Origin of the sequence: Streptomyces sp. HNM0575, assembly GCF_012726265.1 — a bacterium.
In the GTDB taxonomy this organism is placed as follows: domain Bacteria; phylum Actinomycetota; class Actinomycetes; order Streptomycetales; family Streptomycetaceae; genus Streptomyces.
This window is the reverse complement of the sequence record NZ_JAASAG010000001.1, coordinates 574,832-805,517: the sequence shown is the minus strand read 5'-3', so window position 1 is coordinate 805,517 and position 230,686 is coordinate 574,832. Positions and strand designations below refer to the sequence as shown.

190 protein-coding genes, 3 tRNA genes, 2 pseudogenes and 2 riboswitches (2 of these 197 cut by a window edge) are annotated in these 230,686 nt (G+C 72.3%); of the genes and pseudogenes, 94 read left to right on the top strand and 101 right to left on the bottom strand.

The features are described 5' to 3' along the window. Nucleotides 1–40 carry the 5' portion of a molybdopterin-dependent oxidoreductase gene (locus HCC61_RS03290; RefSeq protein WP_206322081.1) on the bottom strand. The gene continues 629 nt to the left of window position 1, outside the view, so 40 of the gene's 669 nt are visible here — the first part of the coding sequence; its start codon is at nt 38–40; its stop codon lies beyond the left edge, outside the window. 350 nt (nt 41–390) lie between these two features. Here HCC61_RS03290 and HCC61_RS03285 point away from each other — a divergent pair, with 350 nt between their 5' ends. The 4 genes from HCC61_RS03285 to HCC61_RS03270 all read left to right on the top strand — a co-directional run bounded on the left by HCC61_RS03285 (nt 391) and on the right by HCC61_RS03270 (nt 4,361). Beyond that, the gene (locus HCC61_RS03285) at nt 391–1,050 is read left to right on the top strand and encodes a class I SAM-dependent methyltransferase (RefSeq protein ID WP_169133656.1); all 660 of its coding nucleotides are present in this window, start codon (nt 391–393) and stop codon (nt 1,048–1,050) included. A 160-nt stretch (nt 1,051–1,210) separates the two neighbouring features. Next, nucleotides 1,211–2,125, top strand: coding sequence for an N-acetylmuramoyl-L-alanine amidase (locus HCC61_RS03280; RefSeq protein ID WP_240968361.1), 915 nt, complete (start codon nt 1,211–1,213; stop codon nt 2,123–2,125). Nucleotides 2,126–2,295: 170 nt separating this feature from the next. Then, nucleotides 2,296–3,252: a hypothetical protein gene (locus HCC61_RS03275; RefSeq protein WP_169133654.1), complete on the top strand. Its 957-nt coding sequence runs from the start codon at nt 2,296–2,298 to the stop codon at nt 3,250–3,252. Between the two features lie 365 nt (nt 3,253–3,617). Then, entirely contained in the window at nt 3,618–4,361 is a 744-nt protein-coding gene (locus HCC61_RS03270) for a glycoside hydrolase family 75 protein (protein ID WP_169133653.1), read from the top strand. 100 nt (nt 4,362–4,461) lie between these two features. Here HCC61_RS03270 and HCC61_RS03265 read toward each other — a convergent pair whose 3' ends face one another. From HCC61_RS03265 to HCC61_RS03240, 6 genes are read right to left on the bottom strand one after another with little or no spacing between them, the layout of a single operon-like run. Then, nucleotides 4,462–5,868 (bottom strand): MFS transporter, encoded by a 1,407-nt coding sequence (locus HCC61_RS03265; RefSeq protein ID WP_169133652.1) that lies wholly within the window; start codon nt 5,866–5,868, stop codon nt 4,462–4,464. Continuing rightward, complete coding sequence (locus HCC61_RS03260) at nt 5,852–7,990, bottom strand: hypothetical protein (protein ID WP_169133651.1); 2,139 nt, start codon at nt 7,988–7,990, stop codon at nt 5,852–5,854. The genes HCC61_RS03265 and HCC61_RS03260 overlap by 17 nt, the downstream gene beginning before the upstream one ends. 7 nt (nt 7,991–7,997) lie before the next feature. After that, nucleotides 7,998–9,755 (bottom strand): carbamoyltransferase C-terminal domain-containing protein, encoded by a 1,758-nt coding sequence (locus HCC61_RS03255; RefSeq protein WP_169133650.1) that lies wholly within the window; start codon nt 9,753–9,755, stop codon nt 7,998–8,000. After that, a complete protein-coding gene (locus tag HCC61_RS03250) occupies nt 9,752–10,888 on the bottom strand; it encodes a ThiF family adenylyltransferase (RefSeq protein ID WP_169133649.1) in 1,137 nt (378 codons plus the stop codon). Before HCC61_RS03250 ends, HCC61_RS03255 begins: the two co-directional genes overlap by 4 nt. Further along, nucleotides 10,875–12,773 (bottom strand): radical SAM protein, encoded by a 1,899-nt coding sequence (locus tag HCC61_RS03245; protein WP_169133648.1) that lies wholly within the window; start codon nt 12,771–12,773, stop codon nt 10,875–10,877. The genes HCC61_RS03250 and HCC61_RS03245 overlap by 14 nt, the downstream gene beginning before the upstream one ends. Before the next feature lie 55 nt (nt 12,774–12,828). After that, nucleotides 12,829–14,175 (bottom strand): ABC transporter substrate-binding protein, encoded by a 1,347-nt coding sequence (locus HCC61_RS03240; protein WP_169133647.1) that lies wholly within the window; start codon nt 14,173–14,175, stop codon nt 12,829–12,831. Between the two features lie 687 nt (nt 14,176–14,862). Between HCC61_RS03240 and HCC61_RS03235 the strand changes: the two genes are divergently transcribed. Beyond that, the gene (locus HCC61_RS03235) at nt 14,863–16,482 is read left to right on the top strand and encodes an ATP-binding cassette domain-containing protein (RefSeq protein WP_169133646.1); all 1,620 of its coding nucleotides are present in this window, start codon (nt 14,863–14,865) and stop codon (nt 16,480–16,482) included. 174 nt (nt 16,483–16,656) lie between these two features. Here HCC61_RS03235 and HCC61_RS03230 read toward each other — a convergent pair whose 3' ends face one another. The 4 genes from HCC61_RS03230 to HCC61_RS03215 all read right to left on the bottom strand — a co-directional run bounded on the left by HCC61_RS03230 (nt 16,657) and on the right by HCC61_RS03215 (nt 21,685). After that, nucleotides 16,657–17,724 (bottom strand): prenyltransferase/squalene oxidase repeat-containing protein, encoded by a 1,068-nt coding sequence (locus tag HCC61_RS03230; protein WP_169133645.1) that lies wholly within the window; start codon nt 17,722–17,724, stop codon nt 16,657–16,659. Continuing rightward, on the bottom strand, nt 17,721–18,509 hold the full coding sequence (locus tag HCC61_RS03225) for a methyltransferase domain-containing protein (RefSeq protein WP_169133644.1): 789 nt from the start codon (nt 18,507–18,509) through the stop codon (nt 17,721–17,723). The genes HCC61_RS03230 and HCC61_RS03225 overlap by 4 nt, the downstream gene beginning before the upstream one ends. A gap of 126 nt (nt 18,510–18,635) precedes the next feature. Continuing rightward, entirely contained in the window at nt 18,636–20,300 is a 1,665-nt protein-coding gene (locus tag HCC61_RS03220; RefSeq protein ID WP_240968453.1) for a glycosyltransferase family 4 protein, read from the bottom strand. Nucleotides 20,301–20,563: 263 nt separating this feature from the next. Beyond that, nucleotides 20,564–21,685 carry an FAD-dependent monooxygenase gene (locus HCC61_RS03215; protein WP_169133643.1) on the bottom strand — a complete coding sequence of 374 codons (1,122 nt, stop codon included), beginning with the start codon at nt 21,683–21,685 and terminating at the stop codon, nt 20,564–20,566. Between the two features lie 181 nt (nt 21,686–21,866). Between HCC61_RS03215 and HCC61_RS03210 the strand changes: the two genes are divergently transcribed. Further along, nucleotides 21,867–22,961: a TetR/AcrR family transcriptional regulator C-terminal domain-containing protein gene (locus HCC61_RS03210; protein WP_346776994.1), complete on the top strand. Its 1,095-nt coding sequence runs from the start codon at nt 21,867–21,869 to the stop codon at nt 22,959–22,961. Here HCC61_RS03210 and HCC61_RS03205 read toward each other — a convergent pair. From HCC61_RS03205 to HCC61_RS03195, 3 genes are all read right to left on the bottom strand, one after another. Beyond that, complete coding sequence (locus tag HCC61_RS03205; protein ID WP_346776993.1) at nt 22,942–23,979, bottom strand: biotin-dependent carboxyltransferase family protein; 1,038 nt, start codon at nt 23,977–23,979, stop codon at nt 22,942–22,944. The genes HCC61_RS03210 and HCC61_RS03205 overlap by 20 nt on opposite strands. A gap of 419 nt (nt 23,980–24,398) precedes the next feature. After that, a complete protein-coding gene (locus HCC61_RS03200) occupies nt 24,399–24,998 on the bottom strand; it encodes an allophanate hydrolase subunit 1 (RefSeq protein WP_206322075.1) in 600 nt (199 codons plus the stop codon). 263 nt (nt 24,999–25,261) lie between these two features. Then, nucleotides 25,262–26,014 carry a 5-oxoprolinase subunit PxpA gene (locus HCC61_RS03195; RefSeq protein ID WP_169133641.1) on the bottom strand — a complete coding sequence of 251 codons (753 nt, stop codon included), beginning with the start codon at nt 26,012–26,014 and terminating at the stop codon, nt 25,262–25,264. 106 nt (nt 26,015–26,120) lie between these two features. Between HCC61_RS03195 and HCC61_RS03190 the strand changes: the two genes are divergently transcribed. Then, nucleotides 26,121–26,849 (top strand): GntR family transcriptional regulator, encoded by a 729-nt coding sequence (locus tag HCC61_RS03190; RefSeq protein WP_169133640.1) that lies wholly within the window; start codon nt 26,121–26,123, stop codon nt 26,847–26,849. Between the two features lie 113 nt (nt 26,850–26,962). Here the strand turns inward: HCC61_RS03190 and HCC61_RS03185 are convergent, their stop codons facing one another. Both HCC61_RS03185 and HCC61_RS03180 read right to left on the bottom strand, forming a co-directional pair. After that, the gene (locus tag HCC61_RS03185; RefSeq protein ID WP_169133639.1) at nt 26,963–27,268 is read right to left on the bottom strand and encodes a DUF397 domain-containing protein; all 306 of its coding nucleotides are present in this window, start codon (nt 27,266–27,268) and stop codon (nt 26,963–26,965) included. Further along, nucleotides 27,265–28,155 (bottom strand): helix-turn-helix transcriptional regulator, encoded by an 891-nt coding sequence (locus HCC61_RS03180; RefSeq protein ID WP_169133638.1) that lies wholly within the window; start codon nt 28,153–28,155, stop codon nt 27,265–27,267. The genes HCC61_RS03185 and HCC61_RS03180 overlap by 4 nt, the downstream gene beginning before the upstream one ends. A gap of 330 nt (nt 28,156–28,485) precedes the next feature. Here HCC61_RS03180 and HCC61_RS03175 point away from each other — a divergent pair, with 330 nt between their 5' ends. The 9 genes from HCC61_RS03175 (at nt 28,486) to HCC61_RS03135 (ending at nt 37,921) form a co-directional block, all read left to right on the top strand. Then, nucleotides 28,486–29,334 carry a class I SAM-dependent methyltransferase gene (locus HCC61_RS03175; RefSeq protein ID WP_206321950.1) on the top strand — a complete coding sequence of 283 codons (849 nt, stop codon included), beginning with the start codon at nt 28,486–28,488 and terminating at the stop codon, nt 29,332–29,334. Between the two features lie 30 nt (nt 29,335–29,364). Further along, a riboswitch (cobalamin riboswitch) is annotated at nt 29,365–29,463 on the top strand. A gap of 181 nt (nt 29,464–29,644) precedes the next feature. Further along, entirely contained in the window at nt 29,645–31,045 is a 1,401-nt protein-coding gene (locus HCC61_RS03170) for a prenyltransferase/squalene oxidase repeat-containing protein (protein ID WP_169133637.1), read from the top strand. Beyond that, entirely contained in the window at nt 31,042–31,866 is an 825-nt protein-coding gene (locus HCC61_RS03165; RefSeq protein ID WP_346776992.1) for an SCO2322 family protein, read from the top strand. The genes HCC61_RS03170 and HCC61_RS03165 overlap by 4 nt, the downstream gene beginning before the upstream one ends. A gap of 166 nt (nt 31,867–32,032) precedes the next feature. Further along, on the top strand, nt 32,033–33,169 hold the full coding sequence (locus HCC61_RS03160; RefSeq protein WP_169133855.1) for a CbiQ family ECF transporter T component: 1,137 nt from the start codon (nt 32,033–32,035) through the stop codon (nt 33,167–33,169). Further along, entirely contained in the window at nt 33,166–35,295 is a 2,130-nt protein-coding gene (locus HCC61_RS03155; RefSeq protein WP_169133636.1) for an ATP-binding cassette domain-containing protein, read from the top strand. The genes HCC61_RS03160 and HCC61_RS03155 overlap by 4 nt, the downstream gene beginning before the upstream one ends. Further along, a complete protein-coding gene (locus tag HCC61_RS03150) occupies nt 35,292–36,350 on the top strand; it encodes an ECF transporter S component (protein ID WP_169133635.1) in 1,059 nt (352 codons plus the stop codon). The genes HCC61_RS03155 and HCC61_RS03150 overlap by 4 nt, the downstream gene beginning before the upstream one ends. Then, nucleotides 36,347–36,661 (top strand): antibiotic biosynthesis monooxygenase, encoded by a 315-nt coding sequence (locus HCC61_RS03145; protein ID WP_169133634.1) that lies wholly within the window; start codon nt 36,347–36,349, stop codon nt 36,659–36,661. The genes HCC61_RS03150 and HCC61_RS03145 overlap by 4 nt, the downstream gene beginning before the upstream one ends. A 127-nt stretch (nt 36,662–36,788) precedes the next feature. After that, on the top strand, nt 36,789–36,959 hold the full coding sequence (locus HCC61_RS03140) for a hypothetical protein (protein ID WP_169133633.1): 171 nt from the start codon (nt 36,789–36,791) through the stop codon (nt 36,957–36,959). 152 nt (nt 36,960–37,111) lie between these two features. After that, entirely contained in the window at nt 37,112–37,921 is an 810-nt protein-coding gene (locus tag HCC61_RS03135; RefSeq protein WP_169133632.1) for a class I SAM-dependent methyltransferase, read from the top strand. Nucleotides 37,922–38,167: 246 nt separating this feature from the next. Here HCC61_RS03135 and HCC61_RS03130 read toward each other — a convergent pair whose 3' ends face one another. The 4 genes from HCC61_RS03130 to HCC61_RS03115 form a co-directional block, all read right to left on the bottom strand. Then, nucleotides 38,168–38,830: an HAD-IA family hydrolase gene (locus HCC61_RS03130; protein WP_169133631.1), complete on the bottom strand. Its 663-nt coding sequence runs from the start codon at nt 38,828–38,830 to the stop codon at nt 38,168–38,170. Nucleotides 38,831–38,988: 158 nt separating this feature from the next. Beyond that, nucleotides 38,989–40,047, bottom strand: coding sequence for a peptidoglycan-binding protein (locus HCC61_RS03125; protein WP_169133630.1), 1,059 nt, complete (start codon nt 40,045–40,047; stop codon nt 38,989–38,991). Nucleotides 40,048–40,428: 381 nt separating this feature from the next. Continuing rightward, entirely contained in the window at nt 40,429–41,559 is a 1,131-nt protein-coding gene (locus HCC61_RS03120) for a hypothetical protein (RefSeq protein ID WP_169133629.1), read from the bottom strand. 209 nt (nt 41,560–41,768) lie between these two features. Next, nucleotides 41,769–42,374, bottom strand: a complete 606-nt coding sequence (locus HCC61_RS03115) for a TMEM165/GDT1 family protein (protein ID WP_169133628.1) — start codon at nt 42,372–42,374, stop codon at nt 41,769–41,771. Between the two features lie 777 nt (nt 42,375–43,151). Here HCC61_RS03115 and HCC61_RS03110 point away from each other — a divergent pair. The 4 genes and pseudogenes from HCC61_RS03110 to HCC61_RS30460 form a co-directional block, all read left to right on the top strand. Continuing rightward, complete coding sequence (locus tag HCC61_RS03110) at nt 43,152–43,733, top strand: HNH endonuclease family protein (protein ID WP_240968447.1); 582 nt, start codon at nt 43,152–43,154, stop codon at nt 43,731–43,733. A gap of 388 nt (nt 43,734–44,121) precedes the next feature. After that, complete coding sequence (locus HCC61_RS03105; RefSeq protein ID WP_169133626.1) at nt 44,122–45,969, top strand: alkaline phosphatase D family protein; 1,848 nt, start codon at nt 44,122–44,124, stop codon at nt 45,967–45,969. 319 nt (nt 45,970–46,288) lie between these two features. Beyond that, a complete protein-coding gene (locus HCC61_RS03100; protein ID WP_169133625.1) occupies nt 46,289–46,960 on the top strand; it encodes a VTT domain-containing protein in 672 nt (223 codons plus the stop codon). A gap of 30 nt (nt 46,961–46,990) precedes the next feature. Continuing rightward, nucleotides 46,991–47,550 (top strand): annotated as a pseudogene (locus tag HCC61_RS30460) (tyrosine-type recombinase/integrase); the annotation flags it as partial. 57 nt (nt 47,551–47,607) lie between these two features. Here HCC61_RS30460 and HCC61_RS03095 read toward each other — a convergent pair. Together HCC61_RS03095 and HCC61_RS03085 are read right to left on the bottom strand one after the other, a co-directional pair. Beyond that, nucleotides 47,608–48,471 (bottom strand): pentapeptide repeat-containing protein, encoded by an 864-nt coding sequence (locus HCC61_RS03095; RefSeq protein WP_169133624.1) that lies wholly within the window; start codon nt 48,469–48,471, stop codon nt 47,608–47,610. A gap of 1,007 nt (nt 48,472–49,478) precedes the next feature. Further along, a tRNA-Val gene (locus tag HCC61_RS03085) sits at nt 49,479–49,550 on the bottom strand. A gap of 235 nt (nt 49,551–49,785) precedes the next feature. On the opposite strand from HCC61_RS03085, the gene HCC61_RS03080 reads away from it, so the two are divergent. Continuing rightward, complete coding sequence (locus HCC61_RS03080) at nt 49,786–51,042, top strand: hypothetical protein (protein ID WP_206322071.1); 1,257 nt, start codon at nt 49,786–49,788, stop codon at nt 51,040–51,042. 88 nt (nt 51,043–51,130) lie between these two features. Then, nucleotides 51,131–51,358: a zinc ribbon domain-containing protein gene (locus HCC61_RS03075; RefSeq protein ID WP_169133621.1), complete on the top strand. Its 228-nt coding sequence runs from the start codon at nt 51,131–51,133 to the stop codon at nt 51,356–51,358. 188 nt (nt 51,359–51,546) lie between these two features. Here the strand turns inward: HCC61_RS03075 and HCC61_RS03070 are convergent, their stop codons facing one another. Next, nucleotides 51,547–52,458: a pentapeptide repeat-containing protein gene (locus tag HCC61_RS03070; RefSeq protein ID WP_240968359.1), complete on the bottom strand. Its 912-nt coding sequence runs from the start codon at nt 52,456–52,458 to the stop codon at nt 51,547–51,549. Nucleotides 52,459–52,621: 163 nt separating this feature from the next. Next, nucleotides 52,622–55,681, bottom strand: coding sequence for an SAM-dependent methyltransferase (locus tag HCC61_RS30455; RefSeq protein WP_240968357.1), 3,060 nt, complete (start codon nt 55,679–55,681; stop codon nt 52,622–52,624). A 388-nt stretch (nt 55,682–56,069) separates the two neighbouring features. On the opposite strand from HCC61_RS30455, the gene HCC61_RS03055 reads away from it, so the two are divergent. Further along, nucleotides 56,070–56,768, top strand: coding sequence for a rhodanese-like domain-containing protein (locus HCC61_RS03055; protein ID WP_169133619.1), 699 nt, complete (start codon nt 56,070–56,072; stop codon nt 56,766–56,768). A gap of 267 nt (nt 56,769–57,035) precedes the next feature. Here the strand turns inward: HCC61_RS03055 and HCC61_RS03050 are convergent, their stop codons facing one another. The 3 genes from HCC61_RS03050 to HCC61_RS03040 form a co-directional block, all read right to left on the bottom strand. Next, nucleotides 57,036–57,917: an HAD family hydrolase gene (locus HCC61_RS03050; protein WP_169133618.1), complete on the bottom strand. Its 882-nt coding sequence runs from the start codon at nt 57,915–57,917 to the stop codon at nt 57,036–57,038. Nucleotides 57,918–58,027: 110 nt separating this feature from the next. Further along, on the bottom strand, nt 58,028–61,048 hold the full coding sequence (locus HCC61_RS03045) for a phosphoribosyltransferase (protein ID WP_169133617.1): 3,021 nt from the start codon (nt 61,046–61,048) through the stop codon (nt 58,028–58,030). Beyond that, the gene (locus tag HCC61_RS03040) at nt 61,045–62,286 is read right to left on the bottom strand and encodes an HpcH/HpaI aldolase/citrate lyase family protein (protein WP_169133616.1); all 1,242 of its coding nucleotides are present in this window, start codon (nt 62,284–62,286) and stop codon (nt 61,045–61,047) included. Before HCC61_RS03040 ends, HCC61_RS03045 begins: the two co-directional genes overlap by 4 nt. 208 nt (nt 62,287–62,494) lie before the next feature. On the opposite strand from HCC61_RS03040, the gene HCC61_RS03035 reads away from it, so the two are divergent. Then, nucleotides 62,495–63,433 (top strand): TerD family protein, encoded by a 939-nt coding sequence (locus HCC61_RS03035; RefSeq protein WP_169133615.1) that lies wholly within the window; start codon nt 62,495–62,497, stop codon nt 63,431–63,433. 34 nt (nt 63,434–63,467) lie between these two features. On the opposite strand, the gene HCC61_RS03030 is transcribed toward HCC61_RS03035, so the two are convergent. The 6 genes from HCC61_RS03030 to HCC61_RS03005 all read right to left on the bottom strand — a co-directional run bounded on the left by HCC61_RS03030 (nt 63,468) and on the right by HCC61_RS03005 (nt 68,215). Further along, nucleotides 63,468–64,223 carry a Tellurium resistance gene (locus HCC61_RS03030; protein WP_169133614.1) on the bottom strand — a complete coding sequence of 252 codons (756 nt, stop codon included), beginning with the start codon at nt 64,221–64,223 and terminating at the stop codon, nt 63,468–63,470. Nucleotides 64,224–64,366: 143 nt separating this feature from the next. Next, on the bottom strand, nt 64,367–65,527 hold the full coding sequence (locus HCC61_RS03025) for a DUF475 domain-containing protein (RefSeq protein ID WP_169133613.1): 1,161 nt from the start codon (nt 65,525–65,527) through the stop codon (nt 64,367–64,369). Between the two features lie 39 nt (nt 65,528–65,566). Beyond that, complete coding sequence (locus tag HCC61_RS03020) at nt 65,567–66,145, bottom strand: TerD family protein (protein ID WP_169133612.1); 579 nt, start codon at nt 66,143–66,145, stop codon at nt 65,567–65,569. A 107-nt stretch (nt 66,146–66,252) separates the two neighbouring features. Then, nucleotides 66,253–66,828 (bottom strand): TerD family protein, encoded by a 576-nt coding sequence (locus HCC61_RS03015; protein ID WP_169133611.1) that lies wholly within the window; start codon nt 66,826–66,828, stop codon nt 66,253–66,255. A 129-nt stretch (nt 66,829–66,957) separates the two neighbouring features. Then, nucleotides 66,958–67,416, bottom strand: a complete 459-nt coding sequence (locus HCC61_RS03010) for a peroxiredoxin (RefSeq protein ID WP_169133610.1) — start codon at nt 67,414–67,416, stop codon at nt 66,958–66,960. Between the two features lie 358 nt (nt 67,417–67,774). Beyond that, the gene (locus tag HCC61_RS03005; protein WP_070011728.1) at nt 67,775–68,215 is read right to left on the bottom strand and encodes a DUF3052 domain-containing protein; all 441 of its coding nucleotides are present in this window, start codon (nt 68,213–68,215) and stop codon (nt 67,775–67,777) included. 425 nt (nt 68,216–68,640) lie between these two features. On the opposite strand from HCC61_RS03005, the gene aceE reads away from it, so the two are divergent. Continuing rightward, nucleotides 68,641–71,388: a pyruvate dehydrogenase (acetyl-transferring), homodimeric type gene (aceE, locus tag HCC61_RS03000; RefSeq protein ID WP_169133609.1), complete on the top strand. Its 2,748-nt coding sequence runs from the start codon at nt 68,641–68,643 to the stop codon at nt 71,386–71,388. A 344-nt stretch (nt 71,389–71,732) separates the two neighbouring features. On the opposite strand, the gene HCC61_RS02995 is transcribed toward aceE, so the two are convergent. After that, nucleotides 71,733–72,086: a peptidase inhibitor family I36 protein gene (locus tag HCC61_RS02995; RefSeq protein WP_346776991.1), complete on the bottom strand. Its 354-nt coding sequence runs from the start codon at nt 72,084–72,086 to the stop codon at nt 71,733–71,735. A gap of 425 nt (nt 72,087–72,511) precedes the next feature. Beyond that, on the bottom strand, nt 72,512–74,149 hold the full coding sequence (locus HCC61_RS02990) for an MFS transporter (protein WP_169133607.1): 1,638 nt from the start codon (nt 74,147–74,149) through the stop codon (nt 72,512–72,514). A gap of 240 nt (nt 74,150–74,389) precedes the next feature. Here HCC61_RS02990 and HCC61_RS02985 point away from each other — a divergent pair, with 240 nt between their 5' ends. The 6 genes from HCC61_RS02985 (at nt 74,390) to HCC61_RS02960 (ending at nt 81,755) form a co-directional block, all read left to right on the top strand. Beyond that, nucleotides 74,390–75,022 carry a TetR family transcriptional regulator gene (locus tag HCC61_RS02985; protein ID WP_346776990.1) on the top strand — a complete coding sequence of 211 codons (633 nt, stop codon included), beginning with the start codon at nt 74,390–74,392 and terminating at the stop codon, nt 75,020–75,022. Between the two features lie 400 nt (nt 75,023–75,422). Continuing rightward, on the top strand, nt 75,423–76,580 hold the full coding sequence (locus HCC61_RS02980) for an alpha/beta hydrolase (protein ID WP_169133853.1): 1,158 nt from the start codon (nt 75,423–75,425) through the stop codon (nt 76,578–76,580). A gap of 143 nt (nt 76,581–76,723) precedes the next feature. Next, nucleotides 76,724–77,617 carry a DUF4429 domain-containing protein gene (locus tag HCC61_RS02975; protein ID WP_169133605.1) on the top strand — a complete coding sequence of 298 codons (894 nt, stop codon included), beginning with the start codon at nt 76,724–76,726 and terminating at the stop codon, nt 77,615–77,617. Nucleotides 77,618–77,958: 341 nt separating this feature from the next. Continuing rightward, nucleotides 77,959–79,332: a sensor histidine kinase gene (locus HCC61_RS02970; RefSeq protein ID WP_169133604.1), complete on the top strand. Its 1,374-nt coding sequence runs from the start codon at nt 77,959–77,961 to the stop codon at nt 79,330–79,332. After that, on the top strand, nt 79,329–80,162 hold the full coding sequence (locus tag HCC61_RS30450) for a response regulator transcription factor (RefSeq protein ID WP_169133603.1): 834 nt from the start codon (nt 79,329–79,331) through the stop codon (nt 80,160–80,162). Before HCC61_RS02970 ends, HCC61_RS30450 begins: the two co-directional genes overlap by 4 nt. A gap of 237 nt (nt 80,163–80,399) precedes the next feature. Continuing rightward, nucleotides 80,400–81,755 carry an alpha/beta hydrolase gene (locus HCC61_RS02960; protein ID WP_169133602.1) on the top strand — a complete coding sequence of 452 codons (1,356 nt, stop codon included), beginning with the start codon at nt 80,400–80,402 and terminating at the stop codon, nt 81,753–81,755. 184 nt (nt 81,756–81,939) lie between these two features. Here HCC61_RS02960 and HCC61_RS02955 read toward each other — a convergent pair whose 3' ends face one another. Further along, a complete protein-coding gene (locus HCC61_RS02955; RefSeq protein WP_169133601.1) occupies nt 81,940–82,977 on the bottom strand; it encodes an aldo/keto reductase in 1,038 nt (345 codons plus the stop codon). 131 nt (nt 82,978–83,108) lie between these two features. Next, nucleotides 83,109–83,597 carry a MerR family transcriptional regulator gene (locus HCC61_RS02950; RefSeq protein WP_169133600.1) on the bottom strand — a complete coding sequence of 163 codons (489 nt, stop codon included), beginning with the start codon at nt 83,595–83,597 and terminating at the stop codon, nt 83,109–83,111. Nucleotides 83,598–83,678: 81 nt separating this feature from the next. On the opposite strand from HCC61_RS02950, the gene HCC61_RS02945 reads away from it, so the two are divergent. Continuing rightward, on the top strand, nt 83,679–84,503 hold the full coding sequence (locus HCC61_RS02945; RefSeq protein ID WP_169133599.1) for a serine hydrolase domain-containing protein: 825 nt from the start codon (nt 83,679–83,681) through the stop codon (nt 84,501–84,503). A 115-nt stretch (nt 84,504–84,618) separates the two neighbouring features. On the opposite strand, the gene HCC61_RS02940 is transcribed toward HCC61_RS02945, so the two are convergent. Further along, nucleotides 84,619–85,371, bottom strand: a complete 753-nt coding sequence (locus tag HCC61_RS02940; RefSeq protein ID WP_169133598.1) for a pirin family protein — start codon at nt 85,369–85,371, stop codon at nt 84,619–84,621. A gap of 194 nt (nt 85,372–85,565) precedes the next feature. Between HCC61_RS02940 and HCC61_RS02935 the strand changes: the two genes are divergently transcribed. The 5 genes from HCC61_RS02935 (at nt 85,566) to fabF (ending at nt 90,485) form a co-directional block, all read left to right on the top strand. Beyond that, complete coding sequence (locus HCC61_RS02935) at nt 85,566–86,696, top strand: helix-turn-helix domain-containing protein (protein ID WP_240968441.1); 1,131 nt, start codon at nt 85,566–85,568, stop codon at nt 86,694–86,696. A gap of 101 nt (nt 86,697–86,797) precedes the next feature. Next, complete coding sequence (locus HCC61_RS02930; RefSeq protein ID WP_169133596.1) at nt 86,798–87,730, top strand: ACP S-malonyltransferase; 933 nt, start codon at nt 86,798–86,800, stop codon at nt 87,728–87,730. Nucleotides 87,731–87,752: 22 nt separating this feature from the next. Beyond that, entirely contained in the window at nt 87,753–88,757 is a 1,005-nt protein-coding gene (locus HCC61_RS02925; protein ID WP_169133595.1) for a ketoacyl-ACP synthase III, read from the top strand. Between the two features lie 107 nt (nt 88,758–88,864). Further along, entirely contained in the window at nt 88,865–89,113 is a 249-nt protein-coding gene (locus HCC61_RS02920; RefSeq protein ID WP_169133594.1) for an acyl carrier protein, read from the top strand. Between the two features lie 109 nt (nt 89,114–89,222). Next, nucleotides 89,223–90,485: a beta-ketoacyl-ACP synthase II gene (fabF, locus tag HCC61_RS02915; protein ID WP_169133593.1), complete on the top strand. Its 1,263-nt coding sequence runs from the start codon at nt 89,223–89,225 to the stop codon at nt 90,483–90,485. 111 nt (nt 90,486–90,596) lie between these two features. Here fabF and HCC61_RS02910 read toward each other — a convergent pair whose 3' ends face one another. Next, on the bottom strand, nt 90,597–91,487 hold the full coding sequence (locus HCC61_RS02910; RefSeq protein ID WP_169133592.1) for an NAD(P)-dependent oxidoreductase: 891 nt from the start codon (nt 91,485–91,487) through the stop codon (nt 90,597–90,599). A gap of 96 nt (nt 91,488–91,583) precedes the next feature. After that, nucleotides 91,584–92,078, bottom strand: a complete 495-nt coding sequence (locus tag HCC61_RS02905; protein WP_169133591.1) for a DUF3145 domain-containing protein — start codon at nt 92,076–92,078, stop codon at nt 91,584–91,586. 321 nt (nt 92,079–92,399) lie between these two features. Here HCC61_RS02905 and HCC61_RS02900 point away from each other — a divergent pair, with 321 nt between their 5' ends. The 7 genes from HCC61_RS02900 to mmsB all read left to right on the top strand — a co-directional run bounded on the left by HCC61_RS02900 (nt 92,400) and on the right by mmsB (nt 101,173). Beyond that, on the top strand, nt 92,400–93,359 hold the full coding sequence (locus HCC61_RS02900; RefSeq protein WP_169133590.1) for an SGNH/GDSL hydrolase family protein: 960 nt from the start codon (nt 92,400–92,402) through the stop codon (nt 93,357–93,359). 179 nt (nt 93,360–93,538) lie between these two features. Beyond that, on the top strand, nt 93,539–94,732 hold the full coding sequence (locus tag HCC61_RS02895) for a mandelate racemase/muconate lactonizing enzyme family protein (protein WP_169133589.1): 1,194 nt from the start codon (nt 93,539–93,541) through the stop codon (nt 94,730–94,732). Continuing rightward, a complete protein-coding gene (locus HCC61_RS02890) occupies nt 94,729–95,898 on the top strand; it encodes an alcohol dehydrogenase catalytic domain-containing protein (RefSeq protein ID WP_169133588.1) in 1,170 nt (389 codons plus the stop codon). Before HCC61_RS02895 ends, HCC61_RS02890 begins: the two co-directional genes overlap by 4 nt. A 275-nt stretch (nt 95,899–96,173) precedes the next feature. Further along, nucleotides 96,174–97,085 (top strand): hypothetical protein, encoded by a 912-nt coding sequence (locus HCC61_RS02885; RefSeq protein ID WP_240968439.1) that lies wholly within the window; start codon nt 96,174–96,176, stop codon nt 97,083–97,085. A 3-nt stretch (nt 97,086–97,088) separates the two neighbouring features. After that, the gene (gene chvE / locus HCC61_RS02880) at nt 97,089–98,255 is read left to right on the top strand and encodes a multiple monosaccharide ABC transporter substrate-binding protein (protein WP_169133587.1); all 1,167 of its coding nucleotides are present in this window, start codon (nt 97,089–97,091) and stop codon (nt 98,253–98,255) included. Between the two features lie 53 nt (nt 98,256–98,308). Next, the gene (gene mmsA, locus HCC61_RS02875; RefSeq protein WP_169133851.1) at nt 98,309–99,898 is read left to right on the top strand and encodes a multiple monosaccharide ABC transporter ATP-binding protein; all 1,590 of its coding nucleotides are present in this window, start codon (nt 98,309–98,311) and stop codon (nt 99,896–99,898) included. 9 nt (nt 99,899–99,907) lie between these two features. Beyond that, complete coding sequence (gene mmsB / locus HCC61_RS02870) at nt 99,908–101,173, top strand: multiple monosaccharide ABC transporter permease (protein WP_169133586.1); 1,266 nt, start codon at nt 99,908–99,910, stop codon at nt 101,171–101,173. A gap of 207 nt (nt 101,174–101,380) precedes the next feature. Here mmsB and HCC61_RS02865 read toward each other — a convergent pair whose 3' ends face one another. Next, nucleotides 101,381–101,809, bottom strand: a complete 429-nt coding sequence (locus HCC61_RS02865; protein ID WP_169133585.1) for an organic hydroperoxide resistance protein — start codon at nt 101,807–101,809, stop codon at nt 101,381–101,383. A gap of 119 nt (nt 101,810–101,928) precedes the next feature. Next, nucleotides 101,929–102,957, bottom strand: a complete 1,029-nt coding sequence (locus HCC61_RS02860; protein ID WP_169133584.1) for an NADP-dependent oxidoreductase — start codon at nt 102,955–102,957, stop codon at nt 101,929–101,931. 91 nt (nt 102,958–103,048) lie between these two features. Here HCC61_RS02860 and HCC61_RS02855 point away from each other — a divergent pair, with 91 nt between their 5' ends. Then, entirely contained in the window at nt 103,049–103,654 is a 606-nt protein-coding gene (locus HCC61_RS02855) for a MarR family transcriptional regulator (protein ID WP_169133583.1), read from the top strand. Between the two features lie 93 nt (nt 103,655–103,747). On the opposite strand, the gene HCC61_RS02850 is transcribed toward HCC61_RS02855, so the two are convergent. The 3 genes from HCC61_RS02850 to HCC61_RS02840 all read right to left on the bottom strand — a co-directional run bounded on the left by HCC61_RS02850 (nt 103,748) and on the right by HCC61_RS02840 (nt 106,946). After that, nucleotides 103,748–104,644 carry an SMP-30/gluconolactonase/LRE family protein gene (locus HCC61_RS02850; protein ID WP_169133582.1) on the bottom strand — a complete coding sequence of 299 codons (897 nt, stop codon included), beginning with the start codon at nt 104,642–104,644 and terminating at the stop codon, nt 103,748–103,750. A 136-nt stretch (nt 104,645–104,780) separates the two neighbouring features. Next, nucleotides 104,781–105,545: an IclR family transcriptional regulator gene (locus HCC61_RS02845; RefSeq protein ID WP_169133581.1), complete on the bottom strand. Its 765-nt coding sequence runs from the start codon at nt 105,543–105,545 to the stop codon at nt 104,781–104,783. A 195-nt stretch (nt 105,546–105,740) separates the two neighbouring features. Beyond that, nucleotides 105,741–106,946, bottom strand: coding sequence for a Ku protein (locus HCC61_RS02840; protein WP_169133580.1), 1,206 nt, complete (start codon nt 106,944–106,946; stop codon nt 105,741–105,743). Between the two features lie 30 nt (nt 106,947–106,976). Between HCC61_RS02840 and ligD the strand changes: the two genes are divergently transcribed. Further along, nucleotides 106,977–107,867 carry a non-homologous end-joining DNA ligase gene (gene ligD / locus HCC61_RS02835; RefSeq protein WP_169133579.1) on the top strand — a complete coding sequence of 297 codons (891 nt, stop codon included), beginning with the start codon at nt 106,977–106,979 and terminating at the stop codon, nt 107,865–107,867. Between the two features lie 202 nt (nt 107,868–108,069). Here ligD and HCC61_RS02830 read toward each other — a convergent pair whose 3' ends face one another. Beyond that, nucleotides 108,070–108,369, bottom strand: coding sequence for a YtxH domain-containing protein (locus tag HCC61_RS02830; protein ID WP_169133578.1), 300 nt, complete (start codon nt 108,367–108,369; stop codon nt 108,070–108,072). Nucleotides 108,370–108,556: 187 nt separating this feature from the next. Between HCC61_RS02830 and HCC61_RS02825 the strand changes: the two genes are divergently transcribed. From HCC61_RS02825 to HCC61_RS02805, 5 genes are all read left to right on the top strand, one after another. Beyond that, nucleotides 108,557–108,629, top strand: a tRNA-Asn gene (locus HCC61_RS02825). Nucleotides 108,630–108,817: 188 nt separating this feature from the next. Then, nucleotides 108,818–108,891, top strand: a tRNA-Ile gene (locus HCC61_RS02820). Between the two features lie 288 nt (nt 108,892–109,179). Further along, nucleotides 109,180–109,404 carry a hypothetical protein gene (locus HCC61_RS02815; RefSeq protein ID WP_169133577.1) on the top strand — a complete coding sequence of 75 codons (225 nt, stop codon included), beginning with the start codon at nt 109,180–109,182 and terminating at the stop codon, nt 109,402–109,404. A gap of 6 nt (nt 109,405–109,410) precedes the next feature. After that, complete coding sequence (locus HCC61_RS02810) at nt 109,411–110,073, top strand: Clp protease N-terminal domain-containing protein (RefSeq protein WP_169133576.1); 663 nt, start codon at nt 109,411–109,413, stop codon at nt 110,071–110,073. 225 nt (nt 110,074–110,298) lie between these two features. Beyond that, nucleotides 110,299–110,829, top strand: a complete 531-nt coding sequence (locus tag HCC61_RS02805; protein ID WP_206321944.1) for a hypothetical protein — start codon at nt 110,299–110,301, stop codon at nt 110,827–110,829. Nucleotides 110,830–111,007: 178 nt separating this feature from the next. Here the strand turns inward: HCC61_RS02805 and HCC61_RS02800 are convergent, their stop codons facing one another. Beyond that, nucleotides 111,008–112,207, bottom strand: a complete 1,200-nt coding sequence (locus tag HCC61_RS02800) for a MalY/PatB family protein (protein ID WP_346776989.1) — start codon at nt 112,205–112,207, stop codon at nt 111,008–111,010. A gap of 159 nt (nt 112,208–112,366) precedes the next feature. Between HCC61_RS02800 and HCC61_RS02795 the strand changes: the two genes are divergently transcribed. The 3 genes from HCC61_RS02795 to HCC61_RS02785 all read left to right on the top strand — a co-directional run bounded on the left by HCC61_RS02795 (nt 112,367) and on the right by HCC61_RS02785 (nt 117,821). Further along, a complete protein-coding gene (locus HCC61_RS02795) occupies nt 112,367–113,773 on the top strand; it encodes an FGGY family carbohydrate kinase (protein WP_169133575.1) in 1,407 nt (468 codons plus the stop codon). Between the two features lie 368 nt (nt 113,774–114,141). Continuing rightward, a complete protein-coding gene (locus tag HCC61_RS02790) occupies nt 114,142–115,902 on the top strand; it encodes an ABC transporter ATP-binding protein (protein WP_169133574.1) in 1,761 nt (586 codons plus the stop codon). Beyond that, nucleotides 115,899–117,821: an ABC transporter ATP-binding protein gene (locus HCC61_RS02785; protein ID WP_169133573.1), complete on the top strand. Its 1,923-nt coding sequence runs from the start codon at nt 115,899–115,901 to the stop codon at nt 117,819–117,821. The genes HCC61_RS02790 and HCC61_RS02785 overlap by 4 nt, the downstream gene beginning before the upstream one ends. Nucleotides 117,822–117,885: 64 nt before the next feature. Here HCC61_RS02785 and HCC61_RS02780 read toward each other — a convergent pair whose 3' ends face one another. From HCC61_RS02780 to HCC61_RS02760, 5 genes are all read right to left on the bottom strand, one after another. Then, a complete protein-coding gene (locus HCC61_RS02780; RefSeq protein ID WP_169133848.1) occupies nt 117,886–119,229 on the bottom strand; it encodes an RNA polymerase sigma factor in 1,344 nt (447 codons plus the stop codon). Between the two features lie 309 nt (nt 119,230–119,538). Continuing rightward, a complete protein-coding gene (dnaG, locus tag HCC61_RS02775) occupies nt 119,539–121,491 on the bottom strand; it encodes a DNA primase (RefSeq protein ID WP_169133572.1) in 1,953 nt (650 codons plus the stop codon). A 1,146-nt stretch (nt 121,492–122,637) separates the two neighbouring features. Beyond that, a complete protein-coding gene (locus HCC61_RS02770) occupies nt 122,638–123,912 on the bottom strand; it encodes an FAD-dependent oxidoreductase (protein WP_169133571.1) in 1,275 nt (424 codons plus the stop codon). Between the two features lie 340 nt (nt 123,913–124,252). Then, complete coding sequence (locus tag HCC61_RS02765) at nt 124,253–125,791, bottom strand: deoxyguanosinetriphosphate triphosphohydrolase family protein (protein ID WP_240968355.1); 1,539 nt, start codon at nt 125,789–125,791, stop codon at nt 124,253–124,255. Between the two features lie 157 nt (nt 125,792–125,948). Continuing rightward, on the bottom strand, nt 125,949–127,085 hold the full coding sequence (locus HCC61_RS02760) for a CbiX/SirB N-terminal domain-containing protein (protein ID WP_169133570.1): 1,137 nt from the start codon (nt 127,083–127,085) through the stop codon (nt 125,949–125,951). Nucleotides 127,086–127,500: 415 nt separating this feature from the next. Between HCC61_RS02760 and HCC61_RS02755 the strand changes: the two genes are divergently transcribed. From HCC61_RS02755 to HCC61_RS02740, 4 genes are all read left to right on the top strand, one after another. Further along, nucleotides 127,501–129,759, top strand: coding sequence for a molybdopterin oxidoreductase family protein (locus HCC61_RS02755; protein WP_169133569.1), 2,259 nt, complete (start codon nt 127,501–127,503; stop codon nt 129,757–129,759). A 222-nt stretch (nt 129,760–129,981) separates the two neighbouring features. Beyond that, entirely contained in the window at nt 129,982–130,668 is a 687-nt protein-coding gene (locus HCC61_RS02750; protein ID WP_240968433.1) for an ElyC/SanA/YdcF family protein, read from the top strand. 245 nt (nt 130,669–130,913) lie between these two features. Then, nucleotides 130,914–131,657, top strand: a complete 744-nt coding sequence (locus HCC61_RS02745) for a class I SAM-dependent methyltransferase (RefSeq protein WP_169133567.1) — start codon at nt 130,914–130,916, stop codon at nt 131,655–131,657. A gap of 172 nt (nt 131,658–131,829) precedes the next feature. Further along, nucleotides 131,830–132,243 carry a VOC family protein gene (locus tag HCC61_RS02740; protein ID WP_169133566.1) on the top strand — a complete coding sequence of 138 codons (414 nt, stop codon included), beginning with the start codon at nt 131,830–131,832 and terminating at the stop codon, nt 132,241–132,243. 161 nt (nt 132,244–132,404) lie between these two features. On the opposite strand, the gene cutA is transcribed toward HCC61_RS02740, so the two are convergent. Continuing rightward, on the bottom strand, nt 132,405–132,752 hold the full coding sequence (gene cutA / locus HCC61_RS02735) for a divalent-cation tolerance protein CutA (protein ID WP_169133565.1): 348 nt from the start codon (nt 132,750–132,752) through the stop codon (nt 132,405–132,407). A 117-nt stretch (nt 132,753–132,869) separates the two neighbouring features. On the opposite strand from cutA, the gene HCC61_RS02730 reads away from it, so the two are divergent. Next, nucleotides 132,870–133,268 (top strand): VOC family protein, encoded by a 399-nt coding sequence (locus HCC61_RS02730; protein WP_169133564.1) that lies wholly within the window; start codon nt 132,870–132,872, stop codon nt 133,266–133,268. Here the strand turns inward: HCC61_RS02730 and HCC61_RS02725 are convergent. After that, entirely contained in the window at nt 133,208–133,987 is a 780-nt protein-coding gene (locus HCC61_RS02725) for a helix-turn-helix domain-containing protein (protein WP_240968354.1), read from the bottom strand. The genes HCC61_RS02730 and HCC61_RS02725 overlap by 61 nt on opposite strands. Before the next feature lie 193 nt (nt 133,988–134,180). Between HCC61_RS02725 and HCC61_RS02720 the strand changes: the two genes are divergently transcribed. The 3 genes from HCC61_RS02720 (at nt 134,181) to HCC61_RS31155 (ending at nt 139,113) form a co-directional block, all read left to right on the top strand. Continuing rightward, on the top strand, nt 134,181–135,911 hold the full coding sequence (locus HCC61_RS02720; RefSeq protein ID WP_169133563.1) for an FAD-dependent oxidoreductase: 1,731 nt from the start codon (nt 134,181–134,183) through the stop codon (nt 135,909–135,911). Further along, nucleotides 135,908–138,664: a nitrite reductase large subunit NirB gene (gene nirB, locus HCC61_RS02715; protein WP_169133562.1), complete on the top strand. Its 2,757-nt coding sequence runs from the start codon at nt 135,908–135,910 to the stop codon at nt 138,662–138,664. Before HCC61_RS02720 ends, nirB begins: the two co-directional genes overlap by 4 nt. Nucleotides 138,665–138,801: 137 nt before the next feature. Next, nucleotides 138,802–139,113, top strand: coding sequence for a nitrite reductase (NAD(P)H) small subunit (locus tag HCC61_RS31155; protein ID WP_346777017.1), 312 nt, complete (start codon nt 138,802–138,804; stop codon nt 139,111–139,113). 128 nt (nt 139,114–139,241) lie between these two features. Here HCC61_RS31155 and HCC61_RS02705 read toward each other — a convergent pair whose 3' ends face one another. Continuing rightward, nucleotides 139,242–139,679: a MarR family transcriptional regulator gene (locus HCC61_RS02705; protein ID WP_169133560.1), complete on the bottom strand. Its 438-nt coding sequence runs from the start codon at nt 139,677–139,679 to the stop codon at nt 139,242–139,244. 339 nt (nt 139,680–140,018) lie between these two features. Between HCC61_RS02705 and pcaH the strand changes: the two genes are divergently transcribed. From pcaH to HCC61_RS02670, 7 genes are all read left to right on the top strand, one after another. Next, entirely contained in the window at nt 140,019–140,786 is a 768-nt protein-coding gene (gene pcaH / locus HCC61_RS02700; protein WP_169133559.1) for a protocatechuate 3,4-dioxygenase subunit beta, read from the top strand. Continuing rightward, entirely contained in the window at nt 140,786–141,466 is a 681-nt protein-coding gene (pcaG, locus tag HCC61_RS02695; protein ID WP_169133558.1) for a protocatechuate 3,4-dioxygenase subunit alpha, read from the top strand. Before pcaH ends, pcaG begins: the two co-directional genes overlap by 1 nt. 154 nt (nt 141,467–141,620) lie before the next feature. Further along, the gene (locus HCC61_RS02690; RefSeq protein ID WP_169133845.1) at nt 141,621–143,363 is read left to right on the top strand and encodes a lyase family protein; all 1,743 of its coding nucleotides are present in this window, start codon (nt 141,621–141,623) and stop codon (nt 143,361–143,363) included. A gap of 93 nt (nt 143,364–143,456) precedes the next feature. After that, on the top strand, nt 143,457–144,299 hold the full coding sequence (locus HCC61_RS02685; RefSeq protein ID WP_346776988.1) for an alpha/beta fold hydrolase: 843 nt from the start codon (nt 143,457–143,459) through the stop codon (nt 144,297–144,299). Nucleotides 144,300–144,477: 178 nt separating this feature from the next. Next, nucleotides 144,478–145,395: an oxidoreductase gene (locus HCC61_RS02680; protein WP_169133557.1), complete on the top strand. Its 918-nt coding sequence runs from the start codon at nt 144,478–144,480 to the stop codon at nt 145,393–145,395. Between the two features lie 151 nt (nt 145,396–145,546). After that, the gene (locus HCC61_RS02675; protein WP_169133556.1) at nt 145,547–146,425 is read left to right on the top strand and encodes a response regulator; all 879 of its coding nucleotides are present in this window, start codon (nt 145,547–145,549) and stop codon (nt 146,423–146,425) included. 273 nt (nt 146,426–146,698) lie between these two features. Then, nucleotides 146,699–146,880: riboswitch (cyclic di-AMP (ydaO/yuaA leader) on the top strand. A gap of 5 nt (nt 146,881–146,885) precedes the next feature. Beyond that, nucleotides 146,886–147,692: a LysM peptidoglycan-binding domain-containing protein gene (locus HCC61_RS02670; protein WP_169133555.1), complete on the top strand. Its 807-nt coding sequence runs from the start codon at nt 146,886–146,888 to the stop codon at nt 147,690–147,692. Between the two features lie 310 nt (nt 147,693–148,002). Here the strand turns inward: HCC61_RS02670 and HCC61_RS02665 are convergent, their stop codons facing one another. Together HCC61_RS02665 and HCC61_RS02660 are read right to left on the bottom strand one after the other, a co-directional pair. Beyond that, complete coding sequence (locus tag HCC61_RS02665) at nt 148,003–149,703, bottom strand: thiamine pyrophosphate-dependent enzyme (protein ID WP_169133554.1); 1,701 nt, start codon at nt 149,701–149,703, stop codon at nt 148,003–148,005. Between the two features lie 114 nt (nt 149,704–149,817). Further along, nucleotides 149,818–151,290 carry an MFS transporter gene (locus HCC61_RS02660; RefSeq protein ID WP_169133553.1) on the bottom strand — a complete coding sequence of 491 codons (1,473 nt, stop codon included), beginning with the start codon at nt 151,288–151,290 and terminating at the stop codon, nt 149,818–149,820. A 147-nt stretch (nt 151,291–151,437) separates the two neighbouring features. Here HCC61_RS02660 and HCC61_RS02655 point away from each other — a divergent pair, with 147 nt between their 5' ends. The 5 genes from HCC61_RS02655 (at nt 151,438) to HCC61_RS02635 (ending at nt 157,348) form a co-directional block, all read left to right on the top strand. After that, nucleotides 151,438–152,316: an IclR family transcriptional regulator gene (locus HCC61_RS02655; RefSeq protein WP_240968353.1), complete on the top strand. Its 879-nt coding sequence runs from the start codon at nt 151,438–151,440 to the stop codon at nt 152,314–152,316. 214 nt (nt 152,317–152,530) lie between these two features. After that, nucleotides 152,531–153,496: a hypothetical protein gene (locus tag HCC61_RS30050; protein ID WP_206321941.1), complete on the top strand. Its 966-nt coding sequence runs from the start codon at nt 152,531–152,533 to the stop codon at nt 153,494–153,496. A gap of 350 nt (nt 153,497–153,846) precedes the next feature. Continuing rightward, on the top strand, nt 153,847–154,266 hold the full coding sequence (locus tag HCC61_RS02645) for a helix-turn-helix transcriptional regulator (protein WP_169133842.1): 420 nt from the start codon (nt 153,847–153,849) through the stop codon (nt 154,264–154,266). A 5-nt stretch (nt 154,267–154,271) separates the two neighbouring features. Next, entirely contained in the window at nt 154,272–154,682 is a 411-nt protein-coding gene (locus HCC61_RS02640; protein ID WP_169133552.1) for a VOC family protein, read from the top strand. Between the two features lie 107 nt (nt 154,683–154,789). Next, complete coding sequence (locus tag HCC61_RS02635) at nt 154,790–157,348, top strand: excinuclease ABC subunit UvrA (protein WP_169133551.1); 2,559 nt, start codon at nt 154,790–154,792, stop codon at nt 157,346–157,348. Between the two features lie 291 nt (nt 157,349–157,639). Here the strand turns inward: HCC61_RS02635 and ppdK are convergent, their stop codons facing one another. From ppdK to HCC61_RS02605, 6 genes are all read right to left on the bottom strand, one after another. After that, nucleotides 157,640–160,345, bottom strand: a complete 2,706-nt coding sequence (gene ppdK / locus HCC61_RS02630; protein ID WP_169133550.1) for a pyruvate, phosphate dikinase — start codon at nt 160,343–160,345, stop codon at nt 157,640–157,642. A gap of 435 nt (nt 160,346–160,780) precedes the next feature. Further along, nucleotides 160,781–161,707 carry a Gfo/Idh/MocA family oxidoreductase gene (locus tag HCC61_RS02625; protein ID WP_346776987.1) on the bottom strand — a complete coding sequence of 309 codons (927 nt, stop codon included), beginning with the start codon at nt 161,705–161,707 and terminating at the stop codon, nt 160,781–160,783. Nucleotides 161,708–161,800: 93 nt separating this feature from the next. Next, nucleotides 161,801–163,006 carry an ROK family protein gene (locus HCC61_RS02620; RefSeq protein WP_169133548.1) on the bottom strand — a complete coding sequence of 402 codons (1,206 nt, stop codon included), beginning with the start codon at nt 163,004–163,006 and terminating at the stop codon, nt 161,801–161,803. A gap of 7 nt (nt 163,007–163,013) precedes the next feature. Further along, a complete protein-coding gene (locus tag HCC61_RS02615) occupies nt 163,014–164,030 on the bottom strand; it encodes a carbohydrate ABC transporter permease (protein WP_240968352.1) in 1,017 nt (338 codons plus the stop codon). Then, nucleotides 164,027–165,031, bottom strand: a complete 1,005-nt coding sequence (locus tag HCC61_RS02610; RefSeq protein ID WP_169133547.1) for a sugar ABC transporter permease — start codon at nt 165,029–165,031, stop codon at nt 164,027–164,029. The genes HCC61_RS02615 and HCC61_RS02610 overlap by 4 nt, the downstream gene beginning before the upstream one ends. Next, complete coding sequence (locus HCC61_RS02605) at nt 165,028–166,449, bottom strand: extracellular solute-binding protein (protein ID WP_169133546.1); 1,422 nt, start codon at nt 166,447–166,449, stop codon at nt 165,028–165,030. The genes HCC61_RS02610 and HCC61_RS02605 overlap by 4 nt, the downstream gene beginning before the upstream one ends. Nucleotides 166,450–166,612: 163 nt before the next feature. Between HCC61_RS02605 and HCC61_RS02600 the strand changes: the two genes are divergently transcribed. The 5 genes from HCC61_RS02600 (at nt 166,613) to HCC61_RS02580 (ending at nt 172,940) form a co-directional block, all read left to right on the top strand. Then, a complete protein-coding gene (locus tag HCC61_RS02600; protein WP_169133545.1) occupies nt 166,613–167,659 on the top strand; it encodes a zinc-binding alcohol dehydrogenase in 1,047 nt (348 codons plus the stop codon). A 110-nt stretch (nt 167,660–167,769) separates the two neighbouring features. Beyond that, nucleotides 167,770–168,570, top strand: coding sequence for a sugar phosphate isomerase/epimerase family protein (locus HCC61_RS02595; RefSeq protein ID WP_169133544.1), 801 nt, complete (start codon nt 167,770–167,772; stop codon nt 168,568–168,570). A 128-nt stretch (nt 168,571–168,698) separates the two neighbouring features. Next, nucleotides 168,699–170,324 (top strand): hypothetical protein, encoded by a 1,626-nt coding sequence (locus HCC61_RS02590; RefSeq protein WP_240968427.1) that lies wholly within the window; start codon nt 168,699–168,701, stop codon nt 170,322–170,324. A 4-nt stretch (nt 170,325–170,328) separates the two neighbouring features. Then, complete coding sequence (locus HCC61_RS02585) at nt 170,329–172,437, top strand: glycogen debranching N-terminal domain-containing protein (RefSeq protein WP_346776986.1); 2,109 nt, start codon at nt 170,329–170,331, stop codon at nt 172,435–172,437. Nucleotides 172,438–172,712: 275 nt separating this feature from the next. After that, on the top strand, nt 172,713–172,940 hold the full coding sequence (locus tag HCC61_RS02580) for a dodecin (protein WP_169133543.1): 228 nt from the start codon (nt 172,713–172,715) through the stop codon (nt 172,938–172,940). Between the two features lie 87 nt (nt 172,941–173,027). On the opposite strand, the gene HCC61_RS02575 is transcribed toward HCC61_RS02580, so the two are convergent. The 5 genes from HCC61_RS02575 to HCC61_RS02555 form a co-directional block, all read right to left on the bottom strand. Then, the gene (locus HCC61_RS02575) at nt 173,028–174,086 is read right to left on the bottom strand and encodes a zinc-dependent alcohol dehydrogenase family protein (protein WP_169133542.1); all 1,059 of its coding nucleotides are present in this window, start codon (nt 174,084–174,086) and stop codon (nt 173,028–173,030) included. A gap of 172 nt (nt 174,087–174,258) precedes the next feature. Continuing rightward, nucleotides 174,259–175,611 (bottom strand): acyltransferase, encoded by a 1,353-nt coding sequence (locus tag HCC61_RS02570; RefSeq protein WP_346776985.1) that lies wholly within the window; start codon nt 175,609–175,611, stop codon nt 174,259–174,261. Then, nucleotides 175,608–177,956 (bottom strand): glycosyltransferase, encoded by a 2,349-nt coding sequence (locus tag HCC61_RS02565; RefSeq protein ID WP_346776984.1) that lies wholly within the window; start codon nt 177,954–177,956, stop codon nt 175,608–175,610. Before HCC61_RS02565 ends, HCC61_RS02570 begins: the two co-directional genes overlap by 4 nt. A 426-nt stretch (nt 177,957–178,382) precedes the next feature. Further along, nucleotides 178,383–179,657: a tRNA dihydrouridine synthase DusB gene (dusB, locus tag HCC61_RS02560; protein ID WP_169133541.1), complete on the bottom strand. Its 1,275-nt coding sequence runs from the start codon at nt 179,655–179,657 to the stop codon at nt 178,383–178,385. A gap of 355 nt (nt 179,658–180,012) precedes the next feature. Then, nucleotides 180,013–181,029 (bottom strand): helix-turn-helix domain-containing protein, encoded by a 1,017-nt coding sequence (locus HCC61_RS02555; protein WP_169133540.1) that lies wholly within the window; start codon nt 181,027–181,029, stop codon nt 180,013–180,015. 54 nt (nt 181,030–181,083) lie between these two features. Here HCC61_RS02555 and HCC61_RS02550 point away from each other — a divergent pair, with 54 nt between their 5' ends. From HCC61_RS02550 to HCC61_RS02540, 3 genes are all read left to right on the top strand, one after another. Further along, entirely contained in the window at nt 181,084–182,754 is a 1,671-nt protein-coding gene (locus tag HCC61_RS02550; protein ID WP_169133539.1) for an MFS transporter, read from the top strand. A gap of 178 nt (nt 182,755–182,932) precedes the next feature. Next, nucleotides 182,933–183,955 (top strand): aldo/keto reductase, encoded by a 1,023-nt coding sequence (locus HCC61_RS02545; RefSeq protein WP_169133538.1) that lies wholly within the window; start codon nt 182,933–182,935, stop codon nt 183,953–183,955. Nucleotides 183,956–183,983: 28 nt separating this feature from the next. Beyond that, a complete protein-coding gene (locus HCC61_RS02540; RefSeq protein ID WP_169133537.1) occupies nt 183,984–184,574 on the top strand; it encodes a TetR family transcriptional regulator in 591 nt (196 codons plus the stop codon). A gap of 219 nt (nt 184,575–184,793) precedes the next feature. Here the strand turns inward: HCC61_RS02540 and HCC61_RS02535 are convergent, their stop codons facing one another. Continuing rightward, entirely contained in the window at nt 184,794–186,176 is a 1,383-nt protein-coding gene (locus HCC61_RS02535) for a glycine--tRNA ligase (protein WP_169133536.1), read from the bottom strand. Between the two features lie 293 nt (nt 186,177–186,469). Between HCC61_RS02535 and HCC61_RS02530 the strand changes: the two genes are divergently transcribed. The 4 genes from HCC61_RS02530 (at nt 186,470) to HCC61_RS02515 (ending at nt 189,806) form a co-directional block, all read left to right on the top strand. Continuing rightward, nucleotides 186,470–187,441 carry a metal ABC transporter substrate-binding protein gene (locus tag HCC61_RS02530; protein ID WP_169133535.1) on the top strand — a complete coding sequence of 324 codons (972 nt, stop codon included), beginning with the start codon at nt 186,470–186,472 and terminating at the stop codon, nt 187,439–187,441. A 70-nt stretch (nt 187,442–187,511) separates the two neighbouring features. Further along, complete coding sequence (locus tag HCC61_RS02525; protein WP_169133534.1) at nt 187,512–188,303, top strand: metal ABC transporter ATP-binding protein; 792 nt, start codon at nt 187,512–187,514, stop codon at nt 188,301–188,303. Continuing rightward, nucleotides 188,300–189,283 (top strand): metal ABC transporter permease, encoded by a 984-nt coding sequence (locus HCC61_RS02520; protein ID WP_169133533.1) that lies wholly within the window; start codon nt 188,300–188,302, stop codon nt 189,281–189,283. Before HCC61_RS02525 ends, HCC61_RS02520 begins: the two co-directional genes overlap by 4 nt. 106 nt (nt 189,284–189,389) lie before the next feature. Further along, complete coding sequence (locus HCC61_RS02515; protein WP_169133837.1) at nt 189,390–189,806, top strand: Fur family transcriptional regulator; 417 nt, start codon at nt 189,390–189,392, stop codon at nt 189,804–189,806. Between the two features lie 185 nt (nt 189,807–189,991). On the opposite strand, the gene HCC61_RS02510 is transcribed toward HCC61_RS02515, so the two are convergent. The 14 genes from HCC61_RS02510 to HCC61_RS02445 all read right to left on the bottom strand — a co-directional run bounded on the left by HCC61_RS02510 (nt 189,992) and on the right by HCC61_RS02445 (nt 201,185). Continuing rightward, nucleotides 189,992–190,804 carry an isoprenyl transferase gene (locus HCC61_RS02510; RefSeq protein WP_169133532.1) on the bottom strand — a complete coding sequence of 271 codons (813 nt, stop codon included), beginning with the start codon at nt 190,802–190,804 and terminating at the stop codon, nt 189,992–189,994. A gap of 99 nt (nt 190,805–190,903) precedes the next feature. Further along, the gene (recO, locus tag HCC61_RS02505) at nt 190,904–191,803 is read right to left on the bottom strand and encodes a DNA repair protein RecO (protein ID WP_169133531.1); all 900 of its coding nucleotides are present in this window, start codon (nt 191,801–191,803) and stop codon (nt 190,904–190,906) included. Nucleotides 191,804–191,860: 57 nt separating this feature from the next. Further along, entirely contained in the window at nt 191,861–192,268 is a 408-nt protein-coding gene (locus tag HCC61_RS02500; RefSeq protein WP_169133530.1) for a hypothetical protein, read from the bottom strand. Continuing rightward, nucleotides 192,265–192,702 (bottom strand): protease inhibitor I42 family protein, encoded by a 438-nt coding sequence (locus HCC61_RS02495; RefSeq protein WP_169133529.1) that lies wholly within the window; start codon nt 192,700–192,702, stop codon nt 192,265–192,267. Before HCC61_RS02495 ends, HCC61_RS02500 begins: the two co-directional genes overlap by 4 nt. 54 nt (nt 192,703–192,756) lie before the next feature. Continuing rightward, on the bottom strand, nt 192,757–194,352 hold the full coding sequence (locus HCC61_RS02490; protein ID WP_169133528.1) for a WXG100 family type VII secretion target: 1,596 nt from the start codon (nt 194,350–194,352) through the stop codon (nt 192,757–192,759). 97 nt (nt 194,353–194,449) lie between these two features. Then, on the bottom strand, nt 194,450–194,836 hold the full coding sequence (locus HCC61_RS02485) for a WXG100 family type VII secretion target (protein ID WP_169133527.1): 387 nt from the start codon (nt 194,834–194,836) through the stop codon (nt 194,450–194,452). 130 nt (nt 194,837–194,966) lie between these two features. Then, entirely contained in the window at nt 194,967–195,185 is a 219-nt protein-coding gene (locus HCC61_RS02480; RefSeq protein ID WP_169133526.1) for a hypothetical protein, read from the bottom strand. Beyond that, a complete protein-coding gene (locus HCC61_RS02475) occupies nt 195,182–195,445 on the bottom strand; it encodes a hypothetical protein (protein ID WP_206322049.1) in 264 nt (87 codons plus the stop codon). The genes HCC61_RS02480 and HCC61_RS02475 overlap by 4 nt, the downstream gene beginning before the upstream one ends. 218 nt (nt 195,446–195,663) lie before the next feature. Further along, nucleotides 195,664–195,822 (bottom strand): hypothetical protein, encoded by a 159-nt coding sequence (locus tag HCC61_RS02470; RefSeq protein WP_169133525.1) that lies wholly within the window; start codon nt 195,820–195,822, stop codon nt 195,664–195,666. Between the two features lie 8 nt (nt 195,823–195,830). Continuing rightward, a complete protein-coding gene (locus tag HCC61_RS02465) occupies nt 195,831–196,256 on the bottom strand; it encodes a hypothetical protein (protein ID WP_169133524.1) in 426 nt (141 codons plus the stop codon). A 176-nt stretch (nt 196,257–196,432) separates the two neighbouring features. After that, nucleotides 196,433–197,041 (bottom strand): histidine phosphatase family protein, encoded by a 609-nt coding sequence (locus HCC61_RS02460; protein ID WP_169133523.1) that lies wholly within the window; start codon nt 197,039–197,041, stop codon nt 196,433–196,435. Then, nucleotides 197,038–198,666 (bottom strand): FGGY family carbohydrate kinase, encoded by a 1,629-nt coding sequence (locus HCC61_RS02455; protein WP_169133522.1) that lies wholly within the window; start codon nt 198,664–198,666, stop codon nt 197,038–197,040. Before HCC61_RS02455 ends, HCC61_RS02460 begins: the two co-directional genes overlap by 4 nt. Nucleotides 198,667–198,769: 103 nt before the next feature. Next, nucleotides 198,770–200,218 carry an MFS transporter gene (locus tag HCC61_RS02450; protein ID WP_169133521.1) on the bottom strand — a complete coding sequence of 483 codons (1,449 nt, stop codon included), beginning with the start codon at nt 200,216–200,218 and terminating at the stop codon, nt 198,770–198,772. 172 nt (nt 200,219–200,390) lie between these two features. Continuing rightward, on the bottom strand, nt 200,391–201,185 hold the full coding sequence (locus HCC61_RS02445) for a DeoR/GlpR family DNA-binding transcription regulator (protein WP_169133520.1): 795 nt from the start codon (nt 201,183–201,185) through the stop codon (nt 200,391–200,393). 159 nt (nt 201,186–201,344) lie between these two features. Here HCC61_RS02445 and HCC61_RS02440 point away from each other — a divergent pair, with 159 nt between their 5' ends. From HCC61_RS02440 to HCC61_RS02420, 5 genes are all read left to right on the top strand, one after another. Continuing rightward, the gene (locus HCC61_RS02440; protein WP_169133519.1) at nt 201,345–202,043 is read left to right on the top strand and encodes an HAD family phosphatase; all 699 of its coding nucleotides are present in this window, start codon (nt 201,345–201,347) and stop codon (nt 202,041–202,043) included. Further along, entirely contained in the window at nt 202,043–204,025 is a 1,983-nt protein-coding gene (locus tag HCC61_RS02435; protein WP_169133518.1) for a dihydroxyacetone kinase family protein, read from the top strand. Before HCC61_RS02440 ends, HCC61_RS02435 begins: the two co-directional genes overlap by 1 nt. Beyond that, entirely contained in the window at nt 204,022–204,474 is a 453-nt protein-coding gene (locus HCC61_RS02430) for a ribose-5-phosphate isomerase (RefSeq protein ID WP_169133517.1), read from the top strand. The genes HCC61_RS02435 and HCC61_RS02430 overlap by 4 nt, the downstream gene beginning before the upstream one ends. Nucleotides 204,475–204,684: 210 nt before the next feature. Further along, nucleotides 204,685–205,731 (top strand): 2-hydroxyacid dehydrogenase, encoded by a 1,047-nt coding sequence (locus HCC61_RS02425; RefSeq protein WP_169133516.1) that lies wholly within the window; start codon nt 204,685–204,687, stop codon nt 205,729–205,731. Further along, nucleotides 205,728–207,179 (top strand): FGGY-family carbohydrate kinase, encoded by a 1,452-nt coding sequence (locus HCC61_RS02420; RefSeq protein WP_169133515.1) that lies wholly within the window; start codon nt 205,728–205,730, stop codon nt 207,177–207,179. Before HCC61_RS02425 ends, HCC61_RS02420 begins: the two co-directional genes overlap by 4 nt. A gap of 233 nt (nt 207,180–207,412) precedes the next feature. On the opposite strand, the gene HCC61_RS02415 is transcribed toward HCC61_RS02420, so the two are convergent. The 12 genes and pseudogenes from HCC61_RS02415 to HCC61_RS02360 form a co-directional block, all read right to left on the bottom strand. Beyond that, nucleotides 207,413–208,105, bottom strand: a complete 693-nt coding sequence (locus HCC61_RS02415; protein WP_169133514.1) for a TerB family tellurite resistance protein — start codon at nt 208,103–208,105, stop codon at nt 207,413–207,415. A gap of 312 nt (nt 208,106–208,417) precedes the next feature. Next, the gene (leuA, locus tag HCC61_RS02410; protein ID WP_169133513.1) at nt 208,418–210,193 is read right to left on the bottom strand and encodes a 2-isopropylmalate synthase; all 1,776 of its coding nucleotides are present in this window, start codon (nt 210,191–210,193) and stop codon (nt 208,418–208,420) included. Between the two features lie 741 nt (nt 210,194–210,934). Then, nucleotides 210,935–211,933 carry a GTPase Era gene (era, locus tag HCC61_RS02405; RefSeq protein WP_169133512.1) on the bottom strand — a complete coding sequence of 333 codons (999 nt, stop codon included), beginning with the start codon at nt 211,931–211,933 and terminating at the stop codon, nt 210,935–210,937. 150 nt (nt 211,934–212,083) lie between these two features. Further along, nucleotides 212,084–212,443 (bottom strand): cytidine deaminase, encoded by a 360-nt coding sequence (locus tag HCC61_RS02400; RefSeq protein ID WP_169133511.1) that lies wholly within the window; start codon nt 212,441–212,443, stop codon nt 212,084–212,086. Between the two features lie 83 nt (nt 212,444–212,526). After that, complete coding sequence (locus tag HCC61_RS02395) at nt 212,527–212,892, bottom strand: MmcQ/YjbR family DNA-binding protein (RefSeq protein WP_169133510.1); 366 nt, start codon at nt 212,890–212,892, stop codon at nt 212,527–212,529. Between the two features lie 146 nt (nt 212,893–213,038). Then, complete coding sequence (locus tag HCC61_RS02390; protein WP_169133509.1) at nt 213,039–214,376, bottom strand: hemolysin family protein; 1,338 nt, start codon at nt 214,374–214,376, stop codon at nt 213,039–213,041. Continuing rightward, nucleotides 214,373–214,873, bottom strand: a complete 501-nt coding sequence (gene ybeY / locus HCC61_RS02385) for an rRNA maturation RNase YbeY (protein WP_169133508.1) — start codon at nt 214,871–214,873, stop codon at nt 214,373–214,375. Before ybeY ends, HCC61_RS02390 begins: the two co-directional genes overlap by 4 nt. Before the next feature lie 11 nt (nt 214,874–214,884). Continuing rightward, nucleotides 214,885–216,030, bottom strand: a complete 1,146-nt coding sequence (locus tag HCC61_RS02380; RefSeq protein ID WP_169133507.1) for a PhoH family protein — start codon at nt 216,028–216,030, stop codon at nt 214,885–214,887. Nucleotides 216,031–216,555: 525 nt separating this feature from the next. After that, nucleotides 216,556–217,653 (bottom strand): annotated as a pseudogene (locus HCC61_RS30440) (PfkB family carbohydrate kinase); the annotation flags it as partial. A 294-nt stretch (nt 217,654–217,947) separates the two neighbouring features. Beyond that, nucleotides 217,948–219,240 (bottom strand): glucarate dehydratase family protein, encoded by a 1,293-nt coding sequence (locus tag HCC61_RS02370; protein WP_169133506.1) that lies wholly within the window; start codon nt 219,238–219,240, stop codon nt 217,948–217,950. 328 nt (nt 219,241–219,568) lie between these two features. Continuing rightward, nucleotides 219,569–220,864 (bottom strand): cation:proton antiporter, encoded by a 1,296-nt coding sequence (locus HCC61_RS02365; RefSeq protein WP_169133505.1) that lies wholly within the window; start codon nt 220,862–220,864, stop codon nt 219,569–219,571. A gap of 1,308 nt (nt 220,865–222,172) precedes the next feature. After that, a complete protein-coding gene (locus HCC61_RS02360; RefSeq protein WP_169133504.1) occupies nt 222,173–223,288 on the bottom strand; it encodes an S-(hydroxymethyl)mycothiol dehydrogenase in 1,116 nt (371 codons plus the stop codon). A 377-nt stretch (nt 223,289–223,665) separates the two neighbouring features. Between HCC61_RS02360 and HCC61_RS02355 the strand changes: the two genes are divergently transcribed. After that, on the top strand, nt 223,666–224,514 hold the full coding sequence (locus tag HCC61_RS02355; RefSeq protein WP_169133503.1) for an HAD family acid phosphatase: 849 nt from the start codon (nt 223,666–223,668) through the stop codon (nt 224,512–224,514). A gap of 183 nt (nt 224,515–224,697) precedes the next feature. Then, nucleotides 224,698–225,720: a pyridoxal-phosphate dependent enzyme gene (locus HCC61_RS02350; RefSeq protein WP_169133502.1), complete on the top strand. Its 1,023-nt coding sequence runs from the start codon at nt 224,698–224,700 to the stop codon at nt 225,718–225,720. A gap of 296 nt (nt 225,721–226,016) precedes the next feature. On the opposite strand, the gene HCC61_RS02345 is transcribed toward HCC61_RS02350, so the two are convergent. From HCC61_RS02345 to HCC61_RS02325, 5 genes are all read right to left on the bottom strand, one after another. Next, on the bottom strand, nt 226,017–226,289 hold the full coding sequence (locus HCC61_RS02345) for a hypothetical protein (protein ID WP_169133501.1): 273 nt from the start codon (nt 226,287–226,289) through the stop codon (nt 226,017–226,019). Nucleotides 226,290–226,468: 179 nt separating this feature from the next. Next, nucleotides 226,469–227,416 carry a ribonuclease Z gene (locus HCC61_RS02340; protein WP_169133500.1) on the bottom strand — a complete coding sequence of 316 codons (948 nt, stop codon included), beginning with the start codon at nt 227,414–227,416 and terminating at the stop codon, nt 226,469–226,471. A gap of 136 nt (nt 227,417–227,552) precedes the next feature. After that, nucleotides 227,553–227,930 carry a histidine triad nucleotide-binding protein gene (locus tag HCC61_RS02335; protein ID WP_169133499.1) on the bottom strand — a complete coding sequence of 126 codons (378 nt, stop codon included), beginning with the start codon at nt 227,928–227,930 and terminating at the stop codon, nt 227,553–227,555. A gap of 181 nt (nt 227,931–228,111) precedes the next feature. Next, on the bottom strand, nt 228,112–228,831 hold the full coding sequence (locus HCC61_RS02330) for a 16S rRNA (uracil(1498)-N(3))-methyltransferase (RefSeq protein WP_169133835.1): 720 nt from the start codon (nt 228,829–228,831) through the stop codon (nt 228,112–228,114). Between the two features lie 101 nt (nt 228,832–228,932). Beyond that, the gene (locus HCC61_RS02325) at nt 228,933–230,195 is read right to left on the bottom strand and encodes a nitronate monooxygenase (RefSeq protein ID WP_169133498.1); all 1,263 of its coding nucleotides are present in this window, start codon (nt 230,193–230,195) and stop codon (nt 228,933–228,935) included. A 100-nt stretch (nt 230,196–230,295) separates the two neighbouring features. Between HCC61_RS02325 and HCC61_RS31150 the strand changes: the two genes are divergently transcribed. Next, nucleotides 230,296–230,424 (top strand): hypothetical protein, encoded by a 129-nt coding sequence (locus HCC61_RS31150; protein WP_277349008.1) that lies wholly within the window; start codon nt 230,296–230,298, stop codon nt 230,422–230,424. Between the two features lie 89 nt (nt 230,425–230,513). Here HCC61_RS31150 and dnaJ read toward each other — a convergent pair whose 3' ends face one another. Further along, nucleotides 230,514–230,686, bottom strand: partial view of a molecular chaperone DnaJ gene (dnaJ, locus tag HCC61_RS02320; RefSeq protein ID WP_169133497.1) — the 3' end only. It continues 964 nt past the right edge of the window; the window shows 173 of its 1,137 coding nt (coding positions 965–1,137); the start codon falls outside the window, past its right edge; it ends in the stop codon at nt 230,514–230,516.

The window sequence follows — 230,686 nt, the reverse complement described above, 5'->3', positions numbered from 1 at the left end:
ACGGGGCGGAGACCAGCCCCGCGGCGCCCAGTCCGAGCATGCCCAGCACCAGGCGCCGGCCGACGGGGGAGCCTTCGCCGTCGGACGGGGCGTCCGGCGCGGGCGTCGAAGACGTCACGTCCGGTGCCGGTGCCGGTGCCGGTGTCGCGGGCGCTGAATCGGCTGTGTCCACAAGGCGATTCGAGCACCGCGGAACTCGCGGCGCCAGCGACTGCTCACAACCGTCAGACTTCCGTCATCTCCCGGCCCGCACCCGCCGTGCGCCGCCGCCTGCACCCGCCCGGAAGCCGTACGGCAGCATGAACGGCGTGAACCGCCCGGTCAGGCCGCCGCACCGGCCCGCCGCCGCCCGCCCTCAGCACCGAACCCCCGACGACCCGAAGGAGCGCGATGAGCCCGCCCGACGAGCAGCCGCATCCCACCCCCGCGACGTTCGCCGCGTTCGAGGCCGCGAAGGGCTTCATGCCCGCCGACGAGGGCCTGGCCCTGTACGCCGCCGCGTCGGAGGCCGCGCGCCTGGGGCTGCCGCTGCTCGAAGTGGGCACGTACTGCGGCCGTTCCACGCTTCTCCTCGCCGACGCCGCGCGCGCCGCGGGCGTCACCGCCGTCACCGTCGACCACCACCGCGGCAGCGAGGAGCAGCAGCCGGGCTGGGAGTACCACGACCCGGACGTCGTCGACCCGCACACCGGGCTGATGGACACCCTCCCCGTCTTCCGGCGCACCCTGCACGGGGCGGGCCTGGAGGAGCACGTCGTCGCCCTCGTCGGGCGCTCGCCGCGTGCGGCCGCGCTGTGGGGCAGCCCGCTGGGTCTCGTCTTCATCGACGGAGGCCATACCGACGAGCACGCCACCGCCGACTACGAGGGCTGGGTGCCGCATCTCACGGACGGGGGCCTGCTCGTGGTGCACGACGTCTTCCCGGACCCGGCCGACGGTGGTCAGGCGCCGTACCGCGTCTACCGGCGGGCACTGGATTCCGGTGCGTTCAGGGAGATTTCGGTGACGAGGTCGTTGCGGGTTCTGCGACGTACGGGCACGGGGCTCTGATCGGACGACTAGCATCCTGGACGTGTCAAACGGAAGCCCGACCCCACCCGATCCGTCCAGCCCAAGACCAGGCGACGGCACCGGCCGAGAGCCGGGCGCCGGGTGGTCCCCGGAGTATGCGGAGTCTCCGCGGGCCGAGGGGCCGCGCCGGTCCCGCAGGTTGGGCAGGCGCCTGCTGATCGCGCTGGGGGTGCTGGCTCCGACGTGCTTCGCGGCGTGGCTCGTGTGGCAGTCCGCCGACCAGCCGGGCGGCGGGGCGGGCGGCTCCGCGCCGACGCTGATGCCGCTGCCCGACCACTCTCAGCCGGGCGGCGGCGACGGATCGGACGCTTCGGGCGGCGGTAGCGGCGGTGGCAACGGGGGCGGCGCACAGGCCGGTTCGGGAACCGGCAGGAAGCCGCTGGCCGGTAAGACCGTCGTGATCGACCCGGGTCACAACCCCAACAACCGCAAGCACGCCGCGGCGATCAACCGCAGCGTCAGCATCGGCACAGGCCGCAAGGAGTGCGACACCACCGGCACCGCCACCGCCTCCGGGTACTCCGAGGCGGAGTTCACCCTCGACCTGGCCCGCCGCGTACGGGCGGGGCTGCGCGCGAAGGGCGCGACGGTGGAGCTGACCCACAACGGGCGGCGCCCGTGGGGCCCTTGCGTCGACGCGCGTGCGCGTGCGGGCAACCAGGCGGACGCCGACGCCGTCGTGTCGCTGCACGCCGACGGTGCGCCCGCAGGCCGCCGCGGATTCCACGTGATCCTGCCGGAGTCCGTGAACGAGGGAGTCGCCGACACCCGCCCCATCGTGGGCCCCTCACGCACCCTGGGACATCAACTGGCGGACTCCTTCCGCCGGTTCACCGGCTCGAAGCCCGCGTCGTACGCGGGTGACGGCGAAGGCACCGACACACGCGCGGACTTGGGCGGGCTCAACCTCAGCCGCGTGCCCAAGGTCTTCCTTGAGTGCGGCAACATGCGCGATCCGCGGGACGCCGCCGACCTCACCGACCGCGGATGGCGGGTCCGGGCGGCACGCGGAGTCGTGGAGGGCATCTCGGACTACCTCACCGAGGAACGCTGAAGACGCAACCTCCGCGCACCTCCGCGCACCTTCCGTGCGGCGCTCCGCGCCACCGCCGCACCACCGTGCACTGAAGTCGCCCCGCCTGGGCGGTCCCTGTACCCATCCGTACGATGGGGTGCTACCCCGGCAGAGACCACAGACCGTATGAAACCCACTAAGGACGCCAAGTGAACATCCGCTCGCTCACACGAGGCGATGGCGCGGTGATCGGGGCGGCGCTGCTGCTGCTGATCGCCTCCTTCTTCCCGTTCTTCGACTACGACGGCGCCTGCCCCGTCGATTCCTGCACCGTGTCCGCCTGGTCACGCTCCACGCTTCCGATGCTGCCGACCGTGCATCTGCTCGGCGTCGTCGCCGCCGGTCTCTTCCTCGCCGCGCGTCTGCTGCCGGAGGGCCGCAAGCTGCTGGGGCTCGCACTGGACCAGTGGGGTCTGGTGCTCTGCCTGGTCGTGGGCTGGGCCGGCGTCTGGTCGGTGGTCGCCGCCGTCTTCCCGGCGCTGGAGCAGCCCGGTTCGTCCGCCGACCCGAATGAGAAGTGGGTACTCGCCGCGGGCGCCTATCTGACGCTCGTGCTCTCGCTCGCGCTCGCCGCGGTCGGCGCCCTGAGCACGACGGTCGCCGCCCTGAAGGCGCCGCTGCTGCCCGCGTCCAAGCCCACGCCGTACGGCGCACCGCAGCAGGGCGCATACGGTTACCCGGGCGGGCCGCAGCCGGGGCAGCCCGGTCCGTACGGCGGCCAGCCGCAAGGCGGTTACGGATATCCGGGCGGTGCCCAGCCGGGGCAGCCCGGGCAGCAGCAGGGGCAGCCGGGCGCACCGCAGCAGGGACAGCCCGGCGCGGCGCAGGGGGGCATGCCCGGACAGCCGGGGGCGCAGCAGGCACAGCAGCCCGGTGGTCCGGCGGCAGGCGGGGGCGCCCCGGACCCGGCCTTCCAGCCGTTCTGGTTCGCGGTGCCGGTCACCCGGCCGCTCTTCGGCGAGGACGGCACTCCCCAGCCGGTCGCCGAACTGGCCCCCGGCACCTGGTACTTGGCGGTCGAGCAGCGCGGTGGCGCGCTGATCGCGCAGACCCAGGACGGCCGTCGCGGCGTCCTCCAGGACACCTCCGGCATACAGCGCGGCTGAGCCACCGGCCGAGCACGAGCCCGGGCGGGCCGCCGCCCGGTCCCGACGGCCGCTCCCGCCCGCCGGTCCCGCCCGCCGGTCCCGCCCGCCCTCCGCGTCCTGCCGTACGGCCACGGCCCCTCCCCCGGTTCCTTCCGGTCCATCGGTTCGTTCCGGTCCACCGGTTCGTTCCGGCGGGAGGGGCCGTTGCCGTTCCCGGAGGGCTCTCTCGGTCGGGAGCCGGGCCTTGGGCAGCCGCTCCCGCCCAGCTCAGGAAACTTTCCTAACGAATCGCTTGTAGCCGCCGTGCCGGGGTCACTAGGTTCACTCGTCGAACGGCTAGATGCGTCAACTCCCTCAACTCCCCAGAAGGGTGTGCCCCCCACATGCGCAAGAGCCTCATTGCCGCCGCCGGCGGATCCGGTGTCTTCCTCGCGGCAGCGCTCCTGATCCCCTCGGCGGTCGCGACACCGGGCGACAGCACCACCGCGACCGGCCGGTCCGGCAGCGCCGACGCCGGCGTGACCTCCAAGGACACCAGGGAAGGTTCGGTCAGCGCCGCCGACCTGCTCGCCAAGGTCAAGGACTGCAAGCAGATCTCGAACGGCAAGTACAAGACGGACGAGGAGGGTTCGGCCTCGATCCCGGTCTGCGACACCGACAGCGCCGTGTTCTGGAAGGGGGACATGGACATCGACTGCGACGGTGTGGAGACCGAGCAGTGCAACAAGGACGCCGACCCGGCCTACCAGGACGACACCGCCTTCCACACGTCCGACGACCAGCCGCTGAACGCCGAGAAGATGCCCTACGTCGTCGTGCCGAGCAAGAGCGACATCTGGAACTTCGCCGACTCCGGCATCAAGGGCGGCGGCATCGTCGCCGTCATAAGCGGCGACAAGGTCACGTACGCGGCCGTCGGCGACACCGGCCCCGAGGAGATCATCGGCGAAGCCTCCTACGCCACCGCCGACTCGCTCGGCATCGACCCGGACCCGGCCACGGGCGGAGCGGAGTCCGGCGTCACCTACATCGCGTTCAAGAACTCCAAGACGGACGCGATCGAGGACCACGCGAAGACGGTCGAACTGGGCGACAAGCTGGCCAAGGACTTCGTGGGCGCCAACTAGCCCGTAACTGACGGACGTTTGGGACTCACTGTCTCCGAGGTGGTGTATGCAATGCGGCCGCCGTGGCACCGGTGCCCAACTCTGCTGCAACGGGAACTCGTCAGCGGTTGGGGTCGGTGGCCCTCTCGGTGAGGCCGCATTGCTCCTCGGATCGATCCGGCGTCTTGACCGTCTCGTCGTCGGCCGGCTCCGCCGGGATTGAGCGCAGCGATCGCACCTGGCTGAAGAGCGTCCACAGCATCGAGGTGAAGACACCGGCGGCCGCGAGGACCAGCGTGTGCTGGAGCCCGAGCGCGGTGCTGGCGATGGCACCACCCAGCAGTGAGCCCACCGGCTCTACGCCCCAACTGGCCACCCGGATCACCGAGGTGACCCGCCCCAGCATCGCCGACGGGACCAACGCTTGCTTGATCGTTTCGCTGAGAATCAGGTTCACGATCACTGAGAACGACCACAGCGCCGTGGACGCCCCCACCAGGACGGCCGAGAGCGGTTCGCGGAAGAGCTGCGCGGCCGGCACGAGGACGGCGGCGGCGCCGGGGACCGCGTACGCGACGGTCAACACCGCGCCGTAGCCGAAGCGTTCGGCGACCCGGCTGCTGATCCACGCCCCGAGCAGGCCGGTCACCCCGCCCGCCACATTGAGGAGCCCGATCATCAGCGGACTGAACCCGAGCACCTTGACCAGATAGAGCATGTAGACCGCGAAGAACATCGCGGTGAAGAGGTTGAAGTGCGTCGCGGCGAGCATCATGGGACGCTGCACGCGATCACGGAGGACGAGGGTGAAACCGGCGACGATGGCGCGGAAGTGCGGCTCCTCGGAAGCGCCCTCACCGGGCGGCGCCTTCGGCAGCCGCCGGAGTGCGACCATGCTCACGAGATAGCTGAAGGCGTCCGCGAGAATCGCCAACGGCGCCCCGAGCACCTGCACAAGGGCGCCCGCGAGTCCCGGGCCGACCGTGTCGGAGACCGAGATGGTGCTCTGCATCCAGGAGTTGGCCCCGACCAGGCGCCGTCGTCCCACCAGCGTGGGGACGTAGCCCGCCATCGCCGTGTCGAAGAGCAGCGACAGCCCGCCGACGGCGAAGGTGACCAGGAGCAGCAGCCACAGGTGCAGGGAGTCGAGCAGATACGCCGCCGGCACCGAGAGCAGCAGCACGCACCGCAGGACGTTGGCCGCCTGCATGGCCGTGCGGCGGTCCATTCCGTCGACCCACGCTCCGATGGACGGCCCGAACAGCAGCACGGCCAGCGAGCCCGCCGCACCGAGCAGTCCCATCTCCCAGGCGTTCGCGTCCAGCACGAGTACGGCGACGAGCGGCAGCGCGAACAGCGTGACCTGGCTGCCGATGAGCGAGGCGGACTCGCCGGTCCAGAGACGGAAGAAGCCGGTGGCAGCGAGGTCCTGGCGAGCCGTGCGGGACGGCACCGGGGGTTCGCCGGACGCATCTGGGCCGTGCGCGGGAGGCGACGGAGGGAGTTCGGGCTCAGCGGGGCTCGGCATCGTCCATCCCGTCACGGTCGCAGTGGCTCTCGTCCAGGGCGGGGGCGAACGTGACCTCGAACAACTCCCCTTGTACGGCCAGCACCGCGGGGAACTCGTTCCTGGCTAGCGCTGCCGCGTCGGCCGACTCTCGTCGCTGCCAGTCCCCGCCACCGTCCGGCCAGTGAATCACAAGGCGGTTCACGCCGGGCACGGTTGCGGATTCGGGTACTTCGAGCTGCGCGCACCGCCAACTCCCGTCCTGCGCGGGCGGCGTGCCGAGGTGACGGCCGTTCAGCGTGACCCCGGCGGCCGGCCCGGTGGCTCCGGGTGTGCGGTGGACCAGGGTCAGGACGCCGGCGGTGGGGCGGGCCAGTGCGAACCCGAGGGTGGTGGCCGGGGCGAAGCACTGGAGATAACTGCGTTCGGGCCGGTGGTTGGGAGGCCGGAAGGAGTCGTCGAGGAGCCCCTGTTCGGCAGCGGCCAGGAGGTCCCGGCCGTCGGCCGGCTCCGCGTCGTCGGCGGCCGGACTGCCGTACAGCTTGTCGAGAACCTCGCGCAGCGACCACATGCCCAGCGTCTGTGCCTGCCGGGTCAGCATCGGAGCGAGATAACGGCCGGCGTGCGGGAGCCCGGTCAGGGCTTCGACCGCGGGATGTGCCCAGACCGGCCCGTTCGAGCCGAGGACGTCGTGCAGCGCCGCGGTCTCCCCGGGTGCTCCCTCGGCGGCGATGTGTACCAGTTCGGCCACCCGCTCCCGGGGCTGGGCGTAGAAGCTGTTGTGTACCGCGGCCAGCAGCGCGGCGACGGAGCGTTCGTGCGGGGAGACCCCCGGGCCGGGGGAGGTGCTGCCGGCCGGCAGGTCCAGCAGGGCGTCTGCCACCGCGGCCGCCAGCAACTCGATCCCCCGGTCGCTGAGATGGCAGTAGTCCAGGAAGTATCCGGGATCGGGCAGCGCCATACCCCCCTCTTCGGCACTCCTGACGTGCCCCCGTCCGGTCCCCGGCTCCGGCGGGCGCCGTAGGACGGTGTCGAGGTCTACCGTGGCGAAGCCGTGTTCCGCGGCGCACTCCCGCATCAGCCGCCGGAGTGCGGACGTGACGCGGGGGGTGTGGGTCGTCAGCAGGCCGCATGCCGCGTCGCGGGCGGCCTCGTAGCCCTGCCGGGCCCGCGCCGCATCGCCCAGGACCTGGGCCGCCGCGCCGGAGAGGTGCCCCGGGACATGACTGGTGCCGCGGTCCAGGACGGTCATCTCCTCGGCGCAGCGCAGGACTGTGTGCGGGTCCCCGGAGTCGCGGGCCTTCTCGGCCTCCTCGCGCAGGTGGCGCCACCGGGCCAGCGGAGCCGGAGCGAGCGGAGGCAGTTCCAGCTGCGGGTCGGGCGCCCATCCGCTCAGATTGAACTGGGGGATCACGACAACGACCCGCGCTCCGGCTGTGCCCGCCGCCCCGGCCAGTCGCCGGAACAGGCGGCGTGCCGCGGGAGCGACGATCCGCTCCAGGAGGCAGTCCCGCATGCCTGGGTAGCCGCCGTCCCGCAGGGCGGCGGCGAGCAGGTCCAGGTGCGCGGGGGTGTGGTCGGAGAGCACCCAGTTGTTCCCCGCGTACAGCACGACGGCATCCGGACGAAGCCTGGGCAGCCGGACGACGAGCGCGTCCAGCTGCTGGAGTGTCGCTCCCGTCTGGGCCAGGTCGATGCACTGGAAGCCGTCCGGCGCCGCCGTCTCCAGCCGACTCTTCAGCGCCGAGACCGGAGTGAACACCGGGTCGAGCAGAAAGCCGCGGGCGCTGGATTCGCCGAGGAACACCACGCGGCGGGACCGACCGTTGGCGGGCACGTCGCCGACGTCCGCCCAGGTGCGGGCCTCGTCGGCGGGCAGTTCCCGGCGCCGCAGCGCGGCGCCCTCAGCCGTGTCCACCACCGTCCATGGGCCGACCGCTGCGTCCTCGGGTCCCGTGCCCGCCCCGAAATCAGAACCGGAACCAGTCCCGACGGACGTCGGGGCGCCAGCGGTGTGCGCTCTTGCGGTTACGAGGGCGAGCTTCTGCATCTCAGCGAGAATGCGGGCGCCACGCTCGTCGGACAGGAGCCGGGCGAGTCGGTCCGCCCGCGCCATGAAGCGGGGATCCGGCAGATTCTCCATGAGGCTCCTACAGGAATGAGTAGACGTCGCGGCTGATGGGCGGTCGGCGATAGGGGAGCAGCTCTTCCAGCCGCTCGGCCCAGTGGCCCGGAATGTCCTCGCGCAGCACCAGGTGGTCGCCGAGGACGAGCACGTCGAGATCGGACCGTACGAAGCAGACGAGCGCGTCGACCGGTCCCGCGACGATTGGCTCGCCCCGCATGTTGAAGCTGGTGTTCAGCAGGATCGGGAATCCGGTCCGCCTCCCGAAGGCGCTGAGCAGACCGTGGAAGCGGGCGTCCTGGGCGCTGTTGACGGTCTGCACCCGGGCGCTGCCGTCGACGTGAGTGATGGCGGGTAGGTCCGCCCCCCGGCGTACCGTCGTGGTGTCGAGCATGAAGGGGGAGGGCTCGGCCAGTTCGAAGAACTCCTCGCACCTCTCCTCCACCACCGCCGGGGCGAAAGGACGGAACGCCTCGCGCTTCTTGACCAGTGCGTTGATCCGGTCGCGCATCTGCGCGTCGCGCGGGTCGGCGAGGATCGAGCGGGCGCCCAGCGCGCGGGGGCCGAACTCCATCCGGCCCTGGTACCAGCCGACGACGGCTCCGTCGGCGAGCAGGGCCGCCGTGCGGTCGAGCAGCCCGGCCTCGTCCCCGGTGAAGTCCGAGTACGGCACCCCGGCCCGGCGCAGCCAGCCCCGCGTCCGGCCGGTGTCGCCGCGCGGGCCCAGCTTGACGTCCGTGAGCCGGCGGGGCTCGAACTCACCGGTCAGGGAGTGGTGCACCATCGCTGCCGCGCCGATCGCCCCACCGGAGTCGCCGGCTGCGGGCTGGACGAAGACCTGCTCGAACGGCCCCTCCTCACGGATGCGCCGGTTCGCCACGCAGTTGAGGGCGACCCCGCCGGCGTAGCTCAGACAGGAGTCGCCTGTCTCCCGGTGCAGATGACGCAGTTTGCGGAGCAGAATCGCCTCCAGGACCTCCTGCAGACTGGCGGCGACGTCGGTGTGGAACTGCGTGATCTCCGATTCCGGGTCGCGGGCCGGGCCCTCCAGCAGATCAGCCAGCCGGTCGGTGAACATCGGCCCGTGTCCGCTGAAGTCGAAGTAGCCGAGGTCCAGCCGGAACTGGCCGCCGTCCTCGTCCTGTACGAGCCGCGCGAGCCGCTCGGCATAGCGGGGGCTGCCGTACGGGGCCAGACCCATGACCTTGTACTCGTCGCTGTTGACGGCGAACCCGAGATAGGAGGTCACCGCGCTGTAGAACAGCCCGAGGGAGTGCGGGAAGGCCACCTCCTCCAGCAGCTCGACGCCGTCCGGGCCGCCACGGCCGTAGGACGTCGTCGTCCACTCGCCGACCGCGTCAGCGGTGAACAGCGCCGAGGTGCGGAAGCCGGACTGGTAGAACGCGCTGGCCGCATGCGCCTCGTGATGCCCGACGGCGGTCACCGGCCCGGTGAAGCCGAGGAGTTCCTCGATCTGCCGGAAGGGCCGGTCGGCGTCGAGCCGGAAGAGGGCTGCGGGTGAGGTCTCGGGCAACGCGGGCAGGCCCATCCACAGCTGTCGGGCGAGCTTCCGCTCCGGCCGTTCGTAGTAGGCGACATGGTCCACGTCGCTGATGCGCACACCCGCGTCGCGCAGGCATGCCCGTACGGCCCGGGTGGGCATGGCCTGGTCGAACCTGCGCCGCGAGAAGCGCTCCTCCTGAGCCGCCGATACGACGTGCCCGTCCACCAGCACGGCGCAGGCGGAATCGTGGTACAAGGCGGAGATCCCGAGGATGATCACGCGTGCCGTCCCGTTCTGTGTGTCGTCACCGTGGGCGCCGTGGCTGTCGACGGCGGGGTGCCGGGTGTCGCCGTCGCCGCGCCCGCCTCCTGGGCAGGCCGGTGCCCGACGCAGTCGCAACGAGCGGTTCCGGCCGTCTCGCTGCGGCCGGACCCGCCGGTGCCGAGGACATCCAGCACGACCCGGCGCCCGTGGCTCTCGCACCTTCCGGTGCCCAGGAACAGCAGCGCGTCCCGCGCGACATAGGCGGCGATGAGCGCGTTCGTGGGTCCGAAGGAATAGGGAGTGGGCTCGCTCCGACTTTCCAACTCTCGTTCGGTGGAGCTGAATCCGGCGGACCGGCGCACCTCGAAACAGGGCAGGCAGTGCCCCGCGGCCGGGTCCAGGAGCGGGCCGAAGTAGCCGGTGTCCAGTCCGACCGCCCCGCCTAGCAGCGCGGTGCCGGTCGCGCTGCTCCACTCCCAGGCGGTCTCCCCGATGTTCCGCGGCCGGTCCGCGGCAAGCAGCAGCAGATCGAGCGAAGCGGGCAGCGCCGCCAGATCCGCAGCCGTTTCCACACGGCGTTCCACGCTGCGTACGTCCACCTCGGGGACGAGGCGGCGCAGCGCGTCGGCAGCCGCCTCCGTCTTCGGCCGGCCGACATCGGCGGAACCGAAGAGGTACTGGCGGTTGAGGTTGTGCACGGCCACGCGGTCGTGGTCGATCAGCCACAGCCGGGGTACGCCGGCGGCGGCCAGCTGCTGTGCGGCCGGGGCCCCGATGCCGCCGACGCCGAGGATGCCCACCTCGCTGGTGCGCAGCCGTTGTTGGGCGGCCTGCCCGTCCGGGGTGACGCCGGTGAACCAGCCCACCTGCCGGTCCCAGGGCACTCCCGCCTCGCGGTGGGCCGGCTCACGGGTCAGCCAGCCGAGGGCGTCCAGCTTGCCGAGCAGCGCACGGACCCGGTCCGGGGAGGCGTGGGCGCCGAGTGCCGCGGCGGTGGTACCGCAGCGGAGCGCTCCGACGGCGTCGGTGATCCATCCGGCGCGCGAGGAGACGCGCAGCGCTTCGCGTCCCCGTACGAGGAGCACACTGCCGCCCTGCTGCACACATCTGACGGACTCGACCAGCCGCACTTCGTCAGACGCGGACATCGTGCTCTCCCGCGGTCGCCGCCTCGACCAGCATTCCCGCACCCAGGAGATTGCTGAACAACCTATCCGCGGTGCTCTCGCCCGCCCGCGCCGCGAGCTGACGCCGGGTGAAGGCCGAACCGCGCACATACGGGCGCAGGATGGCCGCCGCCTTCGCGGGAACCCGCACCCGTTCGCGGGTGCGCATGTTGGTGCACACCAGTGCGCCGTCGATCTCCAGCAAGTCGAGTTCCTCGACGGCGAAGCGCAGCACGTCGTCCGGTTCCGCGCCGAGCGGGCGCGCGGCGCGGTAGCCGCGGCTGTTCACGGATTCCGCGAACTGCCGGTAGCGGCGGTGGATCTCGGCACGCTGCCCGGGCGTCATCGCCGGGTCGGTGTTCTGCAGGTGGTTGAGGGCGTACTGGGCCTGCCCTGAGGAGCCCCCGACAGCGCTCACCTCCAGCCCGAACCGCTCCGGGAAACGGCCGACGTTGGAGGAGCGCGTGGCCTCGAAGGGGAACACCGAGACCGACCGCAGCGAGTCGGCGAACTCGGCCACGTCGTCGAGCGCGGTGATCGCCTCCTCGTAGGTGGTGCTGGGCAGGTCGGGGATGAGGTTGACGATCAGCGGCAGACCGACGTCCCGCGCGTCGCGCAGGAAGCGCAGATTCTCCTCGCGGTCCGCGGACTTGTGGACCAGTTCCAGCACCCGGGTGATGGTCGTCTCCATGCCGACGACCAAGAATTCGCAGCCCGACCGTGCCATCAGTTCCAGCAGCTCGCGGTCGAACCGCCGGTCCACCATGGCGAACGAGCTCCAGGTGATGTCCAGTCCGCGGTCCAACAGCCCCTGGCACACCCGGCGGGCGAACGCCGGTGGGATGGACTCGGTGATGAACGTGAACCGGCTGCTTCCGAACCGCTCCACCAGATCGCTCAGTTCGTCGAGGAACGGGCCTGGGTGCCGGCCTCGGAAGGGCGGACTGCCGTCGTACAGCTCGATGAAGTCGCAGTAATCGCACTTGCCCCAGTAGCAGCCGCGGGCCTGAGTCACCGCGAGGGTGGGCGCGGCCAGCAGTGACAGGGCCTCCCTCGGGTACTGCGGCATGGGCAGGGTGTTGAGGTTCGGGCCGGCTCCGGGAGCGTTGTGGCGGGGCCCCTCGGCGGACAGGTGGCTGACACCCGCGACCCCGCCCGGGTCCCAGGCGTCGGCGACGGCCTGTTCGGCGAGCTCCAGCAGTGGGCGTTCCCCGTCGAAGCGGACGACGCAGTCGACCGCGGGGTGCGACCGGAGCAGCCGCCCGAGGTCGTCGGTGTCCATCAGGCTCAGCGCCGGACCGCCGAGCACGACCGGCGCCGTCAACCCCAGCGCCTTCACCTGCTCTGCCAGCAGAAGGGCCGGCAGCAGTTGCGGTCCCATCGGCACGGAGATGCCGATGAGCGAGGTGTCCTCCGGGATGCGGGAGGCAAGGCCGGCCTGCGCGTAGAACTCGTCGTAGGCGGCGACGACCGGACGGCCGCGGTCGACGGGACCCAGCGCGCTCTCGTCCGGATCGACCAGATACGGACCGGAGAGCAGGCGCACGAGGTACCCGTACGGGGACTCCGCTCCGAAGTCGTGGCGCCCCTGCCCGTCGAAGACGCTGTCGTGGGAGCGCGCAAGCCAGCGGGCGGCCGCGCCCGCCATCGTCTCAGGGCCGACCTCGGGGGGCCGGCCCCCGGTGTGACGCGCACGCTCCAGCAGCCAGACGGCGAACTCCTCGTTGAGGTCCGCCTGTTCGGTGTCGATGCCGGCCGCTTCGAGATAGGCGGCGAGCACGGCGGTGGAAGGGTAGAAACTGCCGAAGTTGGTGTCCACCAGGGGTGGGAACGCCAGCCAGGTCCGGGCACTTGTCACTCGGTGCACGAGAGTCTCCGTCGGAATAGTGGACTGTGGACGGGTGCGGGGTGGCCGACGTCGGTCATGAGGGGGCTGGCTCCAAGAGCCGTTCGAACCTCAGGAGGCCGGAGCCGCTGAGCGGAGGACCGCCGAGGCGTGGCGAGCGGAGATATTGGGCGCGGACCTGGGCGAGCGGGATCTTGGGCACCGTCCACCACCACCGGGCTTCCGCGTCCCGCCACCGCTCCGCAGCCTGCTCCGGGTACGCACAGCCCTCGGCGAGGTCCAGCAGCCGGTCGAACTCCGCGTCGGCGAAGGCGTTCTGGCGGGCGGCCCGGCCGGTGGAGCGCCAGAAGGACAGAGTGCCGGCGGGATGGTCGAAGAAGGGCGAGGTCAGCGAGTACAGCAGGCAGAAGTCGCGGTCGGCGGAGGCCCGGACATAGGTGTCGTAGCTCAGTCTGACCGCGTCGACCGGGACGCAGAGGGCGTCGCGCAGCTGCCGTGCCAGTTCTTCCGCCGCCTCGGCGTTCGGCGCGAAGTCCGAGTAGGCGATCTCCAGCCCATGGTGGGTGGCGCGCCGCAAAGCGGAATGCCCGGCCACCGGCGTGCCGTGCCGCTCGTGCGCGCCGGGCGACCAGGGCAGGAGGAGGCCGTGGGTGCAGCGCTCCAGCGCGGCCCTGTCGATGAGCCGGGACAGCGCACGGCGAAGGCCGGGCCGTCCGACGAATCCGGGAGCGCGCCCACCGAAGTCCAGCGAGGCGAAGACCGAGATGGGACGCCCGACCGCGTCCTTGCGGCCGGTACAGCGCGCCACTTCGGGGACGCCGAAGCCGGTGGTGGCGGTCATGTCCAGCTCGCCGGACAGGTACCGGGTAATTGCGTCCTCCGCTCTGCGCACCAGGACGAAGTCGAGTTTCTCCGGGCCGGATTCCTCGCGCTTCCAGTGCGGGTTGCGGACGAGCGCGATGCGTTCCTTCTCCCAGCGGCGGACGCAGTAGGGGCCCAGAGCCGGATTGCCCAGCACGCCCTTTCTGTCCGGGTGCAGCGGCGCGAAGTCGGGAGTGGAGAACAGCTGCCGTGCGAAGGCGACCGGTCTGCTGAACCGGTACTCCACCGTCAGCGGACCGACCTCGGCGGCGGGCGGCGCGCCGCCCGAGTGGTCCATGAAAGTGCGGGCCGTGTTGGAGCCGCGTCGCAGGGCGTGCCCGATGCCGCGTACGGCGTCCTTGGCCCGCAGCGGCGTCCCGTCCGACCAGCGGAGCCGGCCGTCGAGCCGGACGCGCCACAGCCTGCCGTCCTCGTGAGAGGTCAGCGCCTCCGCCGAGCCGCCCTCCGCGTCTCCGGCTGAGACCAGCGGCAGGAGTACGCCCTCGGCGATGAACCGGGCGCTGTAATCCACCGGAAGATGCAGGTCACGGATGAGCGGCATGGCGTCCAGAGCAAATGTCGCACCGGTGCCCATCGCCCGCTCCCCCATTGACTCGCGTTGCTTCCGGGACTGTCGCACTTCCCAGATCCGCGGCGGGGCGGAGCCCGCCGTGGACCTGGGCGCTGAAGTCAGCAGCGGTTCACAAAAGCAAGCTGCTCATTCAGAGTCACCTGCTCGAAATCCAGCTCCTCATCCATCTCGAGGGCCGGGGCTGCCTCGACAACCATCTCGACGTCGTTCATTGAATTCACCCCCCATCGACCTCGTAGCGCCTACGTAATAGGGTCGATGCGAGGGCTGTCAATACATCCATGGAAAGCGGGGCAGACTTCTTCTCTCGTCCGAGGTTGATCGGAATATTCCATTCCGTAGAGAATCCGCAGGTTGCTGTGGTGGAATCCTCCCGTCCGCGCTCCAATTCGTGGCGTACGCGGGTGCCGGCCGGCACGCGAAGAAGCCAGCGGGCATGTTCTGCGGCGCTCCGAGGTTTATTCGCGGACATCGCTACAACCGGATCACTGAATTCCGTTCGGCCCGTTCCACACGCCTGCGGGCCCGGGTGCGAGTGCGCGGAGCAACCGTCGTACGCGATTCGCACGGAACAGGGAAAGGGTGCCTTCGGCAATCCGCATTCCGGTAGGCTGAGTCGGTTGGGCCGGTCACCTACGGAGGGATGAAGCAGCGCGCATGGGGTTCCTTGAATTCAACGGTGTCGAGTGCACTCTGGCCGACGGCCGGACTCTGTTCGAGGACATCAACTTCTCGGTGAGCGCCGGAGAGGTGGCGGCCCTGGTCGGCCAGAACGGCGCCGGCAAGACGACGCTCGTCCGCATCGCGGGGCAGCAGCTCGCGGCTGGCAGCGGGACGGTCAACGTGCAGGGCGGTCTGGCGGTGATGCCGCAGTTCATCGGCTCCATCAGGGACTCGTCGACCGTGCGCGACCTGCTCCTCGCCGCCGCACCCGAGCGCGTCGCGAAGGCGGCGGCCGCCGTGGACGCGCTCGAGCTGGAGCTGATGGATCGCGACGACGAGGCGACCCAGATGCGTTACGCCGAGGCCCTCAACGGGTGGGGCGAGGCCGGCGGCTACGAGATGGAGGTGCTGTGGGACGTCGTCACCACAGCCGCCCTCGGGGTGCCCTTCGAGCGGGCGCGCTTCCGCGACGTCAACACCCTCTCCGGGGGCGAGCAGAAGAGGCTCGCCCTGGAGGCGCTGCTGCGCGGGCGCGAGCAGGTCCTCGTGCTGGACGAGCCGGACAACTACTTGGACGTCCCCGGGAAGCGCTGGCTGGAGGAACAGTTGCACGCCAGCACCAAGGCGATCCTGCTGATCAGCCACGACCGTGAACTCCTGGGCAACGCCGCGACGAAGGTCGTCACGCTGGAGGGCCGCGGTGTGTGGGTGCACGGCGGCTCTTTCCGGGGCTGGAAGGCGGCGCGCCAGGCACGCCGGGAGCGGCTGGAGGAGCTGCACCGCCGCTGGGACGAGGAGCACGCCAGGCTCAAGGAGATGGTGCGGGTGCTGGGCGAGCAGGCAAAGATCAGCCCGGCGATGGCCGCACGGTACCGCGCCGCCCAGACCAGGCTGCGCAAGTACGAGGAGGCGGGTGGCCCGCCCGAGATCCCCCAGGAGCAGCGCGTCACCACACGGCTGGTCGGTGGCCGTACGGGCACCCGGGTCGCCGTGTGCGAACAACTCGAACTGACGGGCCTGATGAAGCCCTTCGACCTGGAGGTCTTCCTCGGCGACCGGGTCGCGGTGCTCGGCTCCAACGGCTCCGGCAAGAGCCATCTCCTGCGGCTGCTGGCCGGCCTGCCCGTCGAGCACAGCGGTTCCTGGCGGCTGGGCGCCCGCGTCGTGCCCGGCCTTTTCGCGCAGACCCATCAGCACCCGGAGTGGCATGGCAGGTCGCTGGTCGAGATCATGGGCCGCGGTGAGGGGGGACGGGACGGAGTCGACCGCGGCACGGCCGTGGGCATGCTCTCCCGCTACGAGCTGGGAGCCGCCGCCGACCAGAGCTTCGAGACGCTCTCCGGCGGGCAGCAGGCTCGGTTCCAGGTGCTGCTGCTGGAGTTGGGCGGGGTCACCCTGCTACTGCTCGACGAGCCGACCGACAACCTCGATCTCGTCTCGGCCGAGGCCCTGCAACAGGCGATCGAAGGCTTCCACGGCACGGTCGTCGCCGTCACTCATGACCGCTGGTTCACCGGCTCCTTCGACAGATACGTCGTCTTCCGTGCCGACGGGAGGGTGTGCGAGACGGCGGAGCCCTCCTGGGAGGAGGGACGCGTCGACCGCGTCCGGTAGCGCGTCAGCGCCGGTCCCGGACGGGCGCCCCGTCTGCCCCGGCCCTGGCATCGTTTCGGTGCGGGTCGGTGATAGGAGCCAACCGTTTCCGGGACCGGCGGAGGTTCTATGGGTGTTGGCTCCAGCCACCGGTTGGGACTGCCCGCGAGTGTGCCCGCCCCGCGTGACGGCGGGTCAGCAGCAGTCCGGTGGCAGGCCCCGCGGCAGGCGTTCGCCGCCGAAGACCTGGACGGTCGCCTCGTCGCCGCCGAGGGCCGCGACCGCCAGGAGCAGGGAGCCCGCCGTCCAGCTGGTCAGCTCCTGCGGCCAGACGGCGTCGTCCTCGTAGACGTAGCCGGTCCAGTACAGGCCGCCGCCGTCGCGCAGGTGCCGCACCCACTCAAGGATCCGCCGGGCGCCCTCCCGGTCCCCCAACACCCAGAGCGCCAGGGCCAGTTCGGCGCTCTCGCCGCCCGTCACCCACGGGTTGGGCACCACGCACCGCACGCCCAGCCCGTCCACCACGAAGCGGTCCCAGCCCTCGTCGATGCGTGCCCTGCCCTCCTCGCCGCACAGGGCGCCGCCGAGCACCGGGTAGTACCAGTCCATCGAGTAGCGGCCCTTGTCGAGGAAGCGCTCCGGGTGCCGGCGCACCGCGTGGCCCAGCAGCCCGAGCGCCAACTCCCAGTCGGGCTGCGGCTGTTGCCGGTGCTCGGCGATGGCCAGGGCGCAGCGCAGCGCATGGTGGACGGACGAGGAGCCGGTCAGCAGCGCCTCGCCGAGCGCGGTGCCGTCGGCCTCGCGCTTCCAGCCGATCTGCCCGCCGGGCAACTGGAGCCGGAGCACGTACTCGACGGCGGCGAAGACCACCGGCCACATCCGTTCGAGGAACGCCTCGTCGCGGGTGCTGAGGAAGTGGTGCCAGGCGCCGACGGCGACGTACGCGCAGAAGTTGCTCTCCCGCGCGAGGTCCGTCGGCTTCTGCACCTCGCCGTCGGCGTACGCGGAGTACCAGGAGCCGTCGGGCAGTTGGTGCTCGGCGAGCCACCGGTAGGCGGCCTCGGCCGCGGCGTGCTCACCGGCGGCGTCCAGCGCCATGGCGGCCTCGGTGTGGTCCCACGGATCGAGGTGGCCGCCGCGGAACCACGGGATCGCACCGTCCGGACGCTGTATCGCCAGCAGCCCGTCGACGGTCTGCCGGGCCTGTGCGGCGGTCAGCACACCGTCCAGCACGAGCCGTTCGGTGCGCTCCGGGCTCGTCACGCCTGCCCCTGGCCCTGCGCCCGCGCCGGCTCCGCCACGGCGTGCGGTGAACTCCCGTCCGGCAGATGGGGCTTGGTCGCGTACGCCACGAAGCTCTTGCCGATGAGCGGGTCGAGGGCCTTCTCGGCGAGGCGCGTGGCGAGGGGCTTCTTCATGATGTCCCAGACCAGCAGCCGGTGGTACGCGCGCACGGGCAGGGCCGCGTCGTCGCCGTCCCGCTCGACGCCGAAGGCGCACTTGAGCCACCAGTACGGCGAGTGCAGCCCGTGCGCGTGGTGCGTGCCGTAGGGGCGCAGACCGGCCTCGCGCATCCTGCCGAGCAGTTCGTCGCCGCGGTAGATGCGGATGTGGCCGCCCTCGACCTCGTGGTAGGCGTCGCTCAGCGCCCAGCAGACCTTCTCCGGCCCGTAGCGCGGCACGGTCACCGCGAGTCGGCCGCCGGGCCGCAGCACCCGCACCATCTCGGCGAGCACGCCCTTGTCGTCGTGGATGTGCTCCATCACCTCGGAGATGATCACGACGTCGAAGCTGTCGTCCGGGAAGGGCAGGGCGAGCGCGTCGCCCTCCATCGCCGTGGCCGTCGCCCCCGCCGGTGCCTCGCCCTCCTCGGCCATCGCCGCGAACCACTTGGCGACTTCGCGGATCTCCTCGGCGTTCTGGTCGAGCGCGACGACGCGTGCTCCGCGCCGGTAGCACTCGAAGGCGTGCCGGCCGGCGCCGCAGCCCAGATCGAGCACGCGGTCACCCGGTGCGAGCGGGAAGCGGGAGAAGTCGACGGTCAGCACGGGTCTGCCTCTGCTTTCGGCGGGTCGGCGACAGGTGGGGGGCGGGGCAAGCGGGACGGTACGGAGGGGATGGGCGGGAGCGGGCGGTACGGGGTCGGGGCGGGGCGAACGGGGGCGCTGCGGGGCTCAGTTCGGCACGGCGAACGCCGCGGAACCGGCGGCGCCCTGCGCCCCGGCCGGCGCGGCCCCCTGCGCCCCGCCCGGTACGGCATCCGGTACGGCGCCGGGCACGGCGTCCCGCACGGCGCCCGACGCGACGCCCGGTACGGCATCCCGCACGGCGTCCGGTACGGCATCCGGTACGGCGCCGGGCACGGCGTCCCGCACGGCCTCCGGTGCGACGCCCGGTGCGGCATCGGTGACGGCGTCCGGTACCGGACCCGGTACCGCGTCTGGTCCGATGTGCGCGGCCCCGGCGCCCACCGCCCCGGCGCCCGCGCCGGTGCCCGCCCCGGCGCCCACCGCCCTCGACTCGCGTGCCGTACGCGGGCGTTGGGCCATCGCCTGGTGTTGGGCCATCGCCTCCCGGTAGTGCGCCACCGTCCCGCGGGCCGCCTGCTCCCACGTGAACTTGCGCAGCACGCGCTCCCGCCCGGCGGCACCGAGACGCGCGCGGAGCCCCGCGTCGCCCAGTAGCCGCCCGAGGGCCGCGGCCAGCGCACCCGCGTCGCCGGGCGGCACGGCCAGGCACGTCTCGCCGTCCCTGCCCGCGACTTCGGGGATGGCACCGGCCGTCGTGGCCACCAGCGGCGTGCCGGTCGCCATGGCTTCGGCCGCGGGCAGCGAGAAGCCCTCGTACAGCGACGGCACGCAGGCGACCTGCGCTCCGCGCACCAGTCCGGCCAGCTCGGCGTCGCTGATGCCCTTGACGAACTCGACCGCCGCGCCGAGCCCGTGGCGTGCGAGCGCGTCGGCGACCGGGCCCTTCTCGGGGCGCTTGCCGACGACCACCAGGTGCGCCTCGGGAACCTCCGTACGCACCTTCGCCAGCGCCTCCACCAGATACACCAGGCCCTTCAGCGGCACGTCCGCGCTCGACGTGGTCACGATCCGGCCCGGCACCTCCGGTACGGCCGCGTCCGGCGAGAAGAGATCGGTGTCCGCGCCGATGTGCACGACGTGGATGCGCTCCGGCCGCACCCCGAGATGCTCGGTGATCTCCTGCCGGGACGAGCCGGAGACGGTCAGCACCGACGGCAGCCGCCGCGCCACGCGCCGCTGCATCCGCGTGAAGCCGTACCAGCGGCGCACCGAAGCGCGGGCGCGACGGTTCTTCGCGGCGTCCAGGTCGAGCTGCCGGTCGACGGTGATGGGGTGGTGGACGGTGGTGACGAGGGGCGCGCCGAGGTCGCCGAGCAGCCCGTAGCCGAGCGTCTGGTTGTCGTGCACGACGTCGAACTCGCCCCGGCGGGCGGCCAGATGGCGCCGTGCGCGCAGCGAGAAGGTCAGCGGCTCGGGGAAGCCGCCGGTCCACATCGTGGCCACCTCCAGCATGTCCGTCCAGTCCCGGTACTCGCCGCGCTTGGGCGTGCGGAACGGGTCGGGCTGCCGGTACAGGTCCAGGCTGGGCAGCTCGGTGAGGGTGACGCCCTCGTCGAGCACCGGGTAGGGCTGGGCGCCGATCACCTCGACGGTGTGGCCGAGCCGGGCGAGTTCACGCGAGAGATGCCGTACGTAGACGCCCTGCCCGCCGCAGTACGGATTGCCCTTGTACGTCAGCAGCGCGATGCGCAGAGGTCTCTCACCGTGGCCGCCGCCGTACGCCGCCGCGGGGGCGGAGGTGCCGGGCAGGGTGGCGGCGGGCGCGGACGGGCCGGACGCTGCCGGTCCGCCGCCTTCCGTCGCCGGGGTGTCCCGTACGGCCTCTGCGGTCACTCACGGCCCCCTTCATCACGGCTTCGTCACGGCGCTTCCACCGTGAGGGGAGACACCGGCGCTGTTCCTGGACGGGTTCGGGAGACGGACCCGCCGGGACCGCCAACCCACGACCCAAGAATTTACCGGCCAGTCACTTATACCGAGCAGCCGAGGCAGGTGATTCGCGCCACCCGCCCTCAGCCGTCCAGCTCGATGGCGTTCTTGACCTCGTCCATGGCCGGGCCCTCGGCCCCCTCATCGGGCCGCACCGTGGCGATCGCCTGGTTGACCTCGGCGAAGGGGCGCATGCGCTCCTCGTACGCCGCGAACGCCCGCTCGTGGTCGCCGTCCGCCGCCGCGATCGCCTCGGCGAGCACGTGCGCCCCGACGAGGGCCAGGCCGGTGCCCTGTCCGGACAGCGGGGAGGGGCAGTAGCCCGCGTCGCCGATCAGGGTGACCCTGCCGCGGCTCCAACTGTCCATGTGCACCTGCGCCATTGCGTCGAAGTAGAAGTCGGGCGCCTCGTCCATGGCCTTCAGCAGCGCCGGGGTCTCCCAGCGCAGATGCCCCGTCCGCTGCGCGACGAGTGCCTTCTGGGCTGCGACGTCCCGCGGAACGCGGTCCACGGGCTGCGGTGCGGAAGGAGCCATGAAGCCCGCGGTGACCCGCAACTCCGTGTTGTCGCGCACCGGATAGAGACAGAACGTCGCGTCTCCCTCGCGGCACCACACCTGCCAGTCCTCCAGGCCCAGGAAGTTCTCCGCGCTGTAGACGGCGACATGAGCTCCGAGCGGGGCGAGAAACTCCTCCTCCGCGCCGAAGACCAGCCGCCGCAGCCCGGAGTGCAGCCCGTCCGCGCCCACGACGAGGCCGAAGCTGCGCCGCTCGCCGCTCTCGAAGGTGACGTGCACGGCGTCCGCGTCCTGGCGGAGAGCGGTGATCCGGTCGCCGAAGACGTACTCGACGTCCTCGCTCGTGCGCCGGTGCAGCAGTCCCACCAGGTCCTCGCGCAGCAGCTCGATGTCGGAGTTGTCGAGCGGACCGCTGCTGAGGACCGTCTCCGTGGAGGACCACAGCTCCCGGCCGTCCCCGTCGAGCATCGACATGCCCCGCATCCGGGTGCGCATCCGCCGGGCCTCCGCCAGCACACCGATGCGGCGCAGGACTTCGAGCGCGACGCCCCGCACGTCGATGGCGTGGCCCCCTCGGCGGAGGCCCGGCGCACGTTCCACGACCGTGACCGCGGCACCGTGGCGGTGCAGCCGCTCGGCCAGGGCGACACCGGCCACACCGGCGCCTGAGATGAGTACGGTCTCCATGGAACGCTCCCCCCTGATACGGCGTACGCAGCTGTACGCCGGGGCGAATGTACGGCGTACACCCGGATATGCTCAACCCTGTTCAACAGGCCTTGTGGCGCTGTGTACTAGTGCAGAGAGCGGCCCCGTACGGATCGTCGCCGGTGGCCCCTGTGCTAGTACAGCAAGAAAGGAGAGCCCGGTGTCCGCGAAGGAGATCCCGCCGTACATGCGCATCGTCGCCGGCATACGGCAGCGCATCGCCGACGGCGAACTGGCCCCGGGCGACCGGGTTCCCCCGACCCGGCAGCTCGCCGCGGAGTGGAGGGTCGCGCTGGCCACGGCCACCAAGGCGATGGCGGCGCTGCGGCAGCAAGGGCTCGTCGAGGCGCGCCCGCGCGTCGGCACGGTCGTGGCACCGGCGCCGAATGCCGAGGCCCCGGCCGCCGGGGCCACGCACACCGGGGCCGCGCACACCGGAGCCCCGGCCGCCGTGTCCGGCGCTCCGGGCGCGCCCGCGGTCCCCGCACGCCGGACCGCCTCCGCGCCCGGGACTCCCGCCGGGCGCCCGCGCGAACCCCGCGCCGCGGAGCAGGAGTTGACCCGGGAGCGGATCACGCGCACCGCCATCGCCGTCGCCGACGCCGAGGGGCTCGCGGCGCTCTCGATGCGCGGTGTCGCGGCACGGCTCGGCGTCGCCGCCATGTCCCCGTACCGGTACGTCAGCGGCAAGGACGCCCTCGTGCAGCTCATGGCGGGCACCGTCTACGAGGACCACCCGCCGCCCGCCGGGGCACCGCCCGGCTGGCGCGCCAGGCTGGAGGCCGGTGCGCGTTCGCTCTGGGAGCTGCACCGCGCACATCCCTGGCTGGCCCAACTCGGCCCCGTGACACGCCCGTTGGTGCGCCCCGGACTCGTGGCGTACTCGGAGTGGACGCTCGCCGCCCTCGACGGGCACGGCCTGGACACGAAGACGATGTTCGACCTGAACGTGCTGCTCTACAGCCATGTGCAGGGCGTCGCCGTCCATCTGGAGCGCGAGGCGCAGGCGGAGGCCCGTACGGGCCGCTCGGACGAGATGTGGATCGAGACCCAGGCACCGGCGCTCGACGCGATCGCCGCCTCGGGCCGCTTCCCCGCCTTCACGCGTGCGATGGCGGTCTTCGAGGAGAGCGGCTACGACCTGCGGCTCGACGCGCTCTTCGAACTGGGCCTCACAGCCCTGCTGGACGGGATGGCGCCCCTCGTCGAGGGCGGCGGCGCCCGCGCGGCAAGCTCTACCCCGAAGCGGGCGTGAAGCGTACGGGCGTGCCCGGCACGGCCTGGGCCGCGGCGGCCAGTGCCTCCTGCGGTACGACTCCGATCACCGGATAGCCGCCGGTGACGGGGTGGTCGGCGAGGAAGACGACGGGGCGGCCCTCCGGCGGCACCTGCACGGCGCCCAACGCGATGCCCTCGCTGGGCAGTTCACCGTCCCGCTCCCGTTCCAGCACCGGCCCTTCGAGGCGCAGTCCGATGCGGTTGCTCGCGGAGGAGACGCGGTAGTCGCCGGTGACGAGGGTGCGCAGCGCCCTGCGGGTGAACCAGTCGGCGCGCGGCCCGTACACCACGGGCAGCAGCAGCTCGCCGGGCGGCGCGGCCCACGGCGCCACGTCGGGGACGGCACCTCGCGGGCGCGGGCCCGCCGCGGGCGGGGCGCCCAGCGCCAACTGCGCGCCCTGGCACAGCGGTTCGGGCCCCAGCCCGGAGAGCAGGTCCGTGGCGCGGCTGCCGAGCACCGCTCCCGCGTCGACGCCGCCGGTGAAGCCGAGGTAGCTGCGCAGCCCGCGCTCGGCGGGCCCGGCCTCCACGACGGCGCCGTCCGGCACCCCGAAGGGGACGCCCCACGGTGCGGGCCGCCCGTCCACGGTGACCGCGCAGTGGGCGCCGGTGACGACGGCCTCGGCGACGGCGCCGCTCGCCGCTCGGGTTCGCGCCACGGCTCCGGTTCCCGCTCCGGGTGTGGCTGCGGTTCCGGTTCCCGTTCCGGTTCCTGTTCCGGTCGCGGCTCCTGTTCCGGTCGCGGCTCCGGTCGCGGTTCCCGCTCCGGTCGCCGTTGTGAAGTGCCCGGCGCCTGCGACGACTCGGACCGCGCAGCCGTCGACCGTCGTCTCCAGCGTCGCCGCGTCCTCCGGGTTGCCCAGCAGCCGGTTGGCGAGCCGGTGCGCGGGCTCGTCCAGCGCGCCCGAGCGAGGCACCCCGAGGTGCGCGTGCCCCGGACGCCCCAGGTCCTGGACGGTCGTGAGCGCCCCGGGCCGTACGACGAGGAGCCCCACGGCGGCCCGGTTACGCGCACGGGCCCGGGGCGCGGACGGAACATCTGCCTGCCCGGGTCCGGACGCGGCGGAACCCGATGCGCCGGAGACGGGCGCATCGGAACCCAACGCCGCAGAGCCGGATGCGCCGGAGACGGATGCGCCGGAGACGGGCGCGGCGGAACCCGACGCCCCGGAACCCAACGCCGCCGAGCCGGGCGCCCCGGAACCCGACACCGCGGAACCCGACACCGCAGAGCCCGACACCCCGGAACCCGACACCCCGGAACCCGACACCGCGGAACCCGACACCGCAGAGCCCGACGCCCCGGACCCCAACGCCCCGGAACCCGACACCGCAGAACCCGACGCCCCGGACCCCAACGCCCCGGAACCCAACGCCCCGGAACCCGACGCCGCGAACTCAGACGCCCCGGCGGTCATCCCGTACCGCCGCCCTCCGGAACGAACCGCACCCGCGTGCCCGGCGAGAACAGCGCGGCGGGCTCACGCGCGGTGTCCCACAGCACGGTGTCGACCGCGGTGCCGATCAGCTGCCAGCCGCCCGGCGACGAGCGCGGATAGACGCCGGTGTACGGGCCGGCGAGCGCGACCGAACCGGCCGGGACCCTCGTACGCGGATCGGAGCGGCGCGGCACGTGACAGCGCTCGGGCAGGCCCGTGAGATAGCCGAAGCCGGGCGCGAAGCCGCAGAACGCGACGCGGAACGAGGTGGCGGCGTGCAGCCGCCCGACCTCCTCGGGCGTGACGCCCCACATTCCGGCCACGTCCGCGAGATCCGGACCGTCGTAGCGGACGGGGATCTCCACGGCGGACTCGCTGCCGGACACCAGCGGCGGGATCTCCCACCCGGGGACCTCCGCCGCGAGGCGGCGCGGATCGGCCAGCCCGTCCAGCAGCACGGTGCGTGCGCCCGGCACGATCTCCGTCACCCCCGGCAGCAGCCCGGCCGCCCGGCGGCGCAGCACCTCCGCGTGGAAGGCCTCGGCGGCCTCGGCGCCCGGCAGCTCGATCAGCAGCGCGTGCCGTCCGACGGGAAGGACGACGGGAGCCGGGTCGGGCCCCGGACCGGGCCCCGGGCCGAGCCCCGGACCGGCAGAGGACTCAGGACGGAGGTCCGGATCCGTGCCGCCGACGGGACCGTCCGCGGCACCGTCCGCGGGCCCGTCCACAGGCCCGCCCGTGGACCCGTCCGCGCCCCGCGGCCCCGGCACGCCCGCGACACCGCGCCCCGCGGCGGACCCCTGCCCGCCGCTCTCCCCGCCGGGAGCCCTCTCCCCGCTCACGCGAACGCCCGCACCGTGATTCCGGCGCCGGACAGTTCCTCCCGTATCCGGCGGGCGAGAGAGGCCGCGTCCGGGGTGTCGCCGTGCACGCACAGCGAACGCGCGGACAGCCGCAGCGGCGTCCCGTCGACGGCGGTGACGTCCTTGCCCGCGGCGATGGCGAGCGAGCGCGCGAGGACCTGCTCGGGGTCGGTGATCACGGCGCCCGTCTCGCCGCGCGGCACGAGCGTGCCGTCGGGGCGGTACCCGCGGTCCGCGAACGCCTCGTCGATCACGGGCAGTCCGGCCGCGGTGGCCGCGCCGTGCAGCTCCGAGCCCGGCAGTCCCAGCACCGGCAGCGCTGCACCGGCGGTACGCACGCCCTCGACGACCGCCGCGGCCTGGACGGAGTCGCGCACGCAGCGGTTGTAGAGCGCGCCGTGCGGCTTGACATACGCGACGCCCGCACCGGCGGCGCGGGCGAAGATCTCCAGGGCGCCGATCTGATACGCGACCTCGGCGGCCAGCTCCGCGGCGGGCACGTCCATGCTGCGGCGGCCGAATCCGGCCAGATCGCGGTACGAGACCTGCGCCCCGATCCGCACCCCGTCCGCGGCGGCCCGCTCGCAGACGCGGCGCATGGTGAGGGGGTCGCCGGCGTGGAAGCCGCAGGCGACGTTGGCGCTGGTGACGGAGGTGAGCAGGGCGTCGTCGTCGGTGAGCCGCCAGCGGCCGAAGCCCTCGCCGAGGTCCGCGTTGAGGTCGATCATCGGAGCCAACCTAGGGGATTGTTGAACAATACGGCAAGGGGGTTGTTGTCCCATCCGGCTTTGTGGGCTTCACTGGGGCGGACCACCCGCCTGGAGAAAGATCACCATGACCGCCGACACCGGCACCGGCAACGGCGCCCGCGCCGACTCCGGCCTGGAGCTGTCCGAACTCGCCGCGGACCGCGCCCTGTTGGGCCGCACCAGCACGGCCGAGCGAGTCGCGGGCATCCTGCGCGAACGTATCGCACAGGGCTTCTTCCTGCCCGGCGTCCGGCTCTCCGAGGAGCGCATCGGCAACGCCCTGGGCGTCTCACGCAACACCCTCCGCGAGGCGTTCCGGCTGCTGACCCACGAGCGGCTGCTGGTGCACCGGCTCAACAAGGGCGCGTTCGTACGGGTCCTCACGGCCGCCGACATCGCCGACATCTACCGCGTGCGCAACCTCGTCGAGTGCGCCGCCCTCCGCGGGCTCGGCGAACCGCCGTTCCAGGTGCAGCCCGTCGCCGACGCGGTCACGGCGGGCGAGCGCGCCGCCGAGGCGAACGAGTGGACCGACTGCGGCACCGCCAACATCCACTTCCACCAGGCCCTCGCGGGGCTCGCCGGCAGCGAGCGCACCGACGACCTGATGCGCGGCGTGCTCGCCGAACTGCGGCTGGCCTTCCACGTGATGGAGGATCCCCGCCGCTTCTACGAGCCGTACCTGTCCCGCAACCGCGAGATCCTCACGATGCTGGAGGACGGCGACGCGCAGGGCGCCGAACGGACGCTGGGCTTCTACCTGGAGGACTCCCGGCGCCAGGTGATCGAGGCGTATCCGGAACAGCGGGGCTGAAAGTCACCGCGGATCGTTGAACGATCTGGATCGTCTCTACTCGGGTCCTTGAACGCGCGTGCCCCGCCGCGGAGTTGATCCGCGGCGGGGCACGGTGCGTGCTCGGGCCCGGGTCAGGCCCGGGACGCGTACGAGAGGAAGCTGCGCCAGGCGGTGGGGGTCAGCGCGAGCTGCGGACCCTGCTTGTCCTTGGAGTCCCGCACGTGGACCGTGCCTGGGCAGGCGGCGACCTCGACGCAGTCGTCGCCGGAACTGCTGCTGTAGCTGGACTTCTGCCAGGGCAGGGCGACTTCCACGCAGTCCCCGTCGCCGCTACTGCTGTAGCTGGATTTGCGCCAGGACACGGCGACTTCAATGCAGTCGTCGCCGGAACCGCTGCTGTAGCTGCTCTTGAACCAGGCCAGTTCAGTGGTGCTCATAGCGCTCCTCGCATCCGCCGCAGCAGGCTCAGGGATTCCTCAAGGGAGAGAGCCTGTGAGCGCATCCTGGCATACCTCATCTGATGCATGCTGACCACGGTTGGGTCGGAGACGAACTGCCCGGTCTCCTGACCTTCGCAGTACGAGAAGCAGTGGTGCTCGGGCGTCTCCAGCAGTCGGATCGGTCCGTGCAATCCGGCATGGTTCTCCCGTACCACCGGCATGACTTGGATCTCGACGTTGCGCAACTCCGCGACGTCCAGCACGTGGTCGATGACACCTCGCGTGACCTCCATACCGCCCGTACGACGCAGGAAGAGGTGCTCTTCGAGGATGAAGCTGTAGGCGGTATTGGGGCGTTCGGTGAGCAGCCGTTTCCGCTCGGCGCGTGCGACCCACTGGGCCTCGATCTGTGTGTCGTCGAGCGGGGGAAGCTGATTGACGAAGAGCGTCCGCGCGTACGCCTCCGTCTGCAACAGCCCCGGGAGCAGGCGGCATTCGTACGTGCTGAGGGTGATCGCCTCCGCTTCGAGCCGTGCCCACTGCCGGAACCAGCGCGCCAGCCCCGGACTTCGCGACAGATGTCGCGCGGCGCCCCTCAACGCGCCGAAGGCGTCCAGGACTTCCTCCGCGCGTTCGACGAACTCCGCGGTGGGGAAACGGCGTCCCTGCTCCACCGATGCGACGGTCTGCGGTGAGTACCGCATCCGCGGCGCGAACTCCTCCTGCGTGAGCCGCGCGCGCCTCCTGAAGGCCTTGAGGACCGCGCCGAAGGCTTTGAGGCTGTCGGAGGTGTCCGGTTCGCCGTCGAAGCCCGTGCACGGACTGCCTTCAGCGGCTTCCGCGTTGTCCTCCGTACCGACCGCCCCGCCCGTGCCGTCCGTCATGTCCGGCCACCCTTCCGCCCGTTCGCCTCTCGCGCCCTGAATCCGCCAATCCTCACGGACGGTTACGACGGATGTCCATCTGTGAACCCGTACGCTCCGGCGGCGTACGGGTTCCGGAGCGGTCGGTGTACGTCCCGTTCCAGGTCGTGCCGCCGTGTGGACCGTGAAGAGACAGGTACCCGATGTGTGAGAGACCGGCGATGTGTGCGGTCCGTGTGCAGGCCGGGATGTCGGGTAGGGGCGCCGCGATCCGGGGGCCGCGCCCCGGCCCCCTCTCCCGTACCGGCGTGACGACCGCGCCACAGCGCACAGAAAGGTGGCCGTGCAGCAGTGGATGAGGAGCTGGAGCACCACTACTCGCACCTCGCGGAGACCTACGACTCCACCTGGGCACACAGGCCCGACTACCTCGACTGGATGGAGGAGCAGATCAACGCCCGGCTCGCGCTGCGCCGGGGCGACCGGATCGCCGACATCGGCGCGGGCACGGGCCTGTTCCTGCGGCGTCTGCTGGAGTACGCGACCGAGGAGACCCCGCTCGTCTGCGTCGACCCGTCGCAGCCCATGCTCGACCGGCTGCCGGACGATCCGAGGCTGCTGGCCGTGCGCGCGACCGCCGAGGACCTCGCCCACGCCGCGGAGGCGCCCGCCGGGCAGGACGGATCCGGGAAGGCCGACTCCGGGCGGGACGGACCCGGGCGGGACGGATCCCGCCAGGGCTCGCTCGGCTCCTTCGACGCGATCGTGATCAAGGAGGCCGTACACCACTTCGCGGACCTGCACGGGACGCTCGCCGGACTGGCGCGGCGGCTCGCTCCCGGCGGGCGGATGCTCGTGGTCACGCTGCCGCCGAAGCTCGAATACCCGCTGTTCCAGCGGGCGTTGAACCGGTTCGCCGCCAACCAGCCCGAGCCCGGCGAGATCGAGACGGCGATGCGGGACGCGGGACTCGAAGTGGCCACGGGCCACGCCGCGTTCCCCGTGCGCGTCGAGCGCGACCACTGGCTGGAGCTGGTGCGCAACCGCTGGATGTCCGTGCTGTCGACGTTCTCGGACGCCGAACTCGCCGACGGGCTCGCCGAGATCGCCGACACGGCGGGCGCAGGCCCCGGCGGGCTGCTCGAATTCCCCGACCGGTTCGCCTTCATCGAGGGGAGGGCCCCGGAGGGGGGCCGCTAAGGTGAGTGGGCGTACATCGCCTCCGACCGAGGGAAGCCGGTGCAAGTCCGGCGCTGACCCGCAACCGTGAGCGAGGCCGCGTAGGGGACGGAACGCCCGCCCCGTACGCGGCTCGTGAGCCGGAGCACCCGGCCGGAGGCAAGGCTCGCGGAGCCGCCTGCCGCCGCACCGTGGTGGAGGCTCCCACCGTCGAGGTCTACGGAGCCGAGCCGGGTGTGCCGCCTTACGGTGCGTGCCGCGTGAACGGGCACGCGGGCCGGGGGCGGGGCGGCCGTGCGGGGTTGCGGACCGCTCACCGAAAGGCACCCACATGTTCCTGCGCCGGAGCATCACAGCCGTCGCGGCGGCCTCCGCCCTCTGCGCCGTCACCGCACCCGCGGCCCTCGCCGCCGCACCGATTTCCGGCTCCTCGATAGCCGGTACGTCGACAGCCGCGGGCAAGTCGGCGAAGAAGCCGCCGAGCGCCCTGTACGGCAAGGGCGACCCCAAGTACGACGGGGTGTGGAGACAGTCGCTGGCCCTCCTCGCCCTCGACGCGGCGGGCGCCGAACCGGCGCGCAAGGCCGTGGACTGGCTGGTCGGGCAGCAGTGCCGGGACGGCTCGTTCACCGCGTACCGCGCGGAGCCCGGCAAGCCCTGCGACACGAAGAAGACCCCCGCCGACACCAACGCCACGGCCGTCGCCGTGCAGGCGCTCTCCGTCACGGGCGGCGCGGACGGGACCGTACGCAAGGCCCTCGCGTGGCTGGGCTCCGTACAGAACGAGGACGGCGGCTGGGGCTACAACCCCGGCGGTCCCAGCGACGCGAACTCCGTCTCCGTCGTCATCGGCGCCTACTCGGCCGCCGGCAGGAAGCCGGAGAAGACGACGAAGAGCGGCAAGTCGCCCTACGACGCGCTCACTTCGTTCCAGCTCGGGTGCGGCGAGAAGGCCGCGTCGCGCGGAGCCTTCGCCTATCAGCCGGGCAAGGACGGTGAGTTGGCCGCGAACGACGACGCGACCGCGGCCGCCGTGCTGGCCGGGCTGGGTTCCGGGTTGCAGGCCGATCCGAAGTCCGACCGGGCGCTGAAGCCGATGAGTTGCGGCAAGGACGGCGAGGGGGACGGCAAGAAGAGCGGGAGCGACGGGAAGGGCGACGGGAAGAGCGGGAGCGACGGGAAGGGCGACGAGAAGAACGGGAGCGACGGGAAGGGCTCCGGGAAGGGCACGGATCTCGCGCCCGACGAGGCCTCGGAGGCGGGCGCCGCCCACCTCGCGTCCGTACTGGACGACCACGGCCACCATCTGCTCGCCGCGACGCCCGGCGCCAAGGACACCCCCGACTACGGCAACACGGCGGACGCCGTCATCGCGCTGGCCGCCGGAGGCCACCAGGCCGAAGCGCGGAAGTCGCTCGACTGGCTGGCGGCGAAGCTCGGTTCGTGGGACAAGGCCGGGAGCGACCCCGCGGCCGTCGCGGGCGTCATGCTCGCCGTACACGCCACGGGCGGCGACGCGGCCACGCTGAAGGGCACGAAGCTGCTGGACCGGCTCGCCGCCACGGGCCCGGAGCCCGCCCGCATGCCGGACGAGAAGAAGGCGGCCGGTGGCACGACGGACGGCGGCGGCGACGGCGATGTGCTCCGGTGGTCCCTGCTGGGTGCCGGGCTCGCGGCGGGCGTGGGCGTCGGCTTCCTGATCAGCGCGCGCAGAAGGCGGCAGGGACGGTGAGCGCGCGGGCCGCATGGCGCGCCCTCGCCGTGACGGGGCTGGCCGCGGCCGCCGTGGCCGTGCCGCCGCTGATTCCCGCCGCTGGGCAGGCGGCCTCCGCGAGCGCCGCCGCCCGACCGGCCCAACCGGCCTCCCCCGCAAGGGCGTTGACCTCCGGGAGCTACCGGTACTGGTCGTTCTGGGAGCAGAGCGGCAAGAGCGGCGAGTGGTCGTACGCGACGCAGGGCCCGTCCGTGCTGCGCCCCGGCGACGGCGACGTGATCGGCTTCCGCTTCGCGCTGAGCGAGGACTCCAAGGACGCGGCGAAGCCCCGCGGCCGTACGGACTTCGCCCGCGCCTGCGACGGCACGAAGGCCGCCTCCGGCCGCAAACGGATCGCGCTGCGCATCGACTTCGGCACCTCCGCGCACGCGCCGCGCGGCGAGCACCCGCCCCGGCCGCGTACCGCGTGCGCACGGGTCTCCGACGACGCCACGGCCGCCGACGCGCTCGCGTCCGTCGCGCAGCCGCTGCGCTACGACTCGGCGGCGCTGCTGTGCGCCATCGACGGCTATCCGCAACGCGGTTGCGGCGAGCGGGTCGCGGACGAGGAGAAGGGTTCGGACGGGACCGGGGGCGGCAGGAACGAGGACGACGGGACCCGGGGCCGGAACGGGGCCGAGGCCGAGGCCGGGGCCGGGGGGCCGGACGGCTCCTCCGGTGGGGGCCTCGGCCCCGTGGCGGGCGTCGCGGCGGGCGCCGGCGCAGTGGCGGTGCTCGCCTTCGCAGCCGTCCGCCGGTCCCGCCGCGGCCACCGTGACGACCGCGGTCCACGCCCGTGACCATGGCCCGTGGGCCGCACGAGACCGGTGGACGGCACGAGACCGGGGGCGCGGTGGCGACGACCAGGAGCGGGACGACGTTCGGGAGCGGGAGGACGTTCGGAAGCGGGAGGACGACGTGACGGCCGGAGGCAAACGCGGCGTGCTGACCGCGACGAGGGAACGCCTGCGTGCGCCCGAGGCGCGGCGCGGCCTCGAACTGCACCCGGGCGCCTGGTGGTTGTGGGCACTGGGCCTGGCGACCGCCGCGTCCCGCACCACCAACCCGCTGCTGCTGACGCTGCTGTGCGCCGTCGCCGGTTACGTGGTCGCCGCGCGCCGCACCGACGCGCCCTGGGCCCGCTCGTACGGGGTGTTCCTGAAGCTCGGCCTCGCGGTGCTCGTCATCCGGTTCTGCTTCGCCTTCCTCCTCGGCTCGCCCGTGCCGGGCAGCCACGTCCTGGTGACGCTGCCCGAAGTGCCGCTCCCCGACTGGGCGAAGGGCGTGCGCGTCGGCGGCCGGGTCACCGCCGAGGGGCTGGTGTTCGCGCTGTACGACGGGCTGAAGCTGGCGACCCTGCTGATCTGCCTCGGCGCCGCCAACTCCCTTGCCAATCCCGCCCGTCTGCTGAAGTCCCTGCCCGGCGCGCTGTACGAGGCGGGCGTCGCCGTCGTCGTCGCCATGACGTTCGCGCCGAACCTGGTGGCCGACGTACGGCGGCTGCGTGCCGCACGCCGGCTGCGCGGGCGCCCCGACAAGGGACCGCAGGCGGTGCTCCAGGTCGGACTGCCGGTGCTGGAGGGCGCGTTGGAGCGCTCGGTGGCGCTGGCCGCGGCGATGGACGCACGCGGCTATGGGCGCAGCGCCCAGGTGCCGCGCGCCGTGCGCCGTACGACGACGCTGCTCACGCTCGGCGGACTGCTCGGCATGTGCGCCGGTTCGTACGCGCTGCTGTCGGCAGAGGGCGCCGCGTACGGGCTGCCGGTGCTGCTCGCCGGTGCGGTGCTGGCGCTGGCGGGGCTGCGGCTGGGTGGGCGGCGCAGCGTCCGTACCCGCTACCGGCCCGAAGTCTGGGGCGTACGGGCCTGGTTGACGGCGCTGTCGGGGGCGGCCGTAGGGGCGGTGACGGTCGCGGCGGGCGGTGCGTTCCCGGGGGCGCTGCACCCTCCGGCGGTGCCGCTGACGGCACCGGAGCTGCCGCTGTGGCCCGCGGCGGGGCTGCTGCTGGGCCTGCTGCCCGCGCTCGTGGCGCCGGTTCCGGCGACACAGACGGGCACGTCGCGTGGCACGTCACCGCATCAGGAGAAGGAGGCCGCGCAGTGATCCGGTTCGAGCAGGTGTCCGTCACCTACGACGCCGCGGCCGAGGGCGCACCGGCACGGGCCGCCGGACCGGCCGCCGGACCGGGAGACGCGGCCTCCGCCCCCGAACCCGCCCTGCGCGACGTCGACTTGGAGATCCCCGAGGGCGAACTCTGCCTGCTCGTCGGCCCCTCGGGCGCGGGCAAGTCCACGCTGCTGGGCACCGTCTCCGGCCTGGTCCCCCACTTCACGGGCGGCGTGCTGCACGGCCGCGTCACGGTCGCGGGACGCGACACCCGTACGCACAAGCCGCGCGAACTCGCCGACGTCGTCGGCACCGTGGGCCAGGACCCGCTCGCGCACTTCGTCACCGACACCGTCGAGGACGAACTCGCCTACGGCATGGAGTCGTTGGGCCTTCCTCCCGCCACGATGCGGCGCCGGGTCGAGGAGACCCTCGACCTCCTAGGCCTCAACGAGCTGCGGGACCGCCCGCTTTCCGCCCTCTCCGGAGGGCAGCAGCAGCGCGTCGCGATCGGCTCCGTACTGACGCCGCATCCGCGCGTGCTGGTACTGGACGAGCCGACATCGGCTCTCGACCCGGGCGCAGCCGAGGAGGTGCTGGCCGTGCTGCAACGCCTCGTGCACGACCTCGGCACGACCGTGCTGCTGGCCGAGCACCGGCTCGAACGCGTCGTGCACTACGCGGACCAGGTGCTGCTGCTCGCGGAGCCCGGCGCCCCCGCCCGGCTCGGCGACCCCGCCGAGCTGATGGCGCTCTCGCCGGTCCGGCCGCCCGTGGTCGAACTGGGACGCCTGGCGGAATGGTCGCCGCTGCCGTTGTCCGTACGGGACGCCCGCCGCAGATCGGAACCGCTGCGCGAACGCCTCGCGGCGGCGGAGGGCGACGGGGGCGGGCGCGACGGAGTCGGCGGTGACGGCGACGGACGTGAGCGTGCCGGTGCGCTGCCCGGCGAAGGCGGTGATCGGACCGGCGGAGGCGGGCGCGACGGAGTCGGCGATGGCACCGGCGGAGGCGGGCGCCACGGGGTCGGCGGCCACGGAAGCGACGGACGTGAACGTGCCGGTGCGCGGACCGGCCGAGGCGAGCCCCGTGAAGCCCACGGGCCCTCCGGGGTGCGCGAGCCCCGCGGTTCCGCTGCCGCCGCCGAACCGCGGGGCACCGCAAGCCCGTTGAGCCGCCTGCGGGCACTCGTACGCGGACACGGCACGACAACAGCCGGGCCGCACGCCCGAGAAGTCACGGACGGCGGGGCCAAGAACCGCAGGGCCAAGGACGGCGGGGCCACAGACGGCGGAGTCACGGGCGGCGGCCCGCCCCCCGTGCCGACGGCGCGTATGTCCGCGCTCTCGCTCCGCCGCGGGCACGTCACCGCACTGCACGGAGTGGACCTCACGCTCCACCCCGGCGAGACCGTCGCCCTCATGGGCCGTAACGGAGCGGGCAAGTCCACCCTCCTCAGCACCCTCGTGGGCGTACACACACCCGCCGCCGGAACGGTCACGGTCGGCGGCCCCGAGCGCCTCGACCCCGCCCGCACCCACCCCCGGCGGCTGCTGCGCCACGCAGCCCTCGTACCGCAGGAGCCGCGCGACCTGCTGTACGCGGACACGGTCGCCGCCGAGTGCGCGGCAGCCGACGCCGACGCGGGAGCCGCGCCGGGCAGCTGCCGCGCGCTGGTCGCCGAACTGCTGCCGGGCGTCGCCGACGCAACCCACCCGCGCGACCTGTCCGAGGGCCAGCGCCTCGCGCTCGCCCTCGCCGTGATCCTCACCGCCCGCCCGCGGCTGATCCTGCTGGACGAGCCGACCCGCGGCCTCGACTACGCCGCCAAGTCCCGTCTGGTGGGCATCCTGCGCGCCCTGTCCGGCGAGGGGCACACGACCGTACTGGCCACGCACGACGTGGAGTTGGCGGCCGAGGTCGCGGACCGGGTGGTGATACTCGCGCAGGGCGAGACCGTCGCCGACGGCCCGACCGCCGAAGTGGTCACCTCCTCACCGGCGTTCGCGCCGCAGGTCGCCAAAATCCTTGCCCCGGCGGCACGTTGGCTGACCGTCCCCCAGATCCGTACGGCCCTCGACGCACCGCACGCGCCTGACCCGCAAGGGCGGCCGGCGGAATGACGGCCGATACGACAGGAAGCACCGGAAGCCAGGGGAGCCCCGGACGCCCCGAACGCCCCGCCCCCGCAAGCGCCGGGGAGCCGCAGCCGCACCGCCCGCGTTCCCGTGCTCCGCGCACGCGTACCGCGCGTACCACGCGCGCCCGCGCCCCGCGCTCCCTCCGCCTCGGCCCGCGTTCCGTCGCGGCCCTCGCCCTGACCAGCGCGACCGGCGTCGTCGCCTTCGGCTGGCCGCTGCTCGCCGGATCCGCATCGGGCCTGGCCCACTCCCGCGACGCGCCCTGGCTCTTCGCCGCGCTGCTGCCGCTGCTGCTGGCCGTCGTCGTGGCGACGATCGCCGACACCGGCATGGACGCCAAGGCCGTCGCGATGCTCGGCGTACTCGCGGCGGCCGGCGCGGCACTGCGCCCGCTGGGCGCGGGCACGGCGGGCCTGGAACCGATGTTCTTCCTGATCGTGCTCTCGGGCCGGGTGCTCGGGCCGGGCTTCGGCTTCGTGCTCGGCGCCCTGTCGATGTTCGCCGGCGCCCTGCTCACGGGCGGCGCGGGCCCGTGGATGCCGTTCCAGATGCTCACGATGGGCTGGGTCGCCATGGGCGCGGGCCTGCTGCCGGGCGCCCAACGGCTGCGCGGCAGAGGCGAGTCGGCGATGCTCGCGCTCTACGGCGCGGTCTCTGCCCTGCTCTACGGACTGGTCATGAACCTCCAGGGCTGGCCGTACATCGCGGGCCTCGGCTCGGGCATCTCGTTCGTCCCCGGCGACCAGCTGCCGGACAACCTCGCCCGCTTCGCCGCGTACGTACTGGCCACGTCCCTCGGCTGGGACGTCCCACGGGCCGCTCTCACCGTCGTCCTCGTCCTCACCCTGGGCGGCCCGCTGCTGCGCGCCCTGCGCCGCGCCACCCGCCGCGCGGCCTTCGACGCCCCGGCCCACTTCGCCCACCCGGCCAACGCCCAAGGCTCCGGTTCCGCCCCCGGCTCCGGCCCAGGCCCAGGCCCCGGCCCCGCCCCCGGAGAGCGGGGCACGGAAGCCGGTGCGGCAGGATGGACCGCATGAGCATCGTGAAGATCAACGTGCTGAACGTCCCCGCTGAGGCCCGCGAGACCCTGGAGAAGCGCTTCGCGTCCCGCGCCGGCGCGGTGGAGGGCTCGGACGGCTTCGAGTGGTTCGAGCTCCTCCGCCCCGTCGAGGGCACCGACAACTACCTGGTGTACACGCGGTGGCGCGACGAGGAGTCCTTCCAGGCCTGGATGGAGGGCCCGATGAAGGCCGCACACCAGGGCGGCACCGACCGCCCCAAGCCCGCCTCGGACAGCTCCGCCCTGTGGTCCTTCGAGGTCGTCCAGCAGGCCTCGCCCAAGTCCTGACCCCGCTGACCCCCCTGCCCCTCGGGGCGGGCACCGCATGACACCCGAATGACGCCAACCGGCGACGCTCCAAGGGCACCTGACACGTGACCGCGCCCGCGCGCGCGAACATCCGTGCATGTCGGACATGAGTGACGAATCGAAGGCCGCACGGGACTGCCCGGCGTGTGCCGCATTGCTGGGGCAGGTGGACAAGGCCGCCCGGGAGTACGACCGGAGCGCGGAGACCGATGCGCGGGTGCGGCTGCGCAGGCATGCGCGGGCGGAGCACGGGCGGGAGCTCCCGCTTCCGTGGTGAACGGAAACGGAGCGCCGACGGAGAGACGGCGAGCGCCCAACAGGCCCGCTCCGACCCGGGGTTACGGCAGCGCACAGCCGGATCCGGAAGGCCGGGTCAGGGGCCGTGCGGCGGCTCTAGGATCGTGCACGGACCGTGAGGGGGCGTCGTCGATGGACCGTGACATCCGCAGCGTGGAGGACGTACTCGGCCTGCTGGACGGCTTGTTCGAGCCGGAAGCGGACCGCTGGACTGCCGCCGCGGCCCCCTGGTGGGACGCCTTCTACGCGAACCGTGCGATAGACGTGCCGTTCTTCGTTCCGCAGCCCGACGAGAACCTGGTCTCGTATGTGGAGCGCGGGCTCGTCACCCCCGGACCCGGGCCCGGACGCGCACTCGATCTGGGCTGCGGTCCCGGCCGGAACGCGGTTCGTCTCTCCGCCGTCGGTTTCGACGTCGACGCCGTCGACCTCTCGCCCACAGCCATCGCCTGGGCCGCGGAACGGGCGGAAGAGGCGGGCGCGAAGGTGCGGTTCGTGTGCGGCGACGTGTTCGCGCCCGGCACCGCGATCGAGGGCCCCTACGACCTGATCTACGACTCCGGCTGCTTCCACCACCTGCCGCCGCACCGCCGCGTCAGCTACCTCGCGCTGCTCGACCGCGTCCTCGCGCCCGGCGGCCATCTCGGGCTGACCTGCTTCGCCGCCGGCGAGGGCGGGACGGGCTGCGAGATCGGGGACGCGGAGCTGTACCGGCGCCCGCAGCCCGGCCTGGAAGGCGGCCTCGCCTACACCCCCGAGGCGTTGCGGCGGATCTTCTCCGGTCTCACGGAGGTCGAGCTGCGCCGCATGCGCGACGAGCCGGAGGGCTCGCTGTACTTCGGCCAACCCTTCCTCTGGACCGCCCTCTTCCGCCGCGAGCCCGCGTCCGCTGAGGTGCCCGGCGAGGAACCCGGTGAGGCGCACGGCGCCACCCGCCCCTGACGCGCCCGCTCAGCGCCGCTCGGTACCGCTCCGCTCGGTACCGCTCCGCTCGGTACCGCTCCGCTCGGCAGCGTTCAGTGCCGTGCCGCTCAACGCCGTTCAGTCCGGTCGTACCGTTCGGCGCTCGCCTTGGCGCTCAGCCCTCGAAGCGGCGTTCAGCCCGCGAGCCGTGCTCACGCCTGAAGCCGCGCGCACGCCTTGAGCCGCGGGCACGCCTTGAGCCGCGCTCACTCCTCGAAGCCTCGCTCACGCCCGGAACTCCAGGCGGACTCCGTCCGCCAGCGGCTCGGCCGTGAGCCCGGTGAGGTCGAGGACGTGGGCCGTCACGTCGTACTCCGCAGCCCGCGCGCCGACCCCCACGACCCGCATGCCCGCGGCCCGCGCCGCCGCGACGCCCGCGCCGGAGTCCTCGAAGGCCACGCAGTCCTCGGGCGGCAGGCCCAGCTCCGCCGCGCCCTTGAGGAAGCCCTCCGGGTCGGGCTTGCTCGCGCTGACGTGCTCGGCGGTGATGCACACGTCCGGGATGCGCACTTCCGCCGCGCGCATACGCGCCGTCGCCAGGCCGGTGTCCGCGGAGGTCACCAGCGCATGCGGTACGCGTACAAGGGCGGCCATGAAGGCGTGGGCGCCGGCGACCGGGACGACGCCGTCCAACTCGCTTGTCTCGCGGGCCAGTAGGGCCTCGTTCTCGGCGTGGTTGAGCTCCATCGGGCGGTCGGGGAAGACGTCGGCCATCGTCAGATGACCCTGGCGGCCGTGTGCGATGCGCAGCACCGCGGCCGGGTCGACGCCCTTGGAGAGGGCCCAGTCGCGCCAGACGCGTTCGACGACGGCGTCCGAGTTCACGAGGGTGCCGTCCATGTCGAGCAGGAGTCCGCGGGCGGTGAGGGGCGGTTGGGGGGTCGGCATGGCGTGCGGGCTCCCTCGCGTACGGAGACAGAACCAAGGTGGTCCCGCCCGCCGGTCAGGGGACCCTCGGGCCAGACAGCCTGGCGCAGGGGAAACGGGCGGGACCACTTTGTTTCATCACGGTACAAAGAGATGCGGGGGAACGCCACCCGGGCCGCTCAGCCGGAGGTCTGGGACTCCAGGGCACGGCGCGTGTCCGGCCCGTACTCGCCGGACTCGTCGCCGCGCACGTCGTTCCACGACTGGAACTGCGCGACCGCCTGCTGGACCTGCTGCGAGTAGACGCCGTCCTCCGGGGCGCCCTCGTCCAGCGCACCCGCCTGCTTGAGGCGCCGCTGCAATTCGGCGACCTCCGGGCCGCTGTCACCGGCCCGCAGCGTCTCGCCGCCCGGCTGCGTCGAGTCCTGCGGGGGACGCGGCCGGTCACGGTCGCGGTCGTGGTCGCCGCCCTGGTCGTGGCCCCCGTCGCGGCCGTCCGACTCGCCGGGAGTGCCGGGCGCCGAGGAAGCCGAGGAGGAGGACGTGCCCGGCGGTGCGGGCACGGGGGCGCGGTCTGTGTGCCGGCTGCTGTCGCGGGCGGCCCGGGAGTTCGCGGAGCTCTCGCGCGAACTCTGCTTCTCGGAGGGCTTCTTGGAGCGCTTCTCCTCCGTATGGGACGGGTCCTTCGTCGGACGGCCGCTGAGGTCCGGGAGGGCGGTGTCGTCCGTGCTGAGGCTGCGGTCGTCGCCGCCGTCGTCGTCGGTGAGCGTCTGCGTCGTCAGAAGTCCGGCGCCGAGCGCGGCGACCACGCCGGCCGCGGCGAGGGCCACCCGCGCCGGTCCGCGGCGCTTGCGGGCCTCCTGGTCGCGTCCGTACGCATAGGCGCCCGGGCCCTTGCGGCGGCGGTGGCCTCCACCACGGCGCACGGGCGTCGCGTCGGTGGCGCCGTCCTGGCCGTACGCGGCGAAGGCGGCGGTCGCGTCCATCCCGGTGGGCTCGCCGGTGCGCTCGTACCCCTGCTCGTACCCCCGCTCGTCCTGGTGCGCCTCGCCGTAGCCCTCGCCATCGCCCTCGACGTCGTAACGGCGCAGCGTGGGCAGCTCCGCGGTCTCGCCCAGTCCGCAGCGCGCGAACGGTTCGAGGTCGGGCGTGCCCGCCCCCTCGTTCACGGGCTCCGGCAGGTCGACGTACGGGCGTATGTGCATCGGATCGACGTGCTCGGCCGTGAACGGGCCCACGCAGCCACAGAACTTCCCCCCGTCGGCAGTGAACTCCGCGCCGCACTCAGGGCAGCATCTATGCGCCGTCATCCCGGCCCCTCCCCTGGGCCCGCCGCCGCGCCCTTTACGCGCCGACGCAGCCCGAATCGCCAGTGACTGTCCAGCCGTGCACCTTACGTGGTCCCTGGGCGAGTGGTCGACCACTATCCGAAATGAGGTGCGAAGGGTGACGAGGGTCATTCCGCCCGTACCGCGGGCGGGTCTTCACGGCGATATGGCGCAACTCACCGGGAAGGCCCGCGAGAAGAAGGCGGCGGCGGGCGCGGCAAAGTGAAATGCCGTACGGGAAGGGGGAGTTCACGCCCTCTCGGCGCGCTGGTCGGCGTGCTGGTCGGCGTGCTAGGGGGCCCGCCAGGTGACCGTCTTCGCGGCCTTGCCCTCGCCGGTGAAGACGAGCGAGGCCGGGGAATCGGTCCTGGGAAGCATGAAGACGGAGCATTCCGTCACCGAAGCCTTCGGCCTCACCAGGCCGTCGGGCTTCGCGTCGGGACACTGGGCGAGGCCTTCGCCGCTGAGGTCGATGAGGTTCAGCCGGCGTGCCGAACGTCCGCTGACCGCGCGCAATTCCGTCTTCTGATTCATCTGCGGCAGCAGTTCGTTCGAGCCCATGTTGCGGTATTCGACGGTGACGTAGTACGGGACCTGCTTCTTCTCGTCCGGGTCGAGTTCGAAACGGCCGAGATCCGCCACCTTGCCGGGACGGATGCTCTGGGCAGCGACCTCCACCTTCACGTTGCGGCGCTTGGCGTCCTGCACGGCCGACCGGCCGGTTTTCTTCAACTCCAGTATTCCGCCGGGGAGTCCGGCCTTTCCGGCGCCCTTTCCGGCACCCTTTCCGGCTCCGTTTCCCGAGCCGCCCGCCTTCCAGATGACCGGGTCGCTCTCATTCCCCTGTGCGTCCCGGCCGATGTGGGAGACCGCCGCCGGGGCCAGATTCCCCGGCATCATGAAGATCTGGCACACGGTCGCCTCACCGCCCGGGGCCAGCGACTCCGGAGCGCCCTTCGAGCAGGCGTCGGGCAGACCCGAGTCCTGCGAGAGCGCGGAGGAGAAGACCGATATCGGCTTTCCGGGCTGCCCGTCGGCGGAGGCGAGCAGGAAGTCCCGTTCCGGCGACGGGCGTTCGAGACGGGTGCTGCCCTTGTTGGTGTAGGAGACGGTGAGGTAGTACGGCACCTTCCCCTTCAGCTCGTCGTCGAGCCGTACGTTCTCCAGGTCGGAGACCGACCCGCGCGCCAACTCGCTGGGAGCGGCCTCCAGTTCGTGCGATCTGTGCTTCAAGTCGGTCCAGGTGACCGTGCGCTTGCCGCCCTCCACGGGCAGGGGCCGCGCGGGAACGGACTTCCCCTTCTCCTTCGCGCCCCCGCCCTCCGCGCCCGGATGCGAGTCCGCACCCGCGCCGCACGCCGCCGCGCTCAGCGCCAGTACGAGCACTCCCGCCGCCCTGCCCACACGTCCGTTGACACGCACAGTTCCCCCCGTGGTCGATTTGTGGTTTTGCCGAGGCTTCCACGCTTGTGCGCCGATCGCAGCGCCGCGGAAGGGCATCACAGTAGAGCACCGCCCCGCGGGCGTCCCGGCGACGGCCGAACTGCCCCCGCCGGGACGGCCGTTCGCCCTCCCGGCCGGGCGGGGAAGGGCACGCACCGCAGCTCTTCCCCGACACCCCTGCGAGGCGCTCAGCCCACCGCCGCCTCGTACAGGCTGAACGCCGCGAGGCCGGTCATCAGCAGCGCCGCGACCCTCGTGATCAGCCGCAGGGGCACGAAGCGCATCAGCGTACGTCCGCCGAGGATCCCGATGGCCGCCACGGACCACAGCGCCAGCACCGCACCCAGGCCGACGGAGACCGGATCGTCGTAACGTGCCGCGAGGTTGGCGGTCATGATCTGGGTGAGATCTCCGAACTCGGCGACCAGGATGAGCGTGAACCCGCTGCCCGCCGCCTTCCAGAACGACCGGCCCGCCGGGGTCCCCGCCCCCTCCTCGCCCTCTCCCTCGCCCTCGCCCTCGGTCTCGTCCTTCTTCAGCAGCAGCACCGCGGCGCCCGCGAGGAACAGCACGCCGACCACGGCCTGCACGAGGCGGTGCGGCAGAAGCGTCAGCACGCTTCCCGCGGCGACGGCGAGCACGACGTGCAGGAGGAAGGCGGCGGCGACACCCGTGAAGACGTACGGGGCGCGGTAGCGGGTGCCGAGCATCAGGCCCGCGAGGGCCGTCTTGTCGGGCAGTTCGGCGAGGAAGACGACGCCGAAGACGACGACCGCGACGGAGAGGCTGATCACTGACGGTTCCTTCGAGACGGGCCGCCGCACCGGCGCGGAGCACGCTTCGGCACGGCAGCGTCGATGCATGACGTACGTGACGCGACGTGACGAACGTGGCCTGCTGTGAGGCACGAACGAGTCGTGACGTACGCACATGACGGGACGACGGACTGCTGGCCGAAGGTCTCACTGGCGCCGCAGCCCCGTACCGGCCGCGAACTCGCGCCGCCCGTACGGGATGTGCCGCGCTCCGGGCGCCGGGGCGGACCGCACGGCCGGCGGGCGCCACGGTGAGACCGCGACGGCCGCAGACCAGAGGCCGCCCGGTATGTCGACGGTCCGGCGAAGAGCTACTCCCCTTCTGCTGCCCGCAAGGCTAGACGACGCCCGCGCCCGCACGCGATCGGCTCCGGCAGGGTGGGGGCCCTCCGGGGACCGGCTGCTGACGGGGTACTGAAGGGCTGCGGGTTACGGGCGGCGGCCGCGCTGTGGACGGGCGCGCGGAGGCGTGCGGACGAGCGCGCGGTCTCGCGCGCGGGGCGCGGAAGAGGCCGTGGTCGGCCGCGAGTTGTGACCGAGCCCTTGATGTGACGTGAACACGTCGTCACGCTGTTACTTGGCGCCTGCCTCCCGGCAACGTGCCACCGCCACCATCGGTTCACGAGCGCACGTCTCGCAATATCCCCCCACAACGAGGGAGTTCGTATGCAGAAGCGCATACGCACCAAGCTCTACGCGCGTCGACGCAAGTCGGTCATAATCACCGCAATCGCCGCTCCCTGCGCCGCCCTTCTGATGTTCACCACGGGTATCGCGCCCGCACAGGCCGAGCCGCCCTCGCCGCCCAGCGCCTCCGAGGCGAAGACGATGCTCGACGGGCTCAAGGAGCAGGCCGAGGGCTCCATGGACGGCTACGACCGGGAGAAGTTCCCGCACTGGATCGACCAGGGCGACTCGTGCGACACACGCGAGGCCGTGCTCAAGCGGGACGGCGAGGGCGTGGAGACGGGCAGCGACTGCTACCCCACGAGCGGGACCTGGACCAGCCCGTACGACGGCGGGAAGTGGACCAAGCCCTCGGACGTGGACATCGACCACGTGGTGCCGCTCGCCGAGGCATGGACCTCGGGCGCCAGCGACTGGACGCAGGACAAGCGCCAGGAGCTCGCCAACAACCTGAAGATCTCGCAGCTGCTCGCCGTCACGGACAACGTGAACCAGTCGAAGAGCGACAAGGACCCGGCCGAGTGGATGCCCCCGGAGAGCGGCTACCACTGCACCTACGCGCGGATGTGGATCTGGGTGAAGGACACCTACGGCATGACCGCCGACTCCGCGGAGAAGGACGCCCTGACCAAGGCGCTCGGCACCTGCTGACCGGCGCCGGGCCCCGTACCCGGCGTAGCCGGTAAGCGGCGTAGCCGGTAAGCGACCCGCGTCCATACGAAGCCGAGCAAAGCCGAGAGGACCGGAGAGAAGCCCGAAGAAGCGAGAACCGCGCGGAGCACCGCTCCGGATCCCGTCCCTCCACGGAGGGCGCGAGGAGACTCCGGGGCGGTGCTCCGCGCGTGCGGTCCGGAAACCGAGTCCGGGAATTGAGTTCAGGACCCGAACTAGGAACCGGACCCGGGACCCGAGTTCGGGAACCGGGCTCGGAGCCCGCAACCCGGACCCCGAACGCAGCACTGGCCGCTTTCCCCCGCCGGAAACTCGCCTGCTGCCCTGGTCGTTCCGTAGCGTGCACGGCGACGGAGGGAGAACTTCCATGGGCAGGCTGCGCCTGGGACCGCTGCTGCGTTACGTCGACGAGGACACGGCGACGATCTGGATCGAGGCCGACGGGCCGTGCGAGGCCGAGGTGCGCTGTGCTCCCGGCAGTGCGGGCGGCAGCGCGCACACCTGGCAGATCGCGGGCCATCACTACGCCCTGATCACCGTCGTCGGGCTCGAACCCGGCACCGAGACCGCCTACCGGCTGCTCCTCGACGGCACCGAGGTCTGGCCCCTCCCCGGTTCCGCGCTCCCGCCGAGCACGATCCGCACCCCCGCTCCCGGCACGGGCGCCGTGGACGTCGCGTTCGGTTCGTGCCGCTGGGCCGCCCGCCCCTCCGCCAGCTCCCACGACCCGGTGGGCCCCGACGCGGTCGACGCCCTCGCCCAGCGCGCCATCGCGGGCGGCGAGCGCCCCGACGTGCTGCTGCTCCTCGGCGACCAGGTCTACGCGGACGAGACCTCCGAGGCCGTACGGGAGAAGCTCGCCGCGAGGCGCGATCTGTCGCAGCCGCCGTGGAGCCAGGTCGCGGACTTCGACGAGTACACGCTGCTGTACGACGAGTCCTGGGCCGACCCGGAGGTGCGCTGGCTGCTCTCCACCGTCCCCAGCTGCATGATCTTCGACGATCACGACGTGATAGACGACTGGAACACCAGCGACGCCTGGCGCAGCGAGATGCGCGCGACCGGCTGGTGGCGCGAACGGATACTGGGCGGGCTCGCCTCGTACTGGGTCTACCAGCACCTGGGCAACCTCTCGCCGGGCGAGCTGGCCGAGGACCCCGTCTTCGCCGCCGTACGGGAGGCCGGGGACGGCACGCGGCTGCTGCGCGACTTCGTGGAACGCGCCGACGCGAACCCCGACGTGGCGCGCTGGAGCTTCCGCCGCGACTTCGGCAGGACGCGCGTGCTGATCGTCGACACCCGGGCGGCACGCGTACTGGACGAGCAGCAGCGCGCGATGCTCGGCAAGCAGGAGATGACGTGGCTGCGCGAGCAGATGCTCACGGGGACGGAAGGGGGAACGGGGGACGGCGGCGGCGAGAGCGGCATCGGCGTTGGTGTTGGTGTTGGTGTTGGCGGCGAGGGCATCGGCCGCGAGGGCGGCGGCGATTACGACCATCTCCTCCTCGGCACGTCCCTGCCGTGGCTGCTCCCTCCCGCGATCCATGACGCCGAGGCGTGGAACGCCGCCCTGTGCCGCGGCGTGCGCGGCGAGCGCTGGGCGCGTATCGGCGAACGGATGCGCCGCGCCGCGGACTTGGAGCACTGGGCCGCCTACCCGCAGTCGTTCGATGCGCTGACCGGACTCGTCGAGGAGGTCGCGGGCGCCCGCGGGGCACCGTCGACGGTGTGCGTGCTCTCCGGCGACGTCCACCACGCGTACATCACCGAGCCGCACTTCGCCCGCCCCGTCAACTCCCGGGTCATGCAGCTCACTTGCTCGCCCCTGCACAACAGCATCCCGGCTGTGATGCGCGCCGGGTTCCGCTTCGGCTGGAGCCGGGCCGGAAGGACGCTGGGCCGCGCGCTCGCACGCCATGGACGCACGGGACGCCCGGCCCTCAAGTGGAAGCGTTCCGGGGGCCCTTGGTTCGGCAACCAGCTCATGACGCTGCGGCTGCGCGGCCGTTCGGCGGAGCTGCTGCTCGAACAGGCGCTGCCGGTGCCCGAAGGCACCGAGGGTCCGGGCGGCGTCCCCGACGTGGGGCACGGGCCGGGGCAGGGCCCCGCGCCCGGCAGCCGCTCGCGCCTTGAGCAGGTGCTGCGGCGTACGCTCGTCCCCGCGCAGACACCGCCGGCGCCCACCTCCAACACGGCGCAGCCCACCGGAAGTTGACCGCTCGCGGCGCCGCCGGCGGTCCGGCCCCGGACCGCCGGCAGGACGCTCCCGCACCGCCGTCGCTCCGCTTCGCATCCGCTGCGAGTTCCGCTTCCGAAACCCCCGGCGACCTCCCCGGAAACCCGTTACCGCCCCGAGACAGGACCGAGATCGATCCCGCACGTCTCGGCGGCCACGTCCGTCACCCGCGGGCGTACGCTGGGACGAATCTTGATCCGATACCCGGCTTGATCCGGTTCACGGCTCGACAGCCGGGACGGACGGGTTCGACACATACGGAGCGGCGCGGCGAGCGGGAAGGTTACGGGGGACGGCGGTGCTGGAGATCCTGGGGTCCGTGACCGGATCCCCATGGCTGTACGGGGTGATCGCGGCCTCGGTGCTGCTCGACGTCTTCGTCCCGGTGCTGCCGAGCGGCGTCCTCGTCGTCGCCGCGGCCACCGCCTTCGCCGGGACCACGGCGGCCGACGCCGCGAACCTCCCCAGCCACGCCCGCCACGCCGCCGAGGCGGCGCCCCTCCCGGAGATCATCGCCCTCGTGCTGTGCGCGGCCACGGCCTCGGTCCTCGGCGACCTCGTCGCGTACCGCATGGCCCGACGCGGCGGCCACCGCTTCGACCGCGCCCTCTCCCGCTCACGCCGGCTGAGGCTTGCGCAGGAGAAGCTCGGCGAGGCCCTCGCGGGCGGCGGTGGCGCCCTGGTGGTGCTGGCGCGCTTCGCACCGGCCGGGCGCTCCGTGGTCAGCCTCACGGCGGGCGCGGCTCACCGGCGCGCCAAGGAGTTCGTCCCGTGGTCGGCGCTGGCGGGGATCACGTGGGCCGCCTACAGCGTGAGCCTCGGCTACTTCGGCGGCCGCTGGCTGGGCACCACATGGCTGGGCACAGCGGTCTCCGTACTGGCCCTGTTCACGTTCGGCACGCTGGCGGCCTACACCCTCCGCCGCAAAACAGAGGACCCACCCCGAACACCACACAACGCAAGCCGCTAGCCCCCACCCCAACTCCCTTGACGTGACGGGCTCACACTCGACCAGGCCCGTGCCGTGCTGACGGCTGCTGAAGGCAAGGCACTTCACGCGTACATCGTGCTCTCACTCCTCACTGGCGATCCGAAGGCGGTTCCTCCTGTGCCTCCGCACATGGCCGTTTGGCGATCCGTACGGGTCGGTGGGGATACCAAGACGCGTAGGTCCCGTCGCACGGTCGCGCTGCCCGCTCGCTGCGTCGACGTTCTCGTACAGCACCGAGAGAGGCAGGAGCGACAGCGTGAGCGAGCTGAAGGCAAGTGGAAGGAGCAGGGCTTGGTGTTCGCCTCGCGTGTCGGGACGGAGCTAGCTGCTCGCAACTTCCGCAGGGTCTTCCGGACAGTTCTCCGTGACGCCCCTGGTGTGGACGCTGACCGGGGACACCTCGCGAGCTGAGACACAGCTTCGTGTCGCTCCTCTCCGATAGCGGCATCCCTGTGAAGGAGATCTCGCGGCTTGTGGGTCACAGGAGTACGAGCGTCACCGAGGTGGTGCACAGGAAGCAGATCCGGCCCGTCCTGCAGAGCGGTGCCATCGCCATGAACCGAATCTTTGAAAAGGAGGAGCTTCGATCGACGCCGTCATCAACGCTCCCGTTGCGCCTCACGGCCTTATCGACAACGTGCCACAACACTCGGGTCGCGCTCCATCTTCGGCGGCAGGCGGCACCCGTCCAGCGAATGCGCCAGGAGCAACTGTTCGCTCACTACCATGGCACCGCTCAAATCGACGTCGCGCAGGATGGCGTTGGTGAAGGTCGCCCCGGCCAAGAAGGCGTTTTCAAGACGTGCCGCGACCAGCTTGGCGTTACTGAAATCAACTCCCAGCAGCGCGGCACTGGTGAGGTTCGTACCCTCCAGCAGCGCGCCCGTGAGGTCCGCATGTGCCAACACTGCGCCGCTGAGATTCGCGTCTGTCAGATCGGCGTCAGTGAGGTCAGCACCGTACAACTTGGCGCCGACCAACGAGAGATCGGAGAGGTCGAGCCTTTCCATGGGGTCGACGTACGTGCGGCTCTCGGGGCGGGTGAGCGCGGTCAACGCGGCTTGCACGTCCGGGTCAGGGCGCGCCTCCGAGGCTCGTGGTTGCATGTGCCGAATGAAGTGCCCGAGCACACGGGCAGCGTCGGTAGCCTGCCCCGGTGCATCCCGCACGATCTGCTCCAAGGCGAGGATGCCGCCGACACGGGTGTAGACGTTCTCCGAGTCCAGCCGCTCCAGTGCTTTGGTGAAGCGGTCGGTGACCTGACCCCGGCGATTCAACCGGTAGGTGCTGGCCGTGTAGAACAACGCGATGCCCGCTCCGATCGACGCGGCACATGTGACCATCGCCGTCCGCAGACCCGTCACCAGTGCCGCAGAACCAGCGCCTTCACCGATTGACTCGGTCTTGAGGTACTGCCCGTCGAGCAGGTACGGCCCCTTCCACACTCCCAATGGCAGAACGACGAAGAGCACCAACGCAGCGAGCGCCAACAGGCCGTTGCACCGCATCCGTTTGACTTGGCGTCCGCGCTTCGCACGAGCACGCCGTTTGTCGAGTTTGGTAGGTGCAGGTGCCGAGCGGCGCTGGCGCCGCAGTAACGCTCTACTCATGACAGTCAAGATGCCGTCCGGCCCGGCACAGTTGCACGTCGACCCACATCAGCTGAATAGCCCGACACGACGAAGAGGCGCCTACCAGTCCGGCCAGACCAGGGCGCCCCATAAGCGAGATCACCGCACACCGAGCAGCACAGGAGCCTGCGATGATCCCCGCCCGCACCGCACAGCAGAAACCTCGCCACCGTCTTCCACCACTGGGACGACCTCACGAAGCCCTCAGCACCCGCCCCTTGGCCCACGACCGAAGGTCGGCACGCCTGCCGCACCCAGTCGAGACATGCCGTTCGCCCCGGGCCCGGGCCTGGCGACAACTCGCCGTGTAGCACCCGGACTTCGGAGATCATGCGCCACGGATGAGAACACGTCGAACCTGGCGATTGCCGCAGTCACCGGCCTCCTGACGCTGGGCGGCGCGTGGCTCGCCTCGGCGTACAACCGCAAGCAAGTCAATGCACAGTCGGCGGCAAGTGCTACGCGATCTGTCCGCGTACGCGTTCAGCTTGGAACTCAGCGGTGTTGACGAAACCTGGTCAGGCGGATTGACCGACGAATTCCGAATCGCGATCGGCACGTTCACCAAGGTAGCCAGCAAGGCACTCGACCCGACCACGGAATGAGAAGCGTCGATACACGTGACAGCCGCTCACTCCATGGGCGGCACCGGCAGATAGACCGACCCGCGGTCCAGCTCCTCCCAACCGGCTTCCCAGCAGGGCCCACGGTAGCCCGGGGCTCGGACCTCCTTCGCCTGACCGCAACCGCTCGCCCCTGTCGATACGACCTGGTACTCAGGAACCGTAGTCACTCAGTTAGACACGCAGTGCACATCTGAGGCCCGCCGCGATGATGCGGCGGGCCTTCGACGTGCGGCTTGGGAGTGGGCACAACTGGGATCGAACCAGTGACATCTTGCTTGTAAGGCAAGCGCTCTACCGCTGAGCTATGCGCCCCGAACGAGGCCACAGACTACCTTGTTCCGCGCCGGTCGGCGCAAACACTTCCGGCCGCCGGGCACCGCGGGCGCCCCCGTGATCGCCCGTGAATCGTTCCGTGCCGCTTGCACGTATCGTTGAACGAACTTGCTCGTGTGTTCGTTGGCACAGGGTGGGACAATGACCGGCGATCGCGTAAGCGGTACGCGCTGACGCGGCACGTGGGGACGCGGGGAGAGGTTCGGTGGCGGCTATGAACGGCGGCGGCACCCGCCGCTGGGGCTGGGGCGGCGCCCGTGCGGAACATCAGCGTGCCGACGCGCAAGCAGCCAAGGACGCCGCGGCCGAGGCCTTCTACGAGCTGGACACCGCCCAGCGTGACCTGCGCATCTCCATCGAGACGCTGAACGCCGTCGACGACTCCCCCGCCGCCCGCAAGGCGGTCTCCGACTTCGCCGACTTCGGCACCCGCATCGACCAGGTCAGCCAGGAGTACATCACCGTCGTCGACGCCCACGACCTGGACCGCGACGAGCTGGCGCCGGGCACCGCCGCCCGCGCGCGGGCCGAGCTGGACCGGGCACGGCAGGAGCTGGAGCGGGTCAGGGGCGAGCTGCGGCGGTTCGGAGAGAGCCTCGGTCCGCTGCTGTCGCAGGCCGAGACGCAGCTGGCGCGGCTCGCTCCCGCCGTCGAGCGGGCCAAGCAGGGTCTGCTCGCGGCGTCGAACGCGCTGGACGCCGTCCGCGACTCCGGCCTCAAGGCCGACGACCTCGCCGGGCGCCTGGCCGCCCTCTCCCCCGAGCTGACCAAGCTCAACGAGGGCGCCGCCCGCCACGGCGTGCAGGACACGCTGAGCCGCGCGGACCGCGTCGTGCGCGAGGCGGAGGCCGTACGCGACGAGGCCGAGCGCCTGCCCGAGCGGGCCGCGGAGACCGACAAGCGGCTCGCCTCGCTGCGTACTCGCGCGCAGGCGCTGCACACCAGGGCGGGCCAGGTCGAGCCGGTGCTCAGCGAGCTGCGCCGCCGGTTCAGCGCCGCGTGCTGGCAGGACCTCCAGCAGGTGCCGGAGCAGGCGGCCCGTTCCGTACGGCAGGCGGAGGAGAAGCTGGCGGAGGGCCGCAAGGCACGGGACGAGCAGCGCTGGGCGGACGCGACGTCGCAGCTGTCGACGGTGCGGGCGCTGCTGAACTCCGCGGACGAGTCGATCAAGGCCGCCGGCGACCGTCTTCAGCGGCTCAACGAGGTCTCCTTCGACCAGACGAAAGAGGTCGAGCAGACCCGCTTCGCGATCCGCGACGCGCAGCGGCTGGCGATGGCGGGCCGCAGCACACCCGACCCGAGGCACGCGGAGCCGCTGGACGACGCCGTCGCACGCGTGGACCGCGCGGTGGCGGGGCTGACGGGCCGTCATCCCGACTACTGGCATCTGCTGACCGAGCTGGACGCGGTGAAGGAGACGGTGCAGCGGGTCGTCGAACAGATCCGTGAGCAGCGGGCGACCGGCCACTGACACGGAGCCGGGGCGGAGGCGTCGGGTTCGGGGTCCTTCCCGTCGGCGGCGAGCGGCGGCGCCGGGGCGCGCCGGATAGCATTCGGGCATGCCGCGATACGAGTACCGGTGCCGCGAGTGCGACACGCAGTTCGAACTGTCCCGCCCCATGGCCGAGTCCGGTGCGCCCGCCGACTGCCCGCGCGGGCACGCGGACACGGTGAAGCTGCTGTCGACGGTCGCGGTGGGCGGCTCCTCCGCCGCGTCCGCGCCCGCCGCGAGCGCGGCACCCGCCGGCGGCGGTGGCGGATGCTGCGGTGGCGGCTGCTGCGGCTGACCTTCGGGTTTCGCCTCTCGGGCTCGGGCTTCGGCCTCCCGGCTTCGACCCTCGGGATTCGACCCTCGGGATTCGGCCTCCCGGCTTCGGCCTCCGGGCTTCGGCCTCCGGGCTTCGGGCTCGGCTCATTCTTCGTGGGTACGTCCCCGTACGGGCGGTGGGCTGCCGGGTCCGGACGCCCGCCGCCCTCACCGGGACCGGGGTCCCTCCCAGTGCGCCGGACGGACGGCTCCCTCGGGGATCCGGGTCGACGGATTGCCCTTCGCCTCGTCGAGCTGCGGCTGGGTGAGGAAGAGACTTCCGGTGAGGTCCGAGCCGCTCAGATCCGCGCCGCGCAGATCGGCTCCCGTCAGATCCGCCGTGCGCAGGTCGGCACCGGCGAGGTCGGCCGCGATCAGCCGGGCCCCGCGCAGCGAGGCTCCGCGCAGGTCGGCGCCGGCGAGGCGGGCTCCCGTGAGGTCGGCGCCCCGGTGGTCCCGTCGGGGGCCGGGCAGCCGAGACCGTACGAGTTCGCTGGCGCGCAGCAGCAGCACGTTGGCCTTGTCGCGCTGGAACCACACGTCCACGGCGGCGAGTTGGTCGGCGGTGCCGTGGGTGAGGTGCGTGATGTCCCGCAGTGCGCGCCGCAGTTCGCCGCGGAGCGGCTGCCGCACGTCGGGATGCTCCGCGGCTTCCGTCAGATACAGCATCAGCTCGTGCAGCTGCCTCATCACCGGGAAGATCTCCGACATCAGCCGCATCGCGCCCGGGTCGCCCGCGCCACCGACGTGACCGGAGCCGACGCCACCGCCGCCGCCGCCATCACCGCCGTCGCGACCGGAGCCGACGTGGTCGCGTCGCCCGTCCCGGCCTCCGAACGTGAGCTGGGAGACCTTCTGGCCCGCCCCGTAGCAGTCGTATGCGACGCAGCCGGGGAAGCCCTCTTCGCGAAGCCGGGCGTGGATGCCGCAGCGGAAGTCCTCCCGGAGGTTCGGGCAGGGGACGCCTGCCTCCTTGTCGAAGGCGAAGTCGGAGGAGGCGGCGAAGGGGAGGGCGACGCAGCACAGGCCGAAGCAGTTCGCGCAGTCGGCCCGCAGATGCCGGGGCGTGGCGGGGTGCAAGGGCTGGCTCCTGTGTCTCCAGGGTGCGGCCGGGACTTCGATCCTTGCAGCCGGCCCGCGACCGGCGGTACCGGATTTCCGGGTACGACCGGACCCCGCCCGCTCCACCCGTCGTGCTTCCGCCATGCGGCCCGTCGGCCCCGCCCGTCGTGCCGCCAGGTCCCTAGCGGATCCGCGCCACCGCCCCGTACGAACCCACCCGGGCGTCGTCGGTCCGGTCGTCCTCGGCGCGGTCGGAGCGCCAGCGGTGCACCAGGACGATGCCCGGTTCGACGAGGTCGAGGCCGTCGAGCAGCGCCGCCACCCGGGCCCGGCTGCGGGGCTCCATGCGTACGCCGGTGAGCCGTTCGTACTGGTCGCAGACCGCCTCGACGCCCTCCGGGTCGTAGTCGCCCGTGATGTGGGTGAGCGCCAGAAAGCTGCCCGGGGCCAGCGCGGCGGTGAAGCCTCCGATGATCTCCTTCGCCTCGCGGTCGTCGGTGACGAACGGCAGCAGGCCCACGAGGGAGAGCGCCACGGGCCGGTCGAGGGCCAGGCCGTCGCGTACCTCGGCGGAGTCGAGCACGCGGGAGGGGTCGGTGGCGTCGGCCCGCAGGAACGCGGTGCGTCCCGGGGGGCTGCCGGTCAGCAGGGCCTGGGCGTGGGCGTGCACGACGGGGTCCTCGTCCACGTAGACGACGCTGGCGGCCGGGACCTCGGACTGGACGGCCTGGTGCAGATTGGGCTCGGTCGGGATGCCGGAGCCGAGGTCGAGGAACTGCCGAACGCCCGCCTGCCCCGCCAGGCTGCGGACGGCCCGGAGCATGAAGGCGCGGTCCTCGCGGGCCATGACGGCGACGGACGGGGCGGCCTCGACGGTGTGCTGGGCCGCGATCCGGTCGGCGGCGTAGTTCGTACGGCCGCCGAGGAAGTAGTCGTACAGCCGCGCGGGATGGGGTCTGTCGGTGCGGGGCTGGCCGAAGCCGTCCGTGCCCGCCGCGGCGGGCTCTTCCCCTTCGGCTCGCTCCCCGGCGGCTCGCTCCCCGGCGGCCCGTTCCCCGGGAGCCCGTTCCTCGTCGGCCCGCGCCCCGGGGGCCCGTTCCCCGGCAGCCCGTTCCTCGTCGGCCCGCGCCTCCGCGCGCTGATCCGCGCCGCCCGGCCCGCCGGCACCAGGCCCACCTCCGCCCGGCCCACCAGCACCAGGCCCACCTCCGCCCGGTTCCCCTCCGCCCGGCCCGCCTCCGCGCCGCTCACCGGCGCGCTGCGCCTCGTCCTCGCTGCCCGTCACCGCGGAGGGCCGGACGCGGCCGGTGGTGTAGAGCGCCCAGAGCAGTTCGTGGACGGCGCCCGGTCTATCCTTGCGCAGCGGCAGATGCGTGAGCGTTCCTGCCTCCCGCAGCCACCCGGCGAACGTGCTCGGCGAGATGCCCAGCTCCCGTGCCGTCTCCTCCGTGTCGAGCTCGTGATGGATCCAGGTCACTAGGGCGGACAGCAGCCGCGGCGGCAGCTCGGAGAGCACTCCGTTTCCCCACAGTGAGCCGCCCTCGCGGTCGAGCACCTGTCGTACGCCCCCGGCGGGCGCGGTCCCCGGCACCGGAGGCGGAAGGTCCGCCAGGCGCATCGCCAGGTCCAGCTTCGCCCGGTCGCCCAGCAGCGCACGGTCCAGGCCCACGCGCGCGGTCAGTTCGTCGAGGCGTGCGTTGACGGTGGCCCGGTGCATGCCGAGCAGCTGTCCGGCGCCCTGTGCGCCCATCGCGAGTCCCGCGCCGCAGACCTCCAGCAGGCGCCGGCGCTCCGTCGCGGCGAGGTTGCGCTCCAGCGGGGACAGCAGGCCGCGCGCCCATGCGCGTGCGGAGGCGTCCAGGAGTTCGGCGAGGGGAGGCCGCCCGTCGTGCACGGCGATGCCCCCGGGGGTGCGCCGCGCCGCCTCCACGCTGACGGCGGCCGCTCCGTAGAGGCGTGCGGCGTGTTCGAGCGGACCGCGTCCGCTGACGCCGACGGCGCGGTCGGGGTCGGCCTCGGCGACCGGTTCCAGCACGGTCTGCACCGGTGCCTGCGTACCGTCCCAGATGACGATGATCTGGGAGTCGTCCACGGGACACAGCACCGTCAGCGCCCGCGACCACTGGAGCGTCTCCTCGACCTCCGCCGCCACTTCCGTGCGGTCCTCCCCGGGTGACTGCTCCACGACCGCGACCTGTACGACGCCCGCCGCCATCAGTCCGGGCGCCAGCGGCTCCACGGCGCGGCCCGCCGAGGTCACGTCGCCCACCATCAGGTACTGGAACGCCGAGGTGCGCGCCGCCTGCACGGCCGCGTGGAGGCGGCGCTCGCGCTCCGTGACCTCCTCCTCCCGCAGCAGTCCGGCGACCATCACCGCGACCTGTTCGAGGCCGAACTGGCCGCGCCCGCCCCAGGGTTCGTCGCGGGACGCGATCAGCAGCCGGTGGGGCGGCCCCACGCCCACCGGCCAGACCTCCACGTAACGGCCCTGCACGCTGCTGCGCACGGGACCTCGCTCACGTCCCCGTACCAGCTCGCGCAGCAGCGGCGTCTGTCGGGCGACCTCCGGCGGCCAGTCCTGCTCCCGGTGGCCCTCGACGACCGCGACCCGGGCACCGGAACCGGCCTCCCGCGAGATCCACTCCAGTACGCGATCGGGGCCGCTGCCCTCCGCCATCGCGTGCGCGGCGACGTTCGCGTACGTCTCGACCTGCCGGACCTCCGACTTGAGCTTGGCGATCTGGGCGCCCATGAGGGCCTCGGCGACGCGCACGGGGCCGCCGGGGATGAGGGGTGTCAGCACGGGGACGAGGCCGCAGTCGGGCACGCCGTTCGCAGCGCCGAGCGGCGTCACCGCTCCGGTGCCGGCGGGTGCGGCGGTGCCCGCGGTGCCGGCGGTGGTGGTCCGGCGGGCGCCGTCGCCGGGGGCGGGAGCGGGAGCGCCGGTGCCGGTGCCGGAGCCGGAGCCGGAGCCGGTGCCGGAGCCGGAGCCGGAGCCGGTGCCGGTGCCGCAGAGGACGACTCCCGCCGCGTCCTCCGCGCGGAGCCGCACCCATTCCAGGCCGTCGTCGGCGGACGTCACGATCAGGACGCGTTGCGTACGTTCGCCGACGGGCGGACCGTCCGGGCCGCAGTGCGTGATCCTCTCGACCACCCTGCCCGGGTCGTCGGGCGCGTCGCCCAGGCTGGCCCACCGCAGCAGCGGCGGCTCACCCTCGGTCAGGTGGCCCAGCGTCAACATGGCTCCAGAGTCGTCCCGAGTACGGTGCCGCGCACCTCGGGGCGGGGCACGGCGGAAGGCCGGTGCGGGGCGCCCGCACGGCCGGGAGCAGCGGGTCGCACGGCCGGGAGCAGCGGTACGCCCGGCCGCCCGCGGCGGGACGGCATGCCACAAACGGGCGACCCGGGCGGGTACGGGCAGACCTCGGCGGACCGGGGGCGGGACGGGACGGGGGCAGTCGCTGGTGGGGCCCCGGGCGGGGGCGGTCCCCGGACGGTCCCGGTACGCGCTCGCTCGGTTCGGCGCGGACATCCGGAATAACTCAATCCGGGGCGCTGCTTATCCCGTTCAGATCCGAAAGCTCGTCGATCAAGGCCGAACCGACAAGGCCGAACCGAAGGGACTCCTCGTGCCCCCTCACTCAGCGTCCTCCGCCTCCTCCACCCCGTCTCCCGCTTCCTCGCCCTCTCCGGCCTCCCCGGCCTCCCCCACGGACCCCGCCGCTCCGGTCACCGTCGGCGAACTCGCGCCGCGGCTGGGCAGCGCCACCGTCATCGACGTCCGCACGCCCGGCGAATACGGCTCCGGCCACATCCCCGGCGCGTTCAACATCCCGCTCGACCGTCTCGACGACGCGCTGCCCGCACTGCGTACGGCCGCGGACGGGGCGACCCCCGGAGGGGCGGAAGGGCTGGTCGTCGTCTGCGCGTCCGGCGCCCGTTCCGGCAACGCCGTCGGGCGGCTCGCGAGTGCGGGGATCGAGGGTGCGTCGCTCGACGGCGGTACGGAGGCGTGGGCCGCCGCCGGTCACGAGCTCGAACGTCCCGAAGGCGCCCGGTCCGTATGGCCGATGGAGCGTCAGGTCAGGCTCACCGCGGGCTCGCTGGTGGTGCTTGGGCTCCTGCTCGATCTGGCCATACCGGGCTTCCGCATCCTTTCGTTCCTGATCGGCGGCGGACTGGTCTTCTCCGCGCTGAGCAACACCTGCGGCATGGCCGCGGTGCTCTCCAAGCTGCCGTACAACCGCCGTCAGCCCGCCGACGCGGGCCTGGACGCCACCCTCGGCAGGCTGAGGGAACGGACCGCCGGCACGGGCGCGACAGGCTGAGCGGAACCCGGGCGGAGACCGATCGGGGACCGCGAACGGAGGCTGGGCGGGTACCGGGCGGAGGCTGAGCGGACCGGATCGGCCGACGGCGGGCGGGACGGTCGCGCGGGGGCAGTCTGCGCGCGACGGTCGGGAGGGCGCGGCCGGTCCGCAGGGCCCGCCGGGTCTCCGCGGGGCCGCAATCCCGCGCGGCGCGGCGGGTCTTGGGGGCTCCGGGCCCGGTCACCACCAGGCCGCGGCCCCCTCACCAGCCGGGTCGCGGCCCCTTCACCGGCCGGGCCGCGGCCCCGTCGTCGTCCCGTGCATCTCCCGTACGATCCGCTCCCCCGCCGCCACCCCGCGCTCCGCGAGCGCGGTGAGGTGGGGGGCGCTCCAGCCGCCGTCCGCCAGCTCACCGTGCCCCGGGAACCAGCCGCCGTCCGCGGCCAGCAGCATGTCCGCGTCGAGCAGCGAGTCGCCCGCGGCGAGTGTCGGTGTCGCGCCGGTGCGCCGGGCGACCTCGGCGACCGCCGCGCTCTTCGTCAGCGAACCGGGGACCGCGTAGATCTTCCGTCCCTGTAGCGAGACCGTCCAGCCGCGGGGCTCCGCCCAGGCGGCCAGCTCCTTCACCCAGGTCTGCGGCAGGCGTTCCCGGTCGACGACGAGGTACGCGAACAGCTCGTCCGCGACGCGCTGTCTGAGCACCCAGTCGCCGCCCGCGGACACCGCGCGCAGATGCACGCGCACCTCGTCGAGCGGCGCACAGTCCGCCAGTCCGCGCCGCACGTGTTCGTGCCACTCCGGGTCGGGTTCGCCGTCGACCAGCAGATGCCCGCCGTTGGCGCACACCGCGTAGCGCGCGCGGCCGCCGGGGAGGCGCACGCGCTCATACTGTGCGCGGGTCCGGGTGGTGACGGGCACGAAGACGCAGCCGCTGCCGCTTTCGCCGTTGCCTTCGCTCTGGCCGCCGTCCTCCCCGCGGTCCCTCGCCCTGATCTCCGCCAGCAGCCGGGCCGCCGTCTCCGTCATGTACGACAGGGGCCTGCCCTCGTACACCTCGACGCAGAGCAGCCGGGGCGCCTCGCCGTCCGGCACGTCCAGGCCGAGCGCCGCCGCCGAGTAGATCAGCGTCCGGTCGAGGTCGCTGGCGATGAGCGGAAGCCCGGGCACCGGCTGCCCATCCTTCGGCCCGTCCAGCGATCCATCCTTCGATCCGTCCAGCGATCCGTCCTGCGGAACGTCCGGTGGCGGGACGCCGGGCAGGCCCCTCCCCACGTGCGTCATCCGGCCGCCCTGCCGTCCGCGCCCGTGGCGCCCCGCGTGTACCCGGGGTGGATCAACCCCACGCAGCTGTACGGGAGTTCGTCCGTCTCCTCGACGGGCACTCCCCGCTGCTCCGCCAGCAGCCGCACATGATCGAGGTCTCGGCCCGCGCCCCGCCTCGTCAGCACCCGCCACGGCACCCGGCGCAGCAGCACCCGCGTCGTCTCGCCGACCCCGGGCTTGACGAGATTGACGTCGCCGATGCCGTACTCCTCGCTGATCCGCTCCACCGCGCGCCACCCCGCCCAGGTCGGCGCACGGGCGTCGTCCGCCAGTAGGGCCGCCGCGTCCTCGTCCGCGCCGGAGGCGGCCTCGCCGAACCGGGACGTCACCGTGTCCAGGAAGAGGCCCGAGACATCCGCACCGGTGAGACCGCGGTAGCACTTGGCACCGTGGTAGTCGTACGGGCCGACCAGGTCGGCACGCAGCACCGTGCGCGAAATCAGCCCGGAGACCGTGGAGTTGAGACACGCGGAGGGTATGAGGAAGTCCTCACGCGTTCCGTACGTACGCACGCAGCCGCCCGGGTCCGCGAGCACCGCGATCTCCGGGTCGAACTCCGCGAACTCCCCCGGCCGCCCGTGCCGCTCCGGCTCCCCGGACTGCGCGAGGGCGTCGGCGAGTTCACGCGTGATGGCGCCCTTGCCCGTCCAGCCGTCGACGAACACGACGTCGGCCGGGTCGTGACGGGCGGCGATCCAGCGCAGCGCGTTGGCGTCGATGCCGCGTCCGCGCACGATGGACACCGCGTAGTGCGGCAGGTCGAGCCCGTGGCGGTGCCGCGCCCAGCGCCGCATCAGCACGCCAACGGGGGTGCCCGCGCGGGCGAGCGACACCAGCACGGGACGGCCGGTGCCGCGCCCGGCCCGTTCGGCGAGGACGGTCTCCGTCACGGCGCCGACGGCGCGGGCGACCCGTCCGGCCGAGGCTTCCAGGGCGCCGTGGAAGAGGCGCTCGTACTCCGCGCTCGGCTGGTACTCGACCGGCAGCGACTCCGCATAGTGCGCCCCGCCCCGCTGGATCGCCTCCTCGCGCTCCTCGGTCGGGGCCTCAAGCCGGGCGTCGGAGAGGTCCTGGAGCAGCCAGCCGACCTCGTCCGGGGCGTACGAGGAGAAGGCGGGGCCGCGCAGCGGCGGCGGCAGCGGGCGGTGGGAGGGGACGACGGCGAGCAGCACGCCGCCGGTGTGGTCGCGCAGCCGGTCCAGCAGGCCTCCGGGGGCGTGCAGCGCCGGGGTGTCGGCGGCCGAGTCGGTCACGACGACGACGGCGTCGAAGCGGCGGCGGGGGTCGCCGCCGGGGGCGACGTTGTAGGCGTAGCGGGAGGCCGCGGGCTCCGCGGGACGGGCGGGCTCGGGGAGACGAGCGGGGTCTGCGGGGCCTGCTGCGCCTGCGGCATCGGTGCCGTCGTGCGCGGGGAAGGTGAGGCACGTACGTACCGCGTACGCCGGGTCGTCCAGGGCGAGCACGGGAGAACGCGTCGTCGTGGAGAACCGCACGTCCGCCCGTGCGCCGAGCCGCTCTTCGAGGGCGACGGCGAGCCGCAGCGGCACGTACATCAACTCCTCGCAGCCCAGCACGAGTACGCGCGGCGCACGGTCCACGCCCCGCCCTCCGTGACCGGTCGCGCCGTCGGCGTGGATGGTGCCCTCCGGGGGGAGCGCGCCGTCGGCGTGGAGCGTGCCGTCGGTTGGGAGCGGGCCGTCGGCGTGGAGCGTGCCGTCGGTTGGGAGCGGGCCGTCGGCGTGGAGCGTGCCGTCGGTTGGGAGCGCGCCGTCGGCGTGGAGCGTGCCGTCGGTTGGGAGCGCGCCGTCGGCGTGGAGCGTGCCGTCGGTTGGGAGCGCGCCGTCGGCGTGGAGCGCGTCGGCCAGCCTCGCGGCCATGCCGGGCAGGGCCGCGTCCAGCCGGGCGCGGTGCTCCGCGGTGAAGCCGTGCCTGCCGCCGTCCGGCAGGTGCGGCGGCCAGCCGAGCTCCACCCGCACGGGTTGCGGGCACGCGGTACGAGGCAGCCCGGCCGCCGTCTCCGGTACGGGAGCAGGCCCGTCGTCCGGCCTGTCATCCGGCCTGTCGTGCGGCCCGGCACCCGGCGCCGAACCGGCCTGCGCGCCCAACCCGGCCCGGGCGACCGGGGCCCCCGCCGAGACCTCCGCCGAGTCCCGCGCCACCGCGGCTCCCGCCTCCGCCTCCGCTTCCGCCACGAGCCGCTGCCCCCGCTCCAGCACGTCGTGCGGCAGTGAGACGCGGCCGCGCGCCAGCGCCACCACGTCCACGCGCGCGCCGAGTTCGGCCGCGAACTTCTCCAGCGCCGCCGCGTCGTCGGCCGACCGCATGTCGGTGAGCGCCACGACCACATACCGCTCGCGGGGACGGCGCCGGTGCAGCGCCGCGATGGTGTTGCGCACGGTGCGGCCCGTGGAGAACTCGTCGTCCACCAGAACCAGCGGCCCCTCCCCCTCCAGCAGCCCCGGGTCCTCAGGGAGCAGCAGATGGGAGGTGGCGTGACTGTGCTCCTCCTCGAAACCTCCGGCGGTGGCGACCCCCGGCACTGCCCGCCGGGTCGAGTGCAGGCACGTGACGCCGCCGATGCCGTCCGCGACGCTGTGCCCCAGCCCCGTGGCCGTCTCCGCGTAGCCGAGCACGACGGCGGCGTCCGCGAGCGCGTCGCCCAGCAGCGTACGTACGCGGCGGCCGAGCCGGAGACCGACGCCGTAGACGGTCCCGGGCCGCTCCGGCACGTGCTTGCCCAGTACGCGTGAGACGAGCAGATGCGCACGCTTCGGGTTGCGCCGCAGGGCGAGCCCGATCAACTCCCGCAGGCCCTCGCCGCTCAGCCCCACGTCCAGCCGCTCGGCGACCCACTCGCCGGACCACACCCCGCCGTCACCCTGACCGTCACCGTCACCGGCGCAGACGTCACCGCCGCCCGCACCGGCACCCGCGCGGCCCGTCCCGTCCCCGACCCCGCGCACCGGCTCGCTCATGCCTTCACCCGTCCCTCTCCGGCTCCCGCTCCCGCTCCCGCGCCCTCTCCCGCCGGTTTCCCGACCGCCCGCGCACCCGCCGCCAGCAGATCGACGAAGCCGACGCCCTCACGTGCCACGCCGAACAGCTCCGCGCGCAGCAGGGTGCGCTCCGCCCACGCACGGTGCGGCTTCACCTCGTTCATCTTGTTCGTGTACGCGGATCGCACAACACCGCCGCCACTGCGCTCGGGCCGCAGGATGTCCGTCGCGTCGCTGAACTCCTCCAGGCTCACCACGGACAGCGCGTGCACCGGCAGCACATGCGAGGGGTGGATGCAGGTCTTGCCCTGAAGCCCGTTGACGCGGTCGAGTTCGATCTCGCGCAGCAGTCCGTCCATGTCGTGGTCGATGAGTGCCGTACGCAGCTCCTCGGCCCGCCCGGTGAAGATGCTCTGCCGCAGCTGGGGCTTGAACATCCGCTCCTGGAGCCGGAAGTACTCCCACACCGGTCCCGTCACCGTGTAGCCCGTGCCGTCGGCGCGGCCCAGCACGTTCACCACGTCCCCGATGACGGACGCGACGAGCTGCACGTCGTAGGCGGTCATCTCGGGGGTGCGCCGCAGCCCGTACGCGGAGCAGAAGTCCGTCACCCCGAGTCGCAGCGCGAGCACCCGCTCCCGGTACTTGTCGACGGTACGGGCGATGCCCGCGAGCGTCCCGGCACGCGTCTCCAGATGCATCAGCTCGGGCGACTCCAGTACGGGCATCGCGAACAGCCGCCGCCCCGCGGCCGATTCGGCCTCCCCCAGCGCCTCCAGGAACGGAATGCCCCGCTCCTCGGTGAACTTGGGCAGCACGAACCCCGACAGCAGCGCCGCCGCCGGACCCAGCCGCACCACCAGGTCCATGATCTGCGCCGGCTCACGGACCCTTATGAACAGCAGCGGGATCTCGTTCGCGGGGACACCCGCGCCCCCGTCCGCCAACTGCTCGAACTGCCGCACCAGATTGGTCTCGGCCGCGCTCACGTCCGCGTCGCTTATGGAGTCCTCCAGGCACAGCACCATGGACACCACGCCCCGCCGGTTCTGCTTTCGCACGTCGTCGGCGAGGCCGCCGCGCGTGGCGGGGCAGTAGAGGGTGGCGCCGAGCGCGGTGGCGAGCGTGCGGCCCGGGGACTCCGAGGTGAACTCGGCGGGCTCATGCTGGAAGAGCCCGCGCCGCTCCTCGGGCGCGAGATGACCGAAATGCCGCATGGACGACCCCGTTTCCCTTCGCATGACATCCGGTACGTCCGTAGGTCGTACGTGCGTCCGGTGGCGAAAAGCAGCCGCTCGTCGTACGTACGGGAGGGGCCCGTTGGTTCCGATCGGGGATGAAAAATGTGTTACCGCCCCGTGGCCGTCGTGTCGCGGCCCGGTCCCCGCGTTGTCGCGACGCCCGCACTGAGGGCAGGATGAGCCCATGACGCACGCCATGGTGAAGGGCTCGAACATTCAGCTGGAGACTGTGGCGGTGCGCGCCGTCCTGTGCTGGATCCCCGGACCGGGAGTGCCCGACGTGGACGCGTCAGCGCTGCTGCTCGGCGAGAGCGGACGGGTCGGTTCCGACGAGGACTTCGTCTTCTACAACCAGCCCCACCACCCCTCCGGCGCGGTGCGCCACCTCGAAGAGGAGCAGTACCAGGACGGGCTGCGCGAGTCCGTCGAGGCCGACCTCGGGGCCGTCGCCCCACAGGTGGACCGGGTGCTGCTCGCGGCCTCCGCGGACGGCGGCACCTTCGCCGACGTACCCGGGCTGCGGCTGCTGCTGTACGCCGTCGACCAGCAGGGCGGTGGCGGCGAACCGGCCGGCGAGCCGCTGGTGGAGTTCGGGATCGAGCCGGAGACGGGCGCCGAGACGGCGATGATCTGCGGCGAGCTCTACAGGCGCGGTACGGGCTGGAAGTTCCGCGCCCTGGGCCAGGGTTACGACACGGGACTGGTCGGGCTGGCCACCGAGTACGGGATCACGGTGGAGGAGCCGGGCGCCGAGCCGCAGACGCAGGGACAAGGACAAGGACAGGCACAGGGGCAGCCGGCAGGGGAACCGGGCGCGACGGCACCGGTCCCCGCCCAGCCGTCCGCTCCCGCACCGCGCGAGGCGACCGTGCCGGCCTTCACGAACCCGCAGCGCGCCTCGGAGCCCGAGGACTTCCCGCTCGCCGCTCCCGCTCCGTCGCCCATCGCGGCGGCCGGACCGGGCCCGGGCGCGGCACAGCCCGCGTACGGATATCCGCAGGCGCCGCAGCAGCCCCCGGCCACGCGGCCCGCTTACGGATATCCGCAGCCCGCATACGGCTACCCGCAGCCCGACCCGGACTTCACGCTTCCGCTCCAGGGCCCGCAGTTCCAGAACCGCTGACGGGACCGGTCCCGCGCCCCGCGCGCCCGCGGCGTCAGGCCTTGCCCGCCTTGTATCCGCGGCCCCATTGCAGCCCCCAGCCGTAGAGCCGGTCCAGCTCCGACTGGAAGCCGTACACGTAACGCACCTCGCGCCGCACCGTCAGCTGGTCCTTCTCGTGCTGCATCAGCAGCACCGCGCACGAACGCGCCTGCGGCGCCCGCTGGTCCAGCCCCACCTCCACGCGCGGCCCGTTGCTCGGGAAGAGCGTGAGGATGGCGTGCGTACGGTCGAAGGCGGGCGTGCCGTCGTAGATGTAGACGAAGAAGAGCAGCCGCCTGATCTCGTCCTTGTGGTCGAGATTCACATAGATCGTCTCGCCGGACGGTGAGCCGAAGCGGTCGTCGCCGGTGAGCTTCACATACGGCGGTGAGTTCCAGTCGCCGAGGAAGTTGCCCAGCGGCTGCACGACTCCCTTGCTGCCGTCGGCCAGTTCGTACATGCAGGCAAGGTCGAGGTCGACGTCCACGACGCCCTGCGTATGCGCCTGCACGACCTGCGGCTTCAGCGCCTGGAGGGGATGACGCAGCGAGCCGCGGCGCCCCGTCCTCCCGTCGAAGTCCGAACTGCGCATACGCCACGACAAGTTGACCCTCAGGCTGCCGTTGTCGGCGCCCTGCTCGGTCAGCGACACCGACGCGTGGCGCTTGGTCAGCTCGACCGCGTAGGTCGAAGGACCCCCCACCGTGTCGAACTTCGGCCCGCGCCGCATCCTGGCGCTGTTGCGCCAGTTCTCCCAGAGGGAGACCATTCCGCACCCCCACTCGAACTCCAACTGCCGCGGGGCGGCACCGAGTCGGGACTCGGAGCCGCCCCGTCAAGAGCGTTCCGCAAACAGGCCTCCGTGACACCCGGAAGGCACGGGACACCGCACCTTCCGGGGTCATACCGGTCTCACGCCCTGGTGCCGACCGCCTCGTCCGAGGACTCGTCGCCCTCGCCGCCGTGCAGGCTGCCACCGGACGCCTCGATGCGCTGGTTGCGCCGGACCGAGGACCAGAAGGACGCGGCGATCAGGGCGACACCGATCAGGCCGGTGACCACCTCGTTGATCTCGTACTTGATGGTGACGAGCAGGATGGCCGCCAGCGCACCGATCGCGTAGTGCGCGCCGTGCTCCAGGTAGACGTAGTCGTCGAGGGTGCCCTGCCGGACGAGATAGACCGTGAGGGACCGTACGTACATGGCGCCGATGCCGAGGCCGAGCGCCATCCAGAAGATGTGGTTGGTGATCGCGAACGCCCCGATGACGCCGTCGAACGAGAAGGAGGCGTCGAGGACTTCGAGGTAGAGGAACATGAAGAAGGCGGCCTTGCCCGCGAGTCCGACCATGGAGGTGTCGCGGCCCTCCTCCTTGGCCTTCTCTTCCTCCTCCTGCTCGCGCTCCTCCTCTTCTTCGAGCCGGTTCTCGAAGTGGCTGGAGAGACCGCCCACTATCAGGTACGTGATGAGTCCGGCGATTCCCGACAGCAGCACCGTGGCGGTCTTGTCGGCGTGGTGGCCGCCGTGCTGGTGCGCTGCGGCTGCGAAGGTCATGGACGACACGAGCAGCACGATCAGGGCGATGCAGACGGAGAGCATGTCCACCTTGCCGAGCTTGGCCAGGGGCCGCTCGAGCCAGGCGAGCCACTTGTACTCGCGCTCCTCGAAGATGAAGTCGAGGAAGATCATCAGCAGGAACATGCCGCCGAAGGCCGCGATGGCGGGGTGCGCGTCGGTGACGAGCTGCTGATACTTGTCCGGGTCCGCCAACGCCAGGTCGACGGCCTCGATGGGCCCGATCTTGGCGCTGATGGCCACGATGACGACCGGGAAGACCAGCCTCATGCCGAACACCGCGATGAGGATGCCGATGGTCAGGAAGATGCGCTGCCAGAAGGCGTTCAGCTTCTTCAGCACACCGGCGTTGACGACCGCGTTGTCGAACGACAGCGAGATCTCGAGGATGGACAGGATCGCCACGACGGCGAGCCCCTGCCACCCCCAGAGCAACGCGGCGAGGGCGAATCCCGCGGCCGTGATGCCGAGGGACCAGCCGAAGGTTTTCAAGAGCACTGGGCTACCCAATCCGCTTTACGAACAAATGGCCTTTGCTTACGAAACATTGACCCCGAAGTCTAGAGCGATGCCCCGCAAGCCTGAGGCGTACCCCTGTCCTACGGCCCGGAACTTCCACTCCCCCTCGCGCCGGTAGAGCTCACCGAAGATCATCGCGGTCTCGGACGAGGCGTCCTCGGTGAGGTCGTAGCGCGCCAGTTCCTGGTCGTCCTGCTGGTTGATGACGCGGATGTACGCGTCGACGACCTGGCCGAACGCCTGGGAGCGCGTCTCGGCGTCGTAGATCGAGACCGGAAAGACGATCTTGTCCACATGGGCGGGGACGAGGGTCAGGTCCACCAGAACCGTCTCGTCGTCATCGCTGCCCGAACCGCCGACCAGCTCGTCGCCGGTGTGCTCGACCGAACCGTCGGGACTCTTGAGGTTGTTGTAGAAGACGAAGTACTCGTCGCCGAGGACCCGGCCGTTCGCGCACAGCAGCGCGCTGGCGTCCAGATCGAATGCGGCGCCGGTGGTGGAACGGGCCTTCCACCCCAGTCCGACGCGGACCTGGGTCAGATTCGGTGCGGCCTTCGAGAGGGAGACATTTCCCCCCTTGGCGAGCGTCACGCCCATGTTCTGATCCTCTCCCCGGTGTTGATGCACCCAGTGTCCCGACATCACCAGGCGCCGCACACCTCCGGATCACGGAAGTCTGCGGCGCCGGTGGCTGCCGGGGTCTGTCAGACGTTGACCCCGAAGTCCTGCGCGATGCCGCGCAGTCCCGACGCATAACCCTGGCCGATGGCGCGGAACTTCCACTCCGCTCCGTGCCGGTAGAGCTCACCGAAGACCATGGCCGTCTCGGTCGAGGCGTCCTCGCTGAGGTCGTAGCGCGCCAGCTCGTTGTTGTCGGCCTGGTTGACGACGCGGATGAAGGCGTTACGGACCTGGCCGAAGCTCTGCTGACGGGTCTCCGCCTCGTAGATGGAGACCGGGAAGACGATCTTCTCCACGTCGGCCGGCACGCCCGCCAGATTGACCTTGATGACCTCGTCGTCGCCCTCGCCCTCACCGGTGAGGTTGTCGCCGGTGTGCTCGACGGAGCCGTCGGGGCTCTTGAGGTTGTTGAAGAATACGAAGTTCGCGTCCTTGCTGACCTTGCCCTCGGCGTTGGCCAGCAGCGCGCTGGCGTCGAGGTCGAAGTCCGAGCCCGTGGTCGTACGGGCATCCCAGCCCAGCCCGACGATCACCGCAGTCAGGTTCGGGGCCTCTTTGGTCAGCGAGACGTTGCCGCCTTTGTTGAGGCTGACTCCCACGAGTCCTCCTGGTGTCTGTTCGAAGGAGCACCCTGTGCGTGCCCCGTATGCGTATTTCCGGTTGCTGTCGGATCAACGAATCGATCCTAGTGAGCGGTTCCCCCCGCTCCCAGCGCTTGGCGACTTCGCTCAGAGTGCTTCGAGCGCCTTGACGTAGTCGTTGAGGTCGCGGGCCTCCGGGATGGCGTTGACGACGCTCCAGCGCACGACGCCCTCGTCGTCGATGATGAAGGTGCCGCGCACGGCGCAGCCCTTCTCCTCGTCGAAGACGCCGTACGCGCGGGACGCCTCACCGTGCGGCCAGAAGTCCGACAGGAGCGGGTACTCCAGGCCCTCCTGCTCGGCGAAGACGCGCAGCGCGAAGGGCGAGTCGTTGGAGACGGCGAGCAGCTGCACGTCGTCGTTGACGAAGGAGGGCAGCTCGTCACGCAGCGCGCACAGCTCGCCCGTGCAGACCCCCGTGAACGCGAAGGGGTAGAAGAGCAGGACGACGTTCTTCTTGCCGCGGAAGTCGGAGAGCGAGACCGCCTCGCCGTGCTGGCTCTTCAGGGAGAAGTCCGGTGCCTTGGTGCCGACCTCGATTGCCATGGAAAGAGGGCCCTTCTGTCTGTTGCTGAGCTGTCTGCTTCTGACGCTTCTTGCTGTCCTGGCGGCTCACGCCGGGGCTCCGGGCTCTGCCCGGGCGGCACCCGGGTCCGCCGGGGGGGGGTGTCCTGCCGAGTCCGCCGGAAGTACCCGGCGGACGCTCCGTGTCGCGTCGGCGACGACGCCTGTGACGGCGCCGGCGCAGTCTTTCACTGCCGCCCGTGAAGCGACTCCGGGCCCCCCGGCAGCCTCGCTGCCGGGGGGCCCGGAACTGGTCTTTCTGATCTTGCTCGCTGTCGCCGGAGTCCTGCCCCGCCCCTGCACCGGGGCCCCGCCCCGCTCCCCCACCGGGAAGGTCCGCCTACCGCTTGCCCGTGCGGGCGGTCTTGGGAGTGACGAGACGGCTGCCGCTCCAGTCCTTGCCCGCGTTCACAGTGCTGGTCTGGGCGAGCCCGGCGGTCTGCGCCGCCTCACCGATCTCGCTCGGCTCGACGTAGCCGTCGCGGCCCGTCTTGGGTGTCAGCAGCCAGACCGGAGAACCCGCGTCGATCATCGTGGTGGCGTCCACCAGCGCGTCCGTCAGGTCGCCGTCCTCCTCGCGGAACCACAGCATCACGGCGTCGGCCACGTCGTCATGGTCCTCGTCGACGAGCTCCGTACCCGTGATGGCCTCGATTCCCTCACGGAGTGCCTGCTCGACGTCGTCGTCGTAGCCGAGCTCCTGGACCACCTGTCCGGGCTGGAAACCCAGCCTTGCGGCGGGGTTGGTCCGCTCCTCCGCGTGGTCCGCGGTCGCGCTCACGGATTGCCTCCTGTCTCTTGCTGAAATCTGCCTTGTGCCCCGCGCGCACGCGAGGCAATGGCCGTAGTCCACACGGGGAGGGCGGATCGCGCAAGTACCCGGCCATCCATCCCGCCCGAACGTTGACGTGTCGTCCCACAATGCCCGATGAGCAGCGATTCACGCCACAACAGAGCGGCTGTTATGCGCCGGTTCCTCCCCTTCCGTACGGACTGGATCGACGGCCGCACGAGACCTTCCTCGGCGGGCGTAGGCTGGCAGTTCGACCGCCCCGTTTGCCCCTTCTTTCAGGGGTGTTGTGAGCCCGCACCGGGTTACCCCGCAGTAGAGGTGACGTGGACGCGGTGGCGGTACACGATGGAGGCGGCGCGGCACCATGCGTCGCGACGCCCATGCATACCGATATCGAACAGCGAAGGAACAGCGTGGCTTCCGGATCCGATCGCAACCCGATCATCATTGGCGGCCTTCCCAGCCAGGTCCCGGACTTCGATCCCGAAGAGACCCAGGAATGGCTCGACTCGCTCGACGCAGCCGTCGACGAGCGCGGCCGGGGACGGGCCCGCTATCTCATGCTGCGGCTTATCGAGCGGGCACGCGAAAAGCGCGTCGCCGTGCCCGAGATGCGCAGCACGGACTACGTCAACACCATCGCCACCAGGGACGAGCCGTTCTTCCCGGGCAACGAGGAGATCGAGCGAAAGGTCCTCAACGCGACCCGCTGGAACGCGGCGGTGATGGTCTCGCGCGCGCAGCGGCCGGGCATCGGAGTCGGCGGTCACATCGCCACCTTCGCCTCCTCCGCCTCCCTGTACGACGTCGGCTTCAACCACTTCTTCCGCGGCAAGGACGAGGGCGACGGCGGCGACCAGGTCTTCTTCCAGGGCCACGCCTCCCCCGGCATCTATGCGCGCGCCTTCCTGCTCGACCGGCTCTCCGAGGCGCAGCTGGACGGCTTCCGGCAGGAGAAGAGCAAGGCCCCCGACGGGCTCTCCAGCTATCCGCACCCCCGCTCCATGCCGGACTTCTGGGAGTTCCCCACGGTCTCCATGGGGCTCGGACCCGTGGGCGCGATCTACCAGGCCAGGATCAACCGCTACATGGAGGCGCGCGGCATCGCCGACACCTCCAGGTCGCATGTGTGGGCCTTCCTCGGCGACGGCGAGATGGACGAGCCCGAGTCGCTGGGCCAGCTCTCGCTCGCGGCCCGCGAGGGCCTGGACAACCTCACGTTCGTGATCAACTGCAACCTCCAGCGCCTCGACGGGCCCGTGCGCGGCAACGGGAAGATCATCCAGGAGCTGGAGTCGTACTTCCGCGGCGCCGGATGGAACGTGATCAAGCTGGTCTGGGACCGCTCCTGGGACCCGCTGCTCGCGCAGGACCGCGACGGCGTGCTGGTCAACAAGCTCAACACCACGCCCGACGGCCAGTTCCAGACGTACGCCACCGAGAGCGGCGCCTACATCCGCGACCACTTCTTCGGCGGCGACCAGCGGCTGCGGGCGATGGCCGAGAACATGACCGACGACCAGCTGCTGCACCTCGGACGCGGCGGCCACGACCACCGCAAGGTGTACGCGACCTACAAGGCGGCCAAGGAACACCAGGGCCAGCCCACCGTGATCCTCGCGCAGACGATCAAGGGCTGGACGCTGGGGCCGAACTTCGAGGGCCGCAACGCCACGCACCAGATGAAGAAGCTGACGATCGACGATCTCAAGGGCTTCCGCGACCGGCTGCGCCTGCCGATTCCCGACAAGGAGCTGGAGTCCGGGGCCCCGCCCTACTACCACCCGGGCCGGGACTCGGAAGAGATCCAGTACATGCACGACCGGCGGCTGGAGCTGGGCGGCTATGTGCCCACGCGCGTGAACCGCTCGAAGCCGCTGAAGCTCCCCGGCGACAAGGCGTACGCGGCGGTCAAGAAGGGCTCCGGGCAGCAACAGATCGCCACCACCATGGCCTTCGTACGGCTGCTGAAGGACCTGATGCGGGACAAGGAGATCGGCAAGCGCTTCGTGCCGATCGCGCCCGACGAGTACCGCACCTTCGGAATGGACTCCTTCTTTCCCTCGGCGAAGATCTACAACCCGCTGGGGCAGACCTACGAGTCCGTCGACCGCGAACTGCTGCTCGCCTACAAGGAGTCGCCCAGCGGGCAGATGCTGCACGACGGCATCACCGAGGCCGGCTGCACGGCCGCGGCGACCGCCGCCGGCTCGGCCTACGCCACGCACGGCGAGCCGCTGATCCCGATCTACGTCTTCTACTCGATGTTCGGCTTCCAGCGCACCGGCGACCAGTTCTGGCAGATGGCCGACCAGATGTCGCGCGGCTTCGTGCTGGGCGCGACCGCCGGCCGTACGACCCTGACCGGTGAGGGGCTCCAGCACGCGGACGGCCATTCGCAGCTGCTGGCGTCGACGAACCCGGCGGCGGTCTCCTACGACCCGGCCTTCGGCTTCGAGATCGCGCACATCGTCAAGGACGGTCTCCAGCGGATGTACGGCTCCAGCCCCGAACATCCGCAGGGCGAGGACGTCTTCTACTACCTCACCGTCTACAACGAGCCGATCCGCCAGCCCGCGGAGCCGGAGAACGTGGACGCCGAGGGCATCGTGCGCGGCCTCTACCGCTACAGCACCGGGGAGAAGGGGACCATCCCCGCGCAGATCCTGGCCTCGGGCGTCGCCATGCCGTGGGCTCTGGAGGCGCAGGGGATCCTCGCCGACGAGTGGAACGTCAAGGCGGACGTGTGGTCCGCGACCTCGTGGAACGAGCTGCGCCGCGAAGCGGTGGACGCCGAGGAGCACAATCTGCTCCACCCCGAGGAGGACCAGCGAGTCCCCTATGTGACGCGGAAGCTCCAGAGCGCCGACGGGCCGAAGGTGGCCGTCTCCGACTGGATGCGCTCCGTGCCCGACCAGATCGCCCGCTGGGTGCCCGGCACCTACCAGTCCCTCGGTGCCGACGGCTTCGGCTTCGCCGACACCCGGGGAGCGGCCAGGCGCTTCTTCCACATCGACGCTCAGTCGATCGTGCTCGGCGTCCTCACGGAGCTGGCGAGGGAGGGGAAGATCGACCGCTCGGCGCTGAAGCAGGCACTCGACAGGTACAAGCTGCTGGACGTGGCGGCCGCCGACCCGGGCGCCGCGGGCGGCGACGCGTAGGAGCCGCCGGACGATGGTGCCGCACCGGGGCTCCGGTCCCTGAGGCGGCTCGCCCGGTCCGAGTACGTACCCCGGCGGTGCGGTACGGCAGCCCCGTACCGCACCGCCGCGCTGTGCCCGGTGCGTAAGGCCGCCACGTCGGCGGGGCCCGCCCCAGCCGACCGCGCCGCAGCCGAGCGGCGTCAGCAAGGGCCTTCGCCGCACCGGACTTCGCGGCACGTGCCCTCGCTGTCCGCGCTTGCGCGGCTCCGGCCGCCGCAGACGGTCCAGGACCCTGCGCCGGGTCCGGCGCTCGGGCAGCACCCCGGCTCCGGCCTGCTCCGCGGAGGCCGGACGGATAGGCCTCACCGCTCCCACACTTTGAACGCCCGCACCTTGTACGCACCGTCCGGCGTCCAGGAGCCGGAGGGATGGGTGTGGAACTCGGCCGTCTCAGCGCACTCGGCGCTCTCGTAGACCGTGACGGGACGGCCCGTGCGGTTCGCGAACGACTCCGCACCCGCGCCGCCCGGGAGCCGGATGCAGCTCCCGAAGGAGACCCGGCTGCGCTCGTACGCATGCCGCTCGCCGCGGAAGCCGGCCCGCGGCCACAGACACAGCTTCCCCGCCGCGCACTCGCCCAGCTCCGGTCCGGCGGCCGACGCCGGTGGCGCCGCGAGACCCCCCGCGGCCAGCGCCCCCGACGCGAGCGCGAGCACGGCGCCCCGCGCGGCAGTCCTCGCAACGGACCGCCCCGCACCCCGCGGTGCTTCCCGCTCTCGCGACGGCCTCCGACCACACCCCGGCACAGCTCGCCCGCGCAGTCCGTACATCCCCGATCACTCCCCGTGTCCGGCCGGGCTCCAGGCGCCCGGCGTCGTGACCAGCATGTACGGACCCCACGGACGAGGCCAAGGGAGATCGGCCCGTTTCACCGGGACAGGTGGCGGAGTTATCCACAAGCGCCGCGAGGCCGGAGAGAACGGACACGGCACGGCGCCGCACACACCTCGGGGGCGGACGGGCCAGGCCCGTCCGCCCCCGAGTGCACTGCCCGAAGCGGCGCCTTCGTTCACGGAGTTCACGGAGTCACGGAGGTCACGGCGCTCTCACGGCACCGTCTCCGTCTCCGCCTCCGTCACCGTCACACGTGCACAGACGGCCCCGAGTCGTTCGTACCGCGCTTGGTGAAGAACGCGACCCCGGACGCGAAGAGCGCCACGGCGCCCGCGCACATGAAGGCGAGCCCCATCCCGGAGATGAACGAGTCGTGCACGACGTCCTTCATCGCGGCGGCGAGCTGCGCCGGAGTGCCCGGCGGCGCGGGCGGCGCGACGCCGACCTCCGCGGCGCTCTTGAGCTTGTCCTCCTGCCCGGGAGGCAGCGGCGGAAGCTTGGCGTCCGCCCACTTCTCCGGCAGCGCGGAGTCGACCCGGGTGGCCATGACGACACCCAGTACGGCCGTGCCGAGGCTGCCGCCCACCTGCATCGCCGCCTGCTGGAGTCCGCCGGCGACGCCCGAGTGCTCCAGGGGCGCGTTGCCGACGATGACGTCGGTGGCACCGACCATGACCGGTGCGAGACCGAGGCCGAGCAGCGCGAACCACAGCGAGGTGACGGCGGTACCGCTGTCCGCGTCCAGCGTCGAGAGGCCCAGCATCGCGACCGCCGCGACGATCATCGCGCCCACCAGCGGAACGCGGGGTCCGACCTTGGAGATCAGCCCGCCGGCGAGGGGCGAGGCGACGATCATCATCGCGGTCAGCGGCAGCAGCCGGATGCCGCTGTCCACAGGCGACATCCCGTGCACGTTCTGGAGGTAGAACGTCACGAAGAAGATGCCGCCCATGAACCCGAAGGCCATGAGCACCATCAGCACGGTGCCTGCCGTGAGCGGGACCGAGCGGAACATGCTGAGCGGGACCAGCGGCTCCTTCGCCCTCGACTCCCACAGCCCGAAGACGAGGAAGGCGGCGAGCGAGCCGCCCAGGAAGCACAGGGTCGCGACGTCGCTCCAGCCCCATGTCGGGGCCTTGATCAGCGCCCAGACCAGGCAGAACATGGCGCCGGACAGCAGCACGATGCCCGGGACGTCGAACGACCTCGGCGCCTTCTCCGCGCGGTGGTCGCGGAGGATCACCAGGCCCAGCAGCAGCGCCGCGAGGCCGACCGGGATGTTGATGAAGAAGACCGACTCCCAGTTGACCTTCTCGACCAGGAGCCCGCCGACGATGGGACCGGCGGCCGTCGAGGCCCCGATGACCGCGCCCCAGACGCCGATCGCGGTGTTCAGCTTCTCCGCCGGGAACGACGCGCGCAGCAGGCCGAGCGCCGCGGGCATCAGGAGCGCGCCGAAGAGCCCTTGCAGCACGCGGAAGGTGACGACGAGCGAGACGCTGCCGCCGAGGCCGATCGCTCCGGAGGCGGCGGCGAAGCCGACGACGCCGACCAGGAAGGTCTGCCGGTGACCGAACCTGTCGCCCAGCTTTCCGGCGGTGATCAGGGCGACCGCGAGGGCGAGCAGATATCCGTTGGTGATCCACTGGACGTCGGCGAGCGAGGCTCCGAGGTCCTTCTGGATGGCAGGGTTGGCGATGGCGACGATCGTGGCGTCGAGGGCGACCATCGTGATGCCGATCGCCACGGTGACGAGGGTCAGCCACGGGTGGCCGCGAACACCCCGGCGGGGCGGGGGCGCGCCCGAAGCGCCCGGTATGCCTGGTTCACTCGGCCCCGGCGGCCGTGCATTCCGGCCGGAGGCCGCGGTGGTCTGGGAGCTCATGGACGCGAGGCTAATGACAGCCGCTGACAATTGACAAACAAAACTATTCGTCGGTAGATGTCAGACTGCTCACATCCGGGCAGGCCACGGCATGCGGGACGCTGGAAACGGAATGCGGCGCGGGTCCGTTCCGTACGCTCCGGCCCGTACCGCACGCACACGTATCCGTCCCCGCGCACGTACCCGCATCCGTGCCCGCGCCCAGGGCGAGGGGGGGCAGGCGAACAGGAGGTGGCCGAAGTGACCGGTCTGCGTGAGCGGAAGAAGCAGCGCACGCGGGACGCGCTCGTACGCGCCGCCCATGAACTCTTCGTGGAGAAGGGGTACGAGGAGACCACCGTCGACGAGATCGTGGCCGCAGTCGACGTCTCACAGCGCACCTTCTTCCGCTACTTCTCCAGCAAGGAAGCGGTCGCCCTCTCCCTCCAGATGCTCGTCTCGGAGCGCTACGTCGAGGCCGTACGCCGCCAGCCGCCCGGAGCCGCCCCCGTGGAGGTGCTGCGCACCACCCTCGACGAGACGTGGGAGAGCATCGGCGAGGCCATCGAAGAGGTCGTGCCGCTCCCCCTCTACATGCGGATGTGGCAGATCACCGAGACCACGCCCTCCCTCGTGGCCGTGCAGCTGCGGCACGCGGTGGACACCGAGGAGCTGCTCGCCGCGGAGATCGCCCGCCGTGAGGGCGTCGACCTCGACGCCGACCCCAGGCCACGAGTGCTGGTGGCCGCGTTCTCGGGCGTGATGCGCGCGGCCTTCCGGCGGTGGAGCTTCGGTGAGGACATCACGGTCGCCGCCGCTCAGCACGTGGTCGAGTCGTACGTGGACCAGCTGGGGCCCGCGCTCTCCGACGACTGGAGCGGCACCGGACGCTGACGGGAGCCGTGCACCGCCGACGGCGGAGATCTTCCAGCCCGTTCCGGCCCGTTCCGGCCAGGCCCCTCCACGGAGACCCTCCACGGACACCCCTCCCCTGAGACCGCTCGCGGAGATCGTTTCCGGCGGTGAACTCGGCCACCCCGGCGGCCCCTCGGGCCGCCCGCGCCGCATACGGGAGAACCCCCTCAAGACGCCGCAATCCCGCGTCCGGCCCGGACCCGTGCGAACTGACCCAATCAGGCAGCCTGAAACGTGAGATGGGTCACGGCGCACACGAGCCCCATGCCCCGTCTCCTAGGGTTGCTGCCCAGTGACTTCCTTCCCGGCCCTCGGCAACCCCCTGTCCGGCTCGGGTCTTCCGCACGCGGGAGCCCCGGGCGCGGCCTTCTGGCGCACGATGCTCGCGCTGGCCGTGGTGCTGGTCCTGCTGGCGACGACGGGCTGGACGGCGGCCCGTGAGCACGACGCCGCACCCGGTCCGTACGCCGCCGGCGTGCAGGCCTGGAAGAAGGACTCCGTCGCCGGACGGCAGCTGCCCGATCCCGACGGCAAGCCCGGCACCGTCGCCCGTTTCTTCCGTTCGCTCAGCGACGGGCAGCAGCGGCGGCTGGCCGACAGGCATCCGCTCGTCGTCGGGAACATGGGCGGCGCCCCCACCGGCCTGCGCTACCGCGCCAACCACAAGGCGCTCACGGAGGCGCGCGACGTCGAGCGCGGCCGCTCGCACGACCAGCGGCTGACCGACGAGGGACGGCAGATGGCGAACCGCCGCATGCACCGCTTCGAGTCCATGCTCGAACCGGGACGGCAGATCCTCGCCTTCGATCCGACAGGGCGCGGACGCGCCGCCGAGGTCTACGGCGATCTGGACCGTGCGCAGCGCGTGTCCGTCATCGTCCCCGGCGTCGACACGAACCTGCTCACCTTCGAGAAGTCCGACCGGCCGTACTCGGCACCCGCGGGCATGGCCCGCGCGCTCCAGGAGCGGCAGCGCACCGCCGCGCCGGGCACCTCCACGGCGACCATCGCGTGGGCCGACTACACGGCGCCGAAGGGCCTGGGCGTGGACGCCGCGTCCGGCAGCCTCGCGGCCGACGGCGCCCGGCGGCTGGGCGAGTTCGTGCAGGGGCTGCACAATCCGCACATCGCGCTGTTCTGCCACAGCTACGGCTCCGTCGTCTGCGGCGACGCCGCGGACGACCTCCCGGACCGGGTCACCGACATCGCGGTCTCCGGCAGCCCGGGGATGCGCGTCGACCACGCGGACGACCTGAACACCGGCGCCAACATCTGGGCCGTACGCGACAAGGACGACTGGATCGCCGACGTGCCGCACATGGAGGTGGGCGGCCTCGGTCACGGCGCCGACCCCGTGTCCCCCGGCTTCGGCGCCCGCAGGCTCTCGGCGGGCGGCGCTGTCGGGCACACCGGCTACTACGTGCCGGGCACCGGCAGCCTGGACAACTTCGCCGGGATCGCGACCGGTTCGTACGCCACCGTGAACTGCGCGAGCAGCGATCCGGGGTGCCTCGGCGACTCCGCCAGGACCGTGTGAGGACCGCCGGCGCCCGGCGGAGGGCCCCGGGGCGCGGGGCCGTGACCAGGGCGCGTGCCGCATATGCCCCGTAAAGACGGCCAATTACGCGCGTAGCGCCGAGGAGGGGGACGAGCGGGCGGCTCGCGCATACGATGGGCCTCATGGGTGACGTACTGGCTGGAATTCACTCCACCTGGGAGTTCGAAGCCGACTCCGTGCTCATCCGCTTTGAACGGGGGATCCGCACACCGAAGCTCTTCCACGTGCTCGGGGAGCGGCGCGTTCCGTACGAGGCGCTGAGCACCGTCGACCTCTCGCCCGGAGGCAAGCGCGGCACCGTGGTGCTGCGCGCCGAGCCGCGCGAGGGCGCCGACCCGCTGCTCGAAGCCGCGGCAGGGCAGCTGAAAGACGGCAGCGACCCCTACCGGCTGGTGCTGCCCGCCGAGCGCGAGACCCTCGCCGACTACTACGCGACGGAGCTGCGTGCCGTGCTGGGCGCGGACGCCGACAAGCCCGCCGAGCACCATCTCGTCGCGGCGCCACCGCCGCCGCACAGCTTCAAGGCGTACGACGGCAAGGCCTCCTTCGACGGGAGCACGGTCTTCTTCCGCTGGTTCTGGACGGGCGCCTCGTCCAGCAAGTGGAAGGCGGGCGACCAGAGTTTCGCGGTGAGCGAGCTGGAGGACGTCGAGTGGCGCTCGCCGGAGTTCGCGAGCGGCCATCTTCGGGTGACTCCGCGCGGGGGCCGGCCGCCGGAGAACGGGGAGCCGGACAAGGACCCCGCGTCGGTCGTCTTCGGCATCGGCTACGGGCTGGTCCACGAGTCGCTTCCGTTCGCGGCCTCGGTGCTGGAGGCCGTACGGGCCGCGGATCCCGCGGACCTGCCCGGGGCCTCCGGGTCCTCCCGTGCGTCGCGCTCCGGGCACTCGGGCGGGCGCGCGGATCCGGCGGACATCGCCGAACGGATAAGACACCTGGGGGAGTTGCGTGAGGCGGGGCTGGTGACGGACGACGAGTTCGCGAAGAAGAAGGCGGACCTGCTGGCCGAGCTGTGAGGGCGGGGCGGTACGGGACCGGTCGCCCGGGACCCGGCCGCCGTCCGGAGCCTGTCCGGTGTCCCACGGGCCGACGGGTCGGCGGCCGGCGGGCCGGTGCCCTACCGGCGTAGGGGGTCCACCCGGTACTCCCGTATGACGTGCGGACGGTGGCCGCGCCATAGCCTGAGCGGGCCATGAACGCGCCAGCCTCTGAACCGCCGAGCAGGCCGGGACCGCCCGGGCCGTGGGCCTCACCGGGGTCGCCCGGATCGATGGGCTCACCGGGACCGAAGGGATCGACGGGCTCGCCGGGGCCGCCGTCCGCAGCCCCGGATCCGGCCTCCCCGTGGGCCGGTCCCATGCTCACCGCGCGGCGTGCGCTGCGCGCGTTCGGCAAGGCCCTGACGACGCCCGCGTATGCCGGTTCGCCGCCGCCCGTGCGCGGTACGGGCCGCGGACGCCGCTGGGCCTACGTGCTCGTCTTCGGCCTCGTCACCCTGCTCGTCCCGGTCACCGACACCGTGCTCCAGGAGTACGGGCTTCCGGGTCCGGTCGCCTTCGTACTGGGGCTCGCGCAGGCCGGGCCGCTGCTGCTGGCGGTGACGCGCCCGTTGCAGGCGTGGTGGGTCGTGATCGTCGCGGACACGATCGGCGCTCTGCTGCTGCTGTTCACGTCGCTCTCCGACGGGCTGGGCATCTGGCCCTGGCCGCCCCCGGCGATCTTCGGCTACATCGTGCTGTGCCTGCTGCTGGCCGTACGGGAACGCCGTAGCACGCTCATCGCCGTATGGGCGGTCACGCTTCTGGTCTGCTCCGTGCTCGGCGTCATCGGAGACAGCCGCACCGACCCGACGAACATGCTGCTGCCCGTGCTCGGCGGTCTCGTGCTGCTGCTGGTCGGCGCGGTACGGGAGCGGAAGGACGCCCAGCGGCGGCTCGCCGAGCAGGAGACGATCAGCGAGGCCGAACGCGCCCGGCGCACGCTGCTGGAGGAACGCGCCCGCATCGCAAGGGAGTTGCACGACGTCGTCGCTCACCACATGTCGGTGATCACCGTCCAGGCCGACAGCGCGCCCTACCGGCTGGACGGGCTGCCGTCGGGCGCGCGCGAGGAGTTCGGATCCATCGCGGAGACGGCGCGCGAGTCGCTGTCGGAGATGCGGCGGCTGCTCGGTGTGCTGCGCAGCGAGGAGGCGCACGGCGAGCGGGCACCGCAGCCCGGCCTGGACCGGCTGGGGCAGCTGGTGGAGGCGACCGTACGGGCGGGCGTGCCCACCGAACTCTCCGTGGCGACCGGGCTGTCGGGGCTGCCGCAGGCGGTGCAGCTGTCCGTCTACCGGATCGTCCAGGAGGCCCTCGCCAACGTCGTACGGCATGCGCCCGGCGCCGTGACACACGTATCGGTGACGGGCGCGGCGGGGAAGGACGGGCGGGACCGGGACCGGCCGGTGAGCGGACCGGCGCCCGCCGCCGCTTCCGCGCTGACCCCGGCGTCGCTGCGCCCCCTCACCGCGATCACCGTCCTCGTCGTCAACGGCCCCTCCCTGGGCCCCGCGAGCGCGCCCTTGGAGACCGCCGGCACCGGACACGGGCTCGTGGGCATGCGCGAACGGGTCCGGCTCGTCGGCGGCACCCTCGACACCGGGCCCCTGCCCGACGGAGGCTTCCGCGTGGCCGCCCGCATACCGCTGCTGTCCGCGCCACCGACCGGGAAGGACCCCGCGCCCTCATGACGATCCGCGTGAACATCGTCGACGACCAGGCCATGGTGCGCGCGGGCTTCGCCGCGCTGCTCGCCGCCCAGTCCGACATCGACGTGGTGGGCGAGGCGGCGGACGGGGCGGAGGGCGTCGAACTGTGCGGGCGCACGCACCCCGACGTGGTGCTCATGGACGTACGCATGCCGCAGATGGACGGGCTGGAGGCCGCGAGGAGGCTGCTCGGTCCAGGGCCGGGTGCTGGTTCGGGTGCGGGTGCGGGCTCGGGTGCGGGCGCCGACTCCGGGTCCGGGTCCGCCTCCGGGACGGGGACGGGGACGGGAATCGGGACCGGGACGGGCGACGCCGGCGGCAACGGCCGCTGCCCCGGCGGTGATCCGGGTGCCGAGGACGGCGGCGCGCACCGCCCCAAGGTGCTGATGCTGACCACCTTCGACGTCGACGACTACGTGTACGAGGCGCTGCGCGCCGGAGCCAGCGGCTTCCTGCTGAAGGACGCGCCGCCCGCCGATCTCATCGCCGCCGTACGGATCGTGGCGGAGGGCGAGGCGCTGCTCGCCCCCTCGGTGACCAGGCGCCTCATCGCCGACTTCGCCAGGCAGCGCCGCGCGCCCTCCGCCACGCACGGCCTGCGGCTGAACGGCCTGACGGAACGGGAGACCGAGGTGCTGGAGCTGATCGCACGCGGCCGTTCCAACACCGAGATCGCCGAAGTGCTCGTGCTCGCGGAACAGACCGTCAAGACCCATGTGAGCCGCATCTTCACCAAGCTCGGGCTGCGCGACCGCGCCCAGGCGGTGATCTTCGCCTACGAGTCGGGCCTGGTCTCACCCGGCGAGGGGTGATCGGGCCCACGGAGTGACCGGACCCGGCGGAGGGTGACCGGGCCCGGCGAGGTGACCGGCAGGACCTCCGGCGGATGCCCCGCCGCCCCTCTCCTCCCCCCGTAGGAGGCGCCGATACGCCGGTATCAAAGGGGAGTTGGCTCCGGGGTGTGACGCGGCGGCGGCGACCGCAGCCCCACTCTCCTTCCGGCAGGCAGAGAGCCGGATCCTCCGGCAGCCGCCGGAGGGGGTACGGCGATGAGGCGCCGAACACAGCAGAGGGCCGCGACCGGGCTCGGGACACAGCACGGGACCGGAGCGACCGCAACACAGCACGGGGACGGGATCCGGCGCCGGACCGCGGCACAGCACCGGACCGGAACCCGGCACGGAAACGGAATCCGGCACCGGACCGGAATCCAGCGCCGGCTGACGCGTGCAATCACCGCCACCGCACTCGCGGCCGTCGTCGTCGCGGGCACCGCGGGCTGGGCAGCCGGCGCCAAGCAGACGGCCGTGACCGGCCCGCCCCCGGGAACGGCCTCCTGGCTCGCCGACGACGACACCCTCGGCCGCCCGCTCCCCGACCCGGCGGCGGGACCGGACCGGATCGCCTCGTTCTTCGCGGACCTCGACCACGGTCGGCAGCAGCTCCTCGCGCGGCGGCATCCGCTCGTGGTCGGCAACCTCGACGGCGCACCGACCGAACTGCGCTACGCCGCCAACCGCCGTGCCCTGCACGCCGAGAAGCGGCGGCAGCGGGCACGCGCCGCCGATCCGTCCGGTACGCCGCAGGACCGCCGGCTGGCACGGGACAGGGCGGCACGCTGCGCCGGACTCCTCGCACACGGGCGCCGGATCCTCGCCTTCGACCCGCGAGGACGCGGCCAGATCGCGGAGGTGTACGGCGACCTGGCCCACGCCGAGCGCACCGCCGTGATCGTGCCCGGCTCCGACATCGATCTGGCCACCTTCGACCGCAAGGGCCCCGGGAAATACGGGACTCCGGCGGGCATGGCCGCGTCGCTGCGCTCCCGTATGGCGGCCGACTCACCGGGCACGCGTACCGCCGTCATCGCCTGGAGCGGCTATACGACACCCGTCGGGCTGGGCCCCGACGCCGCCACCAGCCGTCTCGCCGCCGCCGGAGCACCGCGGCTGCAACGCTTCCTGCACGGACTCGCCCGCACCGGAGCACCCGCACCCACCGTCCTGTGCCACAGCTACGGCTCCGTCGTCTGCGGCAGGGCGGCGGCCCGGCTGACGAGCCGCGACGCCTCCGGCCTGATCGTCTTCGGCTCTCCCGGCATGCACGCGGAGTCGGTACGCGAACTGCGCACGCCGGTGAGGATCTGGGCCGCCCGCGACTCCGGCGACTGGATCGGCGGGGTGCCGAACGTGGAGTTCGCCGGGCTGGGGCACGGCACCGACCCCGTCTCCCGCGGCTTCGGCGCCCGCGTCGTCTCCTCGGCCCGCGCCGACGGCCACACCGGCTATCTCGCCCCCGGAACGGCTTCGCTCGCCAACTTCGCGGCCATCACGCTCGGTTCGTACGGAGAGGTGGTGTGCGCATCGCCGTCGCCGGACGATCCGTGCACACGGGCCACGACCTGACGGCCTGACGGTCTCCCTCGTACGCCCCGCACACCCCGCACGCCCGGTGCGCCCCGCGCAGCACTCCCGTACACCTCGTACGCCCCGCACGCCCCCGCTCCACCCCTCCCCCGCACGCGGGGCCGGGCGCGACCCCCACCGCGCCCGGCCCCGTACGTACCGCCCTACGGCCGCAGCCCCGCCGTCACTCCCGTCCGGCGGACGAGAACGACATGTCGGCGTAGCGGTCCCCCGTCACCCGGCCCGCGACGGGCTCCAGCAACTCCAGTTCGTCCGCGGAGAGTTCGATGCGCGTCGCCGCGGTGTTCTCCTCCACCCTGGAGCGCTTGCGGGTGCCGGGGATGGGCACGACGGTCAGCCCGTCCCACACCCGCGACCGCTGCTGCACCCACGCCAGCGCGATCTGCCCTGGCGTCGCGCCGTGCGCGTCCGCGATCCGGCGGACCGGCTCCAGCAGCGCGGCGTTGGCGGCGGCGTTCGCCCCGTGGTAGCGGGGCTGGTGACGGCGGAAGTCGTCGGCGGTCAGCTCCTTCTCGGCGTCGGTGAAGGAGCCCGTGAGGAACCCGCGCCCCAGCGGCGAGTACGGGACGACGGTCACGCCCAGTTCGCGAGCGGCGCCCACCACGTTGTTCTCGATGTCGCGGCTGAAGAGCGACCACTCCGACTGGAGCGCCGCGATCGGATGCACCGCGTGCGCGGCACGCAGCTCCTGTGCCGTCACCTCGCTCAGCCCGAGTTGCCTGACCTTGCCCTCCTGCACCAGCTCGGCCATGGAGGCGGCGGTCTCCTCGATGGGGACGCTCACATCCCGGCGGTGCATGTAGTAGAGGTCGATCTCGTCGACTCCGAGCCTGCGCAGACTGTCCTCGACGCACTGCCGTACGTAGGGGCGGTCGTTGCGAATGCTGCGCTTGGCCGGGTCCGAGCTGTCGAGGCTCAGCGAGAACTTCGTGGCGAGGGTGATCTCGTCGCGGTGTGCGGCGACGAACGGCGCGATGAACTTCTCGTTCTCGCCCGCCCCGTAGACGTCCGCCGTGTCGTAGAGCGTGACTCCCAGCTCCAGGGCGCGCTCCAGGGTCGCCCGTGCCTCGTCGGCGTCGGTCGGGCCGTAGGCGAAGCTCATGCCCATGCAGCCCAGGCCCTGCACACCGACTTCCGGGCCGTTCGCGCCGCCGAGCCGTGCTGTGGCGATCTTCCCGGCGTTCTGCTGTTCGGAGCTCATTGCTTCCTTCCGGACATCGGTATTTCTCAGGGGTGTTCGTGTTCGGACGCGAGGACGCGAGGACGCGAGGACGCGCACGCCGCTCCGCCCGCCGGCCCTCCGCTGCGCCCTCGGGCCCTCCGCTCCGGACGTCAGCCCGCCGCGGACCTGTCCTCCGTCCGGTACGCCGCGTAGATGCCGATCTTGTAGTCGAGCACCGCGAGGGTCTCCTGGAGTTCGGCGACGCGGCGCAGCACTTCCTCGCGCGTCGCCACCAGCAGTTCGTGCCGCTCGGGGCACGTGTGCTCACCGGCGCGTACGAGTTCGGCGTAGCGCACCATGTCCGCCACGGGCATGCCGGTCAGCCGCAGCTTGGCCACCAGATCCAGCCAGTCCAGGTCCCGGTTGGTGAAGCGCCGCTGCCCGGTGTGCGACCGGTCCACGTGCGGCATCAGCCCGATCCGCTCGTACCAGCGCAGGGTGTGCGCGCTCAGCCCGCAGATCGCGGCGACCTCGCTGATGGTGTAGTCGTCCCGGCCCTCGGGCCTGGGATGCGGAAGGCGCGGAGTGCACGCCCGGGGCGCGTCCGCTCCCACTGGTCCGACTGCCTCGTCCGCTGTCTCCGTCTCCGTCACGGTCATAAGTGAACGCTACGGACTTGAAGTGCACTCCAAGCAAGCGCAAAATCCTGGCCGGTTGGCGGTCGCGTTACCCTCGGCGGCATGAACAGCCTGCGGATGATCGACGATTGGCCCGTCCCGACCGCTGCCGCCGCCGTCGTCTCGCGTAACGACGGCACAGCGGCGCTCTCCGCCGCTCACGGCAGCACCGGAGAACGCTTCGCCCTCGCGTCCGTGACCAAGCCGCTCACGGCGTACGCGGCGCTCATCGCCGTCGAGGAGGGCGCGGTGGAGCTGGACGAGCCCGCCGGGCCCCGGGGTTCGACCGTCCGCCACCTGCTCGCGCACACCTCCGGGCTGGCCTTCGACGAGGACCGGCCGACGGCCGAGCCGGGCACCCGCCGCCTGTACTCCAACGCCGGCTTCGAGGCGCTCGGCGACCACATCGCCAAGGTCACCGAGATCCCGTTCCCGCAGTATCTGCACGAGGCGGTGCTCCAGCCGCTCGGCATGGACTCGACGGAGCTGCCCGGCTCGCCCGCCAAGGACGGCGTCTCCACCGCGGACGACCTCGCCGCGTTCGCCGCCGAACTTCTCGCGCCGCGGCTGCTGAGCCCGGCGACCCTGGACGAGGCGACCTCGGTGGCCTTCCCCGGGCTCAAGGGCGTACTGCCGGGCTACGGGAACCAGTCGCCCAACGACTGGGGGCTCGGCTTCGAGATCAGGGACGGCAAGTCCCCGCACTGGACGGGCAGTTCGTCCTCGCCGCGTACGTACGGCCACTTCGGGCAGTCGGGCACCTTCCTCTGGGTCGACCCGGACGCCGGGGCGGCCTGCGTCGCCCTCACCGACCGCGACTTCGGGCAGTGGGCGATCGACGCCTGGCCGCCGTTCACGGACGCGGTGCTCGCCGAACTGCGCGGCTGACGGCCCGGACCCGGCCCGGCCCCGCCGAGGGGCCCCGCCGAGGATCCCGGCACCGCGGCACAGCACCGCGCCCCGGTACCGTCCGCCGTCAGCCGCCTTCCGCCGTCAACTGCCGTCAGCCGTAACCCGGCTCCGCGTGCATCTCCCACATCAGCAGCTCCACCGGACCCCCGGCGCCCCGCGCCTCCAGGTCACGGGCGTCGGTGATGCGGGCCGCGTCGCCCGCGGCCAGCCGCTCGCCCGAACCCGGCCCGCCACCGGGGCCTCCACCGGGACCGCCGCCGGCCTCCCCTTCGCCCGAACCGATCTCCGCGGCGCCCCGCACGACGTGCACGTACACCCACGCCGCATCGGGCACCGCCGTACGCTCGCCCTCCCCTAGCCGCCGCACATGCATCACCGCCTCCGTGCGCGGCACCGCGAAGGGAGTGCCGTCGGCGATGCCGTGCACCACCTCGTACTCGGGCTCGTATCCGTCGCCCGCGCCGCTGCCGCGGACCCCGGGCACCAGCCACATCTGCACGAAGCACAGCGGCCCGGAGCCCCCGTTGCGTTCGATGTGGCGCACGCCTCGTCCCGCGCCCATCCGCTGCACATCGCCCGCACGCACGCGCGAGCTGCCGCCCGTCGAGTCGATGTGCTCCAGCTCGCCCTCTACCACCCAGGTCACGATCTCGACGTCCCTGTGCGGGTGTTCGGGGAAGCCCGCACCGGGTGCGAGCCGCTCCTCGTTGCAGGCCACGAGCTGCCCGAAGCCGACGTTGTCCGGGTCGTAGAAGCCCGAGAAGGAGAAGGCGTGCCGGGTGTCGATCCCCGCCGCCTCGTCACCGCCCCGGTACCGGTCGGTCCCCCGCCAAACCTGAAGCATGGGGCCACGGTAATCCGCCGCGCGACCGTACGGCAGCGCCCCCCGGCTCCTACGGCAGCGCCCCCCGGCCCCCTGCGTACGGTCCGATGAGGCAGGCTTGGCACGTGCCCGAATCCACAGATCCTTCCGCGAACCCACCACCCGACGAGCGCCCGGAGCACGCCGAGCACCCGCACGGAGCGACCCTTCGGCGCCTGGAGCAGTCCTCCGGCAAGCTCGCCCAGGCGGCGATCACGCGCATGGACGAGCAGCTGCCGTGGTACAGGGCGATGCCGCCGGAGAACCGCTCCTGGATCGGGCTCGTCGCCCAGGCGGGGATCGCGGCGTTCACGGAGTGGTTCCGGCACCCGGAGACTCCGCAGGCCATCAGCACGGACGTGTTCGGCACCGCACCGCGCGAACTGACCCGCGCCATCACGCTCCGCCAGACCGTCGAGCTGGTGCGCACCACCATCGAGGTCGTCGAGGCGGCGATCGACGAGGTCGCGGCGCCGGGCGACGAGTCGGTGCTGCGTGAGGCGCTGCTCGTCTACGCCCGCGAGATCGCCTTCGCCACCGCCCAGGTCTACGCACAGGCCGCGGAGGCCCGCGGCGCCTGGGACGCACGGCTGGAGTCGCTCGTGGTCAACGCCGTCCTGTCGGGCGAGGCCGACGAGGGCGCCGTGTCCCGCGCCGCCGCCCTCGGCTGGAACTCGCCGGAGCACGTGTGCGTCGTCCTCGGGACCGCGCCGGACGGCGACAGCGAGCTGACCGTCGAGGCGATACGGCGGGCCGCCCGGCACGCCAAACTCCAGGTCCTCACGGGCGTGTTGGGAGCCCGTCTCGTCGTCGTCGCCGGCGGCAGCGACGATCCGCTGCGCGCCGCCAAGTCCCTGATCGGGCCCTTCGCGCCCGGCCCGGTCGTCGCCGGACCGATCGTCGGCGACCTCCTCTCGGCGACCCGCTCGGCACAGGCCGCCGCCGCCGGGCTGCGGGCCTGCGCGGCCTGGCAGGACGCGCCCCGTCCGGTGCTCGCCGACGATCTCCTGCCGGAGCGCGCGATGGCCGGCGACCCCACCGCGCGCGAGCTGTTGGTGGAGGAGATCTACAGACCGCTGGAGGAAGCGGGCTCCGCGCTGCTGGAGACTCTGAGCGTCTATCTGGAACAGGCGAGCAGCCTCGAAGGTGCGGCGCGGATGTTGTTCGTACACCCCAACACCGTGCGCTACCGGCTGCGACGTGTGACAGACGTCACCGGATGGTCGCCCTCCGATGTCCGCTCGGCCTTCACACTGCGTATCGCGCTGATTCTGGGGCGTCTCAGCGACTTCGGGAACGGGGCCTAGCCGGGATCGGGCCTCTTTGTCGGGGCTCGACAATTTGCCCTCCGGTTCTTCGTACCGCTCCGTACCGGCGCGAAAGGCCTCCCACAAGAGAGAGTGAAAGAGTGCTCGTACTCGTAGCTCCCGGCCAAGGCGCGCAGAAGCCTGGCCTATTGACCCCCTGGCTCGAACTCCCCGGCGTCGCCGACAGGCTCGCGGAGTGGTCGGCCGCCACCGGCCTGGACCTCGTGCGCTACGGCACCGAGGCCGACGCGGACGAGATCCGCGACACCGCCGTGGCACAGCCGCTGCTGGTCGCCGCGAGCCTCGTCTCGACCGGCGCCCTGCTGGACGGCCGGTCCGTGACCGAGGTGGCCGGCGCCGTCGCCGGACACAGCGTGGGCGAACTGGCCGCCGCCGCCACGGCGGGCGTGCTCTCCGAGACCGACGCGATGACGCTCGTACGGGCACGCGGCCGCGCCATGGCCGAGGCCGCGGCCGTCACCGACACCGGGATGTCCGCGGTCGTCGGCGGCGAACCCGAGGCCGTCGTCGCCCACTTGGAGAAGCTGGGCCTCGCGGCGGCCAACGTCAACGGCGGCGGCCAGATCGTCGCCGCGGGCACGGCCGAGCAGCTCACGACGCTCTCCGAGGACAAGCCGGAGAAGACGCGCGTCATCCCGCTGAAGGTCGCGGGCGCCTTCCACACCCACCACATGGCCCCGGCAGTCGACGTCCTCGCCGCCGCCGTCGAGGGCGTCACGGTCGACGACCCGGTGCTGCCCTACGTGTCCAACCTGGACGGTGCCGCCGTCGACGAGGGCAAGCAGGTCGTGCGGCGGCTGGTCGACCAGATCTCGGCGTCCGTGCGCTGGGACCTGTGCAGCGAGACGTTCCAGAAGATGGGCGTCACGGCGCTCATCGAGGTCTGCCCGGGCGGCACCCTCACCGGGCTGGCCAAGCGCGGCCTTCCCGGCGTGCGCACCCTGGCACTGAAAACCCCTGACGATCTCGACGCGGCGCGCGAGCTGATCGCCGAGCACACGCAGACCGCCTGAGCCTCAAGAGGAGCTCGAGAGCATGACCGCGAAGATCAAGCCCGCCAAGGGTTCCCCGTACTCGCGCATCCTGGGCGTGGGCGGCTACCGCCCGATCCGGGTCGTGCCGAACGAGGAGATCCTCAAGCACATCGACTCCTCGGACGAGTGGATCCGCTCCCGCTCGGGCATCGCGACGCGCCACTGGGCCGGCCCGGACGAGACGGTCGCCGAGATGACCCTGGAGGCGGCGGGCAAGGCCGTCGCGGACGCGGGCATCTCGCCGCAGCAGGTGGGCGCCGTGATCATCTCGACGGTCTCGCACTTCAAGCAGACGCCGTCGATCGCCACCGAGATCGCCGACCGCATGGGCGCGGGCAAGGCCGCCGCGTTCGACATCAACGCCGGCTGCGCGGGCTTCGGTTACGGCCTCACGCTCGCCAAGGGCATGATCGCCGAGGGCAGCGCCGAGTACGTGCTCGTCGTCGGCGCCGAGCGGCTCTCGGACCTGACCGACCTCACCGACCGCTCCACTGCGTTCCTCTTCGGGGACGGCGCCGGCGCCGTCATCGTCGGCCCCTCCGAGGAGCCCGGCATCGGCCCGAGCATCTGGGGCTCGGAGGGCGACAAGTCGGACGTCATCAGCCAGACCGTCCCCTGGGACGCCTACCGCGAGGGCGGCGTGGAGAAGTTCCCCGCGATCCGCCAGGAGGGCCAGGCGGTCTTCCGCTGGGCCGTCTACGAGATGGCGAAGGTGGCCCAGCAGGCCCTCGACGCCGCCGGGATCACCCCGGAGGAACTGGACGTCTTCATCCCGCACCAGGCCAACATGCGGATCATCGACTCGATGGTGAAGACCCTCAAACTGCCGGAGCACGTCACGGTCGCCCGCGACGTGGAGACCACCGGCAACACCTCGGCCGCCTCCATCCCGCTCGCGATGGAGCGGCTGCTGGCGACCGGACGGGCGAAGAGCGGTGACACCGCGCTCGTCATCGGCTTCGGGGCGGGCCTCGTCTACGCGGCAACGGTAGTTACCCTCCCCTAGTCAAGATCCACACAGTCCGTACAGCGTCGTACGGCAACGTGTGGCGACCTCGTAAGAGTCAACTCGCAAATACGCAGCAGCAGAACGAAGACCGAAGGAGCGCCGAGATGGCCGCCACGCAGGAAGAGATCGTCGCCGGTCTCGCAGAGATCGTGAACGAGATCGCCGGGATTCCCACCGAGGACGTCCAGCAGGAGAAGTCCTTCACCGACGACCTGGACGTCGACTCGCTGTCCATGGTCGAGGTGGTCGTCGCCGCCGAGGAGCGCTTCGGCGTCAAGATCCCGGACGACGACGTGAAGGACCTCAAGACCGTGGGCGACGCGACCGAGTACATCATCAAGCACCAGAGCTGAGACGGCGCCGACGCGTCTGTCGCCATCCGCCGCTCCCCCGGGACCCGTACCGGGGGAAGCGCGAGGTGGTCCGCACGGCTCACCCCCTACCAGTGGAGACATGAATCCAGTGAGTACGACCCAACACTCCGTGGTCGTCACCGGTATCGGCGCAACCACACCGCTGGGTGGCGACAGCGCATCGACCTGGGAGGGTCTGGTCGCCGGACGTTCCGGCGTCGCCCTCCTCAGCCACGACTGGGCCGCAGAGCTGCCGGTCCGCATCGCCGCCGAGATCGCGGTGGAGCCCACCGAGATCATTCCGCGTCCGCAGGCGCGCAAGCTGGACCGCTCGGCGCAGTTCGCGCTGATCGCGACCCGCGAGGCGTGGGCGGACGCGGGCTTCACGGCCAAGGCCGGTGAGGACGCCAGCGTCTCGCCGGATCGGCTCGGCGCGGTCGTCGCCTCCGGCATCGGCGGCGTCACCACGCTGCTCGGGCAGTACGACATCCTGCGGGAGAAGGGCGCACGCCGCGTCTCGCCGCACACGGTGCCGATGCTGATGCCGAACAGCCCCAGCGCGAACGTCGGCCTGGAGGTCAACGCGCGGGCCGGTGTGCACACGCCGGTCAGCGCCTGCGCCTCCGGTTCGGAGGCGATCGGCTACGCGGTGGAGATGATCCGTACCGGCCGTGCGGACGTCGTGGTCGCCGGCGGCACGGAGGCGGCCATACACCCCCTCCCCATCGCCGCCTTCGGCAACATGATGGCGATGTCGAAGGACAACGACGACCCTGAGGGCGCGTCACGTCCGTACGACAGCGACCGCAACGGCTTCGTCATGGGCGAGGGCGCGGGCGTCATCGTGCTGGAGTCGGCGGAGCACGCGAAGAAGCGCGGCGCGCGCGTCTACGCGGAGGCCGTCGGCCAGGGCATCTCCGCCGACAGCCACCACATCACCCAGCCCGAGCCCAGCGGCAACGGCATCGCGCTCGCGCTGGAGAACCTCGTCGCGCAGACCGGCCTCAAGCCCGCCGAGGTCATGCACATCAACGCGCACGCCACGTCGACGCCGCTCGGCGACATCGCTGAACTCAAGGCGCTGCGCAAGGTGTTCGGCGACGACACCGACCACATGGCGATCTCCGCCACGAAGTCGATGACGGGCCATCTGCTGGGCGGCGCGGGCGGCATCGAGACCGTCGCGTCGATCCTCGCGCTGCACCACCGCACGGCACCGCCGACGATCAACCTGAAGAACCTCGACCCGGAGGCGGATGCCGACATCGTCGGAGGCGAGGCGCGTGAGCTGCCCGAGGGCACGATCGCCGCGCTGAACAACTCCTTCGGCTTCGGCGGTCACAACGTGGTGCTGGCCTTCCGTACGGTCTGACGCAGCCGTACCGTCCGGCCTCGCACGCATGAGGGGCAGCTCCCCGTGAGCTGCCCCTCCTCGCGTTCCCGCGTCAGGTCTCGCGTGCGTCCACCGACGTCCGCCGAGCGGTCAGGAGCCCGCCGGGCCCCCGCTCTCGGGGAAGCTCGCGTAGTACGAGGCCGCCATGTCCTCGTCCGCGTGGCCCAGTTCGGCGGCACGCCGGAAGCGCTCTGCCCCCGCCGCCGCCACGTCCATGCGGACGCCTGCCTCCTCGCCGGCGGCGATGATGAGCCGTGCGTCCTTCTCCGCGGTGCCGACGGCGAAGCTCGGGGTGAAGTCCCGGGACCTGATCGCACCGGCCTTGATCCGCAGATAGCCCATGTCGAGGCTGCCGCCCTCGACGGCGTCGAGGAAGTCCTGGGGGTCGACGCCCAGTCCGTCGGCGAGGGCCATCGCCTCCGCCGTGCCGTGGGTGACGGCCAGGACCCAGGAGTTGCAGACCAGTTTGAGCCGGGTCGCCGCGCCCGGCTCCTCGCCGGCCCAGACCGTACGGGAGCCGATGGCCTCCAGCACGGGCGCGGCCTCCGCCCGCGCATGCTCGGGGCCCGCCGCCAGTACGAGCAGCTGCCCGGCCTCCGCGGGCGCCCGCGTGCCCAGGACGGGGGCGTCGACGAAGGTGAGCCCCAGCTCGCGGGCGAGAGGTGCGAGCTGCGCCAGCCCTTCGAGACCCGCGGTCGTGCACTGGAGCCAGACCGCGCCGGAGCGCAGACCGGGTGCGGCGGCACGTACGGTCTCGGCCGTCGCGGGCCCGTCGTGCAGCATCGTCAGCACGACGTCCGCGCCCTCCACCGCCTCGCCCGGGCTGCCGGCGACGCGGGCCCCGGCCTCTGCCAGGGGCTCCGCCTTGGCTCTGGTGCGGTTCCACACGCGCACGTCGAGTCCGGCACTGCACAGGTTGCGGGCCATCGGGGCACCCATGATCCCGGTGCCGAGGACAGCCACGGAAGTCGGCTCAGACATGGGGGCAGGCTACGGGACTCGGCCGGTGGCGGCCCGCGGAGGGCGGGGCAGAAGGAGCGGCGGTGAGGCGGCCGGAGTGGTGCCTGTCGAGGAGCTTCAGACGACCTGGTGGAGCCATCGCACGGGGGCTCCCTCGCCCGCGTAGCGGAAAGGTTCCAGCTCGTCGTCCCACGGCTTGCCGAGCAACTTCTGGATCTCCGCCTCGAGTTCGCTCTCGCCGCGCGAGGCGCGGCCGACCGCGGCCCGCAGCCGGTCCTCGGGGATGAGGATGTCCCCGTGCATCCCGGTCACGGCGTGGAAGATCCCCAGCTCGGGCGTCGAGCTGTAGCGCTCGCCCTCGGCGGCGGAGCAGGGCTCGGCGGTGACCTCGAAGCGCAGCAGGTGCCAGCCGCGCAGCGCGGACGCGAGCTTGGAGGCGGTCCCGGGGTCGCCCTGCCAGGAGAACTCCGCACGCCAGGTGCCCGGGGAGGCCGGCTGTCTGATCCAGTCGAGATTGACGCGGGCGCCGAGGACACCTGCCACTGCCCATTCGACGTGCGGGCACAGCGCGCGGGGCGCGGAGTGCACGTACAGAACTCCACGTGTCGTCACCGGGACCTCCAGTGCGGTTCGAGGGCGTCCCGCCGGACTGCCTCGACTACCTGCCGGTCACGCGCCGGGTCAGCGCCTGACTTCCTGCACCACCGGTCACTTCTTCATCAGCGCCGAGGTTACGAATAGTAAACACCATTGGCGCCAATTCTCCCCGAAAGGGACATGAGGTGACGCGGTGTAATATTTTGCTGTCGCCGAACACGCTTCCTGCCCTTCGGCACGATGCGAAACTCGCAGGAGAGCACGGGGCCAAGCTATCGCGCACCGGCGGACCGCCGGTGACATACCGTCGCACCGACAGCGGGGAACGAGGGGCAGATGCCGCAGAGACACGGGCCCGTGACCGGAGGCCTGGGCACCGGCGGCCGGATAAGGCGTCGTGGACGGGCCGTTGCGGTCACGGTGGCGACACTTCTGCTCATCGGCGGACTCGCTCTGGCCGCCGCGCTCGGCTTCGGAAGCGGGGGCATGACCGGGGAGCGCCCGCCCGACGCCTCGCGCCCCTCCTCTCCCCCGCCGCCTCCCTGGGACCGGCGTCCCGCCTCCGTCGCGGCCGTGGGCGACTCCATCACCCAGGGCTTCGACGCCTGTTCACTGCTCGCGGACTGTGCACGGGTCTCCTGGGTCACCGGCACGGACTCGGCCGTACGGAGCATCGCCGAGCGGCTCGTCGACGACCACCCGTCGCGGCACAGCTGGAACTTCGCCGTCAGCGGATCCGTGATGGCCGACCTGCCCCGGCAGATGGAGCGCGCGGCGCGAAAGCGGCCCGAGTTGGTGACCGTGCTGGCGGGGGCGAACGACGCGTGCCGGCCCACCGCCGGGCAGATGACGTCGGTGGCGGACTTCCGCGCCGGCTTCCGCACGGCGCTGCGCACCCTGCATGAGGCGCGGCCCAAGACGCAGGTGTACGTCGCGAGCGTGCCCAACCTCAAGCGGCTGTGGGCCCAGGGCCGGAACGAGAAGTGGGCGAAGCGGGTCTGGGGGCTGGGGATCTGCCAGTCGATGCTGCGCGATCCGCAGTCGGACGCGCCCGCGGACCGGGAGCGGCGGCAGCAGGTCCATGAGCGCGTGCTGGCGTACAACTCGGCGCTGGAGGAGGAGTGCGGGAGGTACCTGCGGTGCCGCTACGACGGGGGCGCGGTCTTCCGCTACCGCTTCACGAAGACCGAACTGAGCCGCTGGGACTGGTTCCACCCGAGCAGGACGGGACAGCGGAAGCTGGCCGAGCTCGCCTACCGCGGGATCACGGCGCGGTACTGGAAGCGTCCCGGGTAGACGCCGCTCGGGCATGCGTCGGCGGGCGCGCCGAGCCGGTGGTACGGGAGCGGACGTACGGGACGAAGAAGCCGGGCACCACCCATTGACTCCGCTCGCGGGGCATCAATACATTTCGCGTCAGCATTTCGAACATGCGTCGAAATCTCGAACAGCGAACTTTGTGAAGGGCCCTTGGCGTGCGCATCACCGGAATCACTACCCATGTCGTCGGCACACCCTGGCGCAATCTCACATTCGTTCAGGTCCACACCGACGAGGGCCTCACCGGGGTCGGCGAGACGCGGATGCTCGGGCACACCGACGCCCTGCTCGGATATCTGCGAGAGGCGGAGGCCAATCACATCGCGGGCTCCGACCCGTTCGCGGTCGAGGACCTGGTACGGCGCATGAAGTACGGGGACTTCGGGCGGGCCGGGGAGATCGTGATGTCCGGCATCGCCTGCGTCGAGACGGCCTGTTGGGACATCAAGGGCAAGGCGCTGGGCGTACCGGTGTGGCAGCTGCTGGGCGGGAAGGTGACCGACCGGGTCAAGGCGTACGCGAACGGCTGGTACACCACGGAACGCACCCCGGAGGCGTACCACAGCGCGGCGAAGGCGGTGGTCGCGAGCGGCTACCGGGCCCTGAAGATCGACCCGTTCGGGAACGGCCGCCTGGAGCTTGACAACGATGCCACCCGGTACGCCGTGTCGCTCATCGAGGCCGTACGGGACGCGATCGGGCCGGACGCGGAGCTGATGCTGGAGATGCACGGCCGGTTCAGTCCGTCGACAGCGGTGCGGCTGGCCCGGGAGATGGCGCCGTACTCCCCGGCGTGGCTGGAGGAGCCCGTGCCGCCGGAGAACCTCAAGGCGCTCGCGAAGGTCGCGGGGAAGGTCGAGCTGCCGGTGGCGACGGGTGAACGCATCCACGACCGCATCGAGTTCAGGGAGATCTTCGAGTCGCAGTCCGCCGACATCATCCAGCCCGACGTCGGTCACATCGGCGGCATCCTGGAGACGCGCAAGCTGGCCGCCACGGCGGAGACGCACTACACGCTGGTCGCGCCGCACAACGTGGGCGGGCCCGTACTGACCTCGGCCTCGCTCCAACTCGCGGGCTGCACGCCGAACTTCAAGATTCTGGAGCACTTCAACGACTTCGCGGACGCGGAGATCAAGAAGGTCGTGAGGGGGGCGCCGCAGGTCGTCGACGGTTGCTTCGAGCTGCCGGACGCGCCCGGTCTGGGCGTGGAGCTGGACACCGACGCGGCGGCCGAACTCCCGCAGCAGCAGGCCCGGTTCGATCTGTGGGCCGAGGGCTGGGAGAAGCGCGACCCGGGGGCCGGGCGAGCCGCCGGGCAGGCGGGCGGTCGGGGTGAGCCGTCATGACGGACGGAGCGGGCGGCCCGGCGGCGGCCCGGCCCGCACAGCCCCGGCAGCCCGGACAGCAAGAGCAGGAGCGGGAGCAGGAGCAGGGGCAGCCCGTACGGTCCGCGCGGTCCGTGCCGTCGGCCGGGTCCGCCCGTTCCGTCGTGGTCGAAAGGCCCGGCGAGCACCGGCTGGTCACCGGGCCGCAGCCGCAGCCGGGCCGCGGCGAGGTACGGGTCGCCGTGCACGCGGCCGGTGTCTGCGCCAGCGACCGTGAGGTCTACGACGGCACCCGTGCCCCCGGTTACGTCAGTTACCCGGTGACGCCGGGCCACGAGTGGGCGGGCACCGTCGACGCCGTGGGCGAGGGCGCCGACCCCGGACTGCTCGGACGCCTCACCGTGGCCGAGGGGTTCCGTGCCTGTCTGAGGTGCGACCGCTGCCGGGAGGGCGAGACGAGCCTGTGCACCGGCGGCTACGACGAAACGGGCTTCACGCGGCCCGGCGCCTTCGCCGACTGGCTCGTACTGCCCGCGCAGCTGCTGCATCTCCTCCCCGACGGCGCCGACTTGCGGGCCGCCGCGCTGCTGGAACCCGCGGCGGTCGTGGCGGCGGCGGTGCTCGCGGCCGGACCCCGCGCGGGCGAGCGGGTCGCCGTGCTCGGGGCGGGGACGCTGGGGATGCTCGCGGTGCAGCTGCTCGCCGCGCACTCTCCGGCGGAGCTGCTGGCCGTCGATCCACGGGCGCAGCGCGCGGAGCAGGCCACGGCGATGGGCGCGACGCACGCCCGTACTCCCGAGGCCGCAGACAGCTCGGGCGGCCGGGACGGCGCAGGCGGCTACGACCTGGTGCTGGAGACCGCGGGGGCGCCGGGCACAGCGCACGACGCGTGCATGCTGGCGAGGCGCGGCGGCCGGGTCGTGCTCACCGGGATGTTCGAGGCGGGCGCGCAGGGCATCGACCCCGTGCACCTGTCGGTGAGCCAGCTGACGGTCCGCTCGGTCTTCGGGGCGCCGCCCGCGGCCTGGTCGTACGCCGTACGGGCCTTCGGTGCGGGACTGCTCGACCCCGCGCCGCTGATCACCCACGAGCTGCCGCTTGAAGGCTTCGGCGAGGCCGTCGCTCTCGTCGGCAGCGGCGATCCGTCCGTCGGAAAGGTGCTGCTGAGGCCGTCGTTGAGTCCGTGAGTCCCCGATCTCCGAGTCCGTGAGCCGCCGAGCCGCCGAGTGCCGGAGGGTCCGTGAACCACCGGTGTCTCCGTGCCTCCGGCGCTCGAACGCCGAAGTCCCCTGGAACCTGCGGCTCTTGAGCCCTCCGGTTCCCGAGCCCCCGGCCCCTGCCCCGTCCACGGCCTTCCCGCCTCCCGCCCCTACCGATCAGGAGCACCGTGCGCATCCGATCCACCGACCCGCCCAGCGGACCGTACCGACTGCCCGGCGCCGAGGCTCTGGCGTCCCTCGGCATGGGCGCCCCGGCCCCCGATCCGGCCGACGCCTCACCGCACACCTTTCCCGACGGCGGCACCTGGCGCACCGAAGTCCCCTCCTGTGAGGGGCCCGAGGCGGTCGCCACCGTGCTGAAGGAGGCGGCCTCCCTCGAAGTGCCCGTGCACCGCGTCAGTCAGGGCAGCGGCGTATGGATGCTGACCGACGCGCAGATCACGGAGATGGCCGGCGAGTGCGACCGGCACGACGTGGAGCTGTGCCTGTTCACCGGCCCGCGAGGCACGTGGGACACCGGCGCCTCCACCCGTACGGCCTCCGGCGGCGGGGGTCTGCGCGCACGCGGCCACGACGCGGTCGCCGGCTGCGTCGAGGACGCGCTGCGCGCGGCCGAACTGGGCGTGCGCTGCCTGCTGGTGGCCGACGAGGGCGTGCTGTGGACTCTGCACCGGCTGCGCGCGAGCGGTGAACTGCCCGCGGACACCACGCTGAAGGTCTCCGCGCTCATCGGCCCGGTCAACCCGGCGGCGTACGGCGTGCACGAGCGTCTGGGCGCCGACTCGCTCAACATCCCGTCCGATCTGACGCTCGCCCAGATCACCGAGATACGCCGCGTCAGCGCCGCCCCGATGGACTTCTATCTGGAGGCGCCCGACGACCTCGGCGGCTATGTACGGATGTACGAGGCCGCCGAACTGATCAGGCGAGGCGCCCCGATCTACCTCAAGTTCGGGCTCAGCAAGGCCCCCGGCATCTACCCGTACGGCGCTCACCTGCGCGACCTGACCCTCGACACCGCCCGCGAACGGGTGCGCCGGGGCAGGCTCGCGCTCGATCTGCTCGCACGGCTCGGCGCCGACGGCGGAATGTCTCCACCGGGCTCACGACTGCCCGGCACGCTCCAGCGTTTCCCCCTCCCCGAGAGGAACTGACACATGGGAATCCCCGCACGTTTCCCCATCCGTATCCCCACCCGTACGACCGCCGGTTCACGACGAGGGCGGCGCACCGCACCCGTGGCAGCCGTCGCCGCCGCCGCGCTGCTGACCGCCTCGCTCGCCGCCTGCGGCCAGGAGGCGAAGGGCGGCAGCCGCTACAAGGCCGAGAAGGGCAAGGGCGGCACCATCGGACTGGCCATGCCGACCAAGTCCTCGGAACGGTGGATAGCCGACGGCAAGAACATGGCACGGCAGTTCAAGGCCGCCGGCTACAAGGCGGACCTCCAGTTCGGCGACGACAAGGTCGAGAACCAGGTCGCCCAGATCGAGAACATGATCGCCAAGGGGCACCGGCTGCTCGTCGTCGCCGCCATCGACGGCTCCGCCCTCACCGACGTGCTGCGCCGGGCCAAGGACGCCGACATCCCCGTCATCTCCTACGACCGGCTTCTGCTGGGCACCAAGAACGTCGACTACTACGCCTCGTTCGACAACGAGCGCGTCGGCGAGCTCCAGGGCGGCTACATCGTCGACAAGCTGAAGCTCGACGAGAAGAAGGACGAGAAGTTCAACATCGAGCTGTTCGCGGGCTCGCCGGACGACAACAACACCAAGTTCTTCTGGGACGGCGCGATGAAAGTGCTCCGCCCGTACATCAAGAAGGGGCAGCTCGACGTCCGCAGCAAGCAGACGAAGATGAACCAGGCGACGACGCTGCGCTGGGACGGCGGCACGGCGCAGAAGCGCATGGACGACCTGCTGAGCAAGAACTACGGCTCCGACGACGTCGACGCCGTCCTCTCCCCGTACGACGGCATCTCCATCGGCATCCTCTCCGCCCTGAAGAGCGCCGGATACGGCACGGGCGACAAGCCGTTCCCCGTGGTGACGGGCCAGGACGCCGAGTTGGCGTCGGTGAAGTCGATCATCCGCGGGCAGCAGACACAGACCGTCTACAAGGACACCCGCAAACTCGCCAAGCAGGCGGTGCAGATGGGCGACGCCGTGCTGACCGGCAAGAAGCCCGAGGTCAACGACACCAAGACATACGACAACGGCAAGAAGATCGTCCCCTCGTATCTGCTGAAGCCGGTGAGCATCGACAAGTCCAACACCCAGCGGCTCGTCGACGACGGCTACTACACGGCTGGACAGCTCAAGTGACGGCCCCGGCAGAGCAGTCGGCGCCGGCCGACACGGGCGGCAACGTGCTGGAGATGCGCGGGATCACCAAGACCTTCCCCGGGGTCACGGCACTGTCGGACGTCAATCTCACGGTGCGCGCCGGTGAGATCCACGCGGTCTGCGGCGAGAACGGCGCGGGCAAGTCGACGCTGGTGAAGGTCCTCAGCGGCGTGCATCCGCACGGGAGTTACGACGGCGAGATCCTCTTCGACGGCGAGCCCTGCGCCTTCAAGGACATACGGGCGAGCGAGCAGCGCGGCATCGTCATCATCCACCAGGAACTCGCCCTGGTGCCCTTTCTCTCCCTCGCCGAGAACATCTTCCTCGGCAACGAGCACGCCACCCGCGGCGTCATCAGCTGGGGAGAGACCCTGCGGCGTGCCGACGCGCTGCTGAAGCGGGTCGGTCTGCCGGACAAGCCGCAGACGCGCATCGCCGACATCGGTGTCGGCAAGCAGCAGCTGGTGGAGATCGCGAAGGCGCTGTCCAAGGAGGTGCGGCTGCTGATCCTCGACGAGCCGACCGCCGCGCTCAACGACGAAGACAGCCGCAAGCTGCTGGAGCTGATACGGGAGCTGCGCGGCCAGGGCATCGCCTGCATCGTCATCTCGCACAAGCTGAACGAGATCCGCCACATCGCGGACTCCGTGACGATCCTGCGCGACGGCCGCACGATCGAGACGCTCACGGTGCGCGAACACCCGGACGACGAGCCGGAGATATCCGAGGACCGCATCATCCGCGGGATGGTGGGCCGCGACCTTGACCAGCGCTTCCCGCCGCGCACCCCGTACGAGGGGGAGGACGCGGGCCGGGTCGCCATGGCGGTGTCCGGCTGGACCGTACGCCATCCCATCGACCATCAGCGCAAGGTCGTCGACGACGTCTCGCTGGAGGTGCGGCGCGGGGAGATCCTGGGCATCGCCGGGCTGATGGGCGCGGGGCGCACCGAGCTGGCGATGAACGTCTTCGGGCGTTCCTACGGTGTCTACGAGAGCGGCACCGTGTCCGTGTCGGGGCGTGAAGTCTCCGTCCGTACCGTGCCGGAGGCGATCTCGCACGGCATCGCATATGTCACCGAGGACCGCAAGACCTACGGGCTCAACCTCATCGACGACATCAACCGGAACATCTCCCTCGCCTCCCTCGGCGGTCTCGCCCGGCGCGGCGTCGTCGACGAGCACGAGGAGCGGCGGGTCGCCGAGCGCTTCCGCAAGTCGATGAACATCAAGGCGCCCACGGTCCACGAGCAGGTGCAGCGGCTCAGCGGCGGCAATCAGCAGAAGGTCGTGCTGAGCAAGTGGATACACGCCGAGCCCGAGGTGCTCATCCTCGACGAGCCGACGCGCGGCATCGACGTCGGCGCGAAGTACGAGATCTACTCCGTCATCGACAAGCTCGCCGCGGACGGCAAGGCCGTCGTCTTCATCTCCTCCGAACTGCCCGAACTGCTGGGCATGTGCGACCGCATCTACACCATGTCGGCGGGACGGCTCACCGGCGAGGTCACGCGTGAGGAAGCGACGCAGGAGCTGCTGATGCGGCACATGACCGAATCCCTGGACACCGGCACGACGACCGGCACCACCAACCCCGCCGACGGCGCGAGCGACAAGAGCTGAGGGCCGACCATGACATCGACAGACACCTCCACTCAGTCCGGCGGGACTTCGCAGCCTCCTGCCGGCTCCGGTCCGGAGCCGGGCCCGGACTCCGGCGGCGCGTCCGCGGGGGCGCTCCTGCTGGACGCCGTCCGCAACAACATGCGCCAGTACGGCATGCTCGTCGCACTCGCGCTCATCGTCGTGCTGTTCCAGATCTGGACCGACGGCTCGCTGCTGCTGCCGAACAACGTCTCCAACATCGTCCAGCAGAACAGCTACATCCTGATCCTGGCCATGGGCATGATGATCGTCATCATCGCGGGCCATATCGACCTGTCCGTCGGTTCGCTGGCCGCCTTCGTGGGCGCGGCCGCCGCGGTGATGATGGTCAAGCACGACATGCCATGGGTGCTCGCTCTGGTGCTCTCGCTGCTGATCGGTGCCGCCGCCGGCGCCTGGCAGGGCTTCTGGATCGCCTACGTCGGCATCCCCTCCTTCATCGTGACGCTCGCGGGGATGCTGCTCTTCCGCGGCGGTACGCAGATCCTGCTGGAGGGCCAGTCCATCGCGCCCTTCCCGAGGGGCTTCCAGGAGATCGCGCAGGGCTTCATCCCGGAGATGGGTCCCTACACGCAGTACCACAACCCCACGCTCGTCATCGGGCTCGTCGTCATCGCCTTCGTACTCGTGCAGGAGTGGCGGGACAGGCGCCGGCAGGCCGCGTACGAACTGGAGGTGCTGCCGTTCAACCTCTGGGTGCTGAAGTGCACCGCGATCGTGGCCGCCGTGGTGGCCTTCACGCTGACGCTGGCCAGCTACCACGGTGTGCCGGTGGTGCTGCTGATCATGTGTGTGCTCCTGATCGGGCTGGGCTTCGTGATGCGCAACGCCGTGGTCGGACGCCATGTGTACGCGCTCGGCGGCAACAAGGCCGCGGCAAAGCTCTCGGGCGTCAAGGACAAGCGGGTCACCTTCATGGTGTTCGTGAACATGGGGCTGCTCGCGGCTCTCGCCGGCTGTGTGTACGCGGCGCGCCTCAACGCGGGCACCCCGCAGGCGGGCATCAACTTCGAACTGGAGGCCATCGCCGCCGCGTTCATCGGCGGCGCCTCGATGAGCGGCGGCGTGGGCACCGTGCTCGGCGCGGTGATCGGCGGTCTGGTGCTGGGCGTTCTCAACAACGGCATGTCGCTGGTCGGCATCGGCACCGACTACCAGCAGGTCATCAAGGGGCTGGTGCTGCTGGCGGCCGTCGGCTTCGACGTGTGGAACAAGCGCAGGGTCGGTTCGTAGCGCGGGATCGGCTCGTAGCGAAGGGTCGGTTCGTGGCGCCGGGTCGCGGCGCGGAAGCCCCAAGGCGCGGCGCGGAAGCGCCGGTTGGGAGCGCCGAGGGCGCCCGCGCCCCGGCTCGCCGGCACTGGAGAACGACGAGGGCCGCACGGCATCGCCGCGCGGCCCTCGCGTCTGCACTCCCCGCACGCGTGCGGGGCGGCGCCGGACTCAGGCGGTGCCGAGGCTGACCTCGATGTTGCCGCGGGTGGCGTTGGAGTACGGGCAGACCTGGTGGGCCTTTTCCAGCAGGTCCTTGGCGGTGGCCTCGTCGACGTTGGGTATGTGCGCCTCCAGCGCGACCGTCAGGCCGAAGCCGCCCTCGGGGGTGCTGCCTATGCCGACCCGGGCCGTCACCGTCGACCCCGAGATGTCGGCCTTCTCCTTGCGGGCCACGACTCCGAGCGCGCTCTGGAAGCAGGCGCTGTACCCGGCGGCGAACAGCTGCTCCGGGTTGGTGCCTTCGCCGCTGCCGCCGAGCTCCTTCGGCGGGTTGACCACGACGTCGATGTGGCCGTCGTCGCTTGCGACGCGGCCGTCGCGGCCGTTCTCAGCAGTGGCCACGGCGGTGTACTTGACGTCGACGGGCTGGACGGACATGGATGGATCCTCCTGTAGGGATGGCGTCTGCCGGGTCCCGCACCCCTGTGGGCGGGGCTTGAACTGGGCCCGGTGTGACTCCTGTTGTACGTGGGTCGTCCGGTCGCGTGCGACCGGTGTCAGTCGGCGAGACCGACGATCATCTTGCCGGTGTTCTCCCCCTTGAGCAGCCCGAGGAAGGCGTCCGCGGCCTGCTCGATGCCCTCGACGAGCGTCTCGCGGTACTTCAGCTCGCCCGAGCGGACCCAGCCGGAGACCTCTTCGAAGAACTGCGGCATCAGGTCCTGGTGGTCCATCACGAGCATGCCCTGAAGACGCAGCCGCTTGCCGATGACCATGGCGAGATTCCGCGGCGCCGCGGGCGGCTCCGTGGAGTTGTACTGCGAGATCATGCCGCAGATCGTGGCGCGGCCGTGCACGTTGAGCCTGTTGATGGCCGCCTCCAGATGATCCCCGCCGACATTGTCGAAGTAGACGTCGATGCCGGAGGGCGCGGCCTCCTTCAACTGCTCGGTCACAGAGCCCGACTTGTAGTTGAAGGCGGCGTCGAACCCGTACTCCTCGGTGAGCAGACGGACCTTCTCGTCCGAGCCCGCGCTGCCGATCACCCGCGAGGCGCCCTTGAGCTTCGCGATCTGCCCGACCTGGCTGCCGACGGCGCCGGCGGCGCCGGAGACGAAGACGGCGTCGTCCTTCTGCATCGACGCCACCTCCAGCAGGCCGGCGTACGCCGTGAGGCCCGGCATGCCGAGCACGCCCAAGTAGCTGGTGAGCGGGGCGAGTTCGGGAGAGATCTTGGTGGCGTACTTCGCACGGAGCCTGGCGAACTCCCGCCAGCCCAGGTCGTGGAGCACATGGTCGCCGGGGGCGAACCCCTCGGCCTGCGAGGCGACGACTATGCCGACGGCGCCGCCGGTCATGGGCTCGTCCAGCTTGAAGGGCGGGACATACGACTTCACATCGTTCATCCGGCCGCGCATGTACGGGTCGACGGACAGATACAGGTTCCGCACCAGGACCTCGCCCTCGCCGGGCGCCTCGACGGGGGCTTCACGCAGCGCGAAGTCGCCTGGGACGGGCCAGCCTTCGGGCCGGGAGACGAGGTGCCATTCGCGGCCTGTCGAAGGGAGGGATTCGGGCGAGCTCATGTGGGGGCCTCTCGACGGATATGTTTCATGTACTGAAAGAACTCTGCACCTTGATATTTCATGTTGTCAAGCAAAGAGCTAGACTGCCCCCATGGCCCCCCACACCACCGCCGGTGCCCGCGCAGACGCCCCCGCGAGCACCCGCAGACCCGCCCCGGACCCCGACCCCGTCACGCGCGAGGTCGTCGAGCTGATCGGCACGGTCGTCGCCCGGTATCACGAGGAGTACGAGCTGGCGGCGGCCGATCATTCGCTGACCGGCGCCCAGGCCCGCGTGCTCGCCCTGCTGGCGCACGAGCCGACGCCGATGCGCCAGGTCGCGCGGACGCTGAAGTGCGAGCCGTCGAACGTGACGGGGATAGTGGACCGCCTGGAGTCGCGCGGTCTCGCGGTCCGCCGCCCCGATCCCGCGGACCGGCGCGTGAAGCTCGCCGCGGCCACGGACGACGGCATGGATCTGGCCCGGCGGCTTCGCGCCGCCCTCGACTTCGCCCGCGAGCCGCTGGCCGGTCTCACGCCTCTCGAACGGACGCTGCTGCGCGACCTGTTGCAGCGCATGCTCGGCGAAGAGGACACGGACGAGGAGGGCGCGAAGACCGCAGCCGAGAAGGACGAAGGAGCGAAGGACTCCGGCACAAAGGGAGACGGGGGCGCAAAGGGAGAAGGCACGAAGGGAGAGGGCGCGAAGCGGGGCTGACGCCGGAGGCCGGGGCATGGTCCCGGCCCCGGCGCCGACGCCAGGCCCGAGTCGGCGCGCCCGGTGTCCACGCGCCGGGCCCCTCCGGCTCCGTCAGCCCGCGAACGCCGCCTGCGGCAGCCCCTGTTCGGCCCCGGGCAGCACGAGCAGCGATCCGGCCAGCGGATACGCCGAGGGGTCGGCCCCCGCACTCGCCGTCGTCACATACAGATCCCGCAGATCCGCGCCGCCGAAGGCGCACGCCGTCGGACGCGGCACGGGCAGGCCGATCGTGCGCTCCAGCCTTCCGTCCGGCGTGTAGCGGCGCAGGGCGGCGCCGTCCCACAGCGCGACCCAGACGCAGCCGTCGGCGTCGACGGTCAGCCCGTCGGGGTAGCCCGCGCCCTGCTCGATCTCCGCGAACGTCCGCCGCCCCGAGACGTCCGCACCCGAACTCCCGTCCCCGGCAGGCACGTCGAAGACGTCGATCCGGCGGGTCGGGGTGTCGTTGTAGTACATCAGCGAGCCGTCGGGGCTCCAGCCGATGCCGTTGCTGACCGTGACGTCCGGCAGCACGGTCACCGTGGAGCCGTCGCCGGTCACGCGCTTGAGGTCGCCTCCGCCCGCCAGTTCGTTGTACGCCATGGTTCCCGCCCACAGCGCGCCGTCGGGAGCCACGGCCGCGTCGTTGCCCCGGCGCCCGGGCACGACCTCGCGGTGCAGCCACGAGAAGCCGCCGTCCGGGCCGTAGAGGCCGATGCCGTCACGGAGGTTGACGACGAGGCCGCCGCCCGCCCTGGGCTTCGCTGCGCCGACGTGCTGTTCCGTCGCCATGACCGTGCGGCCGCCGCGGGACGGATCGTACGTATGCACACGGGAGTTGAGGATGTCCACCCAGATCAGCAGCTCACGTGCGCCGTCCCAGGTCGGGCCCTCGCCGAGCCACGCCGGTGTCCGTACGGCCACCGCCACCTCTGTCCCTGCCGCTGCCCTCTCCCGCACGCCGCTCATCCCTTCCTCCGCAGGCCCGGGCACCCGCTCTCGGGGCCGGTGTCTCCGGGCCGGTGTCTGCGCGCCCCTCGCCCACGGGCCATGTCCGGCGGACGGGTGCGCGTGCTGTCGTGCGTACGTCTCCCGCGTGCGGGCGTCAACGGTGCCCGAGCCGGCACGACAGCTCCGCCGCGCCCTTGACCGCCAGGTCCGCCAGCTCGTCCCGGCGCTCCTCGCTCCACCGGACCGTGGGCACCGAAATGCTCAGCGCCGCAACGGACTTCCCGCTCGCATCCCGTACGGGCGCCGCCACGCAGCTCACATCCGGGTTGGACTCCTGCTGCTCCACGGCGACGCCGCGCTCGCGGATCCGTGCCAGCGCCTTGCGCAGCTCCTCCGGCGACGTGATGGAGCCCGGCGTCATCGCGGTGAGCGGCCCTGCGGCCGCCAGCGTCGCCTCCAGGTCCTCCTCGGGGAGCGACGCGAGCAGCATCTTGCCGACGGCGGTGCAGTGGGCGGGCAGCCGGCGCCCGGCGGCGGAGACCATGCGCACCGCGTGCGTGCTGTCGACCTTCGCGATGTAGATGACGTCGGGGCCTTCGAGGATCGCCACGTGCACGGTCTCGTCGCACGTGTCGGCGACGCTGCGCGCCACGCGGTGCCCCTCGGCCGCCAGATCGAGCTGCTCGGCGTACCGGCTGCCCAGCTGGTAGCCGCGGACGCCGAGCCGGTAGCGTCCCGGCCGGTCCGGCGGCTGTTCCAGATAGCTGCGCGCGGTGAGCGTGGTCACCAGCTCGTGCACCGTCGTACGGGGCAGCCGGAGCCTGCGGGTGATCTCCGGGGCGGAGAGGGTCTCTTCGCAGTCGAGGAAGAGCTCCAGCACGTCCAGGGCCCTGGTCACGGCCGGCACGAGACGACCCATGTGCCCCGCCCTCCCCTTGCTCGCTTCGCGTCTTCGCGCGTTACCGCCGGTTCGAAATACCGGCAACTGGTCGGCATCGCGAACAGATTAGCCACGCCCTCGCGGCGCCGACAATGCTGCGGAGTTCCGGGAGCACACCGGTGCGGCACAGGAGCGGGGTACGGGGAGCGGGGCGCCGAAGCGGCTCGCAGGGCGCTAGGCGGTCTTCCGCGGGCGGGCGGTCTTCTTCGCAGCGGCGGTCTTCTTCGCACCGGAGGCGCTCTTCGCCGCCGCGGTCGTCTTCTTCGCCGGCTTGGCCGCGGGCTTCGCGGCGGACTTGGCGGCGGACTTGGCAGCCCCGCTCGCGGCGGCCGGCTGCCTCTTCGATGCGGCCTTCTTGGCTGCCGTCTTCTTCGGGGCCGCGGCCTTCGATCCCGTTTTCTTCGAGGCGGCGGCCTTCTTCGCTCCGCCGGTCTTCTTCGCCGCTGCGGCCTTCTTCGCCGTACCCGATCCGCCCCCCGCCCCCGCCTTCCTCGACCTCGCGCCCCGCTGCCTCGACAGCTCGTGCACGGTGGCGTCCGAGTCGGCCGCCGCACCGCCGCCCCCGCCGGACGCGGCGGCCCCGCCCCCCTCGCCGCGCGACTTCCTGGCGGCCTGCACGCTGCTCTCCAGCACGGACATCAGGTCCACGACCTGGCCCTTGCCGGAGGCCGCGGCCGTCTCCCTGCCCGCCGCCCCGGTGTCGACCCCTTCGAGCTTCGCGGTGACCAGCTCCTCCACGGCCGCCCTGTACTCGTCGTGCAGCTCCGACCAGTCCAGGTCCCCCAGCGTCTCCATCAGGGTGTCCGCGAGATCCAGCTCGGCATCGCGGATCGTGACGTCCTCCTCGGGCGCGACAGCGCTCGGGGAACGGATCTCCTCCGGCCACAGCATCGTGTGCAGGGCCAGCACGTCCTCGTAGACGCGGAGCAGTCCGAGGCTCTCCCGTCCCCGCATCGCCAGCTTGCCGACGGCCACCTTCCCGGAGCGCTTGAGCGCCTCCCGGAGCAGTGCGTACGGCTTGGTCGCGGAGCGGCCGTCCCCGGCCAGGTAGTACGAGCGGTCGAGCTGGATGGGGTCCACTTCCTCGGCGGGGACGAAGCCGAGGATCTCCACCGTCTTGGCGGTCGGCAGGGGCAGCGCGGCCAGGTCGGCGTCGGTCAGCTGCACGGTGGTCCCGTCGCCGGTCTCGAACCCCTTGCCGATCTCCTCCCGCGGCACCTCCAGCTCCTCCAGCTCGCAGACCTTGCGATAGCGGATGCGGCCGCCGTCCGCGGTGTGGATCTGGTGGAAGGAGACACTATGGCTCTCGGTGGCCGAAACCACCTTGATCGGTATGGAGACCAGCCCGAAGGAAATGGACCCTTTCCAGATGGATCGCATGGTTCGTCCCTTCTATGGGACTCTCAGGGTATGCCGTACACGGAGGTCGAGGGCCGCCGTCTCGCTCTCAGCAATCTCGACAAGGTGCTCTATCCGGCCACCGGATTCACCAAGGGTGAGGCACTCCACTATTACGTGACCGTCGCCGAGGCGCTCCTCCCGCACCTGCGGGGACGCCCCGTCTCCTTCCTGCGGTATCCCGACGGCGTGGACGCCACAGCCTTCTTCGCCAAGAACGTGCCGCCCGGCGCCCCCGGCTGGGTGACCGTCCACGAGATCACCGAGATCAGCAGCACGCCGCTGCGGCAGGTGCTGATCCAGGACCTCGCCACTCTCGTGTGGGCGGCGAACCTCGCCGGCCTGGAGCTGCACACCCCTCAGTGGCGCGTGGAGCACGAGGCGCGGGCGGACCGGCTCGTCTTCGATCTCGACCCCGGACCCGGGGCCGGCATTCTCGAGTGCCGCACCGTCGCCCTGTGGCTGCGCGAGCGACTGGCGTACGACGACATCACTGTGCTCCCCAAGACCTCGGGCGGCAAGGGGCTGCATCTGCTGGCGCCCATCGAGGTCACCTCGTCGTCGGCGGCCTCCGCGTACGCGAAGAAGGCCGCCCTGGAGGCAGAGGCCGCCATGCCCGAACTGGCGCTGAGCAGAATGGCGAAGGCGCTGCGCCCCGGCAAGGTCTTCGTCGACCACTCGCAGAACGCGGCCTTCAAGACGACCGCCGCCCCCTACACCCTCCGCGCCAAGCAGCGTCCCACCGTCTCCACTCCGCTCACCTGGGACGAGCTGAGCGCGGCGAGGACCGCGGACGAACTCGTCTTCCTCGCCGACCAGCTGTCCCTGCGACTGGAGCGCCACGGCGACCTGATGGCGCCGCTGCTGGATCCGGGACTGGTGCGTCCGCTCCCCGGCGCCTGACGAGACCGGGCGAGGGAGAGCGGACGGGAGCACCGCGCACGCCGACGGCGGGCGGACCGGAGGCTGTTCCGGTCCGCCCGCCGTCGTGGCCGCTCGTACGGGACCGCCCGACGCGGGGATCGCTTTGCGTACGGGATCGCGCTGCGTTGCGGGGCGCGTCCCGTGCAGGCGGTCCGGCCGCGGAACTGCCCGTCGTGCGGGGCTACTTGCTGCCGCTGCCCCAGTCGTCGTCCATGGGTGTGCGGTGGTCGCGGAGCGCGCGCACCCGCTCGTTGACCGACTCCGGCAGCCGGTGCCCGACCTTCTCCGTCACGACTCCCGCCGCCTTCGAGGCGGCTTCACGGCCGGTCTGCGCTGCGCTCTCCGCGGCGTTGCGTACGGCGGGGTTCTCGGACAGCCGCTGTGCCGTCTGCCGCAGCCGCTCGTAGCGCTCGCGGCCGGCACGCGTACCGAACACGTACCCGACGGCCAGTCCAGCGACGAACGTGAGCCGGTAGCGCATGGCTCCACCCTTCTCTCGGATCTCTCGGGACTCTCGGAACTCTCTCGGACTCTCTGCTGTTCCCCGGTCTTCCCCGGGCACGGGCCCGCACCGATACCGATTTCGGAGTACCCGCTGGCATGCGCTAATGTATGCGCGCGGCGAGGGAACGCGGTCCGTGGCAAGTGGGCCCGTCCGAGCAGCGCATTCCCGTGTAGCTCAATCGGCAGAGCAGCCGGCTGTTAACCGGCAGGTTACTGGTTCGAGTCCAGTCGCGGGAGCAACCGAAAGAGCCCTCCCCGGGGCTCTTTTTCTTTGCCGGGCAAGTCCGTCGGGGCACTCGGGAACCGATCACCGGGTGCCCGGAGTCCTCCCTCCCGTACGGCCCCACCCGGCAGGGGCGGGAGATCGTATGAGCAGCTATGCTGCGGCAGACGCGGCGCGCACAGATGTGCGTGGCCCGGCGAACGGGGCGGTAGCTCAGCCGGTTAGAGCAGCGGACTCATAATCCGTCGGCCGTGGGTTCGAGTCCCACCCGCCCCACCGAGCACGGACGCAGGGTCGGGTCACCGGCTCCGCGGCAGCGCCCCGGCGACCGTCCGGGGCGCCAGTTCTCTCTCTGATTCCTCCGGCCTCCTCCGGTGATCTCTCCTCCGGCGTGACGGGCCGTTCCGGTTCGGTCCTGGCCCCCGCCCCGGCACCGACACGTACGCAAAGACCTTGCGGCGCCCGGCAGTTCCCCTCCCCCGGTCCTTCGCAGGCGACGCTCTCGTCAGCCCCTCTTGTCAATGATGGTTGACAAGCTCCGTCGTGTCATCCTAAGTTGACAGCATGGCCGCATCGGAAGCAAGAGAAGCAGTGGACACAGCCGAGGCCGCCCTGCACAGCGATCCCCGCGTAGGACTGCGGGCCGTCGCCGCGCTGCGGCGGCTGACCGAGCGCCTGGAGGCGTTGCAGGTCGACAGCGCCCGCGCCCAGGGCTGGTCCTGGGACGAGATCGGGGCCGCGCTCGGCGTGAGCAGGCAGGCCGTACACAAGAAGCACGCGAGGAGGTAGGCGGCGATGTTCGAACGTTTCAGCCGGCCGGCACGCGAGGTCGTCATCGGAGCGCAGGAGGAGGCGCGGAGCCTCGGTCACGACTGGATCGGCACCGAGCACCTTCTGCTCTCCGCGCTGCGCCTGCCGGAGCAGCCGGGGGTCTCGACGCTCGTACGGCTCGGGGTCAGCGCGGAGACCTGTCGCGCCGCGGTGTCGAGCGTGGTGGGCGGCGCGGACGGCGACGCGCTGGGTCCGGAGGACGCGGAGGCGCTCAAGGCCTTCGGGATCGACCTGGAGGAGATCCGGCGGCGTGCCGAAAACGCCTTCGGGGACGGTGCGTTGGACACCCCGGTGAGCGATCCCGGGGAGAGCGCACCGCGCAGGCGCCGCCTCGGGAGGCTCCGGCGGCGGGAGAGCGGGGCGCGCGGCGACGGCGGCTCCGGCGGGACGGGCGAACTGCCCGGACCTTCGAGGCACATCCCCTTCACGGGACGGGCGAAGAAGACGCTGGAGCTGTCGCTGCGCGAGGCGGTCGCGCGCAAGGACCGCCACATCGGGGTGGAGCACGTGGTGCTGGCGCTGCTGCGCGGCGACGACAAGATCTCGCAGGGAATGTTCCAGCGGCTGGGTGTGGCGCCGAAGGAGATGCGCGACCTGGTCCTGGCGGACCTGCGTACCGCGGCCTGAACGGGGCGAGTCGGGGCCGTCCGGTACGCGGCGACGTGCATAGACGTCCTGCCCCGCGCCCCTCGTGGAGCGGGGCGGGACGTCGACGGCTGCCCGCGGCCCGCGAGTTCCGTACAACCCCTCGGCTGTGTCGGGTGTCTTTACCGATGTCGGAATCTTCCGGGCAATAGCCCACAAGATTCGTCTGTCAGAACAGTCATGCTTTACAGCGTTTGAGGGGGAACAATGCGTATTCGCTATGCCAAGACCGCGGTGGCGGCGCTGACTTGCGCCATGCTGGCGGTCCCGGCGGGAGCCGCCTACGCCGGCAGTGGGCCCGCGCCCAAGCCGTCCGAGCGGAGCGCCGCCAAGTCCACCGCGCCCTCGGCCGAGGGCAATCCGAACAGCAGGCTCGCGGAGGCCGCCGGGGTGTGCGACGACGCGTACCAGATCGGCACCACCGGGTACGTCAAGCGCAGCGGCGTCACCATCGCCTCGGTCAAGCAGTTCTACTCGCCCGACTGCAAGGAGAACTACGGCTACGTGTGGGTCTGGGAGAGCTTCCGCAAGACCGCGGGGGACTACGACGTGACGGCGGCCGTCTACAGCTACTCGCAGGACGAGGTGCTCGGCACCAGGGCCTGGACGAACACCACGCGGCAGGAGTTCTGGTCGCACGGCACGGACACGGTGTCCGAGTGCACCGCGGGCGTCGGTTCGGTGCGCAAGGCGGGCGACCCGGTGCCCAACAACGCGGCGTCGTCGAAGCGTTGCTGAGACCGCGGCGCTGAACGGGGGCGAACGGGGTGTGGCGGGGCTTCCCGCACCGGCCTTGAGGGCTCGGTGCGGGAGGTCCCGTCCGTGCGAGGGGGCCCGTCCGTGCGGGGAGATTCCCGTCCGTCGGGGCGACCGGCCGTCCCGCGCACCCCGGGCGACGGGCCCGGCGCCGGTCCGGTCAGACGGCGGCGGCCATCCGCCGTACCGCCTCCTCCAGGATCTCCGGCGACGTACCGATGTTGAGCCTCGCGTGGCCCGCGCCGCCCGTGCCGAAGGCCGGTCCGGGGATCAGGGCGACGCGGCCCCGTTCCAGGAAGGCCGCCGCCGGGTCGTCGCCCAGGCCCAGCCCGCGGCAGTCGAGCCAGGCGAGGAAGGTGCCCTCGTGCGAGCCGTAGCCCACCTCCGGAAGATGGCGTTCCAGCAGCTTGGAGAGGAGCCTGCGGTTCTCGTCGAGGCCCGCGAGCAGCGCCTCCAGCCATGCGTCGCCGTGCCGCAGCGCCGCCACGTGCCCGATGACGCCCAGGTGGCTGGGCCCGTGGCTGACCTCCTCCGGCATCCGGGACAGTTCGTCCGCGGCGTCGGCTCCGGCGACGGCCATGGCCGCCTTCAGCCCTGCCAGGTTCCACGCCTTGGAGGCCGACATCAGGGAGAAGGCGCGCTCGGTGCCGGGCACCGACAGATACGGGGTGTGACGGGCGCCGGGAAGCGCGAGCGGTGCGTGGATCTCGTCGGCGACGACGCGAACGCCGCATTGGCCGGCCAGTTCGGTTACCGCGGCCAGTTCCGCGGCGGTGTGCACGGTGCCGGTCGGGTTGTGGGGGCTGCACAGCAGATAGGCGGCCGCGCCCCTGCCGTCCGCCGCGGCCTTTCCGGCCCCTGGTCCCCGGGCGTCGCCGCTGCCCGCGCCCGTGCGGAAGGCCTCGGCGAGGGTGTCCAGGTCGATCCGGCCCTCCTCGGTGAGCGGCGCCTCGACCACTCGGCGGCCCATGTGCGAGACGAACTCGTAAAAGGGCGGATAGACGGGCGAGTTGACGACGACGGCGTCCCCGGGCGAGGTGATCAGCTTGAGGATCTCGACCACCCCGGCCATCACATCGGGCACGATCGCCGCACGCTCGGGTCGCACTCTCCAGCCCCAGTGGCGTCCGGCGAATCCGTCCAGGGCCTCGGTGTAGACGTCGCCCATGGCGTAGCCGGTGTCTCCGGCGTCGATCGCCGCGTGCAGCGCCTCGGCGACCGGAGCGGCCAGCGGTACGTCCATCTCGGCGATCCACATCGGCAGCACGTCGCCGGGGTGTACGCGCCACTTGGCGCTCGTACGGCGGCGCAGCTCGTCCAGGGTGCACTGACGCAGCGGGTTGCTCACACAGATGTCCACCACACCAAGCTAGGCCGCTCCCCCTGATCCGCGGGAGGTGCCCGCCCGTACGAGCGGGGCCGCCGGGCAGGCCGGGACCGGTATGGGCCCGCCCGCGAGGGGCGGTGAAGGGCGAGGGCGGCATCGGGCCGCCACGGAGCGTAGGGCATCATTCGCGCCATGGGGATAGTCGCCGGCCTGGAGAGCTCCGCGGAGTACACGCGCATCGTCGTCTGCGACGCCGATTCGGGCGCCGTCGTCAAGCACGGTCATGCCGATCATCCGGCGGAGCGAGACGATCCGCAGTCGTGGCTCATGTCACTGGGCAAGGCCGCGAGTTCGGGCCAGTTCTCCGACGTCGAGGCCATCGGGGTGGCCGCTCAGCAGCAGGGGCTGATAGCGCTCGACTCCGCGGGCAACCCCGTACGGTCGGCGCTGCTCGGCAACGACCGGCGCATACAGCCCGCCGCCGCCGACCTGGTCGACGCGCTCGGCGGCCGGCACGCGTGGGCGGAGGCCGTCGGCACGGTGCCGGAGGCCGGGCATCCCGTCTCCAAGCTGCGCTGGCTGGCACGCGCCGAGCCACAGGCCGCGGCGTCCGTCGCCGAGGTGCTCCAGCCCCACGACTGGCTGGTGTGGCAGCTGATGGCACGGCCCGCGCGGCGTACGACGGACCGTGGTGAGGCGTCCGGCACGGGCTACTGGTCGGCGGCGCTGGAGACCTACCGCCCCGACCTCGCCGAACTCGCCCTCGGCCACCAGGTCGCACTGCCCGAGGTGATCGGCCCCGCGGAGCCCGCCGGTCGTACGCCCGAGGGTCTGCTGATCTCCGCCGGTACGGGCGAGACGATGGCCGCGGCCTTCGGGCTGGGCGTCGACGTCGGGGACGCCGTGATGTCGCTCGGAGCCTCCGGTTCCGTGTGCGCGGTGCACCACGAGGCGCTCAACGACCCGAGCGGGACGATCACTTCGTACGCCGACGCCACCGGGATGCACATGCCCGCGGTACGCACCCTCAACGCGACGAGGGTGCTGCGCGGCGCGGCCGAGATGCTGGGGACCGACGTCAAGGGGCTCTCGGAACTGGCACAGCGCTCGACTCCGGGCGCGTACGGAATGGTGCTGCTGCCGTATCTGGAGGGCGAGCAGACCCCGAACCTGCCGCACACCGCGGGCTCCCTGCACGGTATGCGGCGCGAGAGCATGAAACCCGAGCATCTGGCGCGCGCGGCCGTCGAGGGGATGCTCTGCGGGCTGGCCGACGCGCTGGACGTGCTGCGCGGCCGGGGCGTGCAGGTGCGAAGACTCTTCCTGCTGGGCCCTGCCGCGAATCTGCCCGCCGTGCAGGCGGCGGCTCCGGCGCTGTTCGGCACGCAGGTGGTGGTGCCCCGTCCCGCCGACTACACCGCGATCGGCGCGGCGAGGCAGGCGGCGTGGGCGCTCAACGGCGCTGCGCAGCCGCCGCGTTGGCCTACGGCGGAGTGCGAGGTCTTCGACCCGGGCGAGAGCCTCGCCGCGGGGCAGGCGGTGCGGCAGCAGTACGTGACCGTGCGCGAGGAGACACATCCGGGGGCCTTCGGCGCCTGACCCGGGCGGAGTCGCGGAAGGCGGCGGGCGGCGGGCGGAAGGCGGCGGGCGGCGGCCACCGGCCGGAAGGCGGCGCGAACAAGCGCCGAACAGCCGGCGAGCGTGCGGTTTCCGCGGCGGAAGGTGTCCGGATCGGGCGGATTCAGCCCGCAGCGATCACAGCGATCTTTGCCCGGAGTTGGGGGTCCGCATGACGTGACCGCTCGAAAATAGGAATACACGGCAGTCGCCTGCGAAGTAGTGTCAACCGACCGCCCACGTCGTACCGCCCCGCCACTCGTACTCTTCACCGCTCGTACTCTTCACCGCTCGGCGCCGTCACGCCCGCGGCCGAGCCGCACAGCTTTCTTTCCGCACGGGGGACCTTTGTGCTGATCCGCCTGCTCCGCGAACATCTGCGCCCTTACCGGCGCCCGGTCACCGTCCTCGTACTGCTCCAGCTGGTGCAGACGTCGGCGACGCTCTATCTGCCCACGCTCAACGCCGACATCATCGACAAAGGCGTCGTCCGCGGCGACACCGGCTACATCCTCGGCCACGGCGGGCTCATGCTCGGCGTCTCCCTCGCACAGGTGGTGTGCAACATCGGCGCGGTGCTCCTCGCGGCGCGCACCGCCGCGGCGGCCGGCCGGGACATCAGGGCACGGGTCTTCGACCGCGTGCAGACCTTCTCCGCGCGCGAGGTGAGCCGCTTCGGCGCCCCGTCGCTGATCACCCGCACCACGAACGACGTCCAGCAGGTGCAGATGCTGGTGCTGATGACCTTCACGATCATGGTCTCGGCGCCGATCATGTGCGTCGGCGGCATCGTGATGGCCCTCGGGCAGGACGTCCCGCTCTCCTCGGTGCTGCTGGGCGTGGTGCCGGTGCTGGCCGTGCTGGTCGGCCTGATCGTGCGGAGGCTGCGGCCCCTGTTCCGCACCATGCAGCGGCGCCTCGACGGCGTGAACAGGGTGCTGCGGGAGCAGATCGGCGGCATCCGCGTCATACGTGCCTTCGTCAAGGACGACTACGAGCAGCAGCGCTTCCACGAGCACAACAGCGGGCTGACCGCTGTGCAGCTCGGCGCCGGGCGGCTGATGGCGCTGATGTTCCCGGTGGTCATGACGGTCGTGAACGTCTCCAGCGTCGTGGTGGTGTGGTTCGGCGCCCACCGTGTCGACAGCGGAGGCATGCAGATCGGCGCGCTCACGGCCTTCCTGTCGTACCTGATGCAGATCGTGATGTCGGTGATGATGGCCACCTTCATGTTCATGCTGATCCCGCGCGCGGAGGTGTGCGCCGACCGCATCACCGAGGTGCTGGACACCTCGTCGAGCGTGGTCCCTCCCGACGAGCCCGTGCGGACGCTGCGCGGAGTGCCCGGAGACGGCGGGCGCGGGGGCGGCGTGCTGGAGCTGCGCCGGGCCGGCTTCCGCTACCCGGGCGCCGAGGCCCCGGTGCTCGCGGACGTCGATCTGCTCGCGCGGCCCGGCGAGACCACGGCGGTGATCGGCTCGACGGGCAGCGGCAAGTCGACGCTTCTGGGGCTGCTGCCGCGGCTGTTCGACGCCACGGAGGGCGCCGTGCTCGTCGGCGGCGAGGACGTGAGGACGCTCGAACCGGCTCTGCTTGCCCGCACGGTGGGCCTCGTGCCGCAGCACCCTTATCTCTTCTCCGGCACGGTCGCGTCGAACCTGCGCTACGGACGGCCCGACGCCACCGACGACGAGCTGTGGGAGGCCCTGGAGACCGCGCAGGCCGAGGAGTTCGTGGCCGCGATGGACGGCGGGCTGTACGCGCCGATCGGCCAGGGCGGCAACAACGTCTCGGGCGGTCAGCGCCAACGGCTCGCGATAGCAAGGGTGCTGGTCCACAGCCCGCAGATCTACCTGTTCGACGACTCCTTCTCCGCGCTCGACTACGCGACCGACGCGGCGCTGCGCGCGGCCCTCACCCGCCGCACCGCCGACGCGACGGTCCTCATCGTCGCCCAGCGGGTCTCCACCATCCGTGACGCCGACCGGATCCTCGTGCTCGACGAGGGCCGCGTCGTCGGATCGGGGCGGCACCACGAGCTGATGGAAGACAACGAGACGTACCGGGAGATCGTGCTCTCCCAGCTGACAGAAGAGGAGGCCGCAGCGTGAGTGGTCCGGCCCGCATGCTGGGCGGCGGCGCACCGCCCCGCCGATCGGCCGACTTCCGCGGCTCCGCGAAACGGCTGGTTGGGCAGTTCAGTCCCGAACGGGCCACGCTCATCGGCATGGTGGCCTTCGGGCTGCTCGGTGTCGGTTTCAGCGTGCTCGGCCCGAAGATACTCGGCGAGGCCACCGACCTGATCTTCGCCGGCTTCATCGGCAAGCGGCTGCCGGACGGCGTCAGCCGCGAGCAGGTGCTGGACCGGATGCGCTCCGAGGGCGACACCGGCGTGGCCGACATGCTCTCCGGTACGGACTTCACCCCGGGTCAGGGCATCGACTTCGGCGCGCTCAGCCAGGTGCTGCTGCTGGTGATCGCGGTGTACGCGGTGGCGGGGCTGATGATGCTCGCCAGCGGGCGGCTGTCGGTGCGCGCGATCAACCGCACCGTCTTCCGGCTGCGGGAGCAGGTCGAGGCGAAGCTCTCCCGGCTGCCGCTGTCGTACTTCGACAGGCAGACGCGAGGCGAGGTCCTCAGCCGCGTCACCAACGACATCGACAACATCGGCCAGACCCTCCAGCAGACCATGGGCCAGATCGTCAACTCCGTGCTGACCGTGGTCGGTGTGCTGGTGATGATGTTCTGGATCTCGCCGCTGCTGGCGCTGGTCGCGCTCGTGACCGTACCGATTTCGCTGACCGTGGCGACCCGGATCGGGAAGCGGGCGCAGCCGCAGTTCGTGCAGCAGTGGGCCGACACGGGCAAGCTCAACGCCCACGTCGAGGAGATGTACACGGGGCACGCCCTGGTGAAGGTCTTCGGGCGGCAGGGAGAGTCGGCCGCGGCCTTCCGTGAGCGCAACGAGGCGCTGTACCGGGCGAGTTACAAGGCGCAGTTCGTCAGCGGGATCATGCAGCCGGTGATGATGTTCGTCTCGAACCTCAACTACGTGCTGGTGGCCGTGGTCGGCGGGCTGCGGGTCGCCTCGGGTGCGCTGTCGATCGGCGACGTGCAGGCCTTCGTGCAGTATTCGCGGCAGTTCAGCCAGCCGCTCAACCAGATCGCCTCCATGGCCAACATGGTCCAGTCGGGGGTGGCGTCGGCGGAGCGCGTCTTCGAGATCCTCGACGCGCAGGAGCAGAGCCCCGAGCCCGCGGTTCCGGCACGCCCCGCCGAGGTGCGCGGGCGCGTCGAGCTCGACCGGGTCTCCTTCCGCTACGAGCCGGACCGCCCCCTCATCGAGGACCTGTCGCTCAAGGTCGAGCCGGGCAGCACCGTCGCCATCGTCGGCCCGACGGGCGCGGGCAAGACCACGCTCGTCAACCTGCTGCTGCGCTTCTACGAGACGCGGAGCGGGCGCATCCTCCTGGACGGCACGGACACCGCGGAGATGAACCGCGAGGAGCTGCGCTCCCGGATAGGGATGGTCCTCCAGGACACCTGGCTCTTCGAGGGCACCATCGCGGAGAACATCGCCTACGGGGCGCAGAGTTCGAGCCGCGAGCAGGTCGAGGAGGCCGCGCGCGCGGCACACGCGGACCGCTTCGTGCGGACGCTGCCCGACGGCTACGACACGGTCCTCGACGAGGACGGCACGGGCGTCAGCGCCGGTGAGAAGCAGCTGATCACCATCGCGCGCGCCTTCCTCTCCGACCCGGTGATCCTCGTGCTGGACGAGGCGACCAGCTCGGTCGACACCCGCACCGAGGTGCTCATACAGCAGGCCATGGTGCGGCTGGCGCACGGCCGTACGAGCTTCGTCATCGCCCACCGGCTCTCCACGATCCGGAATGCCGACGTGATCCTCGTGATGGAGGACGGATCGATCGTCGAACAGGGCTCGCACGGCGAGCTGCTGGCGGCCGGCGGGGCCTATGCGCGCCTGTACGAGGCGCAGTTCGCGGCGGCGGTGGCGGAGGTGGACTGAGCGCGGCCCCGGGGCGCCCGCCGGTGCCGGCGGTGTCCCGGGGCGCCCGCGAGGTCAGTCGAGATCAGTCGAGGTAGCCGCGCAGCTGGTCCGCGAAGGCGTGGTCGCGGAGCTTGGCGAGGGTCTTGGACTCGATCTGCCGTATGCGTTCCCTGGTCACGCCGAACAGCCGGCCGATCTCCTCCAGGGTGCGCGGACGGCCGTCGTCCAGTCCGTAACGCAGCTGTACGACCTTGCGTTCACGCTCGCCGAGGGTGGAGAGCACCGCCTCCAGGTGCTGCCGAAGCAGCAGGAACGCCGCCGACTCCACGGGTGAGGGGGCGTCGCCGTCCTCGATGAGGTCGCCGAGGTGTACGTCCTCCTCCTCGCCGACGGGTGCGTGCAGCGACACGGGTTCCTGTGCGAGGCGCAGCACCTCGCAGACGCGTTCGCCGGTGAGGTCGAGGTGTGCGGCGACCTCGTCGGGCGTCGGTTCCTGGCCGCGTTCCTGAAGCAGCCTGCGCTGGACGCGTACGACGCGGTTGATCAACTCGACGACGTGCACGGGCACTCGGATCGTGCGGGCCTGGTCGGCGAGGGCGCGGGACATCGCCTGCCGGATCCACCAGGTCGCGTACGTCGAGAACTTGTAGCCCCGTGCGTAGTCGAACTTCTCGACCGCCCGTATCAGCCCGAGGTTTCCCTCCTGCACCAGGTCCAGCATGGTCAGGCCGCGGCCGATGTACCGCTTGGCGACCGAGACGACGAGCCGGAGGTTCGCCTCGATCAGGCGGCGCTTGGCGATCCTGCCCATCACGACGAGCTGGTCGAGTTCGTGCGCGAGAGGGCCGTCGGGGTGGGTCGCCGGGGCGGTGAGCTTCTCCTCGGCGAACAGGCCGGCCTCGACGCGCTGGGCGAGTTCGACCTCCTCGGCGGCCGAGAGCAGCGGGATGCGGCCGATCTCGCGCAGGTACTGGCGGAAGAGATCGGCGGACGCGCCGCTGCCCGCGTCCTCACGGGCGGGCTTCTCGTGCCGGTCCTGTTCGCCGTGGCCCGGCTGCCGCGGCTCTTCCGCGGGGGGCGGGGCGGCGGGCGGTGCGGGGAGCGGCACCGCCGGGACCGCCGGGACGGCTGCGGGCGGACCGGATGCGGCCGGGCCCGACGGAGGCGGGGTCGATACGGGCGGGCTCGATACAGGCGGGGTCGGTACGGGCGGGGTCGGTACGGGCGGAGCAACCGGCGCGGCAGCGGCGGCGGTCGCCGATGCGGTCGCGGTCGCCGTCGCGGCGGCCAGGGCGGAAACCGCCGATGCGGCGGGAGGAGCCGCGCTGGTCAGGGTCCGGGTCTGCACGAGGGAGACCTCCAGTGTGCTCGCTGCCGGTTCGGGGGGCGGCGTACATGCTGATCGGATCCGGGGGCTCTCCGGCATGCGCGGCCGGCGCACGCCCCGCTCCAAGGACTCAAGCACCGCCCACCAGTGTGGGGTACGACACACTCCGGCCACGAGGGTCGTGCGCCCAGTTTCTGGAATGGACGGTGACTTTTCGCATACGTACGGCTACGACCCCGCTGCGGGCCCTGGCCGTCGAAGCGTGTACGGGTGGGTCTGACGTGGGCCGGGCCCGAGGCGATGCGCGGCACGCGGCACGCGACTCGGCGCGGCCCGCGGCTCACCGTGCCGCGGGCACAAGACTCACGGCGCGCCGCGGCCACGAGGCTCACCGACGCCCGAGCGGTCTCAGAGCGCCGCCGCTCCACGCTCCTGTAGGGAGCGGCCGTACTGCGTGAGCTGCCAGATCTCCTGGCGCACGGCCGCCGAGCGCTCGTCGTCGCGCTGGGCCTCCAGGCGGCGGGCGCTGCTCTCCAGGTCGGCGATGCGGGCGTGCACGGCGGCGAGGCGCACGGTGACCAACTGCATTCCCGCGTACATCTCGTCGGGCTCGCGGCCCCGGGCAGCGCGCAGCGGCTCGACGACGAGTTCGTGCACGAGGGCCCGCACGCCGTCGTCGGGCGCGGCGTCGCGGACGCGGTTGACGAATTCGTCGTCCGCGCCCGTCACTCCGCCCGCCGCGTCGACGGCCTCGCGGACGGCGGCGTAAGGCGGTGCCGTGAACTCGTCCGTCTCATAGGCGTCGAAGGCCGGTGCGACCAACTCGGGGCGCTGAAGGGCGAGTTTGAGCAGCTCCCGCTCGACGCGGTGTGCCGGGCTGCGGAGGTACAGGGCGGGACCGGAGTGCGCGGACGGGCCCCCGGACGGTCCGCCGGACGAGGTGGCGGGTGCGCCCGCGCCCGGCGGAACGCCGGCGGAACGGCCCCGTGCGGGGCCGCCGGCGCCGGATCGCGACGGGCCGGGGTGGGCCTGGCGGCGCTGCGCGAGCTGGGCGACCCTGCGCACCACGAACTGCTCGTCCAGGATGCCGAGCAGCCCGCCCAGCAGCACCGCGTAGTCACGGCGGATCGACGCGTCCTTGATCTGCGCGACGACGGGCGCCGCCTGCTCCAGCGCGGCCGAACGGCCCTCCGCCGTATCGAGGTTGTGCTCCCCCACGATGGAGCGGATGGCGAACTCGAAGAGCGGCGAACGGCCTTCGACGACCTTCGCCACCGCCTCGTCGCCCTCGGCGATCCGCAACTCGCAGGGGTCCATGCCCTGCGGGGTGATCGCGATGGACGTACGGGCCGCGAACTTCTGGTCGTCCTCGAAGGCACGCAGGGCGGCCTTGCGCCCGGCCGCGTCGCCGTCGAAGGTGAAGATGACCTCCGAGCCGGAGTTGTCCATCAGCAGGCGGCGGAGGATCTTGATGTGGCCCTCGCCGAAGGAGGTGCCGCTGGTGGCGATCGCGGTGGTGACGCCCGAGAGGTGGCAGGCCATCACATCGGTGTAGCCCTCGACGACGACCGCGCGGTTGCCCTTGGCGATGTCCTTCTTGGCCAGATCGATGCCGTAGAGCACCTGCGACTTGTGGTAGATCGGCGTCTCGGGAGTGTTGAGGTACTTCGGGCCGTGGTCGTCCTCGCGCAGCTTGCGGGCCCCGAAGCCGACGACGTCGCCGGTGATGTCGCGGATGGGCCACATCAGCCGGCCGCGGAACCGGTCGATGGGGCGGCCGTTACGGGCCTCCTGGGCCAGCCCGGACAGGGTCAGCTCCTTGTCGGAGAAGCCCTTGCCGCGCAGGAAGCGCACCAGGTGGTCCCAGCCCGCCGGGGCGTAGCCGATGCCGAAGTGGCCGGCGGCGGCCTCGTCGAAGCCGCGCTCGGTGAGGAAGCGGCGCCCCGTCTCGGCCTCGGGGCCCGCGAGTTGCTCGGTGTAGAACTGCGCGGCGACCTTGTGCGCCTCGACGAGACGGGTGCGCTCGCCCTGCTGGCTGGCCCGGCCGTAACCCCCCTCCTCGTACCGCAGGGTGACGCCCGCCTGGGCCGCCAGCCGCTCGACCGCCTCGGAGAAGGAGAGGTGGTCGACGCGCATCACGAAGTCGAGGGTGTCGCCGCCCTCCTGGCAGCCGAAGCAGTGGAACAGGCCCTTGGACGGGCTGACATGGAACGAGGGCGACTTCTCGTCGTGAAACGGGCAGAGCCCCTTCAGATTGCCGCCTCCGGCGTTGCGCAGCTGAAGGTACTCCGAGACCACGGCGTCGATCGGGACCGCGCCCCGTACCGCCTTCACGTCCTCGTCGTTGATCCTGCCCGCCACACCGCAGATTGTACGGCGGGCCTGCGACACCCCTGGCGGGGCGGCCAGCCGACGAGGGTGCGCTGCCGCGCGCGGTGGGGCGCGGCGCGGGGGCCGCACCCACCGGCGGGCGCGTGGGCGCCCCGACGGGCACGGCTCCGCCGTGACCGGTGCCGACGGCACGGGCACAACAGCGGGCACGGAGCGGGGTGCGCTGCCGCGCGGGTGGGCCGCGGGGAGGGACGCAAGGGCCGCACCCCAACGCGGGCGCACCGGCGCCCCGGCAGGCACGGCTCCGCCGTGACCGGTGCCGACGGCACGGGCACAACAGCGGGCACGGAGCGGGGAGTTGACGTTCCGTGGCCGGGGGCGCGGGGCACACGCGCAGACAGGCCGCCGTCGCGGGCAACCCCGCGCGACACCTGCCGCAGCACCCTTCGCCTCCGGCAGTGGCACAACAGCACGTCAGCCTGACGGCTGCCGCGAGCGTGGACGCGCGGCGCGGTGGCCGTAACAGGCGGGGCACCGCCATAACCGCCGACGGCACCGCACAACATCGGGCGCACGCCGAGGCGTTGGCGCCTCCGGGCGCGTGGACGGCAACACGACGGCACACACGGGACCGAGCCGCTACGGCCCGGAGCGCGGGCGTCGCTGCCGTGGGCGCGCCGCGCGGTGGGCCGCAACACGCACGGCTCCGCCATCGGTGCCGACGGCACCCGCACAACTGCGCGCGCAGGGCGAGGCGTTGGTGTCAGCCGCCCACCGGGCCGCGGCATGACGCGGCACCCACCGGCAGCACCTTCGTGCTGCGCCTGCCGCGGGCATCAGGGCAGGCGCAGCATCGCCCTCGCCTCGGCTGGCGGGACAACGGCGGCGACAGGCCGGGCCGTTACCGTCGCCGGAGCCCGGGCGCCCGTGGGCGCCCGGCCAACCCCACACGCAGGCACCCCGGGCGACGCCCGCCGCAGCGCCCCTCGCCCCGGCAGCAGCACGTCAGCCTGGCCGCTGCCGTGGGCGTCGACGGGACGCGCACAACAGCGGGCGCCCGCCAGGGCGTTGGCGTTCGCCGTACAGCCGCCGCGGGATGACGCGGCACCACCGGCGGCACCGCCGGAATCGCAGGTGCCGACCCGGCCGTCGGCGAATGCGCGCGCCCGGCGCGCGCTACCCCTTGTCGGGGGCGGGGCCCAGGTCGGGGAGGGGGACGTCCGGGTCCGCGAGGGTTTGGGGGTCGACCGGGGTGCCCGAGCGGATCAGGTCCTGGACGGCTGCGGTGACGTCCCAGACGTTCACGTTCAGGCCCGCCAGTACGCGGTCGTCGCGCAGCCAGAAGGCGATGAACTCGCGCTTGGCGACGTCGCCCCGGCACACCACCTGGTCGTAGGTGCCGGGCGGCGCGTAGCCGGAGAACTCCATGCCGACGTCGTACTGGTCGGAGAAGAAGTAGGGCACGCGGTCGTAGACGACGTCGCGGCCGAGCATCGAACGTGCCGCCGCGGGACCGCTGTTGAGGGCGTTCGCCCAGTGCTCGACGCGCAGCGGCCCGCCCCACGGGGTCTCGCGCAGGGACGCCACGTCGCCCGCGGCGTAGACGTCGGGGTCGGAGGTGCGCAGCGCGGAGTCCACGGCGACGCCGCCGCTCGGGCCGGGGGCGAGTTCGAGTCCGGCGGCCTCGGCGAGCGAGGTGCGGGGCGCGGCCCCGATGGCGGCGAGGACGTCGTGGGCAGGGTGCTCGTCGCCGTCGTCGGTGCGTACGGACTGCACCATGCCGTCCGCGCCGGTGATCTTCGCCAGCCGCGCCCCGAAGTGGAAGCGGACGCCGTGCTCCTGGTGGAGGTCGGCGAAGAGCGTGCCCATCTCGGGGCCGAGCACGGAGTGCAGCGGCGTCGGTTCGGGTTCGACGACGGTGACCTCCGCCCCGTACTCCCGCGCGGCCGCGGCGACTTCGAGCCCGATCCAGCCCGCCCCGGCGATGACGAGGTGCCCGTTCTCCTGGCCGAGCGCCGTGAGCCTGCCGCGCAGCCGGTCAGCGTGCGCGATGCGGCGCAGGTGGTGCACGGAGGCGAGGGACGTGCCGGGGATGTCGAGGCGCCGGGGCTCGGCGCCGGTGGCCAGCAGCAGCTTGTCGTAGTTGAGGCGGGTGCCGTCGCCGAGTTCGAGGCGCTTGGCGGGGCGGTCGAGGCGTACGACGGTCTGGCCGAGGTGGAGTTCGATGTCGGCGCCCGCATACCAGGCGGGCTCGTGCACGAACACGCTCTCGCGCTCGTCGGAACCGGCGAGATACCCCTTGGAGAGGGGCGGACGTTCGTAGGGGTGGTCGCGCTCGTCGCCGATCAGGATGACCCGGCCGGTGAAGCCCTCGGCACGCAGGGCCTCGGCGGCTTTCGAACCCGCCAGCCCTCCGCCGACGATGACGAACGTCCGGTGTGCGTCGACCACTTGGTTCCTCCTAGCTGACCTGACCCCCCGACGGAAACTCCACGTGCGAGCGTCCCGCATCGGGCGGGCAGCGGGAAGAGGCCCCGGGCAGGTGACGGGCACAACCGGACACGAACGGGCCACGAGGCGGTGCGAACGGGCCACCCGCGGACATGTCCGGGCACGCGGCACTCGTGCCGAGGGCCCGCAGGTCAACGACCACGGACTTCGTCCTCCGGGGCCATCGGGCTACGGCCCGCGCCGCCGGTCCGGGGCGGCCACCGGGCCACGGCCCGCGCCGTCCGCACCGTCCGCGCCGTCCGCGCCGTCCGCGCCGTCCGCGCCGTCCGCGCCGTCCGCGCTAGAGGATCCGTCTGCCGCCGCGCCGCCCCTCGCGGGTCAGGCGTGCGTGCAGCGAGCGCGCCGAGACGTCCGTCAGCGCGGCGATCTGGTCGACGACGACGCGCAGCCGCTCCGCATCGTCCCGCGCCTCCCCGTACAGCGCACGGAACTGCGGATCGAGACCCTCGGGTGCGCGTGCGGTCAGCGCGTCCGCGAGTTCGCCGAGCACGACGCGCTGATCGGCGCGGAGCCGTTCCAGGTCGGGCCGCTGCATCACATAGCGGTCCGCGACGGCCTTGAGCACCGCGCACTCCAGGCGCACTCCGCGCGGCACGACGAGTTCGGCGGCGTAGCGGGTGAGCGGTCCGGAGCCGTACGCGGTACGGGTCGCGCCCTCCGCGGCGAGGGCGAAGCGGCCGATGAGCTGGCTCGTGGCGTCCTTGAGCCGGGCCTGCGCGACGGCGGAACCGTCGTAGCTGTGCGGCCACCACTCCTGGTCGAGCAACCGGTCGAGCGCTTCGGCGAGTTCGCCGTGATCGGCGTCGGGCGCGTAGCGGCCCGCGGCGACGTCGAAGATGTCGCGCCGTTCGGGCTCGGCCAGCAGCATGTTGGGGTCGAGATGGCCGGCGTGCAGGCCGTCCTCGACGTCGTGCACGGAGTAGGCGACGTCGTCGGACCAGTCCATGACCTGCGCCTCGAAGCACGTACGGACGCCGGGTGCGCCGCGGCGGAACCATTCGAAGACGGGCAGGTCGTCCTCGTACACGCCGAACTTGCCGGAGGACGGGTCGTGGGGGTGGGAGCCCCGGGTCCAGGGGTACTTGGTGGCGGCGTCGAGCGCGGCCCGGGTGAGGTTGAGGCCGACGGGGATCAGGGCGCCGGGGCGCACGGCGGTGCCGGGGCGGGCCGTGCCGCCGGGACGGGGCCTCCTGCCGCCGCTCTCCGGGTCCGTGACCCGTTCCGGGGCCGGTTGCGGGCCGGAGTACGGGTCCGGGTACGGGCCGGAGTCCGGGTGCGGGCCGGAGTCCGGGTACGGGTCCGGTTCGAGAAAGCGCTTCGGCTCCAGCCGGGAGAGCAGCCGCAGCGACTGCGCGTTGCCCTCGAACCCGCCGCAGGGCGCGGCGATTTCGCTCAGTACGCGTTCGCCGTTGTGCCCGAACGGCGGATGTCCGAGATCGTGCGCGAGACAGGCCGCCTCCACCAGGTCCGGATCGCAGCCGAGCGCCGCGCCCAGTTCCCGTCCGACCTGTGCGCACTCCAGGGAGTGGGTGAGGCGCGTGCGCGGGCTGGCATCCCACGCCTGCGCGCTGGTGCCGGGCGCGACGACCTGGGTCTTCCCGGCGAGCCGGCGCAGCGCCGCCGAGTGCAGTACGCGTGCACGGTCGCGCTGGAAGGCGGTGCGGCCCGGCCGCTTGTCGGGCTCCGGGGCCCAGCGCTCGATGTCGGACGGGCCGTAGGAGGCGGCCGTGGTCCCGTCCGGACCGCCGCTTCCGCCGGTACCGGTGGCGCTGCCCGTGCCGGTGCCGCCGGGCGTCTCTGTGTCGTACGTGCCGTGCATACGCCGACCGTAGCGGCAGGCCCGCCGGACGGGTCCGGGCGCTTGGCCGGGTGCGTGCGAAGGGGACCCGGACGCTGCCCGGCGCCGCGGCCTCCCCGGCGGAGGCCGCCCGCGAAGCGGCCGTACGTCAAGCGGCCGTACGTTGAGCGGCCGTCCCTTAAGCGGCCGTCCGTTGAGCGGCCGTTCGTTGAGCGGCCGTACGTTGAGCGCCCGTTCGCGAAGTGACCGGGAACGAGGCTCCCGTCGGTGAAGTGAGCGCGCACGAGGCTCCCTCGCGCGAAGTGGCCGCCAGCGCCTCGTCGAAGCGGTGCAGTACGAGCCGTACCAGTGCCGGATGCGCGCCCAGCGGCGCGGAGACCGCCCACGGTGCCTCGGCGGCGCAGCGGGCGGCGAAGTACCCGGGCGCCGTGAAGCAGGAGGCGAGAGCGATGCGGCGGTGCCCGTCGGCACGCAGGGTCCGTACGGCCTCGGCGACCGTGGGGCGCGCGGCGGAGGCGTATCCGGGCAGTACGGGAGTGGTGCCGCCGAGCCGTTCGCGCAGCCCGGCCGCGATGTGCCGGGTGCCGTCCGCGGACTCCGGATCGCGCGAGCCGGCGGCGGCGAGGACGACGGCGTCCGGTGCCAGAGCGTAAGGGCGGCCGGGGCGCCGGGCGGCACCGGTGACGGCCACGGCACCGGCACCAGTAATGCCCCCCGCACCGGCCCCCGCACCGGCTCCGACTCCGGCCGGGGACCCGGCACTCGTCTCGACCGCGGGCCCGGCCCCCGGCCCGAGGCCCGGCCCGAGGGTGGCCGCTGCCTCGGCCAGCCGGTCGTGCAGTGCCTCGGCGAGCAGCGGGTGCGGGCCGAGTGGTCCGGCCACTGTGCCGCTCAGATGCGGAGCGTCGGCGAGTGCACGCGGGAGATCGTGCTTGACGTGGTGTCCGCGGCCGAACAGCAGTGGCACGAGCACCACTTCGCTGCCGCGCGGCAGCCCGGCGAGGGTGTGCGGCAGGGCGGGTTCGTCGATCTCCACATGGCCCAGTTCGACGCGGAGCCGGGGGCGTGCCGCCCGTACGGCCGCGAGCAGCCGTGTGACGGTGCGCAGCGCCGCGGGGTCGCGGGAGCCGTGGGCGACGGCCACCAGTACGGGGGCGGGTGCCGGGGATACGGGAGCGGGTGCCGGGGCGGCCGCCCCCACGCCGGTGGCCGTGCTCCTGACCGTGCTCCTGGCCGTGCCCCTGGCCGTGCCCCTGACCGCAGGCGGCCGGATCGCGGTCAGCTGGGTGTGGAGCTGGGCGGAGAAGCGGGTCATGAGCTGAGCCGTACTGTCGAGGCCGGGCAGGGGCGGCGGGGCGGACGCAGGTACGGGAGCCCGTCCGGCTGCGGATCCGGATCCGGTCCGCGCCCCGGCTCCGGGCTCGTGCCATGACCCGGTCCGTGACCGGTCTCGCGTCTCGGTTCGCGTCTCGGCTCGTGACTGGACTCGTGACTGGGCTCCGGAATCACTTCCGGATGCCGTTCCGGGTTCGGTTCCGGGTTCGAGGCCCGGCAGATGCGGCGCCGTCATGATGCGATGCTGCCGGGCGGTGTTTGCCGTGCTGTTGCGGCCGTGGCGTCACTTCGTTGCGATGACCTCACCGCCGGGGCCGCGGCGGGCTGAGCACCGGTTGCCAGGGCCGTTACGCGGACCGCGGCCGTACGTAACAGGAGCGCCACACGCTGACGCCATGCACGCGAACTCCGCGGACCCCGGCACCGTACGGCCCGTGACGGCCCCGTCCGGAACGGACCCGCACGGAACCGACACGCATGGAACCGACACGCACTGCCCGTACTGCGCCCTCCAGTGCGGGATGACGCTGCTCCCCTCCCCGGCGGGCGGCGACCCCGAGGCCGACCCGGAGTCCGGACCGCGGCCCGGGCCCGGACTCCGGGTCGCCGAGCGCCCGGACTTCCCCGTGAACCGGGGTGCCCTGTGCGGCAAGGGCCGTACGGCGGCCGAGCTGCTCGCCCCGCACGCCCGCCTCACCCGGCCGCTGGTCCGGCGCGCCGCCTCCGGTGAACTGGAGCCCGCCGGCTGGGAAGAGGCGCTGGACCTGGTCGCGTCGGCCCTGTCCCGTACACGTGAGACATACGGCCCGGACGCGGCCGGTGTCTTCGGCGGCGGGGGCCTGACCAACGAAAAGGCCTACGCGCTGGGCAAGTTCGCGCGTCTGGTGCTCGGCACGTCGCAGATCGACTACAACGGCCGCTTCTGCATGTCGTCGGCGGCGACGGCGGCCACCCGCGCCTTCGGTCTCGACCGGGGGCTGCCGTTCCCGCTCGCGGACGTGGCCCGCACGGACTGCGTGGTGCTCGTGGGCTCGAACCTCGCCGAGACGATGCCGCCCGCGCTGCGGTACATCAGCGAACTGCGCGACAGCGGCGGCACGTTGATCGTCGTGGACCCGCGCCGCACCCGCACCGCCGAGCAGGCCGACCTGCACCTCGCGCCGCGGCCCGGCACCGATCTGGCGCTCGCGCTGGGCCTGTTGCACCTGCTCGTCGCCGAAGGGCGCCTGGACGGCGAGTACATCGACTCCCGTACCAGCGGCTGGCCCGAGGCCCGCAGCGCGGCGATGGCGCACTGGCCCGAGCTGGTGGAACGCGTCACGGGGGTGTCCGTTCCCGAACTGCGCGACGCGGCACGGCTGTTCGGCGAGGCCCGGCACGCCATGGTGCTCACCGCCCGCGGGCCCGAACAGCAGTCGAAGGGCACCGACACGGTCGGCGCATGGATCAACCTCTGCCTGGCGACGGGACGTCCGGGCCGTCCGCTCTCCGGCTACGGCGCCCTGACCGGGCAGGGCAACGGGCAGGGCGGACGCGAACACGGCCAGAAGGCCGACCAGTTGCCCGGCTACCGCCGTCTCGACGACCCCGCGGCCCGTGCGCACGTCGCCTCCGTGTGGGGCGTCGATCCGGAGAGCCTGCCCGGCCCGGGGCGCAGCGCGTACGAACTTCTCGACGCGCTCGGCGGCGACGTGCGCGCGCTGCTGCTCGCCGGTTCGAACCCCGTCGTCTCCGCACCGCGGGCCGCACACGTCGAACAGCGGCTGCGCGCGCTGGACTTCCTCGCCGTCTGCGACGTCGTGCTGTCCGAGTCGGCACGCCTGGCCGACGTCGTGCTCCCGGTCGCGCAGTGGGCGGAGGAGACGGGCACCACGACCAGTCTGGAGGGCCGGGTCCTGCTGCGCCGCAAGGCCGTCGACCCTCCCCCCGGCGTGCGTACGGACCTGGAGGTGCTGGAGGGGCTGGCGGCGCGGCTCGGCTGGGAGAAGGGGTTCCCCGCCGATCCGGAGGAGGTCTTCGACGAGCTGGGCCGTGCCTCGGCGGGCGGGCCCGCCGACTACTCGGGCATCACCTACGGCCGTATCGCGGAGGAGGACGGAGTGTTCTGGCCGTGCCCGGAGCAACAAGGGTCCGGCTCCGTGCATCCCGGCACTCGCCGGCTCTTCCTCGACCGTTTCGCCACACCGGACGGGCGGGCGCGCTTCGTCCCCGTGATGCACCGGCCCGCCGCCGAGGAGCCGGACGACGAGCATCCGCTGCGTCTGACGACGGGCCGCGTGCTCTCCCAGTACCAGTCGGGCGCCCAGACGCGCCGCGTGGACGCGCTCAACGACGCGGCGCCCGGGCCCTTCGTCGAGCTGCACCCGCGGCTGGCACGGCAGTTGGGCGCGGAGGACGGTGACGCGCTCGCGGTGGTCTCGCGGCGTGGACGTGCGGTGGCACCGGCCCGGGTGACGAGCGGCATCCGTCCCGACACGGTGTTCATGCCGTTCCACTGGGGCGGCGAGGGCCGCGCCAACTCGCTCACCAACCCGGCGCTCGATCCCGACTCTCGGATGCCCGAGTTCAAGGTGTGCGCCGTGCGCGTGGAGCGGGCGCACCCGCAGGAGGAGCCCACGTACGAGCCCAACGGTGCAACCGCGCCCGGCAGTTGACGCGTCACACGGGGCGTGCCTCTCAGACGCAGACGTACGCGATCCCGCACGGCCCCCGGCTCCCGCACGAGCGGCTGGCCCGAGGCCCGCAGCGCGGCGAGCGCCGCCGGCCCGGCGAGCACGACCACCGCGAGCCCGGGCACGGGCACGGGCGGCACCAGCCCGGGCACGGGCGGCACGAGCCGTACCGCCCGCCGCAGACGTGCCGTTCAGGCCGTAGCGCTGTGCTGCGCGCTCGCGCTGCTGCCCGCCACCTGGCTGCGGCTGTCCACCGACGACGTACGCATGGATGCGGGCACCGCGGACGCACCGTCCGCGCCCGTCGCCCTGGTCTTCGGCGCCGGGCTGTGGGACGGCGAGCCGTCCCCGTACCTGGCGCACCGACTCGACGCCGCCGCCGACCTCTACGAACACGGCAAGGTGCGGGCGGTGCTCGTCACCGGCGACAACAGCCGCGAGGAGTACGACGAACCGGACGCCATGCGCGACTACTTGACCGACCGCGGAGTCCCCGCACGGCGGATCGCCGCCGACTTCGCGGGCTTCGACACATGGGACTCGTGCACGCGAGCCGTACGCGTCTTCGGCGTGAGCCGTGCGCTGCTGGTCAGCCAGGACTTCCACATCCGCCGCGCCGTCGCGCTGTGCCGTGCGGCGGGTGTCGACTCCTACGGCGTCGCCGTGCCGGAGCCGCACGACAGGACCTGGTACGCGGGCGGCGTACGCGAGATCCCCAGCGCCGCGAAGGCCGCGTTCGAGGCGGGCGTCACGCCGGACCCGCACTTCCTCGGGCCGCACGAGCCCGGCGTGGACCGCGCGCTCGCGGACGCCCGCGGGAAGGGGGCCGCCCACGGGAAGGGGGCCGCCCACGGGAAGGCGGCCTCCCGCGGCCAGGCAGACCGCCGGTAGCCGGGCGGGCGGGATACGGACCGCCGGTAGCCGAACTGCCGGTCCGCGGGCGGGCGGTGGCCGGACGGGCGGGATACGAACCGCCGGTCGCCGGGCGGGTGATGGCCGGACCGCCGGTCGCCGGGCGGGCGGTGGCCGGACGGGCGGGATACGGGCGGGGCCGGACAAGGGCCGCGGGGATGCGGGGATCGGGAGCGGCGTTAATCCGCGCGACACCGGCCGGACCCGGCGGCACACTGCCCGCCATGGACCGCCGAGTGATCAGCAGCCTCGCCCACCGGGACCATCCCGTCGCCGCTCCGCTGAGCGACGCCTCCGTCGGACGCCTGCTCGACCGCGCCCTGCCGCGCGGCGACGAGCGCCTGCTCGACCTCGGCTGCGGCGCGGCGGCCTGGCTGCTGCGGGCGCTGGCCTCGCGGCCGCGGGCCCGCGCGGAAGGCGTCGAGGTGTCCCCCGAGGCGCTGGCCGCGGCACACGAGGCGGCCCGCGCCGCCGGAGTGCACGGACGGCTGACGCTGCACGAGCAGGACGCGGCGGTCTTCACCTCCCCGCACGCCTTCGACCTCGTACTCGCCGTCGGCTCCGCGCACGCCTTCGGCGGTCTGCTCGCGGCTCTCGCCACGGCCCGCGGACACCTCACGGCAGGCGGCTACCTGCTCGTCGGAGACGGCTTCTGGGAGCGCGAGCCGTCGCCCGCCGCGCTGGCCGGACTGGGCGCCTCCCGCGAGGAGTTCGGCGATCTCGCCGCGACCGTGGACCGCGTCGCGGCGGACGGCTGGACGCCCGTGTACGGGCACGTCAGCACGCAGGACGAATGGGACGACTACGAGTGGTCGTGGGCGGGATCGCTCTCCCGCTGGGCCCTCGACCACCCAGATCATCCCGACAGCGCCGACGCCCTCGAAGCCGCGTCCGCCCACCGCGACGGCTGGCTGCGCGGATACCGGGGGACGCTCGGCTTCGTCACGCTGCTGCTGCGCGCGACGTGAGAGCGCCCGGACGTAAGAGCGCCGGGACGTAAGAGCCTCTGCCTCTGGAGGAAGACTCCGCCCGCGGCGACGAGTTGCCGCCGCAGCGACGAGTTGCCGCCGGGGCGATGAGTTGCCGCCGCGCCCGCGGTCCGTATGGGCACAGGGAAAAACAGCGGAAAGGCGGCATACCGTGTCCACGAAGATCTTCGTCAATCTCCCCGTGAAGGACCTCGACAAGTCCCGGGACTTCTTCTCCCGGCTCGGATACTCCTTCAACCCCCAGTTCTCCGACGAGAACGCGGCGTGCCTGGTCATCAGCGAGGACATCTTCGCGATGCTGCTCATCGAGCCGTTCTTCAAGTCGTTCACGAAGAAGGAGGTCGCCGACTCCCGTACCAGCACGGAGGCGATGATCGCGCTGAGCGCCGACAGCAGAGCGGCGGTCGACGAGCTGGCCGACAAGGCACTGGCCGCGGGCGGCAGCACCGCGGGCGAGCCGCAGGACCACGGCTTCATGTACGGGCGCGCCTTCTACGACCTCGACGACCACCACTGGGAGGTCGTGTGGATGGACCCGGCGGCGATCGAGCAGCAGCCGGCCTGAGCGCTCAAGGCCTGAAGCCAGAAGGCCCGAAGTCCGAACGCCCAGGACCCGAAAGCCAGAAGGCCCGAACTCCATGAGCCGGAAGACCCGAAGGAACTCAACGCCCGAAGCCTTGAGTTCGCCTCTCCCCCGCCCCGGGCTCGGCCCAGGCCCCCGCCGGGTCAGGGCCCCCCGGGGGCCGGGGCCGAGGTCTCCTCCTCGACCCAGGCGAGATACCCCTCGCCGCCGCGCACCACGGGCGTGGCGATGATCTCCGGCACGTCGTAGTCGTGCGTCCGGTGCAGATACGCCTCCAGCGCTCCATAGCGTGCGCTGCTCGTCTTGAACAGCACCTGCCACTCGGGATCGTTCTGTACGGACCCCTCCCACCGGTAGACGGAGGTGACGGGTGCGCTGATCTGCGCGCAGGCGGCCACACGTTCGCGTACGGCACCGGCGGCCAGCTCGTGTGCCTTCTCCTCGCTGCCGGTCGTCGTCAGCACGGTCAGGATCCTGGGCTCGTCGCTCATGGCTCCACCCTGTCACTGCCGCGCGCACCGGCGTCTCGCGGGACGGGTACGCCGCAACGCCGGACACGTCCGATTCGTTCAAGACCCCCGTGCACGGGCCCGCCTAGCGTGCGGCGCATGACGACACCACGTTTCGACCTCATCGGCCTCATCGCCGCCGACATGGCGGCCACCCTCGCCTTCTACCGCCGTCTCGGCCTGGACGTACCCGCCGCGGCCGACGGCGAGCCGCACGTCGAGGCGGCGCTGCCCGGCGGGCTGCGGATCGCGTGGGACACCGAGGAGACGGTCCGCTCCTTCGATCCGGACTGGGCTGCGGGACCGCCGGGCACCGGCCGTATCGGGCTGGCGTTCCGCTGCGAATCCCCCGCCGCGGTCGACCGGCTCTACGCCGAGCTCACCGCCGACGGATACGAGGGGCACAAGGAGCCCTGGGACGCCTTCTGGGGACAGCGCTACGCCGTCGTCGCCGACCCGGACGGCAACGGCGTCGACCTCTTCGCGCCGCTCCCCTGAGGCACGAGCACACCCAGCGGCGCGCCCGCCAGAGCCTTGATCTCGCGGGAGAGATGGGCCTGGTCGGCGTACCCCGCGGCCGCCGCCACCCCGGCCGCGGGCATGCCCGACGACGCCAGCCGCAGCGCGCGCTGCATCCGCAGCACGCGGGCGAGGGTCTTCGGGCCGTAGCCGAAGGCGTCCAGGCAGTGCCTGCGCAACTGCCGCTCGCTCAGCCCCACTTCGTACGCCACCGCTGCCACGCTCCGTCCGTGGCGCAGCAGCTCCGCGACCGCCCCGGGGCCGCCGCGGGAGCCGGGTCCGCGCCCCCGGCCTTCGAGCCTCCCGGCCGCGACCGCCTCCAGGGCACGCCCCGTCTCCGGCTCCGTCTGCGCCTCCGCGGCGATCCGCTCCTCCAGCGCCCGCACCGCACGCTCCGGCCACAACGCGCCCAGCGGCAACCGCTGATCGCGCAACTCGTGCGCGGGCACGCCGAAGACGAGCGGCCCCGTGCCCGGCGGGAAGCGCAGCCCGGCGATGCCGCCGCCGGACCCCGGCGCCCCGGAGAAGAGATGCGCCCTCGTATCCGGCCCCGCGACGACCAGCGCGCCGTCCCACCACAGCAGATCCATGCACCCGTCGGGCAGCACCCGCCCCTCCCCCTGGAACGCGGCGCTGTGCGCCCACACCACGGCTCCGCCGATCCGCGACGGCCACTCCCGGTACATGTGGTCCAGCATGCCGCGGGGCACTGACAACCGCGCCGGGTGCGTCTCTGCGGATGGCGACCGACGACCGACGGCGGCGGATGGCGGCCGACGACCGACGGCTCAGAGGCGCTCACAGCTCGCCCGGGCGTCCGCTGAGGGCACCGTTCCCGCCGGGAAACAGGCGTGATGCGGCCGGGTAACAGCCGCGGCGCACGCTCGTGACATGAGCTTGCGCAAGGCACCGAGGGCACGGCAGCGCGTGGTGGTGGTCGGCGGCGGCATGGCCGGTGCGCGGCTCGCCCAGCAGCTGAAGCAGCTCGGCGCGACCGGAGACGCGAGCGGCGAGCCCACGGGCCCCGGTACGGAGATCACCGTCTGTACGGAGATCACCGTCGTCGGGGAGGAGCCGCACCGCCCGTACAACCGGGTGCTGCTGGCCGACGTGCTCGCCGGGCGGTACGCGGCGGACGTCCTGGCGCTTCCCGAAAGCCCCGCCCGGTGGCTGAGCGGGGTGCATGCCGTACGCATCGACCGTGCCGAGCGGCGCGTCGTGTGCGACGACGGCGGCGTGCTCCCCTACGACACGCTGGTGCTGGCCACGGGGGCGAGCCCCGTACTGCCGCCGCTGCGCGGCCTGTTCGCGCCCGGCGGCCACGGACGTCCCGGTCCTTCCGGTGAACTCCCGCACGGCGTAAGGGCGTTCCGCACCCTGGACGACTGTCTCGCGCTGCGCGGCGAGGCGGGTCCCGGCGTGCCCGCGGTGGTCGTCGGCGGCGGGCTGCTGGGCGTCTCCGCGGCCCGGGCGCTGGCCGAGTGCGGCGCACGAGTCCTCCTCGCGCACCAGGGCGAGCGCCTCATGGAACGCCAACTCGACGCGGGTGCGGCCGGGTTGCTGCGGCGGCACCTGGAGGAGCTGGGCGTCGAGGTGCACACGGAGTGCCGGGTGCGGGGGCTGCGCACCCGGCCCGGCACGGGCGGCACGGCCGATGCCTCCGGCACGGGCCGCACGCCCCACGATGCACGCACCCTCCACGAGGCGGGCACGCCCCACGGCGCACGCACGGCAGCCCCCGCCGAGCGCGCAGAACCCACCGAACGGACGGCCCGCTCCGAACGCACCGAACGCACCGAACGCACCGAACGCACCGAACGCACCGAGCGATCCGTATGCGCCGTCGAACTCGCCGACGGCCACGCCCTCGACGCCCGTCTCGTCGTGCTCGCCTGCGGCGTGCGCCCGCGCACCGGGCTGGCCGAGGCGGCCGGTCTCGACGTCGCACGGGGCATCGTCGTCGACGACCGGCTCCGTACGACCGATCCGCACATCCACGCCGTCGGCGACTGCGCCGAGCACGACGGCGTCCTCTACGGGCTCGCGGGACCGGCACAGGAACAGGCCGACGCCCTCGCCCGGGTCATCGCGAACGGCACCGGCGCCACCCCCGTCGACCGGGACCGGGACCCGGACGCACCGGACACGGCAGAGGCGCCCGATACGGCAGCCGCGCCCGATACGGCAGCCGCACCGGCCACGGCAGACCGACCGGATGCAACGGACCCACCGGACCCACCGGACCCACCGGCCGCAACGACCGCACCGCACCCACCGGACCCACCGGACCCACCGCCGCCCTACCGCGGCACCCGTTCCCTCACCCGTCTCACCCTCCCCGGCGGCGCGGGCGCCCGGCGGCAGCCTCCCCGACTGCCCCTGGATCTCGCCGCGTTCGGCGATCCGCTCCCTCGCGCCGACGACGACGTGGTGCGCCTCACGGACGCCACCCGCGGCGTCTACCGCAAGGTCGTCGTCCGCGGCGACCGGCTCGTCGGCGGCATCCTCCTCGGCGATCTGGCCACGGTCGGCACGCTCGCCCGCACCTACGAGACCGGCGAACCGCTGCCTCCCGAGCCGCTGCTCCACCTGCTCACCCACGACGGAGAGGCCCCCCGATGACAACGCCGACGACGCCGACCACCCAGCCGACGGCGCGGACGGCACCGGCGAAGCGGCCGACGATCGTGCTCGCCGGTCACGGCATGGTCGGCCAGCGCTTCCTGGAGGCCCTGGTCGCCCGCGAAGTCACCTCCGCCGCGCGCGTGGTGGTGCTGAGCGAGGAGCCGCGTCCCGCATACGACAGGGTCCGGCTCACTTCGTACTTCTCGGGCACCACGCCCGCCGAACTCGCCCTGTGCGACGACGAGTTCATCTCCTCGCACGGCATCGAGCTCCACCTCGGGGACCCCGCGGCCGCCATCGACCGCGAGCGCCGCACCGTCACCTCCCGCTCCGGGCTGAGCATCCGCTACGACGCGCTCGTACTGGCCACCGGCTCCTACCCGTTCGTGCCTCCCGTCCCCGGCAGTGACGCCGAGGGCTGCTTCGTCTACCGCACGGTCGACGATCTGCTCGCCATCGAGGAGTACGCGAAGGGCGCGGCGCGCACCGGCGTCGTCGTCGGCGGCGGGCTGCTGGGCCTGGAGGCCGCGGGCGCGCTGCGCGGGCTCGGACTGCGCACGCACATCGTCGAGTTGAGCGAACGGCTGATGGCGCTCCAGGTCGACGCGGGCGGCGGCGCCGCGCTGCGCCGCACCCTGGAAGGGATGGACCTGGAGGTGCGTACGGGAGTGTCGGGCAAGGAGATCGTCACCGGCGGCGGTTCCGGTGACGGTGCCGGAACCTGCGCCGGCACCGGCACCGGCACCGGCACCGGTCCCAGCACCGGCACCGTGACGGCCATGACGCTGTCGGACGGATCTCAACTGCCCACGGACATGGTGATCTTCGCCGCCGGCATCCGCCCCCGCGACGCGCTCGCACGCGAAGCGGGCCTCACCACGGGCGGACGCGGCGGCGTCGTCGTCGACGAGTCGTGCCGCACCGCGGACCCTCGGGTGTACGCGATCGGCGAGTGCGCCGAGGCGGCCGACGGCACGGTCTACGGACTCGTCGCGCCCGGCTACGAGATGGCCGAGACGGTCGCGGAGGCCCTCGCCGCCCGGCTCACGGAGCACACGCCACCGGAGGAGCCCCGCGGCTTCACCGGCGCCGACACCTCAACGAAGCTGAAACTGCTCGGCGTTGACGTCGCCTCCTTCGGCGACGCGCACGGCACCGCCGACGGCTGTCTCGACGTCGTCTACTCCGACTCCCGCGAGGGCGTCTACAAGAAGCTGGTGGTCTCCCCGGAGGGCACTCTGCTGGGCGGCGTGCTCGTCGGCGACGCCGAGTCGTACGGGACGCTGCGGGCGTTCACCGGCACCGTGCCGCCCGTACCGCCGGAGTCGCTGGTGCTGCCGCCCGGCAGCGGCGACGCCTCCCCCGCCGGCCTGGGCCCCGCCGCGCTGCCCGACGACGCGGTCGTCTGCAACTGTCACCACGTCGACAAGGGCACCATCCGCGCCGCCGTCTCCCGGCACGGCTGCACGAACGCCGCCTCGGTGAAGAAGTGCACCAACGCCGGTACGGGCTGCGGCAGTTGCGTCAAGGTGCTCGGGCAGCTCGTGGACGCGGAGCTGGAGGCGAACGGCGTCGCCGTCGACAAGGGCCTTTGCGGCTGCTTCTCCCGGACCCGCGCCGAGCTGTACGAGATCGTGCGCACGCTGCGGCTGACGTCCTTCGCCGCGCTGCTTGAGTCGTACGGCCGTGAAGGGGCGCGCGACGGCGACGGCTGCGAGGTGTGCAAGCCGGCGGTGGCCTCGATCATCGCCTCCCTCGCGCCCTCCATCGGTGCCGACGGGCACGTACTGGACGGCGAGCAGGCCGCGTTGCAGGACACCAACGACCACTTCCTCGCCAACCTCCAGCGCAACGGCTCGTATTCGGTCGTCCCCCGCGTACCCGGCGGTGAGATCACGCCGGAGAAGCTGATCGTCATCGGCGAGGTGGCACGGGACTTCGGCCTCTATACGAAGATCACCGGCGGTCAGCGCATCGACATGTTCGGCGCACGCGTGGACCAGCTTCCGGCCGTGTGGGCGCGCCTGGTCGAGGCGGGCTTCGAGTCGGGGCACGCGTACGGAAAGGCGCTGCGCACCGTCAAGTCCTGCGTGGGCAGCACCTGGTGCCGCTACGGAGTGCAGGACAGCGTCCGCATGGCCATCGACCTGGAGCTGCGCTACCGCGGGCTGCGCTCACCGCACAAGCTGAAGTCGGCGGTCTCCGGCTGCGCCCGCGAGTGCGCCGAGGCGATGGGCAAGGACTTCGGCGTGATCGCCACCTCGGCCGGCTGGAACCTCTACGTCGGCGGCAACGGCGGCGCGACGCCGCGCCACGCGGACCTGCTGGCGCAGGACCTCGGCGACGCCGAACTGGTGCGCCTGATCGACCGGTTCCTGATGTTCTACATCCGCACCGCCGACCGGCTGGAGCGCACCTCGTCGTGGCTGGAGCGGATCGAGGGCGGACTCGAACACGTGAGGGACGTGGTCGTGCACGACTCGCTCGGACTGTGTGACGAGTTGGAGGCACTGATGACCGAGCACGTCGCGCACTACCGCGACGAGTGGTCCGAGACCCTCTCCGATCCGGAGAAGCTGGCCCGCTTCGTCTCGTTCGTCAACGCGCCCGGCGTCCCCGATCCCTCGGTGCGCTTCGTCGACGAACGGGAGCAGATCAAGCCGGACTTGACGCTTCTCTCCGGCCCGGACATCCCCGTACGCACCGCAGCCGGAACGGCCGCCGCACTCGAAGGGACGGTCACCCGATGACGACCACGACGGTCACCACGGACACCGGCACCACGGACACCGGCACGACGCACACCGGCACGACGCACACGACGACCCACACGCCGACCCAGTCGACGGCGCACACGACGGCGCCGGACCGCGGCCGCCGTCTCCAAGTGCGCGACGAGAGCGGCTGGTTCACGGTGTGCGGCCTGGACCGGCTCACTCCCGGACGGGGCGTGGCGGCGCTGCTGCGGGACGGTTCGCAGGCGGCGGTCTTCCTCGACCGCGCGGGCCGTACGTATGTCGTCGGCAACCGGGACCCGTTCACGGGCGCCTACGTCCTCTCCCGCGGGCTGCTCGGCTCCGCGGCGGGCGTGCCGTTCGTCGCCTCGCCGCTGCTGAAGCAGCGCTTCGATCTGCGCACCGGACGCTGCCTGGACGACGACGGCGTCAGCGTGCCGGTCTTCCCCTCCCGCACCGCCTGAACCCGCACCGCCCCCACCGCCTGCACGCTCGCTGTCCGCTGCCGGACACCGGACGGGCCGGGCGGCGCGGCGCGTGAGCGGAACCCGGACGGGCAGGGACGGGCCCGGACCGGCACGGACGGCCGCGCTCAGCCGCGCAGCTCCTCCGCCGCCTCCGCCACCCTGCCGATCAGCCGCAGCAGCGTCTCCTGCTCACCGGCGTCGAGCGGCGCGAGGAAGACGCGGTTCATCCGCGCGGTGCGGGTGACGAGCTTCCGGTGCAGCCTGCGGCCCTCCTCCGTCAGCCTCAGTACGTTGCGGCGCCCGTCCTCCGGGTCGCGCACCCGCTCGACCAGCTCCCGCCCGGCGAGGCGGGCCACCAGGTCGGCGATGGTGGACCGGTCGAGATGGACGTGCTCGCTGAGGGTGCGCTGGTCCATGCCCGGCTTCTCCTCCAGCGCGTTGAGCACCGCGAACTGCGGCGACGTCGTCTCCTCGGAGACCATCGCGCCCCACAGCAGCGAGTGGGCCTGCTGGAGCCGCCGGGCCAGATGCCCGGGGTGGGTGCTCAGATCGACCGCCGCCATGCGCTCCCCGCTCTCCCTCGCCCGCCTGCGCCGCGCCCCGTAAGCGCCCGCCCGATTTCGATCGTGTACTGACTGATTCTTGCGTCAACCCACGCAGGGTGTCGAGAGCTGCCGTACCTCTTCCTGGGCCTTGACGCACCCTGCCCATGGTGGCAGCGTCGGATTCATTCCGTCGAAATCGCTCAGCACACTGAGCATCAGGACACTGCTTCAAGCGCACTGAGCAGTTCCGCTGAGCAGTTCCGCTGAGCTGTTCCGCGGTCCGTTCCGCCGGCGTCCCCGGTCCCCGCGTCCGCCGGCGCGAGCCGGCCGTAGCGCGAGAGCCGACAGGAGAGCGACATGACCCTCACCCAGCGAGACATCGACCGCGAGGTCGCCGAACTGCGCGACGAGTACGAGAAATCACGCGCCGCCGGAGCCCCAGCCGCCGGCCATCCGTCCCGCGACTACGCGCCGTACCGCAGCAGCGTGCTGCGCCACCCCAAGCAGTCGCTCGTCCCGGTGGAGCCGGACCCGGAGGCCGTGGAGCTGCACACGCCGGTCTTCGGTGCCACCGACGTCGTCGACATCGACAACGACCTCACGCGCCGGCACACCGGCGAGCCGCTCGGCGAGCGCATAACCGTCTCGGGCCGGCTGCTGGACCGCGCGGGCCGGCCCGTGCGCGGCCAGCTCATCGAGGTGTGGCAGGCCAACGCGTCGGGCCGCTACGCGCATCTGCGCGACCAGCATCCCGCCCCGCTCGACCCGAACTTCACCGGCGTCGGACGGACCCTGACCGGTGACGACGGCGGCTACAGCTTCACCACGATCAAGCCCGGCGCCTACCCGTGGCGCAACCACGAGAACGCCTGGCGCCCCGCCCACATCCACTTCTCGCTCTTCGGCACCGCGTTCACGCAGCGGCTGGTGACCCAGATGTACTTCCCGGGCGACCCGCTCTTCGCCCACGACCCGATCCTCCAGTCCGTGACCGAGGAGTCGGCGCGGCAGGCGCTGGTCGCGGCGTACGACCACGAACTGTCCCGCTCCGAATGGTCGTTGGGATACCGCTGGGACATCGTCCTCGACGGACCGTCCGCCACCTGGATCGAGGAGGGCCGCTGATGCCGGACGCACAGGAGTCACAGAACGGACGGGTCGCACCGGCGGCGCCGGGGACGTCGGGTACGCCTGGGGCGCCGGTTACGCCGGGGGCGCACGCTTCCCTCCAGACGACCCCGTCCCACACCGTGGGCCCCTTCTACGGCTACGCCCTGCCCTTCCCCGAGGGCGGCGACATCGCCCCGGCGGGCCGCGAGGGCACCGTCACGGTGCACGGCCACGTCTACGACGGCTCGGGCGCGCCCGTGCCCGACGCGCTGATCGAGCTGTGGCAGGCCGACCCCGACGGCGACCTGCGCGGAGCGCCCGGGTCGATGCGCCGCGATCCGTTCGACGGCGGTCATCTGGGGCGCAACGGCGTGGACTTCACCGGTTTCGCGCGCGTGGGCACGGACGCGGACGGCCACTGGACAGCCCGCACACTCAAGCCCGGCGCACGGCCCGGGCACGCTCCGTACATCAGCGTGTGCGTCTTCGCCCGGGGACTGCTGCATCACCTCTTCACCCGCGTGTACTTTCCGGAGGACACTCGGGCACACGCCGACGACCCGCTTCTCGCCTCGCTCGACGCCGGACGGCGCGAGACCCTGGTGGCTACGGCTGAACGTGCCGCCGCAGGCTCGTACCGCTTCGACATCCGGCTTCAGGGCGAGAAGGAGACGGTTTTCCTTGACTTCAACTGATCCGGGCTCCGGGCCGACGGGGGCCGACGGCGACCGGGACCAGGACCGGAATCGAGACCGGGACCGGGACCGGGAGGACCGCGCCGGCGAGCACGGCCCCGGCGCGGGCACCGCCCGCCCCGGCGGCACCGGTCCCGGGCCGGAGGACTCCGGTCTGCTGGCGCCCGTCCGTACGGGCTCGGCCGCCGAGTCCGCCACGGGCGACACCGCGGTGCTCCAAGCGCTGCTGGACGCCGAGGCCGCCCTCACCCGGGCACAGGCGAGCCTGGGCCTGGCTCCCGCGAAGGCCGCCTCCGCGGTCACGGAGGCAGCGCGCGCGGACCGCTTCGACGTACGCGGTCTGGCGCTGCGCGCCCGCTCCGGGGGCAATCCGGTGATTCCGCTGGTGGCGGATCTGACCGACGCCGTGGGGCCGGACGCCGCACCGTATGTGCACAGGGGCACCACCAGCCAGGACGTCCTCGACACCGCGCTGATGCTGGTCGCCGCCCGCGCCCTGGACGTGGTGCTGCCCGATCTGGACCGCACGGCGCGGGAGCTGGCCGTGACGGCCGCCGAGCACCGCGACACCCCCATGCCGGGGCGGACGCTCACCCAGCACGCCGTGCCGACGACCTTCGGCCTGAAGGTGGCGGGCTGGCGCAGCCTGGTGCTGGACGCGGCCGACCGGCTGTCGGCGGTACGGGCGGCGCTGCCGGTCCAACTGGGCGGCGCGGCGGGCACGTTGGCGGCGTTCGCCGCCTATGCCGAGTCGGGCGGCGAGGCGGACGCCGAGCCCGGGAACGGTCCAGGGACCGGTTCAGGCACCGGCACCGGGTCCGGTTCAAGGACCGGCACCGGCACCGGCACCGGTTCAGGCACCGCAGACGGCGCAGGAACGGACACAGGCACGGACACAGGAACGGCGGACGCAGGAACGGCGGACGCAGGCGCGGGCGACGGAACCGGCGACGGCTTCCGGCCCAGTACCGGGCCCGGCAGCCACGGCCCGGAGCGTGAGTCCCCCTACGGTGCCGCGCACGGCGTCCCCGCCACCGATCTCGGCCTGCGCCTGCTCGCCGCCTACGCCCGCGAACTCCCCCTCGCCGAGCCGCCGTTGCCGTGGCACACGCTGCGCACCCCCGTCGCCGACCTGGGCTCGGCGTGCGCCTTCGCATGCGGCGCTCTGGGCAAGTTCGCCGCGGACGTGCTGGTGCTCTCGCGCAGCGAGATCGGGGAGGTCGGCGAGGGCGGCGGTGGCGGCTCGTCCGCCATGCCGCACAAGACCAATCCCGTACGGGCCACGCTCATCGCCGCCGCCGCCAGGCAGGCCCCCGCTCTCGCCTCGACTCTGCTGTCCTCGCTGGCCGCCGAGGACGAGCGCCCCGCGGGCGCATGGCACGCCGAGTGGCAGCCCGTGCGCGAACTCCTGCGCCTGACGGGCGGATCCGCCCACTCCGCGGCCGAACTGGCCGAGGGGCTCCAGGTGTTCCCGTACCGCATGCACGAACACCTCGCTCTCACCGAGGGACTCATCGTCAGCGAGCGCTTCACCGCCGCCCTCGGGCCGCTCCTCGGCCGGGCCCGCGCGCGCAAGCTCCTCGACGCCGCGTCGCGGAAGGCGGTCGACGAGGGCATCACGCTGGACGAGGCGCTGGAGGAGGAAGAGCCGGCCCTCCGCGAGATGCTCTCCCGTGAGCGGCTGCGCGACCTGACCGATCCCACCCACTACACGGGCTCCGCGCCGGCCCTCACCGACCGCGCGCTGCGCCGCGGGCCGGGTCCGGTACGTACCCGCGCCGAAGACGGGCAGGAGAAGAGGCAGCAGAACGGTCAGGACGCCGGGCGGCCCCCGGCCGGCCGCCGCGCCGGACACGCGGCGGAAGAAGAGACAGTCCGCGACACCGGAGAGCGGTGAACGACCATCGGCAACGCAATCCCATCCCCCGCATCGCCCGGCGACGGCGGGCACGGCACGCCCCGCAGCCCACGCAGGCCCGGAGAGATCACAGTGACCGCTTCCGTACCGGCGGAGCCCGAGCCGCTGCCGTACCACCGGCTCGACGGGCCCGCCGACGGCAGACCCATGATCCTCGGCCCGTCGCTCGGCACCTCGCTGGCCGTATGGGAGCCACAGCTTCCCGCGCTGATCCGCAGCCATCACGTGCTGCGCTGGGACCTGCCGGGCCACGGGGCCTCGCCCGCCGAGCCGATGGCCGGCTCGTCCAGCGAGCTGATCCCCACCGACGGCACCGCCACCGTCGCCCACCTCGCCGAGCTGGTGCTGCGCGCCGCGGACGCGCAGGGCTGGGAGCGGTTCGCCTACGCCGGTGTCTCCCTGGGCGGCGCCGTGGGGCTGCATCTCGCCGTGCACCATCCCGAGCGGCTCACGGCGCTGTCCGTCGTCTGCTCCTCGGCCCGCTTCGGTGAGCCTTCCGCGTGGCGTGAGCGAGCCGCGGCCGTACGGGCCGACGGCACTGAATCCATGATCGCGTCACGCCCCGGCGTGTGGTTCGCGCCCGAGTTCGGGTCCACACCGCACGGCACCGCGATGATCGAGGACCTGCGCTGCACCGACGCCGCCGGATACGCGGCCTGCTGCGACGCCATCGCCTCCTTCGACCTGCGCGACCGGCTCGCGGAGGTGACGGTGCCGGTCCTCGCCGTCGCCGGCGGCCTCGACCCGGCCACCCCGCCCGAGCACGCCCGCGAGATCGCCGGCGCCGTGCCGGGCGCGACCCTGGTCGAGGTCCCGGGGGCTGCGCATCTCGCGAACGCCGAGTGCCCGGACCCGGTCACCGACGCGCTGCTCGTACACCACGACGGGCTGCCCGGGCAGCCGGACCCGCGGTGAGCCCGCCGCGCACGGCAGCCGCCACGCCCCGGACCGGCGTCAGTGTCAGCACGGGTGCGGGCACGGGTGCGGGCACCGGCACCGGCACCGGCACCGCTGACGCTCACCGCCGCCACGGCGGTTCCCGTCCCCGGCGGCTCCCTCGCGCCGTCCGTCCGCCCGCCATACGCTGATTCGCATGAGCTGGACAGCGCGCAGCATCCCCGACCAGAGCGGGCGCACCGCTGTGGTGACCGGAGCCAACAGCGGCATCGGCTATGTGACCGCGCGCGAACTGGCGCGGCGCGGCTCCCGGGTGGTGCTCGCGTGCCGCAGCGCGCAGCGCGGCGCCCTCGCCCTGGACCGGCTCCGCTCCCAAGTGCCGGAGGCGCGCGCCGAGTTGCGGCTGCTGGATCTGGCGGACCTGTTGTCCGTACGGGAGTTCGCGCGGACGCTGCCCTGTGAACGGCTCGATCTGCTGGTCAACAACGCGGGCCTGATGGCCGTTCCGTACGCGCGCACGTCGGACGGCTTCGAGATGCAGTTCGGCGTGAACCACCTCGGCCACTTCGCCCTGACGGGACTGCTGCTGGACCGGCTGCTGGCGGCCCCGGGCGCGCGCGTGGTGACCGTGGCCAGCATGGCGCACGCGCTGTCCAACATCGACATGAGCGACCTCGGCAGCGAGCGCCGCTACCGCCCCATGACCGCCTACGGCGCCTCGAAGACGGCGAACCTGCTCTTCGTGAGGGAGCTGGCGCACCGCGCGGACGCCAAGGGCCTCGATCTGACCTCCACGGCCGCACACCCCGGTTACGCGCGGACCGAGTTGCAGGCCAAGGGCCCTCGGCTGGCCGGGCAGCCGCGGCGCGAACGGATCGCCAGGCTGTTCAACGACGCCGTCGGCGCCTCCCCCGACCAGGGCGCGGCGCCGGTGCTGTACGCGGCGACGGCGCCGTACGTGCACGGCGACTCGTTCTTCGGGCCGCGCATCCTGGGGGTGCGGGGCGGCCCGGGCCCGGCATGGCGGGCGCCGTGGGCGCGCAACGACATCGCGGGCGGGCAGCTGTGGGCCGCCTCGGAACGGCTCACGGGCGTCGCGTACCGGGAGCTGTGAGCCGGGCGCAGTGAGACGGCACGGCGAACCGGGAGCTGTGAGCCGGGCACCCGGGCCCACCGGGCCGGAACGGTACGGGCGTTACGTACCGTACGTACGGCCGTGAGCGACCGGTACCGTGCGCAGGCCGGCGAAGGGAGAGGAGGCAGCCGTGATCAGAGTGCTCGTCGTCGACGACGACTTCATGGTGGCCCGGCTGCACAGCACCCTCGTCGAGCAGGTGCCGGGCTTCACGGTCGTACGGGCGGTGCACAGCGGCCACGACGCGCTGGCGGCGGTCCGCGAACTGGGCCCCGACCTCGTGCTGCTCGACATGTACCTCCCCGACCTGCCCGGCCTGGAGGTCCTGCGCACCCTGCGCGGCACGGCGGCCGTGGACGAGGGCCCTGACGTGCTGGTCGTGACGGCGGCCCGGGACGCGGCGACGGTACGGGGCGCACAGCGCGGCGGCGCGGTGCAGTACATCATCAAGCCCTTCGAGGGGCAGCTGCTCCAGGAGCGGCTGCACCGGTACGCCGAGCGCCGGGCGGAGCTGGCGGCGCTCCAGGCGCCCGAACAGGGCGATGTGGACCGGATCTTCGCGGGCACCGGGGACGACCCGCCGCGCACCGACGGCACGGTCCCCACCGGTGGCGCGGCCGGTGCGGCGGGCACGGCCGGTGCCGCCGCACGCGACGGCGTCCCGGGCGCGACGGGTGCCGCCCCGGGCCACACGGCCGCACCCGCCACCGTCCCCGCCGCTCCGGCCCGGCTGCCCAAGGGCCTCACCGAACAGACCGCGGAGCTGGTGCGCGCGACCCTCGACGCCGGGAGCCGCGGCGACTCCGCGGGCCTTTCCGCCTCCGAGTGCGCCGAGCGCAGCGGCCTCTCCCGGGTCAGCGCCCGCCGCTATCTGGAGCACTTCGTCGCCTTGGGGACCGCTCGCGTCACCCTCCGGTACGGCACCACCGGGCGACCGGAGCGCCGCTACCACCGCGTGGACGCGCACGGGGAAACGTCCCGGGAAGGCCACGGGGGCGACCGCCGGTAAATCCCGGGAAAGGCGTGATTCGCACCACAGGGAATCAGTGACCGGCATCACAGTCATTGCGCACGCCGCTGCCGCGCATTCTCAATTCCCTTGCGCCGAAGGGAATATGGAGCACCCCCGATCGGTCCGTGCACACCGATTCCGGCGATCTTCCTCCCGTGCGATGCGTGCAGCTTTCTTGTGAAGACGATTTTCTTCTGATTAACGTGCAAGCCCACCGCGTCTCCCGTGCGGTGGTCCGCTGCCGGGACGCCGAATCCTGCCGCCCGGCGACGGAAAACAACGCAATCCCAGCCCGGCAGGAGCGGGGGACCCAAGTAAGTGCCGCGCGTTCCGCACCCGAAGGAACGCACGGCTAGGGGTGAAGCCGTATGCGAATGCCCCCTCGTATTCGCACGGCCGGGCCACTCCAGCCCGAATCCGACAGCTCACCTCGCAGGCGCAGGAGAGGAAACGCCCTATGTCCGGACGCGGTCGACACCGTCGTCAGCCCAATCGCCGTATAGCGCGCAGAATTTCGCGCGTCTCCCTCGCCGTCACCGCAGGCGGCGCGGGGCTCGCCCTCCCGTTCATCGGAACCGGCAGCGCGCACGCCGCCTCCGCCGGCAAGCCGCAGACCGTCGACACGGCCAAGGAGACCGGCGACGTCGCGAGCGTCAAGAGCGAGAAGAAGGACGAAAGCGACAAAAGCGACAAGAAGTACACCGTCAAGCCCGGTGACAGCCTCGCGGCGATCTCCCGCGAGAACGACACCGAGGGCGGCTGGCGCAAGCTGTACGAGGCCAACCGGGACACCGTCGGCTCCGACCCGGACCTGATCCGGCCCGGCGACGAGCTCACGCTCGACGTCAAGGCCGCCGGCTCGGGCGGCGGACAGCAGAGCGGCGGACAGCAGAGCGGTCAGGCACCGCAGGGCGGCGCCACGCACTCGTCCGGCTCCAAGTACGGGAACAACCTCGACGGATGGATCCGCGAGGCGCTGGACATCATGAAGGCCAAGCAGATTCCCGGCACTTACGACGGCATCAAGCGGAACATCATGCGGGAGTCCGGCGGCAATCCGAACGCCGTCAACAACTGGGACGTCAACGCCCAGAACGGCACCCCGTCCAAGGGTCTGCTCCAGACCATCAAGCCCACTTTCGACCAGTACCACGTCGAGGGCACGGCCGACAGCATGACCGACCCCGTCGCGAACATCGTGGCCGCGTGCAATTACGCGGCGGCCCAGTACGGCTCCATCGACAACGTCAACGGACCGTACTGACGGAAATCCCGGGTATCGCGGAAACCGCGGAAGCCGCGGAAGCCGCGGATATCCATCGCGACGCACCGCGGCGCCGGCGGCGGCCGTTCACCGGACATCCGGAGAACGGCCGCCGCCGGCAATTCACGGACCGGAAACCGCCCTTGCCCGACACCCCTTTCCCGTAAGGGACTTCAAAAAGGGGCGTGACTCCCCGGCCGACGGCTCCAAGGGCATACTTCAAGTCCGAACTCGGAAACCGGACTTGAGGGCCGGACTTGAGGGCCGGAGTTGAGGCCCGGAGTTCGGGAACTCACTTCCGGGGCCGCGCTCACGGCTGGAAGTTCTCGTCCGCTTTCACCGTGACCTCCAGGACCACCGGCCTTGTGCTGCCCGCGAGTTCGGGAAGGAGCGCGTCCAATTCCGCGCACAGTGCGGCATGTCCGTCGACGCGTCGCGCCGTACAGCCGAGGCCCTGCGCGATGCCGGAGACGCTCACCTCTTCGAAGTCCGGCCAGGGCGCGGTGTCTTCGTGCTTCTCCGCGAGCCGGTCCATGATCGCGTAACGGCCGTTGGCGAGGACGACGAAGACGACGCCCACCCCGTAGCGCACCGCGGTCCACAGCGCCTGTATCTGGTACAGCGCCGATCCGTCCCCGACGACCGCCACCACCGGCCGCTCCGGCGCGCCCATGCGCACGCCGATCGCGCCCGGCAGCGCGAAGCCGAGCGCCCCCATCGCGGCGCTGAGGAACCCCAGCGGGCGACGGGCGGGCACCAGGGCGTGCAGATCGGGGCGGCTGGACGGGGTCTCCTCCACCAGTACCGTCTCCGCGGGCAGCCGCCGCGCCAGCTCCGCCAGCACATGTGCGGCGCGCAGCGGCTCCCCCTCCTCGGGAGGAGGAGGCGGCACGGGCCTCGCGGAACGGCTCCCACCGCTCTCCTCGCCTCCCCCGCCACCGTCCCTGCCGCCGTCCCGGCCCGCATCGCCACCGCTGCCGCCGCTGTCACCGCTGCCGCCGCTGCCGCCGCTGGCGCCGCTGGCGCCGTTGGCGGCCGAGTCCGCCAACGCCGTGCAGAACGCGGGCAGTCCGGTGACCACAGCGAGCTCCACGGGCGCACGGTGCGCTTCCGCCGGATCGTCGGTCACGAGGGCGATCCGCGTGCCGGGGCGCACCAACGGCCCCTCCTCGTACGGGTATTGGCGGAAGACCGGCGCCCCCACGCTCAGCACCAGGTCGTACGGGCCGAGGGTCTCCCGCAGCCGCGTACGGTCGGCCGGCAGATGCCCCGCGAAACGCGGATGGTCCTGCGGAAAGCCCGCACGGGCGCCGAAGGACTCCTGCCAGACGGGAGCGCCGGTCCGCTCGGCGAGCACCGTCAACGCCTCCCATGTGACGGGGTGGTCGGCCCCGGCGCCGACCACCAGCGCGGGAGCGGAGGCCGCGGCCAGCAGCCCGGCGACCTCCCGTACGGCACCGGGATCGGCGGCGGCGGCGAGCCGCACAGCATCGGGCGCGGGAAGCGGCAACTCCTCGGCTGGCTGCGCCCAGTCGTCCATGGGGACGATCACGAGGGCCGGGCCGCGCAGCGTACGGGCGGCGTGCGCGGCCCGCGCGACGGCTCCGGGCACGTCCTGCGCGCGCGGCGGCGTCTCCGTACGTACGGGATGGTCCCCCGCGAGCTGTTCCAGACGCCCCGCGAGGAACGGCTCCTGCACGAGGTGCCGGCGATCCTGCTGGCCGACGATGACGACGAGCGGCGCGCGGTTGACGCGCGCGGTGGACAGCGCGCCCACGGCGTTGCCGAGGCCGGCCGTGGTGTGCAGCAGGGCGAGGGCGGGCGCGTCCCGGGCGATGGCGTAGCCGGTGGCGGCGCCGACGACGGAACCCTCGTGGAGGGCGAGCACGAAGCGGATGTCGCCGGGGAGACCGGCGAGGAAGGGCACCTCGGTGGAGCCCGGGTTGGCGAACACGGTGGTCAGGTCGTACCGGCGCATCACGTCGAGCGCCGCGTCGCGGACGGTGGGCATGGCTGTGGAGCTCCTGTTGCCTTGGTCGTACGGGCCCGGTGGGCTGCCGGACCCGCGTACTGGTGGAGGCCTGCGAGCGCGAGCGGGCGCGGGGCCGTCTGCGGCCCCTCGCCCCTACGCCTCGACCGGCGGCCGGTAGCGGACCTGCGTGAGGATGCAGAAGCCGACGACGACGATCGCCGCGTCCGCCCAGACGGCCGCCGTCCAGTCCCCGGTGCTGTCGCGCAGCACACCGCTGATCGCCGGGGAGAGCACGGCGCCCATCTCGCCGATGAGGTTCTCCATGCCGAACGCCGAGCCCCGCAGCCGGGCCGGTGCCAGCTCGGCGGTCAGCGCGTGGCCGACGGGCTGGAGCGCGTTGAAGAACAGGCTCGCGGTGAACAGCAGCAGACCCATGACCCACAGCGAGGGATGCGCGGCGGCGCTGAGATACCAGGCGAAGGCGAGCGTCAGCACTGCCTGGATGCCGGTGAAGGTCAGCATCATGCCCTTGCGGCCCCAGCCGCGGCGCAGCCCGTAGTCCGACAGCCAGCCGCCGACCGGGAAGCCGAGGATGCCGGCGCCCGCGTTGAAGCCCGCGGTCAGGGCGGCGCTCATGAACGACGAGTTCGCCGCCCCGGCCACGATGGCAACGGACCAGTAGCTGAAGAACCACAGGTTCCACAGGATCGCGATGTTGCAGACGTACAGCAGGAACAGGTCGCGGTTCTTGATGACGGGCCCGATCTCCGTGCCCTTGCGGCCCAGCGCGAAGAGCACCAGGCCCACGGCGAGGGCGACTTCGAGGAGGGCCACCCACAGCTCGGACAGGCCGACGCCGGTGCCCAGCCAGTACACGCCCATGACGAGGGCGAGCGAGACGGCGGAGTAGGCGCCCAGGTGCAGCGTGGCCCGGCCCACGCCGGAGAAGGTGAGATGTTCGCGGAACCACCACGCGACGCCCGCGCCGACGATCACGGTGCCCAGCCCCAGCACCCAGAAGACCATCCGCCAGGCCTCGACCTGGGTGAGGAAGACCTTGCCGAACTCGATGAGTTCGGGCGTGAAGACGATCGCGATGGTGATGCCGATGGAGAGGCCGGTGATGACGACGCCCATGGCGAGGCTGCGGTCGCGTTCAGGGGTCGTGGCGGTGATGAGGGTGCGGTCGTTGGAGTAGAAGGCCCCTTCGCCGAGGCCGGTGACCACACGTACGACGATGAACGCGATGAGGCCGCCGATGAAGCCCGTCAGCATGGTGGCGACGCCCGCCCACAGCAGGCTGACGACGATGAGGGTGCGGTGCCCGTAACGGTCGCCGAGGTAGCCGCCGGGGAACTGGGTGAGCATGTAGCCGGCGAAGAACAGCCCGCCGACGAGACCGCCCAGCGCGTGCGGATGCGGGGCGTCCGCGAGGAACCCCACGTGGTTGTCGATCATCCAGGTCACGACGGGACCGGTGACCGCTCTGTCCGCGGCGCTGACCGTCCAGCCCAGGAGCAGCAGCACCCACAGGGTGTGCCAGGGGCGCCAGCCGCGGCCTTCGGCGGCGGTGCCCGCGCCGGTACGCGGCTCGACTGAGGAAGGGTCTCCCGATACAGCCTTCATGGAGTCTCCGTAGCGGTTGTTGCGATGCCGTACGCCGCGGCGGCGGTGTACGGCGAGGGGGGGACGACGAGGGGGCGGGGCGCGAGCCGCCGGACAAGCTAGACGCGCGGAGTGATGTGCGGAATGGCCTGCGATATGTTTTCTGCTATGCCGAACAAGCAGGCCCCGTCCATGACCGGGCGAAAGGAACGGCAGGAGCGGCAGACGCGGCCGGAACAGCGGGAGCGGCAAGACCGGCGGGAGCGACAGGAGCGGCAGGAGCGGCGGGACAACCGCACCGGCGACGTCTACGCCGCCAGCTCCGTCGACAACGCCCTGCGCACCCTGGTCTATCTCCGCGGCCACCAGAGCGCCCGTGTCACCGACATCAGCGACCACCTGGGAGTGGCCCGTTCCACCGCGCACCGCCTGCTGACGACGCTGCGCGGCCACGGCTTCGTCGAGCAGGAGTCCGGCGGACGCCGCTACCGGCTGGGCCCCGTACTGCTGGCGCTCACCCGCGGAGCCGTCGACGAGCCCACCCTCGTGCAGGTCGCGCACGGCCACCTCGCGCGGCTGCGGGACGAGGCGGGCGAGACGACCAACCTCCTCGTGCTCGACGGCCCCGACTCGCGGTTCGCCGACGGCGTCGAGGGCCCGCACCCGCTGCGCGTCGGCACGCGCACGGGCGACCGCGTGCCCGCGTACGGGACGGCCGGCGGCAAGGCGCTGCTGTCCGAACTGCCCCCGGAGGCCGCACGCGCCCGCTACCGCCGCGGCCTCCCGTCGCTCACCTCGGCGACCCTGCCCGACGTGGACGCGCTCGTCGCCGACCTCGCGGTGACGCGGTCCCGCGGCTACGCCCTGAATCTCGACGAGAGCGTGACGGGCGTGCACGGCGTCGGAGTCCCCGTACGCGACCGCTTCGGCACGTGCGTCGCGGCGGTGACGATCGCGGCCCCGAGCATCCGTCTCGACTGCGCCCGCGCGGCCGAACTCGCCCTGCTGCTGCGGCGTACGGCGGAGAGCATCGGCGCGGAGCTTTAGCGGGCACGGAGCGGGGCCGGGGGCGTGGACGTGCGTGCCGCGTTAAGGCCCGTAAGCCCCGCAGGTCCCGCAGGTCCCGCAGGTCCCGCAGGGTCTGCTATCGGCCGCCGGCCCGTCACGTACGACCGAAAGCCGCCGCGTCGCGACGACCCCGCACGGAAAGCCTCTCCCCGGCACAGCGCACGGCAGGTCACGACAGGGAGGGGCCACGGACTTGGCATTCGCATTCGGCATCGAACGCATCGAAAAGGCGGTCAAGCACCTCACGGAACAGATCACTTGCATCGGAGACGCGCTACGGGACGGCCTCACCGAGACCCGCAGCCGCATCGACGCCCTGGCCCACACGCACACGGACCTCGGCAACCGCATCGACGACGCCCGCCGCAACAGCGAGGCCAACAGCCGCGACATCGCCGCCGCCCGGCGGGAGTTGGCGGACCTCCACCGGCTCATCGAGAGCCGCCGCGCGGACGCCGCCGAGGCCCTCGCCGCACCGCCCGCCGGAGCCGGACCCGGGTTCGAGCCCGAGCCCGAGCCCGATCCGCTGCCCGATCCCCTCCCCGCCCACGACCTCGACGCCGAGCCGCTGCCCGTACCCCTCGACGACAGCCCGCACGACCACGACCCCCACGACGACCTGCTCGCCCAGGCGGCAGGCATCGCCAACGCCGAACTCGTCTGCCACCGCGACACCTGGGCCTTCCTCACCGAACAGGCAAGCGGCGGCGAGCACTTCCGCATGCCCGTCGACATCACGCCCGCCGGCGGCGGTGACGGGAGCGCGGACAGGGGCACGGACCGGGGCACGGACAGGGGCGGCGGCCGGAACAGGGGGACCGTGCGCATCGGCCTCTCCGGGCGCAGCCTCCTCGGCCTCGCGGACGCGCTCTGGCAGGTCACGCAGAGCCTCGGCACCTCGCCGGGCACCCACCACCTCGCCGCCCAGACCTACAACCGCATCCAGGGCGCCCTCGCCCACGCCCACGGCGGACCGGGCGGGCCGGGGGGACCGGGCGGCGTCGTCCGCATCGTCATCGACGACCGTGTCCCGTACGACGAGTACGACGACCACGGCGCAGACGACGACGGCCCCGGCGACCACGACGGAAGCGACCGCAACGGAAACAACCGCAACGGAAACGGCGACGGCGACGGGATCGAGGGCGCCGCGGCCTGACGCACAAGGGGGTGGCACCTCGTCCCCGGGTGCCACCTCTCCCCTCGGCACCGCTGGGCAACGCCACCTCGACGTGGCACGATCCGGACATGACGAACAGATCCTCCCTGCCGGCCGCACGGCCCCGGATCCGGGCGTCCCTCCGGGATGCCCCCGGACGCGGCGGCGAACGGGAGGAGCGCGCGGGAGCGCCACAGGCGGACCGGCACCCGCGGTCCTCGCCGGACTCACGGCCCTCCCCGGACTCACCGCCCTCGCGCACGCAGCTCCCGCCCGCCCCTCAGCCCTCGTACGACTCCCAGCCCTCGCCCGCCGCCCAGAACTCGTACGACTCCCAGCACCCGCAGCGCCTGCGCGATCTCGCGCGCCTGCGCCGCGTACGCGACCGGATCGACCGGGAGTACGCGCAGCCCCTGAACGTCGAGGCGCTCGCCCGCGGTGCGCACATGTCGGCCGGGCATCTCAGCCGCGAGTTCCGGCTCGCGTACGGCGAGTCCCCGTACGCCTACCTGATGACGCGGCGCATCGAGCGCGCGATGGCGCTGCTGCGCCGCGGGGACCTCAGCGTCACCGAGGTCTGCTTCGAGGTCGGCTGCTCGTCGCTGGGCACCTTCAGCACCCGCTTCACCGAACTGGTGGGTGTGCCGCCCAGCGTCTACCGGCGGCGGGCCGCGGGCGCGACGGCGGGAATGCCGTCGTGCGTGGCGAAACAGGTGACCAGACCGGTCAGGAATCGAGAAGCGCCGCCCCGTGAGCCGCGCCTAGCGTGACCGCCATGGACATCACCATTCACGCGAGCTTCCTCCCGCACGACGACCCCGAGTCCTCCCTGGCCTTCTACCGCGACACCCTCGGCTTCGAGGTCCGCACCGACGTCGGAAAGGGCAAGATGCGCTGGATCACGGTCGGCCCTCCCGGCCAGCCGGACACCTCCATCCTGCTGGCGCCGCCGGCCGCCGACCCCGGGGTCACCGACGACGAGCGCCGCACCATCGCCGAGATGATGGCCAAGGGCACCTTCGGCTGGATCCTGCTGGCCACCCCGGACCTCGACGCCGCCTTCGCGCGTGCGCAGGCAGGCGACGCCGAGGTAGTCCAGGAGCCGACCGACCAGCCGTACGGGATCCGCGACTGCGCGCTCCGCGATCCCGCCGGCAACCTGATCCGCATCCAGGAGCGGAGCTGAGCCGTACGGCGAACCGCGGTCACCACCCGTGAACCGTGAGGACGCCGGCGAAGACCGGGAAGGCGGCCACGCCTCACAGATGGAGACACCATGAGCAAGGCCACGACATGAGCAAGGCCACGACGGGCGACAGCGGGACGAGCGCCCGGTCGACGGAGGACAGCCCGGCGGAGAACAGCCCGGCGCGGGACGGCGCGACGCGGGACGGCGCGACGGGGAACGGCGCGACGGCGGGCGGAGACGCGCAGCCGCCCGCCACACCGCCCTCCGCCCCGCACGTCGCCGACACCCACGATCTGATCCGCGTGCACGGCGCGCGTGAGAACAACCTCAAGGACGTCAGCGTCGAGCTCCCGAAGCGCCGCCTGACGGTCTTCACCGGCGTATCGGGCTCGGGCAAGAGCTCGCTGGTCTTCGGCACGATCGCCGCGGAGTCCCAGCGGATGATCAACGAGACCTACAGCGCCTTCGTGCAGGGCCTCATGCCGACGCTGTCGCGGCCCGAGGTCGATGTGCTCGAAGGGCTCACGACCGCGATCATCGTCGACCAGGAGCGGATGGGCGCCGACCCTCGCTCCACGGTCGGCACCGCCACCGACGCCAACGCGATGCTCCGCATCCTCTTCAGCCGCCTCGGCCGGCCGCAGATCGGCTCGCCCAACGCGTACTCGTTCAACGTCCCCTCGGTACGGGCGAGCGGCGCGATCACGGTCGAGCGCGGCGCGAAGAAGACAGTGAAGGCGACCTTCAACCGCACAGGCGGGATGTGCCCGCGCTGCGAGGGCCGCGGCACGGTCTCCGACATCGACCTCACCCAGCTCTACGACGACTCCAAGTCGCTGTCCGAGGGCGCGTTCACCATCCCCGGCTGGAAGTCGGACAGCTGGTGGACCGTGCGGGTCTACGCGGAGTCCGGCTTCCTCGACCCGGACAAGCCGATCCGCGAGTTCACCGAGAAGGAGATGCATGACTTCCTGCACGGGGAGCCGGTCAAGGTGAAGGTCGAGGGCGTCAACCTCACCTACGAGGGGCTGATCCCCAAGATCCGCAAGTCGTTCCTGTCCAAGGACAAGGAGGCGATGCAGCCGCACATCCGGGAGTTCGTGGAGCGGGCCGTCACCTTCACCGCCTGTCCCGAGTGCGACGGCACCAGGCTCAGCGAGGCCGCCAGGTCCTCGCGGATCGACGGGGTCAGCATCGCCGACGCGTGCGCCATGCAGATCGACGACCTCGCCGCCTGGGTCGGGGATCTCGCCCAGCCGTCACCGGGCTCTTCTAGCAGGGGATACCCCATGGTCGCCCCGCTGCTCGCGAAGCTCGGGCACACCCTCGACTCGTTCGTGCGGATCGGGCTCGGCTATCTCTCGCTCGACCGCCCCTCGGGCACGCTGTCCGGCGGCGAGGCGCAGCGCGTCAAGATGATCCGCCACATCGGCTCCTCGCTCACCGACACCACCTATGTCTTCGACGAGCCCACCACGGGCCTGCACCCCCACGACGTCCAGCGGATGAACGACCTGCTGCTGGAGCTGCGGGACAAGGGCAACACGGTGCTCGTCGTGGAGCACGAGCCGGAAGTGATCGCGATCGCCGACCACGTCGTCGACCTCGGCCCCGGCGCGGGCACGGCCGGCGGCACCGTCTGCTTCGAGGGCACCGTCGAGCAGTTGCGGGCCGGCGGCACGGTCACGGGCCGCCATCTCGACGACCGGACCGTGCTCAAGGAGACGGTGCGCAAGCCCACGGGCGCACTCGAGATCCGTGGTGCGAAGGCGCACAACCTGCGCGACGTCGACGTCGACATCCCGCTCGGGGTGCTCGCCGTCGTCACCGGCGTAGCGGGCTCCGGCAAGAGCTCCCTCGTGCACGGGTCGCTGCCCGCGCAGCGAGGTGCGGCGGACGCGGGGCTGGTGACGATCGACCAGACCCCGATCCGCGGGTCGAGGCGGAGCAACCCGGCGACGTACACCGGGCTGCTCGACCCGATCCGCAAGGCGTTCGCGAAGGCCAACGGCGTGAAGCCGGCGCTGTTCAGCGCCAACTCCGAGGGCGCGTGCCCCGACTGCAAGGGCGCCGGCGTCGTCTACACCGACCTGGCGATCATGGCGAGCGTGGCCACCACGTGCGAGGAGTGCGAGGGGAAGCGGTTCCATCCGGCGGTGCTCGAACACCGCCTCGGCGAGCGCGACATCAGCGAGGTGCTCGCGATGTCCGTGGCGCAGGCCGAGGAGTTCTTCGGCGCCGGAGAGGCGCGCACCCCGGCCGCCCACCGCGTCCTGCGGCGGCTCTCCGACGTCGGCCTCGGCTACCTGAGCCTCGGCCAGCCGCTCACCACCCTCTCCGGCGGCGAACGGCAGCGGCTCAAACTGGCCGTGCACATGGGCGAGAAGGGCGGCGTCTACGTGCTCGACGAGCCGACCACCGGTCTCCATCTCGCCGACGTCGAGCAGCTGCTCGGCCTGCTCGACCAGCTCGTCGACTCCGGCAAGTCGGTCGTCGTGGTCGAGCACCACCAGGCGGTCATGGCACACGCCGACTGGATCATCGACCTCGGGCCGGGCGCGGGCCACGACGGCGGCCGCGTCGTCTTCGAGGGCACCCCCGCGGATCTCGTCGCCGCCCGCTCGACCCTCACCGGCGAGCACCTGGCGGCGTACGTGAGCTGACGGGCGCCCGCCCTGAGGACGCCGACGCCCGTCGCCCGGACGTCAGTTGAGAGCCGGTCAGTCGGGAGCCGGTCAGTCGAGAGCAGGCCGAGGTCGGGCGATGAAAGGGGGTGGCACCTCCGCACAGGTGCCACCCCCGGGTTCCCGGGGTCCGCCCCGCGGCCGGTGAGGGTGCATGGGCGTGGGGCGGGCCGGGAAGTGCGATGCGGACGGGGCGCGGGACGCGGGACGCGGGACGTGAACCGGCCGCCGGGCGCGGCCCGGAACCCGGACCGTGCCCGCGGCGGTCCGTCAGTCCGTCGCCGCGGCCCGCCCCGCCTCCAGCCGTGCGACCGGGATGCGGAACGGCGAGCACGATACGTAGTCCAGGCCGACCTCGTGGAAGAAGTGCACCGACTCGGGGTCGCCGCCGTGCTCGCCGCAGACGCCGAGCTTGAGATCCGGGCGCGTGGCGCGGCCCTTCTCGACGGCGAGGCGGACGAGTTCGCCGACGCCCTCCCTGTCGATCGTCTCGAACGGGGAGACGCCGAAGATCCCCTTCTCCAGGTAGGCCGTGAAGAAGCTGGCCTCCACGTCGTCCCGGCTGAAGGCCCACACCGTCTGCGTGAGGTCGTTGGTGCCGAAGGAGAAGAAGTCGGCGCATTCGGCGATCTGGCCCGCCGTCAGCGCCGCGCGCGGCAGCTCGATCATCGTGCCGAGCGTGAGGTTCAGCTCCGTCTCGTGGCGCTCCTCGACCTCCGCGATGACCGCTTCGGCCTCCTCGCGTACGATCTCCAGCTCCTGCACGGTCCCCACCAGCGGGATCATGATCTCCGCGCGCGGGTCCCCGCCCGCGGACTTCCGCTCGGCGGCGGCCTCGGCGATCGCCCGTACCTGCATGGTGAACAGCCCGGGCACGACGAGGCCCAGCCGCACGCCGCGCAGCCCCAGCATCGGGTTCTGCTCGTGCAGCCGGTGCACGGCCTGGAGGAGCCGCAGGTCGTTCTCGTTGGCGTCCTTGCGGGACTCGGCGAGCGCGACCCGCACCGACAGCTCGGTGATGTCGGGAAGGAACTCGTGCAGGGGCGGGTCCAGCAGCCGTACGGTCACCGGCAGTCCGTCCATGGACTCCAGCAGCTCCGTGAAGTCGCCCTGCTGGAGCGGCAGCAGGCCCTCCAGCGCCTCGTCCCGCTCCTCCTCGGTGTCCGCGAGGATCAGCCGCTCCACGAGGCTGCGCCGCTCGCCGAGGAACATGTGCTCGGTGCGGCACAGTCCGATGCCCTGGGCGCCGAAGCGCCGTGCGCGTGCGGCGTCCTCGGCGTTGTCGGCGTTGGCCCGCACCCGCAGCCGGCGCACCCGGTCCGCGTACGCCATGATCCGGTGCACGGCCTTGACCAGTTCGTCCGCGTCGTCGGCGCCGGCGTGCATGCGGCCCTCGAAGTACTCGACGACCGGCGAGGGCACGACCGGCACCTCGCCCGCGTAGACCTTGCCCGTGGACCCGTCGATCGAGACGACGCCGCCTTCCTCGATCACCTTCCCGCCGGGCGTCTTCAGGCAGCGCCGCTTGGTGTCGACCTCCAGCTCCTCCGCTCCGCACACGCACGTCTTGCCCATGCCGCGGGCGACGACGGCGGCGTGCGAGGTCTTGCCGCCGCGCGAGGTGAGGATGCCCTCGGCGGCGAGCATGCCGTCGAGGTCGTCCGGGTTGGTCTCGCGGCGGATGAGGATGACCTTCTCGCCGGAACGGGACCACTTGATCGCGGTGTACGAGTCGAAGACCGCCTTGCCCACGGCTGCGCCCGGCGAGGCGGCGATGCCCCAGCCGATCTCGTCGGCGTTCCGTACGCCGCCGTCGCTGTCGAAGCGCGGGAACATCAGCTGCGCCAGCTGGTTGCCGTTGACCCGCTGAAGCGCCTCGGCCTCGTCGATGAGGCCCTGGTCGACGAGCTGGGTGGCGATGCGGAAGGCCGCGGCGGCCGTGCGCTTGCCCACGCGGGTCTGGAGCATCCACAACTTGCCGCGCTCGATGGTGAATTCGATGTCGCACAGGTCCCTGTAGTGCGTCTCCAGGGTCTCCATGATCTGCATCAGCTGGTCGTAGGAGGGCTTGTCCAGCTGTTCCAGCTCGGCGAGCTGCACCGTGTTGCGGATGCCGGCGACGACGTCCTCGCCCTGCGCGTTCTGTAGGTAGTCGCCGTAGACGCCCTGCTGGCCGGTGGCGGGGTCGCGGGTGAAGGCGACGCCGGTGCCGGAGTCGGGGCCGAGGTTGCCGAAGACCATCGAGCAGACGTTGACGGCCGTGCCGAGGTCCTGCGGGATGCGCTCCTGGCGCCTGTAGAGCTTGGCGCGCGAGCCGTTCCACGAGTCGAAGACCGCCTTGACGGCGAGGTCCATCTGCTCGCGCGGGTCCTGCGGGAAGTCCCGCCCGGTCTCCTTGAGCACCAGGTGCTTGAACTTCTCCGCCAGGCTCTGCATGTCCGCCGTGTCCAGGTCGACGTCGCTGGTGACGCCCTTGAGGCTCTTGGCCTGCTCGATCGCCTCGGAGAAGACCTCGCCGTCCATGCCGAGGACGGTGTCACCGAACATCTGGATGAGGCGCCGGTAGGAGTCCCAGGCGAAGCGCTCGTCACCGGACTGTGCCGCCAGGCCGTGCACGGAGTCGTCGGAGAGCCCGATGTTGAGGACGGTGTCCATCATGCCGGGCATCGAGAACTTCGCACCGGACCGTACGGACACCAGCAGCGGGTCGTCGGCCTGCCCGAGCTTCTTGCCCATCTTCCGCTCCAGCGCGTCGAGATGGGCGCTCACCTCCTCGCGCAGCGCGGGCGGCTCCTCGCCGCTGTCGAGGTAGACCTTGCACGCCTGCGTGGTGATGGTGAATCCGGGAGGAACGGGGAGGCCGAGGTTGGTCATCTCGGCGAGATTGGCCCCCTTGCCACCGAGGAGGTCCTTGAGATCCTTGTTGCCCTCTGTGAAGTCGTAGACGAACTTCTGCGCTGCTTCGTGATCCGGCACGGGACTCGACCCCTTGTGGACGGCTGGCCTGACGGCGGGGAGCGTACCCAGATCGAAGGCAGAGACGTACGTCCAGCGGTACGCCAAAGGGCCGTAACCACCCGGACGGCGAGGATCGAAGGCGGCGCCCTCCTCGTACGGCCGCAGAGCCGGACTCCACAAGTCGAATCCACGACTCCGTCGAGCCACGGAAGCGGTCACTGTCACCACTCTCGGTGGCCGTCGCCTTCGGGGTCTGAATCTAGGAGCGGTAAAGTCGCCGACTGCTCCTTGGAGATCTGGACCGCACAGCTGAGCGCTCATCTGAGCCCACCCCTGATCAAGGTGGCGAGAATCACGCCCACGAGGGACCGCCGGGGGTCTCACAATGCGGACATCCGGGGACGGTCCCGGATCTCCCCGGGCTCGCGCCTCACAGCAGGTGCACCGGCGCGGTCAGGCGGCCGTGCGCCCCACCTGCTCCAGCAGCTCCTGGAGCCGCAGTCCGCGTGCCGCGTCCGGGTCCGGCGCACGCCTGCCGCGCACCGCCCCGGCGAACTCTCGGCGCAGCACCGGCCAGCCCTCTTCGAGGTCCAACTCCGCGGCGTCGTAGACGAGTTCGTGCTCCTCGCCGTACAGCTCGATCCGCGTGCGCGTGCGGGCCACCCGTATCGAACCGGACAGCGACGCCTGGCTGACGGCGCCGTTCTCGTGCTCGCAGGTCAGCTCGATCCAGCGCCGCGGGTCGCCCGTGCCGCGTACGGAGGCGATCGGGCCGACGGCGAGGTCGAGCAGGTCCAGCAGATGAGGGCCGAGGTCGAGCAGCGCGCCGTGCTCCAGGCGCCAGCCGGTGGCCATCTCACCGCCGAGGAAGGCGCCGTGCACATAGAGAGAGCGGGCGCCGGCGACCTTCGACTGCCGTGCGCGGGCGAGGAATTCACGGGTGGCCGGGTGGTAGCGCTTGCTCAGCACGAGCTGGGAGACCACGCCGGCGCCGGCTATGGCGCCGGCGAGCTCACGGGCCGACGCGAGGTCGGGTCCGAGGGGCTTCTCCAGCAGCAGGGCGCGGCCCGCCCGCGCGGCCCGCGGGGCCAGTACGGCCTGGACCGCGGGCGGTACGGCGAAGGCCAACGCCTCGCAGGTGCCGAGGAGTTCGTCGAAGGACGCGGCGACACGGGCGCCGTAGGGTGCGGCGGTCTCCGCCGCGGCCTCGGGCCTGCGGGCCCACACCGCGGCCAGTTCCGTCTCCGGGCCGGCCGCGAGCATCCGTGCGTGCATGGTGCGGGCCCAGGGGCCGGCGCCGACGAGGCCGACGCGCACCGGGTCGCCGGTCCAGGGCTCGGCGGGGGACGGGGTCCGGGGCGGGCTCGGGGTCTCGGTCACGGAGGCTCCTGGTTCTCGTTCCGTACGGGACATCAGGCGATGCGGGGATGCGGGGATGCGGGGATGCGGCGCGGGGCCGGAGAGGGCGGCCGGTCAGCCGCCGAGGGCCGCGAGCCGCGCGTCGGCACGGTCCGGCGAGTAGAGGTCCTCGACGACGATCGCGGCGGCGCCCAGCAGCCCCGCCCGCTCCCCCAACCGCGAGGTGACGACGGTCAGATGGGCGGTCGTGCGCGGCATCGCCCGCTGGTACAGCAGCTCCCGTACGCCCGTCAGGAACGGCGTCCCCGCGAGTTCGCCCGCGATCATCAGCACACCCGGGTTGAGCAGCGTGACGACGGTGACCAGCACCTCCCCCACCCTGCGGCCCGCCTCGCGTGCGAGGCGAACCGCGTCCGGCTGCCCCGCCGCGAGCCGGTCGCGTACACCCGAGACGGAGTCGGTCGCGACGCCCGCCTCGGTGAGCTGCGCGGCGAGCGCCCGCCCGCTGGCGACGGCCGCGAGGCAGCCGTACGAGCCGCACATGCACAGCGCCTCGGGCCGGTCGTGCAGCCTGATGTGGCCGATGTCGCCGGCGCCGCCGTCGATTCCGCGGTAGAGCCGGCCGCCGGCGACGACGCCGGCGCCGATGCCCGTGGAGACCTTCACCAGCAGGAAGGCGGCGCAGTCGCGGTGGGCGGCGCGCTGTTCCGCGTAGGCCATCAAGTTGGCGTCGTTGTCGACGAGTACGGGCGCCGCGGGCTCTTCGGAGGAGATGTGGCGCGCCCACGCCTCCTGGAGTCTCTCCCGTATCGGGAAGCCGTCCCAGCCGGGCATGATCGGCGGCTGTACGACCAGGCCCGACGCCCAGTCGACGGGGCCGGGCACGGACAGTCCGATGCCGCAGACCCGCTCCGGCGGGGTGCCGGTCTCCTCCAGCAGGTCCGCGAACCACCGTGCCAGCGCGTCCAGTACGCGGTCGGGGCCGTCCGAGATCAGCATCGCGCCAGAGCGTTCGGCCAGTACCCGGCCCGATAGATCGACCACGGCCGCGCCTGCGTGCCGCGTACCGAGGTCGGCGGCGAGCACGACGGCGTGCCCGGCGTCGAACTCCAGCCGTGTGGAGGGCCGTCCGCCTCCGGGGCCCTCGACGGGCTCCGCCGCGCCCTCGCGCAGCCAGCCCGCCGCGAAGAGCTGGTCGAGGCGGTGGCCGACGGTGGAACGGGAGAGCCCCGTGGCCCGTTGCAGTGCGCCGCGCGTGGTGGCGCTGCCGTCACGGATGAGGCGGAGCAGATGTCCCGCGCTCGCCTGGTTCCCGGTCATCGACTCCTCAGCTCTTGTCCGCCCCACTGGTCAGGCCCTCTGTCAGCAGCCGTTCCGCGGCGAGGAAGAGCAGCACCACGGGAACGGTCAGCACGACCGATCCTGCCATCAGTACGGTCTTGGACACCTCGATGCCGTTGGCCAGTTGCTGGAGTCCGAGGGAGACCGTCCAGTTCTCCGGGGTGGCGGCGAGGAAGAGCAGAGCGAAGAGGAACTCGTTCCACGCGATCATGAAGATATAGAGACCTGTCGCCGTCAACGACGGTGCGGCGAGCGGGAGTACGACCTTGCGGACGGTCTGGAGCCGCGAACAGCCGTCCAGGGCCGCGGCCTCCTCGACGGAGACGGGGATCGTCGCGAAGTAGTTGCGCAGCATGTAGACCGAGACGGGCACGGTCTGCGCGATGTAGACGATCGCGAGCCCCACGATGCTGCCTTGCAGCCCGATCTTCGCGAACATCACGAACAGCGGCACCGCCAGCAGCGTCGCCGGGAAGAGATAGACGGCGAGGAAGAGCGCGCTCAGCTGCCGGCCGCCGAAGAAGCGCAGCCGGCTGACCGCATAGCTGCCGGGAATCGCGGCGAGCAGGGTGAGGACCACGGCGCCGAGCGAGGCGAGCGCGGAGTTGCGCAGCATGCCGAGGAATCCCTGGCCGCCCTCGGAGGTGGGCCGCAGCACCTCCTCGTAGGTGCTGAGCGTGAACTCCCTTGTGGAGACCCACAGTCGGCCGGGGTCGAGGAGGAGCGCGTCGATGGGTTTCAGCGACAGCAGCAGCATGTAGTAGAAGGGCACCAGCGTGACCAGGGCGAGGAGGGCGATCACGGCCCAGCGCAGCACGCCGAACAGCCGCTCCTCGAACCGGGCCCGGCTGAAGGGGACTCGGGCGCGTGGGGCGCGGCGCCTCCCGCTGTTCTTCTCCCCCGCAGCTGCCGCCTGGGCGGTGCCCCCGTCTCCGCCCGCACGGATCACAGACGCGGGCATCGCGCGCCGCTGGCGCCCGGTGTTGGTGCGTGCGTCGCTCATGAGGACTCCTCCTGGGCCTTCCTGCCGAAGAAGGCGAAGTACAGGCCCAGCAGCGCGATGAGGATCACGGCGAGCACGAGCGCCTGGGCAGCGGCGGCGCCCACGTCGAAGCGGGCGGTGAGGAAGTCGTAGACGCGCACGGCGACGACGTCGGTGCCGGAGCCCCCGCCCGTCAGCAGGTACACGTCGTCGAACTTGTTGAACTCCATGATGAAGCGGAGCACGCACAGCAGCGCCACGACCGGCATCAGCTGCGGCAGCAGTACGTGCCGGAAGCGCTGGGTGGGCGCGGCCCCGTCGACCTTCGCGGCCTCCTCCAGGCTGTCGGGCACCGCCTGGAGCCGGGCGAGCAGGAAGAGGAAGGCGAAGGGGAAGTAGCGCCACGTCTCGAACGCGATCACGGTCAGCAGGGCCAGCGGCAGCTCGAAGTGCAGGCCGGCCAGGGAGACTTCGTAGCTGCGGGTGGAGAGGAAGGCGACCGGGTCGTCCCAGCCGAGCAGCTTGGCGCCCCACTCGTTGACGATGCCGAACTGCGGGCTCAGCGCGATCTCCCATACGAACGCGACGGCGACGACGGGCGCCACGTACGGCAGCAGCATCGCGCCGCGCACCAGCCCGCGGCCCCTGAATGGCTTGCGCAGCGCGAGGGCCGCGACCAGGCCGAGCACGACGGAGCCGGCGGTCGCTCCGACGGTGTAGAGCAGGGTGGTCCACAGGCTGGTCCAGAAGCCGGGCGAGCCGAAGACGGCCTGGAAGTTCTCCAGCGACCAATCGCCGAGCAGGCCCATGCCCTGGATGTCTACGAGGCGCGCGTTCTGGAAGGCGAGGAGCACCGTCCACAGGACGGGCAGCACGACGACCACGGTCACGACCACGACGGTGGGGGTGACGAACGCCAGCCCCGCACGGTTCTCGCGGGCGGCGGCGGTGACCGGGCGACGGCGGACGGGGAGACGGCGGACGGGGAGACGGCGGCCCGGCCGGAAGTCGGCGCCGCTCACCGCAGGGACCGCCGCAGCGCGTCGATCTCGTCCCGGGACTGGCGGGCGGCCTCGCCGGGCGTGGTCTGCCCGCTGGTCATCGCGCCGAGCACCTTGGCCACGGGCAGTTCACCGTTGGTGGCGCCGACGAGCGCGCCCTCGCCCTGGAGGAAGCCCCAGCGGCGCATCACGCTGATGCCGCCGCTCAGCTCGTCCAGCAGCTCGTCGGGGTAGATCGAGTCCAGCGGCTTGCGCACCTTCGCCTCGACGCCGAGCGGGCTGGAGTGCCAGGCGCGGGTGTACTTGCGGGGATCGTCCGAAGTCCCTTCCCGTACGGGGATCTTGCCTTCGGGCGCCATCCCGAACCAGTCCTCGTAGCCGTCGCTGAGCATGTACTTCACGAAGGCGCGGGACGCCTCGGTCTCGGCGGTCTTCGTCACCGCCCACGACGTGATCTCGCCGAACTGCACCGGCTTTCCGCCGTCGGGACCCTTCATCGCCGTGGTGATGCCGCTGTTGCGGGCGAGGAACTCCTTGTCCTTCCTGCACTGCGGGCAGCTGGGCACGGCGTCGGCCCGCTGCCCGGACAGCTCGTCCAGCAGGAAGGAGGACCACACCATCATCGGCGACCTGCCCGCGAAGTACGTGGCGCGCGTGGTGTCGACGGTCTGGGTGCCGGGCGCCCCGTGCTTGCGGGCGAGTTCGTCGTACGTCGCGAAGGTGCGGCGGCAGGCGGGCGAGTCGAGCGTGACCTCGCCCTTGCGCGTCAACTGGCAGTCGTTGGCGAGCGCCAGGTACTCGAAGCTCTGCTGGGTGAAGACGTCGGAGGGGTCGGCCGCCAGCGAGATGCCGTGCATGCGGCCGCGGTCGAGCTTCTCGGCGGCCTTCGCCACCTTCCCGTAGTCATCGGGTGCGGGCAGGCCCGCCTTCCTCAGCAAGTCCTTGCGGTAGACGAGGAGTTGGACCCAGGCGTCGGAGGGGACGGCGAGCCGGGCGGGACCGTCGGAGGTGAGCTTGAGGGCGTTCGCGTTGAAGGTGTCCTCGCCGAGTTGCTTGACGATGCCGGCGGGGACCTCGGTGTCCAGCAGCCCGTTGCCGTACATCTGCCAGGCCTGGCCGAGGGGAAGTGCGCCGATGACGTCGGGCAGATTGCCGGACGCGGCGGCCGACATGATCAGTTGGGGGAGCTGGCCCTCGTCGACCCCGACCAGTTCGACGTCCACGCCGGTCCGCTTCTCGAAGCGTGCGACGTTCTTCTTCTCCGCCGCCATGCGCGCGGGCAGGTTCTCCAGCGTCCACACCGTGATCCTGCCGTCGGGCCGTGCGGGGCCCGACTGCGCGTCCGCCGAGCATCCCGCGAGCAGCGCGGCACTCAGCGATACGGCGACTGCCGCCGCAACGGCCGCGATTGCCCGCCTCCTGGCGTCCCGGCGCCGCATCCACATCCGCATTCCTGTCTCGTCCCGCCCTCGTTCCCACCCGGCTTCCGCTTTACAGGCCTGCATCTCAGCACCACTTCTGCCTATTAACAAGACGTATCTCTCATGTATCTTCGACGGAACTTGAGAGGCCCACGTCAGAGCCGAGCCCCCGGAGTGCGTTGTGGAGCGAGTCGTCCAGTTCACCGGCCCGCGGCAGGTGGAGGTCGCGGAGCAGGAGCGCGCACCGCTGCCGCACGGCCATGTGCGCCTGCGCACGCGGTATTCGGGCATCTCGGCCGGTACGGAGCTGACCGCGTACCGCGGCACGAACCCCTACCTCACCCGCACCTGGGACCCGCAGGCCAGGCTCTTCCGCGACGGCGCACCCGGCATCGAATATCCGGTCGCCGGCTGGGGCTATTCCGAGGTCGGTGAAGTCACGGAGATCTCACCGGAGTTGGCGGACACCCCGGGGATGCCGCGGGTCGGCGAGCTGGCGTGGGGCATCTGGGGTCACCGCAGCGAGGGCGTCGTACCGGGCGAGCGGCTGGCCGGGCACACGCTGCCCGCCGGGGTCGAACCGCTCGCCGGCGCCTTCGCGCGCGTCGGCGCCATCGCGTACAACGCCGTGCTCGGTGCGGGCGTCAACCTCGGTGAGGACGTGGCGGTGTTCGGGCAGGGCGTCATCGGCCTGCTGACCACGCGGCTCGCGCGGCTCAGCGGAGCCCGAGTGATCGCGGTCGACGCGCTGGACGTGCGGCTGCCCGTGGCACGCCGCTACGGGGCGGACGTGACGCTCGACGCCCGTGAGGACGAAGTCGCCGAGCGCATAAGGGAGTTGACGGACGGCCGTGGCGCGGACGCCGCCGTCGAGATCAGCGGCGCCTATCCCGCGCTGCACGAGGCGCTGCGCTCGGTGGCCGTCGGCGGACGCGTCGTCGCGTCCGGCTTCTACCAGGGCGACGGCGCGGGGCTGCGGCTCGGCGACGAATTCCACCACAACAGGGCGCAGTTGATCTGCTCGCAGATCGGCGGCGTACCGCAGGAGCTGGCCGGGAGGTGGAGCGTGGAGCGGCTCCAGCGGGAGTTCCTGCGGCTGGTCGCCGAGGAGCGGGTGGACGTGCGGTCGCTCGTCAGCCATGTCGTGCCGGTAGCGGAGGCGGCGGGCGCGTACGAACTGCTCGACCGGCGCCCGGCCGAAGCCCTCCAGGTCGTGCTCGAGTTCTGAAGCTCCCAACGCCCCTGGCCCACCCCGCCCAGAGCCGCCGCTAATTCCCCGCCCTCCAATTCCGCCCTCCAACACCCGGTGTACGAGCCGTACTTCGCGAAAGGCCCGAGATGTTCACTACCGCCTGCCAGGAGCAACTGCTGCCGGGCGAGACGCTCCAGCAGAAGTGGGAGTTCGCCCGGTCCGCCGGCTACGGCGCGATCGAGCTGCGCGGAAAGGGCGGTTTCCACTTCCGGGAGCGGCTGCCGGAGCTGCGCAGGGCGCTGGCGGACGGCGTCGTGATGCCGACGGTGTGCGTCGAGATGCCGCACTTCTTCGGCGCCTTCGACGAGGAGCTGCGCCGCGACGCCGTGGCGCAGCTGAGATCGCAGCTGTCGGTCATCGCCGAACTCGGCGGCCGGGGCGCGATGACGCCCGCCTCGTACGGGATGTTCTCGCGCCGGCTGCCGCCCTTCGAGCCGCCGCGCGGCGAGGAGGAGGACCGCGAGGTGCTGCTCGCGGGACTGACCGAACTGGGCGAGCACGCCGCCCGCGAGGGCGTCGCCCTCTTCCTCGAACCGCTCAACCGCTACGAGGACCACATGGTCAACAGGCTCGGCCAGGCAGTGGAGTTGATCCGCGAGACGGGCCTGGGCTCGGTCCGCGTCGGCATCGACAGCTACCACATGAACATCGAGGAGGCCGATCCGCCGGCCGCGATCCTCGACGCCGCCCCCTACATCGGGCACGCGCAGGTCAGCGACTCCAACCGCTTCCAGCCGGGCGCGGGGCACCTGGACTGGCCCGCGTGGCTGGGCGCGCTCGAAGCGGCCGGGTACGAGGGCGAACTGGCCGTGGAGTGCAGGCTGGACGGCGACCCCGAAGAGGCCGTGCGCTCCGTCACGCCGTTCCTCACGCGGGCCGCCGCGTGAGCGCCTCCGCGCCCGCGTCGGCGTCACGCACCTCGGCGGCGGAGGGGACACGCACCGGGACCGGCACCGGAGACGGCACCGGCGCCGGTGCGGCGAGGTCCGCCAAGTCCCTTGCCCCGCACCGGTCTTTGGGACGGGCCGAGCGCAGCCGGCTGCGGCGCGAGGCCCACCGCGTGCTGCTGCGCAACTGGACGGGCACCTCGACTGTGCCCTCCCACGGCCTGTATCCGCACCAGTGGAGCTGGGACTCGGCGTTCATCGCCATCGGGCTGCGACATCTCTCACCGGTACGCGCCCAGCGCGAACTGGAGACGCTGCTGGGAGGCCAGTGGGGCGACGGTCGCATCCCCCACATCGTCTTCGACTCCCGGGTGCCGCCCGGCGCCTACTTCCCCGGCCCGGACTTCTGGCGCTCCTCCTCCGCGGGGGCCGCCTCCGGCGCGGGTGCGCCCTGCGGCGTGGAGACGTCCGGGATCGTCCAGCCGCCGGTGCACGCGCTCGCCGCCTGGCTGGTGCACACGGCGGATCCGGACGCCTCCCGGCGCCGCGGATTCCTCGCGCGGGTGCGTCCGCGGCTCGCGGCCTGGCACCGCTACCTCGCCGCCGAACGCGACCTCGGCGGCGGCGGGCTGGCGGCGGTCGTGCACCCGTGGGAGCCCGGCATGGACAACAGCCCTTGCTGGGACGGCCCGTTGGCCCGTGTCGAACCGGCGGCGGCGGACTCCTTCCGGCGGGCCGACCTCGCACACGGCGCCGCCGCCGAACGCCCCACCGACCTGGACTACGGGCGTTACGTGGCGCTCGCCGCCGGCTACCGCGACCACGGCTACCGGGACGCGGACGCCCCGCACCCCTTCGCCGTCGAGGACCCGTCGTTCAACGCCCTGCTCATCGTCTCCGAGCACGCCATGGCCGCCGTCGTCCGCGAGCTCGGGGGCGATCCGGGGCCGCACCGCGAGCGCGCGGCCGCGCTGACGGACGCCCTGGTACGGCGGCTGTGGTCGCCGGCGTCCGGCCAGTTCCTCTGCCGTGACCTGCGCGGCGGCGGTGAGCCCGGCGTCGGGTCCGGCGCCGGCCGCGGCGGCCTGCCGGGAGCCCTCGTCGACGCCCGCAGCGCCGCCGGGCTGCTGCCGCTGATCGCGCCGGACCTGCCCGGTGACATCACGGCCGCACTGCTGCGCACCGTCACCGGCGAGCACTTCGGACTGGGCCACGGCGTGCGGCTGCTGCCCAGCTACGACCTGCACGGGCCCGCCTTCGACTCGTACCGCTACTGGCGCGGCCCGGCGTGGTTCAACGTCAACTGGCTGCTGGAGCGCGGTCTTCGGCGCTGCGGCGAGACCGAGCGCGCCGACGCGCTGCGGGCGGACGCGCTCGGTGCGGCGGGTGCGTCCCGTTTCGCCGAGTACCTCGACCCGTACACCGGCGAGGGCCGCGGCGCCCGCGACTTCAGCTGGACCGCGGCGCTCGCCCTGGACCTGCTGAAGGGCCCGGATCCGGGACGGGACGCGGGACCGGTTCCGGGACCGCCGGATTCAGGACCCGATTCGGAACCGGTTTCAGAGCCTGATCCAGGACCTCATTCAGGCCATGAGTGCGAACGGGAGGTTCAGCGGCCCGCATTCACGTCAATGACCCCGGAGTGCACATCAGAGCCGCCCGAACCGCCCGAACCTCCGGAACAACAGGCCGGGTCGTCCGGGGCGTCCCGGGCGCCCGCGACGCCCGAGCCCGAGCCCGAGGAAGGACCCTGACCCTGTGAATGCCACCGAGCAACGTCTGCTCGTCCACGAAGGCACCTTCGCCGTGCTGGGCCCGTCCGGCGACGTCAGCGGTCCGCCCGGCTGGGCACTGCCGAGCGCGCAGTCCGAAGGCACGGTTCCCGAGGGCCTGTTCGTACGCGACGCCAGGCATCTCAGCCGCTGGCAGCTCACCGTCGACGGCTCCTCGCCCTCCCGCTCGGGCTTCGCCCTGGGAAGGCCCCAGGTCCTCGTGGCCGCGTCGGACGCGGGCGGCACCGCCGTGCTCACCCCGCACGGCACTCGCGAGGAGCCGCCCGCCTGCACCGTCTTCCGTGAACAGGCCGTCGTCCGCGGCGAGTTGACCGAACGCATCCGGCTCACCAGCAATCTGGGCGAGGCCACCACCGCCCGGGTGACGATCACCGCGGACGCGGACTTCGCCGACCAGTTCGAGCTGCGCTCCGACCACCGCTCCTACGACAAGCCGCACGCGGTCCGCACTCATGAAGTACGCCCGGACGGCGTCGAGTTCGGCTACAGGCGCGGCGAGTGGCACTCCCGTACGAGCATCACGGCCGAGCCCGCTCCCGCGTCGGTCGAGGAAACCGGCAGCTCCGCACGGCAGTTGAGCTGGCTGCTCGAACTGGCGCCGCACGGCACGGCCGAGTTGAGGCTCCGCGTCACGGCACTCCCGCACGGCGCATCCCAGCGCACGCCCGACGGCGCACCGCCCGCGGGCGACCCGGGGGCCGTGGCGTCATGGCTGAAGTCCCGTACGGACGAGTTCACTTCGGCGGAGCCCGTCCCCTCCCGCCTCACCGAATGGCCGGAGCTGGCGCGCGCCTGCGAGCAGGGACTCACGGACCTGGCCGGGCTGCGCGTCTCCGCCCGCGGCCCCGACGGCGAGGAACTGCTCATTCCCGGGGCGGGAGTTCCCTGGTTCCTGACCCTCTTCGGCCGCGACTCGCTCCTCACGTCGCTCTTCGCACTCCCCTACCGCCCGCAGCTCGCCGAGCCCACGCTGCTCGCGCTCGCCGCGACCCAGGCGCGCGAGGAGGAACCCGAACGCCTCGCCCAGCCCGGCAAGATCGTGCACGAGGTGCGGCACGGCGAGCTCGCCCACTTCGGCCAGGTCCCCTACGGGCGTTACTACGGCTCGGTCGACGCCACCCCCCTCTTCCTGCTCCTGCTCGCCGCGTACACCGAGCAGTCACGGCAGCGCGGCGAAGGCAGCGGCAGCGGCAGCGGCAGCGGCGAAGGCCGGGACGACGGGCAGGGCCGGGGCGGGGCAGAGTGCGCTGGGGTACGGCTGGCCCGCCGGCTCGAACCGCAGGCACGCGCCGCCGTCGACTGGATGTTCGCCCACGGCGGCCTCGACGAGCACGGCTACCTCGCCTACCACGCGCACGAGGGCGGCCTCGCCAACCAGAACTGGAAGGACTCCCCCGGCGCGGTGTGCTCCGCCGACGGCACCCGCCCCACGGGCGCCGTCATGGTCGCCGAGGTGCAGGGCTACGCCTACGACGCGCTGCGCCGCACCGCTCAACTCGCCCGTACGGTATGGCAGGACGACGCATACGCCGACCGGCTCGACAAGGCCGCCACGGCACTCCGCGAACGCTTCGAGGCCGACTTCTGGATGCCCGGGCAGGACTTCCCGCTGCTCGCCCTGGACGACGGCGGCTTCCGCGCCGACGCCCTCGCCTCGGACGCCGGTCATCTGCTGTGGTCCGGGATCCTCGCCCAGGAGGCCGGCGAGCGGGTCGGCCGCCGGCTGCTGGAGGAGGACTTCTTCTCGGGCTGGGGCGTGCGCACCCTTGCGTCCGGCCAGGTCCCGTACCACCCGCTCTCCTACCACCGCGGCAGCATCTGGCCCCAGGACAACGCCGTCATCGCCCTGGGCCTCGCCCGCTACGGACTGCACGAGGAGGCCCGCACCCTCGCCGCGGGCATGGTCGAGGCCGCCGCACGGCAGAACCACCGGCTGCCGGAGGTGCTCGCCGGCTACGGCCGCGGCGACCACCCGGACCCCGTTCCGTATCCGCATGCCTGCTCACCGCAGGCGTGGGCGGCGGCGACGCCGCTCGCGCTGCTCACCGCCGTGGGGGGCGCGCCGGGCACCTGACACCCGCGCGTCCCTCACCCGCCGCCCCCGGCCGCCTCCCCCCCCTGGCGCCGGGGGCGGCCTCTTCGTACGGGCTCCGTTCCCGTGCCTGCCCTCCCGTACGGGGCGCGTACGCACGGCCGGGCACCGGGCACCGGGCGCATACGGCTCGCCACGCGGGGCCGGACACGGCGGCGTAATCCCGCCGGATCAGGGCACCGGGGAGGGGCCGTCCGCGCGCGCCCGCATGCGCGCGGAAAGAAACCCAGACCACGACGAGGCCGGTGGAGGTCCCTATGAGCGAGCACACCTATCGGGTGACCGAGATCGTCGGCACGTCCCACGAGGGCGTGGACGCCGCGATACGCAACGCGATCGAACGGGCTTCGGAGACGCTGCGCCACCTGGACTGGTTCGAGGTCACACAGGTGCGCGGCCAGATCGAGGAAGGCAGCATCGAGCACTACCAGGTCTGCATGAAGGTCGGTTTCCGGCTGGACGAGGGCGAGTCCGCCGGGAGTTGAGCCCGGACCTGAACGGAACGGAGCCGGGGCCCGGGCGGGCCCCGGCTCCGTTCGTCGTAAATCCGGTGAGGACTTCGGCGGATCCGGTCAGGACTTCGGCGAGTCCGGCTTCACCACGGTCACACCGGGCGTGGCCGGCACCGGGATGTCCATCTCCATCAGCGCGGCCGGCGCCTCGTCCAGGTCGATGGTGCGCCGCACCAGCAACTCCGGGTGCAGCACCCCGGATTCGACGAGGCCGAGCAGCGCCGGGTACTCGTGCGCCTGGATGCCGTGGCTGCCGAGCACCTCCAGCTCGTGGGCGACCACACGGTCCATGGGGATCCGCGGCGCCTGCTCGTCGGAGGGCAGCAGCCCCACCTGCACGTGGCGTCCCCGCCGTCGCAGGCTCCGCACGGACGCGCAGCACGTACGGGGATCGCCCAGGCAGTCCAGCGACAAGTGCGCGCCCCCGTGGGTGACTTCGAGGACGCCCGAGGCCGCGTCGTCCACGTCGGAGACGTCCACGGTCGCCTCGGCCCCGAGGTCCCGGGCGATGTTGAGCGCCGCCGCCGAGATGTCGACCGCCACGACCCGCGCACCGCACGCCACCGCGACCATCACCGCCGACAGCCCGGCACCACCGCAGCCGTGCACGGCGACCCACTCGCCGGCGGTGACGCGCCCCTGGCGTACGACCGCGCGGTAGGCCGTGCCGAAGCGGCAGCCCAGAGCAGCGGCGGCAGGGGACTTGAGGGAGTCGGGGAGGGGGACGAGATTGCCCTCGGCGTTGTCGATCGCGACGTACTGCGCGAAGGAGCCCCAGTGGCTGAACCCGGGCTGGGTCTGGCGCTCGCAGACCTGCTGGTTGCCCGTGACGCACTGCGTGCAGGTGCCGCAGCCGCACACGAAGGGCACGGTGACGCGCCGCCCCACCCAGGGCAGCCCCGAACCGGAACCGGCGGCGACCACCGTCCCCGCGAACTCGTGGCCGCCGACGTGCGGCAGCTTCACATCCGGATCGTGGCCGCGCCACGCATGCCAGTCGCTGCGGCACAGGCCGGTGGCATCGACTTCGATCACCACGCCGCCTGGTGCCGGTGCGGGGTCGGGTACCGAACGGAGCGCGGGGTGCTGCCCGAACTCCTCGTAGACGATGGCCTTCACAATTGGGAAGTATCTCAGTCACTCAACCTGCACAGTCCGTGATTAGCCGTACCGGATAAAACTCCGGCAGGTCTCTACCAAGTACGTCGACGGGGAGGTCAGGGACGTCGGGGGGCGTCCGGGGGCGAAGGGGATGCGGGCGTCCGCGGGAGCCGCCGCAGCGGCGGATGTCTCAGTCACGCAACCCGCGCCCACCGGCGCCCGGCAGCGGGGCCGGATAGAACTCGCGTGACCGTCCGCGGCCGTCTCTGAGACGGCCCAGCAGGCTGAACGGATACTCCACGACCCGGTAACTCAGCGCCGCGACGGCCAGTGAGACCGCCAGCACCACCGGCACGGCAAGCGCGAAGCCGTCCTGGCCCGAGGGCACCAGGCCGCTGTCGTACAGCTCCAGCAGCACCGGTTCGTGCCAGATGTAGAGGCTGTAGCTGACGAGGCCCACGCCGGTCAGCCACCGCGATCTGAGCACGGCGTGCCAGCGGGCCTGGCGGCGTACGTGGACGGTGCTCAGCAGCAGAACGAACCAGAGCACGGACGCCAGCGGGTGGTAGAAGGTGAACGTGAAGTTCTCCGGCGCCGACTGCATCGACAGCAGGTAGAGCCCGGTGACGGAAGCCAGCGAGAGCGCGCCGGCCGCAGCCGGGCCCAGCTTGCCCCGGTCGCCGAGGGCGACCGTCAGCACGGCGAGCGCCATGCCTGCCGCGAATCCCCCGAACCGTGCCTGCGGCCCGAAGTAGACGGGCCAGTCGGTGTGCGGAACGCCCAGTGCGTAGTGAGCGACGGCGATCCACACGACGGGGACGGCGAAGAGCAGCACGCATCCCGTCGCGCACACGACCACCCGCGCACGTCGCCGCGCGAACCTGCCGCACAGCCGGGCCGCCGCCGGGCCGAGCAGGACGAGCGCTCCGTAGAAGATCACCTCCAGCGAGAGGGACCAGCTGGGCCCCAGGGTGAAGAAGATCCGCTGCTTGTCGAAGACGTGGGTGAAGGTGAGGTGTTCGGCGAGGTCGAGCCAGTTGCCGGGGAGGGTCGGATTGCGCACGGCCCATACGAGGAGCACGGCGAGAAAGTACAGCGGGACGATCCGGATGGCGCGCCGGAAGAGGAAGGCACCCGCGGGCCGGGTCGAGCCGCCGTCGATGGCGGCGCGGGCGTAGGAGATCGTGAGCAGGTACGCGGACATCACGAAGAAGAGGTCGATCACCTCCAGCGAGATGAGCGAGCCGAGGTAGGGATCGTCCAGGGGCGGGTGCCCGCCGTCCTCGTCGTAGCGCCAGTACTGCTGCCAGGTGTGGAAGACGACCGTGCTGATCGCCGCCAGACCGCGGTAGCCCTCGATCTCACGCCCGCGGCTGCGGGCCGGCGTCCCCTCCGGAGGGCCGGGCACCCGCGGCTTCCCCCGGGGGCGGCCGGGCCCCTCACCGCTCCCGGCGGCGACGGTTCCGGCGCCGGGCTCCGCGGCGTTGGTGCCGGTGCCCGATTCCGCTGCGGTGGCCCCGGTGGCCGTCGTGCCGCCGCTCACGAGCGCCTCATCTCCTTCGCCGCCCTTGGCGTGACCCGCCAATTCCGCTCCCCCAGCGCCTCCTTGACGTGCGCCTGTCGCGCCACGATGTTCTTGAAGTGCGTGTAGAAGACGGTCGTGACGAAGAGGTAGCGCCAGAACCAGCGTCTGCGCAGCCGCAGTTCGGGCACGGCCAGGCGCCACGCGAACGCCGCCTGCACCACTCCCGCGGACATGGTGAACAGCACCGCCAGCACGCACACCGGCACCGCCCAGTCCACCTGCCCGAGACCGCCCTCGCGCAGCACCGAGTGGATCAGCACGGGAAGGATCTGGAGGGTCAGCCACGGCTGCACCTCCCGCCAGCCCAGCAGCACGAAGAGCCCGGTCTTCTGCCGTGCGGTGAAGCGCGGCGAACGCAGCCCGCGCCACAGGTACTTGAGCGACACCTGGAGCCAGCCCTGTGCCCAGCGCGCCCGCTGGTTCCACAGCGGCCGCAGCATGGTCGGCGCCAGTTCGCGGGAGACGAGCGTGCGGTCGACGGCGAAGCGCGCGCCCTCGTTCAGCGCACGCATCGTGGAGTCGATGTCCTCGGTCAGCATCGACGCGTGCATGCGCGTACGCGCCAGCAGGTCGGTGCGCCAGAAGCCGTTGGACCCTCCGAAGACGCCGAACCCGTACAGCCGCGTCCGGCCCGGATGGCTGACCGCGTAGATCGCCTCGAACTCCACCGCCACCGTCCCGGCGATCCAGGAGCTGCCGCCGTTACGGACGACGCAGTGGCCCTGGACGACGTCGTAGCCGTTGGACAGCCAGTGCCAGGCGTGCTGGAAGGCGTCCGGCGCGGGGTGGTGGTCGGCGTCGAAGATGCCGACGAACTCGCCGCGGACGCTGGTGACCGCGGCGTTCACGTTCTGCGCCTTGGAAGTGCTGCCGGGCACGGGCAGCAGCACGAGCCGCGGCTCTCGCGCCGCCATCTCGCGGAGCGTGTCCTCCACCGGCAGCGGGTGCGGCGTGTTGTAGGCCAGCACGATCTCCAACTCGCCCGGGTAGTCGAGCCGCAGGAACGACTCCACCGTGTCCACGATCGTCGCCGCCTCGTTCGGCAGGTACGCGGCGATGACGGCACTCGCCGTCGGGTACGGCTCCGCCGGGCTCTCGGGCCGCGCGGGGGCGTCCAGCGAGAACAGGCACTCCACGACGATCAGCCCCGCCGAGAGCAGCAGCCCCGACACCACCACCCAGTACGCGCTCGATATGACGTCCCAGCCCAGCTCGTACAGCCGCTGGTAGATCAGTAACGGCACTCCCACGCCCAGCAGCAGCGTCAGCACCGGGGACACCGCCGACAGCAGCGGACGCAACGCCCCCAACAGGGAACGGCGGCGGCCGGATTCACCGGACATCCACGGTGCGTAGCGGACGGGACGAAGGTCGGCGTGGCCCGCGGCTTCGGCCACGGCGTCCGTGGCACGGCCGACGGCCTGCGCGCCGTCCGTGCACTCCGACAGCGCGGTCCAGCCGATGGCGGGCGTCAGCCTGACGTTCTCGTCGGCGACGACGAAGCGGGTGCCGGCGACCGAGTTCGCGAACTCGCGCAGGCCGCGCACGGCCGTCTCCTCGTCCACGCCGGGTATGAGCAGCAGCAGGTGCCCGTTCTCGTCCCTGCCGAGGCGGTCGCAGATCCCTCCGAGCCGCTCGGCGACACCGGCCAGCCGCTCACTCACCTCGCGGCGTACGCCGGTCCCCAACCGGGCCTCGAGGGCGTCCGTTTCGACCACGCCGACGACGGCGAGCACGCCGGTCCGCGGGAGCGGACGCCGCATCTCGCGGTCGGCCTCGGCGAGGAAGTGCGGCGCGGAGTAGAGGCCCGTACGGGGATCGACCGAGAGGCTCTCCACGGGTACGGGCACGCGGCGCAGCTTGGCGTCTATGCGCGCCGAGAGTTCGACCGGGCCGGCGCTCTCCTGAACGCAGTCGTCGGCACCGTCCCTCAGCACCTCCGCGACTCCGTGCGGTCCGCCGTCCGCGGTCACCATGAGCAGCGGTACGGCGCGCCCCGCCGGGAGTTCACGGACCTCGCGCACGGCGCCGGGCCCCTCCCCCTCACCGTGCAGGGCGACGATCGCGTCGGGGGAGCTCCGTCCGAACTGCCGGGCGACGTCGCCGGGGGACGCGCCGCTGACTTCGTACCCGCTCGATCGCAGGATCCCGGTCAACCGCTCGTATCTCTCGCCCGGTTCGCCGAGCGCGAGGACGCGTCCGCGGAATCGCGGCGCCGCCGTCTCGGGCGGACCCTGACGGACGGTCACCGGTCCGGGAGGGGTCACCGGCTCGGGAGGGCTCATCGGTCTCGAAGCAAGCACCTTGCTCCGTCCTTCCTTCCGGGCGGCGTCACGGACCGGCCCGGACAGATGGGGGGGTGAAGGAGGCACCGTCCGCGGCGCGGAAGCTCCGGGCGCGAGATCCCCCGGCGGGGACCTCTTCCGAACGGGAGGTTCCCGGCACAGGACTACGACCGCGGAGGCCACGGCCGGGAAGCTCACGGGCCGAGGACGGGTGGCGGCCCCCTGGCGCCGGGGCCGTCCTGCACCACCCTCAGCGGTCACTGTGACGGTGCACCTGCACCGTCGTAACGCACTGGTTAAGAGATCGCCGAGCCCGTACACCGCGCGGCGTCCCAATGGTCAACAGCCCGGCGAGAACAGTGAGTTGGGCCACTCGGGCGCCGCGCACCGGCCGCCCGGCCGCCGGGTCGCCCGCCGCCGCACGCGGGCGCCGGGTCCGGCGGCTCAACCGCCCGACGTGTCCACTTCCGCCTCCGCGCCGATCCCCGCGGCACAGTCGTACGGATCGTCGAGCCAGCCCTCGGGCAGCACGACCTTGTTGCGCGAGTGGGTGCGCCCTCGCGGGCCGTCCGCACCGTGCGGCCAGGGCTCGTCCGGGTCGACGGCGTCGAGCAGACCGGCCAGCTCCTCCAGCGACGCCGCCACCGCCAGCCGCTGCCGCGCCTGCGAACCGAGCGAGAAGCCCTTCGTGTACCAGGCCACATGCTTACGGAAGTCGATCACCCCGCGCGCCTCGTCGCCCAGCCACTCCCCCAGCAGCGTCGCGTGGCGCAGCATCACGCGCGCCACCTCGCCGAAGCAGGGCCGCGCGTACGCCTCTTCGCCCTCACCCGCGAACGCCGCGACGAGATCGCCGAACAGCCACGGCCGCCCGAGACAGCCGCGCCCGACGACCACGCCGTCACAGCCCGTCTCGCGCACCATGCGCAGCGCGTCGTCGGCCGACCAGATGTCGCCGTTGCCCAGCACGGGGATCTCGGGCACGGCCTCCCTCAGGCGTGCGATCGCGTCCCAGTCGGCGGTGCCGCCGTAGTGCTGCGCGGCCGTACGGCCGTGCAGGGCGATCGCGGTGATCCCCTCGTCGACGGCGATGCGGCCGGCGTCGAGGTAGGTGAGGTGGCCGTCGTCGATGCCCTTGCGCATCTTCATCGTGACGGGCAGACCGCCGGCGTTGCCGACCGCCTCGTGCAGGATCGCGCGCAGCAGCGGCCGCTTGTACGGGAGTGCCGAACCGCCGCCCTTGCGCGTCACCTTGGGCACCGGGCAGCCGAAGTTGAGATCGATGTGGTCGGCCAGGTCCTCGTCCGCGATCATCCGGACCGCCTTGCCGACGGTCACGGGGTCGACGCCGTACAGCTGGACCGAGCGGGGACGCTCGCTGTCGTCGAAGTGCACCAGCTGCATGGTCTTCGCATTCCGCTCGACGAGGGCGCGCGTCGTGATCATCTCGCTGACGAAGAGCCCTCGGCCGGTGGTGCCGGTGCGATCGGCGGTGCCGGTGCGATCGGCGGTGCCGTTGGCGCGAGGGGTGGGGGTGCCGGTGGTGGTAGCGCCGGTGGGGGTGGGGGTGCCGGTGGGGGCGCCCTCTCCGTATCCCCGGCCGCCCTCGGCGAACTCGCGGCACAGCGTGCGGAACGGCGCGTTCGTGATCCCGGCCATCGGCGCCAGCACCACGGGGGGCTGGACGGTGTGCGGGCCGATGTGGAGCGGCGGCGTCATGACGTCGGCGTCCTCCGAGACGTACGTACGGGGCGGGTGCGGGGTGCGTGTGCGCGGGGTGCCGGTCGTGGCTTGGCGGGACGGTCTCCCATTGTCCCGCATCCGCGGCGCGGGGAGTCACCGTGGGGGCGAGGGGATGGGGCGGTGGTGGTGGAACCGGCGCGGTAGGGGGCGGACGGGGGCGCCGGGCGGCGGCTGACAGATTTCGTCATCTGTCATCTGTTAGTTGCCATCTGCCAGTTGTCATCTGTCGTCTGTCAGCTGCTGATCGTCATCTGCCAGTTGTCAGGCGTCGGTTGTCATCTGTCATCTGTCAGCTGCTGATCGTCATCTGCCAGCCGTCAGCCGTCAGCCGTCAGCCGTCAGCCGTGATCAACGCATAGAGCCGTTCGAGCCGTTGCTCGGACTCCGCGTCGGCCGGTACGTACGTACCCAGCCGCGGGCCCTCGCTCGGGCTGAGCCACAGCCCGTCGTACGTGAAGCGCATCGTCCCCACAACGGGGTTCCGGAAGCGCTTGGCCGGGTCCGTGGCCTGCGCCACCTCGTGCCGTTCCCACAGCTCCCGGAACTCGGGCGAGGCGCGCCTCATCCGCGTCAGCAGCGCCTTCCACGCCGGTTCGGTCAGGTGCTCAGCCATACGGGCACGGAAGCGGGCGACCATCAGCCGCATCGTCTCCTCCCGGTCCGGCAGCCCGGCCGCCCACTCGGAGTCGGTGAAGGTCAGCCACATGCAGTTGCGGTCCTCGGGCGGTACGGCGTCGAGGTCCCGGAGCAGGCGGCCGTAGGTGCGGTTGTGGGCGAGGATGTCGTAGCGGGCGTTCTGCACGCAGGCGGGGAACGGCTCCAGCCGGCGGAGCATCCGCAGCACCGACGACGTGACGTACGTGCAGCGGCTGCTCGGAGTCGGGTCGGGGGTGTCGGCGAGCGCGAAGAGATGGGCGCGCTCGCTGGGATCCAGCAGCAGCGCACGGGCGAGCGCGTCGAGCACCTGCGCGGAGACGTTGATGTCGCGGCTCTGCTCCAGCCACGTGTACCAGGTCACGCCGACCGCCGAGAGCTGCGCGACCTCTTCACGGCGCAGCCCGGGCGTGCGGCGGCGCTGTCCCCGCGGCAGACCGACCTGCTCGGGGGCGACCCGCTCGCGGCGGCTGCGCAGGAACGCCGCCAGTTCGCCGCGGCGGATGCGGGCGGCGGCCGGTCCCGGCGCCGCACCGGACGCCGGTCCGGGCGCCGGTACGGGCGCAGAGGGCCCGGGAGAGGCAGGAGCGGCCGGAGCGGCAGGAGACGCAGGGCTTCCCGCGAGCGCAGGGCCTTCCGCGGGCGCGGGGCGAGTCGCGCGCGGCTGCCGGGGTTCGGTTGCGGCGGTGCTCATGCCGTTCAGTCTGCGCTCTCGCGCAGACGGTTGCCAGGTACTTCCACTACCAGGATGAAGACCGCCTGGTACCAGGCTGCGGGTTCGGCGACCGTCGTATTCGTGAGACGAGAACTCCCGTCCGTGACCGCCTCCCGGACACATACGCCGCCTGCCCCCACATCCCGTACAGGCATCACGCGCGGGACGCCGGAGGCCGCCCCCACCGAGTCGCGGACCCCCGAACCACCGGCCCCCGAACCGCTCACCCCGGCGGGTCCGGCGGGCCCGCCGGACCCCGAACCACCGGCACAGACACCGGAATCGGGACCAGCGCCGGTACCGGTACCCGCACCGGCGCCCACCGCCCGGCTCGGCCCGCTCGGCCTCCTGACCCTGCTGCTCGGCGCGGCGCTGCCGATGCTCGACTTCTTCATCGTCAACGTCGCCCTGCCCGGCATCGAAAGCGATCTGCACACGACTCCCGCCGCCCTCGAAATGGTCGTCGCGGGGTACGCCGTCGCGTACGCCGTGCTGCTCGTACTCGGCGGCCGCCTCGGTGACACATACGGACGGCGGCGGCTGTTCCTGTGGGGCGTGGCAGCCTTCGGACTGACGTCGCTGGCCTGCGGACTGGCGCCCGACGCCTGGACGCTGGTGGCGGCCCGCGTCGTACAGGGCGCCTCGTCGGCGCTGATGCTCCCGCAGGTGCTGGGCACCATCCACGCGACGACGCAGGGCCCGCTGCGCGCGCGGGCGCTCGCCCTGTACAGCGCTACGGCCGGCGTCGCCGCCGTACTCGGCCAGGTGCTGGGCGGCGTACTGGTCGCCGCGGATCCGGCGGGCACCGGCTGGCGTGCCGTCTTCCTGGTGAACGTGCCGGTGGTCGCCCTCGCCCTGCTCTTCGCCCTGCGCTCGGTGCCGGACAGCCGCTCCGCGCATCCCGCACGCGGGGACGCCCTGGGCACGGTGCTGCTGGCGGCCTCGCTGACGGCGCTGCTGCTGCCGCTGACGGAGGGGCGGGCGTCGGGCTGGCCGATGTGGTCGGTCGTACTGCTGGCGTCGGCGCCGCTGCTCGCCCGTCTCATGTACGCGGTCGAACTCCGCGCCGAACTCCGCGGCGGAAGCCCGCTGTTGCCGCCCTCGCTGCTGCGCGAACCGGGCGTACGGCAGGGACTCGCGCTCGGGCTGCCGGTCTTCGTCGGCTTCAGCAGCTTCATGTTCGAGATCGCGGTGACCCTTCAACAGGGGCTCCGCTTCGGCGCGTTGGCGGCCGGGATGACGCTGGTCCCGATGGGCCTCGCGCACCTCGCGATGTCGCTGCGCGCGCCCTGGCTCGCCGAACGGCTCGGCAGCCGGGCGCTGGCACTGAGCGCACTCGTGCAGGGAGCGGGCCTCGGTGTGATCATCCTGACCTCGCTGGCCCGGTGGCCGGACCTCTCCCCCGTGGCACTCGCCCCGGGGCTCGCACTGTGCGGACTCGGTACGGGGATCCAGATGCCGCTCTACTTCCGCATCGTGCTGGCGGCGATCCCGGCGGCGCGGGCGGGCGCGGGCAGCGGACTCGCGGCCACGACGCAGCAGGCGTGCCTCGCGCTGGGGGTCGCGTCGCTGGGCTCGCTGTTCCTCGCGCTGATCCCGGGCCTCGGAATGCGCGGGGCCCTCGTAACGGTGCTGACTGTGCACCTGTGCGGGCTCGCGTCGCTGGCGGTGCAGAGCCTGCGTCTGCCGAAGGCGGTGCGGTGACGGAGCCGAGCGGGCGGGAACGCGGACGGGACGCGGCCACGCGCACCCCCGGCGGCGGCCGGTGACAGGTGACAGGTGACAGGTGACAGGTGACAGGTGACAATATTGGAATGACAGATTTTGACATCTGTCATCTGTCAGTCCAACATTGTCAGTGCCACCCCGGAAGGAGCGCATGATGCAGACCCGCACTCTCGGCACCACCGGTCCCCGCACCTCCGCCATCGGCCTCGGCTGCATGGGGATGTCCGCCCTCTACGGAGCCACCGACCGCGCCGAATCCATCGCCACGATCCACGCCGCCCTCGAAGCGGGCGTGACCCTGCTGGACACCGGCGACTTCTACGGCATGGGCCACAACGAACTGCTCATCAACGAGGCCCTCCGCACCGCACCCCCCGCCCACCGCGAACAGGCCCTCACCAGCGTCAAGTTCGGCGCCCTGCGCACCGTCGAAGGCGGCTTCAGCGGCTACGACGGCCGCCCCGAAGCGGTCAAGAACTTCGCCGCGTACTCGCTCCAGCGCCTCGGCACCGGCCACATCGACATCTACCGAATCGCCCGCCGCGACCCCGCCGTCCCGATCGAGGAGACCGTCGGCGCCGTCGCCGAACTCGTGAAGGCGGGCCACGTACGCCACATCGGCCTCTCCGAAGTCGGCGCCCACACCATCCGCAGGGCCGCATCCGAGGCTCCCGTCAGCGACCTCCAGATCGAGTACTCCCTTATCTCGCGCGGCATCGAGGACGAGATCCTTCCGGCCTGCCGGGAGCTGGGCATCGGCGTCACCGCATACGGCGTGCTCTCCCGCGGTCTCATCAGCGGCAACTGGTCCCGCGAACGGCAGCTGGCGCCGGGCGACTTCCGCAGCATGAGCCCCCGCTTCTCCGGCGAGAACCTCGACCGCAACCTCGACCTCGTCGAGTCGCTTCGCCGCATCGCCGACGGCAAGGGCATCAGCGTCGCCCAGACGGCCATCGCCTGGGTGCTCTCCCGCGGCGACGACATCGTCCCGCTGGTCGGCGCCCGTACCCGCCGGCGCCTGACGGAGTCGCTGTCGGCGCTTGACGTTACTCTCGACGCGGACGATCTCGACGCCATCGAGCAGGCGGTGCCCGCGGGTTCCGCCTCCGGCGACCGGTATCCGGAAGCCCAGATGGCGCACCTCGACAGCGAGCAGCGCCCGCAAGGCGAGAAGTAGCCGCGTACAGCTAGAAACAGGGGGCCCGATGGTGTCGGAAGCGCTGACTTCGGAGCGGATTCTCGAAGCCACCGAGGACGTGCTGCGCCGTTACGGCCCCGCGAAGGCCACGGTGGTCGACGTGGCACGCACCCTCGGCGTGAGCCACGGCAGTGTCTACCGGCACTTCCGCACCAAGTCCGCCCTCCGCGAGGCGGTCACCCAGCGCTGGCTGGACCGCACGAGCGAGCAGCTGGCCCCCGTCGTCGACGGCAGTGAGCCCCCCGAGGAGCGGCTCGACCGCTGGCTCACTCGCCTCTTCGAGACGAAGCGCCACAAGGCGGGCGACGATCCCGAGCTGTTCGCCACGTACACGGTGCTCACCGCCGAGTTGAGCAGCGTCGTCGAGCGCCACATCGGCGACCTGGTCGGCCAGCTCGCCCGCATCATCGAGGACGGCCGGCGGAAGGGCGTGTTCAACAAGGAGCTGGTCGGCACCTCGACGGAGACCGCCCGCGCGGTCTTCCATGCGACGGCCCGCTTCCACGACCCGGCATACGCCGCGGAGTGGACCCGCCGGGACATCGAAGCGGACTTCACAGCGGTGCGCACCGTGATCCTCCAGGGCCTGCGCACCTGATGCGGGCACGGCACCCGAGCACCCACCGGGTGACGCCGGCCCCCCACGGTGTGACCAAGCGCTTCCGCCCGGGGCACCGCGCAGCAAGCGAAAGCGGCTTCGGCGCACCCGCAGAGCCCGGTGGTGAGCAGGCGGAGGCAGAGGCCGGGGGCGACTGACGGACGGCGAGGGCCGGTTCCGCGTCTCCGCGGAACCGGCCCTCGTGAGATCCTCCGTGGCTCAGCAGCCCAGCAGCCGCCCGGCCAGGTAGTTCTCCATCTGGTCCAGCGAGACCCGGTCCTGCTTCATGGTGTCGCGCTCGCGCACCGTGACGGCGTTGTCGTCGAGGGTGTCGAAGTCGACGGTGACGCAGAAGGGCGTGCCGATCTCGTCCTGGCGGCGGTAGCGGCGGCCGATGGCGCCGGCGTCGTCGAACTCGATGTTCCAGTGCTTGCGCAGCGTCTCCGCGAGGCCGCGCGCCTTCGGCGACAGCTTCTCGTTGCGCGACAGCGGAAGCACCGCGACCTTCACGGGGGCGAGCCGCGGGTCGAGCCGCATCACGTTCCGCTTCTCCAGCTTGCCCTTGGCGTTGGGCGCCTCGTCCTCGATGTAGGCGTCGAGCATGAAGGCGAGCATGGCGCGGTTGACACCGGCCGCCGGTTCGATGACGTACGGGACCCAGCGCTCACCGGCCTCCTGGTCGAAGTACGACAGGTCCTGACCGGAGGCCTTGGAGTGCGCGGTGAGGTCGAAGTCCGTGCGGTTCGCGACGCCTTCGAGCTCGGAGAACTCGGTGCCGCCGAAGTTGAAGCGGTACTCGATGTCGGCGGTGCGCTTGGAGTAGTGGGAGAGCTTCTCCTGCGGGTGCTCGAACCAGCGCATGTTCTCCTCGCGGAGCCCGAGGTCCGTGTACCAGGACCAGCGCTGCTGCATCCAGTAGTCGTGCCACTGCTCGTCCTCGCCCGGCTTGACGAAGAACTCCATCTCCATCTGCTCGAACTCGCGGGTGCGGAAGATGAAGTTGCCGGGCGTGATCTCGTTGCGGAAGGACTTGCCCGTCTGCGCGATGCCGAACGGCGGCTTCTTGCGCGAAGTCTGCTGCACGGAAGCGAAGTTGGTGAAGATGCCCTGCGCGGTCTCGGGCCGCAGGTACGTACGCGAGCCCTCGTCCTGCACCGGGCCGAGGAAGGTGGAGAGCAGCCCGGAGAACTGCTTGGGCTCGGTGAAGCCGCCCTTGTTGCCGCAGTGCGGGCAGTTGACGTCGGCGAGGCCCTGGGCCGGGGGCCGCCCGTGCTTCGCCTCGTACGCCTCCTCGAGGTGATCGGCGCGGAAGCGCTTGTGGCACGAGGTGCACTCGGTGAGCGGGTCGACGAAGGTGGCGACGTGACCGGACGCCTCCCACACCTGCGGCGCGAGGATCACGGAGGAGTCGATGCCGACGATGTCGTCGCGCGAGGTGACCATGGCCCGCCACCACTGACGCTTGATGTTCTCCTTCAGCTCCACACCGAGCGGTCCGTAGTCCCAGGCGGCACGCTGACCGCCGTAGATCTCGCTGCACGGATACACGAAGCCTCGGCGCTTGCTCAGGCTGACGATGGTGTCGATCTTGTCGGCGGCCACAGTGCTCTCTTCATCAACGGCGGACGGAATACTTCAGGTTACCGAGCCATGAGGGGGGCGAATCAAATCGGTTCGGCTATCGGTACGGCACTCGTTTCGCGGACCCGCCCGGGCACATCTCCGGCGCCCTCATCGAGGGCCTTTCCAACGGTCTGCTCGGCTGTTTCCCCTATCTCCGCTATCTCCTCTCCACCTCGTCTCTTCGTCTCGTCTCTCCGTCTCCCGACGGTCTGCCGAAATGTCTCTCACCAGCCATTTGACAATCGTTTCCAAGTAGCCTGAAAATGAGTGTCATGAACGCTTCTCGTCGGCTCATACGCACGCTCGCCGCCGCGACCGCCCTCGGCGTGGGCGCATGCACCCTCACCGCTTGCGGCGCGGGTGATTCCGGCGGCGAGCGACCGCACGGAAAGGTCCGCGTCATCGCGTCGTTCTACCCTCTCCAGTTCCTCGCAGGGAAGATCGGCGGGGAGCACGTCGAGACCGAATCCCTCACCAAGCCCGGCGCGGAGCCGCACGACCTGGAGCTCAGCCCCCAGCAGACGGGGCGGCTGACCGACGCCGACCTCGTCGTCTATCTCAAGGGACTCCAGCCCGCCGTCGACGAGGGCGTCCAGCAGGCCGCTCCGAAGCACGTCGCCGAGGCCTCCTCGTACACGACGATGGAGAAGCACAGCGTGGACGTGCACGGCGAGGACCACGGCGGGCACGAGCACGGCGGGCACGGCCACGAAGCGCACGCCTCGGAGGGCGGCCGCGATCCGCACGTCTGGCTGGACCCGGTGCGCTTCGCGCAGATCGCCGAGGGCGTGGGCAAGAAGCTCGCCGAGGCCGACCCGGCGCACAAGAAGGACTACGCGAAGAACACCGAAGCCCTGACGGGACGCCTGAAGTCGCTCGACGAGGAGTTCAAGAAGGGGCTGGCCCCCAAGAAGACCGACACCTTCATCACCACGCACGCCGCATTCGGCTACCTCGCCGAGCGGTACGGGCTGCACCAGGCCGCCGTCTCCGGAATCGACCCCGAGTCCGAGCCGAGCGGCGCCCGTATGAAGCAGCTGCACAAGACCGCCAAGTCCGGGCACGTCGACACCGTCTTCTTCGAGTCGGGCGCCAGCGACAAGACGGCCCGGACTCTCGCGACAGATCTGAACCTCAAGACAGGGGTACTCAGCCCCCTGGAGAGCGCGAAGAAGGACGAGGACTACTTCTCGGTCATGCACCAGAACCTCTTCTCCCTGAAGACCGCGCTCGGCGCCGGCTGAATCCCTGGGCCCCGATACGGTCCCGAGCCCCCGCCGAGACTGATCCGACCACCGAGGAAGGCCTCTCCACATGGCCGCATCCCAGCCCGTGATGTCCCTCCGGGCCGCCACCGCCTCGCTCGGGGCGCGCAGCGTGCTGCGCGGCGTCGACCTGGCCGTGGAGCCCGGCGAGGCCGTGGCGCTGCTCGGCGCCAACGGTTCGGGGAAGTCGACGGCGATCCGCACCGTCATCGGACAGGTGCCGCTCACCGACGGCGAACTGGAGCTGTTCGGCACGCCCTTCGCCCGGTTCCGCGACTGGCGCCGCATCGGCTACGTACCGCAGCGCACCACCGCCGCCGCGGGCGTCCCCGCCACCGTGCGCGAGGTCGTCTCCTCCGGCCGCCTGGCCCGTACGAAGCTGCGCCCGCTGAGCCGTGCCGACAAGTCGGCCGTGGCGCACGCCCTGGACGTGGTCGGGCTCGCGGACCGCGCCAAGGACTCCGTGAACGCGCTCTCCGGGGGCCAGCACCAGCGCGTGCTGATCGCGAGAGCGCTGGCCGCCGAGCCCGATCTGCTGATCATGGACGAGCCGCTGGCGGGCGTGGACCTCGGCGCCCAGGACGTACTGGCGGAGGCGCTGCGCGAGCAGGTCGCGCGCGGCACGTCCGTACTGCTCGTCCTGCACGAGGCGGGGCCCCTCGCCCCGCTGATCGACCGCGCCGTGCTGCTGCGCGACGGCCGCGTCGAGGGAGTCGCCGATCCCGAACGACTCCACGACCTGGCCTGCCATCCGCACGACGCCCACGACGCGCAGGCCGCCGCCGCGGCCATCCAGAGCGGACTGACCGTGAGCGAAGCCGACCCCGGGACCCACGTATGACCGAGTTGCTGCACTACCCCTTCATGCAGCGCGCGCTGCTCGCGGCGCTGCTCGTCGGCATCGCCGCACCCGCCGTGGGCATCTACCTCGTACAGCGGCGGCAGGCGATCATGGGCGACGGCATCGGCCACGTCGCGCTGACCGGCGTCGCGCTCGGCTTCCTGCTGCGCACCGACCCGGTGTGGATGGCGGTCGGCGTCGCCTCGCTGGGGGCCGTCGCGATGGAGCTGATCCGCTGGTACGGGAAGGCCCGCGGCGACCTGGCGCTAGCGATGCTCTTCTACGGGGGCATGGCCGGCGGCGTCATGATCATCAACCTCGCGCCGAACGGCTCCAACGCGAGCCTCGCGACATATCTGTTCGGCTCGGTCACGACCGTCTCGGACTCCGACGTGTTCGCCATCGTCTGCCTGTCGGCGTTCGTGCTCGCCGGGTCGCTGGGGCTGCGACGGCAGCTGTTCGCCGTATGCCAGGACGAGGAGTTCGCACGGGTCACCGGGCTGCCGGTGCGGATGCTGAACCTGCTGCTGGCAGTAACGGCCGCGGTCACGGTCACCGTCGCGATGCGGGTCGTCGGACTGCTGCTGGTGAGCGCCCTGATGGTGATCCCGGTCGCCGCCGCGCAGCAGGCCACCCGCGGGTTCGCGGGCACGCTCGGGCTGTCGGTGGTCTTCGGGGTGGCGGTGACGCTGTCGGGGACGAGCTTCTCGTTCTACGCGGACGTGCCGCCCGGCGCCAGCATCGTCGTGCTGGCGATCGCGCTCTTCGCGGTGGTGACCGCGCTGGCGGCGCCGCTCGCGAAGCGGAGGGCGGCCCTCGGTGGCGGAGGAGCGGCCGGCGGCGGTGCGGAAGCGGCGACCGGGCCCACGGGGGAGCCCGGGACCGCGAGGGAGCCCGGGACCGCGAGGGGTAGCGAGGCCGCCGGGGGCACCGAGACCGCCCGGGGCGCCGGGGCCAGGGGCGCCGAAGGCGCAGCGTAGATGTGCGGTTCCCGGGCGTGAACACTCGTACCGCCGGTGACTGGCACAATGACCGTGCAAGTGCATCGAGCGTGCGAAACATGTGCAGGAACGAGTGGAGGAGACAGTGGTCACCGCAGGTCCCCCAGTCCGTGGCCGGTCGACCCGGCAGCGGGCCGCCGTCTCGGCGGCGCTGGCCGAGGTCGAGGAGTTCCGCAGCGCGCAGGAGCTTCACGACATGCTCAAGCACCGCGGGGACTCCGTAGGACTCACCACCGTCTACCGCACGCTCCAGTCCCTCGCCGACGCCGGCGAGGTCGACGTACTGCGCACCGACGAGGGCGAGTCGGTCTACCGCCGCTGCCACAGCGACGACCACCACCACCATCTCGTGTGCCGCCACTGCGGCAAGGCCGTCGAGGTCGAGGGCCCGGCCGTGGAGACCTGGGCGGCGTCCATCGCCCGGGAGCACGGCTTCGTGAACGTCGGCCACACCGTCGAGATCTTCGGTACGTGCGGGGACTGCGCCTCGGACGGCAAGTGACCGGCGGAGCCCACGGGCTCCGCCCGAGCCGGGCGCGCAGTCTGCGCCGGCCCGCAGTCCACGCCGGCCCGCAGTCCACGCCGGCCCGCAGTCCGCGCCGGGCCGTAGTACGCACCGGGCCCGCCGCCCGTACCCAGGCCCGTAGCGGTCCGCGCCCTTGAGCGCGCGGCACCCTCTCGCGGGCGCTACGCCGTCTTCGCCTCGCCCTTCGCGCCCCCGAAGCGGCGGTCGCGCTTGGCGTACTCCAGGCAGGCACGCCACAGGTCGCGGCGGTCGAAGTCCGGCCACAGCACGTCCTGGTAGACCATCTCGGCGTAAGCGCTCTGCCAGATCAGGTAGTTGGACGTGCGCTGCTCTCCGGACGGCCGCAGGAAGAGGTCCACGTCGGGCATGTCCGGGTAGTACATGTACTTGGCGAGGGTCTTCTCGTTCACCTTCGACGGGTCGAGCTTCCCGGCCCGTACGTCCTCGGCGAGGGCCTGCGCGGCGTCGGCGATCTCCGCACGGCCGCCGTAGTTGACGCAGAAGTAGAGCGTCATCGCGTCGTTGCCGACGGTCTGCTCCTGGGCGACCTGCAACTCCTTCACGACGGACTTCCACAGCTTGGGCATGCGGCCCACCCAGCGGATGCGGATGCCCAGTTCGTCCATCTCGTCGCGGCGGCGGCGGATGACGTCCCGGTTGAAGTTCATCAGGAAGCGGACCTCTTCGGGCGAGCGCTTCCAGTTCTCCGTGGAGAAGGCGTACAGGGAGAGGTTCTTCACGCCGATCTCGAGGCAGCCCTTGAGCACGTCGAGCACGACGCCCTCACCGACCTTGTGGCCCTCCGTACGCGGCAGTCCGCGCTGCTTCGCCCACCGGCCGTTGCCGTCCATGACGCAGGCCACATGGTTGGGGACCAGCTCGCGCGGGATCTCGGGCGGGCGCTCCCCGGACGGATGCGGCTCGGGGGTGACGTACTCGCGACGCTGCCTCTGAAGCATTGCGCGGCGTGCCATGGGTCGTTCAGCTCCAGGGTGGGACGGGTCGGGTGCGGGATGCGCGGGGACACGGGCGAGCGTAGCCGACGGCCCGGGGCCGCCGTACGTCGCCGCCGGTCAGGGCCGCCGGGCCCACGGCTCGGCGGGCGGCTGCGACTCGGGACCCGGATCCGCGTCCGGGTCCGGCGGCTGTGAGTGGTCCGAGTCCGGGCCGGGGTGGTCCGGGCCGGGGTGGTCCGGGCCGGGCCTCCGCTCCGCGGCGGGCCCCGTGGTGCGGTCCACGTAACGCAGCGAGCGCAGCCCACGCTCCATGTGCCAGTGCAGATACGCGGAGACGAGCCCCGTGCCCTCCCTGGCGTGCCTGGCCTCGCTCGCGTCGGCCGTCGCCCAGTCCCCGGTGAGCAGCGCCCCGAGCAGCCGCAGCGTCTCCGGCGACGGTACGACGCTGCCGGGCACCCGGCAGTCGCCGCACACCACCCCGCCGGAGGCCACGGAGAAGAACCGATTGGGCCCGTGCAGACCGCACTTGGCGCAGTCGTCGAAGCTGGGCGCGTAGCCGCCCATCGCCAGCGAACGCAGCAGGAAGGCGTCCAGCACCAGCCCCGGCGCATGGTCCCCCGCGGAGAGCGTGCGCAGTCCGCCCACCAGCAGCAGATACTGCTGAACGTTGGGCTCGCCCTCGTGATCGGTGAAGCGCTCGGCAGTCTCCAGCATCGCGGTGCCCGCGGTGTAGCGCGCGTAGTCGGCGACGATGCCCTGCCCGTACGGTGCGATGGTCTCCGTCTGAGTGCACAACGGCAGCCCGCGGCCGATCAGTTCACTGCCGCGGGCGAAGAACTGCACGTCGACGTGGCTGAAGGGCTCCAGCCGCGCCCCGAACTTCGACTTCGTACGCCGGACCCCGCGCGCGACCGCCCGCACCCGCCCGTGCCCACGCGTGAGCAGCGTGATGATCCGGTCCGCCTCGCCCAGCTTCTGGGTACGCAGCACGATGCCGTCGTCGCGGAACAGACTCATGCCGCCAGTATCCCGTACGCACGCGGACGCCTGCGGGGTCCGGTCGCCGCCGCCCGGCTACGACGCGGAGCGGACCGATCGCCGCAGGGCGAGCACCTCGGCGACGGCCTCCAGCCAGCGCGCGGCGGTCTCGTCGCCGACGAGACCGCTCGCCACGTCCGCCGCGGACTCCAGCCACGAGCGCACCATGTCCGCCGCCTCCTCACCCGGCACGGGCTCGGGCAGCGCGGCCGCGTAACGGACACCGCCGCTGCGGACGACCTTGGCGAGAAACGCGACCGCCCGCGGCTGTACACCGGCCCTGTCGAGAAGGACGGCGGCGCCCACCGCGCCGTCGCCGAACAGCGCGGTGCGGTGCGGCCCGGGGAAGGAGAGGCCGTAGCGCAGCATCGCCGGTAGGTCGGACCGCGCGAGTTCGTCGTCGGTACGGCCCGGCGGCGGAGTCTGCGGCTTCTGCGCACTCATGGCTGCTTCACCGTCACGGTGTAGGTGTGGATCGTCGCCCGGTACTTCTTGTCGGGTGACGGGCTTCCGCTGGGAACGGGCGAGGGGGTGACAGGCCCGCCTGCGCTGCCTCCACCCGCGCATGCGCCGCGCGGGCACTCGATGAGACGGATCTTCGTGGTGCCCGGACCGACGGCCTTGAACTTGAAGAGATCCGTGCCACTGCTGCCGCCGACCTTGTCGTCTTCATCGCTGTCGTCCGTCTTCTCATCCTTTCCGAGCCCGTCGACGACCGCGGCATCCGGCTTCGGTGACGTGACGTACCACCACTCTCCCATCGCGGTGTCGACGGGTACCGACAGCGCAAACTCCTCGCCCTTCTCCACTTCCACGCTCTTCTGATCGAGCTCATACGTATCGGGGCCGGTGAACCCGCAGCCCGTCAGCACGGTCATCAGCAGGAGGGGCGAGGCGAGCCGGGTCAAGTTGCTGCGCATGGAACTCACTTCTCAGTCGGCCGGCACGTGGACGGAGTACGCGTCGGGCATTCGGGAGTCGGAGGCCTTGTCCATGTGGCCGTTGACGAAGTCGTCCTCGCTGACCCAGGTCGTCTGCCCCCACGGGTTGTAGATCTGGAGCTTGTCGCCCTCCTGACCGATGATCATCATCTGGTGCCCGTGGCGGCCGTCCTTGTCGTACCCCTCGACCTCGAACGGGACCGGTTTGCCGTCAGCGACGGCCTTCTCGACGTCCGGCAGCACGTCACGGCGGGCGTCAGCGCTGCGGACCTCCTGGTGGTCGTATCCGCTGCCGGTGTGCGGGCTGATCTCCTTGTTGGCGATCTCGTTCTGGCCGTCGCTGTCCATGCCGGACGGGGTATCGGACCACCAGTGCTCGTAGTCGCCGTCGCCCTCCTCGTGCAGCCGCATCTGCTCATTGCCGAGCCGCTCACGGAACGCGTCGGGATCGTTCTCCTGGCCGGACGGCCCACCGGTCAACTCCAGGGCGTAGACCGGATCGACCATGGCCCGTGCGGTCACGGTCGAGGACGGCACGCAGGTGTTCCCGTCCTGAGACCACTTCTCGTCGCCGAACCACTGATAGTCGGTGTTCCTGTTCGAGCCGTCCGGGTTGAGCCCTTCGTCCTTCTTGCTGTCGGCGGCCGTGGTCACCGGCGAGAGGTGCTGCTGGAGCCAGGCCGGATCCTTGCCGTGGATCTTGTCGCGGAACTCACCGATCTCACCGAGGCTGTTGCCGGAGGCGAGGGCCTTCACCAAGTAGGCACGTTCCTGCGGGGTCTTGGCATCGGCGAGCATCCGTTCGCACTTCGCCTGATCGGCGTCGCTCATCTTCTCCATGTAACGGCCGGAGCGTTCCAGGTCGTTGGCGCTGAGCAGTTCGTTCTGCTCCTGCGGGCCGCCGGGGACTGCGATGTCGGCCAGCACGAGACGGTCGGCGGCGGATATCTCGTCGGTCTTCATCTGTCCCGCGCGGGCCTCCGACGCGTACTTGTTCAGCTCACGCGCCGCCGTCCTCGCGGCGTCGTCCGCCTGCTTCGCGGCGCTGTGCAGGCAGTTGGCTCCGGCGCCGGCCGTGTCCTGAGCCCGCTTCCGTTCGGCCTCCTCGGCATCCTTCTCGACCATGTCGTCGAAGAACCCGTCCTCCTCGCCGAGCATGCCGCGGGCCTTGCGGAGCTGTTCCCTGCCGTAGTCGTCCGTCGAGCGGGCCGAAGTGAGCGCGTCTGACAGGTCGTTGAGAGCCCTGGACGCCTTGCGGAATGCCTCCGCCATCTGTTCGGCCGAGCGTCCGGCCGCCGACACCACCTCGGAGGCCTTCGCACCCGTGCTGCCCACCCATACGGACGGCAGGCCGGACTTGGCGACCTTCTCGACGCGGTCCTGGACGTCCGCGGCGTCGTCCGCCTGGTCCTTGTAACGCTTGGCGACAGCGTCGATGGTGCTCGGCGAGCCGACGGGCGGGGAGACGCCGAGGAGCTTGTCGATGGCCTCGATGACTTCGTTCTTGCTGTCCGCACGGGCGAGCGAGCCTATGTGCTCGGCGCTCTTTTCCCTGCGGTCGGTCGTGGATTCGCCTGCGTCGGACATGACTTGGGCCCCGTCGTCGTCGGTTAGGAAGTCGGAATGGGCTGCGGTACGGCGCGGGACAGTACGGCAGTACAGCGGTACGGCGGCCGCTCCCGAGTCAGTCGAAGTCGGCGAGGCTCGGCGGAGGCGTGCCGGCGGCCGGGCGGGTGCCGACCGCCTCTCCCCCGCCTGCGCTCGCGGAATGCAGACCTCGCACGGCGTCGTCGTCGGCGCCCTGGTAACCGCGCTTGGAGACACGGACCTTGTCCGCGAGCTCGTGGAGCGCCGCCTCCAGCGTCTTCGCCTCGGCCTGCCACGCGGCGGCGAACTCGTCGTAGGCGGGGCCGGAATCGGAGCCGCCCAGCACATCTGCCGGATAACACATCTGGTCGTCGACGGATTTCCGTATGCCACCGACGTCGTCGCCCGCGCGGTCGAGCTTCCCGGCCTCCCCGGACATGCCGCCCTGCTGGACCTCGTAACCGCCCGACGCACCACCGGACATGGCTCTCGCCTCCCCCGTCGATCGCCTGATGACCCCCCGTGGTCATCCAGGTGTTCGAGGAGATGGTAGTCCATCAAATACCGTGCTCAGGAGGCGTTTTCGGGCCGTAAAGGCCCTTCGGCCCGCCTTCTCAGCAGGTACCGGCGGGTCTCGGTGCGGTGTCGCCGACGAGGACGCGGGACAGCTGGGCGTGCAGGGTCTCCGCCTCCGCGGGTGGGAGGCGCAGGTCCAGGTCGGAGTGGTGGACGCCGTCGTGCAGCAGCCGCAGCGGGACGCTGACGGCACCGTCCTGTGCGCGCGAGACGGGCTCGGCGGGGACGCGGTCGATCCGACGGGCGCGGGCCGTCACGGCTGCGCCTCTCCGCGCCATGCCGTACGGAGTACGGCGGCGAGCCTGCGCGCGGTGTCGACGTTGCAGTTGCCCAGCGCCACGAGGGGCAGTCGCGGGCGGGCGGCGAAGGCGGGCAGCTCGATGCCGACGGAGGGCAGCGTGATGCCGTGGGCCGCGAGCGCGTCACGGAGCTCGCTGACGCATTCCTCCACGTCGTCCGCTCCGGGGCCGGGGGCGGGAGCGGGGCCGGGGTCCCGGCCGAGGTCGTGGCCTTGCATGCCGTACATGGACCGCACCTTCCTGTGCACTGTGTGACGAACACCTCACACAGTGCTGCCCGTTGGCGTAGCGTCACAACCGTTCGGCACTTCCGGCCGTGACCTGGAGAAGCGCCCGCGTCCTGGTGGACGGACGGTAACGCGGAGTGCCTGCCCGGCAGGTGGGCCCTGGTCTTCGGTGCGGCTTCCTGGCCGGCCTTCATCGGGTTCGTGACGCGTCAGTCGCTCCCGTCCTGGGAGCCGGCAGCGGCCTCGTGGCCGCCCCCTCCGAACTCCTCGATGAACGCGACGGGTTCGCGGTGGTGATGGTGCTCGGTGATGTGCTGGTCGCCGGAGGACTGGTAGACGCGGCCCTGGCTGTCCGCGCGGCCGTCCATGGCACCGCTCATCCCGCACCGCCCCGCTCTTCGATTCGCTGGTCGCGTCCGGCCTGATAGACCCTGGCGTTGCCCGAGGCGGTGGCATGTTGGGTAATCACGGGGCCGGCGGCGTCACCCGGGGCGATCTCCCGGAGGAGCGCCCGCAGTTCCTCGGCCGCGTCTGGCCGGGCCGCCAGCAGGCGGCGGATGCGGCCTCTCCACTCCGCCTCCAGGTCCTGCCGGATCTCCGGACCGTCTCCGTCCGGCTCCGTCGCCAGCAACTCCTCGCGGGTGGCTTCGAGTTCGCCGGCGACCATGTCGCTGCGTCCGGGATGCACGCGCCGCCAGAGAGAGGTCACGGCGTCGCGGGTGCGTTCCCACGCGTCCGTGGCCATCAGGGTGACGACGGTGGTCCCTGCGGTACTTGCCAGTGCCGTGATCTCCGGATCCACAGATCTCCCCGACAATCGCGCCGCGTGCTGACCCGTTCACCCTACGACGCACGCCGAAGCCTCTGGCAAGACCGGGAGTTGGCACCGCAGCCTCGCTGCGCGTCCCCCGGTGCACACCCTCGGTGCAGTGCACGCCCTCGGCGCACGTCCCCGGCACACGTCCTCGGCGTACGCCGTCAGCACAGCGGCGCGTTGAAGCGGATCAGGGACCACCGGCCCTCGCGCAGTCGCAGGGTGGTGGGTGCGGTGTTGCCGAGTTCCGGGAAAGTACGGCGGTACTCGGACCGCGGGATGCCGAGGACCGTGCAGAGCATCAGCCGGATCAGGGTGTTGTGCGAGACGATCAGCACCGTGCCGTCCGGGTGGGCGGCAGCGGCGTCGTGGAGGGCGGCCAGGCCACGTTCGGCCGCCGCGGCCGGGGACTCGCCGCCGGGCAGCGGCGAGCCGGCGGGGTCGCGGTGGAACGCCGCGAGCCGGTCGCCGAAGGCCTTCCGCATCTCCTCCGTGGTCATGCCCTCGCCGTCCCCGAAGTGCACTTCCCGCAGGCGCGGTTCGCAGCGCAGCGGGAGACCCGCCGCCTCGGCGGCGGGCGCCGCCGTCTCCCGGCACCGGCGCAGCGGTGAGGACAGCACCGCCGCCAACTCGCCCTGCCGGGACGCCCATTCGGCGAGCTCCAGGCCCTGCGCGGCACCGCGCTCGGTCAACTCCACGTCGCTGCTGCCCGCGTAGCGGTTCTCCGCGTGCCACACGGTCTCGCCGTGCCGTACCAGCACCAGTTCCGTCACGTCAGGCTCCTCGCCACTGCGTGCTCCGCCAGTTCGGAGGGGAGCCAGCCGCGGCGTTCCAGCTCCCGTACGAGCCGCCGGTAGTTGCGCAGCAGGGGCTCACGGTGCTGTGTGCGGGGTTCGAAGGTCTCCCGTACGCGCACCATCGCACGGCTCGCGGCACCGATGTCCGCGGCGGCGCGCCCGCCCCCACCGGAACCGCCGTCCCCGCCATCTCCGCCACCGGAACCGCCGCCACCGGCACCTCGGGCCCCTCCGTCCCCGGCACCCTCCTCCCAGCCCGTGGACGCCGCGAGGAGCGCCATGCCGAACGCCGAGCCGTGCTGTTCCGTGACGCGCGCGGGCCGTCCCAGTACGTCCGCGCGCAAGGCGTTCCATACGCGGCTGCCGCTGCCGCCTCCGCCCAGGGTGAGGACGCCGTCGGTGGGCACCCCGAGCAGGTCGAGGCGGTCCAGCGCCAGGCGTTCCACGAAGGCGACGCCTTCCAGCAGGGCGCGGTAGTGCTCCGTCTCGTCGCCGTGGCCGCCGGGGCCTTCCAGCAGCAGTCCGTGAGCCTCGGGTGCGGCGAAGGGGAAGCGCTCGCCGGTGCCGGGCAGCGGATACGCGACGGTGCCGGCGGGCCCGTGCCGTTCCGCGGCCGCGTCGAGAGCGGCGAACCGTTCGGACGGGAAGGCCGCCTCCAGGGCCCGTCCGCCCGCGCTGGAAGCGCCCCCCGGAAGCCAGAGGCCCGTGGGCGAGCGGTGTGCGTAGACGGCACCGGCGGGGTCACGGGGCAGCCGGGGGCTGACGCCCTTGACCACGAGGGTGGTGCCGAGCACCGAATTGACGTCCCCGATCTCCGTTGCGCCGACGGCCAGTTGGGCCGCACAGCCGTCGGTCATGCCCGCCGTCACCCTCGTACCCGGCGGCAGTCCGGTCTGTTCCGACGCGGCCTCGCAGACCCGGCCGAGGGTGGTGCCGGGCGCCACCACGGGCGGCAGCACCTCGTGCGGGATCGCGAGGGCCTCCAGCACGTGCCGGGGCCAGTCGTCCTCGGTCAGGTCGTAGCCCGACTTCAGCGCGTGGCTGCTGTCGGTGGCGGTCGCGTGGCCGGTCAGGCGCCGGTTCACGTAGTCGTTCTGGTGCGTCAGGCGTGCGCCGGAAGCGCCGGAAGCGCGGGCCGCGTCCCCTTCGCGCAGGCGTTCCCCTTCCCGCAGGCCGCGCAGCAGCCGGCACAGCTTCGGCAGGCCCCAGGAGCGCTGCATGTTCCCGTATCCGAGCCGCTCCCAGACCTCGCCGCCGCAGGAGTTCACCTCGGCCGCCTCCTGCTCGGCGCGGCCGTCGTCGTACATCAGGGCCGGGGTGAGCGCCTCCCCGTCGGAGCCGGTCAGCAGGACCGTCCCGGAGGTGGCGTCGACGGCGACACCGCCGACGCGGCCGGGTGGGACGTCGCGGAGCGCCCGGCGGCAGGCGGTCGCCGCGGCTGTCCACCACTCGTGCGGCGACTGGGTGTGCCGGACGCCGTCCCGGTGGCTGGTCAGCGGGACCACGCCGCGGCCGAGCACCCGGCCCTCGCGGTCGGCCGCGAGGGCGCGGGCGCCCGTGGTGCCCAGATCGATGCCGACCCAGACGTCCGGACTCGTCACTGGCCGCCTCCGGGAGTGGTCCGCGGCGGACCCGCCGGGCGATCACACGGATCGCACGGATCACGCGGATCACGCGGATCGGGTCTGCCGAACCGCCGCACCGTCACGCCGAACTTCCGGCCACGGCCGCGGAGTCGGCCGCCGCGCGGCGCTGCTCGCCCGGGTCGCTGGGGTCCTTCAGCAGGGTGGAGAGCACGGCGACCGCGAGGTAGAGCACACCGAAGACGATCGCCACGCCGCCGCCCCCGATGAACGGGTAGCAGACCGTGACCAGGAACGGCCCGACGAACGCGGCCCCGCCCGCACCGAAGTTGAGCACGGCCAGCGACGCTCCCTTGTCCTTGTGCTGCACCATCGACGGCATCAGGGCGGACAGCGGTACGAAGCCGGCGAGCAGCACGCCGTAGACGCAGCCGAGGACGACGGCGACGGGGAAGCTCCCGCTGGCCAGCGAGACGAAGTACCACAGCGGTGTGGCTATCGCGCAGCCGAGGCAGCCGAAGAAGGTGACGGTGCGCCGCCAGCCGAAGTAGTCGCCGAAGACGCCGAAGAAGAGGTTCGCGGCGATGTTCGCGCCGTAGGTGATCGCGGTGAGGGTGGAGAGCTGGGCGATGCTGAGGAAGCCGTCGGCGTCGCCGGCGGTGCCGAAGGTGAAGGGGAACATCGCGAAGAAGCCGTACTGCGGCGCGGTGTTGACGATGCGCACCAGCCCGCCGGCGAGTGTGCGCTTGTCGCGCCACAGTATGTCCACGCCCTCCAGCAGCCTGCGGTAGCTGCGGGGCTCGGTCACCGACGAGTCGGCGATCGGTTGCAGCCCCTGGGGGTCGCGTACGGCGAAGGAGCCGATGGCGCCGCCGACGGCGACCATGACGAGGGAGAGCACCAGCGTGTCCCGCAGGCTCATGCCCAGCGGCCCGATGGCCAGCGCGGCGACGCCCGCGCCCAGGGTGGGGAGGCCGCCCGTGAAGGCGAACCAGAACCAGCCGGCGACCGAGCCGCGCATCCGCTGCGGGCTCGTCGTCTGCGCCCACACCAGGAAGGCGAAGGCGAACAGCGGGTATGCGAAGCCGCGGATCCCGTAGGTCAGCGCGATGAACGTGAGGCTCTGGCTGGGGATCGCGAAGAAGAGGAAGACGATCTCGAAGCCGACCCACCAAGCCGCCCCGAGCCACATGACGCGGCGCGGGCCCCAGATCGCGGACAGCGTGCCCGAGAACCAGGACGCGATCATCACGGCGATGCCGTACGCGGTCACCGTGGCGAACGACGCCTGGCCGCCCGCGAGTCCGCCGCCGTCGGGCTGCTGGAGATAGTCGGTGAGGTAACTGATCTCGACCCCGTCACCGATCATGTAGATGAAGACGCCGACGAATCCCCAGACGAGCGGCCTGGGGATGCCGATGCGTTCGATCCCGCGGAGCGGCTCGTCCGCAGCTTCCGGTGTTTGCGGCCCGGGCCCGGCGGCCGGGGCGTCCGGGCCCGGGGGCGGCTGGGAGGCGGGGGCGCCGCGGGCTGTGCCGAGTGCGGCCTGTGATGTCTCCGGCTCGTTCATGGGTCTCCCCTGTGCGGGTGCGGTCCCTGTGGCGGATGCGGTCCGTTGTGGACCAGCTGGCCGGGGAGCTCAGGCGCCCTGGCGCAGTTCGGTGTGTGCGGCGACCGCGAACGGACCGCGGTCTGCCTTCACCGGACGCACCGTAGAGCGTGTTTTTTTCACACGCAATACGTTAAGAAGGATCGGTTCCGGCGACGTGCACCCGCACCGCCTCCCGCAGCTCCGCCAGCAGCTCCGGGGGCGCCCCGTCGTCGACAACGAGGTCGTCGTAGCCGGAGAGCGGGGCCAGCCGGTGCAGCGCGGTCCGCGCCAGCTTCCCCGAGTCCATCAGCAGCACCCGCTTCGAGGCCGAGGCCAGCATCGCCCGCTTGACCTGGACGATCTCCTGCTCCTGGTGGAACGTCATGGCCGTGCTCATCGCCGAGGTGCTCACGAAGGCGACGTCGACGTGGACCCTGGCGATCGCCTCCGTGCAGGACAGCCCGTTGAAGGAGTCGTGCGTGCGGGAGTACTCGCCGCCGAGCGCGATCAGCCGCAGGTCCGTGACGCCGCACAGCTCGTCGATGGCGCGCCGGTAGTTGGTCACCACCGTCAGAGGTGTGAACTGCTCCAGCAGCCGGGCGAGTTGGAGCGCGGTGGTCGAGTCGTCCAGCAGGAGGGACGTGCCGGGCTCCACGAGGCCTGTGGCGCACCGGGCGATCGCCTGCTTCTGCTCCAGCCTGGCGCCGAGCCGGTACTCCACGTCGCTCTCGAAGACCGTCGAGGGCTGCGCGGAGACCCCGCCACGGAACTTGCGCAGCAGGCCGCGCCCGGCCAGGTCGTCCACGTCGCGGTGCACGGTCATCACGCTGACGCCGGTCAGTTCCGCCAGTTCGCTCGCCGTCGCGGAGCCGTGCTCCGCCACGTACTCGGCGATCGTCTGCTGGCGGGTCTCCTGTGGCCGTGCCGCACGGCGTCGAGAAGTCATGCGCACAGTGTGCCGACCACGGGCGGACGGTGGGGCCGCCGGGGCTGCCCGGCACCGGATCGGCACCGCGGACTCGTCAAATAACATCCTGAGTGTTAATTTCACGTCCGGGGCGAGACGCTCGTCCCCTGCCAGCCCACACGAGCGGAGAGGTGCCCCATGCACGACGGCCGGCTGCACGCGGTGGTGTTCGACATGGACGGTGTCCTCGTCGAGAGCGAGCACCTGTGGGAGGAGAACTGGACGCGTTACGCGGAAGCCCACGGCACGCCCTGGACACCCGAGGACACCCGCTCCGTACAGGGCATGAGCGCGCCCGAGTGGGCCGCCTACCTGTGGCGGCTGACCGGCGAGCCCGAGGGCGGTCCGGAGGGCACCGAGCGAAGCGTCGTGGACGGGATGGTCGCGGACTTCGAGAGCGGACGCGTCGACCTGCTGCCCGGCGCGGAACAGCTCGTCGTCTCCGTCGCCGCACGGGTCCCCATCGCGCTGGCCTCCTCCGCGCCCCGCCGCCTGATCGACGCGGTCCTCAACGGTCACGGGCTCGCCGGAAGCTTCTCCGCCACCGTCTCCAGCGCGGAGGTCGCACGCGGCAAGCCGCACCCGGACGTCTACGCCGAAGCGGCAGGCCGGCTCGGCTTCCCCGGCACGGACTGCGCGGCCGTGGAGGACTCCGGCAACGGCATACGCGCGGCACACGCCGCGGGGATGACCGTGGTCGCCCTGCCCAACCCCACCTATCCGCCGCCGTCCGACGCCCTCGCCCTGGCGGCAGGCCGCGCGGAGGACCTCGACGACGTCGGCCGGCAGCTGGACCGGCTGCTCGCCCCCGCCCGAGACGCCGAGAGGACGGTGTGATGCGGCCCCTGGGAGACGCCTCGACCTTCAAGTCCGACTGGATACGCGGGCTGGTCGCGGCCCGCAGCCGTACGGTCCGTGCCGTGCCCGGCGCGTACGGCGTGATGAGCCGCAGCGCGCCCGAGCCCGGCCGGGTCGGTGTGGTCATCGGCGGCGGCTGCGGCCACTACCCGGCCTTCGCCGGGCTGGTCGGCCCCGGGCTCGCCGACGCCGCCGCCATCGGCGACGTCTTCACCAGCCCCAGCGCGGAACAGGTCTACCGGACCGCGCGCGCCGTGGACGGCGGTGCCGGTGTGTTCTTCTCGTTCGGCAATTACGCGGGCGACGTCATGCACTTCGGGCTGGCGGCCAGCCGGCTGGGCGCCGAGGGCATCGATTCGCGCACCGTGCTCGTCACCGACGACGTGGCGAGCGGTCCGCCCGACCGGACCGAGGAACGGCGGGGCGTGGCCGGCGGCTTCTTCGTGTTCAAGGCCGCCTCGGCCGCCGCGCACCGCGGGGACTCCCTGGAGCAGGTCGAGGCCGTCGCCCGGCACGTCAACTCCCGTACGCGCACCTACGGCGCGGCCTTCGCCGGCTGCACGCTGCCCGGCCACGACGAACCGCTGTTCACGGTCGAACCCGGCGCCATGGAGCTGGGCCTGGGCATCCACGGCGAGGCGGGCGCCGAGACGGTGCCGGCGCTCGCGCCGGGCGACCTCGCCGACGTGCTGGTCGACCGGGTGCTCGACGAGCTGCCGCCGGGACGCAGCGTCGCGGTCCTGCTCAACGGGCTGGGCCGCACGACCCCCGAGGACCTGCTGATCTGCTACGGGCGCGTCCACGAACGGCTCGTGGCCGCCGGGCGGATTCCGTACCGGCCCGAGGTCGGCGACTTCGTCACGTCCCTCGACATGGCGGGCATCTCGCTGTCCGTGACCGTCCTCGACGACGAACTCACCGCGCTCTACGACGCACCATGCGAGACGCCGGGCTTCACCCGGGTCGCCGGGCGGCCCGGCGACCCGGGCGCGGAGGGCGACGCGGACGGCGGCGTGGACGACGGCGTGGACGACGGCGTGGACGGATCCGCCGCCGACGTCCCCTCTCCCGGGGTGCCGCCGGACGGCTCGGACGAACCGCCGCGCGGTGTCGCGGCGCAGCTGCTCGCCGCCGCTCTGGACGTCGTACGGGAGAACGAGGAGGAGCTCGGGCGGCTCGACGCGGTGTGCGGCGACGGCGACCACGGCCAGGGAATGGTCCGGGGACTGCGCGCCGCGCTCGCCGCAGCCCAGGCCGGAGCCGCGGGCGCGGGCGCTGGCACGGGCACGGGCGGGAACGCGGGTGCCGCTGCGGCCGTTCCGGCTCAGGCGGACGGTACGCCCGTACGGCCGGGCCCGGACGCGGGCGGCGACGACGCGGGCGCCACGCACGCGGGCGCCACGCACGCGGGCGACACCGACGCGGGCGGCACCGGCACCGGCACCGGCGGTGACGCACAGCGCGTCGGCCGCCGTCTGCTGCGCGCGGGCACCGCCCTCTCCGACGCCGCCGGAGGCGCCTCCGGCGCGCTCTACGGGCTGCTGCTCACCGAGATCGGCGCCGGACTCGGGCGGTCCCCCGACGGTCAGATCACCCTGGACGCCGTCGCCGCCTCCGTCGACTCCGCCTTCGAGGCGGTACGCGAACTCGGCGGCGCGGAGGTCGGTGAGAAGACGCTGCTCGACGCTCTCGACCCGTTCCGGGCCAGCCTTCTCGCGCAGCGCGGCAGCGGCACGCCCCTCGCCGAAGCATGGGCCGTGGCCGCGCGCGAGGCCGACCGCGGAGCACAGGCCACCGCCGATCTCGTGGCCCGCCGCGGCAGGGCGGCGCGGCTCGGCCCGCGCGGGCGTGGCCATCCGGACGCCGGGGCCACATCGCTGGCCCTCATGCTCGGCGCCGCCGCCCCGGTCCTGGCCGCCCGGCGGGCCGATGCCGGTACACACCACGTGGAGGAACGATGAGGATCGCCGTAGCGGCCGACGACGCCGGCCTCGAACTGAAGAACATCCTGAGCCGGGTACTCGCGGACGACCCGCGGGTCACCGAGGTCTACGACCACGGCGTGCACGAGCCGGACGACGACCGGCCCTACCCGCCGCTGGGTATCGCCGCCGCCGAGTCCGTGGCCCGCGGCGAGGCCGACCGCGCGCTGCTCGTCTGCGGCACCGGCATAGGCATGTGCGTCAGCGCGAACAAGGTGCCCGGCATCCGGGCCACCGTGGCCCACGACCCCTACTCCGTGGAACGCTCGGTGAAGTCCAACGACTGCCAGGTCCTCGCCATGGGCGCCCGCGTCGTCGGGCCCGAACTGGCGAAGCACGTGGTCGGCGAATGGCTCGGCCACACCTTCGACCCGGCCTCACCCAGCGCCGCCAAGGTCGCCCGCATCAGCGCCTACGAGCAGGGCTGACCCGCCCGGCCGTCACGTACCGACGAGCACCGGAACACCCGGCCCCGGACCCCGGAACACCCAGCCCCGGGAACACCGGGCCGCACACACCGAGCCCCGGAACACCCAGCCCCGGAACACCGGGCCGCGAAACCCAGAGCCGAAAACACAGAGCCGAAAACACAGAGCCGCAACATCGAGCCGCACAACACCGAGCTCCGAGGAGCGACCATGCGCGTACTAGCCGCGGGCGACCACTTCGTCTCCCCCGAGCTGCTGGAGACCTCCCTGCGGGACGAGGCCGGAGACTCCGCAGATCTGGACGTACGGCGCCTGACCCTGCCCTGGCCCGTCGAACCGTTCGGCCCGGTCGGGGGCGTACGCGAAGCCAGCGGGGACGAGGAGACGCTGATCAAGGCCCTCGACGGCGTGGAGATCTGCCTGACGCAGATGGCGCCGTTCACCGAGGACGTCTTCGCCGCCGCACCGGACCTGCGGCTGGTCGCGGTCTGCCGGGGCGGCCCGGTCAACGTGGACCTGGCCGCGGCCACCCGCGCCGACGTGGCCGTCAGCTACGCCCCGGGCAGGAACGCGAGCGCAGCCGCCGAGTACGCGGTCGGCATGATCCTCGCCGCGATGCGGCACATCCCGAACGCCGACTCGGAGCTGCACGCGGGCAGTTGGCGCGGCGACCTCTACGCCTACGACAAGGCCGGTCTGGAACTGTCGGGCACCACCGTCGGGCTCGTCGGCTACGGCGCCATCGGCCGCATCGTCGCCCGGGTGCTCCAGGCCTTCGGCGCCCGCGTCCTGGCAAGCGATCCGTACGCCGACGCCGAGGCCCTGGCGGAGGACGGCGTGACGCTCGTCGACCTCGACGACCTGCTGGGCGCCAGCTCCGTGGTCAGCCTGCACGCCCGGCTCACCCCCGAGACCCGGCACCTCATCGACGCGCGGCGCCTCGCGCTCCTCCCCCGCGGCGCCGTCCTCGTCAACACCGCCAGGGGCGAACTGCTCGACCACGGACCGCTTCCGGACGCGCTCGCCGACGGACGGCTGCGGGCCGTCGCACTCGATGTGTACGACGTCGAGCCGCCCGCGGCAGACTGGGCGCTGCGCGGCCTGCCGAACGTCGTCGCCACCCCGCATCTCGCGGGCGCCACCCGGCAGACGGCAGAACGGGCCGCGCGCATCGTGGCGGGAGAGGCGGCACGGCACCTGCGCGGCCTGCCGCCCGCGCACCTGGCGAACCCCGAGGTCACCGGAGGCGGCGCATGATCATAGGTGTCGACATCGGCACGACGGTCACCAAGGCCGCGGTATTCGACGAAGCCGGACGCTCCGTCGTCGAGGCCGACGCGCCCTCCCGGCTGAACCACCCGGCCCCCAAGCGCGTGGAGCAGGACCTGGACGAGGTCCTCAGCACCGTCACCTCCGTCGTCCGCAGGGTCAGGGCCGAACACGGGGGCACGGTCGACGCCGTGGCGCTCACCGGCCAGGGCGACGGGCTGTGGCTGCGCGACGCCGAGGGCGCCGCCGTACGCCCGCCGGTGTCCTGGCTCGACGGCCGCGCGAACGACCTCGTGGAGCGCTGGTGGAAGGACGGCACCGCCGCCGAGGTGCACAGGCTGACCGGTCAGGCCGTCTTCCCCGGCTGCCCCGCTCCGCTGCTGGCGACGCTGCGCGAGGAGGAGCCGGAGTCGCTGGAGCGGGCGGCGGTCGCCGGGTACTGCGTCGACGCCGTGGCCCAGCTGCTCACCGGGGAGATCACCGTCGACGCCTCCGACGCCTCGCTGCCCTTCCTGGACGTACGGGCCGGGCGGTACGACGAGGACGCGATCGCCGCCTGCGGACTTCAGGACCAGCGGCGGCTGCTGGCCGACCCGGCACCGCCCGGGCGGCTCCTCTCCCTCGACTCGCGGGGAGCGGCGCTGCTGGACCTCCCCCGGGGCACGCCCGTCACCGCCGGTCCCTTCGACCTGCCGGCGAGCCTCTTCGGCAGCGGCCTGACCGAGCCGGGCGACGGACTGCTGACCGTCGGCACCACGCTCGCCTGCCAGGTCCTCACCGACAGCCCGAAGATCGGTGCCTCCGCGCCCGATCAGGAGCCCGCGGGGATGTGGCTGTGCACGGCGGACCCCGCGCTGTGGTCCCGGGGCATGCCCGCGATGGTCGGCACGGCCAGCATCGACTGGCTGCTGCGGCTGCTGAAGCTGAGCACCGACGACGTGGCGGGGCTGCTGCGGGAGAGCCCGCCGGGTGCGCGCGGGGTCTCGGCGCTGCCGTTCCTCGCCGAGTCCGGCGAACGCGCCCCGTTCGTCGCGCCGCGCGCCCGCGGCCAGTTGACCGGTGTCACGTTCACCACGGAACGCGCCGACGTGGTCCGCGCGGTGTGCGAATCGGTCGCGTACGCCGCCCGGCACTGCCTGGAGGCCGCCGGGCTCGACGGGCGGCTGGCCATCTGCGGCGGCGGCAGCAGGTCCGACGAATGGACCCAGGTGTTCGCCGACGCCCTGGGCAGGCCCGTCCTACCGCCCTCGGACCACGCGGTCGGCGCCCGCGGAGCGGCGGCCGTGGCGGCCCGGACGCTGGGCAGGCCGGTCGACACCGCGGGCTGGCTGGACGAGGACCGTGCGGTCCTGCCGCGCGGCGAGCACCGCGCATGCTTCGAGGACGGATACGCGCGCTACCTGACGCAGCTGGAGAGCGCCCGCGAGCTGTGGTGACGGGTGTGGTGACGGCACGGCACGAGCGGCACCGCACGACGGGCCCGCGCGCCTTTCCCGCCGAAGCCCCAGCCGTCACCGCACGAGCCGTCACCGCACGGGCGGTCACACACGAGCCGTCACGCGGGGACCGTCACACACGAGCCGTCACGCAGGGCCCGTCACGACCTGGAGTCATGTCCGGGCAGGGCCCTGCCGGGACGGGATCTCTGTGACCGGCCGGCGCGAAGGCCTCAGTGCGGCGTACGCGCCTGCGCCAGCAGCCGGTCGACGTCGTCCTCCGCGAGGTGGAGCGACCTGCCGACGGCGGCCAGCGCCTCGCGCTCCGGCGCGCAGTACGGGCCGTCCGCCAGCGCGATGTGCGCCCCGTGCAGCAGCAGGGACTCGCGGCCGGCGGCGGCCAGGTGCGGTGCGAGCGGGGCCAGCGCCTCGTGGAGCTCGATCTCCGCGGTGACGCTGTCGGCGGTGGCGTCGCGCTCGGCGGCGAGCGCGGACAGCAGCGTCAGCAACTGCTCCTCCGTACAAGCCGTGTAACCCGCGTCGCGCACCGTCTGCACCGCCGCCTCCCGGGCGGCGCGGCTGTCGCAGCCGCCCGCGGTGAGCACCGTGAGCGCGATGGCGTGCACGGCGTCGCGCAGCAGCACCGAGAGGCGGTTGGTCGTGGGGTGGTCGAGGGCCTCGGTGCCGAAGTGGCCGCGGCAGGCGGCGCATTCGAGCACGGGGGCGACGGAGCCGCGGGAGAGCAGCGGCACGCCCAGCACCACGAAACGGCGCCTGCCGGTGCGCCGGCGGTAGCTGCGGTCGCCTCCGCAGCCGGGACAGAAGAAGTCCCCGTCGTCCACGGTGTGCCAGCTGGTGCGTACACCTGCCAGGCGTCCCCCTGGACGCCGTCCTCGCTGGTCACGGGAGAGTCTCGCCCCGCTCACGCCGTACCTCCGTCACGATTCGGCCACGCTGCCGTGAGCGTGATGTTAACCACAGCGGAAGTGCGGCGTCAGCACCCTGTTCCGGACGATTACAGCGGCGGGCACGGCGGTTACGGGCCCGCGCGCGTGCGCGGGCCTCACCCGGAAGTGGGTGAGACCCGCGGAACGCAGCGCTGACGCAGCTCGGCGCAGTAGGGGCGCCACGAGGGCGGCGCCGGGAGGCTCACGGCGACGGGCCGCGCACCGCCCGCGTGTACGCGGAGCGCGAACAAGCGGGCGGGCCCGTTATCGGTGGGAATCCGGCGAACGTCCTCAGCGCGCCGCTCGGTTGACCGCCGAGACGACCGCCTTGATGGAGGCGCGGACGATGTTGGCGTCGATGCCGACACCCCACAGCACCTTGCCGTCGATGGCGCACTCGATGTACGCGGCGGCCTGCGCGCCCGCGCCCTCGCTCATCGTGTGCTCGACGTAGTCCAGCAGCCGCACGTCGACGTCGACGGCCTGGAGGGCGTCGAAGAAGGCGGCCAGCGGCCCGTTGCCGCTGCCCGCGAGCACGGTCTCCTCGCCGTCGACCGTGGCCTCGACGGTGACGGCGTCCTGCCCGTCGACGGTGGTCGTGGTCTGCCCCTCGCGCAGCGAGATGCGGCCCCAGGGCGCCTCGGGTACGGGCAGGTACTCGTGCTGGAAGATCTCCCAGATGTCCGCCGGGGTGACCTCGCCGCCCTCGCTGTCCGTGCGCTCCTGGATGATCTTCGAGAACTCCACCTGCATACGGCGCGGCAGGTCCAGGCTGTGCCCGTCCTTCAGGACGTATGCGATTCCGCCCTTGCCGGACTGGGAGTTGACGCGGATGACCGCCTCGTACGAACGCCCCACGTCCTTGGGGTCGATGGGCAGATACGGCACCGCCCACTCCAGCTCACCGACGCTCTTGCCCTCCCGCTCGGCATGCACCTCCATGGCCTCGAAGCCCTTCTTGATGGCGTCCTGGTGGGAGCCGGAGAAGGAGGTGTAGACGAGGTCGCCGACGTAGGGGTGGCGGGCGTGGACGTCCATCTGGTTGCAGTACTCGGCGGTGCGCTTGATCTCGTCGATCTGCGAGAAGTCGATCTGCGGGTCGACGCCCTGGCTGAAGAGGTTCATGCCGAGGGTGACCAGGTCGACGTTGCCGGTGCGCTCGCCCTGCCCGAACAGGCAGCCCTCGATGCGGTCGGCGCCCGCCATGATGGCCAGTTCGGCGGCGGCGACGGCGGTGCCGCGGTCGTTGTGCGGGTGCACGGACAGGCACACGTGCTCGCGCCGGGAGAGGTGGCGCGACATCCACTCGAAGCGGTCGGCGTGCGTGGAGGGCGTCGAACGCTCCACTGTGGCAGGCAGGTTGAGGATGATCTCGCGGCCGTCGGCGGGCTGCCACACGTCCATCACCGACTCGCAGACCTCCAGGGCGAAGTCCAGCTCCGTGTCGGTGAAGATCTCCGGGCTGTACTGGTAGCCGAAGGACGTGCGGTCGTCGAGCAGCTTCTCCGCGTACTCCGTCACCAGCCGCGTGCCGTCGACGGCGATCTGCCGCACCTGCTCGCGGGTGCCGCGGAAGACGACCTCGCGGAAGACGGGGGCGGTGGCGTTGTAGAGGTGGACGGTCGCGTTGCGGGCGCCCTTCAGCGACTCCACGGTGCGCTCGATCAGTTCCTCGCGGGACTGGGTGAGGACGGAGATCGTCACGTCCTCGGGGATAGCGTCCTCTTCGATGATGGAGCGCACGAAGTCGAAGTCGGTCTGGCCGGAGGCGGGGAAGCCGACCTCGATCTCCTTGTAGCCCATCGACACCAGGAGGTCGAACATCGCGCGCTTGCGGGCGGGCGACATGGGGTCGATCAGCGCCTGGTTGCCGTCGCGCAGGTCCGTGGAGAGCCAGCGGGGGGCCTTGGTGATGCGGTTGCCGGGCCAGGTGCGGTCGGGGATGTCGACGGCCTCGTACGGGCCGTACTTGTGGATCGGCATGCCGGAGGGCTTCTGCCGCACCGTCGCGGCCGTGATGGGCGTGGGTGCGCCGAAGGAAGCCGAAGAGGCTGAACGGGATGTCATGTGCTGGGGCTCCTGATCGCGGAGGGCTCCGCGTGGTGGGCTTCGAGGGCCGACGGTGGTGGCAGCACCGGTCTCCGCGGGGAGGGGGTCGGCCGTACGACTACAGACCCTCGCCGCGGCAGCTAAGAAGAAGCAGCCCGAAACGCATGATTCGCGAGTCTAACGGAGACCGCGCGGACGGCGACATCCGTATCACCATGCGGGACTGTGCATTCGTTCACGCCTGCCGCGCACGGTCGCCTGGCCCCGACGGGCGGCGCGGGAGCGGCAGTTGGGCATCCCTGTGCGTCCGCGCACCTCTTGATGTCACTTTCGCGCCAATCACCGCTTCGATCCGTGCAGCAGGGAGTGACAGAACGATGACCCTGTGCCACGTTCCTTGTAATGGACGCACACCCAGCGCACACGGAGCTTCGACGCAGCGTGAGCTGCCCCGTGGCCGACCCCCGCGTGACAGCCCCCTCGCGCGACAGGGCCGGCGCACCCGGAGGGCCTGCGCGCCCGCCGATCCCCGGCTCGCGGAAGCCCGGTCGAAGCTCGTCGACGAGGCGTTCAAGGAGGGGAGTTGACGGCCGCGCCGGTCAGCGGAGCACGCTGAGCCCGTACGGGCCGCCGTACGGCGCGGCCGTCAGCCGCCGGAGATCCGGCCGGAACCCCGAGCGCGAAACCCGGCCCTAGAACGGGCCGGAGGAACGGGCCGGAGATCCGCCCGTACAGCGGTAGGACAGCGGTCGGTCCCGGTCAGAAGCCCAGCCTGCGCAGCTGCTTGGGATCGCGCTGCCAGTCCTTGGCGACCTTCACATGCAGATCCAGATAGACGGGCGTCCCCAGCAGCGCCTCGATATGGCGGCGTGAGGTCGTGCCCACGTCCTTGAGCCGCTTGCCCTTCGGGCCGATCACGATGCCCTTCTGGCTGGGGCGCTCGATGAAGATGTTGGCGTGGACGTCCAGCAGCGGACGGTCCGCGGGACGGCCCTCGCGCGGCAGCATCTCCTCGACCACGACCGCGATGGAGTGCGGCAGTTCGTCCCGTACGCCCTCCAGGGCGGCCTCGCGGATGAGTTCGGCGACCATGACCTGCTCGGGCTCGTCCGTCAGATCGCCGTCGGGGTAGAGCGCGGGCCCCTCCGGCAGCATCGGGATCAGCAGGTCGGCAAGGAGCGAGACCTGCCGGTCCTCGGCGGCCGACACCGGCACGATCTCCGCCCACTCGATCCCGCACTCCTCGCCCAGCCGGTCGACGGCGAGCAGCTGCTCCGCCAGGGTCTTGGAGTCGACCAGGTCGGACTTGGTGACCACGGCCACCTTCGGAGTGCGCTTGAGCCCGGCCAGTTCGCCCGCGATGAAGCGGTCGCCCGGCCCGGTCTTCTCGTCGGCGGGCAGACAGAAGCCGATGACGTCGACCTCCGCCCACGCCGTACGCACGACGTCGTTGAGCCGCTCCCCCAGCAGCGTGCGCGGCTTGTGCAGACCGGGGGTGTCGACGAGCACCAGCTGGGCGTCCGTACGGTGCACGATGCCGCGGACCGTGTGGCGGGTGGTCTGGGGGCGGTTGGAGGTGATCGCGACCTTCGTGCCCACCAGCGCGTTGGTCAGCGTCGACTTGCCCGCGTTGGGACGGCCGACGAAGCACGCGAAACCGGAGCGGTGCGGCGCCTCACCGGATTCGGCGGCGCCGGCGCCGGACGCGGCGGGGCCGGGCGAGGCGGAAGTCGGGGAAGGTGCATCCATGGCGACCATTCTCCCCGATCGGGTGAGTGCCCCGGACCGCCGCCGTGCGGGCCGTGCACGGACGTCCGCGGCGTCTTCCGTGGGTCCCTGGGCGGAGGTTGAGGCCGCGGCGGGGACGAGGCGGGGCGGAGGCTGAGACCGGGCCGGGGGCCGGGCCGCTCAGCCGGACGCCACCGTCGCGCGCACATCGCCGTCCGGGCCCGCCAGCAGCACCGTCGTCGCCTGTCCCGCCAGATCGTGCACCGCGGAGAGGTCCTCCGCGGGAATCAGCTCAGCCTCCGTGACCACGGCCCCCGCCTCCAGCGACTTCGCCCCGGACGCGACCGCCGTCGCCACCGCCGTACGCAGTGCGCTGAGCTTCAGCGAGGCCAGCTCCACCGAGCCCGCCACATACGTGCGTCCCGTCTCGTCCCGTACGGCCGCACCCTCCGGCACGCCGTTGCGGGCGCGGGCGCTGCGCGCCAGCGTGATGAGCTTGCGGTCCTCGGGGTCCAGTGCCTGGTCACTCTGGTCGCTCATGGGCCCGAGCATATGCGGCGCCCGGGCGGGCCCTGCCGGGGGTACCGGCCCGCCGGCTTCCCGGCTGACGCCCCGCGGGGATCTCAGGGCCGGTCGAGCAAGTGCCGCTCCCGCCGCGGCAGTCCGGCGACGACCAGGTCGTAGGAGTCCTCGACGAGGTCGCGCAGCATGCGCGCGGTCAGCGTCCCGTCGTCCGCGACGACGGTGTTCCAGTGCCGCTTGTTGAGGTGGTAGCCGGGCGTGATCGCCGGGTGGGCGTTCCTCAGCTGCACGGCCAGCTCCGGCTCGCACTTCAGGCTGATCCGGAGCGGACGGTCGTCCAGCGAGCAGAAGGCGAAGATCTTTCCACCGACCTTGAACGCGGACAGCCCGGGATTCCGCGGGAACGGCCGCTCCTCTACCGTGCCGTTCAACCCGAGACAGACGGCGCGCAACTCCTCGGGGGTCATGACTTCAGGGTCCCATGCGGATCGCCGGCGGGCAGGGGCCCGAATGCGGCCGGCCGCACGCCCGCGCCGGCGGGCTCACGCGGTGGCGGGCCGACCCGGTGATGACGGGCTCACGCGGTGATGACGCTCACGCGGTGGTGACGGGCTCACGCCGTGGCCGGCTCGTCCGTGGAGGTCTCGTCGGCGTCCTCGGCGGAGCGAACCGGCTCGACCAGCACCGTGACGATCCTGTTCCGCCGGCCCGCCGGGGCCTCCGCCGTCAGCCGCAGCGCCGTCAGCTCCGGGTCGGAGCGGTCCTCGGTGACGTCGACCGTCGCCGTCGCGCCCGCGATCGGCACCCGGCCGAGCGACTTCGCGAGGAGCCCCCCGACCGTCTCCACGTCCTCGTCGTCGAGACCGACCAGGTCGTACAGCTCGCCCAGGTCCCCGATGTCCAGCCGCGCGGTGACCCGGTAGCGGCCCTCCCCCAGCTCCTCGACGGGCGGCAGCTCACGGTCGTACTCGTCGGTGATCTCCCCGACGATCTCCTCCAGGATGTCCTCGATCGTGACGATCCCGGCCGTGCCGCCGTACTCGTCGATCACGACCGCGACATGGATGCGGTCCTGCTGCATCTCCCGCAGCAGATCACCGGCGTTCTTGGTGTCGGGGACGAACGCCGCGGGACGCATCGCCGTGGAGACCAGCTCCGTCTCCGCCTCACGGCTGATGTGCACCCGCCGAGCCAGGTCCTTCAGATACACGATGCCGACGATGTCGTCCTCGCTCTCCCCCACGACGGGGATGCGGGAGAAACCGGAACGCAGCGCCAGCGTCAGCGCCTGCCTTATCGTCTTGAAGCGCTCGATCGTGATCAAGTCCGTGCGCGGGACCATCACTTCGCGCACGATCGTGTCGCCGAGCTGGAAGACGGAGTGCACCATCTTCCGCTCCTCGGCCTCGATCAGGGACTCCTGCTCGGCCAGGTCGACCATCGCCCGCAACTCCGCCTCACTCGCGAACGGGCCCTTGCGGAAGCCCTTTCCGGGCGTGAGCGCATTGCCCAGGAGGATCAGCATCTGCGGCACGGGGCCGAGGATGCGCACCAGCGGAACCAGTACGTACGAGGCCGCCGTCGCCGTGTTCAGCGGATGCTGGCGCCCGATCGTCCGCGGCGAGACCCCGATGGCGACATAGCTGACCAGCACCATCACGCCCATCGCGACGGCCAGCGCCTCCCACGTCTCCGCGAACACCCGCAGGGACGTGTACGTCACCAGCACGCCCGAGGACACCTCGGCCGCAACCCGCACCAGCAACGCCAGATTGAGGTAACGCGTCGGCTCGGCCGCCACCACCGCGAGCCGCTCCGCACCGCGCCGCCCCTGACGTACCGCCTCCTCCGCGCGATAGCTCGTCGTACGGGCGAGACCCGCCTCGGCGCAGGCGGCCAGCCAGGCGACGACGAGCAGCAGGACCGCGGCGGCGATCAGCCTGGCGGTCACGACGCGGTGGTGGGGGCGGGAGAAGGCCCGGTCAGACCGCGCTCGGCGCGCCAGCCGTCCACGATCGCCGACTGGAGACCGAACATCTCGGCCTTTTCGGCGGCCTCCTCATGGTCGTAACCCAGCAGGTGCAACACCCCGTGCACGGTGAGCAGTTGAAGCTCCTCGTCCATCGAGTGCCGCGTGGGCGCCTCGGCGCCCTGCCGCTCGGCGACCTCCGGGCAGAGGACGATGTCGCCGAGCAGGCCGTGCGGCGGCTCCTCCTCGTCCCGGACGGGCGGGCGCAGCTCGTCCATCGGGAACGACATCACGTCGGTCGGGCCGGGCAGATCCATCCACTGGATGTGCAGCTGCTCCATGGCGTCGGCGTCCACGACGATGACGGAGAGCTCCGCGAGGGGATGGATGCGCATCCGGTTCAGGGCGTACCTGGAGATGTCGAGAAGCGCCTGCTCGTCGACTGTGCGTCCGGATTCGTTGTTGACTTCGATGGTCATGGGGTGCGTGCTCAGTGCCTTCCGTGGCCGTGACCGTGCCTGCCGGAGTTGGCGGAGCCACCGGAACCGGAGCCGGAGCCGCCTGAGCCGCCCTGACCGGAGCCGCGGCGGCCGTCGGGGGTGCGGCCGTCGGCCTCCGCGCCGTTGCGCACGTCGTAGCGCTCGTACGCGTCGACGATGCGGCTGACCAGCTTGTGCCGCACCACGTCGGAGCTGTCGAGCATGCTGAAGTGCACGTCGTCCACGCCGTCCAGGATCTCCCGCACCTGCCGCAGTCCGCTCTTCGTGCCGCCCGGCAGGTCGACCTGCGTGACGTCCCCGGTGATCACGATCTTCGAGTCGAACCCGAGGCGGGTGAGGAACATCTTCATCTGCTCGGGATTCGTGTTCTGCGCCTCGTCGAGGATGATGAACGCGTCGTTCAGGGTGCGGCCCCGCATGTAAGCGAGCGGTGCGACCTCGATCGTGCCCGCGGCCATCAGGCGCGGGATGGAGTCGGGGTCGAGCATGTCGTGCAGGGCGTCGTAGAGCGGGCGCAGATACGGGTCGATCTTCTCGTAGAGCGTGCCGGGCAGGAAGCCGAGCCGCTCGCCCGCCTCGACCGCGGGCCTGGTGAGGATGATCCGGTTGACCTGCTTGGACTGGAGGGCCTGAACGGCCTTGGCCATCGCGAGATAGGTCTTGCCGGTGCCCGCCGGGCCGATGCCGAAGACGACGGTGTGCTTGTCGATCGCGTCGACGTACCGCTTCTGGTTGAGCGTCTTGGGGCGGATCGTGCGGCCGCGGTTGGAGAGGATGTTCTGCGTGAGCACCTCGGCCGGGGTCTCGCTGGCCGAGCCGCCGTCCTGCTGCTCGCGGAGCATCGAGATGGAACGCTCGACGGCGTCCTCCGTCATGGGCTGGCCGGTGCGGAGGACCAGCATCATCTCGTCGAAGAGGCGCTGGATCAGGTCGACCTCGGTGGCCTCGCCGGAGGCACTGATCTCATTGCCGCGCACGTGGATGTCGGCGGCGGGGAAGGCCTGCTCGATCACGCGCAACAGGGAGTCGCCGGAGCCCAGCACGGTCACCATCGGGTGCTTGGCCGGAACGGTGAAGCGGGCGGTGGCCTGCGGTGCCTGAGATGAGCCCGCCTGGTTCGTCGTTGTCTGCGTCATGGGTGACCCGGTCGGGCCTTCCTCATCCCTCTCTGTCTCTCCTGCCGATTGGCTTCCAAGAATACGACGCGGCACTGACAAGCCAGAATGCGATTTCGGGATCGGGCCCGGGTGAGGGCACAGGTCACTTGCCTCGCTGGGGGCACGTGGCGGCGCGGTGCCCGCCGGGGCGGGCGAGGGCCGCGGGGTTCCGCTGCGCGACGCCCGTTCCGCTGCGCGGCGCCCTTTCCGCTATGCGGACCCGGTGCCGCGGCCGAAGCCGAGCGTGGGCAGTGCGCGGCGGCGGGGCGCCGGGCCGGGGCAGCCGGTGAGGACAGTGTCGAGGAAGGCGTAGGTGTCCCTGTACGAGGTGTGCGCGGGGTGCGGGACGTGCGGGAGGTCCGGGCGGGCGTGCGGGGTGTGCGAGCCGTGCGCTTCGTGCGCGGGGTGCGGGGCGGCGACGTCGTACGGTCCGGCCTCCTCATACGGGGCGGGGGCCGTGCCGGGCGCCGGCCCCGGCCCCGGCTCCCCCGTGCGTACCCGGCGCCACCACGCCGCGATCTCGGGCCAGCCCGGAGCGGAGAGCGAGCCGCCGAACTCCTGGACGGAGAGGGCGGCCGTGAGGCCCGCGAAGGAGAGCCGGTCCGCGAGCGGCCAGCCCGCGAGGGAGCCCATGACGAAGCCCGCGGCGAAGACGTCCCCGGCGCCCGTGGTGTCGAGGGCGTCGACGGGGATGCCGGGAACCTCGGCGCTCTCGCCGGTACGGCCGTCCACGGCGACGGCTCCCTGCGCGCCGAGCGTGACGACGGCGAGCGGCACCTTCTCGCTGAGCGCGCGTGCGGCGGCGCGCGGGCAGTCGGTGCCGGTGTAGCGCATGGCCTCCTCGGCGTTGGGGAGGAACGCCTCGCAGTGCTCCAGGTCGGGCAGGGCGGCCAGGTCCCAGCGGCCGGTGCCGTCCCAGCCGACGTCGGCGAAGACGCGGCTGCCGCGGCGGGCGGCGACTGCGATCCAGTCCTGGCTCTCGCCCGGTGCCAGCGAGGTGACGCAGGCGAGTGCCGGGGGCGGGCAGCCGGGGGCCTCGGGGTCGAGGGGGACGTTGGCCTTGGCCGTACCGGTGTGGCCGCCGCCCGCGGGGTCCGCGGGGTCCGCGCTCATATCGGAGGCGGCCGGGGCGGACGCGCCCGCGGAGGCGGCCGGGCCCACGGCGGTTGACGGGCCCGCGGCGGTGGTCTCGCGGGGCGGCGCCTCGTGGCCGTGGGAGACCATGGTCCGTTCGCCCTCGTACGCCATGGAGACGGTCACCGGCGAGTGCCAGCCGGGGACGGTGTGGGAGAGGGTGAGGTCGATGCCTTCGCCCTTGTCGAGGGCTTCGCGGCAGTAGTCGCCGTACATGTCGTCGCCGAACGCCGCGGCGAGTGAGGTGCGCAGGCCGAGGCGGGCAAGGGCGGTGGCCATGTTGGCGACGCCGCCGGGGGACGAGCCCATGCCGCGGGCCCAGGACTCGGTGCCGCGTACGGGGGCGGAGTCGAGGCCGGTGAAGACGATGTCGAGGAAGACGGTGCCGGCGAGGTAGACGTCGCAGGCCGGGTCGCCGGGAGCGCGGAGCGCGGCGAGCGGGTCGAAGGGGTGCGGGTGCGGGGGCACGGTGCCGTGCGCACGCGTCTCGCTCCGCGGCTCGCTGCGGGGTTCGTTCCCCGGCTCGGTCCCCGGCTCGGTCCGGGGTTCTGGCCCCGGGCCCGGGTCCGGTCCCGCCTGCGTGTCACCCGTGTTCCCCGCGCCCGTGCTCACCGTGGACTCCTCCGGCACCTGTGCAGCCTCGGCTGCTCCGACTGGTGTCTCCGGTGTACCGCGCGGGCCGTGCATCGGGCCAACCCGCGCCGCCGCGCCCGCCGTCCGTACCGCTCCCGCCACCCGCGTGCTGCGTCCGCGGGCCCGAGGTCACCAGCGCGGGACGTCCGGGGTGACCCAGCCGGGGTCGGCCTCGCGCATGGCCGCGGCGTCGTCGCGGTCGCGCATGGTGCCGTCGTCGTCCTTCCAGCGCTGATGCAGTACGGCCAGCCGCTCGCGGTCCACTTCGACGCCGAGCCCGGGTCCGTCCGGGACCTCGACGCACCCGTCGCGGAACGTCAGGCGGCCGGTGAGCACGTCCTCGGACTGCCACGGGTAGTGGCTGTCGCAGGCGTAGTCCAGGTTGGGGACGGTGGATGCGACGTGGGTCATCGCGGCGAGTGAGATCCCCAGGTGGGTGTTGGAGTGCATGGACAGGCCGACGCCGAACGTACGGCACAGGGCGGCCAGTTCGCGCGTACGGAGCAGACCGCCCCAGTAGTGGTGGTCGCTGAGCACGACCTGGACGGCGCCGGTCGTGAACGCCTCGGGGACCTCGGGGAAGGTCGTCACGCACATGTTGGTGGCCAGCGGCACCCCGGCCTGCGCGGCGACCTCGGCCATGCCGGGCGTGCCGCTCGTCGGGTCCTCCAGGTACTCCAGGACGTCGCGCAGCTCGCGGGCGACCTCCAGCGAAGTCGCCACGGACCAGGCGCCGTTGGGGTCGAGTCGCAGGGGCGCGCCGGGGAAGACGCCAGCGAGCGCGCGTACGGCGGCGATCTCCTCGGCCGGTTCGTACACGCCGCCCTTGAGCTTGAAGGAGCGGAAGCCGTAGTCGCGTGCGAAGCGGCTCGCCTGTGCCACCACTCCCGCGGGGTCGGTGGCGGCGCCCCAGTCGTCGGGTTCGCCGGCGCCGCCGGGGTGCTGCTCCCAGCGGTAGAAGAGGTACGCGCTGTACTCGACGCGGTCGCGCAACTTGTGCCCCAGCAGGGCGTGTACGGGCAGCTCGCGGGCCTTGCCGAGGGCGTCGAGGCACGCGACCTCGAACGCGGAGGCGACGGAGAGACGCAGCTTGCCGGCGGTCTGGACGCCGCGGAGCCCGCCGACGTCGACGGAGTCCTCGACGCGTGCGGAGTCGACGGCGACGCTCTCGGCGAGCGCGAACAGGCCGTTCAGGTCCGTGACTTGGCGTCCGGGCAGCGCGGCGGCCAGCGGCCGGGCTATCTCCAGGTACTTGGTGTCGCCGTAGGTCTCGCCGAAGCCGCTGCCGCCGCCCGCCGTGACGACCTCGACGATCAGCCGCGGCGCGTAGGGCTGGTGCACGCCCTGGGTGTTGAGCAGCGGCGGGTCGGAGACGAGGACGGGGGTGAGCCGTACGTCGGTGATGGTCAGGTCGGCGGTCATGTGCGGCTCCCGTCGCGTCCGTCGGCTCATGGCGGCCGCCGGGCAGCCCACGGCTGCCGTACGGCCGGCCACGTCTCCCTGGATGTCCCAGCACGTAGATCCTGTCCACGTATGAAAACGGAGGCTATGGAGCTGAACCGGCGCCGGTCAATACCTCGCGCGGGCGCGGAAGATGCACGGCACAGCACGGCACAGGCGCGGCACGGACGCGGCACAGGCACGGCCGCACGTCACATGCGCGCGTGCCCGGCTGGGGCCGGGGCGGACCCGGCCCGCCCCCGGAGACCCGCCCGGACCGACCGCCCGGACCGACCGCCCGCAGCGGCGGTCAGCGTGACGTGGAGGCGGAGTCCGGCTCCTTCGACGCGGAGCCCGGCAGCTCTCCGGCACCGCCCTCCGCACCGCCGGAGGCGGGGGCCTCGCCCGTCCCGGCTCCGGCCCCGGCCGTCCCGCGTCCGGCCCGGAGCCGGGACGCGAACCGGATGAGCCTGCGGGCGAGCGGCTCGGTCCAACGGGCGGTGAGCGGGCCGACGATGACGAGGATGAGCACGTACGAGGTGGCCAGCGGCCCGATGCGCGGCTCGGCCCCCGCGGCCAGCCCCGCGATGACGATGGAGAACTCCCCGCGCGCCACGAGCGTGCCGCCCGCCCGCCAGCGCCCGGCCGGCTTGACCCCGGCACGGTGTGCCGCGTACCAGCCGGTGGCGATCTTCGTCAGCACGGTGACGACGGCGAGGATCATCGCGGGCAGCAGTACGGGCGGGATGGCGCCCGGATCGGTGGACAGGCCGAAGAAGACGAAGAAGACGGCGGCGAAGAGGTCGCGCAGCGGCGTGAGCAGATTGTGTGCGCCCTCGGCGACCTCGCCGGAGAGCGCGATCCCGACGAGGAACGCGCCGACGGCCGCCGAGACCTGGAGCTCCTGGGCGATGCCCGCGATGAGCAGCGTGAGGCCGAGCACCACCAGCAGCAGCATCTCCGCGTTGTCGGACGAGACGACCCGGCTGATCAGACGCCCGTGCCGCAGCGCGAGGTAGAGCACGGCGCCGACGGTGCCCAGCGAGATCAGCAGCGTCAGCGAACCGCCCGCAAGGCCCGCCCCGGCGAGGATCGCGGTGAGGATCGGCAGATAGACGGCCATCGCCAGGTCCTCGATGACGAGCACGCCGAGGATCACCGGCGTCTCGCGGTTGCCGAGGCGGCCGAGGTCGCCGAGGACCTTGGCGATGACACCGGACGAGGAGATCCAGGTGACCCCGGCCAGCACCACCGCGGCGACCGGGCCCCAGCCCAGCAGCAGCGCGGCGACCGCTCCGGGCAGCGCGTTGAGCACGAAGTCGACCGCGCCGGACGGGTATTGGGTCTTGAGGCTGGTGACGAGATCGGAGGCGCTGTATTCGAGGCCCAGCAGTAGCAGCAGCAGGATGACGCCGATCTCGGCACCCGTGGCGATGAACTCCTCGGTGGCCGTGAGCGGCAGCATGCCGCCGTGGCCGAAGGCGAGCCCCGCGAGCAGATACAGCGGGATGGGCGAGAAGCCGATGCGGCCGGCGAATCTTCCCAGCAGGCCCAGGGCGAGGATGATCGCCCCGAGTTCGATGAGCATGGCGGTGGTGTCGTGCACGGGCCTGACCTCCGGGTCGGTTCAGCAGCGGCGTCCGGCGCGGCTCCGTACGCGACGGCCGGGGGACGGCGTCTCATACGGGTCGGGTGCCGGGTGTGGCGACGGGCTCACGGCGGGCGGCGGCACGCCGGAGCGTGGCGTCACGGGCGCGCACGCGGGCGGGCGCAGCGGTCTGTGCTGCCGCCGCCGTGGCCGTCGCGGCCGTCGCGCTCGCTGCTGCGGACGGCGGCGGCCACCGCAGGGACGGGCCCGGCGGTGCGGCGGGCGCGCACGGTGCGCCGCGGGCGGCGCCGGGGCGGCGGGCACGGACACGGACACGGACGACGAGGGCACGCGCGACGAGGCCACGCGGGACGAGGCCACGCGCGACGACCGGGGCACGGATGACAGGGGCACTGGCCGACTCGCGGACCGGCGGTGGGTCGGTTGCATCTTCGGGCCCCCGTCACATCGGTTTGAGGACCGGCGTAAGGGCCGGTCGTAGCGATGGGCGATCGTTCGCGCCAGGGTAATCGATTGGTAAAAGGAATTGAGGGCCGGGGTAAAAGGAAGCGCTGGCGAAGGGCGGCGGAACGCTTCGGCGGGGCGGGCCCTGCCAGGCCCGGGCCCGGCGGTGCGGACACGAAGCCGGAGCAGTTCGGCCGGACGGTACGAGTCCGCGGCCCGGCGATCGACGGCCGGAGGAACCCCAACCGCGCGGCGCAGGGCCACAGTCCGGCGGCTCGACCCAAGACCGCGACCGGGCCCACGGAACGCGGAAAGCGCCCCGCGGACACCAAGCCAGAGCAGCTCAGCCAGCCAGCGCGGGGCCACAACCCGGCGGCCGACGGCCGGAGGATCCCCAGCCCCGCAGCGCGGAGCCACGGCACCGCGACCCATGGTCGAGGGAGCCCCGGTCGGGCAGGGCGCGTGCGCACCCGCGCGGTGCAGGTCGGCGCCCGCCGTGGCCGAGCCGTCGTTGTCGGGCGCCGCGGGGCGCGGGACGTGCCGGGTGGCGCCGGGCCGAGCGGTGCCAGGCCGCACCGCGCTCGCAGCCGTACGGGACGCAGCGCGCTCGTCATCGCGCCGCCGGGCGCGGCCCGCACCGCGCCCCCGCCCGGCTCGCAGACGGTCCCGCGTCGCGGCCCGGCGCCGCCCCGGGTCGTCATGGGCGCCCGACCTCCCGGCCACGCGGAGCAACGCCCGGTCGCCGAGTCGTGAACTGCCCGGCGGCCGGGGCCGTTTCGCGCACGGGCCGGGCCCCCGCGGGGCGGAGGAACCGCCCTCCGCCCGCGGACCGGACGTGCTCTCCGGGCACACGACGTCACCTCAGAACACCACCACCGAACGCAGCACGTCTCCCGCGTGCATGCGGTCGAAGGCGTGCTCCACCTCGTCCAGCGCGATCCGCTCCGTGACGAACTTGTCGAGCTCCAGCCGCCCTTGGCGGTGCAGGTCGATCAGCATCGGGAAGTCGCGGGACGGCAGGCAGTCCCCGTACCAGGAGGACTTGAGGGAGCCGCCGCGGCCGAAGACGTCGAGCAGCGGGAGTTCGAGTCGCATGTCCGGCGTGGGCACGCCGACGAGGACGACCGTGCCCGCCAAGTCGCGGGCGTAGAAGGCCTGTTCGTACGTCTCGGGGCGGCCGACCGCCTCGATGACGACGTCCGCGCCGAAGCCGCCCGTCAGTTCGCGGATCGCCTCGACCGGGTCGGTGGCGCTGGAGTCGACGGTGTGGGTGGCGCCCATGGACTCGGCCTGCCGCAGCTTGCGTTCGTCGATGTCCACGGCGATCACGCGCGCCGCTCCGGCGAGCCGCGAGCCCACGATCGCGGCGTCCCCGACACCGCCGCAGCCGATGACCGCCACGGAGTCCCCGCGCCCGACCTGGCCGGTGTTGACGGCGGCCCCGATCCCGGCCATGACGCCGCAGCCGAGCAGTCCGGCGACGGCAGGCGAGACCTCGGGGTCGACCTTGGTGCACTGGCCCGCGGCCACCAGCGTCTTCTCGGCGAAGGCGCCGATGCCGAGCGCCGGGGAGAGTTCCGTTCCTCCCCCGGAGCCTCCGGCCCGGGCGGTGCCCCCACCGAGGGTCATCGGCTGCCGGGCGTTGTGCGTGTCGAAGCAGTACCAGGGGCGTCCGCGGCGGCAGGCACGGCACTGTCCGCACACGGCACGCCAGTTGAGGATCACGAAGTCGCCGGGCTCGACCTCCGTCGTACCGGCGCCCACGGACTCCACGACGCCCGCGGCCTCATGGCCGAGGAGGAAGGGGAAGTCGTCGCTGATGCCGCCCTGTTTGTAGTGCAGATCGGTGTGGCAGACGCCGCACGCCTGCACCTGGACCACGGCCTCTCCGGGGCCGGGATCGGGCACCACGACGGTCTCCACGCGCACCGGTTCGTCCTTGCCCGGCGCGATGACGCCGCGCACCTCCTGTGACATCCGGACCCTCCGTACTCGGCCCGCGCTCGCCCCGTCGTGAGCACGGATTGTCGGTTGCGCCCAACTGTGCCGCCCGCGAGGCGAACCGTCGACCATGCGACAGGGCGCGGCGAGGTGCACGGGAGCCCGCGGAACGGCCGGCAAGGGGGCGGCGACGGGGCCGCAAGGGACCGGCGAGGCGCAGCCGTTCGGCGAAGCGGCAAGGGAATTTCAAGGCAAAGTTCCATCTCCGCGCGTAGAACCACGGGCGGGCCTCTGCTACCTTCCCCTCGCATCAAGCCGAACAGCACCGGCTTACACCAAGCCGAACAGCACCACGCCGGAAGAAGGCCCGGGCCCCGCCGCGGGCGCACATCCCTGGAGTTCTGGAGCCCCCCATGCCGTCCACCGAAGACAGCGGCGCACGTAGCAAGCCGTCGCTCCCCTGGGCCCTCTCGCGCGGACGCCGCGCGACGATCGCCGCGCTCACCGTCACGGCCGTCCTCACCGGTACCGCCCTCTTCGGCGCGGGCCAGGCCACCGCCGAGCGCTCCGCGCCGGGCACCGACCGCGAGATCCCCAACATAGACAAGGTCAAGGAGCAGATCGCCGACTACTACGGGGACGTCGAGACCCCCGACGGCGAGCACTACGCCTCCCCGAAGAGCGACTACGCGAAGCAGGTGCGCGGCATCGCGGCGGACGCCCAGCGGGACCTGAAGCGCGACATGGCCAAGGAGCACGAGAAGACGGGGCACGGGCACAAGCCGGCCATCGTGGTCGACGTCGACGACACCACCCTGCTCACGTACAACTTCGAGCGGCAGATCGGCTACAACTTCGACCCGAAGCTCCAGGACGAGTATCTGCGCACCACCGACATGGACGCCGTCTTCGGCATGAAGAAACTGGTCAACTGGGCGGACAAGAGCGGCATCACGGTCTTCTTCCTCACCGGCCGCTCCGAGAAGCAGCGCGACTGGAGCGTGCGCAACCTCAAGAACGTCGGCTACAAGACCCCGGTCGGCACCAAGCACTTCTTCCTGAAGGACGAGGAGCACCCGCCGCCGTATCTGGAGTGCGGTGCGGACTGCACGACGGTCCAGTACAAGTCGGGGACGCGCAAGCACTTCGAGTCGATGGGCTTCAGGATCCTCGCCAACCTCGGCGACCAGTACAGCGATCTCAAGGGCGGTCACGCGGAACGTACGTACAAGTTGCCCAACCCCATGTACTTCCTGCCGTAAGGCAACGGAGGCCCGTACGGTCCGTACGGCCCGCACGGCCGAAACGCGTTCGGAATCGCGGGCGAAGCAGGTGAGGATGTAGCTCCCAGGAGGCGCGGACGCGGTCCGCGGCCGGAGCCGGGCCGCGGAACGGTCCGGGCTGCGGCGCGCGGACCGGCCGGAGCAGCGAGGAGCGAGGCATCCATGAGCAGCAGCCCGAGCGCGGAAGACCCCGGGACGGCTTCCGGCAACGAGCCCGTCACGCTCGCGGACATCCGTGCCGCCGCCGGCCGGCTGAAGGGAGCGGCGCACCGCACGCCGGTGCTCCGTTCCCGGACGCTGGACCGGCTGGTGGGCGCGGAGACCTTTCTGAAGTGCGAGAACTTCCAGCGAGTCGGGGCGTTCAAGTTCCGCGGCGCGTACAACGCCGTCTCACAACTGCCGCCCGCACAGCTGGCGAACGGCGTCGCCGCCTACTCCTCCGGCAACCACGCGCAGGCCGTGGCGCTCGCCGCCCGCGAGCTGGGCAGCAGGGCGGTCATCGTGATGCCGGAGGACACCCCGCGCTCCAAGATGGACGCCACGGCGGACTACGGCGCCGAGATCGTCACCTACGACCGCTACACCGAGGACCGGGAAGTCATCGGGAAGCGCCTGGCGAAGGAACGCGGGCTGGCGCTCGTACCGCCGTACGAGCATCCGCACATCATCGCGGGACAGGGCACGGCGGCGCTTGAACTGCTGGAGGAAACAGGGGAGTTGGACGCCCTCATCGTCCCGGTGGGCGGCGGCGGGCTCGCCGCCGGATCGGCGACGGCCGCCAAGGCGCTCCATCCGGACATCCGCGTCATCGGGGTGGAGCCGGAGGCGGGCGACGACACCCGCCGTTCGCTGGCCGCGGGCGGGCGGGTCTCGCTGGACGAGGTGCCGCGTACCATCGCCGACGGCCAAGCGGCCGTCACCCCGGGCGAGTTGACCTTCTCCGTCAACAGGCGGCTGCTGTCCGGCGTCGAGGTGGTGAGCGACGAGGATATCCGCGCGGCGATGCGTCTCGCGTTCGAGCGGTTGAAGATCGTGATCGAGCCGAGCGGCGCGACGGGCCTGGCGGCGCTGCTCGCCGCCAGGATCGATCCGCTTCCGCGGCGTGTGGGGATCGTCGTCTCCGGCGGGAACATCGGCATACGGCGCTTCGTGGAGCTGATGCGCGAGGACGGCCACGGCGGCTGAGCGGCTCCGCTCAACTCCCTTGCGCGGAACGGCGAACGAAGGCGAACCGCGAACGAACCCGAACGGCGAACCGCGAACGGCCGGCACCTGGGCAGGAGGTGCCGGCCGTTCCTTCTCGGCGAGCCGCCCTGTGCCGCCGAGGCCCATGGATGCGCCCGGGGAGGGGCGCGCAGGACTGGTCATCGGGGGATGGGGCCACGGGACGAGGGGCTCTTCACGGGGACCGGGGACGGGGGTCTGTCTTGCGGGGAAGGACTTGCACGGGAAGGTTCAGAGGACCTCGCCGCCCGGTCGGCTCACTGGCAGCCGGCCGCCTGAAGCCGCTGCTGGATGTTGTCGATGACGGCCTGCCGGTTGGCGATCCTCGCCTCCGACTGGGCGTCAGGGTTGGCCTGTTGTGCGGCGACGAAGTTCTGGTTGTTCTTCAGGGCCTGTTCGAGGCCGGCGCAGTTCTCGGTCGCCGCCTGGCTGGTGCTGACGGTCACGGCCGCGATCCCGACGGCGAGCACGGCGGCTCCGACGCCCGCGGCGGCCTTTACCTTCAGACTGCTCTTGCGTTTCCGGGACATTGGCTGCTCCAGTTCTGAGAGGAACTCCCCCACACCGCTTCCGAAGGTACGTACAAATCCCGGGCGTTGCAGAGTTGTTATCAGGGATCGGCAAGGAACTTGACGCGACCGCCCGGGATATACGTGAGCACCGCCGCGGTACTCACCGTCACGCACGCCTCGTCGGCGCGGGGACGACGTCAGGCCCGCTTCGGCACGGGGACGCGCATCAGGTCCTCCGCGACCGTCAACTCCCCCTCGAATCCTGCCCGTCGGGCCTGCCGCGCAAAGAGCGAGGCGTCCGCGTATCGCTGCGAGAAGTGGGTGAGGACGAGGCTGCGCACGCCCGCCTCCGCCGCCGCGCGGCCCGCCTGCCCGGCCGTGAGATGGCCGTACTCCTCCGCCAGCGCCGCCTCCTCGTCCAGGAACGTGGCCTCGATGACGAGGAGATCGCAGCCCCGCGCCAGCGCGAGGACCCCGTCGCACATGCGGGTGTCCATCACGAACGCGAAGGACTGTCCCGGTCGCGGCTCGCTGACCTCCTCCAGCCGTACGCCGCGGAGTTCACCGTCCCGCTTCAGCCGGGAGATGTCGGGGCCGCGGATGCCGCGGGCCTCCAGACGGGCGGGGAGCATCCGGCGCGAGTCGGGCTCGGTGAGGCGGTAGCCGTACGCGTCGACGGGGTGCGACAGCCGGTGTGCGAAGAGCTTGAAGGGCGGGGGCGCCTCGCCGGGCGCGGGCGGCAGGCCCCCGGAGGCCCCGGCGCCCGTCAACTCGCCCGTGCCGCACACCGGTTGGGGACGCAGCCGCGCCGTCTCGCGGTACGCCGTCGCGTAGCGCAGCCGCTCGAAGAAGTGCTCGCCGCTCGCCGGGTAGTGCGCGGTGACGGTGTGCGGCACGCGGTCCAGATTGATGCGCTGGACGACCCCGGCCAGTCCCAGCGAGTGGTCTCCGTGGAAGTGCGTGACGCAGATCCGCGTCAGGTCGTGCGCCGAGACGCCCGCGCGCAGCATCTGGCGCTGTGTGCCCTCCCCCGGGTCGAAGAGGATGCCGTGGCCGTCCCAGAGCAGCACGTAGCCGTTGTGGTTGCGGTGCCGGGTCGGCACCTGGCTGGCGGTTCCCAGCACGACCAGTTCACGTGAGGACATCTGCGGCGCTTGTACGGGGACTTGGGCGGAGGACTTGTACGGGGAATCGGGCGGAGGACTCGGGCTGCGCACCGGACTGCGCCCGGGACGGGGAGCCGGTACGCACGACCGGCAGGGAACGTCTCCCGGCGGCGGTTCAGCCGGGCGGCCAGTTGAAACCGCGCCCGCCCAGCAGGTGCGCGTGCGCGTGGAAGACCGTCTGGCCCGCGCCGGAGCCGGTGTTGAAGACGATGCGGTAGCCGGTGCCCGGCCCCGAGCCGCTGGGCGCGATGTTCTCCTCGGCGGCGACCTCGCCCGCTTCGACCAGCACGTCCGCGGCGAGCTGCGGCTCGGCCGCGGCGAGGGCGGCGGCGTCGGGGTAGTGCGCCTTGGGGATCACGAGGATGTGCGTGGGCGCCTGCGGGTTGATGTCGCGGAAGGCGATGATCTCCTGCGACTCGCGCACCACCGTCGCCGGCACGTCACCGGCGACGATCTTGCAGAACAGGCAGTCGGCCTGCGGTTCTCCAGCCATGCCCGGGATGCTACCTGTGCTCGCCGCCGCCGCACCCTCCCGAACCACCCACGGCGCAACCGCCGCACCGGTCGCACCGGTCGCGTCCGCCCGTACCGGCGGCCCGCGCGAGGCGCCCCCGATGTGCCGCGTGTCAGTCGTGCCTCGCGTCGGTCGTGCCGTGCGTCAGTCGTGCCTCGCGTCAGTCCCAGCGTCCCGTACGCCCCAGCAGCAGCGCCGTCGCCGCCGTGCCCGCCGTAGACGTACGCAGCACGCTCGGCCCGAGCCTGCAAGCCCGCGCGCCCGCACCGGCGAAGATCTCCGACTCCTCCGGGGAGACGCCGCCTTCGGGGCCGACGACGACCACGATGCCGCCGTCGCGCGGCAGTTCGGCCGTGGCCAGCGGCAGGGCGCCCTCCTCGTGGAGTACGACGCCCAGTTCCGCGTCCCGCAGCAGACCGGCCACGTCCGCCGTGGAGGCGAGCCCGGCGACCTCGGGAAAGCGCAGCCGCCGCGACTGCTTGCCCGCCTCGCGTGCCGTGGAGCGCCACTTGGCGAGCGACTTCTGACCGCGCTCGCCCCGCCACTGCGTCACGCAACGGGCCGCCGCCCAGGGCACGACGACGTCCGCCCCGGTCTCCGTCATCGTCTCCACGGCGAGTTCGCCCCGGTCGCCCTTCGGGAGCGCCTGTACGACGGTGATGCGGGGCCGTGGCTCCGGTTCCGTGCGTACGGATGTGACGGCCACCTCCAGGCGGTCCTTGCCCGAGACGGCCTCGACCGTGCCGTACGCGCCGGTGCCGGCGCCGTCGGTGAGCACGACGTCCTCGCCCGGGCGCATCCGGCGCACGGACACCGCGTGGCGCCCCTCGGGACCTTCGAGTACGACCGTGCGGCCACCGCTCCCGGAAGCTCCGTCCACTTCCGGGTCCGGGTCCGGGTCCGTGCCGCCGCCGCTTCGGGAGCCGTGCCGCCGCGCCACTTCCGCGAGCCGGGCCGGGTCCGCCAGGAAGACGGGAGCGGTCACGCGGAGCCGCCCGAGCCGCTTGCGCCGCCCGCGCCGCCCGCGCCGCCCGTCGCGCCCGTACCGCTCCCCGAAGCCGCCCCGGAACCGGCAGCGGGACCCGCGCCGGACCCCGCGCCGGAACCCGCACCGGCCGTACCGCTGTCGCCGCCCAGGCCCGCCCCGTGCACCTGCCCCGGGCCCGCGAACTTGGCGAGCCGCTCGCGTGCCATCGCCAGCTCCGTGACCAGCACGTCCATCAGCTGCGCCGCCGGCAGATCACGGGCGAGCCGGTGGCCCTGGCCCGCCCACAGCGCCATGCCCTGCGGGTCCTTCGCCTTGGCCGCGGCCTTGCGCACCCCGGCGGTCAGATGGTGCACCTGCGGATACGCGGCGGGAGCGTACCGGCCGTGCTCGCGCAGGAAGCGGTTGACCAGCGCACGCGCCGGCCGCCCGGTGAAGGCGCGGGTCAACTCCGTACGCGCGAAAAGGGGGTTGGTCATCGCCTGCTTGTGCAGCAGGTCCGCCCCCGACTCGGGGCACACCAGGAACGCCGTGCCCAGCTGCGCCGCCGTCGCGCCCGCCGCCAGCACCGCCGCGACCTGCTTGCCGCGCATCATCCCGCCTGCGGCGACGACCGGCAGCCGCACCGACTCCTTGACCTGCGTCAGCAGCGGAAGCAGCGCGAGACCGCTGCTGGTGCCGTCCTCCTGCGGATCGTCGCGATGGGTGCTCTGGTGGCCGCCGGCCTCGATCCCCTGCACGCACACCGCGTCCGCCCCGAGGAACTCGGCGGTCTCCGCCTCGCCGGCGGAGGTGACCGTGACGACCGTGTACGTGCCGCGCTTGGTGAACCGCTCCAGCACCTGCCGCGTCGGGCAGCCGAAGGTGAACGAGACGACGGGCACGGGGTCGTCGAAGAGTATGGCGAGCTTGGCCTCGTAGGCGTCGTCGGTGGCGTGGTCCGTCTCACCCAGCTCCGTCTCGTACCACATCGCCTCGCCCGCGAGCTGTGCGCGGTAGCGCTCCAGCGCCCCTCTGTCGGCGTTGTCGGGGTGCGGCATGAACAGATTGACGCCGAAGGGGCGTTGGGTCTGCCCGCGGAGCTGCTTGATCTCCTCGTACATCGCCTCGGGCGTCTTGTAGCCGGCGGCGAGGAAGCCCAGCCCGCCCGACTCGCTGACGGCACCGGCCAGTTCCGGACATGAAGGCCCGCCCGCCATGGGGGCCTGCACAATCGGATGCTCCGTGAGGTCGGAGAGCGGGATCGGCGCGGAGGGCATGTGCACATCCTGTCACGCGGCGTACGGGCGCCCGGGTCCGGACCAGCCCTGGCTCGGGCGGGGACGGGACGGACGGGGTCAGGGGAGCGGATCGGCCGTCATGACGGACGCCACGGATCCGACAGGGCCCGTGGCCGTACGTACGGGGACCGCCGTACGGACCGGACCGCTGCCCGGCCCCGCACAACAGGCGGAGCCGGGCGGCACGTTCAGCGAATCCCCGGCCTGAGCGGCATCAACGGGAGCCTCACCGGGGGAAGCAGCCGGAGCATCGGCCCGGCCCCGGCGGCACGCCGGCACGGCTCGACTCCCCATCGCTCAGCGGCCGTTGAACGCGTCCTTCAGCCGCGAGAACAGCCCCTGCTGGCCGGGCTGGAACTGCCCCGTCGGCCGCTCCTCACCCCGCATCTCCGCGAGCCGCCGCAGCAACTCCTCCTGCTCCGGCTCCAGGCTGGACGGCGTCGTCACCTCCACGTGGACGATCAGCTGCC

Bases quoted from the DNA above. Each gene is read 5' to 3' on its own strand.
- HCC61_RS03285 (WP_169133656.1), top strand. From the start codon at position 391: ATGAGCCCGCCCGACGAGCAGCCGCATCCCACCCCCGCGACGTTCGCC.
- HCC61_RS03270 (WP_169133653.1), top strand. From the start codon at position 3,618: ATGCGCAAGAGCCTCATTGCCGCCGCCGGCGGATCCGGTGTCTTCCTC.
- HCC61_RS03265 (WP_169133652.1), bottom strand. From the start codon at position 5,868: ATGCCGAGCCCCGCTGAGCCCGAACTCCCTCCGTCGCCTCCCGCGCAC.
- HCC61_RS03260 (WP_169133651.1), bottom strand. From the start codon at position 7,990: ATGGAGAATCTGCCGGATCCCCGCTTCATGGCGCGGGCGGACCGACTC.
- HCC61_RS03250 (WP_169133649.1), bottom strand. From the start codon at position 10,888: ATGTCCGCGTCTGACGAAGTGCGGCTGGTCGAGTCCGTCAGATGTGTG.
- HCC61_RS03240 (WP_169133647.1), bottom strand. From the start codon at position 14,175: ATGCCGCTCATCCGTGACCTGCATCTTCCGGTGGATTACAGCGCCCGG.
- HCC61_RS03235 (WP_169133646.1), top strand. From the start codon at position 14,863: ATGGGGTTCCTTGAATTCAACGGTGTCGAGTGCACTCTGGCCGACGGC.
- HCC61_RS03215 (WP_169133643.1), bottom strand. From the start codon at position 21,685: ATGGAGACCGTACTCATCTCAGGCGCCGGTGTGGCCGGTGTCGCCCTG.
- HCC61_RS03195 (WP_169133641.1), bottom strand. From the start codon at position 26,014: ATGATCGACCTCAACGCGGACCTCGGCGAGGGCTTCGGCCGCTGGCGG.
- HCC61_RS03190 (WP_169133640.1), top strand. From the start codon at position 26,121: ATGACCGCCGACACCGGCACCGGCAACGGCGCCCGCGCCGACTCCGGC.
- HCC61_RS03185 (WP_169133639.1), bottom strand. From the start codon at position 27,268: ATGAGCACCACTGAACTGGCCTGGTTCAAGAGCAGCTACAGCAGCGGT.
- HCC61_RS03180 (WP_169133638.1), bottom strand. From the start codon at position 28,155: ATGACGGACGGCACGGGCGGGGCGGTCGGTACGGAGGACAACGCGGAA.
- HCC61_RS03170 (WP_169133637.1), top strand. From the start codon at position 29,645: ATGTTCCTGCGCCGGAGCATCACAGCCGTCGCGGCGGCCTCCGCCCTC.
- HCC61_RS03150 (WP_169133635.1), top strand. From the start codon at position 35,292: ATGACGGCCGATACGACAGGAAGCACCGGAAGCCAGGGGAGCCCCGGA.
- HCC61_RS03145 (WP_169133634.1), top strand. From the start codon at position 36,347: ATGAGCATCGTGAAGATCAACGTGCTGAACGTCCCCGCTGAGGCCCGC.
- HCC61_RS03140 (WP_169133633.1), top strand. From the start codon at position 36,789: ATGAGTGACGAATCGAAGGCCGCACGGGACTGCCCGGCGTGTGCCGCA.
- HCC61_RS03135 (WP_169133632.1), top strand. From the start codon at position 37,112: ATGGACCGTGACATCCGCAGCGTGGAGGACGTACTCGGCCTGCTGGAC.
- HCC61_RS03130 (WP_169133631.1), bottom strand. From the start codon at position 38,830: ATGCCGACCCCCCAACCGCCCCTCACCGCCCGCGGACTCCTGCTCGAC.
- HCC61_RS03110 (WP_240968447.1), top strand. From the start codon at position 43,152: ATGTTCACCACGGGTATCGCGCCCGCACAGGCCGAGCCGCCCTCGCCG.
- HCC61_RS03105 (WP_169133626.1), top strand. From the start codon at position 44,122: ATGGGCAGGCTGCGCCTGGGACCGCTGCTGCGTTACGTCGACGAGGAC.
- HCC61_RS03080 (WP_206322071.1), top strand. From the start codon at position 49,786: ATGAACGGCGGCGGCACCCGCCGCTGGGGCTGGGGCGGCGCCCGTGCG.
- HCC61_RS03075 (WP_169133621.1), top strand. From the start codon at position 51,131: ATGCCGCGATACGAGTACCGGTGCCGCGAGTGCGACACGCAGTTCGAA.
- HCC61_RS30455 (WP_240968357.1), bottom strand. From the start codon at position 55,681: ATGTTGACGCTGGGCCACCTGACCGAGGGTGAGCCGCCGCTGCTGCGG.
- HCC61_RS03045 (WP_169133617.1), bottom strand. From the start codon at position 61,048: ATGAGCGAGCCGGTGCGCGGGGTCGGGGACGGGACGGGCCGCGCGGGT.
- HCC61_RS03040 (WP_169133616.1), bottom strand. From the start codon at position 62,286: ATGCGGCATTTCGGTCATCTCGCGCCCGAGGAGCGGCGCGGGCTCTTC.
- HCC61_RS03035 (WP_169133615.1), top strand. From the start codon at position 62,495: ATGACGCACGCCATGGTGAAGGGCTCGAACATTCAGCTGGAGACTGTG.
- HCC61_RS03030 (WP_169133614.1), bottom strand. From the start codon at position 64,223: ATGGTCTCCCTCTGGGAGAACTGGCGCAACAGCGCCAGGATGCGGCGC.
- HCC61_RS03020 (WP_169133612.1), bottom strand. From the start codon at position 66,145: ATGGGCGTGACGCTCGCCAAGGGGGGAAATGTCTCCCTCTCGAAGGCC.
- HCC61_RS03010 (WP_169133610.1), bottom strand. From the start codon at position 67,416: ATGGCAATCGAGGTCGGCACCAAGGCACCGGACTTCTCCCTGAAGAGC.
- HCC61_RS02990 (WP_169133607.1), bottom strand. From the start codon at position 74,149: ATGAGCTCCCAGACCACCGCGGCCTCCGGCCGGAATGCACGGCCGCCG.
- HCC61_RS02980 (WP_169133853.1), top strand. From the start codon at position 75,423: ATGCTCGCGCTGGCCGTGGTGCTGGTCCTGCTGGCGACGACGGGCTGG.
- HCC61_RS02975 (WP_169133605.1), top strand. From the start codon at position 76,724: ATGGGTGACGTACTGGCTGGAATTCACTCCACCTGGGAGTTCGAAGCC.
- HCC61_RS02970 (WP_169133604.1), top strand. From the start codon at position 77,959: ATGCTCACCGCGCGGCGTGCGCTGCGCGCGTTCGGCAAGGCCCTGACG.
- HCC61_RS30450 (WP_169133603.1), top strand. From the start codon at position 79,329: ATGACGATCCGCGTGAACATCGTCGACGACCAGGCCATGGTGCGCGCG.
- HCC61_RS02960 (WP_169133602.1), top strand. From the start codon at position 80,400: ATGAGGCGCCGAACACAGCAGAGGGCCGCGACCGGGCTCGGGACACAG.
- HCC61_RS02955 (WP_169133601.1), bottom strand. From the start codon at position 82,977: ATGAGCTCCGAACAGCAGAACGCCGGGAAGATCGCCACAGCACGGCTC.
- HCC61_RS02950 (WP_169133600.1), bottom strand. From the start codon at position 83,597: ATGACCGTGACGGAGACGGAGACAGCGGACGAGGCAGTCGGACCAGTG.
- HCC61_RS02945 (WP_169133599.1), top strand. From the start codon at position 83,679: ATGAACAGCCTGCGGATGATCGACGATTGGCCCGTCCCGACCGCTGCC.
- HCC61_RS02940 (WP_169133598.1), bottom strand. From the start codon at position 85,371: ATGCTTCAGGTTTGGCGGGGGACCGACCGGTACCGGGGCGGTGACGAG.
- HCC61_RS02925 (WP_169133595.1), top strand. From the start codon at position 87,753: ATGACCGCGAAGATCAAGCCCGCCAAGGGTTCCCCGTACTCGCGCATC.
- HCC61_RS02920 (WP_169133594.1), top strand. From the start codon at position 88,865: ATGGCCGCCACGCAGGAAGAGATCGTCGCCGGTCTCGCAGAGATCGTG.
- HCC61_RS02910 (WP_169133592.1), bottom strand. From the start codon at position 91,487: ATGTCTGAGCCGACTTCCGTGGCTGTCCTCGGCACCGGGATCATGGGT.
- HCC61_RS02900 (WP_169133590.1), top strand. From the start codon at position 92,400: ATGCCGCAGAGACACGGGCCCGTGACCGGAGGCCTGGGCACCGGCGGC.
- HCC61_RS02890 (WP_169133588.1), top strand. From the start codon at position 94,729: ATGACGGACGGAGCGGGCGGCCCGGCGGCGGCCCGGCCCGCACAGCCC.
- HCC61_RS02885 (WP_240968439.1), top strand. From the start codon at position 96,174: ATGGGCGCCCCGGCCCCCGATCCGGCCGACGCCTCACCGCACACCTTT.
- chvE (WP_169133587.1), top strand. From the start codon at position 97,089: ATGGGAATCCCCGCACGTTTCCCCATCCGTATCCCCACCCGTACGACC.
- mmsA (WP_169133851.1), top strand. From the start codon at position 98,309: ATGCGCGGGATCACCAAGACCTTCCCCGGGGTCACGGCACTGTCGGAC.
- mmsB (WP_169133586.1), top strand. From the start codon at position 99,908: ATGACATCGACAGACACCTCCACTCAGTCCGGCGGGACTTCGCAGCCT.
- HCC61_RS02865 (WP_169133585.1), bottom strand. From the start codon at position 101,809: ATGTCCGTCCAGCCCGTCGACGTCAAGTACACCGCCGTGGCCACTGCT.
- HCC61_RS02860 (WP_169133584.1), bottom strand. From the start codon at position 102,957: ATGAGCTCGCCCGAATCCCTCCCTTCGACAGGCCGCGAATGGCACCTC.
- HCC61_RS02855 (WP_169133583.1), top strand. From the start codon at position 103,049: ATGGCCCCCCACACCACCGCCGGTGCCCGCGCAGACGCCCCCGCGAGC.
- HCC61_RS02850 (WP_169133582.1), bottom strand. From the start codon at position 104,644: ATGAGCGGCGTGCGGGAGAGGGCAGCGGCAGGGACAGAGGTGGCGGTG.
- HCC61_RS02845 (WP_169133581.1), bottom strand. From the start codon at position 105,545: ATGGGTCGTCTCGTGCCGGCCGTGACCAGGGCCCTGGACGTGCTGGAG.
- HCC61_RS02840 (WP_169133580.1), bottom strand. From the start codon at position 106,946: ATGCGATCCATCTGGAAAGGGTCCATTTCCTTCGGGCTGGTCTCCATA.
- ligD (WP_169133579.1), top strand. From the start codon at position 106,977: ATGCCGTACACGGAGGTCGAGGGCCGCCGTCTCGCTCTCAGCAATCTC.
- HCC61_RS02830 (WP_169133578.1), bottom strand. From the start codon at position 108,369: ATGCGCTACCGGCTCACGTTCGTCGCTGGACTGGCCGTCGGGTACGTG.
- HCC61_RS02815 (WP_169133577.1), top strand. From the start codon at position 109,180: ATGGCCGCATCGGAAGCAAGAGAAGCAGTGGACACAGCCGAGGCCGCC.
- HCC61_RS02810 (WP_169133576.1), top strand. From the start codon at position 109,411: ATGTTCGAACGTTTCAGCCGGCCGGCACGCGAGGTCGTCATCGGAGCG.
- HCC61_RS02805 (WP_206321944.1), top strand. From the start codon at position 110,299: ATGCGTATTCGCTATGCCAAGACCGCGGTGGCGGCGCTGACTTGCGCC.
- HCC61_RS02795 (WP_169133575.1), top strand. From the start codon at position 112,367: ATGGGGATAGTCGCCGGCCTGGAGAGCTCCGCGGAGTACACGCGCATC.
- HCC61_RS02780 (WP_169133848.1), bottom strand. From the start codon at position 119,229: ATGCCGGAGAGCCCCCGGATCCGATCAGCATGTACGCCGCCCCCCGAA.
- HCC61_RS02765 (WP_240968355.1), bottom strand. From the start codon at position 125,791: ATGCACGGCACGTACGACACAGAGACGCCCGGCGGCACCGGCACGGGC.
- HCC61_RS02760 (WP_169133570.1), bottom strand. From the start codon at position 127,085: ATGACCCGCTTCTCCGCCCAGCTCCACACCCAGCTGACCGCGATCCGG.
- HCC61_RS02755 (WP_169133569.1), top strand. From the start codon at position 127,501: ATGCACGCGAACTCCGCGGACCCCGGCACCGTACGGCCCGTGACGGCC.
- HCC61_RS02745 (WP_169133567.1), top strand. From the start codon at position 130,914: ATGGACCGCCGAGTGATCAGCAGCCTCGCCCACCGGGACCATCCCGTC.
- cutA (WP_169133565.1), bottom strand. From the start codon at position 132,752: ATGAGCGACGAGCCCAGGATCCTGACCGTGCTGACGACGACCGGCAGC.
- HCC61_RS02730 (WP_169133564.1), top strand. From the start codon at position 132,870: ATGACGACACCACGTTTCGACCTCATCGGCCTCATCGCCGCCGACATG.
- HCC61_RS02725 (WP_240968354.1), bottom strand. From the start codon at position 133,987: ATGCTGGACCACATGTACCGGGAGTGGCCGTCGCGGATCGGCGGAGCC.
- HCC61_RS02720 (WP_169133563.1), top strand. From the start codon at position 134,181: ATGAGCTTGCGCAAGGCACCGAGGGCACGGCAGCGCGTGGTGGTGGTC.
- nirB (WP_169133562.1), top strand. From the start codon at position 135,908: ATGACAACGCCGACGACGCCGACCACCCAGCCGACGGCGCGGACGGCA.
- HCC61_RS02705 (WP_169133560.1), bottom strand. From the start codon at position 139,679: ATGGCGGCGGTCGATCTGAGCACCCACCCCGGGCATCTGGCCCGGCGG.
- pcaH (WP_169133559.1), top strand. From the start codon at position 140,019: ATGACCCTCACCCAGCGAGACATCGACCGCGAGGTCGCCGAACTGCGC.
- pcaG (WP_169133558.1), top strand. From the start codon at position 140,786: ATGCCGGACGCACAGGAGTCACAGAACGGACGGGTCGCACCGGCGGCG.
- HCC61_RS02680 (WP_169133557.1), top strand. From the start codon at position 144,478: ATGAGCTGGACAGCGCGCAGCATCCCCGACCAGAGCGGGCGCACCGCT.
- HCC61_RS02670 (WP_169133555.1), top strand. From the start codon at position 146,886: ATGTCCGGACGCGGTCGACACCGTCGTCAGCCCAATCGCCGTATAGCG.
- HCC61_RS02665 (WP_169133554.1), bottom strand. From the start codon at position 149,703: ATGCCCACCGTCCGCGACGCGGCGCTCGACGTGATGCGCCGGTACGAC.
- HCC61_RS02660 (WP_169133553.1), bottom strand. From the start codon at position 151,290: ATGAAGGCTGTATCGGGAGACCCTTCCTCAGTCGAGCCGCGTACCGGC.
- HCC61_RS02655 (WP_240968353.1), top strand. From the start codon at position 151,438: ATGCCGAACAAGCAGGCCCCGTCCATGACCGGGCGAAAGGAACGGCAG.
- HCC61_RS02640 (WP_169133552.1), top strand. From the start codon at position 154,272: ATGGACATCACCATTCACGCGAGCTTCCTCCCGCACGACGACCCCGAG.
- HCC61_RS02635 (WP_169133551.1), top strand. From the start codon at position 154,790: ATGAGCAAGGCCACGACGGGCGACAGCGGGACGAGCGCCCGGTCGACG.
- HCC61_RS02620 (WP_169133548.1), bottom strand. From the start codon at position 163,006: ATGACCGGGAACCAGGCGAGCGCGGGACATCTGCTCCGCCTCATCCGT.
- HCC61_RS02615 (WP_240968352.1), bottom strand. From the start codon at position 164,030: ATGAGCGACGCACGCACCAACACCGGGCGCCAGCGGCGCGCGATGCCC.
- HCC61_RS02605 (WP_169133546.1), bottom strand. From the start codon at position 166,449: ATGCGGCGCCGGGACGCCAGGAGGCGGGCAATCGCGGCCGTTGCGGCG.
- HCC61_RS02595 (WP_169133544.1), top strand. From the start codon at position 167,770: ATGTTCACTACCGCCTGCCAGGAGCAACTGCTGCCGGGCGAGACGCTC.
- HCC61_RS02580 (WP_169133543.1), top strand. From the start codon at position 172,713: ATGAGCGAGCACACCTATCGGGTGACCGAGATCGTCGGCACGTCCCAC.
- dusB (WP_169133541.1), bottom strand. From the start codon at position 179,657: ATGACGCCGCCGCTCCACATCGGCCCGCACACCGTCCAGCCCCCCGTG.
- HCC61_RS02555 (WP_169133540.1), bottom strand. From the start codon at position 181,029: ATGAGCACCGCCGCAACCGAACCCCGGCAGCCGCGCGCGACTCGCCCC.
- HCC61_RS02550 (WP_169133539.1), top strand. From the start codon at position 181,084: ATGAAGACCGCCTGGTACCAGGCTGCGGGTTCGGCGACCGTCGTATTC.
- HCC61_RS02545 (WP_169133538.1), top strand. From the start codon at position 182,933: ATGCAGACCCGCACTCTCGGCACCACCGGTCCCCGCACCTCCGCCATC.
- HCC61_RS02540 (WP_169133537.1), top strand. From the start codon at position 183,984: ATGGTGTCGGAAGCGCTGACTTCGGAGCGGATTCTCGAAGCCACCGAG.
- HCC61_RS02530 (WP_169133535.1), top strand. From the start codon at position 186,470: ATGAACGCTTCTCGTCGGCTCATACGCACGCTCGCCGCCGCGACCGCC.
- HCC61_RS02525 (WP_169133534.1), top strand. From the start codon at position 187,512: ATGGCCGCATCCCAGCCCGTGATGTCCCTCCGGGCCGCCACCGCCTCG.
- HCC61_RS02520 (WP_169133533.1), top strand. From the start codon at position 188,300: ATGACCGAGTTGCTGCACTACCCCTTCATGCAGCGCGCGCTGCTCGCG.
- HCC61_RS02510 (WP_169133532.1), bottom strand. From the start codon at position 190,804: ATGGCACGCCGCGCAATGCTTCAGAGGCAGCGTCGCGAGTACGTCACC.
- recO (WP_169133531.1), bottom strand. From the start codon at position 191,803: ATGAGTCTGTTCCGCGACGACGGCATCGTGCTGCGTACCCAGAAGCTG.
- HCC61_RS02500 (WP_169133530.1), bottom strand. From the start codon at position 192,268: ATGAGTGCGCAGAAGCCGCAGACTCCGCCGCCGGGCCGTACCGACGAC.
- HCC61_RS02495 (WP_169133529.1), bottom strand. From the start codon at position 192,702: ATGACCGTGCTGACGGGCTGCGGGTTCACCGGCCCCGATACGTATGAG.
- HCC61_RS02490 (WP_169133528.1), bottom strand. From the start codon at position 194,352: ATGTCCGACGCAGGCGAATCCACGACCGACCGCAGGGAAAAGAGCGCC.
- HCC61_RS02485 (WP_169133527.1), bottom strand. From the start codon at position 194,836: ATGTCCGGTGGTGCGTCGGGCGGTTACGAGGTCCAGCAGGGCGGCATG.
- HCC61_RS02475 (WP_206322049.1), bottom strand. From the start codon at position 195,445: ATGCAAGGCCACGACCTCGGCCGGGACCCCGGCCCCGCTCCCGCCCCC.
- HCC61_RS02470 (WP_169133525.1), bottom strand. From the start codon at position 195,822: ATGGACGGCCGCGCGGACAGCCAGGGCCGCGTCTACCAGTCCTCCGGC.
- HCC61_RS02450 (WP_169133521.1), bottom strand. From the start codon at position 200,218: ATGAACGAGCCGGAGACATCACAGGCCGCACTCGGCACAGCCCGCGGC.
- HCC61_RS02445 (WP_169133520.1), bottom strand. From the start codon at position 201,185: ATGACTTCTCGACGCCGTGCGGCACGGCCACAGGAGACCCGCCAGCAG.
- HCC61_RS02440 (WP_169133519.1), top strand. From the start codon at position 201,345: ATGCACGACGGCCGGCTGCACGCGGTGGTGTTCGACATGGACGGTGTC.
- HCC61_RS02435 (WP_169133518.1), top strand. From the start codon at position 202,043: ATGCGGCCCCTGGGAGACGCCTCGACCTTCAAGTCCGACTGGATACGC.
- HCC61_RS02430 (WP_169133517.1), top strand. From the start codon at position 204,022: ATGAGGATCGCCGTAGCGGCCGACGACGCCGGCCTCGAACTGAAGAAC.
- HCC61_RS02425 (WP_169133516.1), top strand. From the start codon at position 204,685: ATGCGCGTACTAGCCGCGGGCGACCACTTCGTCTCCCCCGAGCTGCTG.
- HCC61_RS02420 (WP_169133515.1), top strand. From the start codon at position 205,728: ATGATCATAGGTGTCGACATCGGCACGACGGTCACCAAGGCCGCGGTA.
- leuA (WP_169133513.1), bottom strand. From the start codon at position 210,193: ATGACATCCCGTTCAGCCTCTTCGGCTTCCTTCGGCGCACCCACGCCC.
- era (WP_169133512.1), bottom strand. From the start codon at position 211,933: ATGGTCGCCATGGATGCACCTTCCCCGACTTCCGCCTCGCCCGGCCCC.
- HCC61_RS02400 (WP_169133511.1), bottom strand. From the start codon at position 212,443: ATGAGCGACCAGAGTGACCAGGCACTGGACCCCGAGGACCGCAAGCTC.
- HCC61_RS02395 (WP_169133510.1), bottom strand. From the start codon at position 212,892: ATGACCCCCGAGGAGTTGCGCGCCGTCTGTCTCGGGTTGAACGGCACG.
- ybeY (WP_169133508.1), bottom strand. From the start codon at position 214,873: ATGACCATCGAAGTCAACAACGAATCCGGACGCACAGTCGACGAGCAG.
- HCC61_RS02380 (WP_169133507.1), bottom strand. From the start codon at position 216,030: ATGACGCAGACAACGACGAACCAGGCGGGCTCATCTCAGGCACCGCAG.
- HCC61_RS02370 (WP_169133506.1), bottom strand. From the start codon at position 219,240: ATGACCGCCGACCTGACCATCACCGACGTACGGCTCACCCCCGTCCTC.
- HCC61_RS02360 (WP_169133504.1), bottom strand. From the start codon at position 223,288: ATGTCACAGGAGGTGCGCGGCGTCATCGCGCCGGGCAAGGACGAACCG.
- HCC61_RS02355 (WP_169133503.1), top strand. From the start codon at position 223,666: ATGCCGTCCACCGAAGACAGCGGCGCACGTAGCAAGCCGTCGCTCCCC.
- HCC61_RS02350 (WP_169133502.1), top strand. From the start codon at position 224,698: ATGAGCAGCAGCCCGAGCGCGGAAGACCCCGGGACGGCTTCCGGCAAC.
- HCC61_RS02345 (WP_169133501.1), bottom strand. From the start codon at position 226,289: ATGTCCCGGAAACGCAAGAGCAGTCTGAAGGTAAAGGCCGCCGCGGGC.
- HCC61_RS02340 (WP_169133500.1), bottom strand. From the start codon at position 227,416: ATGTCCTCACGTGAACTGGTCGTGCTGGGAACCGCCAGCCAGGTGCCG.
- HCC61_RS02335 (WP_169133499.1), bottom strand. From the start codon at position 227,930: ATGGCTGGAGAACCGCAGGCCGACTGCCTGTTCTGCAAGATCGTCGCC.
- HCC61_RS02325 (WP_169133498.1), bottom strand. From the start codon at position 230,195: ATGCCCTCCGCGCCGATCCCGCTCTCCGACCTCACGGAGCATCCGATT.
- HCC61_RS31150 (WP_277349008.1), top strand. From the start codon at position 230,296: ATGACGGACGCCACGGATCCGACAGGGCCCGTGGCCGTACGTACGGGG.